We start from the raw sequence: 228,912 nt of genomic DNA, 5'->3' as shown, positions 1-228,912 counted from the left end.
AACGTCGCCCGCTCGTCCAGGAAAGCGGCGTAGTCGGCCAGCGGGATGCCCTTCACCACCCGGTCGCCGAAGAACGGCGGAGCGGGCACCGGGTTGTCGGCCGCGACGTCGGAACGGGCCGGCAGGTCCTCCTCCGCGGTCCGCGTGAGCACCGCCCCCGTCCGCACCCGCCGTGCGCGGAGCGGCGGCAGCGTCGCGCCGTCCACGCCGCGCTTGACCGCCATGAAGGCGTCCATGAGACGCAGGCCCTCGAACGCGTCACGCGCGTAGCGGACCTCGCCGCGGTACATGTCGGCCAGGTCCTGCTCGACGTACGCCCTGGTGAGGGCGGCGCCGCCGAGCAGCACGGGGTACCTGTCCGCGATCCCCCTGGCGTTCAGCTCCTCGAGGTTCTCCTTCATGACGACGGTGGACTTGACCAGGAGCCCGGACATGCCGATCACGTCGGCGCGGTGCTCCTCGGCGGCCTCCAGGATCGCCGACACCGGCTGCTTGATCCCGAGGTTCACCACGTCGTAGCCGTTGTTGGTGAGGATGATGTCCACGAGGTTCTTGCCGATGTCGTGGACGTCGCCCTTGACCGTGGCCAGCACGATGCGGCCCTTGCTGCTGCCCTCGACCTTCTCCATGTGCGGTTCGAGGTAGGCGACGGCCGTCTTCATCACCTCGGCCGACTGCAGCACGAACGGCAGTTGCATCTCGCCGGAGCCGAACAGCTCGCCGACGACCTTCATGCCGTCGAGCAGCACGTCGTTGATGATCTCCAGGGCCGGCCGCTGGGCCAGGGCCTCGTCGAGGTCGGCCTCCAGGCCCTTGCGCTCGCCGTCGACGATGCGCCGCTTGAGCCGCTCCCACAGCGGCAGCCCGGCCAGCTCGGCCGCCTTGCCCGCCTTCATGGACGCCGCGTCCACGCCCTCGAACAGCTCCATGAACCGCTGCAGCGGGTCGTAGCCCTCGCGCCTGCGGTCGTACACCATGTCGAGCGCGACCTGGCGCTGCTCGTCCGGGATCCGGTTCATCGGCAGGATCTTGGAGGCGTGCACGATCGCGGAGTCGAGCCCCGCGTTGACGCACTCGTTGAGGAAGACGCTGTTCAGCACCATGCGGGCGGCCGGGTTGAGACCGAACGACACGTTGGAGACGCCCAGCGTGGTCTGCACGCCCGGGTAGCGGCGCTTGAGCTCGCGGATCGCCTCGATCGTCTCCAGGCCGTCGCGCCTGGTCTCCTCCTGGCCGGTGGCGACGGGGAACGTCAGGCAGTCGACGATGATGTCCTCGACCCGCATGCCCCAGTTGTTCACCAGGTCCTCGACGAGGCGGGTGGCGATGCGCACCTTCCCCTCGGCGGTGCGGGCCTGGCCCTCCTCGTCGATGGTCAGCGCGACCACGGCCGCGCCGTGCTCCTTCACCAGACGCATGATCTTCTGGTAGCGCGAGCCGGGGCCGTCGCCGTCCTCGTAGTTCACCGAGTTGACCACGGCCCGGCCGCCGAGCATCTCCAGCCCGGCCTCCAGCACGGCGGGCTCGGTGGAGTCGAGCACGATCGGCAGCGTCGAGGCGGTGGCGAACCGGAACGCCAGTTCCTTCATGTCGGTCACGCCGTCGCGGCCGACGTAGTCGACGCACAGGTCGAGCATGTGCGCGCCGTCGCGGGCCTGCGCGCGGGCGATCTCCACGCACTCCTCGTAGTCGCCCGCCAGCATCGCCTCGCGGAACGCCTTGGAGCCGTTGGCGTTGGTCCGCTCGCCGATGGCGAGGTAGGAGGTGTCCTGCCGGAACGGCACGTGCTGGTAGAGGGACGCCGCCCCCGCCTCGGGGCGGGGCCGCCGCTCGGCGCGGGCGCGGCCGCCGACCCGCTCGACCACCTGGCGCAGGTGCTCGGGGGTGGTGCCGCAGCAGCCGCCCACCAGCGCGAGCCCGTAGTCGCGGCTGAACGCCTCGTGCGCGTCCGCGAGCTCTCCCGGGCTCAGCGGGTAGTACGCGCCGTCGGCCGTGAGCTGCGGCAGGCCGGCGTTCGGCATGCAGGAGATGGGGATGCGGGAGTGCCTGGCCAGGTAGCGCAGGTGCTCGCTCATCTCGGTCGGTCCTGTGGCGCAGTTGAGGCCGATCAGGTCGACGCCGAGCGGCTCGATCGCGGTCAGCGCGGCACCGATCTCGGAGCCGAGCAGCATCGCGCCGTTGGTCTCGATGGTGACCTGCGTGATGATCGGCACGTCCCGGCCCGAGTCCTCGACCGCCCGCTTCGCGCCGACGACCGCCGCCCGGACCTGCAGCAGGTCCTGGCACGTCTCGATGATCAGGGCGTCCGCGCCGCCCGCGATCAGGCCGGCGGCGTTGTCGCGGTAGGCGTCGCGCAGCGTCTCGTACGGCAGGTGGCCGAGCGTGGGGAGCTTCGTGCCCGGGCCCATCGAGCCGAGGACGAAGCGGGGCCTGTCCGGCGTCGACCAGTGGTCGGCCCGCTCCCTGGCCAGCCGCGCCCCGGCCTCCGACAGCTCGAAGATGCGGTCCTCGATGCCGTACTCGCCGAGGGCCGCCCGGTTGGCGTTGAAGGTGTTGGTCTCGACGGCGTCGACGCCCACCTCCAGGTAGGCGTCGTGCACGGCCCGCACGATGTCGGGCCGGCTCACGTTGAGGACGTCGTTGCAGCCCTCGTGGCCCTGGAAGTCGTCGAGCGTGGGGTCGTAGGACTGCAGCATCGTCCCCATCGCTCCGTCGGCGACAAGAACTCGCTCGGACAGCACTTCTCGGAACGACGGTCTGCTGGTCATGGAGGAAGCCTATCGGCCCCGCGGGACGAAACATCGTTCGTGGCCGCGTAGCGGGATCGTCCGGCGGGTAAGGGACGGCCGATTCCCGGCAGCCGGAACGTCACCGCAGGTCACGGCAGCGCGACGGGCCGGTGTAAGGCGGAGGTGACGTAGGGGGCCACTCACCGAATAGTCTTGGAGTGAGCCATACTGCACAAGGCCAGTGAGGAGGCGGCGCGTGATCGAGTTCGAAGGGCTCCCGGAGCTCGTCGACCCGGTGCTGATCGCCGCGTTCGAGGGATGGAACGACGCCGGTGAGGCGTCCAGCGGCGTGCTCGCACATCTGGAGTCGGAGTGGAAGGCCACCCCGCTCGTCGAGCTGGACCCGGAGGACTACTACGACTTCCAGGTCACCCGCCCGGTGGTCGAGCTCGGCGACGGCCTGACCCGCTCCATCGTCTGGCCGACGACCCGGCTGCTGCTGGCCCGCCCGCAGGGCGCCAAGCGCGACGTGGTCCTGCTGCGCGGCATCGAGCCCAACATGCGGTGGCGGTCGTTCTGCGCCGAGATCGTCGGGCTCTGCCACGACCTCGGCATCGAGCTGGCCATCCTGCTCGGCGCGCTGCTCAACGACTCGCCGCACACCCGTCCCGTGCCGATCACCGGCTCGGTCAGCGATCCCGGCATGGCCCGCGCGCTCAACCTGGAGATGACCAAGTACGAGGGCCCGACGGGCATCGTGGGCGTGCTGCAGCACACTCTGGGCGTCGCGGGGCTGCGCACCGTGTCCCTGTGGGCGTCGGTCCCGCACTACGTCGCCCAGCCGCCCAACCCGAAGGCCACCCTGGCGCTGCTGCGCCGCATCGAGGACATGCTCGACATCCCCATGCCGTACGGCGACCTCGCCGAGGAGTCCCGGGCCTGGGAGCACGGCGTGGACGAGCTCGCGGCCCAGGACAGCGAGGTCGCCGAGTACGTGCGGGAGCTGGAGGAGCGCAAGGACGCCGCCGAGCTGCCCGAGGCCAGCGGCGACGCCATCGCGGCGGAGTTCGAGCGCTACCTGCGCCGCCGCGACCGCGGCACCGACCGCTGACCCGTCCAGTCCGGGTCCCTGCCGATGAAGCCGAGCAGCCTGGTCTGCGCGTCCGCGTCGCCGGGCACCTCCACGCGGGCGCCGAACTGGCTTGAGGCGAGGAAGCCTGGAAGCCATTCGACCAGGTGACGCACGACGTCGCGGGCGGTCCAGCCGTCGACAGGAGCGGAGGCGTCCCAGGAGCGGACACCGCGGACCCGTTCTGTGAACAGCCCGGCGACCTGCCGGTGCCGCTCGGCCGGGTGGTCAGACAGCGCCATCGCCGAGCATCCCTTCCAGCTTCGCGTAGCCCTCCTCGACGCCGGCCTCCATGCCGCCGCGCAGCCACGCGTCGCGGCTCTCGAAGCTGTCGACCAGCGACTGCGCCCGCAGCCGGGTGCGGCCGCCGCCCAGGTCCTCGAACCAGAGCGTCTCCAGCGCGACCCCGTCTGGCTCGCCCTCGTAGGTGAAGGTCTGCACGATCCGGTCGGACCGGATCTCGTGGAAGCAGCCGTGGAACCAGTACTCCGCGCCGTCGCGCACGGAGACGTACCGCCAGCTTCCGCCGGTGCGCGCGTCCCAGTGCTCGACCCGGCTGGCCATGCCGTCGGGACCCACCCAACGGACGAACAACTCGGGATCCGTGTGGGCGCGCAGCAGCCGCTCCGGCGTGGCCGCGAAGTCACGCGTCATCCGGATGACCGGCACCCTCGGGTCGGCCTCGACGACCGTCTTCGTGTCCCTCTTCATGCCCGTCCGTCTCCATCTCCGCCAGGACGGCGTCGAGGCGGCGGTAGCGCCGCTCGACGCGGTCCCTGTGCCGCTCGATCCAGGTGTCCATCAGGTCGAGGGCCTCGATCTCCAGGCGTACCGGCCGGGGCTGCGGCCCGCGCGGCCGGCTGACGAGCCCGGCCTCCTCCAGCACCCGCAGGTGCTTGTAGACGGCCTGCAGCGACATCCGGTACGGCTCGGCGAGCCGGCTCACGGTCGCGTCGCCCTCCGAGAGCCGGGCGACCATGTCGCGCCTGGTCGGATCCGCGAGGGCCGCGAAGACCCGGGAGAGCGCGTCCGTGGTCACCACCTCCATTTCAACCCGATGGTTTAAAGGACCGTACGGCGTCACCGCTCCTCTCGTCAACCTTGAGGTTGAAAGCCCAGGTCAGGCGGGCCACCAGCTGAGGTAGCGCTCACCGGTGTCGGGGAAGATGGTCACGACCGTCCGGCCCGACAGGTCGTGACGGCGGGCGAGTTCGGCGCAGCCGTGCGCCGCCGCTCCCGAGGAGACTCCGACCAGCAGCCCGGTGGTCGCGGCGATGGCCCGCGTCGCGGCGGCCGCGTCGTCGTCGGACACCGTGATCACCTCGTCGATGATGGTGACGTCGGTGACAGGGCTGGTGAACCCGCCGTTGAGACCGGGGATCCGGTGCGGGCCTGGAGAGCCGCCGGACAGCAGGGGCGACCCCTCCGGCTCGACCGCGACGATGCGCAGCCCCGGGTTGCGCTCACGCAGGTAGCGGCCCGTCCCCGTGAGGGTGCCACCGGTCCCGACCCCGCACACCAGCACGTCGACCTCGCCGCCGGTGGCGGCCCAGATCTCCGGTCCCGTGGTCGTGTAGTGGGCCATGACGTTGGCGGCGTTCTCGTGCTGGCACGCGTACCAGGCTCCGGGGACGGCGGCGTGCAGTTCCCTGGCCCGGTCGACGCACCCCTGGAAGCCGAGGGCGGGGTCGGTGAACTCGACCCGCGCGCCCAGCATGCGCAGGGTCAGCACGCGTTCCTTCGACGCGTTCTCCGGCAGCACGACGATGCACGGGTATCCCCGGCTCACCGCCAGCGCCGCCAGGGCGATGCCGGTGTTGCCCGAGGTGGACTCGATCACGGTCGTGCCTGGAGTCAGCTCGCCGGACGCCTCGGCCTCCTCGATCATGCGCAGGGCCACCCGGTCCTTGATGCTCGACAGCGGGTTCGCCGACTCCAGCTTGGCGAGCACGGTGGCGGTCGGAGGCACTCCGTCGAGGGTGAGGCGGAACAAGGGGGTGCCGCCGATGAGGTCGTCGATCTTGGTCGCGATGTCGCTGCTGACGAGGGGGATCATCCGTACTCCTTCATGCCGGGCCGGCCGTCCGGCGCCGCGGGGCTCCCGGCCGTGCTGCAGTCACTGGTGCCGTCACTGGTGCGCCGGCTGCTTCTCCGCCACGAGCAGGTACTCGTGCGAGCGGTTGGTCAGCATCGGTCCTTCGTCGCTCGTGGGCCGGTCGTAGCAGTGGATCCGCTCGTCGCCGAGGGTCAGATGGCGGCCGAGCACCCGGGCGGCGTCCCAGGCGAGCGGCACGAACCTGCCGCCCAGTCGGCGGTTCTGCACGGCCAGCACCGCCCGCGCGCCGGGGCGCATGATCCGGGTGATCGACGCGAACACCTCGTCCAGCGCGCTCAGGTAGTCCTCGTAGTCGCGCAGCGCGTAGAGCTGGCCGTCCACCCCGGAGTGGGTGTCCAGGTTGGTGCCGAAGTAGGGCAGGTCGCCCAGGACGAAGTCCACCGACTCCTCGGGCAGCGGCGGCTTGCGGGCGTCCGCGCACAGCATCGTCTGCCCGGGATACGCCTCCAGGCGCCGGCGGGCCTGCTCCGCGCGCTCGGGTGAGACCTCCAGCCCGATGCCGGTGCGCGACTCGACCGCGCACGCGACCAGCGTGGTGCCCCAGCCGGCGAACGGGTCGAGCACGACGTCACCCGGCTCGGTCATCTCCACGATCAACGGCCGCAGCTGGCTGACCCAGCCGCACTGGCCCGCCGCCTCGGGCAACGCGAACGCGGGATCCTCTCCTCGCAGCACGTGCCAGCTCGATGTGCCCATCAGTCCACCCCGGCCCTCTGTGTCGCCGCCGCGTCGCGACGGTCCCCGATCTCTGTCCCTTGCGGGTCTTCCGGGTCCTGCCCGGCGTTCGGGTGTACGGCCCTGGCGGGCAGCCGCGTCTCCAGGCGGAGCACGGTGAGGGCCGAGCAGGCGGCGCCTCCCGCGAGCAACAGCCACATGGAGACGGGCGACAGGCCCAGCAGCGCGGTCAGCACGGCCGGAGCCAGCGTGGTGGGGATGGCCCAGGAGAACTGGTACACGGACATGTACCTGCCGTGGGTCTCCTCGGGAGCCGCGCTCGACACGAGCGCCGACAGCGGCGCGCCGTGCAGCATCTCGCCCAGCGTGAACAGCACCGTCGCGGCGAAGACCCCGGCCAGCGCGACCGACTGGACGGTGACCCCGGCCAGCACGGCGAACACCACGAAGGACGCCGCGAAGGTGAAGGCGCCGGCCGCGACGGTGCGGGTCCGCCGATACCGGATCAGCCGCCGCGTCACCGGGATCTGCAGCAACGCGATGCCGACGGTGTTGACGGCGTACACCACGCCGACCATCGACGCGGGCACGCCCAGTTCCTGGGTGACGTAGACCGGCAGCGCCACCGACAGCACCATGTAGCCGAAGGCGGTCGGCACGTTCTGCAGGGTGAGCGTGAGGAACGTCCGGTCGCGCAGGACCAGCCGGTATCCCCCGCGCCGCCGAGGCGCCGCGGGCTCCGCCGTACGGACCGCCGTGCGGGCAGGTCCGCCGGGCACCGGGATCGTACGGAGGATCAGGGCGGCGCCGACGAACGCGGCCGCGCTGACGAGGACGATCACCCGGTAGGCGGCGTCGCTGCCCAGGCCGAGCGCGGCGCCCGCGATGAGGCCGCCCGCGCCGAGGCCCGCGTTGCGCAGGCTGCGCTGCGCGGCGAGGAGCCTGTCGCGGTCCGCGCCCCGCGCGATCGCGGCGACGAACGACTGGATCGACGGCGGGTAGGAGCCGTCGCCGAGCGCCACCAGCGCCACCGCCAGGAACATCGTCAGCGGCGAGTCCACCAGCGGGTAGGTGGCGAACCCCGCGGCGCGCACCACGTAACCGCCCACCACGACGGCGCGCGCCCCGAACCGGTCGACCAGCACGCCCGCGATCGGGTTGCCGACCAGGGCGAACAGCGCCGCCGCCGTCATGATCACGCCGACCCGCTCGATCGGCAGCCCGGTGACGTAGTGGAAGAACAGCAGGGACAGGGGCAGGTACATGCCGCTGCCGGTGGCGTCGACCACCATGCCGGCCATGTACCGTACCCGCGTCGACCGTGTCACGACGGCACCGCCTCGATCAGCACCTGCTCCTCCAGGCGCGCGCCGAGCGAGCGCAGCCTGCGCTCGCACTCCGCCCTGGTCGGCGCCGAGGCGACCACCACGGTAAGGAAGTCCGCGGAGCCGGAGGCGGGCGGAACCACCTGGCCCGGCTGCGCGAAGAGCCAGAAGTGCTCCACCCACGGCTCCCCGGGAACGTCGGGCAGCGCGCGGATCAGGCCCGGCCGCTTCATCATGAGCACCTGACCCGCCATCCGCGCGGGCACCGGCCGCTTCCCGGGTCGCACGGCCCGCTCCAGGTCGGGCAGCGGCAGGCCGAGCTGGGCCCGGATGGAGGACTCGGCGAGGTTGACCCCGAACAGCGTGTGGAAGACCTCGCGGATCTTCCCGCCGCCGGACCGGCAGGCGATCTCGCACAGCACCAGCCGGTCGTCGGGCGTGTGGAAGATCTCCGCGTGGAAGGCGTGGTCGCGCGGCCCGCCGCCGGGGCCCCGCAGCGCCGCCAGCGTCCGTTCGGTCAGCTCCAGCAGCCGGCCGGTGAGCGGGTCGCCGGGGTCGAGCGCCAGGTCCACCCGGGAGCCGGGGTCGGTGCCGAACGACGCGAGCTCGTACTGGTACTGCGATGGCCAGGCCAGCACCATCTCGCCGTTCACCACCAGCCCGTCGACGTGGCACATGCGGCCGGGCACGTACGCCTCGAGCAGCAGGTCGTCGCGCGGCGAGCCGTACGCCTCGGCGATGAAGTCCGTCAGCGCGTCCTGGTCGCGCAGGATGCGCAGGCCGATGGAGTTGAAGCCGGCCCTGTTCTTGAACACCAGGGGGAACCCGTGGACGCCGGCGAAGTCCAGCACGTCCTCCCCGGTCTTCGGCACGGTGTGCGGCGCGACCTCCACCCCGGCCCGCGCGGCGTGCTCCTTCATCAGTGCCTTGTCACGGAACGGCAGCACGTCGGCGGGGCGCGGGCCGGGCAGCCCGAGCTCCTCCCGCAGTTCCGCGACGCGCAGCACGTCGGCCTCGTGCTCCCCGATCAGGTGCGTGGCGCCGTACTCGGCGGCGAGATGCGCGACCCGCCCCGCCACCTCGTCGTCGTGGTCGAACAGCTCAAGGTGCGTGTAGCCGAGGTTCCCCTCGGGGATCCGCTCGCCGAACGGCTCGAACCTGTCGCGCGCCGCGAGGATCACCACAGGGCCCTCGTAGTCGTGCAGCCACCGGTGGTAGGGGAACGGCTCCAGCGGATTGCGGTGCACGATGACGACGCTCATGCCGGCACCTCCGCGAGCGATCTGACCTCGGCCACCCGGGCGAGCCAGGTCCGCCCGTCCTCGCCCGCCACCCTGATCCGGATGGCCTCCTCGATCACCTCCGCGCCGCGGCGGATGGCGGCGGTCGTGTCGGGGCCGGTGACCGCCACCAGGCCGAGCCGGTCCCAGTTGTCGCGGATCGAGTGGACGGTGTCTCCCGGCTTGGCGGTGACGCGCACCTCCAGCACGCCGTCCAGCGCCGCGGCGTCGGCGACGCCCTCCACCGACTCGACCCGGCCGGCCTCGCTCACCAGGGAGCGCACGCTGGCTCCCGCGTGCGCCCGCGGCCTGTCGGGCAGCTCGGCGACCAGCCCGAACGGCCAGCCCAGCGCGTACTCGATCATGTCGACGCCGTACGCGGCCCGCACGAGCTCCGGGATCATGTCACCGGCGATGCGGTTGTGGCTCTCGATGATCACCGGGCCGCGGGCGCCCAGCCGCACCTCCGTGTGCGTGACGCCGTCCCTGAGGCCGATCTTGTCGAGGAAGCGGCTCACGGCGGCGCGGATCCGCTCCCAGTCGGTCTCCGGCACCCGGGCCGGCACGGCGTGGCCCAGCTCGGCGAAGCTGTCGTGGTGGCCGAACTTCTCGGTGATCGCCACGACCACGTGGCGGCCGGCGAAGCTGAACGCCTCGACGCTGAACTCCGGCCCCTCGACGTACTCCTCCATGAAGAAGTCCTGCAGGAGGTACATCGTGGAGACCCGGTCGGTCCGCGTGCCGCGCAGTCCCTCCACCGTGGCCCAGACCCGCTCGGCGTCCTCGGGACCCGCGACCTTGAACACGCCGATGCTGGCGGTCGCGTCGGTCGGTTTGACGATGAACGGGTAGCCGTGGAGTGCCGCGAAGGCGTCCAGGTCCTCGCGCAGGACCAGGGGCTCGGCGGCCAGCGCGGACGGGTCGGGCCCCTCCCCCGCGACCGATGCGAGGTGGCGGCGCATGGCCAGCTTGTCGCGGAACCTCCGGGTGACCTCGTAGCCGGTGCCGCCCAGTCCGAACAGGTCGTTGACCCGTCCCGCGTTCTCCAGTCCCGGCTCCGTGATGGAGACCGCGACGCGGAACCCGGGCCCGTCCATCAGCTCCCTGGCGACCGGCTCGACAGCCGCCCAGTCGGTGTAGTCCAGCACGCGCAGGACGTCGGCGAGCTCCTCCTGCTCGGCGTTGACCTTGGTGGGGTGCTGGAGCAGCAGCACGCTCAGGCCGAGTTCCTTGGCCTTGCGCACGGTCTCGTCGGTCGCGCCGACGATCAGGACCGTGCTGTCCGGATTCATCGATCCATTCCTTTCTTCAGAGGGCGGGGAGTGGCGAGCCTGGACGGCCGGGGACTGCGCGGCGTCACGAGACAGCGCGGCGTCGCGGGTGGCGTGAACGGCCCCGAGCGGGGCGAGGGCGCGCGCGCCGGCCGGCACGTCCCCGACGACCAGCGCCCGCGCCCCGATCACGGCGTCGTCGCCCACGCGCACAGGGCCGAGGACGGTCGCGCCGACGCCGAGCACCACCCGGGCGCCGATCACCGGGTGCCGCCGCTCCCCCTCGGCGCGCCGGTTGTCGCGCCACCAGCCGACCGCGCCCAGGGTCACCTGGTGGTAGATGGTCACGTCGTCGCCCACGACCGCGGTCTCCCCGATCACCACGGCCGCGCCGTGGTCGATGAAGACCCTGCGCCCGAGCACCGCGCCCGGGTGGATCTCCACCCCGGTGACCGCGCGCCCGACGAGCATCAGCAGCCGGGCCGGAAGCCGCCGGCCCCACCGGTGCAGCGGGTGCGCGACCCGGTGCAGCCACAGCGCGGGCAGCACCGGGTGCAGCAGCGCCTCCCACCGGCCGCGGACGGACGGATCCCGCTCGACGATCGTCCGCAGGTCCTCCGACAGGATGCGCAGCAGTCCCGCGGGCCGTTCTCCGCGTGGCGCCGGCGCCTGGTCGTCGTTCATCAGTAATCGGGGGTCTTGCGGAGCAGATGCCGGCGCCCGACGATCTCGGGCTGGTAGACCGTCCGGTCCCACTCCTCCGGCGCGACCGGCTCCAGCGCGATCGAGACCACGCCTTCGTCGCATTCGAAGGCGTCCCTTACGGCCGCGCTCACCGCGGCGACCAGCGCGGCCTCCTGCTCACCGGTCAAGGGCCGGGGAAAATGTCTGATATTCACGTGCGGCATCGTCGCCTCCTCGCGTTCACCTCGACGTACATCCGGTTTCCGACGGAAATCACAGGCCGGGCACCCGGCGCAGGGCTCGCAGCAGCTCCCGCAGGCCCGGGTCCCTGAGAATGCCGTAATGATCGGCGTCGAGATCGACGACGGACGGCGGCTCGGAAAACAATCCGGTCCCGCGCTCGACGAACGACGGCTCGTCGCCCCGGGCTTTCAGTATCGTTATCGGAGCATCGACGCGCCGCTCCGTGCCACCTCCGTCCTGAATTCTCATCCGATAAGTCGCGGTCACCGTGCGGACGATTCTCCGCACCAGATCGGGATCGATATCCGGGAAACGCGACCCGGCGAACGAAACGAATCCATCCTCGTCCGCGGCCTCCCTCAGGCAGTCGTCGAGCAACGGCCCGTCGATCCGGCCGGCGAAAACCGAGAACAGGATCGTCACGAACTTCCTGTTGGTGTAGACGGGCTCGTCACCACCGCCGGGATCGTCGCCCGCGCGCACCTCCGGCGACCCCGGGGCGATGAGCAGCAGGCGCTCGACCCGCTCGCCCATCCCTTCCAGCAGGCGGGCCGCCTCGAAGGCGACGCGGGCGCCGAAGGAGTATCCCCACAGCATGTACGGCCCTTCGGGCTGGACCCGCCTTATGACCCGGATATCCTCCTCGGCCATCTCCCGTACCGTGGAATACGGGACCTCTTCTTCATTTATGCCGTAAGCCTGAAGGGCGTAGAACGGCCGGTCAACCCCTATCCTCTCGGCCAGCGACCGGAGATTCATCGGGTATCCACCCAGACCCGGCCAGCAGTAGATCGCGTTTCCCGAGCCTGTGGTATTGAGCCCGACCAGACGCGAGGAAGACCGCGCGGCGCCGGGCCGCACCTCCATCGCGAGTTTCTCCACGGTCGGCGCCCGGAACACCACCTGGAGCGGGAGCGAACAACCGAACTCCTTGTTGATTCCCTTTACGAGCGCCAGCGCGGTCAGCGAGTTTCCCCCGCAGACGAAGAAATCGTCCCGCGCCGAGACCTTCTCCCGTTTCAGCACCCGCCCCCACAGTTCGGCGATCCGCTTCTCGTCCTCCGTCCGGGGCGCGACGAAGGGCGGGCCGGCGGACACCGGGACCGGCAGCGCCGCCAGCGCCTTCGCGTCGATCTTGCCGTTGACCGTGCGCGGCAGGCGGTCGAGGATCACGACCCGGTTCGGCAGCATGTAGTCGGGCAGGAACCCGCTCAGGTCGTCCCTGATGATCTCCGTCGGGCCCCGCATGTGGACGGCGTCCTCCTTCATCCCCGTGCTCAGCACCTGCTCCTCGCTGACACGGCCGCCCACGGCGAAGTAGAACGGGCCGGGCTCCCGGCCGCAGGCGCGCAGGATGCCCTCCATCCGCCGCGCCGACGGCAGGTCGTCCCCGGTCTTCGAGCTGTAGCCGGACGACATGAGCCCCAGGCCCAGGTCGTTCATCTGCAGGCGGTGCAGCCCGCGGCCGAGGTCGAGGTAGTCGAGCCAGCCGGGGCCGGGCCTGCCCACCAGCGCGACCCCGAAGCTGGACCGCTGGTAGACCTCCTGGTTGATGGCGACGACGTGCTTCTTCAGGATCACGTCGCCGGAGATCCGGTGCAGGTCGCCGGCGTCGTACCGGTAGAGGCCGCCGGGCAGTCCCCGCACCTTGCCCTCGTGGGCCTGCACGTAGAAGTCGAGCGAGTCCTCCCGCCGCGGCCCCGCGTACGGCCCGACGGCGAACGTGCCGAGGTAGTCGTCCTCGTCCGCGCAGTCGAGCCGGTCCTTCGTCTCCGGCAGGTGACCGAGAGGCGTGATGCCGAGGCCGTGTTCCGGGAGGATCTCCTCGAACAGCCCGACCATGTGCCCGGCCTCGAACTCCAGGACCTCGCGGACGTTCCTCTTGTAGATCGGCTCGATCGCCCGCCGCTTGCCCACGAAGTGGATCCTCAGGCGCGGCGTCGCCGTGGCCTCCGTCTCCCCGATCAGGACCAGCTCGTGCCGCACCGGGTGGTAGTAGTGGAATCCGGGCCGCACGCCGTCGATGCCGCCGATCTCCAGGTACATCTGGGTGGCGTAGAGGGACCCGGGAGAGGCGTAGCCGTACTTGGGCAGCATCCGGTCGTCGCTGGAGAACTGCCCGAAGTAGCGCAGGATCGCGCCCAGCTCGGCGAGGCTCAGCGTGTCGAGGCCGCGCGGCCGGGCGGCCGCGCCGGTCCTGCCCAGCAGCCGCACGATGTCGTCCTTCGTGACCTCCCCGCCTTCGAAGAAGCGGTAGGTCTTGCGGGCGAACACCCGCCTGCGCTGCTCCGCGGTCGCCACCGCGCCGGGCAGGGCCGTCACCGCCCTGCCCCTGATCTCCGCCTCGTCGCGGCAGCCGCCGTCGGACAGCTGTGCCAGCACCTGGAGCCTGCTGTCCTTCGACAGGTGGTGGGCGCCGTGCTCGCCCTGGTCCATCAGGGCCGCTTCCTTGGGATTCAGCTCGACGTACGCGACGAGCTGCTGCGCCCCCGTCGCGTCGTCGTCCTTGACGACGACCGCCGCGTTGCTGACCCAGTCGTGGCTCTCGATGCCCAGCCTGATCTCGTCCAGCTCGATCCGGAAACCCCGCAGTTTCACCTGGTTGTCGGCGCGGCCGGCGAACTGGAGGGTGCCGTCGCCGTTCCAGTACGCCAGGTCGCCGGTGCGGTAGAGCCGGGAGGTGTCCGGGCCGGCGTCGAACGGGCCCGTGTCGAACGGTCCTGCGTCGAAGGGGCCGGCGACGAACCTCTCCGCGGTCAGGTCGGGCCTGTGCAGGTATCCGCGCGCGAGCTGGACGCCGCCGATGTGCAACTCGCCGATCTCGCCGGGTGTCGTCACCACGCGGTCGCCGTCGAGAACGAGGAACCAGGTGCCGTGCGCCGGCCTGCCGATCGGGATCGTCCCCGGGCCCGCGGCGACGGCGTCCCTGCGGACGACGAAACTGGAGGCGTTGATGGTGCACTCGGTCGGCCCGTAGAGGTTGACCAGCTCGCAGTGCGGCAGCGCCTCCAGGCACTGCAGCGCGAGGCGCCGGGACAGGGCCTCACCGCCGCTGAAGAGCCCGGTGAGCGTGACGCACTCCCCCAGCCGCTCGGTGTCGACCAGCGCCTGCAGGAGGGTCGGGACGCACTGCAGCGTGGTCACGCCGTGCGCCACGACGGTGTCGATGAGTTCCTCGGGGTCGCGGTAGAGGCCGGGGGCGCCCATGACGACCGTGCTCCCGCAGGCGGGCGCGAGGATCTCCCACTGGGCCGCGTCGAAGCTCAGCGGGGTCTTCTGCAGGACGACCCGGTCCCGGTCGATCCGGTGGACGGCGTTCAGCCACCGCATCTGGCTGACGATGGCGCGGTGCTCGATCACCACGCCCTTCGGCCTGCCCGTGCTCCCCGAGGTGTAGACGACGTACGCCGCGTCGCCGGGATCGATGCGGGCCGCGCTCGCGTCCGCCCGCTCAGCGGCGCTCTCGGCGGCGCTCTCGGTGTGGCTCTCACCGGCCGCCGGGTCGAGGACGACTATCGTCGTCCCGCGCGGCGCCAGCTCCGCCAGCCGCGCCGCGAGGGCCCGCTGCGTCAGGATGACCGAGGTCCTGGAGTCCTCGATGATGTAGCGCAGCCGCTCCTCCGGGTACTCCGGGGACAGCGGCAGGTAGGCGCCGCCGGAGCACAGGATCCCCCACACGCCCGTAATCAGCTCGACGGACGGCTCGGCGAACAGGCCGACGCAGTCGTCGGCGGCCACGCCGAGCCGCCGCAGGCGGGCGGCCAGGTCCGCGCTGCGCTCCGCCAGCTCGCGGAAGGTGAGACGCTCGTCGCCGTACACGCACGCCGTACGGCCAGGCTGCGCCCGCACGTGCTCCCGCAGCAGGTCGGGCAGGCAGGCGTCCGCGGGTCTGCGGCGCGTTCCGCCGAGCTCTCCAGGCGCCGGGCGCACCGCCGGGGCTCCGGCCGCGAGCGCGCCCCTGCCGCTCGCCTGATGTGCATGGTCAAGGCTCATATGGCCTCCTCGTACGGAGGGTGCGGCGGCGGGGTTCGCCGCTCATGAAGCGCGGGCCGCCGTCCGCTCCAGCGAGGCACGGCCATGCCGCTGCGCGGCCGGGCCCCTCTGAGGGCGGAACGGCGGCTCATCCGGTGGCCACCGGCGGCACAGGCGGGCCGTTCAGCGGCCCCGTGGCCGGGCCTGCCCGCGACGGAACCGAATCGCGGACCTGCGGATCATGGTGGTGCGCTTCGTGGTCTCCGCACATCTCCCTGCGTGCGCTCACGCCGGGCGGTCGCCCGCGGGCGCTCGGGAGGATTCAGCGGTGGCGGCCGGCCGCGCTCAGGAGGAACGCGCTGTTCAAGAGCACGCCGTGAAAGGGCACGCCGTGAAAGGGCACGCCGTGAAAGGGCACGCCGGGCCCTGGCCGCCGGAGGGCCCCGGTCTCACCGCGGACCGGTGAGCCGCGCTCGGGACCTCCGGTCAGCCCCTGTCACCCGCGGCGTACGACGGGTGGGCGTACGGCGCGGCCGCCGCGTGGCGGACGACGGCCTCGTCGAACCTGGTCCAGACGAGGGCGGCCAGATCGCTGTCCGCGCCGAGGGGCGCGCTGACCAGGTCGGCGCCGCTGTCCAGCAGCCGGTCGTGGAAGAAGCCGGGCGCGAGCAGGTAGGAGGCGACTGCGACGCGCGGGGCGAGGCCGGCCCTGATGCGCTCCAGCGCCTCGGGCACCGCGGGCGTCCCGGCCGAGGCGAAGGCCGCGGTGACGGGACGCGAGAGCCGTACGGACAGCAGGCGGGCGGCGGCGCGGACGTCGTCCAGCGCGGCGGGGTCGGACGAGCCGGCCGCGCCGAGGACGACGGCGTCGCAGGGGCGCAGGCCCGCCGCCGCCAGGCGCCGCGCCAGCACCGAGGTGAGCAGGCGGTGCGGCCCGAGCTGCCCGGCGACGACCGCGTCCGGCCGGACGCGGGCGACGACGGCGGGCAGGTCGATGTGCGCGTGATATCCCCCGGCGAGCAGCATGGGCACGACCACGACAGGTCCCGGCACCCGCGACAGCACGTCGGACAGCGACGGCGTGCTGATCTCCAGGAACCCGAGCTCGACCCGCGTGGCGGGCCTGGCCCTGCGCACCCTGGCCGCCAGGCAGTCCATGACCGACTCCCAGTGGCCGCTGCGGGCGCCGTGCGCCGCCATCACCAGGGTCGGGGTCACCGCTCGTCCCTGCCGCAGGCGAGACGGTAGCCGCGCTTGACGACGGTCTCGACGATGCCCGAGGGGCCGAGCGCCCGGCGCAGGCGGGTGATGGCCATCTCGACGGCGTGCTCGGCCGAGTCCCTTGAGGGGCCGCCGGGCAGCACGACCCGCAGGTCGGCCCGGTTCACGACGTGCCCAGGACGCTCGGCGAGCCGCTTGAGCACGGCCATCGGGGCGGGCGGCAGCGGCTTGAGCTCGCCGTCTACCACCACGGCGTGGCCGCGGATCTCCAGGTCGTGCCCGCCCGCGACGAGCCGCGTCACGCCACTTTCCGGCAGGTGGCGGGCGAGGGTCCTGGCGAGGGCGCCGAGACGGGCCCGGTCGGGCTGGACGGCCCGCACGCCCCGCTGGGTCAGCGGCCCCGCCGTGACCGGGCCGACGCAGGCGGCCACCACGCGCGTGTCGAACGCGGCCAGCAGCGCGTCCTCGAGCCCGTCGGCGCGGGCGGCGCCCAGCATCGCGAGCACCGCGGGAGCGCTGGTGAAGGCCACCGCGTCCACCGAACCGGTGATCACCTGGCTGATCAGGCGGCGCAGCGGCGAGGTGTCGCGGTAGGGCAGCCACCGGTAGACCGGCACCTCGATCACCTCGGCGCCCGCCTCCCGCAGCGACGCGACGAAGCCGTCGAGCGGCTCGCCGTGCAACTGCACCGCGATGCGGCGGCCACGCAGGTCCTGCGCGAGCAGGTACTCCTTGACCTCTTCGCACGACTCGGTGGCCGGGGTCCAGAAGTCCGCCAGTCCCGCCGCCCGCACGGCTCCCCGCGCCTTGGGGCCGCGCGCGAGCAGCCGCGCGTTCCCGAGGTGTGCGTTGAGGTCGGCCGACAGGCCCCAGCCCTCGGCCGCCGCCATCCACCCGCGGAAGCCGACGCCCGTGGTGATTACCACGTCGTCGACGGGCGCCTCCAGGCACGCCCGGGTCGCGGCGAGCAGCCCGGCGTCCTCCTCGAGCGGCACGATGCGGATCGCGGGCGCCCGCACGACCCGGGCGCCCCGCCGCTCGAGGAGCGCGGCCAGCTCCTCGCTGCGGCGGGTCGCCGTCACCCCGATCGTGAACCCGGCCAGCGCGTCCGGCGCCGTCTCCAGGCTCATCGGGGCCATCTCCAGGGGTGTGCGGTCCATCAGCGCGGTCATGCCACGCTCACCTCCACGGTTCCGTCCGTCACTCGGATGGGATAGGTCGGCACGGCGACGCGAGGGTTGTCCACGCATACACCGCTGATCAGCGAGAAAACCTGCTTGTGCATCGGCGAGGCCACGGTCGGCTCGCCGTTCCTCGTGCCGACGATGCCTCTCGACATAACCTGCGCCCCGCTGAACGGGTCGAGGTTGCCCAGGGCGTACAGGGCGCCGTCGAAGGCGCGGAAGACCGCCACCTGCCGGTCGCCGACGAGCACCGCCGCGCCCCGCTCGGGCAGCAGGTCGGTGTAGGCGCATACCGGGGTCCAGTGGCCGGCAAGGGCAGGGGTCGCGTCGAGAACGGTCATCAGCGGGTCACCTCCAGGGGGATCAGCACCGGCTTGATCTGGTCGCGTTCGGTCTCGAAGGAGATCGAGGGGTCGGGAACGCCGGGGGCGTTGACGAAGCTGACGAAGCGGCGCAGCTTGTCGGGGTCCTCGATGGTGGTGCGCCACTCGTCGGCGTACGTGGACACGTGCCGCTCCATCTGGGCGTCGAGCTCGGCGCAGATGCCGAGCGAGTCCTCCATGATCACCTCACGGAGGTAGTCGAGCCCGCCGTCCAGGTTCTCCAGCCAGGCCGCGGTCCGCTGCAGCCGGTCGGCCGTGCGGATGTAGAACATCAGGAACCTGTCGATGGTCCTGACCAGGTCGTCGGTGGACAGGTCGGACGCGAGCAGGTCGGCGTGGCGGGGCTTGAAGCCGCCGTTGCCGCCCACGTAGAGGTTCCAGCCCTGCTCGGTGGCGATGATGCCGAAGTCCTTCGACCTGGCCTCGGCGCACTCGCGGGCGCAGCCGGAGACGGCCGACTTCAGCTTGTGCGGCGAGCGCAGCCCCCGGTAGCGCAGTTCAAGGGCGATGGCCATGCCGACCGAGTCCTGCACGCCGTACCTGCACCAGGTGGACCCCACGCAGGACTTCACCGTGCGCAGCGCCTTGCCGTACGCGTGCCCGGACTCGAAGCCGGCGTCGACGAGGCGGCGCCAGATGGCGGGCAGTTGCTCTACCCGTGCCCCGAGCAGGTCGATGCGCTGCGCTCCGGTGATCTTCGTGTAGAGCCCGAAGTCGCGGGCCACCTCGCCGATGACGATGAGCTTGTCCGGGGTGATCTCGCCGCCCGGGATGCGCGGGACGACCGAGTAGGTGCCGTTCTTCTGGATGTTGGCGAGGAACTGGTCGTTGGTGTCCTGCAGCGCGGCCTGCTCGCCGTCGAGGATGTGGCCGCGACCGAGCGAGGCGAGGATCGAGGCGACGACCGGCTTGCAGATGTCGCAGCCGCGGCCGGTGCCGTGCTCGGCGATGAGCTGGGAGAACGTGGTGATGCCGCGGACGTTCACGATGTCGAACAGCTCGGCCCTGCTGTGGGAGAAGTGCTCGCACAGCGCCTTGCCGACGTCGACGCCCGACTTCACCAGGAGCTGCTTGAGCATCGGCACGCAACTGCCGCAGGTGGTGCCGGCCCGGGTGCAGTCCTTGATGCCCCCCACGTCGGTCAGGCCCTTGTCGGCGATGGCCGCGCAGATCCTCCCCTTCGTGACGTTGTTGCAGGAGCAGACCTGCGCGTCGTCGGGCAGCTCGGCCGACGCGCCGCCCGCGCCCGCGAACAGCAGGTCGCTCGGCGCGCCGGGCAGCGGCCTGCCGACGAAGGGCCGCAGCGCGTCGTACGGCGCGGCGTCGCCGACGCAGACGCCGCCGAGCAGGGTCTTGGCGTCGTCGCTGATGAACAGCCGCTTGTACACGCCGCCCACGGGGTCCATGTAGGTGACGTCGAGCGCCCCGGACATCGCCCCGAACTGAGCCACCTCGACGCCGAGCAGCTTGAGCTTGGTGGACATGTCGGCGCCCGTGAAGGAGGCGTCCCCGTCCATGATGCGCTCGGCGGCCACCTCCGCCTGGGTGTTGCACGGCCCGACCAGGCCGTAGACGACGCCGCCCGCCAGGGCGCACTCGCCGATCGCGTAGACGCGCTCGTCGGAGGTGCGCATGCCCTCGTCGACCACGACGCCGCCGCGCTCTCCGACCTCCAGCCCGCAGTCGCGGGCGAGCTCGTCGCGCGGCCTGATGCCGGCGGAGAAGACGACGACCTGCGCGCCGATCGTCTCGCCGTCCGGCTTCACCAGCGACGCGACCCTGCCGTCCTGGCCCGCCTCGATCGAGCGCACCCCGGCGTCGGTGTGGATGGTCAGCCCGAGCGCCTCGATGTGGCCGCGCAGCACCGAGCCGCCGCCCTCGTCCACCTGGCGGGGCATGAGCCGGCCGCTCATCTCGATGACGTGCGTGTCGAGCCCGAGCCCGCGCAGCGCGTCGGCCGCCTCCAGGCCGAGCAGCCCGCCACCGACGACCACGCCCGCGCGGGCGCCCCGCGACGCCTCCCTGATGGCGTCCAGGTCGTCGATCGTCCGGTAGACGAAGCAGCCCGGCAGGTCCCTGCCCGGCACCGGCGGCACGAACGGCGCCGACCCGGTGGCCAGCACCAGCACGTCGTACGGCTCGCTGTCGCCGGCGTCGGTGGTGACGACCCGCCGGGCGCGGTCGATGGCGGTGACGCGGACGCCGGTCCTGACCGTGACGCCGTCCGGCACCGGATAGGTGAGGTCCTCGACGCTCTTGCCGCTGAGGTAGGAGGTGAGCGCCACCCGGTCGTAGGCCGGGCGGGGCTCCTCCCCGAACACGGTGACGGTCCCGCTGAAGCCCCGGCCGGCCAGCGTCTCGATCAGGCGGTGCGCCGCCGGGCCGTGTCCCACTACGACGAGTCTCATGCGCTGACACCCTCCTGCTCACACAGCCAGCCGACGATGCCCTCCACCGCGTCTCGGCAGCTCCCGCAGCCGGTGGTGGCCCGCGTCGCGGCGGCCACGGCCTCCACGTCCCGCGCGCCGGACTCCCAGCACGCCCTGATCCGGCCCTTCGTCACGTTGTTGCACTGGCAGACCCGGGCCGAGTCCGGCATCCGGGTGGGGCTGTCGGCGACGGCCGCGCCGACGGGCCCGAGGTCGGGGAACAGCAGCCCGGTCCGGTCGCCCGGCAGGGGTACTCCCCGGTCGAACAGCTGGGTGAGCGCGCCCACGGCGGAGGTCTCGCCCAGCAGGATGGCGCCGACCAGCCGGCCGTCCCTGATGACGAGCTTGCGGTAGGTGCCGCCGCGCCGGTGGGAGAAGCGGACGATCTCCGCCTCGTCCTCGGTCAGCCGCGTCTCCCCCATCGCCGCGAGCTCCACGCTCTTGGCCTTGAGCCGGGTGACCAGCCGCGAGCCCCGGTAGCGCGCGTCCTTGTCGGCGCCGGTGACCAGGTCGGCGACCACGGACGCCTGCTCCCAGCCGGGCGCCACCAGCCCGTAGACGCGGCCCGCGTGCTGGGCGCACTCCCCGATCGCGAAGATCGACGGGTCGTCGGTGCGCAGTTCGTCGTCCACGACGACGCCGCGCCCGACCTCCAGCCCGGCGTCGCGGGCGAGCCCGACGACCGGGCGCACGCCGCAGGCGAGCACGACCAGGTCGGCCTCGATCAGGTCCGGCTCGATCAGGTCCGGCTCGATCAGGCCGGCGCCGGTCGGCTCCCCGCCGGAGAGCTCCACGTGCCGCTCGTGGATCGCGCTCACCGTGACGCCCGTGCGGACGGTGACGCCGAGCGCGCCGAGCGTCTCGCGGAGGATGAGCCCGGCCTCCTCGTCGAGCTGGCGCTCCATGAGGTGGCCGGCCAGGTGCAGCAGCGTCACGGGGACGCCACGCCCGGCCAGGCCGCGCGCCGCCTCGACGCCGAGCAGCCCGCCGCCGACCACGACCGCGCCGCGCGCGCTCGCGGCGGCCTGCCTGATCCGGTCGCAGTCGTCCAGCGTGCGGAACGCCGTCGCCCGCTCCACGCCGGGGATCGGCGGGACGACCGCCTCGCTGCCGGTGGCCAGCACCAGCACGTCGTACGGCTCGCGCGTCCCGTCGGCGGCGATCACCGTCCTGCAGTCCCTGTCGATCGCGGTCACCGCGACGCCGAGGCGGGCGGTCACGCCGTGCTCGGCGTACCAGCGGGGGTCGAGCAGCCTGACCTGGTCAGGGCTCGACGTGCCCGCCACCACGTTCGACAGCAGCACCCGGTTGTACGGCTGCCAGGCCTCGGCGCCGAACACGGTGATCCGCACGTTCGCGTCGCGGGCGCGGACCTCGCTGACCAGACGCGAGCCCGCCATCCCGTTTCCCACCACGACGAGCCTCACGCGACACGCTCCCCGTCTTCGCGGCGCTCCCCGTCTTCGCAGCGCTGCAGTGCGGCGGCGCAGACCTTGAACTCCGGCATCCGCGACGACGGGTCGAGCGCCGCGTTGGTGAGCCGGTTGACGCCCTCCCAGTGGAACGGCATGAACAGCGTGTCCGGCCGGATCGAGGTGTCGACCCGGGCGACCGCCTCGGCGGCGCCCCGGCGGCTGCGCACCAGGACGCGGTCACCGGAGGCGACGCCCAGCCGTTCGGCGAGGTCAGGGTGCAGCTCCACGAACACCTCGGGCGACGCCTCCGCGAGCGGGCGGATCCGGCGCGTCTGCGCCCCCGACTGGTAGTGGGCGAGCACCCGCCCTGTCGTGAGGTAGAGCGGGAACTCCTCGTCCACGTCCTCGGCGGGCGGGCGGTGGTCGACCGGCACCAGGCGGGCCCGGCCGTCGGGGGTGGCGAAGCGGTCCAGGAACGGCCGCGGGGTTCCCGGGTGGGGCTCGCCCGCGGTCTCAGGACACGGCCAGAACACCCCGGTCTCGGCCGCGATCCTCTCGTAGGTGATGCCGGAGTAGTCGGCGACGCCCCCGGCGGAGGCCCGGCGCAGCTCGTCGAAGACCACGCGCGGGTCGGCGGGGAACTTCTCGCCGCAGCCGAGCCGTTCGGCGAGGCCGCGCAGGATCTCCAGGTCGGTGCGCGCGCCCCGCGGGGGCGTGACGGCCCGGCGGCGCAGCAGGACCCTGCCCTCCAGGTTCGTCATCGTGCCGTACTCCTCGGCCCACTGGGTCGTCGGCAGCACGACGTCGGCCACGGCCGCGGTCTCCGAGAGCACGAAGTCGGAGACCACGAGCAGGTCGAGCGCCGCCAGCCGCCGCGCGACATGCCCGGCGCGCGGCGCCGACACCATGGGGTTGGAGCCGAAGAGCAGCAGCGCCCGCGGCCCATCCGGCGTGCCGAGCGCGTCGAGCAGCTCGTACGCCGACCGGCCCGGGCCGGGCAGGGCGGCGGGGTCGACCCCCCAGACGGCCGCGACGTGGGCCCGCGCCGCCGGGTCGTCGATCCTGCGGTAGCCGGGGAGCTGGTCGGCCTTCTGGCCGTGCTCCCTGCCGCCCTGGCCGTTGCCCTGGCCGGTCACGCAGCCGTAGCCGGAGCCCTCACGGCCCGGCAGCCCGAGGGTGAGCGCCAGGTTGACGAACGCGGTGACGGTGTCGGTGCCCTTGGCGTGCTGCTCGGCGCCCCTTCCGGTCAGCACCATCGCGCGCTCCGCCTCGCCGAGGATCCGTACGGCCTCGCGCATCCGGGCGACCGGGACACCGGTGACGCGCTCCACCCGCTCCGGCCACCAGGCCGACACGGAGGTGCGCACCGCCTCGAAGCCCGTGGTGCGGGCGGCCAGATAGCCGAGGTCGGCGTGCCCGTCGGCGATCGCGATGTGCAGCAGGCCGAGCGCCAGCGCCAGATCGGTGCCCGGGGTGACCTGCAGGTGCAGGTCGGCCATCTTGGCCGTCGGGGTGCGGCGCGGGTCGACGACGACGAGCCTGCCTCCCGCCGACCGCATCGCGGTCAGGTGCCGCACGAAGGGCGGCATGGTCTCCGCGACGTTGCCCCCGGCGAACAGGACGGCGTCCGCGCGGGCGATGTCGGTGATGGGGAACGGCAGCCCCCGGTCCATGCCGAAGGACCGGTTGACCGCGGCCGCCGCCGAGGACATGCAGAACCTGCCGTTGTAGTCGATCTGGCTGGTCCGCAGTGCCACCCTGGCGAACTTGCCGAGCTGGTAGGCCTTCTCGTTGGTCAGCCCGCCGCCGCCGAACACCGCCACGGCGTCGGGCCCGTGCGCGGCCCTGACGGCCTCGATCCGGCCGGCGACGTGGTCGAGCGCGTCATCCCAGCTCACCGGGCTGCCGTGCAGCAGCGGAGTGGTGAGCCGTTCCGGCGAGGTCAGCAGTTCGGCCGCCGTCCAGCCCTTCTGGCACAGGCCGCCGGCGTTGGCCGGGATGTCCTCCCTCGGGGTGATCTCCCCGTCCGAGACGTACATGCCGCACTGCAGCGCGCAGTACGGGCAGTGTGTGGCCGGCCCCACGGTCGCGTCCGCGGCGGCCTGTGACATCACAGGGCCGGGAGCGTGTAGTGAGATCGGCATGGATCCGATGGTGCTCAGAGGCGGTTTCACCGCTGGGTCCCTTCTGTTACCGCTGTGCTACAAGCCGCCAACCGCGCCAACTTCCGGCAGGCGTGGTGTGTGAGAGACCCCGTCGTCTCGAAAACTCACTAGTGCTGTCGCCGCTTGTTAGGCATAGGTCCGGAAAAGGCGGGCGCCGCACCGGCGCCCGCGAGTGGAGGTGGCTCAGACGCGGGCCGCCGCCAGGCTCGGCGCGGCCTTCGCGCCGAGGGTCCGCATGTAGCAGAACCAGGTGAGCGCGAAGCAGACCGCGTAGAAGGCCGCGAAGGCCGCCAGCGCCGCGCCCGCGCCGCCGGTGGCGGCGATGGAACTGCCGAACCCGCGGTTGATGAAGAAGCCGCCGAAGGCGCCGATCGCGGAGATGAACCCGATGGCGGCCGAGGCGTCGCGCCTGCCGGTCGCCAGCGCCTCCTCGTACGCGGGGGTGCCCGGCTCGGCGGCGCCGACGGCCTTCGCCCGGAAGATGGCCGGGATCATCCGGTACGTCGAGCCGTTGCCGACGCCCGCGGTGCCGATCAGCAGCATGAACGCGGCGAAGAACAGCGCGAAACTGTGCGCCGCCATGGCCTGCCAGACGAGCAGGACCGCGGCGATCATCGCCGCGAAGTTCCAGAACGTCACCGAGGCTCCGCCGAGGCGGTCCGACAGCCAGCCGCCGACGGGGCGGATGACCGAGCCGACCAGCGGGCCGAGGAACGCGAGCGAGGTCAGCGCGGCGTGCTCGGGGAACTGCGACTTGATCAGCAGCGGGAACGCGGTCGAGTAGCCGATGAACGAGCCGAACGTGCCGATGTAGAGGACCGACATGATCCACGTCTGCGCCCGGCCGGCCGCCTTGGCCATCTCCTTCGGCTCCGCCTTGGCCGAGGTGAGGTTGTCCATGAAGAAGTACGCCCCGACGGCGGAGGCGAGGATGAACGGCACCCAGAACAGTCCGGCGGCGGCCAGCCCGAACCCGGCGATGACCAGCGGCATCAGCAACTGCACCGAGCTGACGCCGATGTTGCCGCCGGCCGCGTTCAGGCCGAGGGCGGCGCCCTGCCTGTTCTGCGGGTAGAAGTAGGTGATGTTGGCCATGCTGGAGGCGAAGTTGCCGCCGCCGAGCCCGGCCGTCGCCGCGATCACCAGGAAGGCCCAGTACGGAGTGCCGGGGTCGTTCACCGCGACCGCGAGCAGGACGGCGGGCACCAGCAGCAGCAGCGCGCTGACGACGGTCCAGTTCCGGCCGCCGAACCGCGCGGGCGCGAAGGTGTAGGGGATGCGCAGCGTGGAGCCCACGAGGTTGGGCAGCGAGACGATCCAGAAGAGCTGGTCGGTGGAGAAGGAGTAGGAGCCGAGCTTGACGGCGACGATGCTCCACACGGTCCACAGCGTGAATCCCAGGTGTTCGGCCATGATCGAGAACACGAGGTTCCGCCGGGCCACCTTCTTGCCGCCGCTTTCCCAGAAGCCGGAGTCGTCGGGTCGCCAGTCACCGATCCAGCGGCCCTTCCCCTTTTCCTGTGTGGCCGTGCGCGCCGCCTGCGTCGCCGTCATCGTTCCTCCTGCGTCTGTGTCGGCTGGGGGCCGGTTATCGAAGCTAGGAAGAGCGCGTTACGCACTTTGACCATGCGTGACCGTGCGGCCGTTACATGTGCCGCACCCGCGAAACATGCGATCTACACGCATAACGGATGCAACATCCGGTTAACAGCGGCCCGTCGCTCGGGTGGCCCGCGTTTCGGCCGTGTGACGTCGCGGCATCCCAGCCGGGGCCTGTCGCCGTTACGCAAGGTCAGCACCATCCCCGCCGTACGGGGAAATTCACGACATTCCCGCGAACGTGGTTATGCCGTTTCGTGGCTGGACTGCGGCGATTTTCCCACCGGAATGGCGCGGACATTTCGGTTGACAGGTGACCGGTTTTCCGCCCGCAGGAATATCCGCGGTGGAGAGAGGGGATACCGATGCCGCCTCCCCCCGGACGAGGGCCCCGATGGCCCGCGTGCACTCGGGGAGGACGGAATGCCAGCGGTCTCACGCCGCGCGTTTATCTCGGCCGGGCTCCTGTGGTCGGCCGGTCTGCCCGCGGCGATCCTGGCCGCGCAGGCCGGGATCACCGCGACGGCCACGCCCGCCCTGGCCGGCGACCGCCCGCGGCGGCCGCGCGTGTACACCCGGTCCGACTGGAAGGCCGACCCGCCGAAGAGCAAGGCCGAGGTGCTCGACCGGGCGCCCGACCGGCTCGTCGTCCACCACACGGCGACGGCGAACACCGGCCCCACCGACCTCGACGCCGCCTTCCGGCTGTCCAGGGCGATCCAGCGCTACCACATGCGGCGCAACGGCTGGGAGGACATCGGCGAGCAGTTCACCGTCAGCCGGGGCGGATACGTGCTGGAGGGCCGCAACCGCTCGCTGCCGGCCGCCGAGGCGGGCAGGCACGTGCTGGGCGCGCAGGCGGCCGACCACAACGACCACACGCTGGGCATCGAGACCGAGGGGACGTACACCTCCGGCCTGCCCTCGACCCGCCAGTTGTCCGCGCTGACCGGGCTGCTCGCCTGGCTGTGCGGCGTGTACGACCTCGACCCGCACGAGGCCATCATCGGCCACCGCGACCTCAACCGCACGGCCTGCCCCGGCGACCGGCTCTACGCGTACCTGCCCCGGCTGCGGGACGACGTCGCCCGCCGCCTCGGCGATCGCCGGCCGCGCAGGAACGGGCCCCCGCCGCCGCGGCTCGCGCTGCCGGGCGACGTCTACGAGGGAGCCGGGCTCATCGACGACCTGCCGCTGGAGCACGGCCCCGCCGTGGGACCGCACGACCTGACCCCCTGACACCGGCCCGCGCCCACGGCTCCGCCGGAAACGCCACGGGCGGCCCCCCTCGCGGGGAGCCGCCCGTGACGGCGACATCACAGCAGTTCGACGTTGGGCCCCCTGCAGCGGTTGCGGGTGTCGAAGACGAAGGCGCTCTCGCGCTCGGCCAGGGCGTAGTCGAAGCAGTCGTGGTCGGTCAGGACCACGACGGCGTCCGCCGCGGCGAACTCCGGCGGCGACGCCTCGGCGATCGCCACCCCTTCCGGCAGGAGGGCGAGGTCGACGTGCGGGTCGGCCGCGCGCACGTCCGCGCCCAGCTTGCGCAGGCGCCTCGCCACCTCCAGCGCGGGCGACTCGCGGCAGTCGCCGGTGTTCTTCTTGTACGACAGGCCGAGCAGCAGCACCCGGCTGCCGTTCACGGCCTTGCGCCGGTCGTTCAGCGCCAGGACCAGCCGGTCGACGACATGCGCGGGCATGTGGTCGTTGACGTCGTTGGCCAGTTCGACGAACCGGAAGTTGTGCCCGAGGCTGCGCTTGACCTTCCACGACAGGTACGACGGGTCGATCGGCAGGCAGTGACCGCCGACGCCGGGCCCGGGAGTGAAGCGCAGGTAGCCGAACGGCTTGGTCGACGCCGCGTCGATGGCCTCCCACACGTCGATGCCCAGTTGCCTGGCGAACACCGACAGCTCGTTGACCAGCGCGATGTTGACGTGCCTGAAGGTGTTCTCCAGGAGCTTGCACAACTCGGCGACCTGCGGCGAGGACACGGGCACGACCCGCTCGACGACGGCCTCGTAGAACGCGCGGACCCGCGCGAGGGCGGCCTCGTCGAGGCCGGAGACGACCTTCGGCGTGTTCTCCAGGCGCCAGTGCGCGTTGCCGGGATCGATCCGCTCCGGGCTGTAGCCCAGGTGGAAGTCACCGGGAGCGCGCAGGCCCGACCCCTCCTCCAGGATCGGGCGCAGATACTCCTCCGTGGTGCCGGGATAGGTGGTCGACTCGAGCACCACGGTCGCGCCGGGCCGCAGGTGGGGGGCGAGCGACCGCCCCGCCGACGCGATGTGGCTGAGATCGGGCGCCCCGTCCGTCAGCGGCGTCGGCACGGTGATCACGCAGATGTCGAAGCCCTCGCACTCGGCGTAGTCGGCGCAGGCCCGGTAGCGGCCCGTCTCGTGCGCCGCCGCGAGCGCGTCGTCGCCGACGTCCTCGACGTACGACTGGCCGGCGTTGAGCCGCTTGACCCGCCACTCGTCCACCTCGACGCCCACCACGTCGAACCCCGCGTGCACGGCGCGTACGGCCAGCGGCAGGCCGACGTAGCCCTGCCCGACCACGACCAGTTTCTCCATCGAGGACCCCCGTCCCTTGTTCTTCACGACGCTGTTCTTCACGACGCGCCGTCCCTGCCGCGGCGGTCCACCAGCGGGCGCCACCAGTCCCGGTGGTCCCGGTACCAGCGGACGAGGTCCGCCAGCCCCTCGTCGAAGTCCACGAGGGGCTCGTAGCCGATCGCGCGGATCTTCCCGCTGTCCAGCGCGTAACGCCGGTCGTGACCCGGCCTGTCCGGCACGCGCTCGACCATCTCCCACCCGGCGCCGAAGGCGTCCAGGATCCTGCGGGTGAGATCGAGGTTGCTCAGCTCGGTCCCGCCGCCGATGTTGTAGACCTCGCCGGGCTCCCCCTTGTCGAGCACGAGCTGGATGCCCCGGCAGTGGTCGTCCACGTGCAGCCACTCCCGCACGTTGCGGCCGTCGCCGTACAACGGCACGGGACGCCCGTCGATCAGGTTGGTGACGAACAGCGGGATGACCTTCTCCGGATACTGGTAGGGCCCGTAGTTGTTGCAGCACCGGGTCAGCCGCACGTCCAGCCCGTACGTGCGGTGGTAGGCGCGGCAGAGCAGGTCCGCGCCGGCCTTGGCGGCCGAGTAGGGCGAGTTCGGCAGCAGCGGCTCCGCCTCCGTCCACGTCCCCTCGTCGATCGAGCCGTAGACCTCGTCGGTGGACACCTGGACGAACGTGCGGACGCCCGCCTCGAGGGCGGCCTGCAGCAGGCGCTGCGTGCCCAGCACGTTGGTCGTCACGAAGTCGCCCGCGCCGCTGATCGAGCGGTCGACGTGGGTCTCCGCGGCGAAGTTCACGACCACGTCGTGCCCGGGGAGCAGCTCGCGCAGCAGTTCCGCGTCGCACACGTCGCCGTGGGCGAAGGTGAACGCGGGGTCGTCCCGCACCGGGGCGAGGTTGGCGGGGTTGCCCGCGTACGTGAGCTTGTCCAGCACCGTGACCTCGGCGTCCTCGTAGCCGGGGTAGGCGCCGGACAGCAGCGAGCGGACATAGTGGGAGCCGATGAAGCCGGCCGCGCCGGCGACCAGGAGTCTCATGCGCGCACCTGCACCCTGCTGTGGTCCCCGATCATGAGCTGGTAGGCGTTGGGCACCCCGGTCGCCTTCGTGACCTCCGCGTTGCGGCCGATCAGCGAGTGGGTCATGCCGCGGACGCCCCGGACGGACGAGTCGGCGAGCACGATGCTGTAGTCCACCTCGGCGTCCTCGACCACGCAACGCTCGCCGATGGAGGTGTACGGCCCGACGTACGAGCCGATGATCTTGGTGTCGGCGCCGATCACCACGGGGCCGCGGATGACCGAGCCCTCCACCACGGCGCCGGGGGCGATCACGACGCGCCCGCTGATCTCCGACAGCCCGTCCACCGTCCCCGCGACGTCCGGCTCCACCGCCTCCAGCACGATGCGGTTGCACTCCAGCATGTCCTGCAGCCTGCCGGTGTCGCGCCAGTAGCCGGTGACGAAGTGCGACCGCACGCGGTGGCCGGTGTCGATGAGCCACTTGATCGCGTCCGTGATCTCCAGCTCGCCCCGGGCCGACGGTGTGATCACGCGTACGGCCTCGTGGATCGCGGGCGAGAACGCGTAGACCCCGACGATCGCCAGGTCGCTGCGCGGGTGCTCGGGCTTCTCCTCCAGCGCGACGATCTCCCCGTCCCCGCCGAGCTCGGCGACGCCGTAGAACTGCGGCTCGGCGACCCGGGTGAGCAGGATGCGGGCGTCGCAGTCCTCCGCGCGGAAGGCGTCGACCAGGCCGCCGATGCCGCCGACCAGGAAGTTGTCACCCAGGTACATGACGAAGGGGTCGTCGCCGAGGAACTCCCGCGCGACGAGGACGCAGTGGGCCAGGCCGAGCGGCGCCTCCTGCCGGATGTAGGTGACGTCGAGCCCGAACGCCGAACCGTCGCCGACGGCCTCGCGCACCTCCCTGCCCGAATCTCCGACGATGATCCCCACGTCGGTGATGCCGGCGTCCCTGATCGCCTCCAGCCCGTAGAAGAGCACCGGCTTGTTCGCGACGGGAACGAGTTGCTTGGCCGAGGTATGGGTCAGCGGGCGCAGTCTCGTGCCCTTGCCGCCCGCCAGGACGAGTGCCTTCACGCTCTCGATTCCTTCCCTAGAATTTGGCCGCCGATGGGATTTCCCCGGGACGCGCGCAAGGCGGCCGGTCGCCAGAAAATAACAGCCACCGGTATTCGGACGCGGACCGCCGCTCGCTGTTTTGCCGTACGGCGTGACGCGGGTTGCCGAGCTCAGACGGTCGCCCGGAAGGCCCAGAATCGGTTGGCGAGGTAACTCAACGGCGGGCTCAGCAGGATTATCAGGGCCTGCGCGGCCATGAGCGGCATCCCGGCGAGTTCCACCAGCAGCGGCAGCCCTGCCGCCGACGCGCCGAGAAAGGTCAGCCCCACGGCGTAGAAGCGCAGGTAGCCGGGGATCCACCCCACCGCGCAGCCCCGGAAGACGACGAGCCGGTACGCCGGGTAGACGGCCACCACGGTGACGAAATGACAGCCCACGACGAGGAAAAGATAGGGCACCGAATTCCTGGTCAGCAGCAAACCCAGGCCAAGAAGAACGTAATACACCCCCGCCGTTGCGGCGCCGGCGAGCAGATATGTGATGCGCTGGCCGAGAAAAGCGGGAAGCGTGGCGGCCTGAATTCTCCGGACGCTCCGGCTTTCCAGTTCGAGCATGATTGAATCACTCCGGGTCCGCTGCCTGTGCCGGTCAGCAGGAGTGTAATCGCCGGTGCCCATGAAACCGCGCCAACGAATCAGGGGAATCGATGTCGGTGTCGGTGGTAATTCCGTGTTATCGCTCAGCGCGGACTCTTCCGTCGCTGGTCGCCAGGCTCGTGCCGGTCCTGCGCCGGCTGCCCGGGCCGCACGAGGTGGTCCTCGTCGTCGACGGCAGCCCGGACGACACCTGGGCGACCGCGTCCCGGCTGGCCCGCGAGGTGGACGGCGTGCGCGCCCTGCACCTGTCGCGCAACTACGGGCAGCACAACGCCCTGGTGGCGGGCATCAGGGAGGCGAGGTTCGACGTGGTCGTCACCATGGACGACGACCTGCAGCACCCGCCCGAGCAGATCCCGGTGCTGCTGGACGCGCTGGAGCGGGAGCGGCTCGACCTGGTCTATGGCGTGCCGCGTCAGGAGGAGCACGGGTTCCTGCGCAGTTTCGCGTCGCGCTCGGTGAAGGCGGGGATGGCGGCCACGCTCGGCGTCGGCGCCGCACGGGCGATCAGCGCGTTCCGCGCCTTCCGCACCCCGCTGCGGGACGCGTTCGAGGGCCTGACCGGGCCGCACGCCTCCGTCGACGTGGCGCTGTCGTGGGCGACCACCCGGGTCGGCTCCACCGTGGTGCACATGGACGAGCGCGGCCACGGCAGGTCCAACTACACGCCCAGGATGCTCGTACGGCACGCCGTGAACATGCTGGTCGGCTACAGCGCGGCCCCGCTCAGGGCGGCGAGCTACCTCGGGTTCCTCGTCGGCCTCGTGGGCCTGGCGCTCGGCGGAGCGGTGTTGTGGCGGTTCCTCACGGGAGGCATCACGGTCGCCGGGTTCACCACGCTGGCCTCGATGGTCGCGCTGTTCTCCGCCGCGCAGCTGATCTCGATCGGCGTGCTCGGGGAGTACATCGGGCGCATCCACGGCGGCGGCATGGGCCGCCCGACCTACGTGATCCGCGAACGGACCGGCTCCCCTGCCCTGCGGGAGCCCGTGGTCAGCACCGTGGTCAGCACCGGGGTCAGCACCGTGGTCAGCGCGGCAGCGGGCCCCGGATCAGATGCACGGTGAGCAGGGTGTGCACCGGCTCGAACCCGTAACGCGCCCACGCCCGCTGGACCCGCGTGTTGTGTCCCTGGGTGGAGATGACGACCTCGGCCGCGCCACGCGCGGCGGCGCGGTCCTCGACCGCCGCGAGCAGGTGGGCGTAGACGCCGCGCCCCTGCGCCGCGGGGGTCACGCCGGCGAGCAGGATCTCGGTGCGCGGCCCGTCCTCCTCCGTCGTGGCGAGCGCGAGCACGCCGTCCGCGTCCCGCAGGGTCACGCATCCGTCCCGCGCCGCCGACCGCAGCGCCCACTCCGCGTAGCCCTCGGCCGCGTCCGCCGGGTCGAACAGCGGGTTGGCGAGGTAGTGGTTGCCGTACGCCGCGAAGGTCAGGCCGACGAAGGCGCGCACCTCCGCGGGATCCGGCACGCCGGCCACGGCAAGGCCGGGCGCGGGCGCGGGCCTGCGGCCTGTCCCCGTCCGCAGCCGCCAGTAGACCAGCGAGTCGGCCAGCACGGCGGTGCGGCCGAGCGTCGTCAGCGCGGCGAACCAGCCGACGTGCTCGGCGGGGTAGCGCAGGATGACGACGTCCGCCGCCGACCGCGCGACCGCCTCGCACACGGCCTCCAGCGGCGTCGCCGACGAGGCGGACACGGTGAGACGCTCGATCGGGCGGCCGAACCTCGCGGACTCCACCGGCGAGGGCGCCGTCAGCGGCACGCCGGGCTCCATCACGTCCCCCCAGCTCATCGGCCCACCCGGTAGCCGCGCACGGCCTCGATCACCCGGGCGAGGCCGGCGTCGTCCAGGTCCGCGAACAGCGGCAGCCGTACGAGCCGGTCCGCGACGTGCTCCGTCACCGGGCACCCGCCGGGCGCGGTGCGCGCGTAGCGCAGCCCGGCGGCGGCGTGGTGCAGCGGCTGGTAGTGGAACGTCGCCCGCACGCCCGCGGCGGCGAGACGCGCGATGAACGCCTGCCGGTGGCGCAGGTCGGGCAGCAGCAGGTAGTAGAGGTGCGCCGGATGCTCGCGGTCGTCCGGCACCACCGGCTGGGCGACGCCGTTGTCCGCCGCCCACTCCGACAGCCCTTCGTGGTAGGCCTGCCACACCGCGTGCCGCCGCGCCTGGATGCGGCCGAACGACTCCAGCTGGGCCGTCAGCATGGCGGCGAGGACGTCAGAGGGCAGGTAGCTGGAGCCGATGTCGACCCACTGGTACTTGTCGACCTGGCCCCGGTAGAACCGGCCGCGGTCGGTGCCCTTCTCCCGGATGATCTCCGCGCGCTCGGCGAGTGCGGCGTCCTGGAGCAGCAGCGCTCCGCCCTCCCCGCACTGCACGTTCTTCGTGGCGTGGAAGCTCTGCGCCGCCATCGTCCCGAACGACCCCAGCGGCCCGCCCCGGTAGGACCCGCCCAGGCCGTGGGCGTTGTCCTCGACGACGGCGAGGCCGTACCGGCCGGCGATGGAGCGCACGGCGTCCATCTCGCAGGCAACCCCCGCGTAGTGGACGACCACGACGGCCCGCGTGCGATCGGTGATCGCCGCCTCGATCAGGCGCTCGTCGATGTTCAGGGTGTCGGGACGGCAGTCCACGAACACCGGCACGGCCCCGCGCAGCGCGTACGCGTTGGCCGTGGACACGAAGGTGAACGACGGCATGATCACCTCGTCGCCCGGCCGCAGGTCGAGCAGGATCGCCGACATCTCCAGCGCGTGCGTGCAGGAGGTGGTCAGCAGCGCGTGGCGGGCGCCGGTCAGCTCGCGCAGGAGCTCGGTGGCCCTGCGGGTGAACGGCCCGTCCCCGCAGGTGGATCCCTGGCGCAGGGCCTCGGCGAGATAGCCGAGCTCGTTCTCGCAGACGTGCGTCCGGGTGAAGGGGACCTCGGTCAGGCTGGTTGTGCTCACCGCCGTAGTGAACATCGGCCCGGTGGCCCGGCGCGCCCGCGACCGCGCGCCCTGGGGAATCCATTGGGCAAGCCTTACGCCCTCCGGCGGGGCGTGCCGCCCGGGAACCGGCGCGGGCCCATAAAGCTCTGGCAAGGACACCGCACCGCGCGCACGGCGTTGCCGGTCGTCGCCCGAGGCGCGCCGCCACACTGGATCCCACCGGCCCGTGTCGAGACGGCGGCGCGACCGCCGCCCTTCTTCTCCTAGGCAGACACCAGAATGGCTCTTTCGAAGCACAGTCACAACGACGCCGGCACCGGTGTCCACTGGTGCGACGCGCTGCGTTGCCCCCGGTGCGGCGGCGCCCTGCGCGCCGAGGACGAACTGCACTGCGACGCCTGCCCCGCGACGTATCCGATCGACCGGGGCGTGCCCCGGTTCGTCCCCTCCGACAACTACGCGGAGGGCTTCGGGTACCAGTGGAACCAGCACCGGCTGACCCAGCTCGACTCCCACTCCGGTCTGCCGATCTCCCGTGAGCGGCTGTTCCGGTCCAGCGGCTGGACGGCGGAGGAGCTGCACGGGCGGCGGGTGCTCGAATGCGGCAGCGGCGCCGGGCGGTTCACCGAGGTGCTGTGCGAGACCGGCGCCGAGGTGACGTCCTTCGACATCTCCAGCGCCGTCCACGCCAACGCCGCCTCCAACGGGCGGTTCCCCAACCTGCGGCTGGTCCAGGCGAGCATCTACGAGATGCCGTTCCCCGAGGAGTCCTTCGACTACCTGCTCTGCTTCGGGGTCATCCAGCACACTCCCGACGTCGAGCGGACGTTCAAGACGCTCTTCCGCTACCTGCGTCCCGGCGGCCGGTTCTGCGTGGACGTCTACGCCGCGATGGTCGCGTACACGCATCCGCGGCACCTCCTCAGGCCGATCACCAGGCGCGTCCCTCCCGCCACGCTCTACTCCTTCGTGCGCAAGGCCGTGCCGCGCCTCCTGCCGCTGTCCACGGCGCTGCACTCGGTGCCGAAGGCGGGCCCTTACCTGGCGCGGCTGGTGCCCGTCGCCAACCTGAGCTACCTCGACATCAAGGACCCGCGGATGCAGCGGAACTGGTCCGTGCTGGACACCTTCGACTGGCTCGCGCCCAGGTACGAGAGCCCGCAGACGCGCCGCCGCCTCCGCCGGTGGACCACGGAGCTCGGCCTGAGCGAGGTCTCCATCGAGCGGCACCGCGGCCTGTACGTCGTCCGCGGCGTGAAGTAGCCCACCGGCGTTCCGTGCGGCGTTCCGGGGTGCGTCAGCCGTCGTACTGCACGACCGGCGCCACCCAGTAGTTCGAGGCGCGGAAGGAACTGGAGGGGAAGGTGTCGGAGGCGCTGTAGGCGTAGACGCCGTTGCCGCCCGACGCGGAGCTGGCGGGGGCGGTGAGGGAGCCGTTCACGTGCTGGGCGTCGAAGTAGTCCCGGTCGAGCGAGTAGCGTCCCGACGTCGTGTGGTAGGACGCCACGTATGTCGTGTTCGCGGAGATGCCCACGGGCGTGGGGAAGTACGCCTCCTGCCATCCCGACGGGGTCTCGCCGGTGAAGGTGACGGTCGCCAGCTTGGTCCCGCCGCTCGTCCAGAGACTGCCGACGTGGGTGCCGGTGTTCTGCCCGCCCTTGTGGAACCGGATGCCGATGACGTCGCCTGCCTGGGACGACTGGAACTTCACCCCGAGCACGACGGGGCTCGGGTCGTTGTGCGAGGCGACGGCGGGGGTCCGGTTGCCGTCCCACAGGGTCTGCGCCGGGGTGAACATCACGTCGACCCAGTAGTTCGAGGCACGGTGGGAGTTGACGGGGAAGGTGTCGGAGGCGCTGTAGGCGTAGACGCCGTTGCCGCCCGACGCCGCGCTCGCGGGGGCGGTGAGGGGGGCGTTCACGTACGGCGAGGTGAAGTAGTCCCGGTTGACCGAGTAGTACCCCGACGTCGTGTGGTACGACGCCACGTAGGTCGTGTTCGCGCTTATGGCGACGGGGGACGGGAAGTTCATCCGCTGCCAGCCGGACGCCGTCTCGTTCGTGAAGGTGACGCTCGCGAGCTTGTCGCCGCCCGCCGTCCATAAGCTGCCGGTGTGGGTGCCGACGTTCGAGGCGCCCTTGTAGAACCGGATGCCCGTGATCAGGCCGTCCTGCGCGGCGGTGAACTTCACTCCCAGCACGACGGCGCTGGAATCGTTGTGCGAGGCGACGGCCGGAGTCGCGCTGTCGCTCCACAGCCCGGTGCTCGACACGCTCTGCACGAGCTCGGGCGACGTGCTGGGTTTGAAGTAGATCACTGCCTCGTTGTCGAACGTCGGCCCGCTCAGGTAGACGGCCGTGATCCGGTGCTGTCCCGGCGAGAGGCTCGACGTGGTGAACTGCGCCGGATGCCCGTTGTACTGCGAGTCGATCCCGATGACCACGCCGTTGTCCTTGAACGCCACCTTTCCCGCGGGCACGACCGAGCCGGACACCGCCTGGACGTCGGCGGTGAAGGTGACCGACTGGCCGGTCGTCGAGGGGTTGGGCGTCGAGGTCACGGTCGTCGTGGTGGGCGGGTTGTTCGGCACGGTGACGCGCGTGGCCGGGATGCTGGTGGTCCCGGTGAGGGCGACCGTGCCGCCCAGGGAGAACATCCGGCCGAAGACTGCCGAGCCCGAGCCCACCGAGATGTCGCCGCCGGCGAGGACGTTCCCTCGGAAGGTGGGGTAGGTGCCCAGCGTCACGGTGTTGCCGATCTGCCAGAAGATGTTGTCCTCCTGGGCGCCGCCGGCCAGCTCGATGTTGCTGACGTTGCCGGCGGTGAGGCTGGAGGCGCGGAACACGAAGATCGCGTCCGGATCGGCCTGCGCGTCGAGGGTGAGGGTCCCGCTGGTGATCGCGAAGGCGCCGCTGGTCGAGTTGTACACACCGGGGCCCCGGGTCGTCCCCCCGAGGCTCGCCCCGATGGTGGCGGTGGTGGGCATCGCCACGATCTGGTCGCGCACCGCGACCGCGGCCGCCATCGCGTTCGCGGCGGCGGCGTCGCCGGCGTGGATGGTCCCGGTGACGCCGCCGGGCGGAAAGCCGCTCACCGTGTTGCCCGGGCTCACCCCGAGGTCGCCGGTGATCCGCGTGGAGTCCGTGTTCGTCACCTGCAGCGACGCCAGCACACCGTAGGAGGCGGCGGCTCCGAGAGGCAGGGACGGCGCGGCGCCGGCCTGGCCGGGCAGCGCGACGAGGGCGGCGCTGAGCGCGGTGAGCGCGGTGGCGAGGAGCGCGGCGAGCCTGCGCCGCCCGGCGCTCCCGAGCGGACCGCGACGGCGTCCCCGGTGCGTGATCACCGGCGCGGGTTCCCGACCGCCTCTGGCGGCGGCGGTTGAGCGATTCATTTCCGACCTACCTCGCGCATTCATGCGAATTCAATGTTTATCGGGAGATATGTGAAAACCGACTTCCCTCACTCTCGCCCCGCCACGCGCACCGGTGACCACTCCGAGTCGCCGCGCACGGGGGAAGGAGCGGCAGTCCGACAACGATGACGTGAGAAAGGGCGGCCGGAGTCGTTGATTGCCGCGCCTGTGCGGAAGATCTATGAGAAGGCCTTGGTGATCTACGATCACCTCCGCTCGACGTGAATCCTACGCGCGACATTTCGCGATTACCACTATCTCAAGCCACTTTCCGCAATGATCGCCATCTCTATGTATCGAATCCAATTAGTCCCGATATGCGGCGCTATTTACCTATATGAGACCGCTCTCGATGATGCGGGAAGAAGGGCCGCCCTTGTGGCGAACTCTCCGGGGGTGGCAGAACGACGCGGATCAGGGCGAGGCGTGTCGCTATCCTGCCCTCGCTCCCCCTTTCATGGCGCTCCGCTGGATGGGGACAGGGGTGGACGTGCGAGGCACATCGAGAAGGACTCGCGCCGGGCGCGGGGGGCGGACCAGGATGGCGCGGATGTGCCGGGCGGCCTCCGGCGCGGTGACCTCCGGCCTGGTGGCCGTCCTGCTCCTGGCCGCCGGGGCGCCGGCCTCCGCCGAGGGGAACGGCCAGGACGAGGCGCGGGTCGAGGTGACGGTCCCCGCTCAGGACCGCGACAACGGCACGCCCACCCCCGCCGCACCGATCCCCAGCACGCCCGGCACAGCCGGCGCCCCCACACCCGGCGCCCCCACACCCGGCGCCCCCACAGCCGGCGCCGCACCGGGCACAGGGCCCTCCAGGAGAGCCGCGCCCGTGCGGCCCGGCAGTGGGCACGGCAGTGGGCACGGCAGTGAGCACCGAAGTGGGCACGGCCGTGCCAGGCCCCTGCGGGCGGCATGCCCGCCGGCCTCGGTCATCTGCCTGGAGAACAGCCTGCCTGGCACCCCTCCGTCACAGTGGGACGTGCCGGGAGCGGGCAGCACCGCGATCGTCGGCTTCGCCACGCAGGTGAGCGTCAACGCGGGGCAGACCCTGCAGTTCAAGGTGTCGGCTCCGGGGGTCACCGCGTACCGGATCGACGTCTACCGCGTCGGCTACTACCAGGGGCTCGGCGCGCGGCAGATCACCACCGTCTCGCCGTCGGCGGCACTGCCGCAGACGCAGCCGCCCTGCCTCGGCGACGCCGCGACGGGACTGGTCGACTGCGGCAACTGGGCCGTCTCCGCGTCCTGGGCCGTGCCGTCCACCGCGGTCTCCGGCGTCTACCTCGCGAACTTCGTCAGGACCGACGGCACCCCCGGCGTGAGCCAGAACATCTTCGTCGTCAGGAACGACGCCCGTAACTCGGACATGGTGGTGCAGACGTCCGACGCGACGTGGCAGGCGTACAACGCCTACGGCGGCAACAGCTTCTACCAGGGCGACCCGGCCGGTCGGGCGTTCAAGGTGAGCTACAACCGTCCGGTCATCACCCGCGCCTCACAGCCGCAGAGCTACTTCTTCAACTCCGAGTATCCGATGATCAGGTGGCTGGAGATGAACAGCTACGACGTCGCCTACCTCAGCAACGTCGACACGGCCTCACGTCCGGCGCTCCTGCTCAACCACAAGGTCTTCATGTCGTCGGGGCACGACGAGTACTGGTCCAACGAGATGCGGACGAACGTGACCAACGCCACCGCCAACGGCGTCGGCCTCACCTTCTTCTCGGGCAACGAGTCGTTCTGGAAGACGAGGTGGGAGAGCAGCATCGACCCCTCGGGAACGCCGTTCCGCACGCTCGTCTGCTACAAGGAGACGATCGCCAACAAGAAGATCGACCCCAGCCCGCAGTGGACCGGGACGTGGCGCGACCCCCGTTTCTCCCCGCCCTCGGACGGCGGCAGGCCGGAGAACGGCATGACGGGGACGCTCTTCCGGGTCAACGGGATCTCCTCCGACGCGCTGACGGTCCCGGCGGAGTACGCCGCCATGCGCCTGTGGCGCAACACCGCGGTGGCGAACCTCCAGCCCGGTCAGACCGCCGTCTTCCCCACGGGCACGCTCGGCTACGAGTGGGACGAGGCGCCCGACAACGGCTACGCGCCGCCGGGACTGGTGCTGCTCTCGGGGACGACCGTGTTCGTCGAGAGCAAATATCTGCTCGACTACGGCTCCACCTACGACGGAGGCGCCGCCAGGCACCACCTGACGCTCTACCGCAGCCCGGGCCGCGCGATCGTCTTCGGCGCGGGCACCACGCAGTGGGCGTGGGGGCTGGACGCCGTGCACGACCGCCCGGGCACCCCCACGAACATCAACATGAAGCAGGCGACGGTCAACCTGTTCGCCGACATGGGGACGCAGCCGGCCACCCTGGAGGCGGGCCTCGTCCCGGCCACGCAGTCGACCGACACCGCGCCGCCGACCTCCACCATCGTCACGCCGACGCTCGGCTCCTCGGTCCCCGGCGGGACGACCGTGACGGTGAGCGGCACCGCGGCCGACACCGGCGGCGGCGTCGTGGCCGGTGTCGAGGTCTCGGTCGACGGCGGCGCCACCTGGCGCCGGGCGACCGGCAGGACAAGCTGGCAGTACCGCTGGAACACGCCCAAGTCGCAGACGGTGACCGTGCTGTCGAGGGCCGTCGACGACATCGGGAACCTGCAGACCACTCCCGCGTCGCGGACCTACACCTCCAACACCGGATGCCCGTGCACGATCTGGTCGTCCGACACCACGCCCGCGCAGGTCAACTACCCCGACGCCAAGCCCGTCGAGCTCGGCGTCCGGTTCCGCACCACCTCGCCCGGCTTCATCACCGGTGTCCGCTTCTACAAGGGGTCCCAGAACACCGGCACGCACGTCGGCAGCCTGTGGACCGCCGGCGGCACCCTGCTGGCGCAGGCGACGTTCACCGGCGAGACCGCGAACGGCTGGCAGCAGGCGAACTTCCCGGCCCCCGTGCCCATCATCGAAGGCGTCGACTACGTGGTCTCCTACCACACGGCGGGGTTCTACTCGGTCACCAGGCCCTACTTCACCGCGCAGTACTCCAACGGGCTGATCACCGCGCCGGCGAACGGAAGCGGCGGGGGCAACGGGCTGTACGCGTACAGCCCGACGATCACCTTCCCCGCCGGCACGTTCCAGGCGAGCAACTACTGGGTCGACGTGGTCTTCTCGTCGGCGGCCACCCTGTGGGACGACGACACGGTGCCCACGATCCCGTCGCAGCCGGACAACAGGCCCATCGTCGTCGGCGTGAAGTTCCTGGCCTCCCAGCCCGGCACGATCAGGGGGATCAGGTTCTACAAGGGCCCGCAGAACACCGGCACCCACGTAGGCAGCCTCTGGACCGCCGGTGGCCAACTGCTGGCGAGCGCGACGTTCACGAACGAGACGCCGAGCGGCTGGCAACAGGTGAACTTCTCACCGCCGATCTCGATCAGCGCAGGCACCACCTACGTCGCCACGTACTTCACCACGTCGGGGAACTACTCGGTGGACCGGTTCTACTTCGAGAGCGACTACGTCCGCGGGCCGCTCACCGCACCGGCCACCACCACCGCCGGGGGCAACGGGGTCTACGCCTACAGCCCGGTGAACGCCTTCCCGACGAGCAGCTACCAGGCCACCAACTACTGGGTCGACGTGCTGTTCGACCCCGCGCCCGCGCAGGCCGCCGCCCGCGGGGCGCTCCGCCGCGCGCACCCGCGCGCGGCGGAGCCCGGACGTCACGACAGGCGGTAGACGGCGTAGCCGCCGGAGCGGAACCCGAGGTCCGCGAATCTCGCGATCGCCTCGGGGCCCGCTCCGGTGAGCCGTTCGTCCGCGAACAGCCAGCGCACGCCGTAGCGGTCGCGCAGGAGCCGCATCGCCGCCGCGGAGGGAGCCGTGAACGCGGCGTCGTTGGCCGCCATCATGGGCTCGTCCCAGAAGGGCAGGTGGTTCACCGACAGGCCGGGGCGCCAGCGCTCCTGGCTTCTCGCGGTGAACGCCCACCCCTCGACCAGGACCCGTCGCTCCGAGAGCGCGGCGACCCAGAAGTGGCGGCTGTCGCAGGGCGACTCCTGCCCCCACAGGCAGTGCGCGTTCGTGGCGACGAGGTCGCCGGGGCCTGAGTGGTCCCGCAGCCAGTGCGCCGCCGCCATGGCGCCCGGAGGCACGACCTCCGACCGTACGGCGGGCCGCGTGGCGGGCGCCGGTCCGCCGGAGCCCGCCCCTCCCGGCAGGCGCGCGAGCACGGACGCGGGCAGGTGCCCGAGGACGAACGCGTGGGCGTCGGCCAGCAGGCCCAGGCCCGCGCACGCGAGGACCAGCACGGCGGCCGCGCGGCGCCGCCCCCACACCACGACCAGGACGAACGCGGCCACCGCCGCGACGGCCACCAGCACGGCGTAGGGCAGGATCAGGAGCAGGTCGGACCGGCCGGGACCGAGCGGAACCCGGACTCCGCACAGGACCGGGACCACGTAGGCGGCGGCCACTCCCGCGCAGAACGCGCCCCACCGGGCCCGCCGGGACAGACCTGCGCGCCGCACGACGGCGATCGTCCCGCAGACCGTCGCGATCATCAGGTAGGGGTAGGCCCCCCAGAGGAAGAAGAGCTGGCTGCGCGTGGGATGGCCGAGGAGCATCGCCGTGCCGAGGCCCACCGCGCCGATGCCCAGCATGAGGGCAAGCGGAGGCCGCAGCAGCGCTCGGGGACGGCTCAGCAGCCCGGCTATCCCGGCCCAGGCGACGAGCCAGCCCAGCAGGCACACCATGGTCAGGGCGGCCAGCGAGCCCGGCGGCGGCGCCGCGTCCCCCTGCCCGGTGAGCTCCCCCCAGGCGGCCCGGACGAAGTACAGAGGGGAGACGACGACGGCCTGCCTCGCGCCGCCGAACAGGACGACCTGCGCGTAGAGGAAGCACACCGAGGTGATCGCCAGTGCCGCCACGGTCGGCCGGGTCGGCCTGCCCCGCCGGGCCGCCTCCGCCGCCGCCATCGCGAGCAGCCCCGCTCCGAGCATCGGAAGACAGGTCGCCTTGGCCCCCGTCACCGCGCAGACCAGCAGTGCCGGCGGCAGCCATTCGCGGGCGCGGCCCCGCCCGCGCGGGCCGGTCAGCAGCAGCACGACCGCCGCGAACAGCACGCTGCCGAAGGTCTGCGTGGGGCTGGCCCAGGCGAGGTCGGGGATGCCTCCCCATGTGAAGGCCCCGTTGCCGCCGAGGTAGAGGCTGGGGATGGCGACGAAGACGGAACCGGCGACGGCGAGCGAGGCCCCCGTCCAGGAACCGCTGACGCGCCTCGCGGTCGCGCCGATCAGGACGACGAGGGCCGCGAGCATGGGCAGCACGGCCAGCCGGGTCAGCAGCACCACGGGTTCCACACCGGTGATCCAGCTCGCCGCCGCGAAGTGCGCGTACACGAACCAGTGGTAGAGCAGCGGCTCTCCGGCGACCATCGGGACGGCGGGCGGCATGTGGTGCCTCAGCTCACCGATCAGGGCGAGATGGAAGGGGACGTCGCTCACGAACCTTCCCAGCTCCGGCCAGGTCAGCGCGTTCAACCTGAAGTAGGACGCGGCGCCCCAGGCCACCAGGAAACCGAAGGCGAGGGCGAGCGACCAGGAGTACCAGAGCGGGGGCGGGTGGTCCCGCCCGCCGCCCTTCCAGTGCCCGCGCAGGCCGGGCACGGCGAGGAAGAGCGCGTACGTGCCGGCCGGCCAGGCCACGACGAGCAGCGGCATCCCCAGCGCACGCGCGCCGATGTAGGCGAACACCTCGATGGCGTAGCCCACGCACAGCCCGAGGGCGATCTCCTCCGCGACCGTGCGGCCGCCCGGACGGCAGGCCCGCGTCCACAGCACGCCGGGCAGGCAGACCCCGAGGCCGATGTAGGTGGCGAAGACGACGACGTCGCCCACGGAGACTCCGTAGCGGAGCACCGCCGCCGTGGCGGCGGCGGTGGCGAAGACCGCGGGCAGCCATCTCGCCGTTCTCCCCGCCGACGCCCGGCGTCCGCTCGTCCCAGTTGTCGTCCCAGTTATCGTCCCGGTTCTCGCCCGTGCCGCCCGCGAATCGGGGCGCGCGGGCATCTCCACTTCTGTCACGGGGAAAGGCTTACGATCCACGCCACCGGCCGGGTGTCGGCGCACCCGCGCCGGTGATGTCGTTGCCCGCTCTTTCCCGAGCCCTGATCGCACGTTTTCGAGATTCGGCTCGCCGCCCGCCGCCCGGCCCGCGAATTCAGCTTTTACGGCAAGTTGATCGATCCGGCCGCTGCGCGTCCGATGCCGCCAGGACCGCTCCCGGTACATTGACCGGACGTCCGGAACCCCGCTTGCCTCGCGTCTTCAGGTGATTTCGAGTGGAATACATAATCGTCGCGGCGGCCGCGGTGGCAGTCGTCTTCCTCGTGCAGGCGGGAATGCCCGGGCACGTGGCGCGACGGGCCGTCTGGATTCTGCTCCTGGCATTCGCCGCGCGATTGGTCATCCATGTCCTGCTCATTCGCGACGGCGTGCTGCCGTACGGCTGGGACAACCGAATCTACGAGCAGCGGGCACTGGACATCGTGGAGTACTGGGACCGCATGGGAATCCAGTTCGTCACCTCGGACCAGATCGGCACCCTGTATTCGGTCGCCGTTCCCTGCAATGTCTTCGCCTTCGTCATCTACCTGTGCGGCGGCCCCGCTCCCCTGGCGTGCACCGCGGTGGTGGCCCTGATCGCCTGCGCGCTGTGCATCGTGATGTACCGATTCGCCAGGCTGATCGGCGCCGACGAGCGGGCCGCCTACCGACTCCTGGTCCTGACGGCGTTCATGCCCGCCTTCCTGGTGCACACCTCGGACATGTTCAAAGACGGGTTCAACGTCTTCCTGGTGCTGGCCTGCCTCGGACTCGCCGCGTCCAACGTGCGGAAATTCGACGTCCGGAAACTGCTTTTGCTCGCGCCGCTGCTGTGGGCCCTGTGGAACGTGCGCCCGTACATGGTTTTCATGTGCGCGCTGCCGCTCCTGCTCGGTTTCGTCGGAGCCAGGCGCGCGCTTCCTCTGTGCTCCCTCGCCATTCTCGCCGGAAGCCTGGCGCTCGTCGTGTTCTTTCCCGACGCCACCCGGGACATGGCGCTTGGGACGCTGCGCGAGCAGATCGAGCAGGGACAGTCGGAAGCGGTGCGCCAGGCCAACGCGAGCCAGGATTCCGGAGTCGTCTTCGACGACGGGGGAAACCCGTACGGCGCGCTCGCGCCGAAACTCGTCTACACGCTCCTGGCACCGTTTCCCTGGGCCGGCGGCAGTTTGCTGCTGCAACTCGGCAAGGTCGAAACCCTGGTGTGGTACTACCTTCTCTTCTCCGCGGTGCGGGGAACGCGCGACCTGTGGCGGAACGGCCGCAGGGCATTGATGATCATCCTGCTCTTCGTCATCCCCGCCACCGTCGCGTACGCGACCAGCATGTCCAACATCGGCCTCATCTTCCGGCAGCGGATGCCGATCGTCATGGTCGTGAGCCTGCTGGCGGCGGTCGCCTGGACCCGTGCCTCGCGGTCCTCCGGTCAGGCGCGTCCGGGCACGCCGCCCCTTCCGCCTCCGGTTCCCGTCCCGGCCGGCGAGCGCCGGTGACGTCCACCCACGACATCAGCGAGGAGTCCGGCGTTGCGGATTCTCCACATCGTCTATCGGCTGCCGCCCGAGCGGGGCGGCATGGAACTCCACGTGGCACGGCTCATCCGCGCGCAGTCGCTTCGCGGGCACGAACTGGTCGTCGCGCACCGGCGGGGTGAGTGCCCGCAGGGAGCCGAGCCGATGCCCGTGCGGCGTACCCGGGTCAGCCGTGCCGTCTCCTGGAGGTTCGACGAGATCTCGTTCGCGATGGAGTGCGCCGCCGCCCTCCCCCGCGTCCGGCGGCCCGACGTCGTCCACCTGCACGGCGACCACCGGGAGGCTCTCGCCCTCGGCTCCGCCGCCCGGCGCCTCGGCGTCCCGCTCGTGCTGCACGTCCACGGCGCGCTCGCGACGCGTCACCGCCGGATCATGCCGTGGGCCATGCGCCACGTCGACGAGTTCATCGTGGCGGGAACGCGCCCACGGGAGGATCTGCTGTCCACCGGCGTGCCCGACCGGCTCATCCGCATGACGTCCGGCGGCCTGGACCTCGCCCGTCTCGCGGCCTTCCGCGCCGGCGGCCGGGTCAGGCGAGGGCTGATCGTCAGCGTCGGCTCGCTGCTCGAGGTGAAGAACCACGCCCTGACCATCGAGGCGTTCCACCGCGTCAGGCGGCACCACCCGCACGCGCGCCTGGTCATCGCGGGCGACGGGCCAGAGCGGGACCGGTTGCGGCGGCTCGCGGCGGCCGGCCCGGGGATCGAGTTCACCGGGCACATCCCGCCCGACAGCGTCTACTCCCTGGTGAGCGGGGCGGAGATTCTCGTGCACGCGTCGCAGCGGCTTCCCGGCGTGGGCGAGGGGATCCCCAACGCGGCCCTGGAGGCGCTGGCGCTCGGCACCGCCGTGCTGGTCTCGTCCGACTCCTCGCTCGACCCCGCCGCCCCGCCGGACGCCTACCGGATGTTCCGCTCGCGGTCCGCGGACGACCTCGCCGCGCAACTCGACGCGCTCCTGACCGACGACAGGGCACGCATGGAGATGACGGAAAGAGGCCTGCGGGCCGCGGCGGACCTCGACTGGCCGCTGGTGGCCGCGAAGATCGAGCGCTGGTACGACGCGGTCGCGGCCCGCCGGGCGCCCGCGCCGGCGTAGGCCATGGCCCTCGGTTCGCTCGGCCGGATGGCCCGCCGCGCCCGGGTCCCCGGCAGGCGGCACCTGCTCACGTTCACCTCGTTGAGCGCCGCCGGGCTCGGCGAGGCCGTTCTTCCTACGCTCAGCCTCGTCGCCCTGGTCAGGATGACCGGGGCCGAGGCATCGGGGCGCGTCATCTTCGCCCAGTCCCTCGCGACGCTGTGGTTCCTCCTGTGCGATCCCTGCCTGGAGCGGGCCGCGCAGCGCTTCGTCCCGATCGAGCAGCGGCGGACCGGGCACGGCACCGCCCTGTTCCTGCGGCTGCTGCGCCTGGACGCCGCCGTCGGCGTCGCGGCGACCGCCGTCGCGCTCGCCGCCGTCCTCGGCGCGTGGGCCCTCGGCCTCGTCCCGGCCGATCTCGCCCTCATGCTCGCGCTGTCGGCCGCCGGGCGGGGCGCGACCGCGCCCTACGGCACGGCGTACGCGGGCTTCGCCCTCGCCGACGAGTTGCGGGCGTCGGGGAACCTGCGCGTGCTGGGCGCGTTCGTCTCGTTCGCGTTGTCGCTCGCCGGCCTCCTCGCCGGGGGGCCCCTTCTCTACCTGGCCGGCCAGGGGGTGGGCGCGCTCCTGGCCGCGGCCGTGTTCTGCCTGCTCGCCTCGCGCTCGGTCGCGCGGGCGCTGGGACCCCCGGAGGGAAGCCCGCGCCTGCCCGAGGGGCTCGTGCCGTTCACCCTGCAGACCTCGATCGGCACCGTGGTGGCGGGGATATCCGACTCGGGCGTCCTCGCCCTCGCCGGCTTCGCCGGGGGGCCGCACCTCGTCACGATCCTGAAGATCGCCATGGCCCCCGGGCGTTTCTACGCCAACCTCGTCGTCCCGGTGGCGGCGATGCTGTATCCGCGCCTGGCCGAGGCCGTCGCGCGCGGCGAGGGCGCGGCGGCCATCAGGCGGGACGTCCTGCGCGCCACCGCGCTGCTCGCCGTGGGCGGCGCGGCCACGGCGGCGGTCGCGCTCCCGCTGGTCGGCCCCGTCGTCACCGCCGCGTACGGCCTCGAGCACGCCGGCGCGGGCGCGGTCGCCGCGCCGCTGCTCGCCGCCGCATGTGTGAAGGGCCTCGTGTGCTGGTCCAACGTGCTCCCCCTCGCCACCGGGAGGCCGGGCCTGCGACTCGCCTATCTGTCCGCCGAGGCGGTGCTCCTCGTCGCGACGCTGCTGACGGCGGCCTGGACGACCACCGGCGCCCTGGCGGCGGGACTCTTCTTCGCCTGGGGGACGCTGGTCCTGGCCGTGCTCGGGTCCGGATTCTGGCTGCTGTCCCTGCGGTGGCCCGTGCGTCGGGACCACGCGACGGGCCCGTGCGTCAGGCCGGCCCGGCAGGACGGCGGGGTGACCGCGGGCCGGCCGCGAGCCGCCGATGGCGGTCCCGCACAATCTTGAGCAAGGAAACGGCCAACGAGCCGCGCCTCGCCCAGGTCCGATTCACGCGCACTATTTACGGTGCCGTTCATGGAAACAGGCCCGCTCACCTATGGCGCCACCGCGGAAATCGGGGAACGCGGCGAAATCGCCGGGCCGGACACCCGTCCGGCCCGGCGGCGATTCTCCGGACCTTTCTCCCGGCCGGGCCCGGTGTTTCGCCTGCTGCCCGCGGCGTTCGTCTGCGTCGTCACCCTGGCCGTTCTCCTGCGCTATCAGGTTTCTGTTCACGACATCGCGGCCTTCTTCACCTACGTGGCCCTGGGACTGACCTTTCCCGGCGTGCTGCTGGCCAGATTCCTCTGCCGCGGAAACCGGTCTCCGGCCGAGGAACTCGCCCTGGGGCTGGCGCTCGGCTACGCGGCGGAGGTGCCGGTCTACCTCGCCGCCCGCGCGGCGGGCGTCCCGCTGCTCGTGCTGGCGTTTCCCGCCGCGACCTACCTGCTGTTCCTGGCCGTGCCGCGGCTGCGCGGTCATTGGAAGAGCCCCGCCCGCCCGCGGTCGCCGCTGTGGTGGTCGTGGGCGACGGCGCTGGTCATCGCCGGTCTCGTCGTCTGGAGCGCGGCCGCCACCTTCAGGACGAACGCCCTGGCCTGGCCCGCGCTCGGCGCGTCGAACGTCGACACGGCGTTCCACCTGTCGCTGATCGGCGAACTGCGGCACCACGTGCCGCCCACCGACCCCGCCGTCATGGGAGAGCCGCTGCTCTACCACTGGTTCGTCCACGCGGAACTGGCCGCCACGAGCTGGGTGACAGGGGTGGAGCCGGTGGTCCTGCTGCTCCGCCTCGCCATGCTGCCCATGCTGGCCGCGCTCGTCGTGCTGCTGGGCATGGTCGCGCTCCGCGTCGTCGGGTCGCACCGTGGGGCGCTCCTGGCGGTGCTCGCGGCGCTGTTCATCGCCGCCCCCAGCCTCTATCTGGGCAAGAACGGGACGTTCACCTGGGGCGGCGTTCAGGACGAGGCCTGGGCCAGCCCGAGCCAGACGTTCGGCGCGCTGCTGTTCGCGCCGGTCGTCCTGCTGATCATCGAGATCCTGGAGGGCGGGGAACGGCGCCGCGGCAGGTGGCCGGCGCTCGCTCTGTTCCTGGTCGTGGCGACGGGCGCCAAGGCGACGTATCTCCCGCTGCTGGCGGCGGGGCTGGCCGCCGTCGCGGCCGTGACGGCGGCCAGGAGTTTGCGGGTGCCGCGGGCCCCGCTCGTCATGCTGGCGATGACCGCGGCGTGTCTCGTCGTCGCCCAGGCGGTGCTGTACAAGGGGGTGCGGCAGGGCGTCGACCTGGCGCCCCTGTCCCTCGTCACGCACCTGTGGCGCGGCTTCACCGGAGGCGCCGGAGCCCCGGACACCGCGACCGTGATCGGCCTCACGCTCGTCTACCTGTCGTGCTGGGCCATCGCCTGGTGCGGGACCCTGGGCCTGCTCGCCCGGCCCCGCCTGCTCGCGCGCCCCGCCGTCGTACTGATGGCCGGGATGGGCGCCGCCGGGCTGGGCGCGGTCCTTTTGCTCGGCAACAGCCACCTCAACCAGCTCTACTTCCTGCGCGCGGTGTACCCCTACACGGCCGTCGTCTCGGTGTACGGGCTCCTCGTCGCCGTCCGCCGGTCGCGGGCGTCGCGCCTCTCGGTCGTCTGCGCCGCCGCCTGCGGCGCCGTGGCCGCCCAGGTGATCCCCGCCGTCTGCGGGGTCCGCATCCCGTTGCCGCAGGGACGGCCGGCCGCGCTCCTGTATCTGCCCTACCTCGTGATGCTGGCGCTCGTCACCCTGACGGCGATCACCCTGGTCGCGAGGCGGGGCCGTCGGGGTTTCGCGCTCACTTTGACGATGGTCGCCGCCGTGGGCCTGCCGGCGGCGGCGCACGCGCGCCTCGCCGGAGTCCTGACGCCGCGAGTCCTGACGCCGCCGTCCCCGGCCACGGAGGCCGGCCCGCGTACGGCGGCGACCGCCGTGCCGGAGGGCGCCCTGGCCGCCGCGCGCTGGCTGCGCGGGCATTCGTCGCCTGACGACCTCGTCGCCACGAACGGGCACCGGCGCTGGGGAGGGCCGCAGCCCTGCGACGGCCGTCAGGTCTGGGTGAGCGCGCTGACCGAGCGGCGCGTGCTGGTCGAGGGGTGGTCGTACACGGCCGGGAACTGGGCGCGGCTGCGGCCAGGTCAGGGCCCGGAGTGCACCGTCTTCGGGGACCCGGCGCGGCTGCGGGCGAACGACGCGGCGTTCGCCACGCCCTCGCGGGAGTCGATCCTGCGGCTGGGCCGTGACTACGGCGTGCGCTGGCTCTTCGCCGACGTGCGGCACGCCGGGCCGATCGGCCGCCACGCGGCCGAGCGTTTCCGCTCCGGCGACTTCGCGGTGTACGAGATCCCGGACGGCCCGCGATGAGGGCGGCGGGCCGTACGTGACCCGCCCGATGTGAGAGTTCGGCGCGAGAAGGGAGGGCGCCCTGATCGGGCCCCTCCCTGCCTCCACCCGCCTGTCCGGCGGGCACGCCTCAGCGGCCGGCGCTGTGCGCGGTCACCGCGCAGCGGCCCTCCGGGCGGCCGTGTGCCCGATGCCAGAGCTCGAACTGCAGCAGGGACCACAGCACGTCGCTGTGGTCCGACCCGGCCGCGTGCTCCCGCAGCAGCCGGTGCACGGCCTGCGGCCGGAACAGGCCGCGGCCGCGCGCCGTCCCGTCGGTCAGGACCTCCCAGGCGAGGTCGCGCAACTCACCGCGGAGCCACGCGGCGAGCGGCACCCCGAACCCCTTCTTGGGCGCCCGCAGCGGCTCCTGCGGCAGCCAGTCCGCGACCGCCCGCCGCAGCAGCACCTTGGTGCGGCGCCCCCTGACCTTCAGGGCGGCGGGCAGCCCCGCGGCCCACTCCATCAGCACGTGGTCAAGGAACGGCGACCTGCCCTCCAGCGAGTGCGCCATCGTGGTCGTGTCCACCTTCACCAGCAGGTCGCCTGGCAGGTAGGAGACGATGTCGACCTCCTGGGCCCGGCCGGAGCCGGTGGCGGCGCGCGAGTCGAGGAACAGCCGCTCCAGCAGCGCGCCGCTGTCGACGCCCGCCAGCAGCGCGCGGAGTTCGTCGCTGTAGAGCGCCGCCTTCCGCTCCTCCGTGCACCGGGACATCAGCGCGGCGTACCGGCGCGCCGGCGGCTCCGCGACGAAACCCGCGACCCGCCCGAGCCGCCGGCGCAGGGTCCCGTAGTCGCCCCGCTCGGCCAGCGCGGCGCCCAGGCGGCCGCACGCCGCCGCCAGCGGGCCGGGCAGTCCTGGCAGGGCGCCCGCCATGTCCATGAGGGCGTAGCGCCGGTAGCCGCCGAAGGACTCGTCACCGCCGTCGCCGTTGAGCGCCACCGTGACATGGGCACGGGTCATCTCGGCCACGTAGAAGCTCGGGATCGCCGAGGAGTCGGCGAACGGCTCGTCGAACTGCCAGGCGAGGCGTGACAGCATCCCGAGCATGTCCGGGGTGACGACCAGCTCGTGGTGGTCCGTGCCGTACCGCTCCGCCACCATCCGCGCCTTGTGCCGCTCGTCGTAGGCGCTGTCGTCGAACCCGACGCAGAAGGTCCTGACCGGTTCGCCGCTCTGCATCGCCATGGCGGCGACCACCGCGGACGAGTCGATCCCCCCCGACAGGAACGCCCCGACGGGGCGCTCGCTCACCATGCGGATCCTCGTGGCCTCCAGGAGGAGCTCGCGCAGCCGCTCCTCCTCCGCGCGCACGTCGGCGACCCGCCGCGGGGCCGAGACCGGCGACCAGTACCGGCTGACCCTGGCGCGGCCGCCTTCCCAGACGAGCACATGTCCCGGCGGGAGCTTGCGCACCCCCCTGTAGATCGACCAGGGCGCGGGGACGTACTGGTAGGTGAGGTAGTGATGCAGGGCCACCGGGTCCACCTCCCTGCTCATGCCGGGATCCTGGGCGAGCGACTTCAGCTCTGAGCCGAACCAGATCGTGCCGCCGTCGGACCGCCAGTAGAGCGGCTTCTTGCCGACCCTGTCCCGCGCGAGGACGAGCTTGCCCCTGGCCCTGTCCCAGATGGCGAAGGCGAACATGCCGCGCAGCCGGTGGACCATGTCCTCGCCGTGCTCCTCGTAGAGATGCACCAGGCATTCCGAGTCGCCGGCGGAGCGCAGCAGGTGGCCGCGCCGTTCCAGGTCCCGCCGCAGCTCCTCGAAGTTGTAGATCTCGCCGTTGAAGACCGCGACGACCATGCCGTCCTCACTGCGGACGGGCTGTCCGCCGGTCGCCACGTCGATGATCGCCAGCCGCCGCATCCCCAGCGCCGCGCTGTCGTCGCTGTAGAAGCCCTCGCCGTCCGGCCCCCGGTGGGCGATCACGTCGCACATCCGCCGTACGAGCCCGGGGTCGGGCGTGGCGGTCGAGACGATTCCCGCGATCCCGCACATCAGGCTCTCCCGCCGCCGGCCAGTTCCTCGTAGAGCTCTTCGAACCACTCGGCCGTGCCGGCCATGTCCACGCTCGCCGCGCTGTCCAGCGCCCCGGTGCGAAGCTCACGGTGCGTGCCCGGCTCCATGGCCGAGACGATCGCCCCGGCGAGGCCGGAGGCGGAGCCCGGCTCGGTCAGGATTCCGTTGCGGCCGGAGACGACCAGGTCGGGCACTCCCCCGACGCGGGTGGACACCACCGGCACCCCGGCCGCCAGCGCCTCCATCACCACCACGGGCAGCCCCTCGTAGTCGGAGCTGAGCACGAGCAGGTCGGCCGCCGCCACCAGCCGCGCGGCGTGCGGGAACCTGCCGAGGACGCGCACGTGCTCGCCGAGACCGCGCGCCGCCACCTCCCGTACGACCTCCTCCCTCAGGGGGCCGTCACCCGCGAGCAGGAAGAGCGCGTCCGGCCTGCGCCGCACGACCTCGGCGGCGGCCCGGACGAGCAGCCGATGGTTCTTCTGCGGGCGGAAGTTCGCGACGCAGGCGAGCACGAAGGCGTCCTCGGGCACGCCGCACTCGCGCCGCAGCAGGCTCGCCTCGGCGGCCCGCCTCCGCTGCTCACCGACGTCGACCCCGTGCATGCGGGTCCGTACGCGCCGGGCGCCCGCGACGGCGGGCGACCTGGCCACCACCGGTGACACGGCGACGGTGCAGTCGTCCAGCCGCCTGGTCAGGCGGTCCAGGCGCATCGTCAGCGGCCAGCGCTCGCAGTGGACGGTCGAGACGAGGGCGGGCCGGCGCGCGGCGAGCCGCACCAGCGGGCGCAGGACGATGCCGGGCGCCGGAGAGTGCACGTTCAGCACGTCGGGCGCGAGCCCGCGCACCGTGGCCACGAGCCTGGGGTAGACCAGCGGCCGTGGACACCCGCTGAGATCGACGACCCTCGTGCCCGCGGACCGCAGCCGCTCCACGAGCTCGCCCGTCGACGCCCGCAGGCAGACCACCGTGTAGTCCACGGTCCGCTTCGGAGCGCACAGGAGACGCTCCACGAGGAGCACCTCGGCGCCGCCCATGTCGAGGGTCTTCACTACCTCGCACACGCGTAGATCACTCATCCCGCTCCCACTCGATAAAGGCACGCCCGCCGCGAATTCTTTGCCCGGGGCATGCGAATTCGGGCGCGGAAATGACCGGTCAACGCCTCGGGACCGCGTCTCCATATCCACCCGACGACCGAAAGGAAAATCGCCGGAACACCCGGCATCAAGCGGCACACGGATACTTGACTTCTTCTTTCCCCCGAACTCCGGCCATTTTGCCCGTCGGCCGGACGGCCACGTTTTCGATCACGCGCAGGTACCGGATGCGGAAACTCTTTCCCGGCACGGTGAGCGCGCCGCCGTACGGACCGGCTTCGGAGTTAGCTTCAGCCACGTGGAACTGATCTGTCAGCGAGCAGCACGATGACGCCGGACGGCCGTATTCGTGTCATGGAAATCGTCGCGCGCATGAATATCGGCGGGCCTGCGAAACAGGTCATGGGGCTGTACGACGGCCTGGACTCCGACGAGTTCGACCATCGGCTCTACACAGGGCACGTCGACGAGACCGAGGGCGACCAGCTCGCGGGCGCCACGCTCCAGGTCCACCGGGTTCCCGGCCTGGGCCGCTCGATCAGGCCGGGCGACGACTGCCGCGCGCTGCTGCGGCTGGTCGCGGAGATGCGCGCCTTCCGGCCGCACATCGTGCACACCCGGACGGCCAAGGCCGGCGCGCTCGGCCGCGTGGCCGTCTCGCTCGCCGGCATCGGCGCGGCCCGGGCGCACGTGTTCCACGGACATCTGCTGCACGGTTACTTCTCATCGGCGAAGCGCCGTCTGTACGTCTCGGCGGAGCGGCGCCTCGCCGTGATGTCCGATCGCCTCGTGACCGTCGGGTCCGGGGTCAGGGACGACCTGCTCGCGGCCGGGATCGGACGGCCTGAGCAGTACGTCGTCATCCCGCCCGGTGTGGCGCTGGCACGGCCTCCCGGCAGGGACGCGGCCCGCGCCCGCCTCGGGCTGCCCTCGGACGCGCCCGTCGTCGCCTTCGTCGGGCGGCTCACCCGGATCAAGCGGCCCGACCGGTTCCTCGACGCCGCCCGGGCCGTGCTCCACCGGCTGCCCGCGTGCCGGTTCGTCGTCTGCGGCGGCGGCGAGCTGCGGGAGGAGGTCGAGCGGGGCGTCTCCGGCCTGCGGGACTCCTTCCACCTGCTGGGGTGGCGTGGCGACGTCGAGACCGTCTACGCGGCGGCCGACGTGGTGCTGCTCACCTCCGACAACGAGGGCACGCCGCTGACGTTGATCGAGGCGGGCATGGCGGGCACTCCCGTCGTCGCCACCCGCGTGGGCAGCGTCGCCGAGGTCGTCCGCGACGGCGTCACCGGCCTGCTGGCCGCCCCGGACGCGGCCGAGCTGGCCGGGCACGTCCACCGGCTGCTGACCGACCCGCCGCTCGCCCGCCGCATGGGCGAGTCCGCCCGCCTCTGGACGACGCAGACCTTCTCGGTCGAACGCCTGGTGGCCGACACGGAGGCGCTCTACCGATCCCTGAGCGCCGCGCCCGGCTCGATTCCTTGGAGCATCGCATGAACATCCTCGTCACCGGAGGCGCCGGGTTCATCGGCGCCAACCTCTGCAGGGCGCTGACCCTGCGGCCCGAGGTGGAGAGCGTCACCGTGCTCGACGACCTCAGCGGCGGCGACCCGGCCAACCTGGCCGACGTCGGGGCCGACCTCGTCACCGGCAGCATCCTCGACCGGGATCTGCTGGCCGAGCTCGTGCCCGCCGCCACGCACGTCGTCCACCTCGCGGCGCGGCCGTCCGTGCCCAGGTCGGTGAAGGACCCGCTCGCCTCGCACGCCGTCAACGCGACGGGGACGCTGCACGTCCTGGAGGCGTGCCGGGCCACCCGCCCGCACGTGATCCTGGCCTCGTCCTCCTCGGTCTACGGCGACTGCCCCGAGCCGTCCAAACACGAGGACCTGCCGACCCGGCCGCTCAGCCCTTACGGCGCGAGCAAGGTCGCCACCGAGGCGTACGCGCTGGCGTACGCCTCCAGCTACGGCCTGCCGGTGCTGCCGTTCCGCTTCTTCAACGTCTACGGCCCGCTGCAGCCGGCCGGGCACGCGTACGCCGCGGTGGTCCCGGCCTTCCTCAGCGCCGCACTCGCGGGCCGGCCCGTGCCGATCCACGGCGACGGACGGCAGGCCCGCGACTTCACCTACGTGGGCTCGGTGGCCGAGGTCGTCGCCGACGCCGCCGTCCGCGGGGTGACCAGCGCCACGCCGGTCAACCTGGCCTTCGGCACCCGCGTGTCCCTGCTCGACCTCAGGGACGCCCTGTCCGCCGTCCTCGGTCAGCCGGTCGAGGCGGAGTTCCTCCCGCCTCGCGCGGGAGACATCCGCGAGTCGCAGGCGTCGGCCGGGCTGCTGCGCGAGCTGTTCCCCGGCGTGCGGCCGGTGCCGCTGGACGAAGGCCTGCGCCTGACCGCGACCTGGTTCGAGAAGTCCGCGGCCACCGGCCCGCGGCACTGCTGAACCGGCGCCTTTTCTCATCGCCACCCTGTCAACTCCACGTGCTGGGAGAAGTCCTTGACCACGTCAAGCGGGAACACATATCTGATCACGGGCGGAAGCGGCTTCGTGGGCTCTCACCTGACCGACGCGCTGCTCGCCCGCGGCGACTCCGTGATCGTTCTGGACGACATGTCGACGGGGAGCCCGGCCAACCTCGCGCACCACCGCGGCGACCCGCGCCTGCGGGTGGTCCAGGGGTCGGTGCTGGACGAACTCGTGGTGGACGAGCTCACGCACGAGTGCGACGTCGTGGTCCACCTCGCCGCCGCCGTCGGGGTGAAGCTGATCGTCGAGCGGCCGCTGCGGTCGCTGACCACCAACATCCGCGGCTCGGAGATCGTGATCGGGGCCGCGCACCGGTACCGGCGGAAGATCCTCGTGACCAGCACGAGCGAGATCTACGGCAAGAACTCCGGGGGCCCGCTCACCGAGACGGCCGACCGGGTCCTGGGCAGCCCCGACGTCGTCCGGTGGGCCTACAGCACGGCCAAGGCCGTCGACGAGATCCTGGCCAACGCCTACCACCGCGAGCGGGGGCTGCCGGCGATCGTCGTACGGCTGTTCAACACCGTGGGCCCCAGGCAGAGCCCGGCGTACGGGATGGTCATCCCCCGGCTCGTCCGGCAGGCGGTGTCCGGCGTGCCGCTCACCGTCCACGGCGACGGCACGCAGACCCGCTGTTTCGCGCACGTCCGGGACGTGGTGCGGGCCCTCGTCCTGCTGCTGGACGACGAGCGCGCCGTCGGGCAGACCTTCAACGTCGGCTCCAGCGGCGAGGTGAGCATCCTGGAGCTCGCCAAGCTGATCGTCGAGCTGTCCGGGAGCACGTCCGGCGTCGACCTCGTCCCGTACGCCGAGGCGTACGGCAACGGCTTCGAGGACATGGTCCGCCGGGTGCCCGACACCGCCAGGCTGCGCGGGCTGACCGGGTGGACGCCCGCCCTGTCGCTGGACGACATCCTGCTGGAGACCATCGCGGAGGCCCGCGCGGAGCTCGCGGCCACCGGCCGGTGAACGGCAACCCCGCCCTGGTCGTCGCGGCCGCCGCGTTCACGGCCTGCGCGCTGGCCACCCCCGTGGTGCGCCGCCTCGCGCTGCGCTGGGGGCTGACGGACCGGCCCGGCGGCCACAAGTCGCACCGGAGGCCGACGCCCTACCTCGGCGGGCTCGCCATCATGCTGGCCACGGTCGTCCCCACGCTCGCGCTCGCCGGCCCGGCGGCCACCCGGATCGCCGGCATCCTCGTCGGCGCGGTCGCCATGGCCGTGCTGGGCCTGATCGACGACGTCGCGCCGCTCCCCCCGCCGACCAGGCTGGCCGTACAGGCCCTGGCCGCCGGGGTGGTGGTGATGAGCGGCGTGGTGGCCCCGGTCACCGGCACCGGCCTCGACCTGGTCATCACGCTGCTGTGGATCGTCGTGGTGACCAACTCGTGCAACCTGCTCGACAACATGGACGGCGCGCTCGGCGGCGTCACCCTGGTCGGCGCCGCGCTCCTGTCCGCCGCCGCCTTCGTGTCCCGGCAGCCGGAGACCGGCCTGCTCCTGGCCGCCCTGTCCGCCGCCGCCCTGGGGTTCCTGCTGTTCAACTGGGCGCCGGCGCGGATCTTCATGGGAGACGCGGGGTCGCTGTTCATCGGGTTCACGCTGGCCTCGTCCGCCGCCCTGCTGGTCACCGGCGCCACCGGCCCGGGCGCCGCGGTCGCCGGCCTGCTGCTGCCGGCCTTCGTCGCGACCGTCGACACCGGGATCGTGCTGCTGTCCAGGCGCAGGGCGGGCCGGCCGCTGCTGCAGGGCGGCTCCGACCACCTCTCCCACCGGCTGCACCGGCTCGGGCTGAGCAAGCGGCTCACCGCCCTCGTGCTCGCCGCCCTCGCGGGCGCGGCCGGCCTCCTCGACCTGGCGATGACGCTGGGCTGGATCGCGCCGCTCGCCACGGCGGCAGGCGCGGCGAGCGCCGCGTGCGTAGTGGTCGTGCTGGCGCAGCGCGTTCCCGTCTACCCGCCGATACGTCCGAAGACCCCTATCCATGTGAGGCGATGACACACTCATGGAACTGCTCCATCACGTACGGCTGATACGCGCACACTGGCCGCTCCTGCTGGTCTCACTCCTCGCCGGAACGGGAGTGGCCTTCGCCATCACCACCCAGGCCACACCGAGGTACGTCGCCGGGATCACCATGCTGGTCTCGGCGCACGACCCGGACGGCAGCCTCTCGACCGCCCTTCAGGCGGGGACGCTGTCGCAGCAGCGGGTGCAGTCGTACGCCGCCCTGCTCACCAGCCGCCGGGTGGTCGCCAGGATCGCCCCGAGCGCGGACGTGCGCGAACTGCGGGACGCCATCACCGCCACCCCTGTCCCCAACACCTCCCTGCTGCGGGTCACCGTCGCCGACAGCGACCCCGCGCGCGCCGCACGGCGGGCCGACGCCCTCGGCTCCGTGTTCATCCGGCTGATCGACGAGATCGAGCGGCCCGACGCCAAGAGCCCGCCCACGGTCAGGGTGACGGTGGTCGACAGCGCGGAGGTCCCCGACGTTCCCGTCTCGCCCCGGCCCGTGGTCAACCTGGCGCTCGGCGCACTGATCGCGCTGTTCACGGCCATCGGGGGGATCGTCCTGCGCGACCGCATGGACACGACCGTGAAGACCGTCGACGCCCTCAGGGAGATCACCGGGAGCTCCACCCTCGGCGTCATCGGCTACGAGCGCGAAGCCCGGCGGCATCCGCTCATCGTGCACGGCCAGGGCCGGTCGCCGCGTGCGGAGGCGTTCCGGTCGCTGCGGACGAACCTCCAGTTCATCGGGGTGGACAGGCAGCCCAAGTCGCTCGTCGTGACCAGTTGCCTGCCCGACGAGGGCAAGTCGTCCACCTCGGTCAACCTCGCGATCACCATGGCGCAGGCGGGCTGGCGGGTGATCCTGGTCGACGCCGACCTGCGGCGTCCGAGCGTCCCGCACTACCTCGGCATCGAGGGCGGCACCGGGCTCACCGACGTCCTCATCGAGCGGGCGCGTCTGGACGACGTCGTCCAGACGTGGGGGCAGCCGGGCCTTTCCGTGCTGCCCAGCGGCCGGATCCCGCCGAACCCCAGCGAACTGCTCGGTTCGCGGGGCATGCGCTCGGTGCTGGCCAGGCTCACCGAGGAGTACGACATCGTGATCGTCGACGCGCCGCCGCTGCTGCCCGTCACCGACGCCGCCGCCCTCGGCGCGATCTGCGACGGCGCGCTGCTCGTCGTACGGCACGGCAAGACCCGGCGCGAGCAGGTGGTCAGGGCGGGCGAGCTGCTGGCGTCGATCAACGCCCGCCTCGTCGGGACGGTGCTGAACTGCGCCCCGTCGAAGCGGAGCGGCGACTACTACGGGTACGGGTACGACTCGGCGGACCACGAGACGGCGCCGGAGGCGCCGCGCCCCCAGGCGCCGCTGCCCGCGTAGCGAGCCGGTAATGTCCGCGGGGCCGCGTCGGGTGACGCGGCCCCGCCGTTTGTTCACGTCCGTTCGCACGCGTGCGCGCGGCGGCGGGCGACAGCCGGGGGGTCAGGCCCGCGTGTCCGTCAGCAGGCGGATCGGGACGGCGAGCGCGTCCGCGATGCGGCGGGCCGCCTCCCGGTAGGCCCTGCACGAACCTCCGTACGGGTCGGCGATGTCCGGCCGGTCCACCCGGACCAGCCCGCGCAGCGCTCCGGCCTCCGCGAGCAGGGCCCGCGCCCTGCCCACGGGATCCGCGTGGCCCAGCACGCTCTCGGCCGGGACCGCGCCGGCCAGCGCGCCGAACTCGGGGATGGTGAACGCGCGCGCCGCGGCACGCGGGTGCAGGGCCACCGCCCGGGCCCGGTGCTCGGACGAGGCCGCCAGCACGAGATCGGCGCCGGCCACCGCGTCGGCGGTGAGCGGGCGCGAGGAGAAGCCCCGGGGATCGCCGCCGAGCCGCGACAGCACCTCGCTCGCCCGCTCGGCCATCGGCAGCCCCGCGCGGGCGCGGGTCCCCGCGCTGCCCACGAGGATCGGCGAGCCGGGCCCGAGCGCGGCAAGGGCGAGCCGCTCGGCCATGGCCGACCTGCAGATGTTCCCGGTGCACACGAACAGGACGCGGAAGGTCTCCGCGCCCTCCTCCGCGCCCTCCGGCGCGCCGTCCGCGTCCGTCTCCTGGGCGGTGGCCTCCCCCGCACGCGTACGCTCCATGGGCGGGACGCTAGGCCGCGCCCGGCGCGCCGCCGTCCGCGGCACGCCGGGTTTTACGGATCCTGTCGGTTCCCGCCGTCGCCCGTCAGGAGGAGCAGCCCCTGCTGTCGGCCGTGACCAGCGTGCGCTGCGGGCGGACGAGCGGCTGCGCGGGAACCACGGGCGCCGCCGCCGAGTAGGGCTCGACCAGGTCGACGTCCAGCGTCCTCGACTGGCCCGGCGCGAACTCCAGCACCTTGGAGATGACGGGATGGGACCGCTCGGTCTCCGCGTAGAACGACACGGGCCGCTCGTCGAGCCTGACCGCGGTCGCCTTCGCGCCGACCGAGGCGTACAGCGACACCCACAGCAGGTTGGAGCCGGCGGCGTGCGGGCGTCCCGGGTCGTCGAGCCGGGCGGTGACGTACGCAGGCAGCGGCCCGCGCGGCGCGTCGTTGGTCAGCCGGATCCGCACCCGGGAGCTGCGCTGCCCGTCCGGGCGGCACGGGCCGAGCTCGTAGGTGAGCGAGCGGTCCAGGTAGTAGTCGAGCTTGGTGCCGGCCGAGTTGTTGACCACGAGCCCGGCGTACGGCCCCCGCCGCTCGGGCAGCACCCCGCCGAGGGGGGTGGCCGCCAGGCGGCGCTGCTCGTCCTCGTCGCGGCTCCAGACGCGGAGCCGGTGCTCGCTCACCATGCGCGCGAACGCGGGCAGCAGCCGCGTGGGCCGGTCCAGCGCGCCGGTCAGCGCCTCGCTGACCGCGCCGGCGATCCCGACCAGATATCTCTTGCGCTCCGCCGGGTCGGGATAGCGGGCATAGGCCTGGCGCTCCGTCAGGTCGACGACGTTGCCCGCCGTCACCGTCTCCCCACCGGGGATCCGCACCGGCCCGATCGCGCCCAGGATGTGGGAGAGGCCGACCGGGTCGGTCGCGATCGCGCCGTCGAGGTCCTGGCCGGTCTGGCGGCGCCACAACCCGGTCCAGGTCTGCGCCGCGTAGGGGAAGTGCGGGGACAGGTTGGACACGGAAAGCGTCGTGGCCGCGCCCGGTCCGTACCTGGAGACGAACTGGCGGCCGAGGTCGGCGACGGGCTTCGCGCTCGCCGCCAGGCCGGTGTTGGCGGACAGCCGCGCGACCGACACCCTGCCGCGGTCGGCCTTCAGGACGCCGAACGCGCCGACGAGGCCGCCGGTGCCGCGGGACTCCGCGTTGGTCTCGAACGCCAGGAAGTAGCGGCGGGGACCGTCGCGGCCGAGCATGGGCGGCAGCAGCGCGGCGGCCTCCGCCCCCTGGCTCAGCATGCCGCGCAGCCGGATCGTCTCGCGGAGCACGGTGTCGCGTGCCCCGTCCAGGGCGGCCAGTCCCGTCGACGCGGGCGTGCCCGCGACTCGCGACCTCGCGGCCTCCACGCGGACGGCGCCGTCGCGCAGCACCGGCGCCATCGCGTCGAGCGCGGCGAGCACGCCGCGCAGGTCGCCGGGCGCCCGCGCGCTCGCGGACAGCAGCGGCGCGGTCGCGCGCTCCACCCTGGCCAGCACGTCGGTGACGTCCGCGACGGACGCCGCCAGGCCCCTGGCCGTCGCCGCGCCCTCGCCCACCACGGGAAGGCGCGTGAGCAGCCCCCAGTAGAGGCCGCCGGTCAGCCGCCGCGCCTCGGCCGCGTGCGTACGGGCGGCCGCGAGCGTCGTCACGGCGGAAGGCGTGCCGACGTCCCCCGCGCGCAGCCGGAGCAGCGCGTCCCTCGTCGCCTCGAGATGGTCGCGCACGCTCATCCCGAGATGTGCCGCCCAGCCCCCGGCCAGTATCAGGCCGAGGGCCAGCGACGGCAGGCCGACAACGGCCAGCCGGCGATTTCTGCTACTCGGCACCGCTGGACCGGCGACGGCGCGCGGACATCAACGTGCCACCCAGGGCGACGGCGAGCAGGCCCGCGCCCGCGGCCGCGACGCCCATCGGCGCGCCGGTGAACGGCAGCCCGGGACCACCGGCAGGACCGCCGGGACCGGCCGCGGTCGGTGCGTAACCGCCTCCGTCCGCCATCCCCTCCGGCCCCATGCCGTCCGGTGCCTCCTCCTCGTAGGTGTCCTCGTCCGGCTCCTCCCCCGGCTCCTCCCCTTCCTCGATGACGTCCTCGGCGGGCATCGCGGCGGTCGCGGCCTCCGGCGCCCCGTCGGCGTTCTGGAAGGCGTTCTGCACCGGGGCGACGCCCTCGTTGCCGCCCATGCCTCCGGGCGCGACGACGGGCTGCGTCGGCGTGTTGCTCGAGGTGTCGTTGTTCGTCCAGACGCCGGGGCCGTTGCCACCCCACATGGGGGAGTTGTACATCGGCCACCAGCCGTTGTTGTTGTTGCAGTTCTCACCCGTGCAGACGGGTTGCACCGTCTCCCCCGGATCGTTCTCGACGACCGGCGTCACGACCGGGGTCACCACGTTCTCCACGGTGACGGGCCTGGGCGGGTAGACGCCCTCGCCCGTCACCGTGAAGCCGACGGTCTGCGCCGCCGCGGCCCCGGGCATCCCGAGGGCCAGGCCGCCGGCGACCGTCACCGCCAGAAGAATGGGTACATTATTTTTTCGCGCCACTTTGGGTCTCCCGATAACGGCCGCTCAATTCATTGAGCGTTTGCCCCGGACTGCCAGCGATATTTCGCTGCTCGACTGTTATATGCGCCGAAAGTGGATCTGCTCCGATTCGGCGCACCGTCTTGCCGAAGGATCCATTCGGGCTTCCACTTCTTTGACCACGGTCCGTTGCCGCGGACCGGGGCCGCGGAAAGCCCGCACCCTGCCGGAGGAACCGCGGGCGATGAGCGGCTGGCGATGGACCGCTGGTGAACGCCGGCTGCCGGCCGGGCCGTGACGAACGCACGGCGACGCGGACCGCTCGCACCTTCGGGCACGCCATCGCGTGCCGCCCTCGGATGCCGCGGGCACCACGGGTCACCGAGCAGCCCCCGGCCCGCGATGAGGCCGGGGGACCGGCGACCGGCGAGCCGACGGTCCTTCTCCCTGGTTCAGCGAGCGCCCGCGGAACGGCGGCGCCGCGAGGGCAGCAGTCCGCAGCCGAAGGCGAGGGCGGCGGCCAGCAGGCCCGCGCCCGTCGCGGCGATCCCCGCCGGGGCGCCCGTGAACGGCAGCTGAGCGCCGCCGCCCGGGACCGCGGCCGGCGCGGGACCGCCACCGCCCATCGGGCCCATGGCCTCGGGACCCATGCCCATCGGCGCCTCGTCCTCGTAGAAGTCCTCGGGCTCCTCCTCGGACTCCTCCTCGTCGAAGACCTCCTCGGGCTCCTCCTCCGGCTCCGCCTCGACGACGTCTTCGGCGGGCATCATGGCGGCCGCGGCCTCCGGCGCCCCGTCGGCGTTCTGGAAGGCGTTCTGCACCGGGGCGACGCCCTCGTTACCGCCCATGCCGCCCATGCCGCCGGGAGCGACCATGGGCTGCGACGGCGTGTTGCTCGTGGAGTTGTTCGCCCAGACGCCGGGGCCGTTGTTGCCACTCACCATGGGGTAGTTCCACATCGGCCACCAGCCGTTGTTGTTGTTGCAGTTGTTCCCGGTGCAGGCGGGCTGAGCCACGACCGGCTCCTCCTGCTGCTGCTCCTGGACGACCGGCTCTACGACCGGGGTGGTGACGGCCGACTCCACGACCGGCTGCTCCACGACCCTGTCCACTTCCACGTCCGCGTCCGGCTTGTGCTTGGACTTACCGGTGGAGCGCTCCTCGTCGCGCACCGGCTCGTCCTCCCACCGGAGCTCCGACTCGGGCTCGCCACCCATCGCGGGGTTGACCACGGCGTCCACCACGGGCTTCAGCGCCTTGGCGATCGTCTTGGCCTCCACCACGGGCTCGGCCGCCGCCACCACCGGCTTCGCGGCAGCGGCCTTGATCTCAGGCGCGGCCTTGACCTCGGGCTTGGCCTCCACGGCGGGCTGGGCCTCCACCGCGGGCTTGGCCTCCACCGCGGGCTTGGCCGCGGCCTCCGCCACCGGCGTGGCGGCAGCGGCCTCGGGCTTGGCCTCGGGCTCGGCCGCCGGCATCACGGCGGCGATCTCGCCCTGGGTCTCCGGCTCTGCCTCCGCGGCCGGCTCTGCCTCCGCGGCCGGCTCTGCCGCAGCGGGCTCGGCAACGGGCTCGGCAGCGGGCTCGACGACCGCGGGCTCTGCAGCGGGCTCTGCCGCGGCCTCCTCCACCGGCTTCGCGGCAGCAGCGTCGGCCTCGGGCTTGACCTCGGGCTTGGCCTCCACCGCGGACTCAGCGGCGGGCTCAGCTGCGGTCTCTACTGCCGTGTCCGCCTCGGGCTTCGCCCCATCGGCAGCGGCCTCGGCCGCAGGCTTGGCCTCCAGCGTGACCGCCGCCGCGACCGTCACTCCCTGATCCGCACCGCTTCCGTCCTCGGAAACGCCGGAGCCGCAGGGCCCGGGGTCGCACTGATCGGGCTGCGCGACGTGCCGCTGCGCCGACGAGTGGGTTTGGGCATTGGCGATGCCGTTGACGCCGAGCGTCAGGCCGCCCGCGACCGTCACCGCCAGAAGAACGGGTACTGTATTTTTTCGCGCCACTTCGGACTCCCGATAAGGGCTGCTCATCTGAATGAGCATTTCTGAGTAACCAGCGATATTTCGCTGCTCGACCGTTATATGCGTCCGACATGGAGCCGCCTCATCCGGCGCACGCTGCTTACCGAAGGATCGGCCAGGTTTTCACTTCGTTGACCACTCCGCATCGCCGCAGGCTCGGCCCACCGTACGTCCCGTGAAAGGCGATTCCGGACGTGGACACGCGACGAGATCGTCATTCCCCTGTCCGGCCTGCCAAAGAATTCACCAACGCCCCTCGCGCGGAGGCCGCCGGGAGCCGGCCCGAGGCCATACTCGGTTCGTGCGCGGACAAGACGACGGAGCGGTGCGGGCGGTCACGCGGGTCATCGCGGAGCTGTGCCTGCCCGTGGGGCTGATCCTGCTGCTGTTCTACGCGTACCTGCTGTGGGGCACCGGCGCGGAGACGGAGCGCGAGCAGCAGGTGCTGCAGCACCGGCTCGGCGAGGTGTTCGACCGGCACGACAGGCACGCGGCTCCCGGCGAGGTCCGCCTCGGCGACGCGCTGGCGATGCTGCGCATCCCGCGGCTGGGCCCCGGCTACCGGTTCGCCGTCGTCGAGGGCGTCGGCCCGGCCGAGCTGCGCAAGGGCCCCGGCCACTACCCAGGCACGGCGCTGCCCGGCCAGCCGGGCAACTTCGTGCTGTCCGGTCACCGCACCACCTACGCCGCGCCGTTCAACCGCATCGACGAACTGCGCCGCGGCGACGAGATCGTGGTGGACGCGCGGGACGCCCGCTACACCTACGAGGTCACGCGCAAGGACGTCGTCGATCCCGGGGACATCGGCGTCATCGACCCCGTTCCCGGCCATCCCGGGCGGCGGCCGTCGACCGCGCTGATGACCATGACCACCTGCCATCCGGAGTTCTCCGCGGCGCAGCGCCTGGTCGTCCAGGGCGTGCTCGTCCGCCGCGAGGAACGCCACGGCTAACCGAGGGAGATCCGGCGTGTACCGATTCCTCTGGCGGCGGCTGCCCGGCGGCACCGCGCTCCGGCTGTCCGTCGTCCTGCTGCTGACCGGGGTCGCGATGGCCGCGCTGTGGTACGTCGTGTTCCCCTGGCTGGCCCCCCGGGTGCCGCTCGGTTGAGCGCACCGCCCACCATGACGCGGTAGCAAGGAACCCGGCGCCGCCACGCGGCGCGGCGGCGAGAGTCAGCGGCGGGCGAGAGTCAGAGTGCGACGCCGAGGAGCGCGTCGGCGACGTCGCGCACCAGCGCGGGGGCGGACGCGTCGTCGCCCTCGGCCGCCGCCCAGGCGTCGACCACCGCGAGCGCCGCCGGGGCGTCGAGGTCGCCGGCGAGGCGCTCGCGCACCGCCTCCAGCACCGGGCCGCCCGCCGGGCCCGCGGGACGCGCCACCGCCGCCCGCCACCGCGCCAGCCGCTCCTCCGCCGCGGCGAGCTGGTCCGGCGTCCACTGCCAGTCCGTGCGGTAGTGGTGCGCCAGCAGGGCCAGCCGTACGGCCATGGGGTCGGCAGTCTGCCGCAGCCGGGAGACGAACACGAGGTTGCCCTTGGACTTCGACATCTTCTCGCCGTCCAGGCCGACCATGCCCGCGTGGACGTACGCCCGCGCGAACGGCCACTCGCCGGTGGCCACGTGGCCCTCGCAGGCGCCCATCTCGTGGTGGGGGAAGATCAGGTCGGAGCCGCCGCCCGCGACGTCGAAGCCGCTGCCCAGGTTGCGCAGGGCGATGGCGGTGCACTCGACGTGCCAGCCGGGCCTGCCGCGGCCGAACGGCGACTCCCAGGACGGCTCGCCCGGCCGCTCCGCCCGCCACAGCAGCCAGTCGAGCGGGTGGCGCTTGCCCTCCCTGGCGGGGTCGCCCCCGCGCTCGCCGAACAGTTCCAGCATGGTCGTCTCCGAGTAGCCGGAGACGGCGCCGAACTTGGGCGCCGCGGCGACCGAGAAGTAGACGTCCCCGTCGATCTCGTAGGTGGCTCCCCGCTCCGCCAGCCGGGCCACGAGGTCGGCGATCTCCCCGATGGTCTCGGTGACCCCGACGTACTCGCGGGGCGGCAGGATGCGCAGCGCCTCCATGTCGGACCGGAACAGCTCGATCTCACGCTCGCCGAGGGAGCGCCAGTCGGTCCCGGTCGCCTCGGCCCGCTCCAGCAGCGGGTCGTCCACGTCGGTGGCGTTCTGGGTGTAGTGCACGTCGTGGCCGGCGTCCCGCCACACCCGGTTGACCAGGTCGAAGGCGAGGTAGGTGTTGGCGTGCCCGAGATGGGTGGCGTCGTAGGGCGTGATGCCGCACACGTACAGCCGGGCCTCGCCGGAAGGGGCCGTCTCCCGCACCTCACGGGCGGAGGTGTCGTACAGACTGAGCGGACGGCCCGGACCAGGCAATCTTGGGACATTCGGAGCAGACCACGATCGCATGGTGTGCAGCCTATCCGCGTGGCCGGCGTACCGGTTCAGCCGGTCTGCTCCACGAGGTGTCGATCTCGTGCCAGGTGTCGAGGTCGTCCGGCTGCGGGCAGAAGTCGTAGCGCAGCCCCTCCTGCGCGATGGCGACCAGCGTGACCGACAGGCTGGCGAAGACCCGGCCGTCCGGCAAGCGCCGCCGCATGACCAGCGCGCGGGGATCGTCCCAGGGCAGCCCGGCGCCCGACGCGGGGTCGAGCCACTCCCCCCAGAACCGTCCGGAAGAGCCACCCGTTCTCCATCGTGGCCGGGCGGCCTCGGCGAACCTGGGCCTGAACCAGGCGGTGCGCGGCGCGCTCTCGCCGCGGTCCCAGCCCGCGTTGACGATCATGTGCACGCCCTCGGTCAGCTTCTCCTCGGCCAGGCTCTCGCCGTCCCAGCTCCACAGCCGTACGCCGTCGAGCCCGCCGAGCACGAGATGAAAAGGGTCGTACCAGGACAGGTCGAGCGACGGGAGCTCCCCCGTGGCGGCGGCGAGAAGGGGCAGTTCGCCGCGCGAGTGGCGCCTGCCCTCCCGGGCCGGGGTGCCCTCGCCGTTGAGCAGCGCCGCCACTCTCCGCTCCGCGGGGTCGGCGGCCAGCCAGGTGCCGCCCGCCAGCAGATCGCGACCGCCGACCAGGCCGGGGTACGCGGGCCAGTGCCGGTCGGGCGACATCCACGGCCGCGTGACGAACTCGTCACGCACTCCCGCGAGCAGCACCGGCGTGCCGGACTCCGGCTCGACGCTCACGACGACCGTACACAATGCGCGTTCCCTCCAATATCGGTAGAGACCTCTGCAGAGTGCACAATCCACACGTTATGCGCAAGCCTTACCCTGATCAAATCGGGGGCCACGGGATCGCCGGCCAGTCCTCGGAGGGGTGCGGATGGATCCCGGTGGCCAGCAGCCTCTTGACGCGCTCCCAGGTCGCCTCCACCTCGGCCTGGGTCAGCAGCTCGCGCAGGCGCCGGCCGAGAGGGCCGCGCTCGATATCTCGCTCCAGCCGCACCAGCACGTTGACCGCCTCACGCGGGAGCGTTTTGCCGCGCCACTGCCACAGCACGGTGCGCAGCTTGTCCTCCACCGCGAAGCAGACCCCGTGGTCGACCCCGTACACGTGCCCGTCGGGCAGCGGCAGCAGGTGGCCGCCCTTGCGGTCGGCGTTGTTCACCACCGCGTCGAAGACGGCCATGCGGCGAAGCGCGGGGTTGCGGCTGCGCATGAGGGCCATCAGGTCGACCTCGCCGTCGGCGTCGATCCACAGCTGCACCATCCCCGGGCCGAAGGGGCCCTCCCGGTAGACGGTCGGCGGCACGATGCGCCATCCGGTGGCCGCCGCCACCTCGTAGGCGGCCACCTCGCGGGCCGCCAGGGTGCCGTCGGGGAAGTCCCACAGAGGCCGCTCCCCGCGCACCGGTTTGTACACGCACGCCGCCGCGTGCTCACCGTCGCTGATCGAGCAGTAGAGCGTCATGTTCGTGGCCTCGACGAGTCGTCCCGCCACTTCTAAGGTGCCATCCCGCAGCAGCCGCATCGCCGCCGCGTCGTCCAGCCCCGCTCCGTCCACGTCGCCGATGCTCGCCTCGTCCTCCGCCGTCATCCGCTCGCCCGCCCGCGCGGCGTGCCGCCACCCTTCCGCCCGCTCACACCGTGCCCCTCATGCCGAGAACACCCCGGGATGATGACCGTTGAGGCGGACGCAGATGTGCCCCTCGGGATCGAGCGGCCTGCCGCACAGCGGGCACGGCGGGCGGCCCGCGGCCACCACGTCGAGCGCCCGGCGGCTGAACGCGCGGGCGGCGGCGGCGCTGATCCGCACCCTGAGCACGGCGGGCTCGGGCCGGCCGTCGTCCAGCGGCGGCTCGTCCTCCTCCTCGTCGTCCTCCGTGGCCTCCTGCGCCTCGATGATCACCTGCGCCGTTTCCGGATCCCAGGCGAGCGCCATCGTCCCCACGCGGAAGTCCTCGTCGATCGGCAGGTCGAGGGGGCCCTCGTCGGCCAGTTCCGCGGGGGCCATGGCCGGGACGGGCGCGCGTCCCCCGCTTCGCCGCAGCACCTCGTCGAGCAGCTCGTCGAGACGGTCGGCCAGCACGGCGACCTGGAACTTCTCGAGCGCCACCGTGGTGATCCTGCCCTGGCCGCGTGCCTGCAGGAAGAAGGCTCGTGCGCCCGGTTGCCCCACGGCACCGGCCACGAACCTGTCAGGCGGATCGTAGTCGAAGACCGGCATAGCCCGACCTTATGTGGTCCCGGCTCCGCCGCCGACGGCGGCGTCGCTTCCGGTGCTTGTTTCTCCCCCGTTCCCGCCCTCCGACACCTCCGGCGGCGGCAACAGGTTGGCGATCCCGCCGCCCACGTCGTTGGCCCTGAGCAGGAAGGGACGCAGGGGGGTGTAGCGGATCACCGTGACGGAGGCGGGGTCGGCCGTCACCCGCTGGAACTGGTCCAGATGGAGGCCGAGCGCGTCGGCCACGATCGCCTTGATCACGTCGCCGTGGCTGCAGACCACGTAGGTGGCCTTCTCGCCGAGCCGCTCGTTCCAGTCGCGCACGGCCCGCACGGCCCTGTTCTGCACCTCGGCCATGGCCTCGCCGCCGGGGAACACCGCCGCGCTCGGATGTGCCTGCACGACCCGCCACAGCGGCTCCTCGGCCAGCTCCTTCAGCGGCCGGCCGGTCCACTCGCCGTAGCCGCACTCACCGAACCTGTCGTCGGTCTGCACCGACAGAGGGCGGCCCTGCGCGATGGCGGCGGCGGTCTCCACGCACCGCTCCAGCGGGCTGGACACGATGGCGTCGAGCTCCAGGGGCGCGAGCCGCCCGGCCACCGCGCTCGCCTGCTCCCTGCCGCGCTCGTCGAGATGGACGCCCGGGGTCCAGCCGGCCAGCACCGGGCCGGTCATCGCGGTGAGGCCGTGCCGTACGAACAATACGGTCGTCATGACTGCACCACTCCGAGGGACAGCAGCGTGAGGAGGAACGTTCCGGCGAACACCCGGTAGACGACGAAGACGATGGTCGAGTGGCGCGCGACGTAACGCAGCAGCCAGGCGATGGAGGCGTACCCGACGACGAACGACACGAGGGTCGCGACCACGGTGGCCGCCACCGGCGGGCCGCCGCCGTCGCCGACGTGCCGCAGCTCGAACAGCCCCGACAGGATCACCGCCGGGATCGACAGCAGGAAGGAGTAGCGGGCGGCCGCCTCGCGCGTGTACCCGAGGAACATGGCGCCGGTCATCGTGGAGCCCGAGCGGGACGCGCCGGGGATCAGCGGCAGCATCTGCCACGCGCCGATGATCAGGCCGTCGCGCATGGTGAGGTCGGCGACCTCCTTCTTCTTGCGGCCCATCTGGTCGGCCGCGAGCAGCAGCAGGCCGAAGACGATGAGCATGGCCGCGTTCAGCCACAGGTTGCGGGCCGGGCCCTCGATCGCGTCCTTGAACAGCAGTCCCGCGACGCCGATCGGGATCGTGCCCAGGCCGATGTACCACCCCATGCGCGCGTCGAGGTCGCCCCGCAGCTCCGGCGTCCACAGGCTGCGCAGCCAGGTCCAGGAGATGCGGACGATGTCCCGCCAGAAGTAGATGAGCACCGCGAGCATGGTGCCGAGCTGGATCACCGCGGTGAACGCGGCGCCGGGATCGCCCCATCCGGCCAGCTTGGGCACGATCAGCAGGTGGGCCGAGCTGGAGATTGGCAGGAACTCGGTGAGCCCCTGCACGAGCCCGAGCACGATCGCCTGTAGTACGTCCATGGTGCGGACAGCCTATCGGCTAGTCTGTCCGAACCATGGATCAGCGACTAGTCGGGCGCAGCGGCCTGTCGGTGTCCAGGATCGGGCTCGGCACGATGACCTGGGCCAGGGACACCTCCGCCGAGGAGGCGACGGCGCAGCTCACCGCCTTCGCCGAGGCGGGCGGCACGCTGATCGACACCGCGGACGTGTACGGCGGCGGCGACGCCGAGCGCCTGATCGGCCGGCTCGTCCGCGACGTGGTGCCCCGCGCGGAGCTGGTGATCGCCACCAAGGCGGTGCTCACCCCCGGCGGGGAGCGGGACGCCTCCCGCCGCCATCTCATCCAGGCGCTGGACGCCTCCCTGGGCCGGCTCGGGCTGGACGAGGTCGACCTGTGGCAGCTCCACGCGTTCGACCCCCGGGTGCCGCTGGAGGAGACGCTCGCCGCCGTCGACTTCGCCGTCTCCACCGGCCGTACGGCCTACGCGGGCGTGTGCAACTACGCCGGCTGGCAGCTCGCGGCCGCCGCCACCCGGCAGCGGTGCGGCGACTCGCGGGCCCCGATCGTCGCGGCGCAGGCGGAGTACTCCCTGCTGGCCAGGGACGCCGAGGAGGAACTGCTCCCGGCCGCGGCGCACGTCGGCGCCGGGGTCCTCGCCTGGTCGCCGCTGGGACGCGGCGTGCTGACCGGCAAGTACCGCACCGGGATCCCGGCCGACTCCCGCGCCGCCACCCCGCACCTCGCCGAGTTCGTCCGGCCCTACCTGGACGAGCGGTGCCGCAGCATCGTGGAGTCGGTGACCACGGCGGCGGAGGGTCTCGGCGTGTCGCCGCTCGCGGTGGCGCTCGCCTGGGTGCGCGACCGCCCGGGCGTGTCGTCGGCGATCGTCGGCGCGCGCACCCACGCCCAGCTCCTCGGCGTGTTACAGGCCGAGAAGCTGACACTGCCATGGGAGATCCGCGAGGCTCTGGACGACGTCTCCGACCCGTGAGCGCCGCGGCGCCGCGCGCCGGGCGAACGAGAATCGTCCTCACGTATCACACATCGATACCGAACTGCAACTTTCTGCTGCATAACCCCGCGCTCTGGCGAAGAGTGGCGGGTATGTCGGGGGATGAACCAGAGACTGCGGAAGGGGACACATGGGGATCGTAGGCAAGGCCTGCGCGATCTCCGGCGGGGCTCTCGCGATCGCACTGGCCGGAGTCCCTCTCGGCGCATCCCCGGCCCAGGCGCTCGACTGCACGGGAGGCGACGGGCTGCTCTCGGGCATCACCGGCGGCGTCTGCTCCCTGGTCGGCGGCGTGGGCCAGGTGACGGACGGCGTGACCGACGTCGCGGACAAGGCCACCGGCGGACTGACGGAGCCGGTCACCAAGGTCGTGGACGACACGCTGGAGACGACCACGGGGGCCGCGGGCACCGCGGTCCACGACGTCGGCAAGACGGTCGACAAGGCCGGGCAGACGCTGACCGGAGGCGTGGACACCGCGGTCGGCGCGGCGAGCGGAGCCGCGGGCACGGCGACGGAGGCGGTCACGGGCAAGCCGGCCGTCACGCAGAGCCCCGTCCCGAGCGTGCGGAAGCTCACCGACGGGCTCACCCGCGCCGTCCAGGGCACCTGCCTGCCACTGGTCGCGGGCGAGAAGTGCGCGTCCCAGGTACAGCGCGAGAGCGGCGAGGACAAGGACAAGGCGGGCGACGCACCCGCGGCCGGCAAGAAGCCGGCCAGGAAGACGTCAATGACACCCGACGGCGCCCTTCGGCGGGAGCCGTACCGGCCGCGTCTCGTCTCGGCGCGGGAGGACGCGCCGCAGCCGCGCCACCGGTCCACGGTGGACCCAGACGAGGACGGCCTGATCCCCCTCCTGTGGCCCGGGCAGAAGCTGCCGGAACTGCGCGAGCTACGAGAGTGGCGCAACGGCTCCGGGGCGGCGCACACGCGCGCCTCCCGGTCCAGCGACGCGGCGGGGACGGCCCTCACCGCCGCGCTGCTGCTGTCCGCGCTGCTCGCCACCCGCGTGGTCTCGGCGCGGCGGGCGCGCGGCGGGCAGCAGGAGCCGCGCGAGTCGATCCCGCTCGAGGGCGGCCTGCGGCTGCCCGGCAGGTCGGGGCGGCACCGGCTCGCCTGAACACCGGCCGGTCCGGATGCCGCCCGCGACGGGCGCCGTCAGGCGCCCATCGCGTGCACGCCGCCGTCGACGTGCACGATCTCACCGGTGGTGGCGGGGAACCAGTCCGACAGCAACGCGACGCACGCCTTCGCGGCGGGCGCGGTGTCGGTCAGGTCCCAGCCGAGCGGCGCGCGCTCCGGCCACGACTCCTCGAACTCCTGGAACCCGGGGATGCTCTTGGCCGCCATCGTGCGCAGCGGACCCGCGGCGACGAGGTTGACCCGGATGCCGTGCTTGCCGAGGTCCCTGGCGAGGTAGCGCGAGCAGGACTCGAGCCCGGCCTTCGCCACGCCCATCCAGTCGTACACGGGCCACGCCTTGCTCGCGTCGAAGTCGAGCCCGACGACCGAGCCGCCCTCCTTCATCAGCGGCAGGCAGGCGACGGCGAGCGACTTGAACGAGAACGTCGAGACGTGCACCGCCGTCGCGACGTCCTCCCACGAGGTGTTGAGGAAGTTGCCGCCAAGGCACGACTGCGGGGCGAACCCGATCGAGTGGACGACTCCGTCAAGCCCGTCGACATGCGCGCCGACACGGTCGGCGAGGGTGTCGAGGTGGTCGGTGTCCTGCACGTCGAGCTCGACCACCGGCGGCGGCTCGGGCAGCCGCTTGGCGATCCGCTCGACCAGGCTGAGGCGGCCGTAGCCGGTCAGCACGACGCTGGCGCCCTCCTCCTGGGCGAGCTTCGCGACGTTGAAGGCGATCGACGAATCGGTGAGGACGCCGGTGACCAGCAGTCGCTTCCCGTCCAGCAAACCCATGTCCAGCTCCAGTCTGTCGTCCGCTCAGTGGCCCATGCCGAGGCCGCCGTCGACGGGGATGACCGCCCCGGTGATGTAGGAGGCGTCGTCGCTCGCCAGGAACCTGACGACCCTGGCGACCTCCTCCGCCTGCGCCTGCCGCCCCAGCGGGATGCTCTTGCGGATCTGCTCCTGCTGCGCCTCGTCGAGCACCGCGGTCATGTCGGTCTCCACGAATCCCGGCGCGACCACGTTGACCGTGATGCCGCGCGAGCCGAGCTCGCGGGCCAGCGACCGGCCGAAGCCGACCAGGCCCGCCTTGGAGGCGGCGTAGTTGGTCTGGCCCGCCGAGCCGGACAGGCCGACGACGGAGGAGATCAGGATGATGCGCCCGCGCCGCAGCCGCAGCATCGGCCGTACGGCCCGCTTGGCGACGCGGTACGCGCCGGTCAGGTTCGTGTCGATGACGTCGGTGAAGGTCTCCTCCTTCATCATCGGCAGCAGCGTGTCCTTGGTGATCCCCGCGTTGGCGATGACCACCTCCACCGGACCATGCTCGGCCTCGGCCTTCTCGAACGCCTGGTCGACGTCGGCGGAGCTCGTCACATCGCAGCGAACCCCGAACAACCCCTCCGGCGGCTCGCCGGAACGGTAGGTGATGGCGACGGCGTCCCCCGCGGCGGACAGCTCACGGGCGATGGCGAGACCGATGCCGCGGTTTCCGCCGGTGACGAGTACAGAGCGAACCATGCGACCGACGGTATCGGCTACTTGGGGGTAGCCACTTGTCCGCTGGGCACAAGATCACAGGGTTAGGATCGTGGACATGCGCCAGATCGACCCCGACTTCCTCGCCCTGCCGCTGCGGCGGCTGGCGGACGCGGCCCTGCAGCGCGCCCGTGACCTGGGAGCCGAGCACGCCTCCTTCCGGCTCGAACGCGTGCGCGCCGAGACGCTGCGCCTGTTCGACGCCCGGCTCGAAGGCTCATCGGACGCCGACGACCTCGGCTTCGCCGTACGAGTCATCAAGGACGGCACCTGGGGCTTCGCGTCGGGGATCGAGCTGACCCCGGAGGCGGCGGCCAGGGCGGCGGAGGAGGCCGTGCGGGTGGCGGCGGTCAGCGCGCCCATCAACCGCGAGCCGGTGGAGCTCGCCCCCGAGCCGGTGTACGACGACGTGACCTGGGTGTCGTCCTACGAGGTGGACCCCTTCGAGGTGCCCCTGCCGGACAAGGCGGCGCTGCTCGCCGAGTGGTCGTCCGGCCTGCTCGGCAGGGTCGACCACGTCTCGGCCTCGCTCATGCAGGTCAAGGAGCAGAAGTTCTACGCCGACACGGCCGGCACGGTGACCACGCAGCAGCGGGTGCGGCTGCACCCCGTGCTGACGGCGATGCGGGCCGACGGCGACCGGTTCGACGACATGCGCACGCTCGCACCGCCGGCCGGCCGCGGGTACGAGTACCTCACCGGCACCGGCTGGGACTTCCCCGCCGAGATCGCCGAGATCCCCGACCTGCTCGACGAGAAGCTCAAGGCGCCCTCGGTCGAGGCCGGGCAGTACGACCTCGTGATCGACCCGTCGAACCTGTGGCTCACGATCCACGAGTCGATCGGCCACGCGACCGAGCTGGACCGGGCGCTCGGCTACGAGGCGGCGTACGCCGGCACCTCGTTCGCCACCTTCGACCAGCTCGGCAGCCTGCGCTACGGCTCTCCCGTGATGAACGTCACGGGCGACCGCACGGTCGAGCACGGCCTGGCCACCGTCGGCTGGGACGACGAGGGCGTGGCGGGCCAGTCGTTCGACATCGTCCGCGAGGGCATGCTGGCCGGCTACCAGCTCGACCGGCGGATGGCGCTGCTCAAGGGGCTCGGCCGGTCGAACGGCTGCGCGTTCGCCGACTCCCCCGGGCACGTCCCGATGCAGCGGATGGCCAACGTGTCGCTCCAGCCGGCCGCGGACGGCCCCTCCACCGACGAGCTCGTCTCCCGGATCGAACGGGGGATCTACGTCGTCGGCGACAAGAGCTGGTCGATCGACATGCAGCGCTACAACTTCCAGTTTACGGCGCAGCGATTTTACAAGATCGAGAACGGCCGGCTGGCCGGACAGCTGCGCGACGTGGCCTACCAGGCGACCACCACCGACTTCTGGCGCTCGATGGAGGCCGTCGGCGGGCCGCAGACGTACGTGCTCGGCGGTGCCTTCAACTGCGGCAAGGGCCAGCCCGGCCAGGTGGCGCCGGTCAGCCACGGCGCCCCCGCCGCGCTGTTCCGCGGCGTACGGATCCTCAACACCGTCCAGGAGGGTGGCAAGTGAGCGACGGGGTTATCACACCGCAGGAGACGGTGGAGCGGGCGCTCGCGCTGAGCGAGGCCGACGGCTGCGTCGTGATCGCGGACGAGGGCTCGACCGCCAACCTGCGCTTCGCCGGCAACACGCTGACCACCAACGGGGTCGCGCGCTCGTCCCGGCTCACCGTGATCTCCGTCGTGGGCGCCGGTGTGGGGGTCGTCTCGCGCTCCGCCGTACGCGCCGACCAGCTCGCCGACGTGGTGGCCGCGGCCGACCGCGCCGCGCGGGAGGCCCGGCCGTCGGAGGACGCCAGGCCGCTGGTGGAGGGCGCCGTGGGCGAGAGCTGGGCGCGCCCGGTGGAGCCCACCTCGATCGACGTGTTCCGGGACTTCGCCCCCGCGCTCGGCGAGGCGTTCGCCGCCGCCGACGCCTCGGGCCGCAGGCTGTACGGCTTCGCCGAGCACATCGTGACCTCGACGTTCGTCGGGTCGTCCACCGGCCTGCGGCTGCGCCACGACCAGCCGACCGGACGGCTCGAACTGAACGCCAAGTCGGCCGACCTGTCGAGCTCCGCGTGGACGGGCGTGGCCACCCGCGACTTCTCCGACGTGGACGTGGCCGCCCTGGACGAGACGCTCGCCCGGCGCCTCACCTGGGGCAAGCGGCGGATCAGCCTGGAGCCCGGCCGCTACGAGACGCTCCTGCCCGCGACCGCGGTGTCCGACCTGCTGATCTACCTGTACTGGTCGGCGGGCGCGCGGGACGCCGCCGACGGCCGCACGGTGTTCTCACGGCCCGGCGGCGGCACCCGGGTGGGCGAGCGGCTCTCGCCGCTGCCGATCTCGCTCCACAGCGACCCGGCGCGGCCCGGCGTCGAGTGCCCGCCGTTCGTCGTCGCCCACTCCTCCAGCCGGGACCAGTCGGTCTTCGACAACGGCCTCCCCCTGGCCCGCACCGAGTGGGTCAGCGACGGCACCCTGGCCAATCTCGTCCAGACCCGGCACTCGGCCGAGCTGACCGGCCTCGCCGCCACCCCGCAGATCGACAACCTGATCATGACGGGGCCCGAGGGCGGCCGCTCGCTGGAGGAGATGATCGCCTCGACCGAGCGGGGCCTGCTGCTGACCTGCCTGTGGTACATCAGGGAGGTCGACCCGCAGTCGCTGCTCCTGACCGGGCTGACCAGGGACGGCGTCTACCTCGTCGAGAACGGCGAGGTCGTGGGCGAGGTCAACAACTTCCGGTTCAACGAGTCGCCGGTCGACCTGCTCGGCCGCCTCACCGAGGTGGGGGCGAGCGAGCAGACGCTGCCGCGCGAGTGGAACGACTGGTTCACCCGCGCCGTCATGCCGCCGGTCCGCGTGCCCGACTTCAACATGTCGACGGTCAGCCAGGCCAGCTAGGCCGAGTGGCCCGCCGCGCGGAGCGGGGGCGACGGCGCGTCGCCGGCGCTCCGCGCGTGCTCGCGTCGCCCGGTCAGGCGTCCTCGAGGCGGAAGCCCACCTTCATGCCGACCTGGAAGTGCGCCACCTCGCCGTCCACGATGTGACCGCGCACCTCGGTGACCTCGAACCAGTCAAGATGCCGCAGCGTCTGGGCGGCCCGCCTGACGCCGTTGCGGATGGCCTGGTCGACGCTCTCGGCCGAGGTGCCCACTATCTCGGTCACCCGGTAGGTGCGATCCGACATCACGTCCTCCTGCCCTGTGCCTGTCGCGTGATCGTATCGCCGTGCGGGCGTCACCCCGCTCACCCCGGGGTCTACCGTGGAAACCGTGAATCCATGGCGCTGGTTGAGGAAAGACCGCCCGGTCGTTCACCAGGTGACGGACGCCCAGCCGTCACTGCGAGACGACATGCGCAAACGGGAGATCAGTTACCTCGTCAAGATGGGCATCCGGCTCGTCTGCCTGATCCTGGCGGTGGCGGTGCCCGCCCCCTGGCCCGTGAAGGGCCTGTTCGTCGCGGGCGCAGTTCTTTTGCCGTATCTTGCCGTGATCGGGGCCAATCAGCGAGGTCACGAGCCTCCTCCACCCGCAGGCTTTACCTCACCTGACCAAAACGAGATACCACGCCATCGACGCGAGATCGGGTCGTGACAAAGTCTTGACGCAACCCATGGGTTAGAGGTGTACAGTTTAGCCAAGCGCTCTGGTCCCCCGTCGGAGCGCTGGTGCCGGCGTTCCGGGCCCCCGTCGGAACGCCGATGAAGCGACGCCGGGTGGTTTGCCCCCGTAACCACCCGGCGTCGCCCCTTTTCCGACGACTTCTCACGGACCTCACGGACCGGCCGTCGCGGTCGTCTCCCGGGAGACGGCCCTTCCGCCGAGCGGTCCCCGGCGCCCGCCCTTCCCCTCCTGCGGCGCGCCGGGGCCGTGGCAGCCCCGGTCCGGAGCCCGGTCCAGAGCGTCAGGAGCCGGGGGTCTCAGAAGCCGGAGCCTCGGGAGACGCGGTCGTCTCCGCCCAGTCCTTCGCCATCCGCGACAACCGCTCCACCGCGTCCGGCGGCGCGGTGCCGGCCCCCTGCGCCAGCCCCAGCAGATAGGCGGTCAGCGGCGCGGCCGGTCGGGCGACGCCGTGCGCCACGTCCCTGGTCAGGTCGAGCACCGCCGTCCTGTCCACGCGGGCGGGGTCGACGCCCAGTTCGCGGCAGACCAGCGCCGTCCATTCCTCCAGCACGTTCACGCGCACTCCCTTCAGCCCATGTCCGCGGCCCGTTCGCGGGCCGCGCGGAGATCGTCGGCGGTGTCGCAATCGAACCACGGCGGGGTCTCGCCTGGCGCCACCGGCGGGCGTACGAGCGCCGGCGCCAGCGGGCCGAGCAGGCCGCGCAGCGACCGCCCCCGGTACGCGCCGAGCGCCTCCCGCAGCGCCGCCGTCCGCCACGCCCCGGTGAGCCACTGCTCGCGGCCTCCGTCGTCCACGAGCACCGCGCCCGCGCCGCCCTCGGGCACGGCCCCGAGGAGCGCCCCGGCGTGGCCGGCGGTGAGGAACGGCAGGTCGGCGGCGAGCAGGACGACCAGTGGAGCGGTCACCTCGGCGAGACCGGCGCGCAGCGCCGGCACGGGACCGCCGCCCGGCGGGTCCTCGCGGGTGAACACCACTCCCGGCAGGTCCCTCGGCGGGCCCACCACGACGACGGCGCGGGCGCCGCGGACCGCCGCCGCCACGCGCTCGACCAGGGGAAGCCCGCCGACGAGCGCGCCCGGCTTGTCCGCGCCGCCGAGCCGCTCGGCCCGGCCGCCCGCAAGGATCAGGGCGTCGTACGCCGCCGCGCCGGTTCGGGTTCCGGGGAGTGGGCGCACGGCTGGCTCCGGTGCTCCGGTCAGCCGCCGATGGCCGACATCGGACGAGCCGGCTGCAGGAACGCCGGGTCGTCGATCCCGTGCCCGGCCTTCTTCCCCCGCACCGCCGCGACCCACCGCTCCGCCAGTTCCTCGTCGGAGGCTCCCGAGCGCAGCGCCGTACGCAGGTCGGACTCCTCGGTGGCGAACAGGCAGTTGCGGACCTGGCCGTCCGCGGTGATCCGTACGCGGTCGCAGGCGCCGCAGAACGGCCGGGTGACCGAGCCGATCACCCCGACCCGCCACGGGCCGCCGTCCACCAGGAACAGCTCGGCCGGCGCGCTGCCCCGCTCACGCGGGTCGTCCTCGGTGAGGTCGAAGGAGTCCTTGAGCAGCCCGAGGATCTCGTCGGCCGTGATCATGTTCTCGCGGCGCCAGCCGTGCTGGGCGTCGAGCGGCATCTGCTCGATGAAGCGCAGCTCGTACCCATGGTCGATGCAGTGGCGCAGCAGCGGCACCGCCTCGTGCTCGTTGACGCCGCGCATCAGCACCGCGTTGACCTTGACCGGCGTGAGCCCCGCCGCCGCGGCGGCGGCGAGCCCGTCCAGCACGTCCCGCAGCCGGTCGCGGTGCGCGAGCCGGACGAACACGTCCCGGTCGAGCGTGTCCAGGGAAACGTTGACGCGGTCCAGACCGGCCGCGGCGAGCGGCTCCGCGAGGCGGGCGAGGCCGATGCCGTTGGTCGTCAGCGACACCTGGGGACGCGGGCTCAGCGCGGTGGTCGCGGCCACGATCTCGACCAGCTCCCGCCGCAGCAGCGGCTCTCCACCGGTGAAGCGGACCTCCCGGATGCCGAGCCGCTCCACGCCGACCGTGACGAGGCGGACGATCTCCTCGCCGGTGAGCAGTTCGGGCTTGGGCAGCCAGTCGAGGCCCTCGGGTGGCATGCAGTACGAGCAGCGCAGGTTGCACCGGTCGGTCAGCGACACGCGCAGGTCGGTCGCGACCCGGCCGAAGGAGTCAACCAGCAAGAGAGGACCTCCAACTTCAGAGAGCCTCAAGCCTATGCCCTGCCGTCAGGGCGGCGGCAACCACGCGGCCCTCACCCCGGCCACCGGCCGCCGCCGCCGCGCTCACGGCTTGCTCAGGGCTTGCTAAGGGCCTCCTGCCTGCCCGGTTCCGCCTGACGGTCCAGCGGCGGGGCGCCGGGAGCGGCGGGCGGGCCTTCCCTCGCCGCGATCGGCTGGAGGCGTTCGGCGGCCCACCCGTCCTCGGTCAGCGCCCGCCACGCCGCCTCCGCCCGGACGGCGGGCACGCCGAACTCCGCGAGGAGGACGCCACGATCCTGGGACGCCGTGACGGTGACGTCGTCGAGGCCGGCCCCGAGCTCCGCGAGCCTGCCGAGCAGCGGCGCCAGCTCTCCGGGCCGCTCCCCCACGGCGACCCGCAGCCGCACCTGGCCCGCGGGCGCGCCGGTGCGTCTGCCGTGGACCCGGTCGAGCCCGGCGATGCCCCGGCGCAGCAGTTCCTCGATCCGCATCACGCTGTGGCCCTCGCGCTCCGGTTCTGCCGCCGCGAGGTCGTCGAGCGCGGCCAGCACCGCCGACAGGTCATCGCTCAGCGCGCGCAGCACCCTGGCGACCGCGGCGGCGTTGGCCTGGAGGATGTCGCTCCACAGGCGGGGGTCGCCGGCCGCGATGCGGGTGACGTCGCGCAGCCCCTGCCCGGCGAGCCGGAAGGCCTCCTCGGGCCCCGCCTGGAGCCGCGCCGCCATCAGGCTGGCCACCACGTGCGGCGCGTGCGAGGTCAGCGCAACCGCGGCGTCATGCGCCTGGTCCTCCATCACCACGGGGATCGCCCCGCACAGGGCGACCATCTCAAGCACCCGGTTCAAGGCCGGCTGCGAGGTGGCCCGCGTGGGCGTCAGCACCCACGACCGGTCCTCGAAGAGGTCGGCGCGGGCCGCCAGCGGGCCCGACCTCTCCCGGCCCGCCAGCGGATGCCCGCCCACGAACGTCACCGGATCGGAGATGGTGCGCAGCACGTCCCTGGCCGGGGCGGACTTCACGCTCGCCACGTCCGTGTAGGCGTGGGCGAGGCCGCGCAACTGCTGCTCGGCCAGAACCGTGCCGACCCTGCTGGGCGGCACGGCGATCACGGCGAGGTCCACCCGCTCCGCCGGGGCGCCGGCCACGCCCGCGCCCAGCGCCGCCGCGGTGCGGGCCGCCGTCTCGTCCTGGTCCAGCAGGTGCACCATGACGCCGTGCCGGCTCACCGCGAGCCCCACCGATGTCCCGATCAAACCCGTGCCCACCACCGCCATGGTGCGTATCACCGGGTCACGCCCCCTTCGTCCCGCCGCGCCAGGTCTTCGCGCAGCGCCGCGGCGCCCCCCAGGTACACGTGCCGGACGTCGCGGACGGGCCGGGTCGTCCGCACGTGCGCGAGGACGCGTACGGTCCTCGGCAGCGCTCCCCGCACGTCGAGTTCCCGCGCGCACATCAGGGGGACGTGCGTGAGGCCGATCGCGCGCGCCGCCGCGGCGGGGAACGCGCTGACCAGGTCGGGGGTGGAGGTGAACACGATGCTGATGAGGTCGTCCCGCGACAGGCCGTTGACCTCCATGATCTCGCGGAGCAGGGTCTCGACGCTCTCCAGGAGGTGCGGCTCGTCGTCCCGCTCGACCTGTACGGCGCCCCGCACCGCGCGTACGGTCTGCCCTGCGCCGCTCGTGCGGTCCGCCCCTCCCGCCGGGTCCTGGCGGAGCATCTCCGCGACGAGGAAGGCCAGTTCGAGTGACTGGCTGCGGTTGAGCCGGGGGTCGCAGGCGGTCTCGTAGCGCCGGTGCAGATGGTCGACGAGGATCTCGTCACCGCCGCCCAGGCACTCGGTGACGTCGTCGCCGGTGAGCTCCACGTGGATGCCGCCCGGGTGGGTGCCGAGCGCCCTGTGCACCTCGAAGAAGCCTCTGACCTCGTCGAGCACGTCGTCGAAGCGGCGGGTCTTGTGCCCGGACGCCGCCTCGAAGGTGTTGCCGTGCATCGGGTCGCAGACCCACACCACCTTCGCGCCCTCGGCGGTCACCTTCTCCACCAGCTCGGGCAGCCGGTCCCTGACGCCGCGCGCGCCCATCCGCGTGATGAACGTCAGCCGGCCGGGCTCCCGCTCCGGGTCGAGCCGGTCGATCAGGGCCAGCGCCTCCTCCGGCGTGCTGGACGGGCCCAGTTTCACCGCGATCGGGTTGCCGATGCCGGCGGCGAACGCGACATGCGCGTGGTCGAGCTGCCGGGTGCGCTCCCCGATCCACACCAGGTGCGCCGACACGTCGTACCGCCGCCCCGTGCGCGAGTCCTTACGGGTCAGCGCCGACTCGTACTCCAGGATCAGCGCCTCATGGGAGGAGTAGAACTCGACGGAGCCGAACTCCTCGGGATCGGCCCCGCACGCGTGCATGAACGTCAGCGCCCGGTCGATCTCCGTGGCCAGGGCCTCGTAGCGCCGGCCCGCGGGCGACGACCTCACGAAGTCCTGGTTCCAGGCGTGCACCTGGCGCAGGTCCGCGTACCCCCCGGTGGTGAAGGCCCGCACCAGGTTCAGCGTCGAGGCGGACGCGTGGTACATCCGCCTGAGCCGATCCGGGTCGGGGGTGCGGGCCTCCGGGGTGAATTCCAGGCCGTTGACGGAGTCGCCCCGGTAGCTCGGGAGCGTCACCCCGTCGCGGGTCTCGGTCGGCAGGGAACGCGGCTTGGAGTACTGCCCCGCGATCCGGCCCACCTTGACGACGGGCACGGAGGCGGCGTAGGTGAGGACCGCGCTCATCTGAAGCAGCGTCTTGAGCTTGCCGCGGATCTGCTCGGCGGAGACCCCGCCGAAGGTCTCGGCGCAGTCGCCGCCCTGAAGCAGGAACGCCTCGCCCCTGGCGACGGCTCCCAGGCGGGCGCGCAGTTGGTCGCATTCGCCGGCGAAGACGAGCGGGGGGAACGACTCGAGGTCCGCGATCACGCCGCGCAGAGCCTCAGGGTCGGGGTACTCGGGCTGCTGCGCCGCGGGCAGGTCTCGCCAGGACTGGCCCACCGGGGCACTCTGCGGAGTATTCATGGCTGTGGTGTCCTCCGGCTGGGGACGAGATGGTCCGTGCTTTCGATGACGCCCGTGTGGGTTCGCACCCTGTGCCTCACGGGCGTGGCCGCCGGGGTCCGTCGCGCGGGCCCGGACCCCGGCGGGCGGGCTACTCCTCGAGCAGGTCGGGCTGCTCGGCGACGATCTCGTCCCAGAGCAGCTGGAAGCTGAACCAGCCGAGCTGCGGGTCGCCGAACCCTGCGCCCGCGGCCTCGGCCTGCTCCCTGGTGAACGGCCGGGGGGTGCCGGCCGCCAGGGCGAGCAGCTGGACCTGGGCGCAGCTGTCGTAGGTGAAGAACCAGTGGACCGCCTCGTCCAGCGACCCGCCGACCGTGATCAGGCCGTGGTGCCGCAGCAGGATGGCGCGGTTGTCGCCGAGCTTCTCCGCGATGTCCCTGCCCTGCTCCAGGGACACGGAGGGGCCCTCGTACGCCTCGTACAGCGTCTGCCGGCCGTAGAAGGCGGCGGACTCCTGGTCGATGGGCTCCAGCAGGCGGCCGAGCGCGCCGAGCGCCCGGGAGTGCGCGGTGTGGCCGTGGGCCGCCGCGGTGGCGTCCGGCCTGAGCTCGTGGATCTGCGAGTGGATGACGAACGCGCTGGGGTTGACCCGGTGCCCGCCGTGGACGACCCGCCCGGTGGAGTCGACGCAGATCAGGTCGGCGACGCGTACGCGGTTGAAGGAGACGCCGAAGGGGTTCACCCAGAAGCGGTCGTGGTGCTCCGGGTCGCGTACGGAGATGTGGCCGGAGATGCCCTCGCCGAACCCGTACTTGCCGAACAGCCGGAGGGCCGCCGCGAGGCGTTGCTTGCGGTGGCGGCGGGTCTCCGCGGGGTCGTCGAAGACCGGCTCGCCGGGGATCGGCAGGCCCGTCGCGGTGTCCGCGAGGTAGGCGGGGCGCGGCTCCACTGCCGTTGTCGTCGTCATGGTGGTTCCACCTCTCTGTGCTGCCGGACTGCTGGTGCTGTGCCGCTGGTCCCGTGCCGCTGGTCCTGTGCCGCCGCTCCTGTGCCGCTGCTCCTGTGCCGGGCGGCCCGGATTCCGCTACGCGGGGAGCAGGACGTCCTCGGAGCGGGCGGAGTCCCCCGCCTGCGCGTGCTGGAGGATGGCCGCGACGATGTCCTCGCTGCGGTCCACCAGGGACGGGATGCCGAAGGTGAAGAACAGCGCGCCCGCCCCGATGGTGCCGAGTCCGTACAGGCGCGGATCCGGCGTGCCTCCCGCGATGAGGCGGCTCGTCTCCCTGGCCAGCCGAAGGCCGCCGTGCGGATGGGGGCTCACGGCGCCGCCGCGGGTGAGCGCGGTCACCAGGGGCCGGGCCGTGGCCGGGATGCGGTCCTCCGACGCGTTCACCGCGTTGATCACCATGTCGGCGCCGATGACCTCCCCGTCGGTGACGAGCTCGAAGCCGCCGCCGGAGCGCACCGCGACCTTCCGCAGCCCCGACCGCACCTCCAGCCGGCCCTCGTCGACGAGTTCGAGGAGCCGCGCCGCGCTGCTCGGCGGCATGGGGCAGCACAGGCTCATGACGGTGCGGTAGTGGGACCGCAGCAGCGCGGCCCTGTCGCGCTCCGGCAGCAGCGGCCAGACGTCCGGGCCGATGTCCGGGACCGCGCGCTGCAGGATCCGCAGCCCGGGGTCCGGGGAGTCCACCGCGGCGAGCTGCCGGCGCAGGCGTGCGACCGGAGGCTCCGACTCCACGTCGAGGATCTCGGCGCGTATCGCGTCGAGATCCGCGCCCGCGTCCACCAGTTCGGCGCGGACCAGCGCGGTGAAGTCCTCGACGGACAGCTCCCGCCGCTGACCGGCGAGTGCGCGCAGGTGGCGCTTGGTGAGATGACGCAGTTCGAGCTCGCGCGGCCGCTGCCGCACGGCGGGGAGCACGCCTCTCCTCGACAGCAGGGTGATCCGTCCCTGATGACCCTGCGCGGCCAGGTGGAGGATGATGTCGACCGCGGTCAGGCCGCTGCCGACGACCGCCACGTCCTGCCGTTCCCCGACGTGGCGGAGGTTGCCGGAGACGGGGTAGGGATCGGCCACGAAACCGGGCGCGCCGGTCAGCCCGTACACGTCCCTGGGGCCGTCGCCGCCCACGCACAGCACCACGTAGTCGAACGCGCCCGCGCTCGCGCCGCCCGTGCCGCCCGTGCCGCCCGTGCCGCCCGTGCCGCCCGTGCCGCCCGTGCCGAGCAGCACGTGGCGGTCGGTCCGCCGGGCGCCGGTGACCGCGGTTCCGACGAGGTCGACCCGCCAGCCCTGTCTGCGCAGTTCCCCCAGCGCGGTGTACGCCGTCTGCTCCAGGTACTCGCCGTAGACGGTCCGCGGCACGAAACGCGCTCCCGAGTAGGCGTCGACGTGCCCGGCGTCGTCGGCGACGCGTTCCCGGATCTCCAGCCACCGCTCGAAGTGGTGGAGGTCGCCCACCCGTGCCGACATGTCGTCGGGCGTCGCGTTGACCTTGATGACCTCGGTGTCGACCTGGTAGGCCCGGCCCCGCCACAGGTTGGGGGACGGTTCGAACACCGTGACGCTGCCCGGCCCGCCCCGCTCCCGGGCCAGGGCGTCGACGAGGCAGACCGCGGACGCGCCGCCCCCGATCACACCGATTGAGATTCCAGACATGTGTCAGCCCCACCTGTCTATTCAGGGAGAAGGAATGGCGCCAGGGAGTGCCCGACGGACGCGGCCCGTCGCGCGGCAGGGCCATGAGCCGCCGGACATGGCCTAGCCGGTCCTGTCCAGGTCGATCCGGTGGCACTCCCCGCGCAGGAACACCAGCGGCGCCCGCGGCAGGTTGGTGCCGAGCGCCACGACCTCCCCGACGATCAGCAGATGGTCGCCGGCCACGAGGTGGTTCCAGTACCGGCATTCCAGCCAGGCCGAGGAGTCCAGGAGCAGCGCGCCGGTCCGCTCGCCCGGTTTCGCGGGGAGACTGCCCAGGGCCTTTTTCCTTTCCTGTTCCGGGCGGGAGAATATCCGGGCCAGGTCCTCGCCTTCCGCGTCGAGGATGGAAACCGCCCAGACCCGGGCGTCCATCAGATCGGCCAGGAACGTCGACTCACGGCGGATGCTCAGCGATATCAGCGGAGGGTCCAGCGAGACCGAGGTCAGCGAATTTATCGTCAGCGCGTTGTGCGTGCGGAGCCCGGCGGTCCCGGAGAACGTGGTCACCACGCACACGCCCGTGGCGAAATTGCGCATCACCGCGCGCAGGTCGTCCCGCACCGCGACCGCCACCTGATTTGCCGTTGGCGCCTCACCCATCGTTGGTCCTCCCGTAGGGCATCGGACACGAGATATTCAACGCATGCTCAGGAAATGACGACCTTCGCGGGACGGGCCCTTGAGGCCGTAAAGCGAAATTGAATCCGATCGCCACCGACGACATTACCGAGCGACGTCGCGGACATTTGCCGGAGTGCGCACCGGAGATTGCCGGTGCACGACGGTTCTGGCGTTTCCGGGCGTACGCCGTTCGCGTTTTCGCCCGCCCGGTCTTCAGGGCGCGCGGGATCGGCCCGGGGCGGGCTTCGCCGGGCAGGCGGGCCGCGGCGCCGGACAAAGCCATGCGGAATCCGTCCTCATGCCGCCGGCCCACGCCTGGGGTCCGCCTGGGGTGCGGCACCCGCCACCCGCCGGCGATGTCCACGCGGCAGATGGACAGTCATCGAAAACTTCGATCGCCATAGAAAACCCGGCAAAGCGCATGTTCTCATGTCTTGCGGGCGAAGCGGACCCCGGGGCGACATCACTCCATTCAAGGACGAAGCCCCGTATGAAGAGGTCGCGGTTGTGCCTTCGCGGAACGGCACGTCTACCACTGTCTTACCGACGAGGTGATTGATCGATGCTGCCTGTCCAAGTACCGAATGCACGTGAAACCGTCGTCCACACGAAACCGCTCGCGCGTTCTCAGGGGCACCTGGAGATCGTGCGTGATCACCAGGCGGATCTCGACGGGACCACGGCGGTCAGGCAATTCGGTGAAGTGCGGTTTTCCCTGGTCGACGGAGGTTCCCGAGAACTCATCCGGCCAGGGAGGCTGATCGACCAGAGTGAGGGATACCTGAGGGTGTGCCGTCCGCTGGCCGGTGAGATATGGGTCTTTCAGGACGGCCGGCACGCGGTCGTACGCGATCCGGAATTCGTCTGCTACGACAGCCTGCGGCCGTACAAAATCGTCATGCCGGAGCCGTTCCGCATGGCGACCCTGCTTTTTCCGCACCGTCTGATGGGACTCACCCCCAAGGACACCGAACTCCTCACGGCGCGATCCTGCACCGGCTCGGAAGGGCTCGGCGCGCTCATGTCCAACCTTCTCGTCGGGCTCGCCAAGCACAGCGGGAAGGTCGGCACGGCGATCGAACTGCTGGGCGGCAGCGTGGCGGGCCTGGCCGCGGCCTTCTACGCCGAGCGCATGCGGTCACTGGCCGCCGATGCCGACGCGGGCAGGCAGGCCCTGATGCTGAGCATCCAGGCGTTCATCCGGGACAGGCTCGCCGACCCGGACCTCACCCCGGCGGTCGTCGCCCAGCGGCACAACGTCTCGCTCCGGTACCTGCAGAAGATATTCCAGGAGCACAACATCAGCCCGGCGCGCTGGATCAGGGACGAGCGGCTGGCCCGCTGCCGCGCGGAACTCGCCGATCCCGGGCTCGACCACCTGTCCATCGCGGCCGTGGGCGAACGATCGGGGTTCTACGGGCCCTCGCATTTCAGCCGCCTCTTCCGGGACCGGTACGGCATCACCCCCAGGGAGTTCCGGAAGCAGCGGAACACGAACCAGGCCGGACCCACGAACGGCCCCGAACCTGTATCACCGACCAGCGGAAAGGCGACGCAGTGATGACCAGCTTCGAATTCCCCGGACAGTACTACGAGCTGATGCGGGGGGATTTCCGGAACCTCGCCGCGGAGACGGACTTCCTGGCCTCTCTCCTGCCGGGCGGCGGGCGGGCTCTCGATCTCGGCTGCGGGACCGGGACCAACCTCCGCGAGCTCGGCGAGCGCGGCTACACGGGCGTCGGCGTCGACCAGAGCGCCGCCTTCGTCGAGTACGCGCGGCACAAGGGCGGGAAGGGGGTCGAGTACGTGCACGCGCGGGTCGAGGACCTCGCCCGCGAGGACCGGTTCGACCTCGTCTACTGCGTGTTCATGACGCTCAACTACCTGCCGCGGGCCGAACTGCCGCGCGTGCTGCGGATGATGCGCGACCTGCTGCTGCCCGGCGGGCACGTCGTCCTCGAGTTCGGCCACCTGCTGAACTTCGTGGAGAGCTACCAGCCGTTCACGGTCGCCCACCACCGCGGCGACGGCCTGCTGGTCACCCGGCTCGCCCACCAGTCGCTCAACCCCCGCGCGGCGAACTGGCGGAACGAGGAGACCCTGCTCGTACGGGAGGCCGACGGCCGGGTGAGCATGTACGACAACTTCTTCGACCAGGCCGTCCTGACCGGGCCCGAGGTGCGCGAACTGCTGACCGGCGCCGGCCTGCGGATCTCGGCCGAGTACGGCGGATTCCGCAAGGAGCAGGTCCCCCCGCACGGGCGCGGCCCTGTCGTGATCGTGGCGACCGCGGAGGGGGCGGAGGCGCCGTGACGGACACCGGCATCTCGGTCCTCGACGGCGGCCCGGCCGTCGCCCCCGACGTCCCGCGTCTCGGTGAGGCGCTCGTCCGCGCGGCGCGGGAGGGAAGCCCCGAGGGAATCGTCTTCATCCGGCCGGACGGCTCGGAGACCCACATGACTTACCCGCGGCTGCTGGACGGCGCCTCGCGCATGCTCGCGGGGATCCGCAGCGCCGGTGTCGCGCCCGGGGATACGGTCGTCCTCCAGGTGGCCGACGACCCGGAGTTGCTGCTCGCCTTCTGGGCCTGCGTGCTGGGTGGTTTCGTCCCGATGCCCGTCAACGCCGGCGCGACCGCCGACCAGCGGGAGGCCGCGCCGGGCCTGCTCGAACGGGTCTGGAACGGCTACGGGAAGCCGTGGGTGATCACCGGTGCGGATCAGCCGCTGTCCCGGGAGGTCCTCGCCGATCCGGCGTGGCGGACCGCGTGGCTGGGCGACACCCGCCGGTTGCTCGCGCACGCGCCCGACCATCGCGGGCACCCGGCGGAGCCCGGCGACCCGGCCATGTACCTGCTCACGTCGGGCAGCACCGGCGTGCCCAAGGCCGTGACGCTCACGCACGCCAACGTGCTGAGCCGCACCGCGGCCACCGCCCGGGTGAACCGGCTGGACGGCGGCACCCGCACGTTCAACTGGATGCCGCTCGACCATGTGGGCGGGCTCGTCATGTTCCACGTCCGCGACGTCTACCTCGGATGCCACCAGGTCCACGCCCGGATCGAGTGGGTGCTCCAGGACCCGCTGCGCTGGATCGCCGCGATGGACCGCCACCGCGCGGACACCACGTGGGCGCCCAACTTCGCCTTCGGGCTCATCAACGACCAGGCCGACCGGCTGAGAGGGCGGTCCTGGGACCTCGGCCGGCTGCGGTACATCATGAACGGCGGCGAGGCCATCCGGAACGGCGTGGTCCGCCGCTTCCTGGAGCTGCTAGCCCCCTTCGGGCTTCCCCAGGACGCGATGTACCCGGGCTGGGGCATGTCGGAGACCTCCGCCGGGGTGGTGGACTGCCCGTTCTCCGCCGGGGACGGCGGCGACGAGCGGTACGTCCCGGTGGGACGGCCTCAGCCCGGCACGTCCGTGCGGGTGGTGGACGAGCACAACGCGCCAGTGCCCCCGGGCGTCACCGGCAACCTGCAGGTCAGCGGCGCCCCGGTGACGGCCGGCTACTACCGCAACCCCGAGCAGAACCGTCAGTCGTTCACCGCCGACGGCTGGTTCAAGTCGGGCGACCTCGCCTACATCCAGGACGGGATCCTCACCGTCACCGGGCGGGCCGACGACGTCATCCAGCTCGGCGGCGTCACCTACCACGGCCATGAGATCGAGGCCCGGGTCGAGGAGCTTCCGTTCGTGGAGCCGTCGTACACCGTGGCCTGCCTGGTGACCGGAGCGGACGGGGAGACGGAGGAACTGGCGGTGTTCTTCCACCCCCGCGACGGGATGCCGGCCTCCGACGCGGAACGCCTGATCCGCGGCCGGGTGGCCGACGCGTTCGGCGTGAGCGTGACCCACGTCGTGCCCGTCGGCAGGGAGGACATCCCCAAGACCGGCATCGGCAAGCTCCGCAGGGCGCACCTGCGGGAGCGGTTCGAGGCGGCGCGCGAGACCGGCCGCGTCGTGGCGTTCACGCGGCGCTCCTGACCGGGCCCCGCCCGTACGCCCGCGCCGCCGGGGGGAACCGCTCCCCCCGGCGGCGCACGCGCGGGCCCGATACCCCGGAACTCAGGACCCGGGGCCCAGGACGCGGGCCTCAAGACCCCGCGGGCATGCCCCACACGTGCCAGGTGTCGATCTCGATCCACGCGCTCACCCTCGGCCGTACGCGGTTCGGGTACGGCTCACCGGTGTAGTGGACGGCGAGGCGGTCGATGTCCTCCAGGTCCGGGTCGTCCTGCAGCGACACCACCCGCCCCTGCAGGCTGACGTGGCGGTACCAGCCGTCGGCGTCCAGCACGGTCAGCGACACCCGGGGGTCGTTGCGCAGGTAGCTCAGCCGCTTGCGCCCGGCGTCCATGTTGACCAGCACCTTCCCGTCCTGCCACAGATACCAGGTGGCCACGGAGACCGGCGCCCCGTCCGGGCGGACGGTGCTGATGACGCAGGGATTGGGACGGGCGAGCAGTTCTGCGATGTGCTCGGGCAGAGCGCCTCGGGACATGAGTGGGAACCTTTCGAGGACCAGGGCCGCCGTACGGCCGGTTCAGACTCCGGTGTCGCGGGCCCGCGCGTAGTGGCGGGCGGCCTTGACCCGGTTGCCGCACAGGGACATGGAACACCAGCGGCGGGTGCCGTTGCGGGACGTGTCGAGGAAGTAGCGGATGCAGTCGGGCTGGGCGCACAGCCGGACGCGCTCCGGAGCCGTGGCCAGCAGGTCCAGATAGTCGCGTACGGCGGTCCACGCCGCACCCCACGCGGGGTCGTCGAACTCCGCCGTCTCACCGGGCCCTTCCTCGGTCAGGGTGAGCCGGACGCGGCCGTGGGCGAGGACGTCGTCCACCTGCCTCCGGACGGAGGGGCCGACCTGGCCCGCGACCGCCGCGGCCAGCACGTCGCGCGCGTGGACGACCGCCCGCAGCGACTCCTCGTCCGCGGCGAAGCGGTCCGCCAGCCCGTGGCCGGCCAGCCACACGCGCAGCCCGGAGGACGAGTCGAGCAGGTCGTGAAGCCGGCCGTGCTCCTTCCACCGGGTGTTCAGGAGGTCGAGCGCGAGAGGCTCCCTGGCGAACGGACGCGGGTCGGGCTCGGTCATGGCGCCATCCTCCACCTACCGCTTGGTCTAACCACTCAATCATAAATGACTGGTTGCAGCGCCGGATGTCTAACCTCTAAAGTCGGCCATGACGGTTATATGGAGCACTACCTGAGCACTCGGGAGAGGGGCCATGTCACTGCCGGTCACATGGGCCCTCTCCCGCCATGGGTGGAGCCGGTCACGTAGGGCGTGTGCGGACGTATCAGATCTTGTGCGCGTTCGGGCGAACGACGCGGCGTCACCGTTCCTAGCGTGGAACCCGCTGCGAAGTGGCCAGGACTGTCACACAGTCCCGCTGCACAGGCCGCGGCGGCCTGGAGTCACCAGCGGACGGCGGCAGTCCGTCGCTGCGATCGGGCCAGAGACGAAGCCACGATCAGGAGGTTTTCACATGACCATGCCGGAGACACTGCGGCCCGTGGCAGGACGCGAGCAGGTGCCCGCCTCCCCGGAGGAGATCCTGGCGCGCGCGAAGGCCGCGGCTCCCCTGCTGCGGGAACGCTCCGAGGAGATCGAGCGCGCCAGGCGCCTTCCCGGTGACGTCGTGGAACTGCTCCGCGACACCGGCGTCTTCCGCATCGGCATGCCCAACGAGTGGGGCGGCCCCGAACTCACCTTCGCCCAGCAGACCGAAGTGATCGAGGCCCTCTCCTGGGGCGACGCCGCGGCGGGCTGGTGCGCCATGATCGGCATGGACACCTGGATCTACGCGGGCTACCTCGACGAGCACGTCGTCAAGGAGATGCGGGCCAACCCCGACGCGATCACGGCCGGCCTGATCTTCCCGGTCGGCCGCGCCGAGCGGGTGCCGGGCGGCTACCGCGTCACCGGCCGCTGGCCGTTCGGCAGCGGCGTCACGCACGCCGACTGGGTGGTCGGCGGGTGCGTCGTCCACCGGGACGGCGAGCCCGAGCCGGGGCCGGACGGCGCGCCGATGAACTGGCGGCTGATCCTCGCCCGCGGCGAGCAGTTCGAGAAGGTGGACACCTGGCACACCACCGGGCTGGCCGGCAGCGGCAGCATGGACTACCAGGTCACCGACCTGTTCGTGCCGGAGGAGCGTTCCTTCGACTTCACCAGGCCGCAGCGGTCGGGACCGTTCACCGCCCCGGACGCCTTCCTGGGCAACGTGCCCGGGGTGCCGCTCGGAGTCGCCCGTGCGGCCCTCGACCACGTGCGCGAACTGGCGGCCGGCCGGGTCGAGAAGGCGACCGGCACACCGTGGGCGGACAGCTACCGCGTGCAGACCGCCATCGGCCAGGCCGAGATGGAGCTCGCCGCGGCACGCTACGCCGTCTACGGCACCCTGCACGACCTGTGGGACCGGCTGCGGTCCGGTGTCGAGGCGACCCCGGACGAGCAGGTCTCCTCGGCGCTGGCCAGGGTCAACGCGTTCAGGACGGCCCGCTCGATCGTCTCCCGGCTGTCCGACCTCGTCGGCACCGCCTCGATCTACCGCACCTCTCCCCTGGACCGCTGGCTGCGGGACCTGCACACCATGTGCCAGCACATCCTCGCCCAGGAGCAGATCGTGCAGTCGGCGGGGGCCCACCTCCTCGGCGGAACGCCGCACGCGCCGTTCCCGCTGGGGCTCAAGGGCTGACCCGCCACGGTGAAGCCGGCCGGGGGCGACGACCGGCATCTCCTCGCCCCCGGCCTACCGCCGGCATCGGACGCGGGCGGCAGAACCTCCGCTCCAGGCTCGGGATCGGCGCTCTCCCCATCCCCTCGGCGCGGCGGCAGCGACAATTCGACCGGAGTGGATTAGGACAGTCATGACGACTTCACCAGAAGAGAAAGTCCAGACGCCGCCCCAGGCCCGGACGAGGACACCGGCCGAGGGGAACTCGTGGGGGCTCCGCGAGTGGGGCCTGCTCGTCAGCGTCTGCGCCGCGTTCTTCCTCGACGCGCTCGACAACATCATGGTCGGCATCGCGGTGCCGCCGATCCAGGCGGACCTCGGGATGACCACCGAGTCCGTGCAGTGGGTCGTGAGCGCGTACGTCCTCGGCTTCGGCGGCTTCCTGCTGCTCGGCGGACGCATGGCCGACCTGCTGGGCCGCCGCCGCATGTTCCTGGCGGGCGTCGCCGTCTTCGCCGTCGGGTCGCTGGTCGGCGGCCTCACCAACGAGGGACTGGTCGTGATCGTCGCCCGGTTCGTCATGGGCATCGGCGCGGCGTTCACCGCCCCGGCCAGCCTGTCCATCATCGTCACCAGCTTCGCGGAAGGCCCGCAGCGCAACCGCGCGCTGGGCATCTACACCGCGTGCGGCGCGGTCGGCTACTCGACCGGGGTCATCGTGGGCGGCTCGCTCACCGAGATCAACTGGCGCTGGACGTTCCTGCTCCCGGTCGCCGTGGCGCTCGTCGCGTTCGCCGGCGCGGTGGCGCTCGTGCCGCGCGACGCCGCGACGGGCCGGCGCGGCGGCTCGTTCGACTTCGCCGGCGCCGTCACCGTGACGGCCGCGATGCTGCTGCTCGTCTACAGCATCGTCGAGGCGCCCGCCTCCGGGTGGACGTCGCCGCGCACGCTGGGGATGTTCGCCGCCTCGGTGGCGCTCCTCCTGGCCTTCGTCCTCATCGAGCGGCGGACGGCCCAGCCCCTGCTGCGCCTGGGCCTGCTGCGCAACGGCGCGCTGGTGGGCGCGAGCCTGGTCGCGGCGGCGATCCTCGGCACCTACATGAGCTTCCAGTTCATCGGCGGTCTCTACCTGCAGTCGCTGCGCGGCTGGTCGCCGATGCAGATGGCGCTGGCCTTCCTCCCCATCGGCCTGCTCATCGCGACGATCGCGCCGCGGGCCGGCAAGCTGATCTCGCGGTTCGGGGTCCGCTGGATGATCTTCGCCGGATTCGTCGCCTACACCGCTTCGTACCTGCTCTTCCTGCGGATCGACGAGGCGTCCCCGTACGTCTGGGTGATCCTTCCGAGCATCCTGCTCATCGGTGTCGCCTTCCCCTTCTCCTTCCCCGCCGCCAACGTCCAGGCGACCACGGGTGTGGCCGACCACGAGCAGGGACTCGCGGCCGGTGTGCTGCAGACGGGATACCAGGTCGGCGCGGCGATCGTCCTCGCGATCGTGACCGCCACGATGGCGGCCGGCCACGAGGCGGGCGACGGCACGGCGACCCTGTCCGGCTACCACAACGGCCTCTGGGTCGTCACCGGCATCTCCGTCGTGACCATGCTGCTCACGCTCGTCGCGGCCCTGCGCGCCTCCGCGCGGCGCCGGGTCGCGGGTTCCACGGCGATGGCGGACCACTAGCCGCGAGCGGCCGGCGGCCCGCGCACGGAGGCGTTCAATTCCCTGCCCCGAAGAGCCGAATTCGGGGCAGGGCTGAATTACGGAAAATCCCGTGTCCGGGGGCCGTTTGCCGCGCATCGCCTCATGCGTGACAGAAAGCCGGCGGGCATGGTAAACACATCGCTGCGCACCACCCTGACCACACGCTGATCCCGGGTTATAGGGGGGACTTTGTCGTTCTGCGTCAACCTGCAGCAGCTACGAACTTTCTGTGAGGTCGCGGGCGAACTGAGCTTCACGTTGGCGGCGAAGAAGATGCACTACGCCCAGTCCAGCGTCACCGCGCAAATAAGGAACCTCGAAGAAGCCGTCGGAGCGGTTCTGTTCGACCGGAAAGGCCGCAGGATCGCCCTTACGGAGGCGGGAACGCGCCTGCTGCCCTATGCGGAAATGATGCTCTGCATCGCGGAGGCGGCCCACAAGGAAGTGGGCGAAACCGTGCCCGCGGCATAACGGCGGACGCGCGGCCCCGGAACTCGCGGGCGGGCGCCACGGGGGACACTGGGAGCGTGGACAAGACTCCTCTCCGCGCCCGCTCCAGGGAACTGCTCGACCTCGCCAGGGCCGCCTCGAGCGGGCGCGCCGCGGACACGGTTCACGGTGGTGCCGGCCGCGCGCTGCGCCAGACGCTGCTCGCTCTCACGGCCGGAGCCGCGCTCGCCGAACACGAGAACCCCGGCGAGGCCACCCTGCTCGTGCTCCTCGGGCACGTACGGCTCACCAGCGGCGACGCCGCGTGGGAGGGCGGGCAGGGGGACCTGATCACCGTTCCCGGCGCGCGTCACGGGCTCCTGGCGCTGGAGGACAGCGTGGTCCTGCTCACGGTCGTCAAGCACCCCTGACGCCCGGCGGCCAGGCCATCGGACCCGGTCACGCGGAGAGCAGGACCCAGCCCAGGGCGAGCAGCGACAGGGCCTTCACGACCTCCAGCGCCACGTACCACAGGTGCGCCCTCGACCTGTGCCGCGCCGGGTCCTCGCCGGACAGCACGCGGTCGGACCTGCGGTTGAGCGGCGGGCGCACGGCGGCGACCTGGACCAGCAGCACGGCCGCGGGGAGGGCCGTGAGCGCCGCCACCGCGGGGCCCGGCGACCCGGTCGCGACCGCCGCGATCACGACGACCGCCAGCACGGCCTCGGCGACGTTGAGCGCGCGGAAGACGAGCCGGCCGATGCCGAGCCCGATCGGGATCGTGACCCCCGGCGCGCGGAACTTCAGCGGCGCCTCCAGAAAGGAGATTGCCAGCACCATCCCGAGCCAGACGAAGGCGGCGGCGCCCCCCACGGCGGCCGAGGCGGGGTTCACGGACTCCCCCAAGTTCATCTCCAGCCGGTCCGCTGCCGCAGCCAGGCGAGCGCCACCCGGCCCTGCGCGAGCTGGAACGCGCGGAGCGTGGGCAGGCCGGGCGGCGGGGGAAGGCTCCCCCGCTGCAGGAAGTAGCCGGTCACGGCGGCCAGGACCGCGGTGACCGCGTCACCGTCCGCCTTCGCCGCGACCGGGTGGCCGTCGAAGATCTCGGCCGGCGGTGGACCGCCCTGCATGGCCACGCTCGGGAGCATCCCGAGCAGGTCGAACCACGGTACGGCCAGGCACGCCCAGGGCCAGTCCACCACGTGAACGCGCCCGTCTCCGGTGAGCAGCAGGTTGTCGGCCCTGAGGTCGGCGTGGGCCAGCGTGTCGCCCTCCGCGGCCGGGCCCCACGCCTCCTCCAGCTCCGCCAGCCGGTCGGCGTGCCGCCCGGCCCACGCGGCATCGGGCCCGTCCAGGCCGGGCCCGTCCGGCCCGGACGCAAGGCGCCGCCATCCCCGGTACTCCTCCGCGAACCGCTCCGCGGCCGCCGGGACGGCCACCGGCGCGGGGGTGAGCGACTCGGCCAGCCCGGTGATCGCCCCGAGCACGAGGTCGAGCTCCGCCCGGACCCAGGGCTGGGCCGGCTGCCGCCCCTCGACGTCCTCCAACAGCAGGACCACCCAGCCGTCCTCGTCGAAGGACGCGAGCAGCCGGGGCGCGGGCGCGGTCACGGGCAGCGCGGCGGCCACCCGGGCCTCCGCCCGGTGGATGCCGGGACTGAGCGGGTTCGGCTCGGGCCCGACGGCCTTGACGAAGGCCCTGCCGCCACCCGCGAGCCGTAGGCGGGCTGCCACACCCGGGGAGAAACCGGCCGTCTGGGTGCGGGCCTCGATCACGCGGTCGCCCAGACGCGTCTCCACGGCCAGCCGCAGGTGCGCGGGCACCGCGTCCCACGGCAGTCGTACGCCCGCGGCGGGCGGAGGCGCGCCGTCGTCACCGGAGCGGCGACGCCGCTCCTCGCCCTGACCACCCGGCTCCCGGGAATCGTCGCGCATTCCGGCATGATGCGCGGCGGGCGGGTAGGGCCGCAAACGACTTTGCGTCGATATTCGGTTGGGATTCCGCCCGCTCCCCTGCACAGTGGATCTCGATCGAGAGGGGGAAACCACCATGCCGAAGCACATCGCCCCGAAGGTGCTGTCCTGGGCGAGCGAGATCGACCAGGGGACGATCGACCAGGCCGCCCGGGCGGCGCGCCTGCCGTTCGTGCCCGGTCACGTCGCGCTCATGCCCGACGCGCACGTGGGCATCGGGGCGACGGTCGGCTCCGTGATCCCCACGGAGGGCGCGATCATCCCGTCCGCCGTCGGCGTGGACATCGGCTGCGGCATGGTCGCGACCGAGACCACGCTCACCGCCGCCGACCTGCCCGACTCGCTCGCCCCGCTGATGCGGCTGGTGGAGCGGGGCATCCCGGCGGGCGTGGGCAAGGGGCACGACCGCGCGGCGGACCGTTCGCTCGGCGAGCTGGGCCGGCCGCACACCTCGCTCACCCCGAAGCAGGAGAAGACGGTGGCGTGCCAGTTCGGCACCCTCGGCTCGGGCAACCACTTCGTGGAGGTCTGCCTGGACGAGCGCGACCGGGTCTGGACCGTGCTGCACTCGGGCTCGCGCGGGATCGGCAACCAGCTCGCCACCGCGCACATCGACGGCGCGAAGCGGCACATGCGCCGCCTGGCGATCGGGCTGGAGGACTACGATCTCGCCTACTTCACCCAGGGCACCCCGGAGTTCCGGGCATACGTCGAGGACATGCTGTGGGCGCAGCGGTACGCGATGGCGTCGCGGGCGCGGATGGACGAGGTGCTGAGCCGGGCGCTGTTCCGCGTCGTGGGCGGCGGCGCCCGGGTCAGGACGATCAACTGCCATCACAACTTCACCCAGATGGAGACCCATGAGGGCAAGGAGCTGTGGATCACCCGCAAGGGCGCGATCAAGGCGGACACCGGTGACGAGGGCGTCATCCCCGGCTCGATGGGCACCCGGTCCTACATCGTGCGCGGCCGGGGCAACCCGTTGTCGTACAAGTCCTGCTCGCACGGGGCGGGCCGCAGGATGTCCAGGAGCCGGGCCAAGCGCGAACTGTCGGCGGCGTCGCTGACGGAGGCGATGCGCGGCCGGACCTGGAACTCCGACCGGGCCGCCGCGCTGGTCGACGAGCATCCCGAGGCGTACAAGCCGATCGACCAGGTGATGGCGGACCAGAAGGACCTCGTGGAGGTGCGGCACACGCTGCGCCAGGTGTTCAACTACAAGGGGTGAGCCGACGGGCGCCGCCGTCCCGCTTCCACGGTCTCGCGGGGGGCGGCGGCGCCGGCCGGACGCAGCACGAAGCCGCTCGCCACCCGGGCGGGGATCCGGTGCGGCGCGATGGTGAGGTCCTGCTCGGGCAGCGTGTAATCCAGCCGGGCGAGCCGCGGCGCGAGCGCCTTGAGCAGGCCCACCGTCACCGGCTCGCCCGGGCACCGGTGTCCGGTCGCCGGGTGGCCCCCGCCCTGCGGGATCAGGTCGTACGGGCCGATCTCGCGCCCGGCGAAGCGGCGCGGGTCGAACGCGCACGGGTTCGGCCAGAGCGCCGGGTCGTGGTTCTGGCCCCAGATGTCGAGCAGCACGAGCCAGTCGGCCAGGATCCGCTCGCCCTTCCAGGTCAGGTCCTTGACGGCCACACCCGCGACGAACGGCGCGAACGGGTAGAAACGCCGCACCTCGTGGGCGAACGCCTCGGCGTAGCCGCCGTCGGCGTCCTCGGTGAGACGGACGCGGTTGACCGGCCAGCGGTGCAGCGCGTGCGCGGCGAACATGAGGTACCAGCTCACCGCCACGGTGGGACGCACCAGGTTGAGCAGTTCGACCGCCGCGATCCGGGGCGCGAGCGGCTCCCCGTCGGGCTCCCTGTGGCGGGCGGCGACGGCGAGCGGCGAGGAGTCCCGCGCCCGCAGGGCCCCGCGCCGCACGTCCTCGACCAGCCCGGCCAGCCACGCCTCGCGGCGCCGGCGCGCGGCGCGGGCCCGCCAGTGACGCGGGCCGGGCGACCCGAAGCCGTCGACCAGTGCCACGAGGTCGGCGGCGAGGGGCCCGGTCTCCTCCTCGGTGAGCGGGATGCCCGCCCACCGGCACGCTCCGCGGGTGATGACGCGGGCGGCCTCGTCGAAGAGCACGACCTGCCCCCGCTCCCGCCACGTCGCCACCGCGGCGTCCCATGCCTCGGTGGTGTCGTCCACCAGGGCCGAGACGCTCGCCGGTGTCATGAGCGACATGAACATGCCCTTGCGCGCCCGGTGCGCGGCCTGGTCCAGCGTGTGCACGGCGCCGTGGCCGAACAGCGTGCTCTTGATCGGCTCGGGCAGCGCGGGAGCCCGCTGGACGTGGTCGTCGTCGTAGAAGAAACGCGCCGCGTCCGGCCCCCGCAGCACGACGGCACGCCGGCCCATCAGCCGGGTGTGGACCATCTCCCCCTGGGTCTCCCGCCAGCGGGCCGGCAGCCAGGCGTAGCCCTCGAGCAGCAGGAGCGGAGTGGTGTCGAGCAGCGGCATACCGTCGTGCCTGCCCCGATTCGTCCCCGGCTAACGGGCCGATCGGGTACGCGGGTCACCGGCGGACGCAGGAACCGCCGTTCAGCCTGAAGCCCGTGGGATCGGGGTTGGCGCCCGTGAGCGTGCCGTTGAAGCCGATCTGCACCGACCCGCCGCCTTGGATCACCGAGTTCCACGGCATGGCCGCGGCGGTGACGTCCTTGCCGGACTGCGACCAGGCGGCCGACCAGCCGGTGCCGACCTGCTGTCCCGCGTCCGGGAGCACGAAGCGCAGCGTCCAGTCGTTGATCGGCGCCTGGCCCACGTTGGTGATCTTCACGGAGGCGGAGAAGCCGCCGGTCCACGACCACGCGGTGTACTCGATCTCGCAGGTGACCGGAGGCGGCGAGTAGGAGGGGTAGCCGCCCGACGCCGTGGCCGTCACCAGGTCGGACGGCAGGCTGAGGTTGCCCGCGGCGTCCTTGGCGACGATGAAGTAGACGTACGACTGGCCGGTGACGAGGGGGCCCTCGGTGAAGTGCGTGCCGATGGGCATGCCCACCCGCATCCAGCCGGTGCCGGTGCGCCGGAACACGTTGTAGCCCGTGACCCCGACGTCATCGGTGGACGCCGTCCAGCAGAGCGACGTGCCCTTGAAGTCGGGCAGGCAGTTGGGCTGCAGCCCGGCCGGCCTGGACGGCGGAGTCGTGTCGCCCGTGGGAGGAGTCGGCGTCACGTTCGCGCCGGAGATCGCCGGGGTGCTGAGCAGCGCGGAGGGCCGGCTGGTGTTCCCGGCGGCGTCCTTGGCGACGACGTAGAACGTGTAGGTCCGGCCGTCGACCAGCCCGGGGACGACGGCCGTCGTACGGGAGGTGGAGGCCACCTCGAAGAAGTTGTCGCCCTTGAGCATGATCACCTTGTACTCGGTGACCGCCGTGTCGTCGGAGGACGCCGTCCAGCACAGGCCGACCACACCCTGGAAGCTCCCGCTCGGAGGCGGGGGCGGCGGGCACGCCCGCAGGTCCTCCGGGGCCGTCGGCGGCGTCAGGTCCGCCCCGGGCGAGGGCGAAGGCGTCGGCGACACCGTCGTCATCGCGCGGGCGGCGCGCAGTTCGGGCGCGCTGCCCGCCAGCACGGGCGGCGCGACGAGGTTGGCCCCCAGAAGCGCGGCGGCGACGGCGCCCGCCGCGGCCCACGCGACCGGCCATGACACTTTGGACACGATCTCACCTCTCCGGGATGATCCGCCGACGTATCGCCCGGATCGTCGATCGCCGGGAAGTGCCCGTCAACCGTGCCAGGGAGTGCCCGGCGGACGCCGCGCGGCGGGCGGCGTCCGCCAGGCATGACCTCGTGTCCGCGCCGGTCGTTCCGTAAGGAATATGAAACGTTCAGCGGCGTGGGCCGTTGCTACCGTCGCCGGATGAAGATCGTGGTGACCGGCGCGGCCGGTTTCATCGGGAGCGGCGTCGCCCGCCTGCTGCGCGACGCGGGGCACGAGGTGCGGGGCTTCGACCTGCGCGGCGGCGACGACGTCACGGCGGGTGACGTGCGGGACGAGGACGCCGTCGGCCGAGCGCTCGCGGGCGCCGACGCCGTGGTGCACCAGGCGGCCAAGGTCGGCCTCGGCGTCGACGTATCCGACCTGCCGGCGTACGTGTCGGTCAACGCGCTCGGGACCGCGGTGCTGCTCGCCGCGATGGCGCGGCACGGGGTCGCCCGGCTGGTGCTGGCGTCGTCGATGGTGATCTACGGCGAGGGCGTCTACGACTGCGCGGAGCACGGCCGCCTGCGCCCCGGCCCCAGGGCCGAGGAGGACCTCGCCGCCGGGCGGTTCGAGCCGGTGTGCCCGCTCTGCGGGCGCCCGCTGGCGCCTGGGACCGTGGACGAGGACGTCCCGGCCGACCCACGCAACGCGTACGCCACGAGCAAGCTCGCCCAGGAGCACCTGGCGGCCGGCTGGGCCCGAGAGACCGGCGGCGTGGCGGTCGCCCTGCGGTACCACAACGTGTACGGGCCGGGGATGCCGCGCGACACCCCCTACTCCGGGGTGGCCGCGATCTTCCGGTCCGCGCTGGAGGCGGGGCGGGCGCCGCTGGTGTTCGAGGACGGCGGCCAGCGCAGGGACTTCATCCACGTCGGCGACGTCGCGGCGGCCAACCTCGCCGCGCTGGACGCGCTGGAGTCCGCCCGGCCCGGCCGGCTCCGCGCCTACAACGTGGCCAGCGGCGAGCCCCACACGATCGGCGACCTGGCGGACGCGCTCAGCGCGGCGCGCGGCGGGCCCGCCCCCGAGGTCACCGGCCGCTACCGGCTGGGCGACGTCCGGCACATCGTCGCCTCCCCAGACCGCGCCGCCGCCGACCTCGGGTTCCGGGCTCGGGTCCGGTTCGCCGACGGCATGCGCGAGTTCGCCCACGCCCCGCTGGCGACGGCCGGCTGAATCACCAGGGAGACCTCACGAACCCCTGCAGCAGCAGGCCGACCACCGCCTGCGCGGCGAGAAGCCGGCGGTCTCCCTCACGCCCGGTTCCCGTACGCCCGGCCGCCGCGGCGACCCACAGGGCGTACGGCAGCCAGATCCGCTCCACCTCGCCCCTGGTGACGCCGCTGACGTCGAGGGCGAGCACCGCGGCCAGGGCCGCCAGCGGCAGGATCCGGTCGCGGGCCTCTCCCGGCGCCACGAGCCCGGCGGCGGTGGCCGGGCCGGTGACCAGGGCGAGCACGGCCAGGTTGGCGACCAGGAAGTACAGGTACGGCCGGGCCGCGCCGGGGTCGGCCGCCCACTCGGCGTGGGTGGCGAGCACACCGGCCGGCCACCAGAACCCCCCGGCGGCGAACAGTGCGCTCACCGCGGCCATCCCGGCCAGGCAGGCGGCCACGGTCGCCCGCGCCACTCCCACGGCGACCGCCGCGACGAGGGGGACGAGCAGGTAGGGCACCAGGCCGTAGCTGAGGTAGGGCAGCGCGCCCAGGGCCAGTCCGGCGCCGAGGCCGAGCGTCACCCGGCCCGCCCGGCTCCCCGCGCCGAGCACCAGCAGCGCCGTGCCCCACGCCCCCACGCCCGCGAAGAACGCGTCCATGGTCGTCGCGATCCACACCGCCGCCGGGCACAGGGCGAGGTAGGGCAGCGCGCGCCGGGCCGCCTCCTCCCCCGCGACGCGCCACACGGTCAGGCCGATCGCGACCGTGGCCGAGCACCCCGTGGCGACCACGAGGACGGCCGCCCAGAACGGTCCGGGCAGCCCGGCGGCCGCCAGCGCCCACAGCACCAGCACCGGCAGCGGCGGATGACCGCGCACGTGCGTGGGATAGGCAGGCAGGTCCCGGGTGAACCCGGCGAGCCAGCCGAGAGGGTCGCCGCCCACGGCCCCGAGCCCGGCCAGGTATTCCTGCGGGTGGGTGAACGGCCACGCCAGCCCCTCCCCCGACACCGCCAGCAGGACCGTCCAGGCGAGCGACGCGGCGAAGGCCGCCGCCAGCGCCACGCGCATCGGCAGGTGCGCGGTCAGCCGGGGCAGCACGGGGACCGCGACCGCCGCGAAGGCCACGGCCGGAAGCAGCGCGGGCGTGGGCAGGCGCGCCAGGGCCTGCAGCGGCGGGAGGTGGTCGATGCGCAGCACCCCGCGGGCGTGCAGCAGGCCGCCCACCGCGAACGCGCCCGCCACCAGGGCGGCCCAGCCGGCCAGTGCCGCCCGTCGTCTCGTCACGGGCCACACGCTAGGCCCGCCGCGCCGCCGATCCCCGCCCCGCGGACGGCCCCGTAGTCACTTCGTAAGAACTGGGCGGCCCCTGCGGCCCTAGCTTCTGCGGCATGCAGATCGATGTGGTGCTTCCCTGCCTCGACGAGGCGGCGGCTCTGCCGTGGGTGCTCGGCCGCATGCCGGACGGCTGCCGCGCCATCGTGGTGGACAACGGATCCACCGACGGGTCGGCCGAGGTCGCCGCCCGGCACGGCGCGCTCGTGGTGAGCGAGCCGAGGCCGGGCTTCGGCGCCGCCTGCCACGCGGGCCTGGAGGCCGCGACCGCCCCTGTCGTGTGCTTCATGGACGCCGACGCCTCCCTCGACCCGCGGCAGATCCCGTACGTCGCGGAGGGGGTGGTGAGCGGCGCCGCCGACCTGGTGCTGGGCCGCCGCAGGCCCGTCACCGCGTCGGCGTGGCCCGCGCACGCCCGGCTGGGCAACCGGGTGCTCGCCTGGCGGCTGCGCCGCCGCACCGGCGCGCCGCTGCACGACCTCGGCCCGATGCGCGCCGCCCGCCGTACGGCGCTGCTCGCCCTGGGCCTGCGGGACCGGCGGTTCGGCTACCCCCTGGAGATGGTGCTGCGGGCGAGCGAGGCGGGCTGGCGCATCGGCGAGGTGGAGGTCGACTACCTGCCGCGGGTGGGCCGCTCGAAGGTGACGGGGACCGTCCGCGGCACCGTGCGGACGGTGCGCGACATGTGGCGGGCGGCGTGACGCCGGCCGCGAGCGGCACCACGGCGCAACTCGTCGTCATCGCCAAGGCGCCCGTGCCGGGGACCGTGAAGACCCGGCTCACGCCGCCCTGCACCGCGAGGGAGGCCGCCGCGCTCGCGGAGGCCGCGCTGCGCGACACGCTGTCGGCCGTCGCCGCCACCCCCGCCGCGCGCCGGGTGCTGGCCCTGCACGGCGAGCCGGGGCCCTGGCTGCCCGAGGGGTTCGACGTGGTCGCCCAGCGGGGGGACGACCTTGCCGCACGGCTGGCCGCCGCCTTCGCCGACGCGTGGACGGCCCTGCCCGTCCCTGTCGTGCTGATCGGCATGGACACCCCTCAGGTCACCCCCGCTCTGCTGGCCGAGGCGGGGCGGCTGCTTGACGGGCACGAGGTCGTGGTCGGCCCGGCCGCCGACGGCGGGTTCTGGCTGCTCGGGCAGCGCACGCCCGACCCCGCCCTGCTGGCCGGGCTGCCGATGTCGCGGCCCGACACGGGAGCGCTGCTGATGGAGCGGATCCGCGCCGCCCGCGTACGGACCGCCCTGCTGCCCGAACTGACCGACGTGGACACCGTCGCGGACGCGCGCGCGGTCGCCGCGCGGATCCCGTCCTCGCGGTTCGCGGCGACGCTGGCGGCCCTCGGCGCGGACGTCCCGGCGTGATCGGCCCCCTCTACGCCGAGGCGCTTGACGGCGCGCGGGTCGAGGTCGAGTCGGCCGACGGCGGCACGTGGCCGCTGGAGGCGCGGCGCTGGCTCCACGGCGCCGAAGGGGACGAGGCCATGCTCGCCCGCTGCGCCGACCCCACACTCGACGTGGGCTCGGGACCCGGGCGGCTGACCGTGGCGCTGACGAGGCGCGGGGTGCGGGCGCTCGGCATCGACGTCACCCCCCGGGCCGTCCGGCTCACCCGCCTGGCCGGCGGGCGGGCCCTCTGCCGTGACGTGTTCGGCCACGTGCCCGGCGCAGGCCGCTGGGGCACCGTGCTGCTGGCCGACGGCAACATCGGCATCGGCGGCGACCCCGACGCCCTGCTGCGCCGGGTCCGCGAGCTGCTGCGGCCCGGCGGCGAGGTCGTCGCGGAACTCGATCCGCCCGGCGCCGCGACCCGCACGGAACGGGTCCGGCTGCGCGGGGAGGGAAGGGCCACCGGGTGGTTCGACTGGGCGCGGGTCAGCGTGTCCGGCATCGGGCCGCTCGCCGCGCGCACCGGCTTCCGCCCCGCGGAGGTGTGGACCGAGGCGGGCCGCTGGTTCTCCGTCCTGGACTGAATGGGGCACATCTCGCCATTCCGGGCGTCCCGGGAAGGCACGTCCGCCGGTCAGGCGCCGGTTCCGGTCCGCGCCGTGCCCGCGTGGATAGGCTGCCGCGCAAAGCGGGGGGAAGCGAACGGGGCGGATGGCGGGGATCGCGCGCGCGGCCGCACGCATGACTGCACGGGCGGTCGCACGACGGTGGCGGGCGCGGCGCGGCGACCCCGTCGAAGGGAACGGCGCCGCCGGAGACCTCTCCACCGGGAGTGCGCGCCGCCGGGATTTCGCGTGCGTCTGCGCCCTCACCGTCGCGGCGGCGGCGCTCTACGCGTTCTACTCGTGCGTGCGGCTTGCGCGGTTCCGCGCGGGCGCCTACGACCTGGTGATCTTCGACCAGGCGATCCGGTCGTACGCGCGCCTCCAGCCGCCGGTCTCGATGCTGAAGGGAGTGCACAACGGGTTCGGGCCGGGGTTCTGCGTGCTCGGCGACCACTGGTCTCCGGCGCTCGCGCTGCTGGCGCCGCTGTACCGGATCCACGACGGGCCCGCGACCCTGCTCGTCGCACAGGCCGTGCTGCTGGCGCTGTCGATCCCGTTCGTGTGGGCGTACGCCTTCCGCGCCGCCTCGGCGGTCACGGACGGACGGCGCGTCGCCTATCCGGTCGCGGCCGCCTACGCCCTGTCGTGGCCGATCACCGAGGCCGTGGCCTTCGACTTCCACGAGGTGGCGTTCGCGCCGCTGCTCACGGCGGCCATGCTGGAGCGGCACCAGGCGGGGCGCAGGCGGGCGGCGGTTCTCGCGGGGCTGGCGCTCCTGCTGGTGAAAGAGGACATGGGCCTGCTGCTCGCCGGGTTCGGGCTGTTCCTCCTCACCCGCCGCCGCGACCGGATCGCGGGGGCGCTGCTCGTCGCGGGCGGCGTCGCCGCGACCCTGGTGGCGACGGCCGTCCTCGTCCCGTGGTTCGGAGGCAGGGCCGGCTACTACTGGGCGTACTGGACGCTGGGCCCCGACCTCCCCAGGGCCGTCGCGCACGCCGTCACCCATCCTGGCGACGTGGCCGCGCTGCTCGCCGACCCGCCGCTGAAGCTGCGCACGCTCGTGCTGACGCTGGCTCCCGTGCTGTTCACCGCGGTGCTGTCCCCGCTGTCGCTCATCCTGCTGCCGCCGCTGCTGGAACGCATGCTCGCCAGCACCTATCCGAACTGGTGGACCCCGCGCTACCACTACACGGCCTTCGTCGTCGCGGTCGTCTTCGCCGCCGGGGTCGACGGCGCGCTGCGGGCGGCCGCCCGCCTTCCTCGACGGCCCGCAACGCTCGTGCGGGCGTGGGCGCTGCTGACGCTCGCCGTCGCGTTCGCGCTCGTGCCGTTCTTCTCGTTCGGCGCGCTGTTCACCCCGGGTTTCCACGCCGAGACCGCCCGGACCCGCGCGGCCGTACGGGCCGTCGCCGCTGTGCCGGACGGCGCGCTGGTCGAGGCGTCCGACTCCCTCGCCCCCGCCCTGTCCCCGCGTACGCGGACGCTGCTGTGGGACCGCACGCCGCGCGGGGCGCCCTGGGTCGCCGCCGACGTGGGGGCCAGGGCCTTTCCCTTCGACTCGGTCGGCGCGCAGGTCGCGCGGGTCGAGGCGCTGCGCGCGCGGGGCTACCGGGTGGTGTTCCAGGAGGCCGGATACGTGGTGCTCACCCTGCGGTGAACGCCCCCGGCGCGGCCGCCAGCAGCAGGACGTCGACGCCGGCGGCGCCGATCGCGGCGGCGAAGGGCGCCCGGGGCACACGCCGCCCGAGCAGCGGCCCCGCCGCGGCGCACACGGCCACCCCCGCGAGCGCCAGCCACCGCAGCGGACCGGCCGGGCCCGGAGGACCCACGACCAGGAGCCCGGAGGCGGCCAGCAGCGGCAGCGGCAGGAGGACCCGCACCCGCGCGGGGCCGAGGCGCTGCGGCCAGCCTCGCACTCCCGTGGCGACGTCCTGGTCGATGTCGGGCAGCACGTTGGCGAGGTGCGCCGCGCAGCCGAGCAGCGCCGCGGCGAGCACCGCCCACCAGGCCGGCGGCACACCGCCCGGCGTCCCCGCCGCCACGAACACCGGCACCGCGCCGAACCCCGCGGCGTACGGCGCCCATGATGCGGCGGTGCCCTTGAGCCACAGGTCGTAGGCCCAGGCCGCGGCCACGGCGAACAGGTGTGTCACCCCCGCCACGGGACCACAGGCCAGCGAGAGCGGCACGCAGGCCGCCAGCGCGGCGAACGCCGCGGCGCGCACCGTGCGCGCGGTCACCAGTCCCGCGACGATCGGCTTGGCCGTCCGCGCCGCCGCGGCGTCCCTGGCGGCGTCCACGGCGTCGTTGCACCAGCCCACGGACAGTTGCCCGGTCAGCACGGCCAGAGCCGCGAGCGCCGTCCCCGCCGGTCCCCATCCGGCGAGCGCCACGAGCACGGCGAGCAGCACCGTCACCGCCGCGGCCGGACCCGGATGGCACGCCCTGGCCAGCCCGGCCGCCGTACGCCATAACCCGGCCGTCTCGGCGGCGGTGCGGTCGGCGGTGTCGTCGGCGGTGCGGTCGGCGGTGCGGTCGGTCGTGTCGTCGGGCGGCGCCTCGGAGCCGGTCACGCCCCGAGCCTAACCGGGGACCTCGCGGAGGCGAGATCATCGCGAGGGCTCCGGAGGCATGCGACGCCCCGCAGCGGGCAAGACGCACTTGTCACGATTTTCGCCAGCCCGAGGATGTGAGATGACGCGAATCGCGGCTGTCCACGGTGTCGTCCCCCCACATCGTCACTCGCAGGCGGAGATCGCGGACACCCTGGCGCGGGTCTGCCTTCCTCCCGGCGCCGACCGCCGGCTCCTCGACAGACTGCACACCGGCGCCCGCGTGGAGCACCGCAACCTCGTCTTGCCGCTCGACCAGTACGGCAAGCTCGACGGCTTCGGCGCGGCCAACGACCTGTTCATCGAGGCCGCGCTCGACCTGGGCGCGCAGGCCGTCACGGCGGCGCTGGACGCGGCCGGCCTCACGCCCGCGGACGTCGACCTGATCATGTGCACGTCGGTCACCGGCGTCGCCGCGCCGTCGCTGGACGCCCGGCTGGCCGGGCGGATCGGCCTGCGCCCCGACGTGAAGCGGGTGCCGGTGTTCGGCCTCGGATGCGTCGCGGGCGCGGCGGGGATCGCCCGGCTGCACGACTACCTGCGCGGCTGGCCCGGTCACGTGGCGGTGCTGCTCTCGGTGGAGCTGTGCTCCCTCACCCTGCAGCGCGACGACACCTCCACGGCCAACCTCGTGGCGGGCGCCCTCTTCGGGGACGGCGCCGCCGCCGTGGTCGCGTACGGGGACGACCGCGAGCCACCCGGGGACGGCGGCGCGTCGGGGCCCGCGGTCGTCGCGACGCGCGGCCACCTCTATCCCGGCTCGGAACGCGTGATGGGCTGGGACGTCCGCGACAGCGGCTTCCGGGTGGTGCTCGACGCCGGGGTGCCCGACGTCGTCCGCGCCTACCTGGGCGCCGACGTGCACGGGTTCCTCGCCGACCACGGCCTGACCACCGGCGACGTCGCCGCCTGGGTCTGCCATCCCGGCGGCCCCAAGGTGCTGGAGGCCGTGGCGGAGACGCTCGCGCTGCCGGACGGCGCGCTCGATCTCACCTGGCGCTCGCTGGCCGCCAACGGCAACCTGTCGTCCGCCTCGGTGCTGCACGTGCTGCGCGACACGCTCGCCCAGCGGCCGCCTCCGCCGGGCACGCCGGGCCTGCTGATGGCGATGGGCCCGGGTTTCTGCTCCGAACTCGTCCTGCTGCGCTGGTGAGGAGAGACCGTGTCCCTCTGGTACGTGCTGCTCGTCACGCTGGTCGCGCTTGAGCGGCTCGCCGAACTCGTCGTCGCGCGCCGTAACGCCGTCTGGAGCCTCGCGCGGGGCGGGGTGGTGTACGGCAGGGGCCACTATCCCTGGATGGTCGCCCTGCACACCGGCCTGCTGGCCGGGTGCCTGATCGAAGTGTGGGTGGCGGACCGGCCGTTCGTCCCCGGCCTGGGCTGGCCGATGCTCGCGCTGGTCGTGGCCGCGCAGGCGCTGCGCTGGTGGTGCGTCACGACGCTGGGCCCGCAGTGGAACACACAGGTCATCGTCGTGCCCGGCCTGCCGCTCGTGACCCGCGGGCCGTACCGGCTCGGGTGGCTGCGCCACCCCAACTACGTCGCGGTGGCGGTGGAGGGCGCGGCGCTGCCGCTCGTCCACTCGGCCTGGGTGACCGCGCTCGCCTTCACCCTGCTCAACGTGCCGCTCATGGCCGTTCGCCTGCGGTGCGAGGAGGCCGCGCTCGCCACCGCCGCCCCTGGGCCCGCCCCGCGCGGCGCGGGGACCTCGGCGTGATCGACGTGCTCGTCGCCGGCGGCGGGCCCGCCGGGCTGGCCACCGCCGTCCAGGCGGCCCTGGCCGGCATGGAGGCGGTCGTCGTCGAGCCCCGGCGGGGCCCCGTCGACAAGGCGTGCGGGGAGGGCCTGATGCCCACGGGCGCCGCCGTGCTCGCGGACCTCGGGGTGGCGGTCGCGGACGGCAGGCCGTTCCTCGGCATCAGCTACGTGGACGGGCGGCATCGGGTGGGCGCGGAGTTCAGGGACGGCCCGGGGCTGGGCGTGCGCAGGACGGCGCTGCACGCCGCGCTCGCCCTGCGCGCGCGGGAACTCGGCGTCCGCGTCGTGACCGGCCGGGTGGACGGGGTGCGCGTCACCGACGAGGCCGTGCACGCGTGTGTGACGGGCCAGGCGCCGCTCGGCGCGCGGTGGCTGGTCGCCGCCGACGGGCTGCACTCGCCGACCAGGGCCCGGCTCGGGCTCGGCCTGCCCTCCCGCGGGCCGCGCAGGTACGGGCTGCGCCGCCATTACCGGGTCGCCCCGTGGACGGACTTCGTGGAGGTGCACTGGGCGCGCGGCGGCGAGGCGTACGTCACGCCGGTGAGCGCCGACCTCGTCGGCGTGGCGGTGCTGAGCAGCGAGCGGCGGACCTACGACGAGCACCTGGCCGAGTTCCCCGATCTGGTCGCCCGGCTCGACGGGCCGCCCGTCACCCCGGTGCGCGGAGCGGGGCCGCTGCGCCAGCGGGTGCGGCGGCGGGTGGCCGGGCGGGTGCTGCTCGTCGGCGACGCGGCGGGCTACGTGGACGCGCTCACCGGCGAAGGGCTCTCACTCGCGCTGCTGTCGGCCCGCGCGCTGGTCGGCTGTCTGCGGGCGGGCCGCCCGGAGGACTACGAGGCCGCCTGGCGGCGCCTGTCGCGGCGCTCCCGGCTGCTGACGGGCGCGCTCGTGGAGGCCCGCAGGCATCCCTGCGCGGCCCGGATGGTGGTGCCGGCCGCGCGGCGCCTGCCCGCCGTCTTCGCGGCCGCGGTGCGGGCGCTCGCCTGACCGCCGTCGCGCCTTCTTCCCGGAACAGGAAGTGCGTCCCGGAATTGTTACAGCCGGATTCACAGTTGATGAACGCCCGTTTTTAGGACGCCCTCGACGAGTCACACCTCGCCAATAGAATGTAATTCGACATAGTTGATGTCGCCATATTTCCTGACCGGTATGCAAAGATCTAACCTGTGCACTCAATGGCGGGGCCGATGTTACGGCAAGCCCGACTGGAGGGTCGTCACTTGCCGCAGTTCACCCTCATCGCCCTGCTCCTCCTGCTCGGCACGCTCCTCATCGTCGCGCTGGTGATCCTCGCGATGCGGCTGCGCCGGTTGCGCGCGCTGCAGGCCGTCGCCGTGCGCCAGGCGGCGGCGGAGGCACGCGAGCAGTTCGGCCGCGACGTGCACGACCTCGTGAGCAACCGCCTGTGGCTGGCCACCCTGCGCAGCGAACTCGCCTACCGGCTCACCGACGACGACAGCCCCCTGCGACCGGCGCTCGCCGACGTGGTGCAGGCGATCCGTCAGGCGTACGCCGACATCCGCGACGTGACCCGCTCCTTCCAGGACGTCTCGCTCACCTCGGAACTGGCCAACGCCCGGGCCGCACTCCGCGCGTACGGAGCCGACTGCAAGGTCGTGGTCGCCGAGGCGGAACTGGGCCGCGAGGTGAGCGCCACGCTCGCGATCATGGTGCGGGAGGCGGTGACCAACGTCCTGCGCCACAGCGAGGCGTCCCTGTGCACGATCGAGATCGCCGTGCGCGGTCCCGCGGTGACGCTCACCGTCGCCAACGACGGCGTCGACTCCTCCGTGCCGCCCGGCGAGGGGAACGGCCTCGACAACCTGCGCAACCGGGCGGCGGCGCTCGGCGGCATGATGGGAACGATCCTCGACCCGGACGGCTGGTTCCGCCTCATCGTCGAGATCCCCCGCAGGAGCGGAGAGCGCCGCTGACCGCTGCCGGGCCCGTCCGCCCGCCTGGCCGGCTCCCGCGGCACGACGCACGGCCTCCCGGCCGGCCCTTCCCCGGTTACTGAACGCCTCGTCGGCGGCTCTCCCCGTGCGCGCCGCCGGACGCCACTGCCCGGTTTCCCGGCGTCCGCCCGGCACGCACGTCCATCCCGGCACGCACGTCCATCCCGGCGCACATGACACCCGGCGCACATGACACCCGGCGCACGCGCCCGATCACCGCCTCGCGGCCTCTCCCTGGCGCGCCTCGGAGACCACGCACTTGACCAGCCATTTGACCGAATAGTCCCGCACAGCGCCCCCATTGCCACTGTGAACGACGCGCCCGCCCGCCCATGACCGCGTCACCGTTCGCCATGTGCAGAATTCACATGACCTCGTTGACGGGCGTAACTTGGCCGTTCTCCCCATTTCCGGAATTCTTTGATGTGACCGGACTGAGGGGACATCTGGTGATTAGTAAGTACGAGATTTACTGCCTCGCAGATCCCTTGTTCTACGACACGCTCGACGGCAAGCGCGCCGAGCACCCCGACTTCTCCATCGCCGCCCGGCCCACGCCCGAGGGCTGGTGGCACGCCGAGAGCGAGACCTGGCTGCACTACGCGCCGGCCGGCGCGGCTCTGCCCACGCAGGGCTGGAAGATCCACATCTCCTCGTCCGTGCCCGAGGCGGAACAGGTGATCGCGGCGGCGTGGGACTACTGCGTGCCCCGCGGGCTGGCCTTCAAGTTCCTGCGCGGCCGGCGCGTGATGACGATGCAGAACTCCAAATACGCCTTCCGCGGGTCGAGCGGCAAGCTGGTCACCGTCTATCCGGTCGACGAGGCCCAGCTGGAGCTGACGCTCAAGGAGCTCGCCGAGATCCTCGACGGCGTCGAGGGCCCGTACATCCTGAGCGACCTGCGCTACGGCGAAGGGCCCCTGTTCGTCCGCTACGGCGGGTTCGCCGAGCGCCACTGCCTCGACGACAACGGCGAGCGGGTGCTCGCGATCGAGGACGCCGACGGCCGCCTCGTCCCCGACGTGCGCGGGCCCGCGTTCTCCCTGCCCTCCTGGGTCACCCTGCCGGCCTTCCTCGAACCGCACCTGGCCGCCCGCGACGCGGTGACGCTCGAAGGCGTGCCGTACGACGTGGAGAGCGTCCTGCACTTCTCCAACGGCGGCGGGGTGTACCTCGGGCGCGACAGGCGCACCGGCGAGCAGGTGGTGCTGAAGGAGGCCCGCCCGCACGCCGGGCTCGACGTCGAGGGACGCGACGCCGTCACCCGCCTGCGGCACGAGGCCGCGATCCTGGAACGCCTGACCGGCCTCGACGTGGTGCCGGCCCTGCGCGACTACTTCACCGTGGGCGAGCACCACTTCCTGGTGCAGGAGTACGTCGACGGCGCCTCGCTCAGCCAGCTCATCGCCCAGAAGCACCCCCTCACCCGGGCCGACCGCACGCCGCGGGCGGACGCGGAATACACCGAGTGGGCCGTCGGGATGCTCGCCAAGGTGCGGGCGGCGGTCTCCGCGCTGCACGAACGCGGCGTCGTGTTCGGCGACCTGCACCCCTTCAACATCCTCGTCGAGGGCGAGCGCGTGGTGCTGATCGACTTCGAGGTCTCCTCGCCGGTCGAGGAGCGCAGGCGCCCCACGCTCGCCAACCCCGGCTTCGTGCCGCCGGCCGGGCTGGCCGGCGTCGAGGCCGACGAGTACGCGCTGGCCTGCCTGCACCTCGGGGTGTTCGCCCCGATGACCACCATGCTGCTGCAGCTTCACCGGCCCAAGGCCGCGCAGCTCGGGCGGCTGGTCACCGAGACGTTCCCGGTGCCCCCCGCGCTGATCGAGGGAGCCGTGCGCACCATTCTCGGGCAGGACCCGCCCGCGCCGCAGGCGAGCGCGCTCCCCCGGCAGGACCGCGCGAGGCAGGACTGGCCCGCCGTACGGGACGCGCTGGCGAGGGCGATCCTCGCCTCGGCGACGCCGGACCGCGAGGACCGGCTGTTCCCCGGCGACATCCTCCAGTTCGAGCCGGGCGGCGGCGTGAGCCTCGCCAACGGCGCGGCCGGTGTGCTGTGGGCGCTGGCGGCGACCGGGGCAGGGCGCTTCCCCGAGCACGAGGAGTGGCTCGTCAGGCAGGCCGCCAGGCCCGGGATCGGCATCGGGTTCTACAACGGCCTGCACGGCGTGGCGTACGCGCTGGAGGCGCTCGGCCGCCGCGACGACGCGCTCGCCGTGGCGGAACGGTGCGCGCGGGGGCACGGAGAAGGGCTCGACCTGAGCCTCTACCGCGGCCTGTCCGGCGTGGCCCTCGCCCTGACGCACCTGCACGACGCGACCGGCGAGCCGGAGTTCCGCGAGCGGGCCGCCCGCGTCATGGCCGAGGTGGCCGACCGGCTCGGCGGCCCGGACGACGTGCCCGAGATCAGCGGCGGCAGGCATCCCCACGCGGGGCTGATGTACGGCTCCTCAGGACCCGCCCTGATGTTCCTGCACGCCTACGAGCGGACCGGCGACCCCGGGCTGCTCGACCTCGCGGCCACCGCCCTGCGGCAGGACCTGCGCCGGTGCGTCGGCCGCGAGGACGGCCAGCTCCAGGTGCAGCAGGGGTGGCGGACCAACCCCTACCTCGACGAGGGGTCGGCCGGGATCGGCCTGGTGCTCGACCGCTTCCTCGCGCACCGGCACGACGAGACCTTCGCCGAGTCGCTGGCCGCGATCAGGCCGGTGACCACCCTGGACTACTACGTCCAGCCGGGGCTGTTCGCGGGGCGGGCCGGCATGATCGCCTGCCTGTCGTCGGGCTCCCGCCCCGATCCCGGGGCCGCCGCGGCGCAGATCGCCCGGCTGGCCTGGCACGAGCTTCCTTACCAGGGCGGGCTGGCCTTCCCCGGAGCCCAGTTGCTCCGCCTGTCCATGGACCTCGCCACAGGGAGTGCCGGAGTGCTGCTCGCGCTCGGCGCCGCGCTGCACGACGCGCCGGTCGGCCTCCCGTTCCTCGAGCCCCCGGACGGTCTCAGGGCGCAGGGGCCCCTGCGCACCGCCGCCGGGTCATCCGTCCCGACCAGCACCGGAAGGAGGTGAACGCACGATGACTCTCCTCGACCTGCAGACCCTGGAGGCCCCCACGGGCTCCGGCGGTGGCGGCGGCGGCAGCAACCTGAGCCTGCTCGGGTGCACCCCGCACGAGAACAGCAGCCTCAGCCTCGTCTGCGGCTGACGACCCTTCGGTGATCACGATCTTCGGCCGCGATCCGGCTGACGGCACTCATACAAGGAGATTCTCATGGCGCTTCTCGACCTGCAGACGCTCGAAGTCCCCGGCGGCCACAGCGGCGGTGGCGGCGGCGGCAGCAACCTGAGCCTGCTGGGCTGCACCCCGCACGAGAACAGCAGCCTCAGCCTCATCTGCGGCTGACAGCTCGCGTAACGGAGTCCTGGGCGGTCGTCGCGGCCGCCCAGGCTTCCGCGTTTCCGGCCCCCTCCCGCCCTCGCACTCATGGAGGACCACGTGAGTTCTCGTCCGGCGGACCTGCTGATCGCGCGGGCCGTACGGCGCGGCGGCCCCTGGCTCGCGGTGCTGACGGCGACGGCGCTGCTGGGCGCCGCGGCCGACCTGCTGCTCCCGGCGGCGCTCGGCCGCGCGGTCGACGCCGTGGTGGGGATCAGGCCCGGCGACGGATCGGCGGCCGGCGCCTGGCTCACCGGCCCGGTCGCGACCGCCGCGCTGCTGGTCGCGCTGGTGGTCGCGTGCGACGCCCTGGGGGTGCTCGCGGCCGGGGTGAGCGGCGCGCGGGCCGCGCAGTGGCTGCGCTCCCGGGTCGTGGCGCACACCCTGTCCGTCGGCGCGGGCATGACCCGGCATCTCACACCGGGCGAGCTCGTCACCCGGGCGGGGGTGAACGTGGAGGAGGCCGGGCGGACCCCCGAGGCGGTGGTCACTGCCGCCACGCTGATCGTTCCGGCGGCCGGCAGCGTCGTCGCCCTCGCGCTGATCGACCCGTGGCTCGCGGGCACCCTGGTGGCCGGCCTGCTCGTGATCGTGGCGGTGCTGCGCGCGTTCATGCGGAAGACCACGGCGGCCTCCGGCGGATACCAGCAGGCCCAGGGGGAGATCGCGGGCATGCTCGTCGGCGCGCTCGCCGGGGCCCGCACCATCACCGCCGCCGGGACCGAGGAGCGGGAGGCCGCGCGCGTGCTCGCCCCGCTCCCCCGCCTGCGGGCCAGCGGCCTCGCGCTGTGGCGGCTGCAGGCGCGGGCCGGCGTGCAGGCCGCCGTCGTGATCCCGCTCCTGGAGATCGCGGTGCTCGCGGTCGGCGGGCTGCGCCTGTCGACGGGCGGCCTGACCGTCGGGGAGTTGCTGGCCGCCGCGCGGTACGTCGTGCTCGGCGCGGGCCTCGGGTCGGCGCTCGGATACGCGGCGCGCATCGCCCGCGCCCGGTCCGCCGCCGTACGGCTTGAGCAGCTGTTCGCCGTTCCTGCCCCCCTGTACGGTGGCCGCGCGCTGCCGCCGGGCCCCGGCACCCTGGAACTGCGCGACGTCACCGTGCGGGCCGGCGGCGCGCGGCTGCTGAGCGGCGTCGACCTGGTCGTGCCAGGCGGCACGTGCACGGCGGTCGTGGGGCGTTCCGGCTCTGGCAAGTCGTCGCTGGCCGCCGTCGCGGGCCGCCTCGTCGATCCGGAACGCGGCGCCGTCCTGCTCGACGGGGTGCCCCTGCGCGAGATCGGCCGCGAGCCGCTGCGCCGTGCGGTGGGGTACGCGTTCGAGCGGCCCGCGCTGTTCGGCGAGACGCTGGGCGAGGCCGTCGCCTTCGGGCTGGGCCCAGGGGACGCCCCAGGCGAGCGAGGCGGAGACACCACGCCCACTGGAGACACCGGGCCAACTGGACACACCGGGCCGAGCGGAGACACCGGGCCGAGCGGAGACTCCGGCGTCGTGCGATCGGCCGCCCGCGCCGCCCGGGCCGACGGCTTCATCCGGCGGCTGCCGCGCGGCTACGCCACTCCGGTCGGCGAGGCGCCCATGTCGGGGGGCGAGATCCAGCGCGTCGGCCTGGCCCGCGCGTTCGCCCAGGCCGGCCGGCTGCTGATCCTGGACGACGCCATGTCGAGCCTGGACACGGCGACCGAGCGGCAGGTGGCGCGCGCGCTCACCGGGAGCCTGTCCGGCCGGACCCGGCTGGTGGTGGCCCACAGGGTGACGACGGCGGCGCGGGCCGACCAGGTCGTGTGGCTGGAGGATGGGCGGGTCCGCGCGACCGGCACGCACGACCGCCTGTGGGAGGACCCCTCCTACCGGGCGGTCTTCCGTGCCGGGGAGGACGCGTGAGGCGGCGCGGCCCCGCCGGGGGGCCGGGGGAGGCCGGCGCGCGGCGGGCAGAGGTGCGGCGCGTGGTCACCCGGGCGCTGCTGCGCGAGCCGTCCCGGCTGCTGTGGCTGGCCCTGTGGTCGCTGGCGGAGGCGCTGCCCGCGCTGTCCGGCGGGTACGCGATCGCACGGGCCGTGGACGACGGCTTCGCCGCGGGCAGGCCCGGCTCCGGCCTGATGTGGCTGGGCGTGCTCGCCGCCGCGTGGGGGGTCGCCGCGGTCGCCGCCCGGCAGGTGCTGCTGCTCGTCGCCGGGATCGTCGAGCCCTTCCGCGACGATCTGCTGGAGCGCGTGGTGGCCGGGGCGCTGCGTGCGGGGCGGGGCGGCGACAGCGCCGCCGTCGCCCGGATGAACCACCAGGTGGAACTGGCGAGGGACGCCTTCGGCGCGATCATCACGGTGGTCAGGACCTTCGTGTTCACGCTGGCCGGCGTGGTCGTGGGGCTCACGACGCTGACCCCGCTGGTCGTCCCGCTCGTGCTGGCGCCGACGGCTCTGGGTCTCGGCCTGTTCCTCGTCTCGCTGCCCGCCCTCGCGCGGCGTCAGCGCGAGTTCATCATCGCCGACGAGCGTACGGCCGGGGCGGTGGCGGCGATGGCGGGCGGGCTGCGCGACGTGACCGCGTGCGGCGGCGAGGAGCGCGTCCTCGCGAGCGTCGGGCGGGAGGTCTCCCGGCAGGCGAGGGCCGCGCGGGCGCTGGCCAGGGTGACGGCGTCGCGGACGCTGTCGCTGGCGGCGGGCGCGTGGCTGCCGGTCGTGCTCCTGCTCGCGGCCGGGCCCTGGCTGGTGCGCCAGGGCGTCACCGGCGGAGTGATCCTCGGCTCGCTGACCTATGTGATGCAGTCGCTCTCCCCCGCGCTCGGGGGCCTCGTGCAGGGCCTCGGCGTCAGCGGCGTCCGCCTGGCCGTCACGCTGGAGCGCATCCTGCACGCTCCCGGCCCGCCCGTGCCGCACGGCGACCAGCGGCCCCCCGGGGTCCGCCTGGAACTGCGCGGGGTGCGCTTCGCCTACGGCGCTCCCGGCGGGAAGGCCGCCGAGCCGGTGATCGACGGCCTGGACCTGGACGTGCCGGAGGGCGACCACCTGGCCGTCGTCGGCCCGAGCGGGATCGGCAAGTCCACGCTCGCCGCCCTGGTCGCCGGACTGCTGAGCCCGGACCAGGGCGAGGTGCTCGTCGGCGGCGTCCCCGCCGCGCGGGTCCATCCGGCCGCCAGGGCGCTGATCCCCCAGGAGGCGTACGTCTTCTCCGGCACCCTGGCGGAGAACCTGACCTATCTCGCACCGCGGACGCCGGCCGAGCGGGTGGACGAGGCGGTGGCGACGTTCGGGCTGACGGAGCTGGCGCGGCGGACGGCGGGCGGCCCGCTCGACCCGGCCGAGCTGTCGGCGGGCGAGCGGCAGCTGGTCGCGCTGGCCAGGACCTACCTGTCCCCCGCCCGGCTGGTCGTGCTCGACGAGTCGACCTGCCACCTCGACCCGGCGGCGGAGGCGCGGGCGGAGGAGGCGTTCGCCGCGCGCGGGGGCACGGTGATCGTCGTGGCGCACCGGATCTCCTCTGCCCTGCGGGCCCGGCGCGTGCTCGTCATGGACGGCACCCGCGTGCTGCTCGGCACGCACGAGGAGATGGTGGCCGCCTCGCCGCTGTACGCGGACCTGGTCGGCCACTGGGCGGGCCCGGGGCCGCTACCGGCGGGAGCGGTAGCGCAGGATGCCGATGTCGCGCCCGGCCGCGGGCCAGAGCCAGCCGCACTCGGAGGCGATCTGGATCGCCTCGACGCGTGAGCGGGCGCCGACCTTGGTGAGGATGCGGGACAGGTAGTTGCGGACCGTGCCGCGCGACAGCGACAGGCGCTCGGCGATCTCGCCGACGGTCGCGCCGCCCGCGGCGGTCTCCAGGACGTCGAGCTCGCGTGCGGTCAGCGGGTTGGCCTCGGCGTCGAGCGCGGCCACCGCGAGCTCGGGGTCGACGACCCGCTCTCCCTTCGCCACGCGGCGGATGCAGTCCACGAGGTGACCCGGTGAGGCGTCCTTCACGACGAAGCCGCGGACGTTGGCGTCCAGCGCCTTGCGCAGCGCGGTGGGCGTGCCGAGGCCCGTGAGGACGACGGTCTTGCAGGAGGGTAATCGGCGGTGCAGCTCCGCCGCCGCGGTGAGCCCGTCGACACCGGGCATCCCGATGTCGAGCACCGCGACGTCGGGATGCCGCAGGCAGCCGAGCCGCACGATGTCCTCGCCCTTGTCCGCCTCCGCGACCACCTCGAGGTCGTCCTCGCTCGACAGCAGAGCGACCAGGGCCTTGCGTATGAGGTGCATGTCCTCGGCGAGCATCAGTCGGATCAACCCAGACCCCCTACACGCGGCGCGAGCGGATGCTCGCGTTTCGTGACCGCAGCGCTCCATTCACCATGCAGGTTTCGTGCGCACAGCAGGATGTCTCTACCCCAACATTTACCTTTAATCAGGAATCGAGTCGGAGAAAAGGCGGACGCCCGGCCTCCGTACGGGAGCCGGGCGTCGCGGGAGGGTTTCCCTGGTCGTGCCTGATCAGTGGCGCCAGACCTTCACGTAGTCGGTCGCCTGGGAACCCTTGAGACGGCGGTCGCCGTCGAACCGCACGGCCCAGGTGCCGGACCGCAGGGCCCGGACCTTGGTGGCGAAGTCTCCGTCGCCGTCGGTCTCGACGGTGCTGACGTACTGCCAGCGGTGGGAGCCGGAGGGCTGGAAGTAGACCTTCACGTTCTGCGCGCCGAGCCAGCGCCAGTCGTTCCAGTAGTTGCGGCTGTCGGAGCAGAAGCGGTCGCCGCCACGACGGCCGGAGAAGTCGTTCCAGCTGCCGTAGTACCAGTCACCCCAGCACTGCGCGACCTGCAGCGTGCCCTTGAGGGTCAGCGAGCGGCCCTTGCGGACCGGCTCGGGCGTGGCGTCGAAGCCGGCGATGCGGGTCGCCTTCGGGCCCGCCGGGCGCGGCGCGTGCCACTCCTTGCGCTTCAGCGTGAAGGAGCGGTCGGCGGTGTACTTCTTGCCGTCGAGGCCGGTCGCCACGACGCGCACCTTGTAGGTGCCGGTGCGGTCGCTCCAGTCGAAGCGCCACGACCGCGACGCGCGGTCGAACTTCGGACCGTCGTGCGGGCCGCTCTTCCGCTTGCCGAACGCGTGGTGACCACCGTGACCGCCGTAGTCGCCGCCCCTCGGGCCCCACAGGTCGATGTCGACGCTCTTGACGTCCTTGGTCGTGACGCTCGCGGTGACCTGGACCGACCGGCCCTTGCTCACCACGGCCACGCTCGGGTCGACGCTGACCGACAGGATGCGCGGGTCCGGCGTGTACGGCTTGCGGGCCTCGTCGGCAGGGGCCGAGTCCTTCGTGGACGACGTCGTGGGCGCGACAGGGCTCGCGTACGCGGGCGCAGTCGCGAGCGCCGTGGCGCCCATGGCGACCGCTACCAGGCCGGTAGCGACTCGTTTCACCATGAGGTAAATCCTCTCCCCGTTCAAGGATCGCGCCCCGGTGTGGGACGCACCTACGTCATAGACGTCGCGGAGAAGAGAAAAGTTGCTGCCACTTTCGGGTAAAGAGATTACAAAACAGTAACGTTCGCATATGGATCCATGACGTAAATGTCGGATTTCATGCCTCTCGTTGCGAACTTGCGCCAGCCGCATACCGTGACGTACCTGCATATTCGGCACGCCATGCGCCGGGTCCATCCGCGCGAACCTGGGCGCTGAACCAGCCGTCCCTCCGGGTGACCGCCTGCCCCACGGTCCTCCATCGGGACGACCCCGCGGGGCGGAACGCGATGGCGACCCGCTGGCCAGGGAAGGGCCGGTAGTCGACCTTCCCGACCGGATCGACCCGCATCAGCGTCCCCGTGACCCGTACGGCGCCCCGGTCGCGGACCGCCTTGAGTCCCTCGATCTCGGTCGCCCTGCGCAGGTTGAAGCCCGTACGGGCGACGGCCCGCTCGCCGCGCGCGTTCACCGCCGTCGCGGTGACCGTCCAGGGGCCGCTCCGATACCACCGCGACAACGGCTTGTCCGGGAGGAACCGCCAGGTCTCCCACTCCCCCGACGACACGGGGGACCCGTGCCGGGCGGGCCGGCCGTGCACGCGCGGCACGCCCACCACGCCGGGCATCGCGGAGGCCAGGCCGCCCAGGCCCGGCAGCGGCCCGACGGCGGACACGGGCACGGCAGGGGCGACGGGCGCGTCGGGAACGGCCGGATCCGGGGAGCCGGGCGCCACCGGCACCGCGTCTCCGGACGGCGGCGTGACGGGCATGTCCGGCTCGGGCTCCCTGTCCGGCTCGTCGTCTGCCGCGGGGGCACGGCCAGGCTCCAGGACGACGGAGACCCGATCGGCGCCGCGCGCCACCACGTCGACGACCACCCGCACCGACCCGGTGGGGCCCACCACGGGATCGGACGGGCGCACCTCCACCGAGCGGATGACCAGCTCACCGGAGGCGGGGACCGGCGCGGCCGCCGCCGTCGCCGGGGCCGTCGCGGGGGCCGTCGCGGGGGCCGTCGCGGGGGCCGTCGTCGGGGCCGCGAGGGCCAGCGTCGCGAGCAACGATCTCATCATGCCCCGTGACCGTACGCACGCCCGGAGTCCGCCCCGCCCCCGACACGCTCCCGGCCGGGTAAAAATCCGGCACGTGAGATCCAGGCCCGTCCCGGGTCAGCCCTCCGCGTACAGCTCCTCGATCACGTCCGCGTACCGGGCGTGCACGACCCTGCGCTTGAGCTTCAGGCTGGGGGTGAGCTCCTCGGTCTCGGCCGTCCACTCGCTGGGCAGCAGCCGCCACCTCTTGACCTGCTGCACCCTGGCGAGCCTGCGGTTGGCGGTCTCCACGGCCGTCTCGATCTCGGCGAGCACCTCGGGATGCCCGGCCAGGTCGGCCAGGGACTCGAAGGAGATGCCGCGCGCCCGCGCCCACTCGGGCGCGACCTCGCCGTCCAGCGTGAGGATCGCCACCGGGTACGGCCTGCGGTCCCCGTACGCGAGGGCCTGCCCGACGAGCGGGTGCTCCTTCAGGTGGCCTTCGATGACGGCCGGGGACACGTTCTCCCCGCCGGAGGTGATGAACAGCTCCTTCTTGCGGTCGACGATCCGGACGAAGCCGTCCTCGTCGATCGACCCGACGTCGCCGGTGTGCAGCCAGCCCTCGGCGTCGAGAAGCTCGGCGGTCGCCTCGGGCAGGCCGAGGTAGCCCCGCGTGTTGAGCGGGCTGCGGGTGAGGATCTCGCCGTCCTCGGCGATCCGCACCTCGACGCCCGGCTCGGCCCTGCCCACCGTGCCGAGCTTGAAGACGTCCGGCGAGTTGGCCGTGAACGCGCCGGTCGTCTCGGTCATGCCGTACACGTCGATGACCTTCAGGCCGAGACCCGCGAGGAACCGCTGCACCTCGATCGGCATCGGCGCTGCGGCGGTGGCGCACCAGCGGGCCCGGTCGAGCCCGATCAGGCCGCGGATGATCGACAGCAGCGCTGCGTCGGCCTGCTCGTACGCCTCCCGCACTTCGGGCGTGACCTTGTGGCCGTACTGCAGCCCCTCGATGTAGGCGAGCCCGGCGGCCATCGCGGCGCGCACGCTCTCCTGCTGCTCCTGCGGCTGGCCGGCCAGCATCGCCTGCAGCCGGGCCGTCATCTTCTCCCAGACGCGGGGGACGCCGAAGAAGAGCACCGGGCGCACCTGGCCGAGCGTCGCGGCGAGGTTGGCGATGTCGGTGCAGAAATAGACGTGGTTGACCTTTACCAGCGGCAGGTACAGGCTGAGCACGCGCTCGGCGATGTGCGCGTAGGTGAGGTAGGAGATCTGCGTGCTCTGCGGGGGCAGGTCGATCATCCGCTGCGTCGTGGCGAGTTCGAAGAGCACGTTCGCGTGGGTCAGCGGGACGCCCTTGGGGTTGCCCGTCGTCCCCGAGGTGTAGAGGACGGTCAGCGTGTCCTCCGGGGTCACCGCGCGCCAGCGCGCGTCCACCGCGGCCGGGTCGGCGGCCAGCGCGTCGGCTCCGATCTTGAGGAACGCCTCCCAGCTCAGGAAGCGCTCGTCGTCCTCCGGCGCGCCCTCCAGCATGACGATCCTCGTCAGCTCGGGCAGGTCGCCGAGCACCGGCTCCCAGCGGGCCAGGTCGGCGGGGCCGCCGAGCACCGCGATCCGCGCCCCGACGTCACGGGCGACGTACGCGACCTGCTCGGGGGCGAAGGTGGCGTAGACGGAGCAGGGGACGGCGCCCGCGTGGACCGCGCCGAGGTCGGCCAGCACGTGCTCGCTGCGGTTGACCAGCATCAGCGCGACGGCGTCGCCGGGACGCAGCCCCAGCGCGGCGTAGCCCGCGGCGATCTCCAGCACGCGCCCCTGCGCCTGGGCGTAGGTCAGCGTCGTCCACTCGTCTCCCGCCGGATCGGAGTAGGCGGGGGCGTCTGGATGCTCCCGCGCGGCCCAGTCCAGTTGATCGCATACCGTTCTGCCCGCGATCTCCCGCTCGATCGCCGCCCTGTCCTCAAGTACGCCGGTCATCGCGCCTCCCAATGGGGCATGTCGCACGCGTGGCATGCATCGCATCACAAAGATCAGCCGCCGACAAGACCCATCGGAAAGCCCGGCGCGGGCGGGGTTCAGCCCTGCGATTCGACGGCGATCCCGACGAACTCCTGGATCAGCGGGCTGCGGCGGGTGGCGTCCCAGGCGAGGTGGACCTGACTGGGCGGCAGGTCGCGCACGGAGACGTGGACGACGTCGGGGCGGGTGTAGAAGGCCGCGGTGGACATCGGGATGATGACGATCCCCTGACCGGCGGCGACGTGTTCGAGCTTCTCCTCGACCGTGCGGATCCGCGGCACCGTGTTTCGGGAGGCCGTGTTCTGGGAGGCCGTGGCGGTCTCGGTGGCGACGTCCCGCCACTCGGGGACGGCGGCCGGGTCCTGCAGGAGGCGCTCGTCGGCGAGATCGGCCACGCCGACCTCGGCCTTGCCCGCGAGGCGGTGGCCGGCGGGCAGCGTGACGACCCGGGGCTCGGACAGCAGGTGGCGCGTGCGCAGTCCGCGCCGCTCGATCGGCAGGCGGACGTAGCCCACGTCCACGCAGCCGTCGCGGATCATCTCGGCCTGGTCGTACCAGCTCATGCTCAGCACCTCGACGGTCAGGCCGGGGTGGCGGGCGGACAGCGCGCGGACCGCGGGGGTCACGATCAGGCCGGGCACGAACCCCACGGCGAACACGCGCGGGCCGCGGGCGGCCCGGCCGACGCGGCGGCGCAGCGCGTCGGCGGAGGCCAGCAGGGGGCGGGCGTCCTCGAGCAGCTGCCGGCCCGCCGGGGTCAGCTCGCTCGCCCGCCTGTCCCGGAAGAACAGCTGCGCCCCTAGCTCGTTCTCCAGCGCGCGGATCTGCCGCGACAACACGGGCTGCGCGATGTGCAGCGCCTGCGCGGCCCGGCCGAAATGCAGCCGCTCGGCGACCGCGACGAAGTAGCGCAGCTTGCGCAGGTCGACGTCCACCGGCATCTCCTCCGCCCCCTGATGCCCTCAGGGTATTACAGCGGCCAGGAAGGGTCTTGGACGGCGGGACCCGGACGGCAGCATCGTGAAGGGGACAGAACGGCACTACCGAAAGGCCCCTCTCATGAACCTCACCGGACAACGCGTCGTCGTCCTCGGCGGCACCTCCGGCATCGGCCTCGCCACCGCCGAGGCCGCCGCCGCCGAGGGCGCGGAGGTCGCGGTGGTGTCCAGCAGGCGCGCCAGCGTCGACCGGGCGCTGGCCGCGCTGCCCGGCGGGACCGTGGGGAAGGTCGCCGACCTCGCGGACCCCGGCCGTGTGCGGGCGGTGCTCCAGGAGATCGGCGGACTCGACCACCTGGTGTTCACCGCCGGCGAGGCGCTGGACCTCATGCCGGTCGCCACGCTCGACCTCGCCGCGGCCAGGGAGTTCTTCACCCTGCGCTACTTCGGCGCCCTGGCCGCCGTGCAGGCCGCCGCCCCCCTGATCCGCGCCGGCGGCTCGATCACCCTCACCACCGGTGTGGCCAAGGACCGGCCGGGCCCTGGCTGGGCCGTCGCGGCGAGCGTCTGCGGCGCGATCGAGTCGCTGATCCGCGCGCTCGCCGTCGAACTCGCCCCGGTCCGCGTCAACGCCGTCTCACCCGGGGTCGTCCGGTCGCCCCTGTGGGCCTCGATGGACGAGGCCGGCCGGCAGGCGATGTTCGACGGAGTCGGCGCGGCCGTCCCCGCCGGACGGGTCGGCGAGGCGGGCGACGTCGCACCCGCCTACCTCTACTGCATGACCCAGGGGTGGGTCACCGGCACGGTCCTCACCGTGGACGGCGGCGCGATCCTGGTGTGAACCCGCCCCTCCCCGCCCGGCCGGGGGCCGGGCGGGGCCCTCGGCCTCGCCCCCACGCCGTCATCACAATCGGACAAATAGGACGTAAAGGCAGGTAAGGTACATTGACGATGCGTGACCGGGGGGGAGAACGCATGGCATCAGGAAGATCAGGTCCGACGGCCGACCAGCGGACGTTCTTCGGCCATCCACAGGGGCTGGCCACGCTGTTCGGCACCGAGATGTGGGAGCGCTTCAGCTACTACGGCATGCGCGCCATCCTCGTGCTGTTTCTCACGGCGCCCGTCGCCCGCGGCGGCATGGGCCTGCCTGAGACGACCGCCGTCGGCGTCTACGGTGTCTACATCGCCTCGGTCTACCTGCTCGCCCTCGCGGGCGGATGGCTGGCCGACCGGGTGCTCGGCGCGCGCAGGACCGTGCTGTGCGGCGCGCTGGTGATCATGGGCGGCCACATCAGCATGGCGATGCCCATGGCCGGGGGGTTCGTCTGGCTCGGCCTCGTGCTGATCGCGCTGGGCAGCGGACTGCTCAAGCCGAACATGTCCGCGCTGGTGGGCGAGCTGTACCGGCACGAGGACGACGCCCGGCGCGATTCCGGCTACACGATCTTCTACATGGGCATCAACCTGGGCGCCTTCCTCGGCATCATGGTCGTGCCCTGGCTCCAGACGGGCGGCCGCTGGCACCTCGCCTTCGGCGCGGCGGCGGTCGGCATGGCCATCGGCCTGGCGCAGTACGTGCGAGGCCGCTCGACCCTGTGCGGCGCCGGCGAGGAGCCCGAGCACCGGCTCACCCCTGCCGAGGAGCGGCGATTCAAGCTCGTCGCGGGCCTCTCGCTCGCCGTCGGCGCGACCGCGCTGACCCTGTGGGCGCTCAGCGGCACGCTGACCGTGGACCGTTTCGCCCTCGTGCTCACGGTGGTGACGGCGGTCGTACCGGTCGCCTACTTCGTCTTCCTGTTCAGCTCCCGCGAGGTCACCGCCGACGAGCGGACCGGGCTGTCCGCCTACGTGTGGCTGTTCCTGGCCTCCGCGATCTTCTGGCTCGTCTACGACCAGGCCGGCAGCGCGCTGCTGCTGTTCGCCAAGAACAACACCGACCTGGACGTGTTCGGCTTCGCGATCCCGCCGGGCTGGGTGGGCAACGTCAACTCGCTGGCGATCATCCTGTTCGCCCCTCTCTTCGCCCAGATGTTCCTCAGGGCGGGCACCAGGATCAGCACGCCGTTCAAGTTCGCGGTCGGCCTGGTGGTCGTCGGGCTGAGCTTCGTCGTCATGTCCGTCGCGGCCGGCGTCGCCTCCAGCGGGGTGAAGGTCTCGGTCATGTGGCTGCTGTCGGTCTACCTCATCCAGACCGTCGGCGAGCTGTTCCTCAGCCCGGCCGGGCTGTCGGTCACCAACAAGCTCGCCCCCCGGGCGTTCGAGAACCAGCTCATGGGCCTGTGGTTCCTCTCCATGGCGCTCGGCGACTCCGTCGGCGGTCAGGCGTACCGGCTGACCAAGGTCGTGCCGATGCCCGCGTACTACCTCATCCTCGCGCTCGCCGCGATCGCGGCGGGGCTCGTCATGCTGGTGTTCGTCCGCAGGCTCCGCACGCTGATGGCCGAGCACAGTCACGTGCCGCCCGTGCCCGCTCCCAGCTGAGGACCGGTCACAGGAACGGCGTGAGCGGCTCGCACGGCCGATAGCCGGCGGGATCGCGGGCGATGCGGCGCACCGCCTCCTCAAGCACGGCCGGCGGCTGCGTGAACGGCAGCCGCAGATACCGCGCCAGCGTGCCGTCCACGCCGAACCACGGCCCAGGAGCCAGCCGTACGCCGCGGGCGGCGGCGGCCCCGGCTACGGCGTCCGCCACCGGCCCGTCCAGCCGGACCCACAGCGAGCCACCGCCGCGCGGCACCCTGAACGCCCAGGCGGGCAGTTCCTCGCGCAGGACGGCGGCGAGCGCCGCGCACGACGCCCCGAGCGCGTGGCGGCGCTCGGCGCGCGCCTCCTCGATCCGCTCGAACAGGCGCGCCACCACGAGCTGCTCGAACACCCCGCCCGCGATGTCCACGGCGGCGCGCAGCCCGGCCAGGCGGCGCACCGTCGCGGCGCTCGCCCTGATCCAGCCGACCCGCAGGCCGCCCCACCACAGTTTCGAGGCGGACCCGACGCTGATCACCCGGCCGTCGGTGTCGAACGCCGCCAGCGGCGCCGCCCGGGCCGTGTCGTCCAGGGCGATCTCGGCCCAGCTCTCGTCGGCGATCAGCGTGACCCCGTGCCTGCGGGCCGCGTCCACCAGCGCCCGGCGGTCGTCGTCGGACATCAGGTGTCCTGTCGGGTTCTGGAAGTCGGGGATGACGTAGGCCAGGCGGGCCGCCGACTGGCGCATCGCACCGCTCACCAGGTCGAGATGCCAGCCGTCCTCCTGGACGCCCACCGGCACCAGGCGGGCGCCCCGCAGCCGCACCGCGTCGATCGCGTGCGGGTAGGACGGCGACTCGACCAGCACCGGGCCGCCCGGCTCGGCGAACGCCGACATCAGCAGGTGGACGGCGTGCTGGGCGCCGGCCGTGACGAGGATCTGTTCCGGCCGGGTGGGCAGGCCCCGCTCGCCGTACCTGCGGGCGACCGCCTCACGCAGCGGCGTGAGCCCGGCCGGGTGGTAGCCCGATCCCAGCGCGTACCTGTGGTAGGCCCGGCCCGCATCCTCGACGGCCTCGCCGAGCAGGACGGTCGCGGGCGGCGCGGCGGCGTGCAGCGGCAGCAGCCCGTCCTCGTCGGAGGCGAGCCACGGGTTGTCGGTGCCCAGGGCGCCGGGGTCCGGCAGGGCCGTACGGCTTCCCGACCCCTGCCTGCTCTCCAGGTAGCCCCGCCCGCGCAGCCGGTCGTACGCCGCGGTCACCGTGGTGCGGCTCACCCCGAGCGCGTCGGCCAGGTGCCGCTCGGCCGGCAGGCGCACCCCCACGGCGAGCCGCCCGTCGAGGATCAGGCCGCGCACCGCCTCCGCGAGCTCCCGGTAGTAGGGCCGGCCGTCCGGCGGCACCCGGACGAGCCTGGCGAGCTGGGGCGCGCTGAGATACCGATCCATGAAGGCCAATTTCGCCGATTGGCTCTTTTCTGGCAACTCCGCGCGGCTGCACCATGGGCGGACTATGACCGAACTGTCCATTCCTCGTCCCCGTTCGCTCCCCCTGCGGCTCCTCCGCCTCTACACCGGCCTCGTGCTCTACGGCGCCGGCATCGCGCTGCTCGTCAGGTCCGGGCTCGGCCTCGACCCCTGGGAGGTCTTCCACCAGGGCATGTCGGTGCGCACCGGATGGTCGATCGGCCTGTGCATCAACCTCGTTGGCGCGGCGGTGCTGCTGCTGTGGATCCCGCTGCGGCAGCGGCCGGGCCTCGGCACGATCAGCAACGTCCTGGTGGTCGGCACCAGCGCCGACGGCGCGATGGCCCTGGTCCCCGCGCCCTCGGCGTGGCCCGTGCAGTGGGCCTTCCTGATCGGCGGCATCATCGCCATCGCCGCCGCCTCGGGGCTCTACATCCACGCGGGCTTCGGCCCTGGGCCGCGCGACGGCCTCATGACGGGCCTCAACCGGCTCGGCCTGTCGATCCGGCTCGCCCGCACGATCGTCGAGATCAGCGTCCTCGCCGTGGGCTGGGTGCTCGGCGGCACGGTCGGCGTCGGCACGGTCCTGTTCGCCGTGACGATCGGCCCGGCGACCCAGGTCTTCATGCGGCTGTGGGCCCCGGCCGGGGACACCGCCACACCGCCGGGCACGAAGCCGTCATAACGAAGGATGGCCTGCCCGCCGGGGTCGTCGCGACGGCCCTCGGCGAGAAGCCGGAGCAGCGCCTGACCGCGCGGCCTACAGCGGATCGGGTGCCAACGCCCCCGTCAGCCGGTCAGCCTTTCCCCGAAGCGGACGGACTCGCCGACGGAGCGCTCGCGTCCGTGATCAGCCTTGGCGCGATCAGCTTCATCAGCGCCAGCACATCAGCCGCGTTGTCCCGCCCCTCGACGCCTATCTCCAGCGCTATGTTGATCTCCGCCTTCCCCCGTACGAGAAGTGCGTGGGCGTCGTTGTCCTCGCCATGGGCAGAGGCGAAGTAGTACCCGACGGCCCCCGGCACGATCTCCGGCAAGGGCGACGCTCCGGCGGCGACTTGCTCCTCCACAGCTTCTCGGAATCCTCCGGGTGTCAGTTGGATCTGCAGCAACTGGAGACGCTCACCCTCGGGCTGGTAAACGGCGCAACCGCCCGCCCCGAGACCGTCGGCCACCGAGAGGTCGAAGGACCCCCGCACCAACGGGTCGCGTACGCCGGTCATGAGTTCCACCGCTCTCGTCGGGATGTAGCCGCACACGTACGGAGGCTCTGCCACCGTCGGAAGGGGATCCTGGTCGACCGCCTTTTTCTCGCTGTGCTGGCACCCTGTCAGCGATAGCACCGCACCGATGAGAGCCATCGCCCGAACCGCGGCAGAACTCGTCACATGTTCTCCGAACGCGTGGAAGAAGCCCTGGTCCAACTGGGCTCGACGGCCCTCCAACGTGTCGCGCATCTCGCGTACGGCCGCCAGGCCCGAGGTGTCGAGGCCGAGGCGTCGCAGGGTCCGGTCGACTATCGGCGAGAAGCGGCGAAGGAAAAGATTACGTTCGCCTTGCCACGGCGGTAAAGCCATTCGATCGCGCGCGATCGAACCGCGGATGTGGGGGAAGGCCCGAGCCGGGTAGCGTGGCGGGATGCGGATCGAGGACTACGCACTCGTGGGCGACATGCAGTCGGCCGCCCTCGTCGGCCGGAACGGCTCGATCGACTGGCTCTGCCTGCCCCGCTTCGACTCCCCCTCCTGTTTCACCCGCCTGCTCGGCGACGAGACCAACGGCTTCTGGCGGCTGGCCCCCGTGGGGCAGGAGCAGGCCACGCGCCGCTCGTACGTCGAGGACACGCTCATCCTGGAGACCGTCTGGGAGACGCCCACGGGCGCGGTCAAGGTGATCGACTTCATGCCGCCCCGGCACGCGAACCCCGATCTCGTACGGATCGTGGAGGGCCTGTCGGGGACCGTGGAGATGACGACCGAGATCCGCATCCGGTTCGACTACGGCCGCATCGTCCCCTGGGTGCGGCGCACCGACGGGCACCTGCACGCCGTGGGCGGCCCCGACTCGGTCTGGATCCACTCCCCCGTCCATCTGCGGGGGAGCGACTACCGGCACGAGGCGACGTTCACCGTCTCCGCCGGTGAGCGGGTGCCTTTCGTGTTCACCTGGCACCCCTCCCACCAGCCGGAGCCGGAGCGGATCGACCCGCTGGAGCAGCTCACGGAGACCAGGCTCATGTGGGAGGAGTGGGTCTCCCACTGCGGTCACCAGGGCCCGTGGCGCGACGCCGTGGTCCGCTCGCTCATCACGCTCAAGGCCCTCACCTACAGCCCGACCGGCGGCATCGTCGCCGCGCCGACCACCTCCCTGCCCGAGCACCTGGGCGGGGTGCGCAACTGGGACTACCGCTACTGCTGGCTGCGCGACGCGGCGATGACGCTCGACGCGCTGACCGGTTCTGGATACGTCGAGGAGGCGGACGCCTGGCGTTCCTGGCTGCTGCGCGCCATCGCCGGCCGCCCCGAGGACGTACAGGTCCTGTACGGCGTGGCCGGCGAGCGCCGGCTGCCGGAGATGACGCTCGACTGGCTGCCCGGCTACGAGAACTCGGGGCCCGTGCGGATCGGCAACGGCGCGGCGACGCAACTGCAGCTCGACATCTACGGGGAGTTCGTCGACGCCCTCTACCAGGCGCGCAAGCAGGGCATGGGACCCGACGACCACGCCTGGGCCCTCGTCACCAAGATCATGGAGTTCTTCGAGCACAACTGGGACCAGCCCGACGAGGGGCTGTGGGAGGTGCGCGGCCCCCGCCGCCATTTCGTCCACTCCAAGGTCATGGCGTGGGTCGCGGCCGACCGCATGGTCCGCGTCATCGAGGAGCTGGGCAGGCGCGGCGACGTGGAGCGCTGGCGCGCGCTGCGCGACCGCATCCACGCCGAGGTCTGCGACAAGGGCTTCGACCCGGGACGCAACACCTTCACCCAGTCCTACGGCTCACGCGAACTGGACGCCGCGCTCCTGCAGATCCCGATCGTCGGCTTCCTGCCGCCCGACGACCCCCGCGTCATCGGAACCATCGAGGCAATCGAACGCGAGCTCATGACCGACGGCTTCGTCCTGCGCTACCCGCTCGCGGAGGACAACCCCGTCGACGGCCTGCCGGGCGGCGAAGGCGCCTTCCTCGCCTGCAGCTTCTGGCTAGCCGAGGCCCGCGCCCTGACCGGGCGGCACGACGAGGCCGTGGAGCTGTTCGAACGCCTCGTCGCCCTGTCGAACGACGTCGGCCTCCTGGCCGAGGAGTACGACCCCGTGGCGCGCCGCCAACTCGGCAACTTCCCCCAGGCCTTCACCCACATCCACCTGATCCGCACCGCCCTGGCGCTCAGCCCCTGAGCGTGTCCGGCAGTCCCTACGGCTGGCCGGCGATGCGGGCCAGCAGCCGGGCGAACTCCGGCGGCGGGGCGACGACCAGGCGGGTCTGCCCGTCGTGGCTGACGAGGTCGGCCTGGATGCGGGTCAGCTTGCCCCTGCGCCACCAGTACACGTGCGGGCTGAGTCCGTCGGCCCGGCCGCCGTGCTCCCGGTGGGCGAAGATGCGCAGGCGCTCGATCGCGCGGACGACGCCGATGCCGGCCACCGGATGCACCGCGATCATGCCGCGGTGCGGCAGCACGGCGAGCATGCCGTCCTCGGGCACCTCCGTGTACGCGGGCAGGCGGCGCAGGTGGGCCGCGGCGCTGGGCGCGGTCAGCAGCGACACCTCGGTGCCGCCGAGGTCGAGGCGCGACACGACGGGCCGCTCGTCGGTCAGGGCGTTGCCGATGGCCACGTCGAGCGCCTCGGCCGGCGGGATCGGCCAGCAGAACGCCTCCTCCGGGCGCACCGGCCGGGCGCCGACGGTCAGCACCTCGATGAGGTCGGCGCTGAGGTGGCGGCCGATGATCCGGGAGGGGTCGGGGAAGGCGGGGTCGTCGGCGGCGTGGACCCGGGTGCGCAGCAGCGGCTTGATCGGCGTGAGGTTGCACGCGTCAAAGGGCTCGCCGGAGACGGCGTGGGCCAGGTGCTCGGAGACCAGCATCGGCCAGTCCTCGCGGCTGCGGCGGCCGGCCTCCCTGCGCAGGCCGACGAGGTTCACGACCCGCTCGCGGTCGGGCGAGGTCAGCGTCAGCGACGTGCCGTCGGCCGCGAACCCGCAGGCGTAGCCCATTGTCTCGGCGACCAGGGCGAGCAGGGAGTCGAGGTCGACGTCCTCTACGGATCTAGGGGCGGGATGTTCTGGCCGCGTCCGGCTGAGCAGTCGCCGCAAGAGTCCCAACGCACCATCCCTTCGCCACCGCCCGGGTGCGTCCGGGCGCGTCTCAGGTTGCCGCGTCTGAGTCGCGGAAAGTGCCCGAGATAGAGCACAATTCGGTATCGATAGCCACATTCGTCTCCAACCACATCGCCATCTGTGGTGCGCCGTGCCCGACGGGCAGGCCCGCGACGATCGGCACGCCCAGCGGAGCAAGGCGTTCCGCCAGCATGGGCAGCGGGTCTCCGCAGTCCACCCATGACCCCAGCGCGATGCCCGCCGCGCCGTCGAGACAGCCCGCCTGCAGCAGTTGCGTCACCATACGGTCGATCCGGTACGGCTCCTCGGTCACGTCCTCCAGCAGCACGACACGGCCCCGCGCCCGCAGCGCGTACGGCGTGCCGCACAGGGCGGCGAGCAGCGCCAGGTTGCCCCCGGTAAGCCTGCCCTCGCCCCGGCCTGGCACGATCACCCGGTCGCCGGTGACGGGCGCGGGCGCGCCGCCCTCGAACAGCGCCTCGCGCAGGTGCGCGAAAGTGGCAGGCTCCGGCCCCTCAGGGCCGCCGATCGTCTCGGTCGCCGGCATCGGCCCGAACAGCGTCGCCAGGCCGAGTCGCTCGGCGAAGGCCCGGTGCAGCGCGGTGATGTCGCTCGACCCGAGCAGGATCTTCGGCCCGGCCGCCGCCATCGCGTCCCAGTCGAGCAGCCCGAGCAGCCGGGTCACGCCGTAGCCGCCCCTGGCGCACACGACCGCCGCCACCCCTGGATCGCACCACGCGTCCCGCAGGTCGGCCGCCCGTGCGACGTCCGGCCCGGCGAGGTAGCCGTCCCGGGCGAGGATCGACGCCCCGTGCACGACCCGCAGCCCAAGCCCTTCCAGGACCTCGGTGCCGCGCTCCAGCCGTACGGGATCGACCGGGCCGGCCGGCGCGACCAGAGCGACCGTGTCGCCGGGCCGCAGCCGCCGGGGCAGGACCGGTACCGTTATCGAGGCGTCACCGCCCGCCCCGTCGCGGAAGCGCTCGCTCACCCTTCAAAGGGTGTCAGACTTAGCGGTATCTATGCGACCTCCGACGCACATCCTCGTGGTCAACGGTGTCAAGGTCCGCCGTCCGGTGTTCGTGGTCGCCGCCCCGCACTCCGGCGCGGACCTGCTGGGCCGTGCGCTCAAGCGCTCGCCCGGCTTCCACATGACCATGGGCAGGGGTCCGGTGGCGCGGGTCGTCTACGCCTTCGCCAGGAGACCGTCGATCGCCCGTAGCGGCGGCGCCCCGCAGGTGCTGCGCGACGTGCTCGCGGAGGCCTGGCAGGTGGTCCCCGCGGCGTGCGCCGAGTGCACGACCGCCTGCCGGGAGGCGGGCGGCATCGTCGGCGCCGGCCCCTGCGCGGAGCCCGGCGCGCTGTCCCGGTTCGGCGACGCCAGCCCCGATCTGCTCTACAGCGCGCCCGTGCTGCTGCGGGCGTTCCCCGACGCCCGGTTCATCCAGATCATCCGGGACGGCCGCGACGTGGTCGCCGACATGCTGGCCGACCCCGCCTGCATGACCTGGGTCAAGCCCCACATGCTGAGCGAGGACGCCGAGTTTCCCAACCCGTTCCTCGGCGTGCGCTCGGCCGAGCACCGCGAGCGCTGGGCGCGGATGCCGCCCGCGGGCAAGTGCGCCCTGCGCTGGCGCGGCGCCGTACGGCTGAGCGCGGCACTGCGCCGCGAACTGCCCCCCGAGCACCTGCTCACCCTGCGGTACGAGGACATGGTGACCGCGCCGGGAGAGGCCATCGACGCGGTGTCGTCCTTCCTGGAGACCAAGGTCTCCACGATCGCGCTGTACGGCGCACGGGTCCCCCGGCCGGGGAGCTGGCGGGGGCGGCTGTCGGCCGGGGACGCCGAGCTGGTGGAGAAGGTCGCCAGGGACGAGCTCACCCGCCTCGGCTACCGCTGAGGGCCGTGGTCAGGACCCGTCCTGGTCCGCGCCGGTGAACTGGGTGCGGTACAGCTCGGCGTAGGCGCCGCCCCGCTCCAGCAGTTCCTCGTGCCGCCCCCGTTCCGCGACCCTGCCGTCCTCGATCACCAGGATCGTGTCGGCCTCGCGGATGGTCGACAGCCGGTGGGCGATCACCAGCGACGTCCTGCCCCGCAGGGCCGTCTTCAGCGCCTGCTGCACCGCCGCCTCGGACTCGGAGTCCAGGTGGGCGGTGGCCTCGTCGAGCACCACCACCCGCGGCGCCTTCAGCAGGAGCCTGGCCAGGGCGATGCGCTGCTTCTCCCCTCCCGACAGCCGGTAGCCGCGGTCGCCGACGACCGTCTCCAGCTCCTCGGGAAGGTTCTTCACCAGGTCGGCGATCTGGGCCGCGCGCAGCGCCTCCCAGACCTCCTCGTCGGTCGCCTCGGGACGGGCGTAGCGGAGGTTGGCGCCGATCGTGTCGTGGAACAGGTGGGCGTCCTGCATGACGACGCCGACGGTCTCCTTGATGCCGTCGAGGGTGGCGTCGCGGACGTCCACGCCGTTGAGGCGCACGGCGCCCTCGTCCACGTCGTAGAGGCGGGACACCAGCGAGGTGATGGTGGTCTTGCCCGCGCCCGAGGGGCCGACGAGCGCCACCAGCTCGCCCGGGTGCGCGGTGAACGTCACACCCTTCAGCACCTCCTGCGAGGGCCCGGTGTCCGGGCGGGCCACCGACTCCAGCGACGCCAGCGACACCTCGGACGCGGCCGGGTAGCGGAAGCGGACGTCGTCGAACTCGATCGTGACCGGCCCGTCGGGGATCGGCCGGGCGTCCGGCTTCTCGGCCACCATCGGCTTGAGGTCGAGCACCTCGAAGACCCGGTCGAAGCTCACCAGCGCCGTCATCACGTCCACGTGGACGTTCGACAGGCTGGTCAGCGGGCCGTACAGGCGCATGAGCAGGGACGACTGGGCGACCAGGGTGCCGAGCGCGAAGGCCCCGGAGATCGCGAGCACGCCGCCGATGCCGTAGACGAGCGCGGTCGCCAGAGCGGCGACCAGGCCGAGCGCGATGCGGAACACTGCGCCGTACATGGCGACGGTCACCCCCACGTCGCGGACCCGGCCCGCGCGCTCGGAGAAGTGGGCCGCCTCGTCGTCCGGCCTGCCGTACAGCTTGGCGACCATGGCCCCCGCGACGTTGAACCGCTCGGTCATCACCGAGCTCATCTCCGCGTCGAGTTGCATCTGCTCGCGGGTCAGCGCGGACATCCGCCGGCCGACCCACTTGGCCGGGAAGATGAAGATCGGCAGCAGCACCAGCGCGACCAGCGTGACCTGCCACGACAGCACGAGCATGGTGGCGAGCACCATGACCAGGCTGACGACGTTCGACACCACGGACGACAGCGTGCTGGTGAGGGCCCGCTGCGCCCCGATGACGTCGGTGTTCAGCCGGGAGACGAGCGCGCCGGTCTGGGCGCGCATGAAGAACGCCACCGGCATGCGCTGCACGTGGTCGAAGACCTCCGTGCGCAGGTTGTAGATCAGGCCCTCGCCGATGCGCGCGGAGAACCAGCGCTGCAGCAGGCCGAGCCCGGCGTCCAGCACCGCGAGCGCTCCGATCGTCACGGCGAGCCACACCACCACGTCGACCCGCCCGGGGGTGATGCCGTAGTCGATGATCGCCTTCATCAGCAGCGGGTTGGCGACCACGATGACCGCGTCGACCACGACCAGCGCGAGGAAACCGGCGATCTGCCTGCGGAACGGCCGGGCGTAGGCGGCGATGCGCCGTACGGTCCCCGGCGCGATCCGCTCCTTGGTCACGGAGCTGTCTCGCCGTAAGGACCGCATCGCCTGGAAGCCGTAGCCTCCGTTCATCATCGACATATGTGGTACATCCTCCCAGGCGTGCAGCAGTGGGAGGCCTCCCCCGATTCCCCGGTCAGCTCGAAGCGAACAGCGCCCGCAGGCGCCACGAGTACGCCGGCCCCCGATCCGGCGCGAGCACCGCCGTCAGTTCGGCGCGGAAACTCCCCCGAAGAGCGCTCGGATGCGCGCGACCTGCTCGGCACGCTCGGCGGCGGCCTGCTCCTCCAGCGTGCGTCCCGGCGCGGCCCGCAGCAGCCTCTTGGTTGCGGCCGCGGCGGCGCGGTCGGTCGCCAGCAGCGCGGCGGCCAGGTCGTCCACGGCCTGGGCCAGCTCGGACACGGGCACCGCGAGCTCGGCCAGGCCGAGCCGTACGGCCTCGGCGGCCCCCACGGTACGCGCGGTCAGGCAAATCTCGATGGCCCGGGGAACGCCCACGATGTCGGTCAGGGGCTTGGTCCCGGTCAGGTCGGGAACCAACCCCAGCGCGGGCTCCTTCATGCAGAACCTCACGTCGTCCGCGACGACCCGCAGGTCACACGCGAGCGCGAGCTGGAAGCCCGCCCCGATCGCGTGGCCCTGCACGGCGGCGATCGACACGATCTCCGGCCTGCGCAGCCACAGGAAGCCTTTCTGGGCCTCCTCGATCCGCTGCTCGAACTCCGTGTCGCCGAGCGCGGCGGCGCTCGAGAACGACCCCTGCCCGGGCACCCCCTCTGGTTTGAACATCCGCAGGTCGATCCCGGCTGAGAAGGACGGCCCCTCGCCTCTGACCACGACCACTCTCACCTGCTCCGGAAGGGTCTCCCCTATCCGGGCCAGGGCCGACCAGGTGGCGAACGTCTGCGCGTTGCGCTTGTCCGGCCGGTCCAAGGTGACGGTCGCGATCTCGCCGTCCACCTCGAAGCGCACTCCGACCTCGGCCGGCTCCGCCGCCGAGATCGTCGACACATCGGAGCCGCCGCCCGTCTCGGGGACGTGCTCCGGATTCCCCCCCACTGCCGCTTCCGCCATGCCATGCTCCTGCGTCCTGTGCGGAGCGGCGTCGCCTCGCACGGCCGGTCCGGTGCGGCGCACCGTCCGTGCCGGCGTCCGCCCTCCTGTCCATCTCGCGGTCGCGCCCGAGCTTACCGAATATCGTTCTGGCGAGCCGGACGCGGTCGCTCCTCCTGCAGGAACGAGCGGCTGCGGTCGCGCGTCTTGAGGTGGATCGTTAGCGCTTCGACTTGCCCCGGGTCGCGCCGCCGCGCCCGCGCAGAGTCACTCCGGACTCGCTCAGGATGCGGTGGATGAACCCGTACGACCTGCCCGTGGAGGCGGCCAGCGCGCGGATGCTCTCACCCGCGGCGTACCGCTTCTTGAGATCGGCGGCCAGCTTTTCCCGGTCGGCCCCGGTCACCCGGGTGCCCTTCTTCAGAGTCTCAGCCACGAGTACCTCCTGTAGTGCCAGACTTCCGCAGCGTTACTTCAGCCCATGATCAGTCATTTCGACGGGATCGGCTACCTACTCCGCGGGAAAAGATCCCTACCCGCTCAAATTAAGATCAGGCAAGCGCCACAAGATCGGAAAATTCGTCGCTCCACGCGTCCTCGACTCCGTCCGGCAACAGAATCACCCTATCCGGAGTCAGCGCCTCCACCGCGCCCTCGTCATGCGTGACCAGCACAATCGCGCCGGTGTAGGAGCCGAGGGCGGCCAGCACCTGATCGCGGGAGGCCGGATCCAGGTTGTTGGTGGGCTCGTCGAGCAGCAGCACGTTGGCGCTCGACAGCACCAGCGTCGCGAGGGCGAGACGGGTCTTCTCCCCGCCCGACAGGACCCCGGCGGGCTTGTCCACGTCGTCGCCGGTGAACAGGAACGACCCCAGCACCTTGCGCAGGTCGACGTCGGCCAGGTCGGGCCCGGCCGACCGCATGTTCTCCAGGACCGTGCGCTCGGGATCGAGCGTCTCGTGCTCCTGCGCATAGTAGCCGATCTTGAGCCCGTGGCCGGGCACGACCTCGCCGGTGTCGGGCGTCTCGATGCCGCCGAGCAGGCGGAGCAGGGTGGTCTTGCCCGCGCCGTTGAGGCCGAGGATGACGATGCGCGAGCCCCGGTCGACCGCCGCGTCGACGTCGGTGAACACCTCCAGCGAGCCGTACGACTTGGACAGGCCGCGTGCGGTCAGCGGCGTCTTCCCGCAGGGCGCGGGGTCGGGGAAGCGGAGCTTGGCGACGCGGTCGGAGCGGCGCTCCCCCTCGACGCCGGAGAGCAGTCGCCGCGCGCGCCGCTCCATGTCCTGCGCGGCCTTGGCCTTGGTGGCCTTCGCCCGCATGCGGTCGGCCTGGGACATCAGGGCGGTGGCCTGCCGCTCGGCGTTGGCCCGCTCGCGCTTGCGCCGCTTCTCGTCGGTCTCCCGCTGGGCCAGATAGGCCTTCCAGCCGACGTTGTAGGTGTCGATCACGCAGCGGTTGGCGTCGAGGTGGAGCACCCGGTTTACCGTCGCCTCAAGAAGGTTGACGTCATGGCTGATGATCACCAAGCCGCCCTGGTGGGAGCGCAAAAACTCACGAAGCCAGCCGATCGAGTCCGCATCGAGGTGGTTTGTGGGCTCGTCGAGCAGGAGAGTCTCCGCTCCGGAGAAAAGAATGCGTGCCAGTTCAACCCGCCGTCGCTGACCGCCGGACAGGGTCTCCAGCGGCTGGCCGAGGACGCGGTCGGGCAGCCCGAGGCTGGAGGCGATCGAGGCCGCCTCCGACTCCGCGGCGTAGCCGCCGAGGACGTGCAGGCGGTCCTCCAGGCGGCCGTACGCCCGCACCGCCCGGTCGCGTGCGCGCGAGTCCGTCGCCGCCATGCCGGCCTCCGCCTCGCGCAGTTCGCGGAGCACGTCGTCGAGGCCGCGAGCCGACAGGATGCGGTCTCGCGCCAGCACGCTCAGGTCGCCGGTGCGGGGGTCCTGCGGCAGGTAGCCGACGCTGCCGGAGATCGCGACCTTGCCCGCGGCGGGCAGGCCCTCTCCGGCCAGGACCTTGGTGAGGGTGGTCTTGCCCGCTCCGTTGCGGCCGACGAGGCCGATCTTGTCGCCCGGGTTCACCCGGAACGACGCGCCCTCGATGAGCAGGCGTGAGCCGGCGCGGAGTTCGATGTCAGTAGCAATGATCATGATGAAGGGGACACTCCCGTGGGTGATGAGGTCAGGATCGGCACCGGGGAACGATCAGTCGGGAGCGCGCATGGCCTCCAGTGTAGTGCCGCCGTCCCCACGACCGCCTGGGCCAAAACGACCCGTAGCCGGGCGCGGAACCCGTCCCCGCCCTGGGCTCCGCGCCGCGCCGCCGCCTCAGGGGTCGACCAGGCGGATCCGTACGGCGCGGAACTGTTCCGGTGTGGCCTCCAGGACCGTCAGCCTGGGGTCGGGGACCGTGAGGAACGGCCCTGTCTCCAGCGCGAACACCGGCGCGAGCCGCCGGTCCCGCCTGATCTCGTCGATCGAGCGCCGGTCGCCGCCGAGCACGACGGCCTGCAACTCCCCGAGCCTCGGCACGAGCACCCCGACGGCCACGTCGGCGGCGGCCCGCAGCGCCTCGGCCGACTGCTTGTCCCTGCGCCGGGCGAAACGCTGCTGCGACCACCCGCCCGCCGCACTGCGCCCGTGGACCTGGCGTGAGCCGGCCTTGCCGGTGACGAGGCGGGCTCCGGTGAAGACTCCCGCGGCGTGCCCGCCGAGCCGGGCCAGCAGCACGCCGACGGTCCGCTCGCGGCACACGTGGGCGACCAGCGCCGCGGCGGGCGGGGGAAGGCGGAACCCGCCCTCCTGTCCGTCGTCCGCGGGGCCGTCGGGAGCGTGACCGCGTCCGCCTCCCGCCGCGCCGTCGTCCCGCCCGTCGTCCGGCGGCGGCTTGACGGGCTCCCTCGGCGGAGACGACGGCGCCATCGGCGCGGGCCTCAGCGGCGGGAACGGCACGTGGCACTCCGCGACCGCGCCGTCGGCGGCGTCGAGGCGGACCACGTCCGGCAGCAGGACGGCCTCAACCTCGCCGTGCCGCTCGGCGAAGCGCGAGATCCATCCCGCGAGCCGCTCGGGGGCGACCGGGACCCACCTGCCCCCGCCGGCGGCGGGCCGTGCCGTCATGGCTGATCAGCCTACCCGTGCGGCTGTCTGCCGTATTCCGTCCAACTGGTGGGGAAATGTAGGTGAATTTCGTTCCACGAGCGTCAACGTCCCGGTCCTGACGTCCCACAATTCAATCGTGTCGCTCCCCTCTCCCTCCGCGGCGCCGTCCGCCGCGAGCCCTCAGCACGTCCCGGCGCCCGGCCCGGCCGCGGCGACCCCGTTCCCCGCGGATGCCGCGCAGGGACAGGGCGCCGCGGGCATCGTGCGGAGATACACCCCCGCGGCCTACCCCCAGCCGGCCTCCCCCCAGCCGTACGACCAGCGCGCGTACCCGCCCGCGCCCGGCTTTCCCGACGACCGTCCGGCCGCCCCGCTCTTCCTCCCGGTGGTCGACCTTGACACCGGCGGCGCGGTGGCCGTCGAGGTGGCGGCTCCGGGCACGGAGGGCGTGGCCGGGGCGGTCAGCGGCGTGCTCGCCGCCGCGCGTGAGGAGGCCCTGCTGCCTCTCGTCCTGCCGATCTCCGCCGCCGCCGTCGCCGAGGGCTCGGCCGGCCTCGCGCCGCTGCACGAGGCGATGCGGACGTGCGGCCGGCGTCCGCGCGAGGTCATCCTCGCCCTCACGGGCGATGCGATGGCAGGCGAGCGGACGGCTCTGCTGTCCGGCATCGACGGGCTGCGCGCGGTGGGCTACCTCATCGCGTTCGCCGGGCTCGGCTCCGCCCCGCTGCCGCTCGACCTGCTCGCCGACGCCTCGCCGTACATGGTCGCGCTGTCCGCCGACCTGGTCGAGCGGGCGCCCCGCGACCCCCGGCGCGGGGCGCTCGCGGAGTCGCTGGTCCGCCTGGCGCGCGGCGTCGGGGCGCACGTGCTCGCCCCCGGCGTGCGGGACGAGACGGGGCTGGCGGCGGTACGCGGCTGGGGCATCAGGCTCGCCCAGGGCCCCCTGCTCGCGCCGTCCGGCTGGCGGCCCTCACACGGGTACAACCGCGTCCACGTGCCGCTGCCGGTGCCGGAGGCCGTCGTCCCCACCGCCACGCTTGGTCCCCGCGTGCAGGAACTCCTGCTCCCCGCCGTGACGCTGCCGGCCGAGTCGACCGCCGAGGAGGTGGTCGCCGTGCTGAGCGCCGAGCCCTCGATCACGAGCGTGATCCTGGTGGACGAGTATCAGCGCCCTCAGGGCAGCATCGACCGCAGCCGGTTCCTGCTCTTCATGGCCGGGGCGTACGGCCACGCGCTGCACGCGAAGAAGCCGGCCGGCCGCCTGGCGGACACCGCGAAGATCGTGGCGAAGACGACCCCGGTGATCGCGGCCATGCAGGTGGCGGGGCGGGACAACACCCGCGTGTACGACGACCTCGTGGTGGTCGACGAGGTCGGCAGGTGCCTGGGCGTGGTCCGGGTCGGCGACCTGCTGCGGCACGCCGCCGACCTCCAGTCGCGGCCGGCCCGCTGAGCCCGCTCCGCGGTCAGAGCCAGCCCTGCGCCTGGGCCTTCTGGACGGCCTCGATCCGGTTGCGCGCGCCGGTCTTGTGGATGGCCGCCGACAGGTAGTTGCGCACCGTGCCCTCCGACAGGTGCAGCCGCAGCGCGATGTCGTTGATCGTCGAGCCGTCCGCCGCCGCGGACAGCACGTCGCGCTCACGCGGCGACAGCGGGTTCGGCCCCGCGCTTAGCGCGGCGGCGGCCAGCCCCGGATCGATCACGCGCTCGCCCCGCAGCACCCGCCTGATCGCGGCGGCCAATTCGCTCGCCGGGCTGTCCTTCACCAGGAAGGCCACCGCCCCCGCCTCCATCGCGCGGCGCAGATAGCCGGGCCTGCCGAACGTCGTGAGGATCACCACCTTGCATCCGGGGACCCGCAGGCGCAACTCCTCGGCGGCGGAGATCCCGTCCCTGCCGGGCATCTCGATGTCGAGCAGCGCGACGTCCGGCTTGGTCGCCTCGGCGACGCCGATCACCTCGTCGCCGTCCGCCGCCTCTCCGACCACCTCGATGTCAGGCTCCAGGCCGAGCAGGGAGGCGAGCGCTCCCCTCACCATGCTCTGGTCCTCCGCCAGCACGACCCTGATCACTGGCCCAACCTATCCGCGGTCATCTCGGCCGCACGGTCCAGGGGCGGCCGAACCGCCACCCGCACCCTGAACCCATGCCTGCCGGCCTCGACCTCCAGGCTCCCGCCCGCCGCGCGCACCCGCTCGCCGAGCCCGGTGAGGCCGTTGCCCGGCTCGTACGCGCCGCCGCCGTTGTCGGCGATCTCCAGCACCGCGCCCTCCTCGCCGTACGACACGTCGATCTCGCAGCGGGTGGCCCCGGAATGCCGTACGACGTTGGTGGTGGCCTCGCGCACGGCCCAGGCGAACAGGCCGTCGAGGTCCTCGGGCAGCGGGGTGCCGCGGGTGCGCACGGTGAGGGCGACGCCGGCGGCGCCAAGCGCCGACCTGGCGCCGTCGATCTCCTCCGACAGGCGGCGCCGGCGGTATTCGCTGACGGCCTCGCGCACCTGGGCCAGCGCCTGCCGCGCCACCGACTCGATGTCCGCCACCTCCCCTGCGGCCTTCGGCGAGCCCTGCTCGCCCAGGCGGCGGGCCAGTTCGCTCTTGAGCACGATGAGCGAGAGGCTGTGTCCCAGCAGGTCGTGCAGGTCCCGGGCGATCCGCAGCCGCTCCTCCGTGGCGGCCAGCCTGGCGACCTCGCTCTGTGCCTGCCTCAGCTGGACGACGAGGATACGGGTGTTGCGGACGCTCACGAACAGCACGCCGAGCGTGATGATCTGCAGCACGAGCGCCCACACCATACCGTCGTCGGCGCCTATGACCTTGCCCTCGGCGAGGACGAGCCCACCCATCGCCGCGATCCCCAGCAGGGCGCGGCGAGGCGGCAGGCCCATCGCGTAGACCACCACCATGTAGACCGGCAGGGTCAGCCAGGAAGGGCTCCGGAAGATCAACGGGAAGACGGCCGCCATCGTCGTCACGACGCCGAGCAGATGGAACATCCACCGGGGGTGGTGGTCGAGATCGCGCGGCCCCAGCACGACCGCCAGATAGGCGGCCACGAAGGCCGCGAGCGCGCTCATCCACCAGACCGCCCGCGCGCCGCTCACCGTGCCGTCGATCACCTCGGACACCGGGTAGAAGAGGTAGATCAGGCCCAGCGACATGCCCATCAGGCGCCTCAGGCGGGAGGGACGCTCGTCGATCCCGCCGAAGGTGAACACGTTGGCCAGCCAGCTCATCCCGCTGTCCCTCCGAACATGGTGGATGTCAGGCGCACACCGTCGCGTTGTCTCGGTCAGGCGCGCACCGTCGCACGGTTCCTTCAGGCGCGCACCGTGGCACGACGGTAGGCGACGAGCGCCAGCCCCACCAGAGCGATCCCCCAGGCGAGGATGCCGGCCGCGTCGGCCGCGTGCGGGGTCTCGCCCGCCGCGATCCGCCATCCGATGCGCGCGTAGTCGTACGACGGGGTGACGTGGGCGATGCTCTTCATGGTCGCGGGCATCATGCTCTCGGGGAACCAGAGCCCGCCGAGCAGGGCCAGCCCGAACATGCCGATCATCGCGACGGGCTGCGCGGTGTCGGGCGGCAGCAGGGATCCGATCGCCAGGCCCAGCGCCGCGAACGGGATCGTGCCGGCCCACATTGCCAAAATCAGCTCCACCCACCGCAGCGGCGGCAGCGAGACGTGCTGGGTCAGCACCGCTGCCAGGCCGACCAGCAGCAGCGACGGCAGCACCAGCAGCAGCGAGGAGGCCAGCTTCGTCAAGATGATCGCCCGGCCCGGCAGCGGGGTGATCTGGAGCTGCCGCAGCCAGCCGCTGTGCCGCTCCTGCGACCAGGGCACGGCCGTCGACATCATGGCGGCGGCCAGCGCGCCGTACGCGGCCATCGACACCATCAGCAGGACGCTGCCGCGCAGCCCGGTCGCCTGGTCGGACTCCGACCCCCAGAGGTTGGAGTAGAGGAGGTAGAACCCGACGGGGAAGGCCACCACGAAGATGATGTAGCGCTTGTTGCGCAGCATCCGCAGCATTTCGACCTTGATGTAGTGCCGCATCGTCAGGCCTCCTTGGTGAGGGCGAGGAAGGCGTCCTCCAGGTCGGCCCCGTGGACCTGGAGGTCGCGGACCTCGAGGGTGGTCGTGCGATACAGGGCGGCGACGGTGGCGTCGAGGTCGGTGGTGCGCAACGTGACCCGGCCGCCCTGGAGTTCCACGCCGGTCGTCCCCGGCAGGGCGTCGAGCCCGGCGACCGGCTGCCCGCCCAGCAGGAAGCTCACCGCCTGACCGGCGACCCCGGCCTTGATCTCGGCGGCGCTGCCGTCGGCGACGACCCGGCCGCGGGCGATCACGACGACCCGGTCGGCGTTCTCGTCGGCCTCCTCCAGATAGTGGGTGGCGAACAGGATCGTCCGGCCCCCGGCGGCGTACGCCCGCATGTTGTCCCAGAACGTACGGCGGGACTCGACGTCCATGGCCGCGGTGGGCTCGTCGAGCAGCAGCAGCCTCGGGCCGCCCGCGATCGCCAGCGCGAACCGGACCCGCTGGGTCTGGCCGCCGGACAACCGGTCGGCCCGCCGCCGGGCGAGCGCGGTGAGGTCGGCGAGCCGGAGGATCTCCTCAAGCGGCAGCGGACGCGGGTAGAGCCGCCGGACGAAGTCCACGGTCTCGGCCACGGTCAGCTCCGGGATCAGCGTGCCCTCCTGGAGCATCGCGCCGATCTCGCCGGCGGCGACCGCCGTCTCCGGCGGCGCGCCGAAGACCCGGATCTCCCCCGAGCTGGGCCGCAGCAGGCCCAGCAGCATGGTGATGGAGGTGGACTTCCCGGCCCCGTTCGGCCCGAGGAGGGCGACCGTGGCCCCGGCCGGGATCTCCAGGTCGAGGCCGTCGACCGCGAGCACGTCCCCGTACCTCTTGGTGACGCCGGTGAAGGCGATGGCGTTCATGGGCTTCACGGTAGGAATCGGGACCCGCATGCCGTCAGTGCCCTGTCTCCGGCCTTCGCCGTGACTTTTGTCATCCGCCGTCATCCGCCCGGCCGCCGCGCCGGCGTGGCCGGCCTCCCCCTGTCCCGGCGCGCCGCCCCTGACCGCGAGGCGGCCGACGCAGCGTGATAACCAGGAGAGATGCCCGGCATGCCGACCTTCCGGGATTTCCGCCAGGTTCTCCAGGGGACCAACACCCTGGTGATGATCCCGCTCGGGCTCATCGTGATCATCACGGCTCTCGACCTCGCGCTGCCTAGAAGCGTCCACCTCGGACCGCTGCTCGTCGTCGCCCCCGCGCTCACCGCGTCGTTCGCCGGTCCGAGGTGCACCGCGCTCATCGGAGCGCTGGCGATGGTGGCCGACGTGGTGAGCGGTCTCGGACAGGGCGTCCTGCGACGCCCCGCGCACCACGTCGAGATGCTCGCCCTGTTCGCCGTGTCGTCCGTCGTGGTCGTCTTCCGCGTGATCTACGAACGGCACCGGGCCGTGCTCCACCAGGTCAGATCGGTCTCCGAGGTCGCCCAGCGCGTGCTGCTGCGGCCGCTGCCCCGGCAGGTCGGCCCCCTGCGCATCGCGTCGATCTACGTCGCCGCGGCCGCGGAGGCGACGATCGGCGGCGACCTGTACGCGGCCACCCGGGCCGACGGCGTCACCCGCCTGATGATCGGTGACGTACGCGGAAAGGGGCTGGCCGCGATCGGTGACGCCGCGGCGTCGCTCTGCGCCTTTCGCGAGGCGTCGCACCGCCCCACGACCCTCCCTGAGCTGATGACGCGCATGGAGGCGAGCATCCGCCAGAACCTCGCCGACTTCGGCGAGCCCGACACGTACGCCCAGGAGTGCTTCGTCACGGTGGCCGTCGCCGAGATCCCCGACGCGGAACCGACGGTGAGCGTGATCGCCTGCGGCCACCCGCCCCCGCTGCTCCTCCACGGCGACCGGGTGCTGACCCTGCAGCCGGACCGGGTCGCTCCCCCGCTGGGGCTCGAACTGCTGACGGCGTCCGAGCTCCGTCCGACGACGTTCCCCTTCGAACTCGGCGACATCCTCCTGCTCTACACCGACGGCGTCATCGAGGCCCGTGACCCCGCGGGCGCGTTCTTCGACCTCCCCGCGCGCCTGGGCGAACGGACCGGCGAGGACGGCGGCACGCTCGTCGAACGGCTCTGCGAACGCCTGTTCGACCACGTCGAGGGCAGGCTGAAAGACGACGCCGTCATGATCGCGATCGAGCGGCTGCCGGTGCGGGAGCCCTGACCAGGGCCTCCGTACGCGCCGTGTCTCCCGCGTTCGCGGCGGCCTTCGTCGGCGTACTCCCTCCTCCGCGCCGGGAGGAGGGAGGGCGCGCGGTCGTCACGCCACGCGGCGCAGGTCCATCTGGAAGTTCTGCCGCCAGGTGGCTCCGCCGTCGAGGGTGTACTCGCCGATCTCGTGCCACTCCCTGCCGGTGAAGCGCAGGGTGTACCGGACGGTCGGGCCCGCGGTCTGGAGGCTCCACTGGAAGAAGCGGTCGCCGACCACGGGGACCGTGGCGGTGACGTGCCCCTGCGAGAACGCCTCCCAGCGGTACTGCCCGGTCTGGTCGTCGTAGCTGACGACGGCGAGCGCGGTGTCCACGATCCTGCGCGGATCGGCCTTGTCGCGGCCCTGGCCCTCGACCGTCATCACCTGGCCGCCCGCCTTGTAGGCGACCTTCTCTGTCTGGAGGAACTGCTGCCGGCCGGAGGCGGTGTCTACCCATCCCGAGCCGGCCCAGTGCCCGGCCATGAAGTCGAGCCTGCGGATCGCGTCGAGTTGCGTCGCGGGGACGTCGGCCGCCCCCGCGCTCGCCGAGTGCCCCGCCGCGACGGCGGGCGCGGCGGCCGAGAGGGTGAGCGCGCAGATCAACGGCACCAACAAACGGGGTAATCGATTCATGACGCCGATCTTGACACAGGGCCCGCCCGCCGCGACAGCGGGTCGCCGGAGCCCGATCTAGAGGCGGCAGGCGAAGATGGCGGTGACCAGGATCGCCTTCGCGCCGATGTCCCAGAGCTGGTCCATCACCTGCTGGTGGCCCTTGCGCGGGACCATCGCCCGTACGGCCACCCAGCCCTCGCGGTGCAGCGGGGAGACGGTCGGCCCCTCCATGCCCGGGGTGATGGCGATGGCCTCGTCGATGCGCTCGGCCCGGATGTCATAGTCGATCATGACGAAGTCGCGGGCCACGAGCACGCCCTGCAGGCGGCGGATGAGCTGCTGGAACCCGTTGGCCTCCGCGGCGCCGGCCCGCTTGATCAAGATTCCCTCGGAGTGCGCGATCGGCTCCCCGAACACCTCCAGGCCGACGTTGCGCAGCGTCGTGCCGGTCTCCACCACGTCCGCGACCGCGTCGGCGACGCCGAGCCGTATCGCCGTCTCGACCGCGCCGTCGAGCTTGATGACCCGGGCGTCCACGCCCTGGTCGGCGAGGTACTTGCCGAGCAGTCCCGCGTACGAGGTCGCGATGCGCAGGCCGGACAGGTCGGAGACGCCGGAGTAGGCGCCAGGCGCGGAGGCGAAGCGGAACGTCGACCGCCCGAACCCGAGCGGCATGACCTCCTCGGCGGGGGCGCCGGAGTCGAAGAGCATGTCGCGCCCGGTTATCCCGGCGTCCAGGGTGCCCTCACCGACGTATACGGCGATGTCGCGCGGGCGGAGGAAGAACAGCTCGCAGGAGTTCTCGGAGTCGACGACCACGAGCTCCTTGCTGTCCCTGCGCTGGCGGTAGCCCGCCTCCTTGAGCATGGTCTGGGCGGCCTCGGAGAGCGCGCCCTTGTTGGGTACGGCGATGCGGAGCATGGCTAAGAAGATCCTTTCAGCGGAACGAGGGTCATGACGATCTGGGGCCGCCGCGGCGGCTACAGATGCTTGTAGACCTCGTCCAGCTCGATGCCGCGCGCCAGCATCAGCACCTGCACGTGGTAGAGCAGCTGCGAGATCTCCTCGGCCGCCCGGTCCGCCGACTCGTGCTCGGCCGCCATCCAGCTCTCCGCGGCCTCCTCCACGACCTTCTTGCCGATGGCATGGACGCCGGCGTCCAGGGCGGCCACGGTGCCCGACCCCGCGGGCCGGGTGCGCGCCTTCTCTGCCAGCTCGGCGTACAGCTCTTCGAAGGTCTTCATGGTCTCTCTCGGCTCGTGGGTGTGCACGTCCAGGGTATCGGCCCCCAGGGTAGTCGCGGGGGCGTACCGCCGCGCCCCGCGTCCACCCTGCGAGATCACCTCAGCCGAGGATCTTCCTGGCCAGCCTGAGCTGCTCCAGCGCCTGCTGCGACTCCCCGCCCTCGTGGCCGTTGAACGGCCAGACCGTGATGTCCTTGGGCCCCGCGTAGTGGTTGTAGGCCCCGAACACGGTCGACGGCGGGGTGACGCCGTCGCGCAGCGCGACGGAGAACCGGGCGGGCGTGGCGGCCCGCGCCGCGAAGTGCAGGCCGTCGAAGTAGCCGAGGGTCGCGAAGATCTCGTCCACCCGGGTCCTGTGGATCCCGCAGAACCGGCCGAGCTCGGCGTACGGGTCCTCGTCGGTGATCTCGACCGCGCGCCGGATGTCGCACATGAAGGGCACGTTGACGAACGCGTGGGCGAGGCCCGGCACGAGCGCTGCGGCGGCGAGCGCCATGCCGCCGCCCTGGCTGCCGCCGGTCACCACGACACGGTCGGCGTCCACGAGCGGGTTCGACCTGGCCGCCTCGACGGCGCGCACGACGTCGGTGTAGAGCCGCCGGTAGTAGTAGCCGTCCCGGTCGAACACGCCCTGGGTGAGCTTGCCGGGGATCTGCGCGCCGTTGCCGCCGACCGGGTCGGGGGTGTCTCCGGAGCGCCAGGTGCCGCCCTGGCCTCGGGTGTCCATCACGAAGGCCGCGTATCCGGCGGCGGGCCACAGCAGCCAGTCGTGCGGCAGGCCCCGGCCCCCGCCGTACCCGATGAACTCCACCACGCACGGCAGCGGCCCCGACGCGCCGGCCGGAGCGAGGAACCACCCCTTGATCGGATGCCCGCCGAACCCGGCGAACGTCACGTCGGCCACGTCGATCAGCCCGAGATCCGCCTCGTACGGCTCGAAGACGGGGTTCAGATCGTGCGCGCGGGCCTCGGCCAGCGTGCGGTCCCAGAACGCGTCGAAGTCGGCGGGCTCCCGGCGCTCGGGCAGGTACGCGCGCAGTTGGTCGAGAGGCATGTCGACGAACATGGAGGACTCCCGTGAGTGGTGGGCGGGGCTCGTGTTACGCCGCAAGGTTACACAAACGCCTTGTTTCACACTTCTAACCCGGTTTAGGAGCCTCCCGAAATTGCGCCCCTGCCTTCTGAGCTGGAAGCCGTACGCGAATCGGCGTTACGCCCGGGATGAGACGGTCCCGCGGAACTAATCCGGTTCAGCACCGGGCACTGCACGAATTCGGCACCGCCGGACCGCCCGCGCGTGCGGACGGCCCGGCGGCCGAGAGGAGAACGCGGATCAGCGACCGGTGAACCGGCGGCCGCGGCCGCCTTCGCCCGCGCCGTACCCCGCCTGCCCGCCGGCCCTGCCCCGGCGGGGACCAGCGCCCCGCCCGCCACGGGACTCGCCGCGGCCGTCACCGGCCCAGCCCGCCCTCGGGGGCCGCTCACCCTGCTCCTGCCACCTGTGCCTGCCGTCGCCCTCGCCCGGACGGTCGCCGGCGCGGGGACGGTCGCCGAAACGGCGACGGCCACGATGATTGTCGTCCCGCGGCCGGTCGTCGCGACCGGCCCGCGGCTGCGGGCGCGCCTCTGGCTCCCACACCGGCACGGCCTCGCCGCTCGGCCGCCGGGCCCCGGCGATCTCCGCCAGGACCGGGTCGCCCGGCTCCACCCGGTGCCGCGACGCCGCGACCCCCGCCTTGCGGGTCAGCGACTCGGTCGAGCGACGCTCGCTCGGCAGCACCAGCGTCAGCACCACGCCGCGCTCGCCCGCGCGGGCCGTACGACCGCCCCTGTGCAGGTAGCTCTTGTGGTCCGCGGGCGGGTCCACGTGCAGCACGAGGCTCACGTCGTCGACATGGATGCCGCGCGCCGCCACGTCGGTGCACACGAGCACCCCGATCTTGCCCTGACGGAACCCGTCGAGGATGCGGGTGCGCTGGTTCTGCCGCTTGCCGCCGTGCAGGCCGCCCGCGCTGACCCCCGCCCGGGCGAGTTGCTTCACGACCCGGTCGACGCCGTGCTGGGTGCGCACGAACAGGATCGTACGGCCGGCCCGGTTGGCGATCTCGGCCGTCACGTCGACCTTGTCGTCGCGCTGCACCTGGATCAGGTGGTGCTCCATCGTGTCCACCGGCGAGGTGGCCGGGTCAAGCGAGTGGACCACCGGGTCCGTGAGGAAGCGCTGGACCAGCTTGTCCACGTCGCCGTCGAGCGTCGCGGAGAACAGCAGGCGCTGCCCGTCGGCGGGCGTCCGCGCCAGCAGAGCGCTCACCACGGGAAGGAAACCGAGGTCGCACATGTGGTCGGCCTCGTCGAGGACCGTGATCTCGACGTCGTCCAGCGCGCACGCGCCCTGCTCGATCAAATCGGTGAGGCGGCCGGGCGTGGCGACAACGACGTCCACCCCGCGGCGCAGGTCCTCGATCTGACGGCCCATCGGCATGCCGCCGACGACCGTCCTGGTGCGCAGCGACAGGCCGCGCCCGAGCGGTTCGATGGTGGCCGCGACCTGCATGGCGAGTTCGCGGGTGGGCACCAGGACGAGGGCGCGGGGCCGCTTGGGCGCCGACTTCTCCCCCGCGATCCTGGCCAGCGTCGGCAGCCCGAAGGCGAGGGTCTTGCCGGAACCGGTCCGGCCGCGTCCGAGCACGTCGAGCCCGGCGAGGATGTCGGGGATGGCCGCCCGCTGGATCGGGAACGGCGCGGTGATGCCCTGCCGGGCCAGGCCTGTCACGAGCGGCCTTGGCAGCCCGAGGACCGCGAACTCGTCAGGGATGGTCGTGCCCTCGTCGAGGACAGAGATGGTCACGAATCGTGCCTTTCGAAGAAAGACGTGCCGGAACACGCGGGCGCGTCACCTCTGCGTAAGGACGAGCCTGGACAGGCACGGCAGGCGAGCCGTGCCGGCGGGCGTCACGGACCGGAACTGCGACGGCCTGATGCCCTGACGATGCCGTGAGCCTACGTCCCGCAGAAAGTGGAGACCGCCAGGGCGGCGGCTCTCACGGACGCCTCTCACTCACGTCGCACAAGGAGGAGCAAAAAACGATCGTACGGCATTCCCGCACCCCTCCCCCTATTCACCACCACCCCAAACCACCGTGATCTTGTAGTTTGTCGCAGGCCACGCGCCCGACCTCCGCACAAACACGCCGTGATCTTGCAGTTTGTCGCACAGTACGCCCGCGACCTGGCCGGAAAGGCTCAGTGATCATGCAGTAGTTCGCGTCACCCGCGCCGGGCCAGCGACTTCGCGCTCCGCGATCTTGCATGTGCAAGATCACGGAGGGTATTCACCCAGGCCAGGGCAGATGATCTCGCATTTCTGCAAGATCACGAACGCTCGACGCGCAGGTCAGCGCACACAACTGCGACAAACTACAAGATCACGGCGGGAGTGGGTGGGTGGGTGGGGGTTAGGAGTTAGACGTTGAAGCCGAGCATTCTGAGCTGGTCCCGGCCCTCGTCGGTGATCTTGTCGGGGCCCCACGGCGGGAGCCAGACCCAGTTGATGACCACGCTGGAGACCAGGTCGGCGAGAGCCGAGTTGGCCTGGTCCTCGATCACGTCGGTCAGCGGGCAGGCGGCGCTGGTCAGCGTCATGTCGATGGTGGCGATCGGGCGCTCGCCCTCACCGGCCGGGTCGAGGTTGACGCCGTACACGAGGCCGAGGTCCACCACGTTGATCCCCAGCTCGGGGTCCACGACGTCCTTCAGCGCCTCGAACACGTCGTCGAGACCGGGGGTGTCCCCGTCGTACGCGCCGGGGGCGGCCTCTGCCGCGTCGGCGACCGGTCCCGTGGGGGTCTGGGTCGGCTTGCTCACGTCGTCTCCTCACCTCTCGCCGCCCGCGGCGCGGCGCCGTTCTCGTGTACGCGCCGGCGAAGGCCGGTCATGCCTGACTCCTCATCAGCGCGTCCTTGTAGGCCATCCAGGCCAGCAGCGCGCACTTGACGCGGGCGGGGAACTTCGCCACCCCGGCGAACGCCACCGCGTCGCCCAGCACGTCCTCGTCCGGCTCCACCTGGCCCCTGCCCTGCATGAGCCGGGTGAACTCGTCCACCACCGACAGCGACTCCTCCACCGTGGAGCCGGTGGCGAGCTCGTGCAGCACCGAGGCGGCGGCCTGGCTGATGGAGCAGCCCTGCCCGTCGTAGGACACGTCGAGCACCTTGCCGCCGTCGGCCACCTTCACCCGCAGCGTCACCTCGTCGCCGCAGGTGGGGTTGACGTGGTGCACCTCGGCGTCGTACGGATCACGCAGGCCGCGCCCCTGGGGGTGCTTGTAGTGTTCCAGGATCAGCTCCTGGTACATGGATTCAGCGATCATGGCTCAGCCGAACACCTTCTGCACGTGGTGGAGGCCGCGGACCAGTGCGTCGATCTCGGCCGTCGTGTTGTACAGGTAGAAAGACGCCCGTGTGGTCGCGGGAATTCCGAACCTGAGATGCAGCGGGCGGGCGCAGTGATGACCTACCCGGACCGCGATTCCGTACACGTCGTCGAGGATCTGCCCAACGTCGTGCGGGTGGATCCCCTCCAGCGTGAACGAGATCGTCCCGCCGCGGGAGATGGGCGTGCGCGGGCCGATGATCCTGAGCCCGGGGACCTCCGGCAGCGCCTCCAGCGCGTACGCGACGAGTTCCTTCTCGTGCGCCTTGATCTGGTCCATGCCGACGGCGGTCAGGTAGTCGGCCGCGGCGCCGAGGCCGATCGCCTCGACGATGGGCGGCGTCCCCGCCTCGAACTTGTGCGGCACCGGCGCGTACGTCGAGCGGTCCATCCAGACCGCCTCGATCATCTCGCCGCCGCCGAGGAACGGCGGCATGGCGTCGAGCAGTTCGCGGCGGCCCCACAGCACGCCGATGCCGGACGGCCCGGCCATCTTGTGGCCGGTGAACGCGACGAAGTCGACGCCCAGCTCGGTCACGTCCACGGGCTGGTGGGGCACCGACTGCGACGCGTCGAGCATCATCAGCGCGCCGACCTCGCGCGCGCGGGCCAGGATCGGCGAGACCGAGTTGACCGTGCCGAGCACGTTCGACTGGTGCGCGATCGAGACGATCTTCGTGCGCTCGTTGACCAGCTCGTCCAGGCCATCGACGTCGAGGCGGCCCTCGTCGGTCACCGGGAACCAGCGCAGCGTCGCGCCGGTCCGCTGCGCGAGCAGCTGCCACGGCACGATGTTGGAGTGGTGCTCCATCTCCGAGATGACGATCTCGTCGCCGGGGCCGATCCGGAACCGCTCGTCCTCGCCGATGGGGTTGCCGAAGGCGTACGCCACGAGGTTGAGGGCCTCGGAGGCGTTCTTGGTGAAGACGATCTCGTCGCGCGACGGGGCCTTCACGAAGGCGGCGATCTTGTCGCGGGCGCCCTCGTAGGCCTCGGTCGACTCACTGCCCAGCACGTGCAGCGCCCGGCCGACGTTGCCGTAATGCCAGGTCAGGTGGTCGCGCATGGTCTCGACCACCTGGGTCGGCTTCTGGGAGGAGTTGCCGGAGTCGAGGTAGACCAGCGACCTGCCTCCGGGGAGTTCACGGCCGAGGACCGGGAAGTCCTTCCTGATCCTCTCGACGTCGAAGCCGGGCGCACTCATCAGGCGGACGCCTTCGTCGTGTACGCCTCGTAGCCCTCGTTCTCCAGCTTGTCGGCCAGCTCGGGGCCGCCCTCCTCCACCACGCGCCCGGCGGCGAAGACGTGGACGAAGTCCGGCTTCACGTAGCGCAGGATGCGGGTGTAGTGGGTGATCAGCAGCACGCCGGTGTCGCCGCTCGCGCGGAACCGGTTGATGCCTTCGGAGACCACGCGCAGCGCGTCGACGTCGAGGCCGGAGTCGGTCTCGTCCAGCACCGCGATCTTGGGCTTGAGCAGCTCGAGCTGGAGGATCTCGTGGCGCTTCTTCTCCCCGCCGGAGAAGCCCTCGTTGGTGTTGCGCTGGGCGAAGGCCGGGTCGATGGACAGCCCGTCCATGCCCGCCTTCAGCTCCTTGGCGAAGTCGCGCAGCTTGGGCGCCTCGCCGCGGACCGCGGTGATCGCGGAGCGCAGGAAGTTCGACACGCTGACGCCGGGGACCTCGACGGGGTACTGCATGGCGAGGAAGAGGCCGGCGCGGGCGCGCTCGTCCACCGACATCTCCAGCAGGTCCTCGCCGTCGAGCAGCACGGAGCCGGAGGTGACGGTGTACTTCGGGTGGCCGGCGACGGCGTAGGCCAGCGTCGACTTGCCGGAGCCGTTCGGGCCCATGATGGCGTGGGTCTCGCCGCTGCGGACGGTCAGGTCGACGCCGCGCAGAATCTCCTTGTCGCCGACGGCGACGTGCAGGTCACGGATCTCAAGAGTGGACACGGGTATTTACTCCTTCGAGAGCGAGACGTACACGTCGTCGCCTTCGATCTTGACTCGGTAGACGTTGACGGGCCTGGTCGCGGGCGGCCCGGTGGGCTTGCCGCTGCGCAGGTCGAAACAGGAGCCGTGGAGCCAGCATTCGAGGGTGTGGTCGTAGACCTCGCCCTCGCTGAGCCGCACCTCGGCGTGTGAGCACACGTCGTGCAGGGCGAAGACCTCGCCGCCGGTACGCACCAGCGCGATCGGCGTGTCGCCGGCCTCCAGGCCGATCACGCCGCCGTCGGGGATGTCGCCGACCTGGCAGACCTTCTCCCAGTGGGCGCTCTCTGCGCTCATCGAGCCAGCTCCGCCTCGACCGCCGACAGGACCCGCTCGCGGATCTCCGGCACCTCGATCTTCTCGATGAGCTGGGCGAAGAACCCGTGGATGACCAGGCGGCGCGCCTCGTCGAACGGGATGCCGCGGGCCTGGAGGTAGAACAGGTGCTCGTCGTCGAGGCGGCCGGACGCGGACGCGTGGCCCGCCCCCGCGACCTCGCCGGTGAGGATCTCCAGGTTCGGCACCGAGTCGGCGCGGGCGCCGTCGGTGAGGATGAGGTTCCGGTTCAGCTCGTAGGTGTCGGTGCCCTCGGCCTCGGCCCGGATGATCACGTCGCCGATCCACACCGCGTGCGCGTCGTCGCCCTGCAGCGCGCCCTTGTAGGTCACGTTGCTGCGGCAGTTCGGCACGCTGTGGTCCACCAGAAGGCGGTGCTCCAGGTGCTGGCCCGCGTCGACGAAGTAGAGCCCGGTGAGGTCGGCGTCGCCGCCGGGGGCGGTGTACGACACCGAGGGCGACAGCCGTACGAGGTCGCCGCCGAGAGTGACCACGAACGAGCGGAACGTCGCGTCCTTGCCGAGCCGCGCGTGGTGGTGGGAGACGTGCACGGCGTCGTCGTCCCAGTCCTGCAGGCTGACGACCTTGAGCGTCGCGCCCTCGGCCACGTCGAACTCGACGTTGTCGGCGTAGACGGCGCTGCCGCGGTGGTCAAGGACCAGCACGGCCTCGGCCATCGGCTCCACCGACACGAGGATGTGCCCGTACGCCGCGGCGCCCGCGCCCGACCCCCGGAGGGTGATCACGGTGTGCCGGGAGGCGGCCGTCATCTTCGGCACCGTGATCACGGTGGCCTTCTCGAACGACGAGTACGCCTGCGCGCTGACGCGGTCGGCGGGCGTGTAGGCCTTGCCGAGGCGGGCGTCGTCGCGGCCGACGGTCTCGACGCGCACCTCGGGCGCGGCGTCGACGTCCACCACGACGCCGCCGGTGACGGCGGCCGTGCCGTCGTGCAGCCCCTTCATCCGCGACAGCGGCGTGAAGCGCCACTCCTCCTCGCGGCCCGTCGGCACCGGGAAGTCGGCCACGTCGTACGACGACTTCTCGTGCAACGTCGACAGCGGCTTGGTCTCCAGGCCCATCAGCCGACCGCTCCTTCCATCTGCAGCTCGATCAGGCGGTTGAGCTCCAGCGCGTACTCCATGGGCAGCTCGCGGGCGATCGGCTCGACGAAGCCGCGCACGATCATGGCCATCGCCTCGTCCTCGCCGAGGCCGCGGCTCATCAGGTAGAAGAGCTGGTCCTCCGACACCTTGGAGACCGTGGCCTCGTGGCCCATCGACACGTCGTCCTCACGGACGTCCACGTACGGGTAGGTGTCGGAGCGGCTGATCTGGTCGACCAGCAGCGCGTCACACTTGACGGTCGAGGCCGAACCGGCCGCGCCCTCCTCGATCTGCACGAGGCCGCGGTAGGAGGTGCGGCCGCCGCCGCGCGCCACGGACTTGGAGATGATCGTCGAGGACGTCTTGGGCGCGAGGTGCACCATCTTGGCACCCGCGTCCTGGTGCTGGCCCTCGCCGGCGAAGGCGACCGACAGCGTCTCGCCCTTGGCGTGCTCGCCCATCAGGTAGACGGCCGGGTACTTCATGGTGACCTTGGAGCCGATGTTGCCGTCGATCCACTCCATGGTCGCGCCCTCGTACGCCACGGCGCGCTTGGTGACCAGGTTGTAGACGTTGTTCGACCAGTTCTGGATCGTCGTGTAGCGGCAGCGGGCGCCCTTCTTCACAATGATCTCCACGACCGCCGAGTGGAGCGAGTCGGACGAGTAGATCGGCGCGGTGCAGCCCTCGACGTAGTGGACGTAGGAGTTCTCGTCCACGATGATCAGCGTCCGCTCGAACTGGCCCATGTTCTCGGTGTTGATCCGGAAGTAGGCCTGCAGCGGGATCTCGACGGTCACGTTCGGCGGCACGTAGATGAACGAGCCGCCCGACCACACGGCCGTGTTGAGCGCGGCGAACTTGTTGTCGCCCACCGGGATCACCGAGCCGAAGTACTCCTTGAAGAGCTCCTCGTGCTCGCGCAGCCCGGTGTCGGTGTCGACGAAGATGACGCCCTTCTCCTCGAGGTCCTCACGGATCTTGTGATAGACGACCTCGGACTCGTACTGGGCGGCGACGCCGGCGATGAGGCGCTGCTTCTCCGCCTCGGGGATGCCGAGCTTGTCGTAGGTGTTCTTGATGTCCGCGGGCAGCTCGTCCCAGGACGCGGCCTGCTTCTCGGTGGAGCGGACGAAGTACTTGATGTTGTCGAAGTCGATGCCCGTGAGGTCGGAGCCCCAGGTCGGCAGCGGCTTCTTCCCGAACAGCCGAAGGCCCTTGAGGCGCAGGTCGAGCATCCACTCCGGCTCGCTCTTGAGCGCGGAGATGTCGCGGACGACCTCTTCGGACAGCCCACGCCGGGCCGTGGCTCCCGCCACGTCGGCGTCGGCCCAGCCGAACTTGTAATTCCCGAGGCCTTCCAGCTCCGGGCGGTCGGTGACAGTCACCTTCCGGACTCCTTGCTCGTCGATGTGCTCGATAGGTCGGTGCGCGCGTGCCGTACGGCGAGCGCGTGTGAACTCACATGGGTGGTGCAGACCCCGTCGCCGTTGGCGATCGTGGCCAGTCGCTGCACCGGGGTGCCGAGCAGCCGGGCGAACGCCTCGGTCTCCGCCTCGCACAGCTGCGGGAACTGCGCCGCGACGTGCGCGACCGGGCAGTGGTGCTGGCACAACTGCTCGCCGCCCTTGCCCGTCTCGGTGGCCGACGCCGCGTAGCCCTCCGTGGACAGCGCCTCGGCCAGCACGCGGACCCGCTGCTCGGCGGGGACCTCGCGCATTAGCGCATCGAGCCGGCCGACCAGCCCGGACACCTGCGCCCGCGCGAACTCCGACACCGCCTCGCCGCCCAGGCGCTCGGCCAGGAAGCGCAGCGCGCTGCCGGCCAGGTCGTCGTAGGCGTGGACGAAGGCGCTGCGGCCCGCGTCGGTGATCGCGAACATCTTCGCCGGCCTGCCGCGCCCCCGCTGGCCGCGCGGCCGTGCCGTGCGGGGCTCTATCATGCCTTCGGCCAGCAGCGCGTCGAGGTGACGGCGGACCGCGGCCGGGGTCAGGCCCAGCCTCTCGCCCAGCGCCGCGGCGGTCACCGGACCGTGCTCCAGGATGAGCCGTGCCACCCTGGCGCGGGTCCCGCGCTCCGCGCCGATGTCCTTGCCGACGATGTCGCCGCGCACAGGGGTCGCCGAAGCCGGCCGCGTCACCACGGCCTTCTCGGCGTTCTGCTTCCCCTGCACGTTTTTCACAACATCAGTGTGCCGTAATTCCTTCCCGGCCGACAAACCCGTGCCGGGGTCCGCGAGAATGTAATTTCTCACGCAGGTAAGCCTTACCTAACCTGCGCGGACGTCGCTTTTCCCGATCCTTTACCCCCGAGGGCTGGAATGACGGCGGTCGCCGACGAGAGCGTCTGTCCCGCTCCCTAGACTCGATGCCGTCGACGACCGACCAGGCCCGCCCGCATCCGGCCGGTTCCCGCGGTCGGTCCGTGAGGGGAGGCCGGTGGAGTGCCGGGGGTGGACGACACGCTTGACAGCACTGGGGGCGGCCAGGACGACGGCGTTCCCGCCGTCCTGATCGACGGGCTGGTCAAGCGGTACGGCAGCACCACGGCCGTCGCCGGGCTGACCCTCACCTGCGCGCGGGGCGCCGTCACGGCGATCCTCGGGCCCAACGGCGCCGGCAAGACGTCGACGATCGAGATCTGCGAGGGCTTCCGCCGGCCGGACGGCGGGACCGTCCGGGTGCTCGGCATGGACCCTGCCGACCCCCGGCTCCGGCCACGCCTCGGGATCATGCCGCAGACGGGAGGCGTGCCTCCCGCCGCCCGCGCGGGCGAGTGGCTGCGGACGGTCTCCCGTTTCTACGCCCATCCCCTCGACCCGGACGCCCTGCTCGGCCTGCTCGGCCTGGCCGGGCACGCGCGCACGCCGTACCGGCGGCTGTCCGGCGGGCAGCAGCAGCGGCTGTCGCTCGCGGCGGCGGTGATCGGGCGGCCGGAGCTGGTCTTCCTGGACGAGCCGACCGCCGGGCTCGACCCGCAGGCGCGCCACGCCTGCTGGGACCTCGTCACCGCCCTGCGCGCCGCCGGGGTGTCGGTGGTGCTGACCACGCACCAGATGGACGAGGCGGAGAAGCTCTCCGACCACGTGGTGGTCGTCGACCACGGCACGGTGGTGGCCTCGGGCACGCCCCAGTCGCTGACCGGCGCCGAGCGTCAGCTCAGGTTCCGCGCGCGGCCCGGGCTCGATCTGGAGGAGCTGCTGGCCGCGCTGCCGCCGGGCAGCGCCGCCAAGGAGTCGCCCTCGGGGCACTACATCATCGAGGGGCAGGTCGGCCCCCAGTTGCTCGCGACCGTCACGGCCTGGTGCGCCGCCGACGGCGTCACCACGGAGGACCTGCGCATCGAGCGGCGCACGTTGGAGGACGTCTTCCTCGAACTGACCGGCAGGGAGCTGCGGTGACCACGTTCGCCACGCTGGACCTCAAGCCCCGGCCGGGGGCCGCGCCGCTTCGCCGGATGGTCCTCGCCCAGGCGGGCGCGGAGATCCGGGCCACGCTGCGCAACGGCGAGCAGCTCCTGCTCACATTGATCATTCCGGTCCTGCTGCTGGCCGGCTTCAGCGCCGCCCCGCTCGTGGACCTCGGCGACGGCCCGCGCGTCGACTTCGTCGCCCCGGGAATCCTCGCGCTGGCGGTCATGTCGACCGCGTTCACCGGGCAGGCGATCGCGACCGGCTTCGAGCGGCGGTACGGCGTGCTCAAGCGCCTGGGCGCGACCCCGCTGTCGCGGTCCGGGCTGCTGCTGGCCAAGACCGTCGCCGTCGTCGCCGTGGAGGCGCTGCAGGTCGCCGTGATCGTCGCGGTGGCGCTGGCGCTCGGCTGGTCGCCGCACGGCGAGCTTCTGTGGGCCGTGCCGCTCCTGCTGCTCGGCACCGCGGCCTTCAGCGGCCTCGGCCTGCTCATGGCGGGCACGCTGCGGGCGGAGGCCACGCTGGCCGGGGCCAACCTGGTCTACCTGGTGCTGCTCGGGCTCGGCGGCGTGCTGTTCCCGCTGGACCGGTTCCCTGCCGGCGTACAGCGGGTGCTCGAACTGCTGCCGATCAGCGCGCTCACCTCCGGCCTGCGGGCCGTCCTGAGCGGCGGCGGCCTGCCCGGCGGCGCGCTGCTCGTGCTGCTGTGCTGGGCGGTGGCCGCGCTCGCCCTGGCCGCCCGCACGTTCCGCTGGGAATGACCGGCCGCTGGGAATGACCGGCCGCGTGCCTGCGGCCTCTGCATATGATTGCGGGCGTTGTGCGTGATCAATGGGGCAGTCTGGGGTCGCCGGCATGACCGCTGAGTCACATCCGGGGGCCGAGTCGTACCGCATGAGGCCGTCGCCGGTCAGGGCGCTGCGGGCCGCGTCGGACGCGATACCGCCGCCCGGCCTGGTGCTGCTGGCCATCCTGTCCGTCCAGGTCGGCGCGGGCCTGGCCAAGAACCTGTTCGCCCAGCTCCCTCCCACGGCCGTGGTGTTCCTGCGGATCGCCACCGGCGCGGTCATGCTGCTGGCCGTCGTACGGCCCCGCGTGCGCGGGCTTTCGCGGCGCGACCTCGGCGTCGGCGTCGCCTTCGGGCTCAGCCTCGGCCTGATGAACCTGTCGTTCTACGAGGCCCTCGCCCGGCTGCCGATCGGCATCGCGGTGTCCATCGAGTTCATCGGGCCGCTCACCCTGGCCGTGGTGTCCTCACGCCGCAGGATCGACCTGCTGTGGGTGGCGCTGGCCGCCGTCGGCGTGGTCCTGCTCGCCCCCTGGGGCGACGCGGCGTCCACGAGCTGGGCGGGGATCGGGTTCGCCGCGATGGCGGGTGCGTTCTGGGCCGCCTACATCGTGTTCTCCCAGGCCACCGGCGCCCGCTTCCCCGGCGCCAGCGGGCTGTCGTTCGCCATGATCGTGTCGACGATCGTGATCGCGCCCGTCGGCGTGGCCTCGGGCGGGATCGACCTGCTGCGGCCCGAGATCCTGCTCATCGGGGCAGGTGTCGGCCTGCTCTCGTCGGTCATCCCCTACTCGCTGGAGCTCGAGGCGCTGCGCCGGATGCCCAAGCGGGTCTTCGGGATCCTGATGAGCCTGGAGCCCGCCGTCGCCGCCCTCGTCGGCCTGTTCGTCCTGGGCGAGGTGCTGAAGGCCCGCGAGTGGGCGGCGATCGGCTGCGTGGTCGCGGCCTCCGTCGGCGCCACGCGCGCGGGCGACGGCTGACCGTCGCACTACTTGTACGGCCCGGCTTCCGGTTCCCCGCCGCCTGGCGACCAGATCGCCCGTACGTGCCGGAGGTGGTGGTCCATCAGGCTACCGGCCCCGGCGGCGTCACCGCGCACGACGGCGTCGAGGAGGTCGAGGTGCTCGCGCGCCGAGGCCACGAGCAGCCGCGCGTCGGGCAGGCCGCGCAGCCCGTAGAGCCGGGCCCTTGCGCGCAGGTCCCTGACCGTCTCGACCAGCCGGACGTTGCCGGACAGGGCCAGCAGCGCGAGGTGGAACCGCTGGTCGGCGGCCACGTAGGCGAGCAGGTCACCCCTCGCCGCGGCCGAGACGATCTCCTCGGCGATCGGACGCAGCCCCTCGGCCGCCGAAGCCGCCGAAGCCGCCGACTCCCGCGCGAGCCTGGCCACCGTGGGCACCTCGATCAGCCGCCTGATCTCGGTGATCTCGTCGAGGTCGCGCTCGGACACCTCCGCCACCCGGAAGCCCTTGTTGCGCAGCGCCTCGAACAGGCCCTCCTTGGCGAGGTCGAGCATGGCCTCCCGCACCGGCGTGGCGGAGACCCCGAACCTCGCCGCAAGCACCGGCGCCGAGTAGACGACGCCCGGCCGCATCTCCCCGGCCACCAGCGCCTCGCGCAGCGCCTGCGCCACCTGCTCGCGCAGGTTCCGCCGTGATCTCCCGTCCGGTGCGCGGAAGTCGTCGCGCGTGCGGCCCGCCGGTCCGTCCCACTCCCCGACCATCGACCGGCCACCGCCCTCCTCGGTCCCGTACGGCCGATCGTACCGGCCCGCGCCGGGAGAACGATCATCGCGGGCGACGGGCGCCCGGCCGGAGGGCCGCGGCCCGGAGAAGGGACCACCCCAGGGGCCACCTACGATTGGTGCCGTGAATCCCACGACCGACCGTATCCGCGGTGGGCTGCTCGCCTTCTACCGCTCGTTCATGTTCCCGACCGGCGAGTCGATGCGACGGTGGGCGCTGGCGGCGATCGTGGTCAACGTCGGCATCACCGTCACCGGCGCCGCCGTGCGCGTCACCGGCTCGGGGCTCGGCTGCCCGACATGGCCGCGCTGCACGTCCGATAGCTTCGTGCCGACGAAGACCGACTCGCACGCGCCCCTCAACATGGCGATCGAGTTCGGCAACCGGCTGCTGTCGTTCCTCGTGCTCGCCGTCGCGGTCGCCTGCGTGATCGCCGCGTGGAAGCTGTCGCGGGGCGAGCACGGCCGCCCGGTCCTGCTGCGGCTCGCGCTGCTGCAGCCGGCCGGCGTCGTCGTGCAGGCCCTGTGGGGCGGGCTCGTGGTCCACACCATGCTCAACCCGGTGACCGTCAGCGTCCACTTCCTGCTGTCCATCGGCATGACCGCCGCCGCCGTCGTGTTGTTCGCGCGGGCGGGCGAGGGCGACGCCCCGGCGACCCGGCTGGTGCACAGGGACATCCGCACGCTGGGGTACGTGCTGACCACCGCCGCCTTCGCGCTGCTGCTCGCCGGGGTGGTGGTGACCGGAACGGGGCCGCACTCGGGCGACGACGCGGCCTCCCGGTTCGGCTTCGACATCCAGAGCGTGGTGCGGCTGCACACCGACATCGCCTACGTCGTCGTCGGGCTGACGTTCGCCATGCTGCTGGCCCTGCGCGTGTCCGACGCTCCCCGCCCGGCCCGGCGCGCCGCGCTCGTGCTGCTCGCGGTGGTGCTCTCCCAGGGCGTGGTCGGCTACGTGCAGTACTTCCTCGCCGTTCCCGCCGCGCTGGTGCTTCTGCACGTGCTGGGAGCGACGCTCGTGTGGATCTGCACGCTGCGCGTCGTGTTCCTGCTGCGGACCCGGGGCCCCGCCCCCGTCCCCGCGCCCGAGCGGCCGGAGCTCCACCACGCCGGGGTCTGACCCCCGTTGGGAGCCCTGCGTCCCTGGACCTGGTCGCGTACGGCCCTGCGCCGGGGCTTCCAGGCGCTGGTCGCCCTGAGCGTGTTGCCGCTGGTCCCGATGACGTGGGTCTGGCTGACGAGCGCCGGCCACCGGGTGACCGCGGCGCCGGGCACGCGCTGGGCCGCCGAGGTGCCCGTGATGCCGGCCGCGCTCGTGCTGGGCGCGGGCGTGCGGGGCCGGCAGCCCACTCCGATGCTGCGCGCCCGGCTCGACATCGCGGCCGAGCTGTACCGCGCGGGCAGGGTGCGGGCCCTGCTGCTGTCCGGCGACAACAGCCGCAGGGACTACGACGAGCCCTCGGTGATGCGCGACTACCTGATATCCACCGGCGTGCCCGCCGGCAGGATCGTGCTCGACTACGCCGGCTTCGACACCTGGGACTCCTGCGTACGGGCAAAAGAGATCTTCGGCGCGTCCCGTCTCGTCGTCGTGACCCAGGTGTTCCATCTCCCCCGGGCCGTGGCGCTGTGCCGTACGGCCGGGCTGGACGCGTTCGGGGTGGGCGACGACTCGAGCCGCGACTGGCCGGCCGAGACGGTGGCCTACGCCGTCAGGGAGTTCCCCGCCTCGGCCAAGGGCCTGGTCGACGCCCTGGTGCTGCGCTCGTCGCCGCGCTTCCTCGGCCCGCGCGAGACCGCGCTCGACCAGGCCGTGGCCCGCTGACACCGGCTCCCATGGGCGGCCTGTGCGGGCCGCGTGCGGAGGGCCGCGCGAAACTTTCATCGCGTGCCGGGCCGCGACCTGGGCGGACAAGACGCGCCGGGGCGGGTCTACTGGTCCGGCGCGACGCGGCCGGTTAGGGTCCGGGCCATGTGGGAGCGCTCCCACCATCCCCAGAGGGAGGTGAGGCCACACCCACTGTGGCTATCGCACCGCGGGTACGAGAGGCGGATCCTCCTCCGCCCACCCATCGCGCGATGCCCGGGGAGCCGCCGTGACGGCCTCCCCGGGCATCTCCCCTAAACCCTCGGGACAGACCCGGCGAACGCCGGGCGGATCAGGCGGGGCCCGTCCGGCCGGCGTCGCGAGCTGGTCAGCCGCAGGTGATGTCGCTGATCGACGGGGTGGCAGAACCGCTGCCGAGGAACCCGGCCGTGGCCGATGCTCCGGGGGCCAGCGACTTGTTCCAGTCCGGCGCGTGGATCATCATGAACGGCCCGCTCTGCATGGACGTCCCGTTCCACGCCTGGGTGAGCGTCGTGCCCAGCGGCATCATCCACTGGACGTACCAGTCGTTGAGCGGGCTCGTGCCGGTGTTCTTGATCGTGACCTCGCCCTGGAAACCGCCAGGCCAGGTGTTGGTCAGCTTCACCGTGGCCGTGCACGCCGGGTTGCCCGTCGGGGAGGCCATGGGGCTCGGCGAAGGGCTGGGCGGCGGGCTCGGAGAAGCGCTCGGCGAGGCACTCGGCGAAGCGCTGGGCGACGGGCTAGGCGAGACGCGGTCGCGGAGGAAGTTCACGTCCGAGCAGCCGTAGAAGGTCTCCTGGCTGTCGGACCGGAACCACACGGCGTAGATGATGTGGTGGCCGCTCTTGTCGGGCAGCCTGCCGGAGAAGCGGTAGGCGCCGTTGCTGACCGGGGGCTCGGGGTCGACCGTGAGGAACGGCTCCTCCTCCATGTCTGCCCACGTCAGAGGCTTGGTCGGGTTGTAGCCGTCCTTCGTGACGTAGAGCTTGAAACCGCCGGGGTGCGGCACCCACGCGCCGTAGACGAAGTCGTACATCGTGTTCGCCTTGAGCGTGGTGATCGGCCAGTCGGTCCTGGGCGCGTCATAGGCCGCGTACTTGCTGAAGCCGCCGCTGCACAACTGGCCGTCGGGGATGAAGCCCCGGGTGCGGCCGGCCCCGTCGGACCTGAGCACGCCGTACCAGTCGTAGAGGGGCTGCGTGCCGCCGGCCGCAACGGCGTCCTTGCAGGCGGGGTTGTTGGGGATGATCTGGCCGCCGGTGAGACCGTCGGTGTAACACGCGTAGGTGCGGCTCGCCGGGGACTGCAGCGCGCCGTGCGCCTCGGCCGCGGTCTGCGTCAGGACCGCGACGACGCCGGCGAGCACGGCCGCCACCACGGCGAGCACGGCGACTTTGGGCCCGGATCTCAAGGAAAGGGATCTCAGGGACAGCGATCTCGAACGCGGGGATTGCACGTGAAGTTCTCCTCATGATGGGGCGGGCACGCCTTCCTGGGAAGGTCGAGCCGTCAGGGCTTCCGTACGAGAAGAACGCGTGCGGCATCGCCACACGCCCTCCTGGAGCCCACCCATCGAGTGGCCACCGCGCACAGTGATTGAAACACGAACGGGCCGCCCCGGCCAAGAGCGGACAGGCCCGTACGGCCGGCGGCTCAGGCGCCGGGCGAGGCCGCCGGGCCCTCGGGGGACGCGTCGCGGGCCATCTCGGCGCGGATCGCCGCTCCGTGGCCGTCGAGCACGGGCGGGGCGGCGTGGTCCCCGCGGGTGGTCTCGGTCTCACCGCCGGGGCCGGGGGTGAAGAAGCGCAGCGGCGGGCCGGGCAGCCGCAGCCGGCCGAGGGTGGCGTGCTCGACGTCGACGAGCAGCCCCTGCGACAGGGTCTGCTCCCACGTGTAGACCTCGTCGAGCGTGCGCACCTTGCCGGCCGGGATGCCCGCCGCGGCCAGCCGGGCCAGTAGCTCCTCCGCGGCATGCCCCGCGAACGCGTCCTCGATCAGGTCGATGACCCGCTGCCGGTTGCCCACCCGCTCGCTGTTGGTCGCCATGCCCTGCGCCGCCGGGTCCAGGCCGAACTCGGCGCAGAGCCGGTGCCACAGCGACTCGCTGCCGCACGACAGTTGCACCGACCCGTCCCGGCAGCGGAACAGCCCGTACGGCGCGATCGACGGGTGGTGGTTGCCCTGCGGCCGCCCGACCTGGCCCGCGACCGTCCAGGCGGTCCCCTGGTAGGCGTGGACGCCGACGATCGCCGCGAGCAGCGAGGTGCGCACGATCTGACCGCGGCCGGTGCGCTCCCTCTCGATCAGCGCGGCGAGGACGCCGTAGGCGCCGTACATGCCGGCCAGCAGGTCGGCGATCGGCACGCCGACGCGCTGGGGGTCGTCCGGCCCGGATCCCGTCAGGGACATCAGCCCGGCCTCGCCCTGGGCGATCTGGTCGTAGCCCGCCCGGCTGCCCTCCGGTCCGTCGTGCCCGAATCCGCTGATCGACAGCGTGACCAGCCGGGGGTTCAGCTCCGCGAGCACGTCGGTGCCGAGCCCGAGCTTGGTCATCGTCCCCGGCCGGAAGTTCTCCAGCAGCACGTCGGCGCGGCGGAGCAGGCCCGTGAGCACCTCCAGGTCGGCGGGGTCCTTGAGGTCGAGGGCGATCGACTCCTTGTTGCGGTTGGCCGACAGGAAGTAGGTCGACTCGCGGTCCCCGTTCTCCGGCCGCACGAAGGGCGGCCCCCAGCCGCGGCTGTCGTCCCCGCCTTCCGGGTTCTCCACCTTGACCACGCGGGCGCCGAGGTCGCCCAGCATCATCGCGGCGTGCGGCCCGGCGAGCGCGCGGGTCAGATCGACGACGACAATCCCGTCGAGCGGTCCGGACACGGTGACTCCGATCCTTGCGTCAGCCGGGGTCGCTTCCCCGGGCGAGCTGGTGTGGCGGCGGGCGTGGGACGGCCCGTGACGCCCGGCCCCCGCCGGCGCGTGCGGCCTCGCGTCAGCCTACGGCGACGGAGCGGGACGCAGGGGCCTGAAACCGGGAGGCGGACGCACGAAGGACGCGGCGACGGGCGGGTGCCGCGGGTCCTCGGCGGGCATGTCCGCCACGTGGACACCCTCGACCGGGATGGGACGGTTGTCCTGGAACGCCCCGCCCGGGTGCCCGCGGGCCCCCGGGCCGAGCCGAAGGAGAAGACAGATGGACATCGTGCGCGCGGCGCGCGGCCCGATCGCCGGCCGCCTCGTCCGGAGGTGCGGCGCATGACCCGGCTGGGCGCCCGCGCGCTGATCGACGCCACGGTCGACCCCGGCACGTTCCGCTCCTGGGACGAGCCGATCGACCGCACCGGACACGACGCCGGCTACCGCGCCGCTCTTGAGCGGGCGGAGGCGAGGACCGGCACCGACGAGGCCGTGCTCACCGGCAGGGCGCTGATCCGGGGGCACGCGGCCGCGCTCGTCGTCAGCGAGTTCGGCTTCCTCGGCGGTTCCATCGGGGTGGCCACGGCGGAGCGCGTCGCCGCCGCCGTACGGCGTGCCACCCGCGAACGGCTGCCGCTGATCGCCGCGACGGCCTCGGGCGGCACGCGCATGCAGGAGGGCACCCCGGCCTTCGTCCGGATGATCGAGATCAGCCGGGCGGTGGTCGCGCACAAGGCCGCCGGCCTGCCCTACCTCGTCTATCTGCGCCATCCCACGACCGGCGGCGTGTTCGCCTCCTGGGGGTCGCTCGGGCACGTCGCGGTCGCCGAGCCGGGCGCGCTGATCGGCTTCCTCGGCCCTCTCGTCTACCAGACCCTGCGCGGGGAGCCGTTCCCCGAGGGCGTCCAGGTGGCGGAGAACCTCGTCGCCAAGGGAATCCTCGACGCCGTCGTCCCCACGGGGGAGCTGGCCGGGGTGGCCGCCCGCGCGCTCGCCCTGCTCTCCCCGGCACGCCGCCCGGCCGCGCGGGCGCCGCTGCGGGAGACGCCGCCGGAGACGCCGCTGGAGACGCCGGTGGAGACGGCCATGGCGGGCGGCGGAGACGACGCCTGGTCCTCGATCACGCTCACCCGCCGGCCCGACCGGCCCGGCGTCAGGGAGTTGCTCAGGCACGCCGCCGACGACGTCCTGCCGCTGCACGGCACCCAGTCCGGGGAGACCGACGACGCGCTCCTGCTCGCGCTCACCTCTTTCTCCGGCACCTCCTGCGTGCTCGTCGGGCAGGACCGCCGCACCCAGTCCCAGCACCGTCCGCTCGGCCCCGCCGCGCTGCGCGGCGCCCGCCGCGGCATGCGCCTCGCACAGGAACTGCGCCTGCCGCTGATCTGCGTCATCGACACCCCCGGGGCGGACCTGTCCGCCGCCGCGGAGGAGGGCGCGCTCGCCGGGGAGATCGCCCGCTGCCTGGCCGAGATGGTGGAGCTCACCGTCCCCACGGTCTCCGTGCTGCTGGGCGAGGGCACCGGCGGCGGAGCGCTGGCACTGCTGCCGTCCCGGCGGGTGATCGCGGCGGCCAACGCGTGGCTGTCCCCCCTGCCGCCCGAGGGCGCGAGCGCGATCCTGCACGGCGGTCCCGACCTCGCGCCCCAGGTCGCCAGGCGGCAGCGGGTGCGCGCGGCCGACCTGCTCGCCGACGGCGTCGTGCACGCCGTCGTGCCGGAGCCGGTGCCCGCCCACGCCGACCCGGCCGGGTTCGCCCGGCGCGTCGCCGCGGAGTGCCTGCGTCAGATCGAGAGCCAGCGCCGCATCGGGGACTGAGGCGCCTTCGGCGACAGAGCCGGGGACGCGGCCGTCAGGTCCCCTGCCCCGGGTCCCGCGGCCCGTGCCACGGAGGCGCGGGCGGGCGCCCGTCGCCCGGCGGCGGCTGCCGCGCGGGACCGTGGCCGGGCTCATCCGGCCGCCGGTACCAGGGCGGCATGGCGCGGCCCTCGCCCGGCCACTGGCCGGGGGGTGGGGCGCCCGGAGCGTACCCCGGCGGCGGCACCCCCCGCGCGGCGTTCGCCTGGTGACGCTCCGGCAGCGGGAACGACAGCCGGGCGCTGGCCATGAGGTACGCGAGCGACCGCTGCTGGTCTCGGAAGGTCTGCTCGTCCACCCCGCCCCTGGCCGCGCGGGCGTGCAGCAGCCCGAGCTCGGTCGAGGCGATCTGGTAGTCGACCATGGCCTGCGCCCCGGCCCTCCCGCCGTGGGCCTTGGCCCACGCCCTGGCCTGCCGCCTTCGGCGCAGGGACGACAGCATGAAGATGTCGGCCTGGTTGACCAGCCCGTTGCGCTCGTACGGCGGCAGGTAGTGCTGGATCAGGCCGACGATCCGCCGCCTGTCCCGGAAGATCACGACGAGTTCGACGATGAGCAGCATCATCAGCAGCAGGTAGGCGATGGCGAGCCCGCCGAGGCCGGCGAAGGAGGCGAAACCGTTCCAGACGCCGTGCAGCAGCATGGCCCCGATCCAGCCGATGACGATCACGACCACCCCCACCGCGCCCCCGCGCTGGGCCGCGTACGCGACCGCGATCCCGATCAGGGAGGTGAACAGCGGATGGGCGAACGGCGAGAGCACGGCCCGCAGCACGAGCGTGGCGGCCAGTCCCTGCGCGCCGTTCTCCTCCAGCGCGGCCAGGTAGTAGCTGACGTTCTCCGACATGGCGAAGCCGAGCCCGACCATGCTGGCGTAGATGATCCCGTCGGTGGGACCGTCCAGCTCCTGCCGCCTGAACCACAGCAGCCCGAGCAGGACCAGCCCCTTGGCCGTCTCCTCCACCGGCGGGGCGCCGAACGTGGCCACCAGGTTGCGGGCGCTGGTCATGTCGCCGAGCTGGTGGGCCACGTAGACGAGGTTGAGCGAGTTGAGCACGCCGGCGAGCAGGACGGCGACGCCCGCGCCCCAGGCGAACGCGAAGATCAGGTTGGTGCGGGGCTCCGGCTCCATCCGGTCGAGGGCGAGCACGCCCGCGAGCAGCAGCGGCACGGGAGCCACGGCGAGCCCGAGCGCGATGAAGAAGTGAACCGGCTCGCCGTTGATGATGTCGAAGGAGAACGACGCCAGGGCGCAGATCCCGGCCACGACCAGGCCCACGATGAGGCCGATGGACGGACGCTCCTTGAGAACGGCGCGGGGGTCGAGGCCTTCCACTGTGCGACTGTAACCGACCATGCCCGTCCCGGTCCTCCCGCGTCCCCAAAAGATCCCATGGATCACGTCTCCCGATCGTCCGCGCCGCGCCGGTCGTCCGGAGCACGTCCCGCTACCGGCACAATGGGCGATCATGGATGTCGCACCACGTGACGGGTTCGGACGACGCGGGTTCCTCCGCGTCGCGTGCGCCGCGGCCGTCGGCTCGGTGGCGGGCTCGGTCGCCGCATGCGTGCCCTCGTCGCGGAACGCCGCCGCTCCCACCTCCGCGCCGCCCACGCCCACATCCACACCCACGCCCAGCCCCAGAGGGCCGGCGGCGGAACGGCTGCTGCCCGGCGACCCGGACTGGCGGATCCGCGGGCGCGGCCCCGACGAGGCGATCGAGGGGTACGGCGACCGCGCGAGCGTGCTGCCCGGCGAGTCGTTCGGGCTCCACGTCTCCACCACCGAGGGCCGCTACCGGGTCACGGCGTACCGGATGGGCTGGTACGGCGGCACGCTCGCCCGCCGGGTGTGGCGTTCCGGGTGGATGAGGGGGCGCGACCAGGGCCGCGGACGGCTCACCGGGGACACCCGCACCGTACGGGCCGGGTGGCGGCGGTCCCTCACCGTGCCGACGGAGGGCTGGCCGGAAGGGATCTACCTGCTGCGTCTCGACACCGAGCGCGGCCACCAGAGGTACGTGCCGCTGGTCGTGCGCTCGGCCTCGGGGGCGGGGCGCACGGTGCTGGTCCACGCCACCCCCACGTGGCAGGCGTACAACCGCTGGGGCGGCTACAGCCTCTACTACGGCGAGGACGGGCGCTACGAGAGCCGCTCGCTCGCGGTCAGCTTCGACCGCCCCTACGACCGCACCGGGATGGAGAAGTTCCTCGTCCACGAGCGTCCCGTGGTGGCGCTGGCGGAGCGGCTCGGCCTTCCCCTGGCGTACACGACGGGCGGCGACCTGGAGGCCGGCGACGACGTGCTCACCGGCGCGTCGGCGGTGATCTTCCTCGGGCACGACGAGTACTGGACGCCGGGGGCGCGCCGCACCGTGACCGAGGCCCGCGACGCGGGCGCCAACCTGGCCTTCCTCGGCGCCAACACCTGCTATCGCCGGGTCAGGCTGGAGGAGGACGGCAGGCTGGTGGTCTGCTACAAGACCGCGGTGGACCGCGACCCGCTGGTGCGCAGGCGTCCTTCGCTGGCGACGACCGACTTCAGGGCGGCCCCGAAGGCCGACCCCGAGTCGTCGCTGATCGGCGTGTACTACGACGGCTATCCGGTGGACGCGCCCTTCGTGGTGCACGAGCCCCGTCACTGGATCTTCGCGGGCACCGGCGTGCGCCGGGGCGACGCGTTCCCGCACCTGGTCGGGGTGGAGTACGACCGGGTGAACACCGACGTGCCGACGCCCAGGCCGCTGCAGATCCTCGCCCACTCGCCGGTGACCTGCGTGGGCCGGCCCAGCTTCGCCGACGCCGCCTACTACACGGCGGACAGCGGGGCCGGCGTGTTCGCCGCGGGCACCATGCGGTGGGCGGAGACGCTCATGGCTGGCACCCGGGACCTGCCTCGGGCGCACGGGATCGGCGCGCGTACGCGGGCCTTCGTCACCACCGCGACGACCAACCTGCTGAAGGGCTTCGCGGAGGGGCCGGCGGCCGAGCGCCTGCCCGCCCCCGACGACAACGTACGGAGGACCTACCGCCGCTGACCGCCGGGCACCCGGCCCGGACGCGGGACGCACCGGCGACGGGCCCGGGTCAGACGAGCAGGGAGTCGACCGCGACGGCGAGGAACAGCAGCGCCAGGTAGACGTTCGACCAGTGGAAGAACCGCATCGGGCGCAGGTCGACGCCGGTCTTGCCGGCCTTGACCCGGCCGAGCAGGCGGTAGACCTCCACGAGGCAGACCGCGCCGAGCACGAGCGCGGCGGCCGGGTAGAGCAGGGAGGTGCCGGCGACCGGCCACAGCAGCAGCGAGCACAGCACCGTGGCCCAGGTGTAGACGACGACCTGCTGGACGACCCGGCGCTCGGTGGTGACCACGGGCAGCATCGGCACGTCGGCCGCGGCGTAGTCCTCCCGGTAGCGCATGGCGAGCGTCCAGGTGTGCGGCGGCGTCCAGAAGAACACCACGCCGAAGAGCACGACAGGGGCCCACGAGAGCCCGCCGGTGATGCCGGCCCAGCCGATCAGCACCGGCATGCAGCCGGCGATGCCGCCCCACACGATGTTCTGCGGGGTACGCCGCTTCAGCACCAGCGAGTACACGAAGACGTAGAAGAGGATCGCGCCCAGCGAGAGCGCCGCGGCCAGGCCGTTGACCGTGAGGGCGAGCCCGAGGGTGGAAAGAGTGCCGAGGATCACACCGAAGATCAGCGCGCCCGCCGGCGACACGTCGTGCTTGGCGAGCGGACGTCTGCGGGTGCGCCGCATCGTCCGGTCGATGTCCCGGTCGATGTAGCAGTTCAGGACGTTCGCGCTGCCCGCCGACAGGGTGCCGAACACCATGGTCGCGGTCGCGGTCCACGGGTCGGGCAGGCCATGCGCCGCGAGGAACATGACCGGCAGGGTCGTGATCAGCAGCAGCTCGATGATCCGGGGCTTGGTGAGCGCCACATAGGCCTTCACGAGCGCCCCGACGGAGCGGGGAGCCGTGGCCGTCGCGGCGGACCCGAGCGGGGCCACCGTCTGCTTGTTCGTCAAGACCGTCAAGGTGCTTCCAACACGTGCGGGGTCAACGCGTAACCTCTGATTAGGGCGGATCTCCGGGCAGCCTGTCTCCGGGCAGCGGCCGGCACTTGGTCAATCACTGTAGTCGCCATCGCAGGTGGTCCCCCAATCGGGGCCGAAGCCGCCGGGCACCCGTAACCGAGGTGGCTACCAAACGGTATTACGCGGGACCCGTTAGGGTCCCGTGTGGGCGGGAAATGCCAGAACGGCGCGACAACTAGAGGGGATCGAGCAGTTGAGCAGCGCAAGCCTTGAGTGGAGTGACCTCGACCGGAAGGCGGTCGACGTCGTACGGGCCCTGGCGATGGACGCGGTGGAGAAGGCGGGGTCGGGTCACCCCGGCACCGCGATGAGTCTCGCCCCCGCCGCCTACCTTCTTTTCCAGAAGGTCCTCCGCCACGACCCCTCGGATCCCAAGTGGGCGGGACGAGACAGGTTCGTCCTTTCCTGTGGGCATTCGAGCCTGACGCTCTACATTCAGCTCTACCTGTCCGGCTACGGCCTGACCCTCGACGACCTCAAGGCGCTCCGGCAGTGGGGCAGCCTCACCCCGGGCCACCCCGAGTACGGCCACACGGCCGGGGTCGAGACCACGACCGGCCCGCTCGGCCAGGGCATCGGCAACGCGGTCGGCATGGCCATGGCGGCCCGCCGCGAGCGCGGCCTGTTCGACCCGGACGCCGCTCAGGGCGCCTCGCCGTTCGACCACATGATCTGGTGCTTCGCCTCCGAGGGTGACATCGAGGAGGGCATCAGCCACGAGGTCAGCGCCCTCGCCGGCCACCAGAAGCTCGGCAACCTGGCCGTGGTCTTCGACTCCAACAACATCTCCATCGAGGACGACACCCAGATCGCCCTGTCGGAGGACATCAGCAAGCGCTACGAGGCGTACGGCTGGCAGGTCCTCGAGGTCGACTGGACCGCCACGGGCGAGTACGTCGAGGACGTCCAGGCGCTGTACGACGCGATGGAGGCGGCCCGCGCGGAGACCGAACGGCCGACGTTCATCAAGCTCCGCACGATCATCGGCTGGCCCGCGCCGAACAAGCAGAACACCGGCAAGATCCACGGCTCGGCCCTGGGCGCCGACGAGGTCGCCGCGACCAAGAGCGTCCTCGGCATGGACCCCGGCAAGAACTTCGACGTCCCGGCCGAGGTGCTCGGCCACGCCCGCGAGGTGGTCGCGCGCGGCCGCGCCCTGCGCGCCGAGTGGGACAAGGACTACCAGGGCTGGCGCGAGGCCAACCCCGAGCGCGCGGAGCTGTTCGACCGGATCTCCGCGCGCAGGCTGCCGGAGGGCTGGGACAAGGCGCTGCCGTCGTTCGAGATCGGCTCGCAGGTTGCCACCCGCAAGGCGTCCGGCGAGGTGCTGAGCGCGCTCGCGCCGGTGCTGCCCGAGCTGTGGGGCGGCTCGGCCGACCTGGCGGAGTCCAACAACACCACGATGAAGGGCGAGCCGTCCTTCATCCCCGACGAGTACCAGACCAAGGAGTTCCCCGGCGGCAAGTACGGCAGGACGCTGCACTTCGGCATCCGGGAGCACGGCATGGGCGCGATCCTCAACGGCATCGCGCTGCACAACGGCACCCGTCCTTACGGCGGCACGTTCCTGGTGTTCAGCGACTACATGCGGCCGTCCGTGCGGCTCGCCGCGCTGATGAAGCTGCCGGTGACCTACGTCTGGACGCACGACTCGATCGGCCTCGGCGAGGACGGCCCGACCCACCAGCCGGTCGAGCACCTGTGGGCGCTGCGCGCGATCCCCGGCCTGGACGTCGTCCGCCCGGCCGACGCCAACGAGACGGCGGCCGCGTGGAAGGCCGTCCTTGAGCACGACGACCGCCCGGCGGGCCTCGCGCTGACCCGGCAGAACGTCCCGACCCTGGAGGGCACCGGCGACGCCGACGCCGTCGCCAGGGGCGGCTACGTCCTGCAGGACGCGTCCGACGGCCAGCCCCAGGTCGTGATCATCGGCACCGGCAGCGAGGTCCAGCTCGCCGTCGAGGCCCGCGCGATCCTGGAGTCGCAGGGCATCCCCACCCGCGTCGTCTCGATGCCGTGTGTGGAGTGGTTCCAGGCGCAGGACGCCGCCTACAAGCAGACCGTGCTGCCTCCCGCCGTCAAGGCCCGGGTCGCGGTCGAGGCGGGAATCCCGCTGGGCTGGCGAGAGTTCGTGGGAGATGCGGGCGAGGTCCTCGGTCTCGATCACTTCGGCGCGTCCGCGCCGTACAAGACGATCTACGAGCAGTTCGGCCTCACCGCCGACCGTGTCGTCGCGGCCGCCAAGGCCAGCCTGGCCAAGACGGGCGCCGACAAGGGCGAGACGACCGGAAACTGAGGGACGAAGGATGAATGAGAACCTGAAGCGGCTGTCCGAGGCCGGAGTCTCCATCTGGCTCGACGACATCAGCCGGGAGCGGCTGCGCTCCGGCAACCTCGCCGCCCTGATCCGCGACAAGAACGTGACCGGGGTCACCTCCAACCCCACGATCTTCGCCTCCGCGCTCAGCAAGGGCGACGCGTACGACGCCCAGTTGCACGACCTCGCCACCCGCGGGGTGACGGTCGAGGAGGCCGTACGGGCGATCACCACGTTCGACATCCGCTGGGCCGCGGACGTGCTGCGGCCGGTCTTCGACGCCACCCGCGGCGTCGACGGACGGGTGTCGATCGAGGTGGACCCGCGCCTGGCCCGCAGGACCGAGGCGACGATCGCCGAGGCCCGCGCGCTGTGGTGGCTGGTCGACCGGCCCAACGTGCACATCAAGATCCCGGCGACCGTCGAGGGCCTGCCGGCGATCACCCAGGCCATCGCCGAGGGCATCAGCGTCAACGTCACGCTGATCTTCTCGCTTGAGCGGTACCGCCAGGTGATGGACGCCTGGCTGAGCGGGCTGGAGAAGGCCAAGGCCAACGGCCTCAACCTGGCCACGATCGAGTCGGTCGCGTCGTTCTTCGTCAGCCGCGTCGACACCGAGATCGACAAGCGGCTCGACAAGATCGGCACGCCGGAGGCCACCGAGCTGAAGGGCAGGGCCGCCGTGGCCAACGCCCGCCTCGCGTACGCCGCGTACGAGGAGGTCATGAACTCGCCGCGCTGGCAGACGCTGCGCGCGGCGGGCGCGCACCCGCAGCGCCCGCTGTGGGCCTCCACCGGCGTGAAGAGCCCCGACTACCCCGACACGCTGTACGTCGAGCAGCTGGTCACCGCGGGGGTCGTCAACACCATGCCGGAGAAGACGCTGGACGCGTCGGCCGACCACGGCCGGATCTCGGGCGACACCATCCGCCCGTTCTACCAGCAGGCGTGGGACGTCATGGCCTCGCTCAAGCAGGTCGGCATCGACTACGACGACGTCGTCCGCGCGCTGGAGGAGGAGGGCGTCGAGAAGTTCGAGGCGTCCTGGAACGAGCTTCTCGAGACCGTCGACGGCGAGCTGCGGAAGGCCTGAGCTACAGATGACAATCGAGGTGACCCTCGGCGACGACGCCGACGCCGTCAAAGCGGTCAAGGACAAGCTCGTGGCCGAGGGGGTGCCCGCGGCCCTCGCCGCGGGCGACTCCACGGTGTGGGGCCCGCAGGCGCAGTCCGAGGCCGCGATCCGGCTGGGCTGGCTGGGCCTGCACCGCTCCAGCCGGGAGCTGCTGCCGGAGATCGCCACGCTGGTGGAGCGGGCCCGCGCCGCGGGCCTGGACCACGTGGTGCTCGCCGGCATGGGCGGCTCCTCCCTCGCTCCTGAGGTGATCTGCGCCACCGAGGACGTTCCGCTGACCGTCCTCGACACCACCGACCCGCACCAGGTGCGCCGCGCGCTCGCCGACCGGCTCGACCGCACGATCGTCGTGGTGGCGAGCAAGAGCGGCGGCACGATCGAGACCGACAGCCACCGGCGCGTCTACGAGCAGGCGTTCAGGGACGCCGGCATCGACCCGGCCGAGCGCATCGTGGTCGTCACCGACCCCGGCTCGCCGCTGGAGCGGACGGCCATCGAGGCCGGATACCAGGTCGTGCTCGCCGACCCGAACGTGGGCGGCCGATACAGCGCGCTCACCGCGTTCGGCCTGGTGCCGAGCGCCCTGGCGGGCGCCGACGTGGCCAAGCTGCTCGACGACGCCGCCGCGGTGGCGCCGCTGCTCGCGCAGGACGAGGGCAACCCCGGCCTGGAGCTCGGCGCGCTGCTCGGCGCGCGGGCGCTGCAGGGGCGCGACAAGCTCATCCTGCGCGACGGGCCCTCCGACATCACCGGCCTGCCCGACTGGATCGAGCAGCTCGTCGCCGAGTCGACCGGCAAGGAGGGCAAGGGCATCCTGCCCGTCGTCGGCGCCGAGGCGGCCGAGGCGGGCGACCAGTTCCTCGTCACCATCGGCCCCGACAGCGGCGCGACCGTCGACGGCCCGCTCGGCGCGCAGTTCCTCGTCTGGGAGTACGCCACGGCGATCGCCGGCCGGGTGCTCGGGATCAACCCGTTCGACCAGCCGAACGTCGCCGAGTCGAAGGAGAACACGACCAGGATCCTGACGGACGCCGGCGACGGCCCGCTGCCGACCGGCACGCCGATGCTCACCGACGGCCCTGTCGAGGTGTACGGCGACGTGCCCGGCGACCTGAAGAACCTGGCCGACGTCCTCACCTGGCTGCTGCGCGCGATCCCCGAGCGCGGCTACCTGGCGATCATGGCGTACCTCGACCGCGAGGCCGCGTTCGACGCGGCCGTCGTCGGCGACGCGTCCTTCGAGGAGATGACCGAGACCTGGGCGAGCGCCGACGTCGCCACCCTGCGGGCGCTGCTCGACTACCGCACCGACCACGCGGTCACGTTCGGCTGGGGGCCGCGTTTCCTGCACTCCACCGGCCAGTATCACAAGGGCGGGCCGGAGGCCGGCGTGTTCCTGCAGGTCACCGGGGCCGTGACCGACGACGTCGAGGTTCCTGGCAAGCCCTACACGCTGGGCAGGCTGCAGCTCGCGCAGGCTCTGGGCGACCTGGGCGCCCTGACCTCCCGCGGCCGTCCGGCGGTCCGCCTGCACCTCACCGACCGCGTCGCCGGCGTCAGGCACCTCCTCTCCGTGGCGGAGGAGCTCTGACGATGCGATGCGTTACAGGCGAAGGGCCCGCCGGCGGGGAGGACACATGACGGATCGACAGGTGCCGCAGGCCCCAGCCGACGACGCCGGGCAGGCGGGAGGGGAGCTGCCGCCGCGGGACGACCTGACGTCCACCGAGCGTGCGATCCTGACCGCCGCACAGGCCGCCTTCACCGGGACGACCGAGCCGGTCATGGCGGCCAACCCGCTGCGCGACCCGCGCGACCGGCGCCTGCCCCGCGTGGCGGGGCCGTGCGTGCTCGTGCTGTTCGGCGTCACCGGCGACCTCGCCAAGCGCAAGCTGCTGCCGGCGATCTACGACCTGGGGAACCGGGGGCTGCTGCCCCCGGGCTTCTCCCTGGTCGGCTTCGCCCGCCGCGACTGGGCGCACGAGGACTTCGCCCAGGTCACGTACGAGGCGGTCAAGGAGCACGCGCGGACGCCGTTCCGCGACGAGGTCTGGAAGCAGCTCAGCGAGGGCATCCACTTCTGCCCCGGCGAGTTCAACGACGACGGCGCCTTCGACGTGCTCGCCATGATGCTCAAGGAGATCGACGAGACCCGGGGCACCGGCGGCAACTACGCCTTCTACCTGTCGGTGCCGCCGAAGTTCTTCCCCGTCGTGATCGAGCAGCTCAAGCGGACGAACCTGGCCAAGGGGCCCGACGGCTCCTGGCGCCGGGTCGTCATCGAGAAGCCGTTCGGGCACGACCTGAAGAGCGCCAGGGAGCTCAACGAGATCACCAGCGCGGTGTTCCCGGAGAGCTCGGTCTTCCGGATCGACCACTACCTCGGCAAGGAGACCGTCCAGAACATCCTGGCGCTCCGCTTCGCCAACACCCTCTACGAGCCGATCTGGAACCGCGGCTACGTCGACCACGTCCAGATCACGATGGCCGAGGACATCGGCATCGGCGGCCGGGCCGGCTACTACGACGGCATCGGCGCGGCCCGTGACGTGATCCAGAACCACCTGCTCCAGTTGCTGGCGCTGGTCGCGATGGAGGATCCCACCTCCTTCGACGCCGACGCGCTTCGCCGGGAGAAGGAGAAGGTGCTGCGGGCCGTCAAGCTGCCCGCCGACCTGGCCACCGGCACCGCCCGCGGCCAGTACGTCCGGGGCTGGCAGGGCGGCGAGCCCGTCGTCGGCTATCTGGAGGAGCAGGGCATCTCCCCCGACTCCGCAACGGAGACGTACGCCGCCGTGAAGCTGGAGGTCGCCAACCGCCGGTGGGCGGGGGTGCCGTTCTACCTGCGGACGGGCAAGCGGCTCAGCCGGCGGATGACCGAGGTCGCCATCGTCTTCCAGCGGGCGCCGCACCTGCCGTTCAGCAAGGACGACACCGAGATCCTCGGGCACAACGCACTGGTCGTCCGCGTGCAGCCGGACGAGGGCATCACGGTGCGCTTCGGCTCCAAGGTGCCGGGCACGGCCATGGAGGTCAGGGACGTCAACATGGACTTCGCCTACGGCGAGTCGTTCATGGAGTCCTCCCCCGAGGCGTACGAGCGGCTGCTGCTCGACGTGCTCATAGGGGATCCGCCGCTGTTCCCGCACCAGCGGGAGGTGGAGCTGTCGTGGCAGATCCTCGACCCGATCGAGGAGTTCTGGGCCTCCGAGGGCAAGCCCGAAGGGTACAAGTCCGGCACCTGGGGGCCCGCCTCGGCCGACGCGATGCTGGCCAGGGACGGCCGCGCGTGGAGGCGGCTGTGAGCGCGGCCTCCCGCGGGGCGCGACCGGGGCGGATCGAGCGGAGAGCGGTGTGACGACCTTCAACCTGACCGACACGACCGCGTCGAAGATCTCTTCGACGCTCACCCGCCTGCGGCACCAGATAGGCGCGCCCGCCGTGGGCATGGTCCTGACGCTCGTCGTCGTGGTGGACGAGGCGGGGCAGTACGACGCGCTGCGCGCGGCCACCGACGCGGCGCGCGAGCATCCCTCGCGCATCCTCATGGTGATCAGCCGCGACCCGGCCGAGCCCAACCGGCTCGACGCGGAGATCCGCGTCGGCGAGTCGGCGCCGGGCGAGGTCGTGCTGCTGCGCCTGTACGGCGAGCTGACCGAGCACGCCGACTCGGTGATCACCCCGCTGCTGCTCACCGACACGCCGGTGGTGGTGTGGTGGCCGGGCGACTGCCCGGACCTCCCCGCCAAGAACGCCATAGGGCACCTCGGCAGCCGCCGTATCACCGACGCCAGGGCCGCGCGGGACGGCGTGTCGGCCATCGCCGGCCGCGCCGACCACTACGTCCCCGGCGACACGGACCTGGCCTGGACCCGGCTCACGCCGTGGCGCAGCCTGCTGGCCGCCGCCTTCGACCAGCCGATGGGGAAGGTCACCGGAGGCGAGGTGGAGGCCGCTGCGGGCAACCCCAGCGCGCCGCTGCTGGCCGCCTGGCTGTGCGACCGGCTGGAGGTGCCGATCCGGGTCACGGAATCCGCGGGCCCCGGCCTGACGGGCGTTCGGCTGTCCATGGAGGACGGCGGCGAGCTGACGGTGAGCAGGGGCGACGCGCGGCTCGCCACGCTGTCGCGCCCCGGCAACCCCGACCGGCGGGTCGCGCTGGCCCGCAGGCCGACCTCGGAGTTGCTGGCCGAGGAACTGCGCAGGCTGGACCCCGACGACATCTACGCCGCCGCGATCCGCCGCCTGGCGGAGATGAAGGGGCGGGGAGGGGTGTGAGCGGCGTCCCCACCGTCATCGTCCACCGGGACGCCGACGTGCTCGCCCAGGCCGTGGCCGCCCGCCTCATCACGCGGCTGGTGGACACCCAGGCGGCCCGGGGTTCCGCGCACCTGGTGCTGACCGGCGGCACCGTGGGCATCGCGACGCTCGCCGCCCTCGCGGGGACGGCGGCGCGCGACGCCATCGACTGGCGGGCGCTCGACATCTGGTGGGGCGACGAGCGGTTCCTGCCGACCGGCGATCCCGAGCGCAACGAGACCGGCGCCCGCCGGGCTCTGCTCGACCACGTCGACGTGGACCCGGCCCGGGTCCACCCGATGCCCGGCCCCGACTCGGGCATGACCGCCGAGGAGGCCGCCGAGGCGTACGCGGTGGAACTGGCCAAGGCGGCCAGGCCCGAGGACCACGGTCCTGTGCCGTCGTTCGACGTGCTCCTGCTCGGCATGGGGCCGGACGCGCACGTCGCCTCGTTGTTCCCGGACAAGCCCGCGGTCTACGAGGAGGAGCGCTCGGTGGTGGCGGTGCACGGCTCGCCCAAGCCGCCGCCGACCCGGCTGTCGCTGACGTTCCCAGCGCTGCGGGCCGCCACGGAGGTCTGGATCGTGGCCGGGGGCGAGGACAAGGCGCAGGCGGTCAGGATGGCCCTGTCCGACGCCGGCCCGTTCCAGGTGCCGGCCGCCGGTGCGCGCGGGCGGCAGCGGACGCTGTTCCTGCTCGACCGCGCCGCCGCGCACAAGATCCCGCCGTCGATGGGGCGGATCGCCTCCCCCTGACGGAGATCACAGCGGAACGGCCGGGCCGGGGCACTCCCCCGCCCGGCCGTTCCGCTTGTGTCCGCTTGTGGGACGCCAGGGCGGCGAGCCGCCGCCCTGGCGATACTCTCCCCCTCCCGTGTCGTCATTCGTGGCCTGATCGGGCCTCGTCGAGGGCGGCACGGGCCTCCTCGGCGCGCAGCCGGGCCGCACGGGCGGCGCGTCCGGCGTCGGTCTCCTCCCTGCGGGCGGTCTCCAGCCGGTCGGCCGCCGCCTCCAGCTTGGCCCTGGCCCTGGCCAGCTTGGCCGTCAGCGTCTCGACCTTGGCCGTGCGCCGCTCGTGCTCGCGTGCGGCGTCGGCGCGCTCGGCCTCCCGGCGGGCGCGGTCCCGCTCCGCCTCCGTGGCGGCCCTCTCCGCCTCGGCGAGAGCCGTCTCCCCCTCCCTGACGCGACGGTCGCGCTCCGCTGCGCGGTGTTCCCCTTCCCCGGCCCCGTCTCTGCCCGGCCGCACGGCCCCGGGCTCCGCCTTCTCTCCGCTCCCTGCGGCCTTCCCGGGCTTCCCGGCCGGTTCCGGCACCGGCCGTACGACGGGGGCCGGGGTGAAGCCGCTGTGGCTCAGCGGGCGGGTGAGCCGGCCCCTGCGCACCTGCTCGGCGGCCTCCTCGTCCACCACGGCGGCGTCGAGGGTCCGCTCGATCTCCAGGTCGGCCGCGGGGGTCAGCGGATGTCCGGCCGCCTCCGCCCCCGCGCGTACGGACCGGACGAGACGGCTGATGAGCGGCGTCCGTTCGCGGCCCGCCTCGGCCAGGGCGTCGGCGTCCTGGGCCCGCCACGCCTCCCGCAGGCGCAGGCCGAGATGGAGCAGCCGGCCGAGGTCCTCGCCGTCGTCCCTGGCCGTCCGGTTGACCGCCCAGGCCACGACCGTGGGCTTGCGCAGCGCCTTGATCCGTTTGGCCAGCGCGGCGTCACCGGCCGCCTTCGCCTCCTTGGCGAGCGCGTCGCGGGCCGAGGTGAACTCCTCGGGCACCATGCCGTAGAGCCGGTCGGCCGCCTCGTCGAAGTCCACAGACCACCTGTACCTGAATTCCTCGCCGGACTCCACCGGCGAAGAACGTCATCCGGCGATCCTCTCGATCACCAGGAGGACGCCGACGACGACCATTCCGGTGCCGGACAGCCGGTTCACGGCCCGTGCCGCCGCCGGGCGCGGAATCAGGATCGTCCGCGCCACCGAACCCAGGGCGAGATAGAAGGCGGCGCAGGTGACCGTGAAGACCAGGCCCAGGGCGCCCATCTGGACGGCCAGGGGCCAGTCGCGGCCGGGGCCGGTGAACTGCGGGAGCAGCGCGACGAAGATCATCAAGCCCTTGGGGTTGAGCCCGCTGACTCCGGCCCCTCGGGCGAACGTCGCCCACGCCGTGCTCGCCGTCGTCTTCGCGGGTGTTTTCTCGGGTGTTTTCGCCGGTCTTTTCGCCGGTCTTTTCGCCGGCGCCCGCGCCGCCCCGGCGGCCGGGGTGACGGGCGCGACCGGGGTGACGGGCGCGACCGGGGAGGCGAGCGTCCGCACGCCGTGCCACACCAAGTAGCCGCCGCCGAGGATGGTCAGCGCGGTGAGCGCGGCCGCGTTCTCCGCGACCAGGGCGCCGACGCCCGCCGCGACGACGACGGTCATGCCCGCGTAGCCGAGCACGAGCCCGCCCACGGCGGGCACCACGGAGCCGCGCAGCCCCGCGCCGAGCGTGAACGCCCAATCCGCGCCCGGCACGACGATGAGCAGCAGGGAGACGCCCCAGAAGGCGGCGACGGAGCCGATCGGCATGGAGTCTCTCCTCGGAGAACGGATCCTGCCGAGGAAACTACCGGCGAACGTCCGGAAGATGGTGCCAACTTCTTGCCCGCGGCGGCGCGTCCGTAGAAAGATCCACCCCGTGGACGCCATCGACCGGAAAATCCTTGCCGCGCTACAGGAAGACGGCCGGCTCACCGTCACCGAACTCGCCGCACGCGTCGGGCTGAGCGTGTCGCCGTGCCACCGCCGGCTTCGCGAACTGGAGCGCAGCGGGATCATCCGCGGCTATCGGGCGATCGTCGACCCAGAAGCCGTCGGCCTGCCCTTCCACGCGCTCGTCTTCGTGACGATGCTCCAGGAGGACCGCGCGACCCTGCTGGGCTTCGAGAAGGCCGTCGCCGAGATTCCCGAGGTCGTGCAGGCGCAGCGCCTGTTCGGCGACCCCGACTACCTCCTGCGTGTCCTCACCGCCGACCTCGCCGCCTATCAACGCCTGGAAGATGACCGGCTCGCGTCACTTCCCGGCATCCAGCGCCTGACGACCACTCTCGTCATGAAACACATCGTCGACAGCCGCCCGGTGCTCGGCCCCGCACGGTGAACGCCGTCGATGATGGTGAACGCCGGCGGTGACGACGCGGTGGGCCCGTCCTGGTCCGGTGCCCTGAGCTACACCGGACCAGGAGGACCACCCGTGACGGCGTCAGCTCGGGGATGCCGTCGCCATCACGCCCACGGCGAGACGCGCCTCCATCACACCGGGATCATCGGTGGGGGAGAGCGTCGCGCCGAGGGAGCCGAGAAGCCTGCGCATGCGCGTGTTGTCCTGCAGGAGGGTCGCCCGCACCTCGGCGAAGCCGAGATCCCTCGCCTGGGCGAGGAGCATGCGGGCCAGGTGGGTGCCGAGCCCCCTGCCCTGCCAGCGGTCCTCCACCAGGAAGGCGATCTCCGCGATGCCGGGGTCGGGGGTGAACATCAGCGAGGCGAGCGCGACGACCTGGCCGTCGTGCCCGGCGACCAGCGACTGCCCGCGGGTGCGGTCGCACAGCCGGTCGAACAGGCGGGGCGGCAGGGTCGGGTTGGCGGTGAAGTAGCGGAACCTGCGCGTCTCGGGCGAGCAGCGCTCGTGCAGGTCGCGCAGCGCCTCGCGATACAGCGCGGTCAACGGCTTGACCTGCACCTCCGCGCCGTCGGCGAGCCGCGCCGGCCCCTCGGCCGCGGTCGGCTCGGCCGGCGGCTGCGCCAGCCTCACCATCGCGGCGGCGCGGGCCGCCTCGGTCAGAGTGAACGGCAGCCCCGAGCGGCGCAGCCTGATCGACCGCCGCGGCGCCACCGGCACCAGCAGCAGAGTCGGGTCGGGCAGCTCCACCGCGTCCGCCTCGTCCTGGTCTCCGCCCTCGTGCCGCGGGCGCACGGCGGTCGCGCCGTACACCCAGCGGGCGTCGTCGGCGCGCAGCAGTTCGCCCAGGATCTCCGGCAGACGCCAGGGCGCCGAGCGCAGCCGCGCGGCCAGCAGCAGCGTCCGCGTCGGCTCGTCGGTCAGCTCGTGCGCCGTGGCGGGGACGATCCGCACGCGTCTCCCACCGGCCGCCTCCAGCGCCTCGCGCACGGCCTCGGGGGAGGCGGGGATGTCGGTGACGAACTCGTCGACCGTGCCGTCCGTGTCCGGCTGCACCGAGAGACCCAGGATGTTGCCGCCCCTGTCGGCCAAAGCCGTCGCCAGCGACGCCAGCCGTCCAGGCCGCTCGTCCACGGTCGTACGAATCCGGAAGAACCCCATCGGTACCCGCTCCCTCCGTCGCGCTGGTACCCAGGGTGGCGGAACGCTGTTACGCGTTTGCTACACAGCGGTGAGCCAGTCGTTTCCTGTGGGTACGCGACGTTACGTCTACGGTTATCCGCATGAGTTCCACCGGATCCCCACGACATCCGTCGCCGAATGGCGGGATAAGCACGGATAGAGCAGGATATGCGCCATGACCGCTCCCCTGTCCCCCGGCTTCGTCAACGGTGAGGTGTCCTTCTGGTATCGGTCGCCCGGCGTCCCGGAGCCGGGAGAGCCGCTGGGCGGCGACCTGCGGGCCGACGTGGCCGTGGTCGGCGCGGGCTACACCGGGCTGTGGACCGCCTACTACCTGAAGAAGGCCGACCCGTCACTGCGGATCGTCGTGCTGGAGAAGGAGTTCGCCGGGTTCGGCGCGTCGGGACGCAACGGCGGCTGGCTGACCGGCGCGCTGGCCGGCTCGCCCGGCCGGTACGCGAAGACCCACGGCAGGGACGCGGCCCGGCGGCTGCAGCGCGCGATGTTCGAGACCGTCGACGAGGTCATCCGCGTCACTCGTGAGGAGGGCATCGACGCCGACGTGGTCAAGAGCGGCCTGCTCACGGTCGCCCGCGGCCCGGCGCAGACGCTGCGGTTGCGCGAGGAACTGACGGCGCAGCGCGAGTGGGGCTGGGACCGCGACGACGTCCGGCTGCTGACCCCAGGCGAGACGAACGACCGGCTGCGGGTGGCGGGCGCGACGGCGGCCACCTGGAGCCCGCACTGCGCCAGGATCCAGCCGGCCAAGCTCGTCCTCGGTCTCGCCCGTGCCGTGCGCGACCTCGGCGTCGAGATCTACGAGCGGACGCCCGTGACCGAGATCTCCCCCGGCCGGGCGGTCACGCCGTACGGGACGGTGCGGGCGGACCACGTGCTGCGCTGCACCGAGGGGTTCACCGCGACCATCGCCGGCCACCGGCGCGACTGGCTGCCGATGAACAGTTCCCTGATCGTCACCGCGCCGCTGCCCGAGCGGGTCTGGGCGGAGATCGGCTGGCAGGGCCGCGAACTGCTCGGCGACATGGCGCACTACTACATATACGCCCAGCGGACGGCCGACGACCGCATCGCCTTCGGCGGCCGCGGCAGGCCGTACCTGTACGGGTCGAGGATCGACGAGCGGGGCCGCACGCACCCCCGGACCGTCGACGCCCTGTGGGACCTGCTGGTCGCGTTCTTCCCCGCCGTCGCGGGGTCACGGGTGGAGCATGCCTGGTCGGGGGTGCTCGGCGTGCCGCGCGACTGGTGCTCCGCCGTCCACGTGGACCAGGCGACCGGCCTCGGCTGGGCGGGCGGCTACACGGGCCACGGTGTGACCACCACCAACCTCGCCGGGCGCACGCTGCGCGACCTCGTGCTGCGGCGCGACACCGAACTGACCCGCATGCCATGGGTGGACCGGCGCGTGCGCGCCTGGGAGCCCGAGCCGCTGCGCTGGCTCGGCGTCCACTCGATGTACCGTCTCTACCGCATGGCCGACGCCCGGGAGAGCAATGGCATGACCAGGACGTCCGTACTGGCCAGATTCGCCGACAAAATCACCGGCCACTAACCCCACCCCACACCCCCGCCGTGATCTTGCAGTTTGTCGCACGCATCCCCGCCGACCAGGCACGGAAGCCTTCGTGATCATGCACGATCATGCCCTGTACCCCGCCCCACCTGGGCGTATCGTTTCCGTGATCTCGCACTCGCCGTACGTTTCATCAGAAACGCCATTCACCAGAAAGAAGGCACCACACCCGTGAGCTCCACCCTCCTGTTCCGCGGCGGCCGCGCCTTCACCCGGGACGGTTTCGCCGAGGCGGTCCTCGTCCGCGACGGCGTCATCGCCGCCGTCGGCGCCGAGGCCGACCTCGTACGGCTCGCGCCGGCCGCCGAGCCGGTGGACCTCGCCGGCGGCCTGCTGACGCCGGGGTTCACCGACGCCCACATTCACCCCGTGCAGGCCGGGCTGGAGCGGGCCAAGTGCGACCTGTCCGAGGTGTACGGCCTCGACGCCTACACCACGATGATCGCCGGCTACGCGGCGCGGCATCCGGGCAGGGAGTGGATCGACGGCGGCGGCTGGGACATGTCGGCCTTCCCCGGCGGCCTCCCCCACCGGTCCCAGCTCGACTTCCTCGACCGCCCCGCGTACTTCGTGCAGCGCGACCACCACGCCGCCTGGGTCAACACGCGGGCCTTGGAGATAGCCGGGATCACGAAGGACACTCCCGACCCCGCCGACGGCCGCATCGAGCGCGACCCCGACGGCACACCGAGCGGCGTGCTGCACGAGGGCGCGATGGACCTCGTCGGCCTGCTCACCCCGCGCCCGGCCCCCGCCGACGTCGAAGCCGCCCTGATGGACGCGCAGGCCCACCTGTTCTCGCTCGGCGTCACCGGCTGGCAGGACGCCATCGTCGGCTCGTACGCGGGGTCGGACGACCAGCTTCCCGCCTACCTGGCCGCGGCCTCCTCCGGGCGGCTGAAGGCGCGGGTGGTCGGCGCCCTGTGGTGGGACCGCACCCGCGGCGCCGAGCAGATCCCGGAGCTGGTCGAGCGGCGCGCGCTGGCCAAGGGCCTGGACCGCTTCCGGGCGACGTCGGTGAAGATCATGCAGGACGGCATCCCGGAGAACTTCACCGCCGCCGTCATCGAGCCCTACTGCCGCTGCGGCGGCACCGGCCTGTCGTACGTCGACCCGGCGCTGCTCGGCGGGTACGTCAAGGAGCTCGACCGCCAGGGCTTCCAGGTGCACTTCCACGCCATCGGCGAGCGGGCGGTACGCGAGGCGCTCGACGCGCTGACCGGCACCGACCCCGCCAACCGCCACCACATCGCGCACGTGCAGATCATCACGCCGCAGGACGTGCCGCGCTTCGCCGAGCTGGGCGTCACGGCCAACCTCCAGGCGCTGTGGGCCACCCACCACCTGCAGATGGACGAGCTGTGCATCCCCTACCTGGGCGAGGAGCGCGCCTCCTGGCAGTACCCCTTCGCCGGGCTCGTACGGCACGGCACCCGCCTCGCCGGGGGCTCCGACTGGCCGGTCTCCTCGGCGAACCCGCTGGAGGCGATGCACGTGGCGGTCAACCGCACCGAGCCGGGCAGCTCGGTCCACGCGACGTACCCCACCGCGCAGACGCCGTTCCTGCCCGAGCAGAGCCTCGACCTGCGGACCATCATGACCGCCTACACCGAGGGATCGGCCTGGATCAACCGCTCCCCCGCCGGCGTCATCGAGGCGGGCCGCCCGGCCGACCTCGTCGTCCTCGACCGCGACCCCTTCGCCCTCGACCCGAAGGACATCTGGACCACCAAGGTGGCCATGACGTTCCTCGACGGCGAGCCGGTGCACGGCGGGTGACGGGTGAGCGCCCCGCGTGCGGCACGCGGGGCGCCCTGAGCAGCCGCCTGTCAGGTCAGGCGGGGACCGGTGTGGCCGGGAACGCGAAAGCCCGGAGCCGTAAGACTCCGGGCCTGTTCAGCGTGGGGCGTGTTCAGCGTGCCGGGACCGCTCGCGCGGCCCCGGGCACCCGGCTAATTCCGCGCCGCGGCTCGGTGAATCCGCAGCGACGCCGTCCGGGCGACCTGGGCGGTCAGTAGATCGGGCGGGAGGAGGAGCGCAGCCGCTCCAGCGCCTCGGCGAGGATCTGCGCGCCGTCCTTGTCGCTGCGACGCTCCTTCACGTACGCGAGGTGCGTCTTGTACGGCTCGTTCCTCGGCGGGGCGGGCGGGTTCGACTGATCCTGCCCGGCCGGCAGCCCGCACCGCGGGCAGTCCCAGAACTCCGGGACGGCCGCGTCGCTGGCGAAGCTCGGGCGCGTCTCGTGCATGTTGGCGCACCAGAACGGGACCCGCACACGGGGGGCGGCCTCGCCGCGTTCGGCCTCCCCCATGGGGCCGGCGCCGACTCGGCTGCCACGGATCGCGTTGCCACTACCCACCGAAGAACTCCTTGCTCGATCGCCCCGCGGACGGGGGAAGGTGAATCTTTGTCACGCGTGGCCGGAGCCCGTCCGCTACGGCTTGAGCAGCAGGCCCAGAGCGATGATGCAGACGAACCAGACGACGCCCGTGATGACCGTGAGGCGGTCCAGGTTGCGCTCCACCACGGACGAGCCGCCGAAGGACGACGTGAACCCACCTCCGAACAGGTCCGACAGACCGCCGCCCTTGCCCTTGTGGAGCAGGACGAGCAGCACCATCAGAGCGCTCGACAGGATGAGGGCGATGGAGATTCCGATTGTCACCGTAGACCTGTTCCTATGTCCGGGCGTGCACGACGCGTTGTGCACGATGCCATCGGCGTGACGATTCAATTGTGTTCTTCGAGGGTACGACCTGTTGTCAAGTCGCACCCCCCAAACGGCTCAGCTAGCCGGAGGTCTCGCCAAATCGGCAGATCTTGGCGAACTCCGCCGCGTCGAGGCTGGCCCCTCCCACGAGGGCGCCGTCGATGTCGGCCTCCGCCATGATGCCGGCGACGTTGTCCGACTTCACCGAGCCACCGTAAAGGATACGGACGACAGAGGCCACTTCGTCACCGTACAGCTCGGCGAGTCGCGTCCTGATGGCGCCGCAGACCTCCTGGGCGTCCTTCGGCGTCGCGACCTCGCCGGTGCCGATCGCCCAGACCGGCTCGTACGCGATCACGATGGACTTCACCTGTTCGGCGGGCACGCCCTCAAGCGCTCCGTCGAGCTGCGCCAGCGTGTGCTCGACGTGACGGCCCTCCTGGCGCACCGGCAGCCCCTCGCCCACGCACAGGATGGGCGTCAGCGAGTGCCGGTAGGCGGCCTTGACCTTGGCGTTGCACAGCGCCTCGTCCTCGGCGTGGTACTGCCGCCGCTCCGAGTGCCCCACGAGCGCGTAGGTGCAGCCGAGCTTGCTCAGCATCGCCCCGGAGATCTCCCCGGTGTACGCCCCCGAGTCCTTCGCCGACAGGTCCTGGGCGCCGTAGGCGATGCGGAGCTTGTCGGCGTCCACCAGGGTCTGCACGCTACGCAGGTCGGTGAACGGCGGAATGACCGCCACGTCCGCCTTGTCGTAGTCGCGGTCGGTCAGTGTGAACGCCAGCTTCTGCACCAGGTTGATGGCCTCGAGGTGGTTGAGGTTCATCTTCCAGTTGCCGGCGAACAGCGGCTTGCGAGCCATCTACTCCTCCAGCGCCGCGAGTCCGGGCAGCGTCTTGCCTTCGAGATACTCGAGGCTCGCGCCACCACCGGTGGAAATGTGTGAGAAGCCGTCTTCCGGCAGGCCGAGCTTGCGCACGGCCGCCGCCGAGTCACCACCGCCGACCACGGTGAACGCCTCGGAGCTCACCAGCGCCTCGGCCACCGCGCGGGTGCCGCCGGAGAACGCCTCGAACTCGAAAACGCCCATCGGGCCGTTCCAGAACACCGTGCGGGCGTCGGCCAGCTTCGAGGCGAACAGCTCCCGGGTGCGGGGGCCGATGTCCAGGCCCTCCCGGTCCGCCGGGATGGCGGTGGCGTCGACGACCTCGTACGGCGCGTCGGCGCCGAACTCCGTCGCGGCCAGCACGTCCACCGGCAGCACCAGCTCGACCCCGCGGGCGGCGGCCTCGTCGAGGAAGCCCCTGACCTGGTCGATCTGGTCCTCCTGGAGCAGCGACCTGCCCACCTCGTGGCCCTGGGACTTGAGGAAGGTGTAGGCCATGCCGCCGCCGATGAGCAGGCGGTCCACCTTGGACAGCAGGTTCGCGATCACGCCGAGCTTGTCGGAGACCTTCGCGCCGCCCAGCACGACGACGTACGGCCTGGCGAGGTCGTCGGTGAGCTTGCGCAGCACCTCCACCTCGGCGAGGACCAGGTCGCCGGCGGCGTGCGGCAGCCGCTTGGGCAGGTCGTAGACGCTGGCGTGCTTGCGGTGCACCGCGCCGAAACCGTCGCCGACGTAGAGCTCGGCCAGGGCGGCCAGCTTGCCGGCGAACTCGCCCCTGACCGCGTCGTCCTTGGACTCCTCGCCCGGCTCGAAGCGCAGGTTCTCCAGGAGGGCGACCTGCCCGTCCTGCAGGCCCGCCACCACGCTCTGCGCGGACTCGCCGACCACGTCGGAGGCGAACGCCACGTCCTCACCGAGCAGCTCGGCCAGCCGCCGGGAGACCGGGGCGAGCGAGTACTTCGGCGTGACGGAGCCCTTGGGCCGCCCGAGGTGGGCGGCGACGACGACCTTCGCGCCGCGCTCCACCAGCTTCTTGATCGTCGGCACCGACGCCCGGATGCGGCCGTCGTCGGTGATCGTCTCCCCGTCGAGGGGGACGTTGAGGTCGGCGCGCACGAACACGCGCCGGCCCTTCACGTCGAGCTCGTCGATTCCGATCATCGCAGGGAGGCGCCCACGTACTCGATGAGGTCCACGAGGCGGTTGGAGTAGCCCCACTCGTTGTCGTACCAGCCGACGACCTTGACCTGGTTGCCGATGACCTTGGTGAGGCCGGCGTCGAAGATGCAGGACGACGGGTCGGTGACGATGTCGCTGGAGACGATCTCGTCCTCGGTGTAGCTGAGGAAGCCCTTGAGGTAGCCCTCGGCGGCGGCCTTGAGCGCGGCGTTGACCTCCTCGACGGTGGTCTCGCGGCCGACCTCGACCGTGAGGTCGGTGGCCGAGCCCGTCGGGATCGGCACGCGCAGCGCGTAGCCGTCGAGCTTGCCCTTCAGCTCCGGCAGGACCAGGCCGATGGCCTTGGCGGCGCCGGTGGAGGTCGGGACGATGTTCAGCGCGGCGGCGCGGGCGCGGCGCAGGTCCTTGTGCGGGCCGTCCTGCAGGTTCTGGTCCTGCGTGTAGGCGTGGATGGTGGTCATCAGACCCTTCTCGATACCGAAGGTGTCGTTGATGACCTTGGCCATCGGGGCCAGGCAGTTGGTGGTGCAGGAGGCGTTGGAGATGATCGTGTGAGCCGCCGCGTCGTACTTGTCGTGGTTCACGCCCATGACGATCGTCACGTCTTCGTTCTTCGCCGGAGCGGAGATGATGACCTTCTTCGCGCCGTTGTCGGCGTGCACCTTCGCCTTGGTCGCGTCGGTGAACAGGCCGGTCGACTCGACGACGACGTCCACGCCGAGGTCGCCCCAGGGCAGCTTGGCGGGGTCGCGCTCGGCGAACGCCTTGATCGCCTTGCCGTCAACGGTGATCTCGTCCGCCGAGGCCTTCACCTCGTACGGCAGGCGGCCCAGGATGCTGTCGTACTTCAGCAGGTGGGCCAGCGTGGCGTTGTCAGTGAGGTCGTTGACGGCGACGATCTCAATGTCCTTGCCGCTGGCCGCCACAGCGCGCCAGAAGTTGCGGCCGATACGGCCGAAGCCGTTGACGCCTACGCGGATGCTCACGGATCCGATCTCCTCGTACGTCGTGCGCCGGGTACCGGCGCCAGGGCTGTGTTAAACCTCAATGACAGACCTTATCGGACCCAAATTGGTGTAGACCACCGGGCCGTGCTTTGACGGCGTGTCACGCCTGGCACGCCGATGAGCGGGCGCTTTCCCCGCCGCGTGGACCCCGCCGTACCCCCGTGCACACGGGACCGCAGGACCGGCGTGCGCGGCACGCGATCAGGCGGCCCGAAGGATCGAGACCGTCGCCTACTGGGCGAGCATGTCCGCGGTGAGGTTGGCCTCGGTGTTGGCGATCCCGAGGTCCTGCGCGCGCTTGTCGGCCATGGCGAGCAGCCGCCGGATGCGCCCGGCGATCGCGTCCTTGGTCAGCGGCGGGTCGGCGATCTGGCCGAGCTCCTCCAGGGACGCCTGCTTGTGCTCGACCCGCAGCCGGCCGGCGATCACCAGGTGCTCGGGCGCGTCCTCGCCCAGGATCTCCAGCGCCCGCTGCACCCTCGCCCCCGCGGCGACGGCCGCGCGGGCCGACCTGCGCAGGTTCGCGTCGTCGAAGTTGGCGAGGCGGTTGGCGGTGGCCCGCACCTCGCGGCGCATCCGCCGCTCCTCCCAGGCGAGCACGCTGTCGTGGGCGCCGAGCCGGGTCAGCAGCGCGCTGATCGCGTCGCCGTCGCGCACCACGACGCGGTCGACGCCGCGCACCTCGCGGGCCTTGGCGTGGATCTTGAGCCGGCGGGCCGAGCCGACCAGGGCGAGCGCCGCCTCCGGGCCCGGGCAGGTCACCTCCAGCGACATCGACCGGCCCGGCTCGGTCAGCGACCCGTGCGCGAGGAACGCGCCCCGCCAGGCCGCCTCGGCGTCGCAGGTGGCCCCGGAGACGACCTGCCTGGGCAGTCCCCGCACGGGACGCCCGTGGTTGTCGATCAGGCCGGTCTGCCTGGCCAGCGCCTCGCCGTCCCGGTAGACGCGCACGACGTAGCGTGAGCCCTTGCGCAGCCCGGCGGGGGCCAGGACCAGCACCTCGGCCTTGTGCCCGAAGACCTCGCCGATGTCCTTGATCAGCCTCCGGGCGGTGGCGTTGGTGTCGAGCTCGGCCTCGATCACGATGCGCCCGCCCACCAGGTGCAGCCCGCTGGCGAACCGCAGCAGCGTGGACACCTCCGCCTTCCGGCAGCATGGCTTGAGCACCGGAAGGCGGCTCAGCTCGTCTTTCACCACACCCGTCATGGCCATCAGCGCGTGTCCTCCCCCAAACAGACTCTGCCCGTCAGTCTCTCGCACCTTGTGAGCACGCGATCACCGCTTCTCGCGGAAAATCTCGTCCAGGACAGCGGCAAGACGTGGTCCGTCGTGCCGTGCGGATCCGTCAGAGGCGGCCACATCGGCCAAAACGACTCGGCCTCCCATGGACGACGCCGCCTTCTCCAGCGCCCCCGGGTCGGCGACCACCGCGCCGTCCGCGACCACCGCGTCGACGACCAGCGCGGGGGCGTGCTCCCTGAGCACCTCCAGGTGCCGTTCCGGCGAGAAGCCGTCGGTCTCCCCCGCCTGCGGCGCGAGATTGAGGATCACCAGCCGCCCGGCGCTCGTCTCGTGCAGCGCCCGTGCCAGTCCTGGCACCTTGAGGTGCGGCAGCACGCTGGTGAACCAGGAGCCGGGCCCGAACACCACCCAGTCGGCGGCCTCGATCGCCTCGATCGCCTGGGGGCAGGCCGGCGGGTCGGAGGGCAGCAGCGAGATGGAGCGCACCCGCCCGGGCGTCAGCGCGCAGGCGACCTGCCCGCGCACCGTCGTGATCGTGCCGTCCAGCTCGACCTCCGCCTGGATGTCGAGCGGGACGGAGGCCATGGGCAGCACCCTGCCGTGCGCGCCGAGCAGCCGGCCCACCCAGTCCAGGCCCGCTACGGGGTCCTCCAGCAGCTCCCAGAGCGCGACGATGAGGAGGTTGCCCACGGCGTGGCCGCGCAGCTCGCCCTCGCTGCCGAAACGGTGCTGGACGACCTCGCTCCAGGTCTTGCCCCACTCGTCGTCGCCGCACAGGGCCGCGAGCGCCATCCGCAGGTCACCGGGCGGCAGCACCCCCAGTTCGCGCCTGAGACGCCCGCTGGAGCCGCCGTCGTCGGCCACCGTCACCACGGCCGTCAGGTCGTCAGTGACGGTCCTGAGGGCCGACAGGGAGGCGTACAGGCCGTGACCGCCGCCGAGGGCGACGACCTTGGGACCGCTCGTGGCGGTCTCGAACCGCTGGGGGGACATCGGTCTGCCAGGGATAGGGGATTTCGGGGGCTGTGACTTCGGGGACTGTGACTTCGAGGGCTGTGGGGCGGCGGAGGGGTCCGCGGCTTCCGCGGCGGGGTCCTTCATCGTCCTCCTCGCCGCGCCACGGGCACCGCTCTGCGGAGCCGTGGCGCTCACGTCGTGCTGATCGTTCACGCCCTGCCGGTCGCCGCGTCCGGAGACGGGCCGCCACGGCCGCCCCCGCTGCCACGGCACGGGCCCGACCGGTCACGGGCCGGTGCCCGCCACCGTACGTCCTCACGGGAGCGCCCACACCGCGCGGCGGCCGAACGTGTCACTCCCGGCCGACGTCCCGGTGGCTGACCTGGACGTCCATGCCGCGCTCGCGCAGACGCGCGCCGAGTTGCTCGGCTATAGCCACGCTGCGGTGCTTGCCTCCGGTGCAGCCCACGGCGAGGGTCGCGTAACCCTTGCCCTCGCGCGTGTATCCGGCCGCCACCACCGCGAGGACCTCCTCGTATCCGTCGAGGAACTCCTTGGCTCCGGGCTGGCTGAGCACGTAGTCGCGCACGGGGACGTCGAGCCCGTTCATCGGCCGCAGTTCCGGCACCCAGTGGGGATTGGGCAGGAACCGGCAGTCCACGACGAGGTCGGCGTCGACCGGCAGGCCGTACTTGTAGCCGAAGGACACCACGTTCACCTTCAGGCCCGGCCGGTCCTCGCCGCCGAAGAACGACACGATCTTCTTACGCAGCTCGTGGACGTTCAGCAGGGACGTGTCGATGACGAGGTCGGCGTTGGCGCGGACCTCGCGCAGGATGCCGCGCTCACGGTCGATTCCGTCGACGAGCCGCCCGTCGCCCTGCAGCGGGTGGGGCCGCCTGACGTTCTCGAACCTGCGGACCAGTTCCTCGTCGCTCGCCTCGAGGAACACCACACGGACGCCGACGCCGCGCCCGTCGAGTTCCTCGATCGCCGCGTTGAGGTCGGTGGTGAAGGCGAGGCTGCGCACGTCGACCACGGCCGCGACGCGATCCGTCGCCATGTTCACCCGGCCCGCCTCCTCGGCGAGCGAGGACAGCAGCCCCGGCGGCAGGTTGTCGATCACGAACCAGCCGAGGTCCTCCAGAGACTTCGCGGCGGTGCTGCGTCCCGCCCCCGACATTCCCGTGATCACCACGAACGCCGGCTCAGTCGTGCTCATCACCCGCTCACCGCCCTGCCGCCCATGTCAGCCCGCCCAACGTCGGCCCCGCCGTCCGGCGCCCCGGCCAGCCCGGCCGCCGGGACCACACGAATCTCCCGCGGGGAGACTCCCTGGTGCCGGAGCATGGCACCTCTCCACCTGATCGCGCCACCGCCACGCCGGGCAACTCCCACGCTGCCCTGCCCGCCGCCCTTCCCGGGACGGGACATGCCTCAGCGCTCGCGCGGGCACCTCACACCCCCCGCTCCGCCGGGGACGGGCTCTCACCGTTCAGCGCCGCGACGATGGCCTCGGCGGTCGCGCGGCCGATGCCGGGGACCTCGCGGATCTCCTCCGCGCTCGCCTCCCGCAACCGCTTCACCGAGCCGAAGTGACGCAGCAGTGCCTGACGTCGTGCCGGGCCCAGGCCCGGCACCTGGTCGAGCACGCTCTCCTTGAGCGATTTCGACCTCTTCGTCCGATGGTAGGTGATGGCGAACCTATGTGCTTCGTCACGGACGCGTTGTAACAGGTAAAGGCCCTCGCTGCTGCGCGGCAGGATCACCGGCTGGTCGTCGCCGGGCAGCCACACCTCCTCCAGCCGCTTGGCCAGGCCGCACACCGCGACGTCGTCGATGCCGAGTTCGTCCAGGGCGCGCTGGGCGGCGGCGGCCTGAGCCGGGCCGCCGTCCACCACGACGAGGTTGGGCGGGTACGCGAACTTGCGGGGCCGGCCGGTCTCCGGGTCGATCGGCGTTCCCGCCACGGGACCGGCCCCCTCGCTCCCGGCCTCGTCCTCCGCCTCGGCGTCCAGCTCGCCCGTCGCCGCCCGTTCCTCCAGGTAGCGCTTGAACCGCCGGCAGATCACCTCGTATATCGAGGCCACGTCGCCTTCCGCGGTCCTGATGGAGAAGCGGCGGTACTCGCTCTTGCGGACCAGGCCGTCCTCGAAGACCACCATCGAGGCCACGACGTTCTCGCCCTGGATGTGCGACACGTCGTAGCACTCGATCCGCAGCGGCACCTGGTCGAGATCGAGGGCGTCGGCGATCTCCTGCAGCGCCCGGCTGCGCGTGGTCAGGTCGCTTGCGCGGCGCAGCTTGTGCTGGGCGAGCGACTCCTTGGCGTTGCGCTCCACCGTCTCCATGAGGCTCTTCTTGTCGCCACGCTGGGGAACGCGCAGGTCGACGCGGGAGCCCCGCTGCTCGCTCAGCAGTTCCACCAGCGCGGTCTCGTCCGGAGGCCGCGCAGGGACGAGGATCTCGCGGGGGATCGTCGCCTCGCCGTACATCTGGAGCAGGAACTGCTCGACCAGCTCGCCAGGGGTGGCCTCCTCGACCTTGTCCACCACCCAGCCGCGCTGCCCGCGGATCCGGCCGCCGCGCACGTAGAAGACCTGGACCGCCGCCTCCAGCGGGTCCTCCGCGAGGGCGATCACGTCGCAGTCGGTGTCGTCGCCGAGAACGACCGTCTGCTTCTCCAGGGCCCGCTGCAGCGCCTGGACGTCGTCCCGCAGCCGCGCGGCCCGCTCGTACTCCTCCACGGCCGCGGCGTCGCGCATCTCACGCTCCAGCCGCTTGATGAAGCGGCCGGTGTTGCCGGCCATGAAGTCGCAGAAGTCCTCGGCGAGGGCGCGATGCTCATCGGGGGTGACCCGGCCGACGCAGGGCGCGGAGCACTTGTCGATGTATCCCAGCAGGCAGGGACGGCCGATCTGCCCCGCCCGCTTGAAGACCCCCGCCGAGCACGTCCGCACGGGGAAGACGCGCAGCAGCAGGTCGACGGTCTCCCTGATGGCCCAGGCGTGCGAGTAGGGGCCGAAGTAGCGCGTGCCCTTCCGCCTGGCGCCGCGCATCACCTGCACCCGGGGGAAGTCGTCGCCCATCGTCACGGCCAGGTACGGGTACGACTTGTCGTCGCGGTACTTGACGTTGAACCTGGGGTCGAACTCCTTGATCCAGGAGTATTCGAGCTGGAGCGCCTCGACCTCGGTGCCGACCACCGTCCAGTCCACGGACGCCGCGGTCGTGAGCATGGTCTGCGTCCGCGGGTGCAGGCCGGCGAAGTCCGCGAAGTACGAGTTCAGCCGCTGCCGCAGGCTCTTCGCCTTGCCCACGTAGATCACCCGGCCGCCCGGGTCGCGGAAGCGATAGACGCCTGGCGACTCGGGGATCGATCCGGGCGCCGGTCGATAAGTTGCCGGATCCGCCACACGCAAAAGACTACTGGCCCCCGCCGACAATCCCGCGGTCCGCGCGGGCTCCGGTGCCATGGGAGGCGAGACCGCCTTTACGCTGTAGATCACCGCAGCGGCCCGGCCGGTTCCCGCCGGGGCCGCCGTCCGGCCGGACCGCGGCCCCCGCGTGATGCCTAGGCGAGGGTGATGCTGTCGCCGCTCACCTTGATGGCCTTCTCGGCCAGCGGCTGGGTGGCCGGTCCGTTGGTCACGGAGCCGTCCTTGGCGCTGAACTTGCTGCCGTGGCACGGGCAGACGATCTCGTTGCCCGAGACGCTGCCGACCGGGCAGCCCTGGTGGGTGCAGGTCGCGCTGAACGCCTTGAACGTGCCGGCCTCCGGCTGCGTGATCACGACGTCCTGGTCCTTGAAGACCTTGCCGCCGCCCTGGGGGATGTCGGAGGTCTTCGCGATCTCGCCACCGCCCTGTGCTCCCTGAGACTGGGCCGCCTGCGTCTGGCCGTCCTGGGACGTACCCTGGCCCGCCGACGTCGTGTCGTCCCCGCCGCACGCGCTCAGCGCCGCGGCCAGCCCGGCCCCCCCGGCGCCGAAGATCACGGCCCGGCGTGTCGTTTCCGTCATGCTCGTCCTTCCCTGATGTGGCGGCCCTGGACGTCCACGGGCCCCGGATCTTCCCCTTCGCGACGCGTCACCCTGTGTGCTCTCAGGTGCGGCCATCACCCCGTGGCCGGTCCGGGGTGACGCGGTCGGAAGCAGAAGAGTAGGGAGAGAACATGAGACGAATACTCATACGCCCAGAATCTTGCGGAGGAACACGCCGGTGTGGCTGTCCTCGACCCGGGCGATCTCCTCGGGCGTACCCGCGGCGACGACCCTGCCGCCGCCGGAGCCGCCTTCCGGGCCCATGTCGACGATCCAGTCCGCGGTCTTGATGACGTCGAGGTTGTGCTCGATGACGATCACGGTGTTGCCGGCGTCCACGAGCCGGTTGAGCACGCCGAGAAGCCGCCGGATGTCCTCGAAGTGCAGGCCGGTGGTGGGCTCGTCCAGCACGTACACCGTCCGGCCCGTCGACCGCCGCTGAAGCTCCGAGGCGAGCTTCACCCGCTGGGCCTCGCCGCCCGACAGCGTGGTCGCCGGCTGGCCGAGCCGTACGTAGCCGAGACCGACGTCGCTCAGCGTCTGCAGGTGCCGGCGGATGGCGGGGATCGCCTCGAAGAACGCCAGCGCCTCCTCGATCGGCATGTCGAGGACCTCGGAGATCGTCTTGCCCTTGTAGTGGACCTCCAGCGTCTCCCTGTTGTACCGGGCGCCGTGGCAGACCTCACACGGAACGTAGACGTCCGGCAGGAAGTTCATCTCGATCTTGATGGTGCCGTCGCCCGAGCAGGCCTCGCAGCGCCCGCCCTTGACGTTGAAGCTGAACCGGCCCTGCAGGTAGCCGCGGACCTTCGCCTCCGTGGTGGCGGCGAACAGCTTGCGCACGTGGTCGAAGACGCCCGTGTACGTGGCCGGGTTGGACCTCGGCGTACGGCCGATCGGCGACTGGTCGACGTGGACGACCTTGTCCACCAGATCGGTGCCGACCACCCGGGAGTGCCGTCCCGGCACGGTCTTCGCGCCGTTCAGCTCCTTGGCCAGCGCCGCGTAGAGGATGTCGTTGACCAGCGTCGACTTGCCCGACCCCGAGACGCCGGTGACCGCGGTGAACACGCCGAGCGGGAACTCGACGTCCACTCCCTTGAGGTTGTGCTCGCGGGCGCCCTTGACGACGAGCTGTCGCTTCCTGTCCCGCGGTCGCCGGATCTCCGGCACGGTGATCGCCTTGCGGCCCGACAGGTACGCCCCCGTCAGCGACTCCTCGCTGGCGAGCAACTCCTGGACGGTGCCGGACACGACGACCTGGCCGCCGTGCTCGCCCGCGCCCGGGCCGATGTCGACCACCCAGTCGGCCGCGGCGATCGTGTCCTCGTCGTGCTCGACCACGATCAGCGTGTTGCCCATGTCGCGCAGCCGGACCAGCGTCTCCAGCAGCCGCTGGTTGTCCCGCTGGTGCAGGCCGATGGACGGCTCGTCCAGCACGTACAGCACGCCCACGAGGCCGGAGCCGATCTGCGTGGCCAGCCTGATCCGCTGCGCCTCGCCACCGGCGAGCGTGCCGGCGGCGCGGTCGAGCGTGAGGTAGTCGAGGCCGACGTCGAGCAGGAAGCCCAGCCGGGCGTTGATCTCCTTGACCACCCGCTCCGCGATGTGCATGTCCCGCTCGGACAGCCGCAGGCCGGACAGGAACTTCGCGCAGTCGGCGATCGACATGCCCGACACCTCGGCGATCGAGGAGTCCCCGACGGTCACCGCCAGCGAGACCGGCTTGAGGCGGCGGCCCTTGCAGGCCGGGCAGGGCACCTCGCGCATGAAGCCCTCGAACCGCTCACGGCTGGCGTCGCTCTCCGACTCGGCGTGCCGGCGCTGCACCCAAGGGATCACGCCCTCGAAGTCGGTGTAGTAGGACCGCTGCCTGCCGTACCGGTTGCTGTAGCGGATGTGGACCTGCTCGTCGTGGCCGTGCAGGATCGCCTTCTGCGCCTTCTTGCCCAGCCGCTCCCATGGCGTGTCGAGGTCGAAGCCGAGCGTGTGGCCCAGGGCCTCCAGCAGCCGCACGAAGTAGTCGCTGGTGTGGCCGTTCGCCCACGGGCTGATCGCGCCGTCGCCGAGCGTGCGCTCGGGGTCGGGGACGACCAACTCTGGATCGACCTCCATGCGGGTGCCGAGGCCGGTGCACTCCGGGCAGGCGCCGAAGGGCGAGTTGAACGAGAACGACCGGGGCTCCAGCTCCTCGAACGACAGGTCGTCGTAGGGGCAGTAGAGGTGCTCGGAGTAGAAGCGCTCACGGTTGGGGTCGTCGTCCGGCAGGTCGACGAAGTCGAGCGTGATGGTGCCGCCGGACAGCTGCAGGGCGGTCTCGACCGAGTCGGTCAGCCTGCGCCGCGCGCTCTCCTTGACCGACAGACGGTCGACGATCACCTCGATGTCGTGCTTCTCGTACTTCTTGAGGGTCGGCGGCTCCTCCAGCCGCACGATCGTGCCGTCGACGCGAGCCCGGGCGTAGCCCTTGGTCTGCAGCTCGCGGAACAGCTCGGCGTACTCCCCCTTGCGCCCGCGGACGATCGGGGCGAGGACCTGGAACCGGGTGCCCTCCTCGAGTTCGAGCACCCGGTCCACGATCTGCTGCGGCGTCTGCCTGGCGATCGGGCGCGCGCACTGCGGGCAGTGCGGCTTGCCGATGCGCGCCCACAGCAGGCGCAGGTAGTCGTAGACCTCGGTGATCGTGCCGACGGTCGAGCGGGGGTTGCGGCTGGTGGACTTCTGGTCGATGGAGACGGCCGGGGACAGGCCCTCGATGAAGTCCACGTCGGGCTTGTCCATCTGACCGAGGAACTGCCGGGCGTACGCGGACAGGGACTCCACGTACCGCCGCTGCCCCTCGGCGAAGATCGTGTCGAAGGCCAGGCTCGACTTGCCGGAGCCCGACAGGCCGGTGAAGACGATCAGAGCGTCTCGCGGGAGGTCGAGCGAGACGTCCTTCAGATTGTGTTCGCGTGCGCCACGCACGATCAGGCGGTCAGCCACGGTGGTCCCGATAGGTCGATGAGGTGAATGGAGGTGCACGGGCAGGCTATCCACGGCCACCGACAATTTCGGGGGGCGTCGTCCGGCGGCCGGAGAGGGCGGCCCCGCGCGCTTCGTGGGACACGCTCCGTGAACCAGGGTATGAGCTTCGTCAAACCGGTGCCTGCCGTCCGCGGAAAACCCCTGCTCATACAACCGCCGCGAACGCCCCGCTCTTCCCCGCCCTGACGCGCCGGGGGCCGCCAGGGGCCATGATTCTCATCATGTCCGTCATCGACGAGATCGAGCGGGAGCTCACCGAGGCGACCGGGCGCCTGCTCGCGACCGCCGCCCGCCTCACCGACGAGGATCTCCGCGCGCCGTCCCTGCTGCCGGGCTGGACGAGGGGGCACGTGCTCACGCATGTCGCCCGCAACGCCGACAGCTACGTCAACCTGCTGTCCTGGGCGCGTACGGGGGTGCGCACCCCGCAGTACGCCTCGGCGGAGGCCCGCGAGGCCGGCGTCGAGGCGGGCGCGTCCCGCCCCGCCGCCGAGCAGCTCGCCGACCTCCGCGACAGCGCCGAGCGGTTCGCGGCGGCGTCCGGGCGGATGCCCGCCGAGGCGTGGACCGCGATGGTCTCGGCGATGGCGCCGCCCGAGCACCCCGCCTGGTACGTCCCCATCCGGCGGCTCAGGGAGGTCGAGGTGCACCACGCGGACCTCGGGGCAGGCTACGGATGGGCCGACTGGCCCGAGACGTACGTGAGGCGAGAACTGCACGACACGATGCTCTGGCTCGGCGGCGAGAGCCCGGTGGCCGAGGTCGTCGCCCTCGATCCGGGCACCGGCGAGGTCGTACGGGCCTGGACCGGCCTCGGCGACGGCCCCGCGGTGGAAGGCACGCCGCGCGAGCTGCTCGCGTGGCTCGCGGGCAGGACCGACGGCGCGGGCCTGCGCGTCGGCCCGCCGGCCGCGCGCGGCCGGGGCGACGCTCCCGCCGCGCGCCCGCTGCCTGACCCGGCCGTGCGGCCGCCGTCCCCGCCGCCATGGCCGAAGCCGTCCCCCGCGGGCCTGCCCGCGCGGCCACCGTCGTCCTGGCCTCCCGCAGGGAACCAGAGCCGGCAACCCAGAGAGGAACGAACATGACCTACACCGGAAACGTCGCCAAGGACGGGCCCGCCGACGTGCGGGAGGTCCCGGGGCTGACGATCTCGAAGATCGAGGTCGGCGACTTCGGCAACAACGCCTACCTGCTGCGGTGCGCGGAGACCGGCGACGGAGTCCTGATCGACGCGGCGGCCGAGCCCGACCGGCTGCTCGAGCTCATCGGCGACATGCCCATCAGCGCGATCGTGACCACCCACCGGCACCGCGACCACTGGATGGCGCTGGAGGAGGTGGCGCGGGCCACCGGGGCCCAGACCATCGCCCATCCGCTCGACGCCCCGGAACTGCCCGTGAAGGTGACCAGGGAGGTCGGGCACGGAGACCGGGTGACGGTCGGCGTGGTGACGCTGGACGTCATCCACCTGCGCGGCCACACCCCCGGCTCGATCGCGCTGCTCTACCAGGACCGCCACCTGTTCACCGGCGACTCCCTCTTCCCCGGCGGGGTCGGCAACACGCAGAAGGACCCGGCCCGGTTCGAGCAGCTGTTCACGGACGTGGTGGAACGGATCTTCGACCGCCTGCCCGACGAGACCTGGGTCTATCCCGGCCACGGCAAGGACACCACGCTCGGCGCCGAGCGGCCGCACCTGCCGGAGTGGAAGGCCCGCGGCTGGTGACGGACGCCGGCCGAGTCCCGGCGCGGGGATCACAGGGGGCGACGGGCTGAGGTGATTCGGAGGACTCCTGCGGGGCAGCGGCTACCGCACCGACCGTCGTAGGAGCCCCCGGATGACCCCCCTCGTGATTCCCCTCGCCGGCGCGGCCTCGTGGAGCGGCCACGACACCCGCCTGATCGTGGCCGCCCTGGCCGGCATCGCCGTCATCGTGCTGCTGATCACCAAGCTGCGGACCCACCCCTTCCTCGCCCTCGTGGTCGGCTCCGGCGTGCTCGGCGTGGTGGCCGGCATGGCCCCCGGCGACCTGATCGACAGCTTCTCCGCCGGTCTGGGCTCGACCGTGGCCGGAGTCGGCGTGCTCATCGCCCTCGGGGCGATGCTGGGCAAGCTCCTGGCCGATTCCGGCGGGGCCGACGAGATCGTCGACGGCATCCTGCGCCGCAGCGGCGACCGGTCGCTGCCGTGGGCGGTGACGCTGATCGCGGTGCTCATCGGGCTGCCGATGTTCTTCGAGATCGGCCTTGTCCTGCTGATCCCCGTCATCATGCTGGTGGCGCGGCGCAGCGGCCGTCCGCTGCTGCTGATCGCGGTCCCCGCCCTGGCGGGCCTGTCCGTCCTGCACGGCCTCGTCCCCCCGCATCCCGGGCCGCTGGTCGCGATCGACACGCTCAAGGCGGACCTCGGGCTCACGCTCGGGCTGGGCCTGCTGGTGGCGATCCCGACCGTGATCGTGTCCGGCCCGTTGTTCGCCAGGCTGGCCGCCCGGTGGGTACGGCCGGAGCCACCGGAGCGGCTCGAACGGGAGCAGACGCCGGAACCGGAGGACCGGGAACGTCCCCGCCCCGGCTTCGGCGTCACGGTGGCCACGATCCTGCTGCCGGTCGTGCTGATGCTGGGCCGGGCCGTCGTGGAGATCGTCCTGCCGGAGGACCACGCGGTGCGCACCCCGTTCGAGGTCCTCGGCACCCCGCTCATCGCCCTTCTCATCGGCGTGATCGTGGCGATGTTCACCCTGGGCCGCGCCGCGGGCTTCGGCCGGGCCCGGATCTCCTCGGCGATCTCCGACTCGCTGCCGCCGATCGCCGGGATCCTGCTCATCGTCGGCGCGGGCGGCGGGTTCAAGCAGACGCTGGTCGACTCGGGCGTCGGCAAGGTCATCGGCGAGGCGGCGCAGGGCGCGAACATACCCGTGCTGGTGCTCGGCTGGCTCATCGCCGTCGGCATCCGGCTGGCCACCGGTTCCGCGACGGTCGCCACGATCTCCGCCGCCGGGATCGCCGCGCCGCTGGCCGCCGGTCAGCCCCCCGCCCAGGTCGCCCTGCTCGTGCTCGCCATCGGCGCGGGCTCCCTGTTCTTCTCCCACGTGAACGACGCCGGGTTCTGGCTGGTCAAGGAGTATCTCGGGATGACCGTCGGCGAGACCGTCAGAACCTGGTCGATCATGGAGACGATCATCTCCGTGGTGTCGTTCTGCTGCGTGCTCCTGCTCGGGCTGGTGGTCTGAGACCTCCGTATAGTGAACGGCGCACATCGTCCTTCCCCTGGAGCCCGGCACCTCATGGAGATCACTGGAATCGAGCTGCGCCGGATCGCGATGCCGCTCGTCGCGCCGTTCCGCACGTCGTTCGGCACCGAGACCGCGCGCGACGTCCTGCTGGTGCGGGTGGTGACGCCGGAGGCCGAGGGCTGGGGCGAGTGCGTCGCGATGTCCGAGCCGCTCTACTCCTCCGAGTACGTGGACGCGGCGGCCGACGTGCTGCGCCGTTTCCTCGTCCCCGCGCTCCCCCGCGGGCTGGACCCCCAGGCCGTCGGTCCCGCCCTCGCGCCGTTCAAGGGCCACCGGATGGCCAAGGCGGCGCTGGAGGCGGCGGTGCTCGACGCGTCGCTCCGGCTCGCCGGCGAGTCGTTCGCCCGGTTCCTCGGCGCCACCCGCGACCGTGTCCCCTGCGGGGTCTCTGTCGGGATCATGGGCTCGGTGCCCGAGTTGCTGGACACCGTCGGGGCGTACGTCGAGGAGGGGTACGTCCGGGTCAAGCTGAAGATCGAGCCGGGATGGGACGTGGCGCCGGTCCGCGCGGTCCGCGAGCGGTTCGGGGAGGAACTGCTGCTCCAGGTGGACGCCAACGCGGCCTACACTCTCGCCGACGCCCGGCATCTGGCCCGGCTGGACGACTTCGACCTGCTGCTGATCGAGCAGCCGCTGGCCGACGACGACCTCGTGCAGCACGCCAGGCTCGCCCGGTCGATCCGCACCCCGATCTGCCTGGACGAGTCGATCGAGTCGGCGGCCCACGCGGCGGCGGCGATCAGCCTCGGCGCGTGCTCGGTGATCAACATCAAGCCGGGGCGGGTCGGCGGTTATCTCGAGGCGCGGCGCATCCACGACCTGTGCCGCGCACACGGCGTCGCGGTCTGGTGCGGCGGCATGCTGGAGACCGGCATCGGACGTGCGGCCAACGTCGCGCTGGCCGCGCTGCCCGGTTTCACGCTGCCGGGCGACACCTCCGCCTCCCGGCGCTACTTCCACACCGACGTGACCCCGCCGTTCGAGCTCGACGGCGGGCACCTCGCCGTGCCGTACGGCCCGGGACTGGGGGTGGACCCCCTCCCTGACGTCCTGGACGAGGTCACCACGGCGACGGAGTGGATCCGCCTGTGACAGGGAAGCCCGTCAGGCGTCGCCGAGGGCGGGATGCGGCCGGGGCTCGCCGGTGGTGAAGACCTTCACGATGCGGTCGGCCGCCAGCGCGGGCTCCTCCGCGCTCTCCACCACGTCGCCCCAGGACCAGCGGTAGAACCAGCCGTCCGCCATCGCGACGCAGTCGACGGTCTCAGTGAACAGCGCCGCGTCGGGGTCGCGGACCTTCAGGGACGGCGGGTCGGGGCGCAGGGACGCCTCCAGCCCTCGTAGCTCAAGCTCCCGGGCCAGTTTGCCGAGGAAGTACGTCCGGGTGTGCTCACGAGGCATGGCGACCAGGGCTCCATTGGACTAGGCGTTTTCTCCACGTGATTGGCCGGGCCCAAGAAGGCGGGCCCCAGCCGACCGGGGCCCTGTCCGTGCGACGACGTCAGCCCGCGTTCTCCGAGCGTCGTTCCCTGCGCTGCTGCTGTTTGAACATGAGAACCCGAAGCGGAATGGCGGAGACGATCGCGATCTGCATGGTGGCGCCCACCTTGATGAGCTGGTCGCCGCCGGCGAGGCCGGCCGCCCAGATCGTCAGGCACGCCACGTTGATCAGCATCCAGGCCAGCACGACGGCGGCCAGGTTGCCCTTCGGCTTGGGATACTCGATGCGGCTGACCATCAGCCAGGCCACACCGAAGATGGCGGCGATCGTGACGTAGTTCGGCTGGAAGAGCAGCACGATCGACACCACGGTCATGGCGCCCATCGGGATCGGCAGTCCCATGAAGTCGCCACTCTTGGTCTTCACACAGGCGAACCTGGCCAGCCGTACGACGCCGGCGATCAGGACGGACCCGGCCGCACACAACACCAGCCACAACGGGAGCTTGCCGGAGAAACCGGCCCAGATCATCACCATGAAGGCGGGCGCGAAGCCGAAGCTGATCACGTCGGCGAGGTTGTCCAGTTCTGCGCCCATCGCGGACGCGCGGAACTTCCTCGCCACCAGGCCGTCGAACAGGTCGCAGGTCGCGCCGATGAGCAGCAGCACCACGGCCGTGCCGAAGAACCGCGGGTCGGGGGCGAACTTGCCGCTGGCCTGCAGGTCGCTGATCGCCGACCAGGCGAGCACGCAGACGGCGAGGAACCCGCTGAGCGCGTTGCCGAGCGAGAGCGAGTCTGCGGCAGACAGGCGGAAGGCCTTGCCGACGGGCCCGCGTGGCTCGTCCGCCGCCTCCTCCACCGGCCAGGAGGCTTCGGCTCCGAGGTCAGACGTGGTCAAGGCGCGTCACCCCCGCGACGGTCCTGGTGCCGACGGTGACCGCCGGCCTGATTCCCTCGGGCAGGTAGACGTCCACCCGGGAGCCGAAACGGATGAGCCCGACCCGTTCGCCCTGGAGGACCTTCGCCCCCGCGAACAGGTACGGCACGATGCGGCGCGCGACGGCTCCGGCGATCTGCACCATCTCGATGTCACCGAGCACGGTGTCGAAATGCCAGACGACACGCTCGTTCTGGTCGCTGTCCTTGTTGAACGCGGGCACGAAGCCGCCGGGCACGTGCTCGACGGAGAGGACGGTGCCTGCCGCCGGCGCCCGGTTGACGTGCACGTTGAGCGGGCTCATGAAGATCGCGACCCGGGTGCGGCCGTCCGGCCAGGGGTCGATGCTCTGCACGACGCCGTCGGCGGGAGAGATGAGCCTGCCCTCGCCTGCGACGCGCTCGGGATCGCGGAAGAACCACAGCATCCCGCCGGTCAGTGCGGCGAGTGGCGCCGCGGCCAGCGCCCAACGGGGCGACCTGCGAGTAAGGACGGCGGTGACGGCCGCCGCGGCGGCGGTCGGAGCCAGCCACGGGGACACCCCGCGTGCGAGCCTGACTCGTCCCCGGGCACTTTGCGCGGGCCCGAATTCAGGGCCGCGGGGCAACGATTCGTTGGACACAGATGACCTTTGTACTCTTCTGGCGACTATGGACCGGCATACGAGCTAACGATCGATATTACCGATTCGGCAGTCAATGCGTGGCACAACGAGAATAAGCAAACAGGGTGAGTGCCCGTTTTCGCTAGCCCTGCGGAGCTTCCGCCTGAGAGGCCTCCGACTGTGAGGCTCCCCCCGGAGTGCTGGTCCTGTCGACGCGGCGCGCCCTGACGAGACTGGCGACGGTGGTCACGGTCATGGTCACACCGATGACCGCCAGCGAGACCCAGATGGGGATCTGGGGAGCCCAGGAGACCTCGTTCTCGTGGAGTGCTTCGAGAATCAGCTTAACCCCGATGAAACCGAGGATGAACGCCAATCCGTAGCTGATGTAGACGAGCCGCTGCAGCAGACCACCGAGCAGGAAGTAGAGCTGACGCAGTCCCATCAGGGCGAACGCGTTCGCCGAGAAGACGACGAAGGCCGACTTCGTGAGGCCGAAGATGGCCGGAATCGAGTCGAGGGCGAACAGCAGGTCGGTGGTCCCGATGGCGATCATCACGATCAGCATGGGCGTGACCATGCGCCTGCCGTCCACCCGCACGGTCACCCGGGAGCCGACGTAGTCGGGGGTGGTCGGGAAGACCCGCCGCGCCCAGCGCAGGAGGATGTTCTCGCTGAACTCCTCGTCGGCCTTGTTGTGGTCCCGGATCAGCGTGTACGCCGTGTAGATCAGGAAGACCCCGAACACGTACAGCAGCCAGCCGAAACGGCTCAGCGCGGCGGCCCCGATGGCGATGAAGATCCCGCGCATGACGAGCGCGAGGACGATGCCCACGAGCAGGACCTTGTGCTGGTAGATCCGGGGGACCCCGAAGCGGGTCATGATGATGTAGAAGACGAACAGGTTGTCGACGCTGAGGCTGTACTCCGTCAGATAGCCCGCGAAGAACTCGCCACCGGTCCCCGGGCCCTCCCAGATCGTCAACCCGATGCCGAACAGCACCGCCAGGGAGACGTAGAAGCCCACCCAGATGCTGGCCTGCCGCATCGAGAACTCGCGGGGCTCACCACGGTCGACGATCCACAGGTCGACCGCGAGCACAACGAGAAGACCCACGATGACCAGGGCCCACAACCATACTGGGGCATGTACCACGACGACCTCCGGCGCGCGCGCTGAACACACTGCCGGAGGTCTCTCCCGCCCGTACGCGAAGGACGGACCGACGGCCCCGGGTGCATACACCGTGATGACGGAACCGCCGCGAAGGGATACTCCCCCCCAACCCGTTCAGTATAGGGATCAGGCCTGGCCTCACCTAATCCTCGCCGGAACACCGGCGATCCCGGGCCGAAACCCGCAGACTCACCGGGCCGATGGACTTCTCTGGCCCGCGCGAGAGGGTGCTCGCACCCTCCCGCCACCCCCGGTCGCTCCTAGGAGGCGAGCCCGTACGCCCTCAGCACCGCGCGCAGCGCCGCGTCCTCGTCGGGCAGTTCCCCGCCCCGCCGTACGGACGCCTCGGCCAGGCGGGCGGCCAGGGCGGGATCGCCGAGCAGGCGGCCGATCTCCCGGCTCAGCGCGCCCGGGTCCTGCGGCGGCACCAGCAGGGCCGCCTCGCCCACCATCTCCGGGATGCCGCCGACCCGTGTCGCGATGACCGGCCTGCCCGCCCGCAGCGCCTCCTGGACGCTCAGCGGCTGCCCTTCCCACCTGCTGGGCACGATCACCGCCGTCGCGACCTGGAGCAGGTCGGCCGGGTCGGCCCAGCCGTACAGCACCACGGGCAGTTCCTCGGCGTCGACGCGGGCCTGAAGCTCCGCCCGCAACGGCCCGTCGCCCGCGACCACGAAGACCGGGTCCCCCTTGTACGGCCCGGCCGCCGCGTCGAGCAGCGTCTCCAGGCCCTTCTGCTGGGCCAGCCGGGCGACCGTGAGCAGGATCGGCCGCTCCCGCGCGGCCCGCGTCGGGTGCGCCGCGCCGGGCAGCCGGGCGGCGATCTCGGCCCGCACCTTGTCCGCCGGACGGCCCGGTTCCGCGAGCGGCGGCGCGGGCACCACCGCGAGGTCCACCCCCTGGGCGCCCCTCGCCCGCATGCGCTCCGCGACGTCCGGCGAGATCGCCAGAACGCGGTCCGCGCGCCGGGCCACGATCCGTTCCAGCAGGCGGTAGACCATCCCGATCGCGCCGCCCGCCGTGACCGCGTTGTGCAGGGTGACCACGAGACGCGGCCACCCCCGCGACCCGGTGAGCGCCAGCGCGGCCAGCGCCCCGGACCGAAGTCCGTGGGCGTGGACGACGTCGGCGCCGCGGGCGAGCCTGCGCAGGCGCAGCACGGTCCGCAGGTCGTGCGCCGGGTGCGGCCGGTCGGCGATCTCCACCTCGGCGAAGCCCGCGCCCGCGCCGGTGAAGCCGAAGGCCTCCTCGGTGCCGCCGGGACCCGCGACCAGCACCCGGTGACCCCGCGCGGCCAGCCCCCCGGCGAGCATCCGCACGTGCCTGCCCACGCCACCCATGCTCGACCCGAGCACGAGCACTATCCGGCCCATGTCCGCTCCTCGCCCGCGGCCGGGAGCCCGGTCGTGCGTGGAGCGCGCGACCCGGCGCCCCGCCGGCCGTCCTCGTCGACTGCCTCGTTCACACCGTCTCCTCGGCCGGCCGCTCCGCCGGGCTCGCGCCTCTTCTGCGCCTGACCCCGGACAGGACGGCGGCCAGATCCCCGCGGTCCACCAGCGCGGCCACGACGAGCCCCGCGACCACGGCCGTCAGACCGGCCAGAGCGGCCGTCAGGAGACCGCCCCACGGCCCCTCCCCCGCCACTGGCAGCCGGGCCGCCGCCGCGCCCGCGAGGAAGCCCGCGCCCCCGCCGAGCAGGGCCGCGAGACCCGCCCGCGCGACGCCGTGGACGGCCCGCGCCCCCCGTGCCCGCACGACCGAGGCCAGCAGCAGCGCGGCCCCCACCGTCATGCCGGCCGCCTGGCCGAGCGCGAGCCCGCCCAGACCCCAGCCGTCCGGCAGCACCAGGACGAACGCCACCTGGGCCACGGCCACGACAAGCCAGCCGGCGACCTGGCCCCTGGCCGCCGCCCTGCCGCGCCCGTCGGCGTACAGCACCCGGCTGAGGTGCGCCACCAGGCCGTAGCCGATCAGCCCCGGCGCGAACAACGCGATCCCCCTGGCGAACTCGGCCGCCGCGACCTCGGTGTCGGCCTGGGCGAGGAAGACCTGCGCGACCGGCGCCGCGATGGCGGCGAGCGCGCCCGCGGCCAGGCCGCAGACCAGCACGACCGCGCGGGTCGTCCGCGCCGCCAGCGCCGCGAAGCCCTCGCTCCCGCCCTGGGCGAGCGCGGCGAGCGCCGGGAACGCGCTGGTCGCGATGGGCACCGCGAGCACGGCGTACGGCACCTGGTAGATCGCCCAGGCGTAGTTGTACGCGGGCAGCGCGCCCCCGCCGACGCTGTTGGCCACGGGGATCAGGATCGCCGCGGCGGCCTGCTGGGCGACCAGCGCGCTCAGCCCGGCCAGGGCCAGCCGCCGCACCTGTACGGCGACGCCGTCGGGGAAGCGGAGCGTGGGCCGCCACCGCAGGCCGAGCCGCTTCGTGGGCCAGGCCACCGTGACGACCAGGGCCAGCACCCCGAGGGTGGTGCCCACCGACAGCGCGGCCTCGGCCGGTCCCGGCACCGTCGCGGGGTCCTTGTGGCCGCCGCTGAGCGGTCCGAAGGCCAGGTACGCGACGACGACCACCACGCTCGACACCAGCGGCGCCAGCGCCGGCCCGGAGAATCGGCGATGGGCCTGCAGCACGCCGTAGAGCACCACGGCCATGCCGTACAACGGGATCTGCGGCGCGAAGACGACCAGCATGCGCGCGGCCACGGCGGCGACCTGACCGGTGTCGCAGCCGCCCAGCCGGGAGCCGACGAGCAGGCCGGCCACGGGCGCCGCGACCAGCGTGGTCAGCACCGCGAGCGGCACCAGCAGCACCAGCACCCAGGTCATCAGCGCGGAGGCGATCCGGCCGATCTCCTCGCGCCCCCCGCCGTCCGATCTGGCGGCGGCGCCCGCGAGCACCGGGACGACCATGCCGGCGAGCGCGCCGCCCACCACGACCTCGAAGACGATGTTCGGCACGTTGTTGGCCGTGTAGTAGGCGCTGGCCAGGCAGTTCGTGCCGACCGCGCGGGCGAACGCCAGTTGCTTGGCGAAGCCGGTCACCCGAGCCAGGACCGTGATGACCCCGATGAGGACCGCCGCCCCGGCGATGCCCGCCCCGAGCCGCCTAACCATGCCGCCTATCCATGCCGCTTAACCATGCAGTTCATCCATGGCGGTGCCGTACGCCCCATGGTCGTCCAGGTCACGCGCGCGGCGCCGACGTGCCGGGGGCGGGCCGCGGAGCGCGGCGGCCCAGCATGTCGACCCGGTTGAGCACCGGGTTTCCCGCGATGACCTTGGTGAAGCTGACCTTCTCCGAGACGGCGGTGAGACCGGCGACGACACCGAGCGCGGCGATCCGGCCTGTCCGGCCGAGCCGGGCGGTCGCGGCCAGGCCGAGCAGCGCGCCGAGCGCGTTCGCCCCCGCGTCGCCGAGCATGGCCCGCTCGCCCAGGTCCTCGGGCAGCAGCGCCGCCGCCGCGCCCAGCGGAACGGCGGTCAGCGCGGCCGCCTGGCGGGAGCGCGGGCCGTACGGCGCCGCGATCGAAGCGGCCAGCAGGGGCGCCCCGGCGAGCAGCCCCACCTTGATCGCGCGGCCGGGCCGCAGGTCGAACAGGTTGGCCAGGTTGGCGCTGCCGGCGATCAGCGCGCCGTCGACGAGCGTGTCGAGGGACCGCGTCACCACGCCCCGGCCGTCGCCCCGGCCGTCGCGCGGGGCGAGCGCCGCCGCGGCGAGCCCGGTCGCGCCGATGCCGAGGATCTTGACCGCGCCGCTGGTCACCTCCCCGCGCGCGAGCGCGGCCAGGTGGCCCTTGAACCCCTTCGACGAGGTCGAGCCGAACAGGTCGTCGTAGGCGCCGAGGACGCCGCTGCCCGCACCGGCGAGCACGGCCGCCGCGCGGGCTCGTACGGACAGGCCTGGGGCGAGCGCGGACGCGGCGACCGCGCCCGCGGCGAACGCGGGACCCTCCAGCAGCGTGACCGGCTCCCCCCGGTGGTTGACCCGGGTCCAGTACTCGTCCGCGGTCTTCTCGTCACCGATCGGGGGACGGCGCCGGAACGCGGCGAAGGCGGCACGCGCGGCGGCCGCGCCGAGCGCGGCGCCCACGGCGGCCCCGAGCGCCGCGGCGGCGCGGGTGCCGGCCTGGGAACGTGTGGCCACGGCTGTTGCCCTTCTCTCCGTTGGTGTGCCGCCCGGCGGCTCAGCCCCGGCTCGCCGCCGGGGTGGGGGTCTCACTGGGCTCGGTCACCGCGGGCTCGAACGCCGTCGCGCCGCTGCCGATGCCGTACGCGCCGGAACGGCCGGTCAGTTGCTCCCGCAGAGCGTAGACCACGACGACGCGACCCGCCGCGAAATCGACGGTGTCGACCGTCGAGACGGCGGAGGCCACCCGGCCGGTGTCGTGCAGGGCCGCGATGACCCCGCCCGCGCCGGAGGCGGTGACGGTGCCCGCGAGGACGGTGCCGAGGGCGCCGCCGTCGAGCCCGGCCGCCACCGCGACGATCGCGTCCGTCTGCCGGCCCGCGTCCTCCCCCTCGTACGGCTGGGACGGCGCGAGCACGACGGCCATCGTGGCGCGCTGCTCCGGGTCGCCGTTCAGGGTCAGGAAGTCGCCGGCCTGGAACGCCTCCAGCACACCGGTCGCCGCGGGATTGGCCTGGCCCGCCTGCGCGCGGTCGTTGGTCACGATCGCGCCGGCGAGTATCGCCGCCGCCTTGTCGTACGGCGTCGCCTCGTCGGGGAAGACGGTGCCGGCGGCGGCGAGGTTGGTGGCCAGCCCGTCCACCACGTTCGCCTGCTCGGGGTCGATGAACTTGTCGGTCAGGCTGATCCTGCCGCTGTAGACGGCGCCCGCGCTCGTCAGGAGCCGCTCCATCGGGTCGCGCAGCGCGGCCGACGCGCCCGGCGCCTCGACGAGCACGACCCGCTCCCCCGCGAGCTGACCGCGCACGAGCTCGGGCAGGTGGGTGGTGACCAGCGAGTCGCCGCCCTCCCCGCGCCTCTGCAGGTCCGAGATCTGCGTCAGGTACTTCTCGTTGGCCTGCCGCAGTGACGCGGTCATCTCCTCGGCCGACTTGAAGAACGTGGGCTCCAGCACGGTGCTGCCCAGCACGATGCCGACCGTGAGCGCGAGGAAGATCGCCACGATCGAGACGAGGTGATAACGGAAATCGATCACGAGAAAAGTCCGACCAGCCAGAAGATGAAGCCGTTCCAGGCCACGCGCAGGCCGTTCAGCCACACCTGGCCGATCGGCGACACCGAGAGCACGACGCCGATCGTGACCAGCGTGGTGGCCACGAGCAGCATGAGGGAGGGCGCGGAGATCCGGCTGCGGTAGAGCCTGCTCACGCCCTTGGCGTCCACGAGCTTGCTGCCCACCCGCAGGCGGGTGAGGAACGTGCTCGCCGCGCCCGACCTGCCCTTGTCCAGGAACTCGTCGAGCGTCCAGTGGGTGCCGACCGCGACGATCAGCGTGGCGCCCTTGTCGTCGGCGAGGAGCATGGCGATGTCCTCGCTCGTCCCGGTCGCGGGGAACACGACCGCCTCCTGACCGAGCTTGCGCACCCGCTCCAGCCCCGGCGCCCGCCCGTCGCGGTAGGCGTGGACGACCAGTTCGGCGCCGCAGCACAGCGCCTTCTCCGAGACGGAGTCGAAGTCGCCCACGATGATGTCGGGCGCGTACCCCGCGTCGAGCAGCGCGTCCGCCCCGCCGTCGACGCCGATCAGCACCGGGCGGTACTCCCGGATGTACGGCCGCAGCGTGGCGATGTCCTCCTTGTAGTGGTAACCCCGCACCACGATGAGGGCGTGGCGGTTCTCCAGGGAGGTGCGGATGTCGGGCACGCCGACCCCGTCGATCAGAAGGTCACGCTCGCGGCGCACGTACTCCATCGTGTTCGCGGCGAACGCCTCGATCTGGACGGCCAGGCCCGCGCGGGCCTCGGTCATCGCCGCCTCGACGCTCTCGGCGGTCTGGCACTGGCCCTTGCCGATCAGTTCCTCGCCGAGGTAGACCATGCCCTCGTGGACGCGGATCACGTCGCCGTCCGCGATCCGCTCGAACAGTTCCGGCGACGCGTTGTCGATCAGGGGAATGCCCGCGTCGATCAGGATCTGCGGCCCGAGGTTGGGGTAACGGCCGCTGATGCTCGCGGCGACGTTGACCACGGCGGCCGCGCCGCACGCGACGAGAGCCTCCCCGCTGACCCGGTCGACGTCAACGTGATCGATAATCGCGATTTCCCCGGCCTTGAGGCGCTTGGTCAGCCTCTTCGTCCGCCTGTCGATTCTCGCCACTGCCGTCACCCCGGGAAGGCCGTCGGCCTTCCTGCGGCGGAGGCCCAGAACATACAAGCTCGGGACCTTCATCATGACCATCCTGCCAGAGGCGGCGACCGCCACGCTTCCACACCCCACGGCTCGCCTGATTTCTCACCGCAAGTCAGAGATGTTGCCGAAGTACGCCGGCCAGGGCGGCCGGGGCCGGCACACACCATCAGTGAGGACGTCCGACCCCCGTTTCCTCGCCCCCTCGTCGCCGGGGCTTGACTGCTTCCCGGCATGCCCCACTCCAAACGTCACCCCCGTGCTCGTCCCGCCGAGTGTACGCGCCCGGCAGGTCGGGCCGGCCTCCATTCACAGGCGGCCGGCCTGCCCGGCCGTGAGCCGGTCCGGGACACTCCGCCCGCCGTCCGGCCATGAGCCGGCAAACCGCGGCACGCTCAGCCGGCCTCTCGGGCCCTGGCGCTCAGCCCTGGCCGCGGCGGCCCTGGCGCGTGGACCCGCCCGAGGATCCCTTCCTCCATGCGGCCTTGTCCGCGGCGGCGATCGACAGCAGTTCGGCCGCGTGGGCCCGGCCGAGTTCCGAGTCCTCCAGACCGGCGAGCATCCGCGACAGCTCCCGCTCGCGGCCCTCCTGGTCGAGCGTCACGACGCCGCTGCGGACCACCCTGCCGTCGCTCGCCTTCTCGACCACGAGGTGCTGGTCGGCGAAGGCCGCCACCTGCGGCAGGTGGGTGACCACGATGACCTGCGCGGTCCTCGCGAGTTTGGCCAGCCGCCTGCCGATCTCCACGGCCGCCTTGCCGCCCACACCAGCGTCGACCTCGTCGAACACGAACGTCGGCACGGGGTCCGCGCCGGCGAAGACCACCTCGATGGCGAGCATCACCCGGCTCAGCTCGCCCCCCGAGGCGCCCTTGGTCAACGGCAGCGGGGGCGCGCCGGGATGCGAGGCCAGCCGGAGCTCGACCTCGTCCACACCGTGCGGGCCGAAGCCCTCCGCCGCGGTGATCGCCACACTCACCCGGGCGTGCGGCATGGCTAGCGCGGTCAGCTCCTCGGTCACGGCCCGGCCGAACCGCTCGGCCGCCGCGGTCCGGATCGCGGTCAGCTCACCGGCCAGCTCGCCCACCCGCTCGGCGAGCTCGCCGTGCTCCCGCGTCAGCTCCTCGATGCGCTCGTCGTCGCCGTCGAGCTCCGTCAGCCTTTCGGCGGCCCGCTGCGCCCAGGCGAGGACGGCCGAGACGTCCTCGCCGTACTTGCGCATGAGCCCGTTGAGCGCCGCCCTGCGCTCCTGCACCGCCGCGAGCCGCGCCGGGTCGGCCTCGACCGACTCGGCGTACGCCGCAAGCTCGGTCGCCACGTCGGAGACCAGGTATCCGGCCTCGGCCAGGCGGTCGGCCAGCCCGGCGAGCGCGGGATCGAAGTCGCGCACCGACTCCACGGCCGCCTTGGCGTGGCCGAGCAGCGACACGGCGTCCTGCACGTCCTGCCCGCCCGCCATCGGATCCCCGAGCAGCGCCGTGTGCGCGGTCGTGGCGGCGGTGCGCAGCGCGTCGGCGTGGGAGAGCCGCTCGGCCTCCTCCTTCAGCTCGGCGTCCTCACCCGGCCTCGGCTCCAGTTTCTCGATCTCCTCAAGGCCGAACCGCAGCACGTCGGCCTCCTGCGTCCGCTCCCTGGCCTTGACGGTCAGCTCGTGGAGCAGCTCGCCCACCTGCTTGTGCCGCTTGTAGGCCTGCTCGTAGGCGCGCAGGGGTTTGACCAGTTCGTCGCCGGCGTAGCGGTCGAGCGCCGCGCGCTGCCTGCCGGGCTGCAGCAGTCGCTGCTGGTCCATCTGGCCGTGCACGGCCACGAGGTCGTCGGCGATGTACGTCAGGGTGCCCACCGGAACGGCACGGCCGCCCAGCCAGGCGCGGGAGCGGCCCTCGGCGGAGACCGACCGGGAGATGATGAGCTGCCCGTCCTCGACCTCGCCGCCGACGTCGGCGACCTGCTGCGCCACGCGGCCCTCCGGCTCGACGACGAGCGTGCCCTCGATCGTGGCCCTGTCGGCGCCCGGCCGGACCCTGGCCGGGTCGGCCCGCCCTCCGAACAGGAGGCCGAGGCCGGTGACGACCATCGTCTTGCCGGCTCCCGTCTCACCCGTGACGACGGTGAATCCCGGTGACAGCTCCAGGATGGCTTCGTCGATCACGCCGAGCCCCTGGATGCGGACCTCCTCGACCCGTGGCCGCACTGGTCCCTCCCGTTTTGCCGACCGAACTCGCCAGAGATCCTACGCGTAACTCGTCAAGATTTTCGAGGACGGCGGTATCGGCCCGCGACCCGAATGAGAATCTGTGGACACGAACGCCCTGCTCATCCGGCATATCACCACCAACCGCCACACCTGCTGTGGACGGCGGCTGTCTCCGCGGTCCCTTCCTGGACCCTCCGGATCTCTCCCTGGTCCCTCCGTGGCCCTTCGCGGCCCCTTCGCGGTCAGCCGGAGCGCACCCGGCCCCGCCAGCCCTGCACCGGCAGCCCGAACTTCGCCACCAGACGGTCGGTGAAGGGCGCCCCGGTGGCCTCTACGCCGAGCAGGCGGGCCAGCCGCACCGGCACCTCGCCCTTGCGTACCTCCACGCGGGCCCCCGGCGGGATGTCGAAGCGTCGGCGCCCGTCGCACCACAGCACCCCGGCGCTGGTGTCGGGGAGGATCTCCAGCGCGAGCGTGGACTCCGGCGACACGACCATCGGCCGGGCGAACAGCGCGTGGGCGCTGTTGGGCACGAGGAGCAGCGCCTCCACCTCGGGCCAGACGACCGGGCCGCCCGCCGAGAACGCGTACGCCGTCGACCCTGTGGGGGTCGCGCAGATCACGCCGTCGCACCCCCAGCGCGACAGGGGGCGGCCGTCGATCTCCGCCACGACCTCCAGCATGCGGTCCTTCTTCTCGACCGACGCCTCGTTGAGCGCCCAGGTCCGCGCGAGCACCGAGCCGTTGAGGCGCACGACGACCTCGACCGTCATGCGCTTCTCGACCTCGTAGCCGCCCTCGACCACCCGGTCCACCACCGACGCCAGGTCCTCCACCTCCGCCTCGGCCAGGAAGCCCACATGGCCCAGGTTCACGCCGAGCAGCGGCACGGCGGCCGGGCGGGCCAGCTCGGCGGCGCGCAGCAGCGTGCCGTCACCGCCCAGGACGATGATCAGCTCGGCGCCCTCCAGCGCCGCCTCGTTCTCCGGGACGACCTCCGCGTGGACGCGGCCGAGCTCCTCGGCCTCCTCGTCGAGCACCCGGACGTTGATGCCCGCCTCGATCAGCCGTTCCACGACCAGGCGGGCGCTGCGGACGGCTGCCTCCCGGCCCGTGTGCGCCGTCACCAGGACGGTCCTCTTGGCGTCCGCCCGGTCGCCCGCCACGCTGCCCGTGCTCATCGCGTTCATCGTCTCCACGCCTCGCCGCCCGCTCTCACCGGGGTCCCTCCGCTATCGCCGTGTCGACGGCGGCGTCCACGTCGGGCACCGGCTCGTGTCCCGGTCCCTTCCCGAGCCACAGCACGTACTCCACGTTTCCGGACGGTCCGGGCAACGGACTCGCCGTCACTCCCTTGACCGTCAGGCCCAGCGAGCGCGCCGACGCCGCGACGTCCCGCACCGCCTGCGCCCGCAGGGCCGGGTCGCGCACGACGCCTCCCTGCCCCACGCGCTCCTTGCCGACCTCGAACTGCGGCTTGACCAGCATCGCGAACTCCGCCACCTCGGCCGCGCAGCCCACCAGGGCCGGCAGGACGAGCCGGAGCGAGATGAAGGAGAGATCCCCGACGATCAGCGTCGGCGGCTCGCCCACCATCTCCGGGGTCAGGTCGCGGACGTTGACCCGCTCCATCACCGTGACCCGCTCGTCGGTGCGCAGCGACCAGGCGAGCTGGCCGTACCCCACGTCGACCGCGAGCACATGCGCGGCGCCGCACCTCAGCAGCACGTCGGTGAAGCCGCCGGTCGATGCTCCCGCGTCGAGGCATCGGCGGCCCTCCACCCGCAGCCCGGTGAACGCCCGCAGCGCGCCGAGCAGCTTGTGGGCGCCCCTCGACACATAATCGGGCCCGTCCGCCGCCTCTGCGATCACGATGGGGGCGGCGGTGTCCACCTGGGTGGCCGCCTTGCCCGCCACCCTGCCGCTCACACTTACCCGGCCCGCCTCGATGAGCTGGACCGCCTGCTCCCTGGAACGGGCGAGCCCGCGGCGCACGAGCTCGCTGTCCAGCCGGACGCGCTTCATCGGACCCGCCCCGCCGCGGCGTCCCGCGCCGGGCGTTCGCGGCGCCCGCCGTCCGCTCTCGTGGTGCTCACCGGTCGCTCTCTCCGCCGTTCTTCCCGTCGCCGCCGGCTCCCGCCTGCGGCCCGCCGGCGTCCTCCACGGAGGCGAGCACCGTTTCGAGGCCGGCCAGGACCTGCTCGAAGACGCCGACGTGCTCCGGCACCGGCGCGTGAGCCAGCCGTGCGAGAGGAGACAGAGCGGCCTGCACCCCGTCGGCGCCCGAGGCGAGATGTTCGCCGGCCGCGATACCGCTGTCCGTCATGGTCCCTTCCTGCTGCGCTGCCCCGTCATGACCCCCGCGCGGCATGCCATCCGCGCCGGAGCCCGCGGCCCGTGCTCTCGCCGGACCGGGCCCCGGACGTGCCGTACGGCGCACGCGGCCCACGCCGCGGCGGATCCTCGTACGGCCCCGCTGCGGCGCTGGTCGCATCGACGCTATCGGACGCCACCGACGATCGTGCGCCATCCGCCCGTTCGGCGGGGACCGGCCGGGGCCGTACCTCGCCTTTCTCGCCTCGTGGCGGCCGCCATTCCAGGTAACGGCGCGGATTTCGCGCAGTCCCGCCGTGGAAAGCTACTGTCGGTAGATGGAGGGAAGTCACATCGTCGACCGGTGATCCGCGCACGGCACGAGGAGCCGCGGTTCACGAGGAGACACGGTCCGCGGAGAGAGAGGCAGGCGCATGGCGACCGTCGAGGAATGCCGGGCGGCGCTGGACAAGCTCGTCGAGCAGTTCGACGAGATCAGCGAGAAAGACCGTGCCAAGCACGTGGTCGAACGCCGGCTCGCCTGCCGGATCTCCGATCTCGGCGTGACGTTCTACGGCCGCGTCCACCAGGACGGTCTCGACCCCTTCAAAGAGGTGCCCCCGGAGGACGGGCGGCCCGCCGAGGTCAAGCTGACGCTCGGGAGCGAGGACCTGGTCTCGATGGTGAACGGCGAACTCGACATGGGCCGCGCGCTGCTGAGCGGCCGGGTCAAGATCGACGCCAGCCTCGGCGACCTGCTGCGCCTGCGCAAACTCCTCTGACCCCTCCCCTGCTTCCCGGCCGAGCGGGGCTCGGACCGCGCGTCCCGTGCCGGCGGCCGGGCACGGCCGCCGGCCTGGACACCCGTCAGAGGCCGAGCGACTCAGAGGCCGAGCGACTCAGAGGCCGAGCGATGCCGGCGCGGCCTTGACCGCGTCCTCGTCCGCCTGGCCGTCCCCCGCGGCCTCCCAGGTGGCGGCGCACGCCGCGCGCAGCCCATCGACCGGGTCGCCTTCCCCGGTGAGCACGAGCTTCCCGTCCTGCCACGCGGCCGTCCAGCCGCCGCAGGTCCAGCCGCCCAGGCCCGGCCGTACGGGGACCACGGGCGCGTGCAGGCCGGACAGGTCGGCGGCTATGTGGGTGGGCCGGTGCCGGGGCGCGGCGGTGAGCACGTCGAGAGGTCCGGCGACGCCGGTCAGCACGAGCAGGCTGTCGACACCGGCCCGGGTGGCGCCCTCGATGTCGGTGTCGAGCCGGTCGCCCACGATCAGTGGCCGCTCGGCGCGGGTCCGGATCATCGACTCGCGGTGCAGCGGCGGCTCCGGTTTGCCCGCGACGACGGGTTCGACTCCCGCGGCGGTGGCGATCACGCGGCTCATCGCCCCGTTTCCTGGCTGTTCGCCCCGGCCCGTCGGCATGGTCGTGTCACCGTTGGCCGCGACGAACCACGCTCCCCGGCGCACGGCGAGCGCGCCTTCGGACAGCAGCCCATAGGACAGGTTCTCGGCGATGCCCTGCACCACGGCGGCGGGATCGTCCATGGCCGTCGTGACAGGACGCAGGCCGTGCTCGCGCAACGCCATCCGCAGGCCCATGCCGCCCACCACCAGGACCGCGGAGCCCGCCGGCACGCGCTCCGCGACCAGCCGGGCCGCCGCCTGGGCGGATGTGACCACATCCGCCGGAGCGGCGGGAACGCCCAACTGGCTGAGGTGCTGGGCGATCGCCCCCGGTGTGCGGGACGCGTTGTTCGTCACGTACGCGAGCCGCACACCCAGGTCCCGGGCCTTCACCAGCGCCTCCGGCGCACCGGGGACCGCCTGTTTCCCGAGATAGACGACACCGTCGAGGTCGAGCAGCAACGTGTCGTAGGCGTCCACGAGAGCGCCGGTGTTTTCTGACATGGCGGAAGTATCGCCTACGGTCACGCACGCCTCGCCCGTAGCGTGGCCCGCACCTGCTTCAGCGCGGACACGTAGTGACGGAGGTCGGGGCGCATCGCCACGGCCACCGCGAGGGGTTCCTGCGCTCCTTCGAGGTCTCCGCTGCGCCACAGCGACAGGCCAAGACCGAAGTAGGCGTAGTCCTCGGCGGGATTGGCGTCGACGATCCAGCGGAAACTGCCCGCCGCCTCGTCGTACCGCTTGGAGTTGAACTGGGCACGGGCGAGCCCCTCGCGAATGCTCCGAGAGTCGGGCTCGGCCCGTGCGGCGTGCTCCAGAATCGCCGCGGCCGCGGCCGGGCTGCCCTCTTCGAGAAGTCTCATGCCGCGCTGGAACCACTCGTAGACGCCACCGGTGGGCGTGCCGCCCGGATCATTGGAAGAAGCAGAGGCCTCGTTTCGACCTTCGATCATCGGGTAAGCCCTCCTGCACTCCGATTTCGCAAGCAACCGAGCACCGCAGCGTCGGGGATTCCGGGCACTTATGGCAACATGCCCGGTATGGAGAGTTCTGAACGGGCGGGACTGGTGCTACGTCCGTTCCACGGCGTCCGTTACGCGGTGGACAACATGGCCGCTGTCACCTCCCCGCCGTACGACCTCATCTCCCCTGAGGAACTGCGGGAATTGCTCAGTCGTCATCCGAACAACGTGGCGCGCCTGATCCTTCCCGGGGTCAGCCACTACGGCGAGGCGAGCGCCGCGCTGAGCGAGTGGCTCGCCGAGGGAGTGCTCGCGGTCGACTCCCTGCCCGGCCTCTACGTGTACGAGCAGAGCGGGGTCGGTTTCCTGCAGCGGGGCCTGATCGGCGGCGTGGGAATCGGGTCGTCCTCGATCCTTCCGCACGAGAACGTGCTGCCGGAGCCCGTCGCCGACCGGCTCGCGTTGATGCGGGCCACCCAGGCCAACTTCGAGCCGATCTTCCTGGTGTACGAAGGCGGCGGCACCGCCTCCCGGCTCGTCGACGACGTGGCGACGCAACGATTCCCCCTGATGGACGTCCGGACCCGTGAGGGCGTGCACCACCGGCTCTGGGCGGTGACCGATCCCCACGAGATCGACGCCGTGGCGGAGGACCTGCGTGATCGCCAGGCGCTCATCGCCGACGGCCACCACCGTTACGCCACCTACGAGGCGCTGCAGAAGGACCACGTCGGCCCCGGCCCCTGGGACTACGGCCTGGCGTACCTGGTGGATTCGACGGTCTACCCGCCCGACCTCAAGGCCATCCACCGGGTCATCCCCGGGCTGCCCCTGCAGGAGGCCGCCGCCAGGGCCAAGGGTGCCTGGCAGGTGCACGAGTTCGCCCTGATCGAGGAGGCGCTCGAGGGCCTCGCCACGGCAGCGGGCCCCGCCTTCGTGCTCGCCGGCGACGGCCCCGCGCACCTGCTGACGGACCCGGACCCGCTCCAGGTCGAACACGCCATGCCGTCCGGATGGTCCGCGCGGTGGCGAACGCTGGACACCTCGATTCTCACGGCGTTCCTCCTACCCAGGGTGTGGGGAATCGTCGACAGCGAGCAGTCGGTGATGGTCGTGCACCACGACGCGCTCGCCGCCGTGGAAAGGGCGCGGCGGCTGGGTGGAACAGCGGTGCTGCTGAACCCGCTGTCCACGGAGGACGTCCTCGCGGTCGCGGCGCAGGGTGAGCGGGTGCCGCGCAAGTCGACCTCGTTCGGCCCCAAGCCCAGGACCGGTCTGGTCATGCGGACCTTCGCCACCGACTGACTGCCGTCTCACCGGCGGCCTCCGGCGAGCCGGCGACGTCCTGATCGCGGGACGCGGCGCCGGCTTCGTCGCTCGCGGAAGCCTCCCGGGTGTCAGGGACCTCAAGCACCTCGACCGGCCCGGTCTCGGGGAGCGCAGCCGCGGCATGCCCGGCGTGAGCGGTCTTAGCGGAGTCGTCCCCGATGGCGGAGTCGTCCCCGGAGGCGGCGTCATCCGTACGGTGCGCCCTGCCGCGCCGCCTTCCTGCGGGCACGGCGGCCGGTTCGACGCGAACCGCCCTGCGTACCTCGACCTCGTAGCGGCTGCCGCCGCGCCACCACCGGCGGCGCAGCGCCCCTTCCACCTCGACCAGATCATCGAGCCGCCACTCGGCCAGCATGTCGCGCACCCCGTCGTCGAACGTCGCGCACTCGATCGCGTCGGACCGCTGGAAACCCGGACGGCCTCCCGGCCTGCGGACCGCGAGGCGCCACTGTGTGAGCAGGGCTCCGCTCGGCAGTTCCCGGTGCGCCGGCTCCATGGACAGCCGACCGGCCAGCGTCACCTCGTTGCGGTGCATGTGATCTCCTCTCCGCACGAAGACCACTGTGCGCGACCAGGTTGGGCCGGCGACTCCCTGAATGCCATTCTGTGGATACCGGTTCTAGTTACAGGAGTGGCTGTGGACAACGTGACTCCACTCGGCGGCGACGTCTACGAGATCGACACCCGGATGGCGGGCTATTCCGGCATCACCGCGGGCTACCTGATCCTCGGCGACCGTCCGTGCCTGGTAGAGACGGGCACCTCGACCTCGGCTCCCGTGGTCAGGGACGCCCTGTCGTCTCTCGGAGTGGGACCGGACGATCTCGCGACCGTCGTCGTCACCCACATCCATCTCGATCACGCAGGCGGTGTTGGAGACATCGCGAACTACTATCCGTCCGCGGAGATCGTCGTTCACGAGAAGGGCGCCCGCCATCTCGCCGACCCGTCCCGGCTCATGGCGAGCGCCAAGATGGTCTGGGGCGACAAGCTCGACGTGCTGTTCGGCACTCTCGCACCCACCGACGCGGCCCGCATCCGGGCCCTGGGCGACACCGGGACGATCGACCTGGGCAACGGCCGCACCCTGGCGAGCCACTACTCCCCCGGTCACGCCAAACACCACGTGGGCCTGCTGGACTCGCTCACAGGAGACCTCTACGTGGGCGACGCCGCCGGCGTGTACCTGCCCGAGACCGGAGATCTCCGGCCCGCCACGCCGCCGCCGGACTTCGACCTCGACGTCGCTCTCGACTCGATCGCGCTGTTCACGGCCCTGGCCCCGCAGCGGCTGCTCTTCAGCCACTACGGGCCCGTGGACGACGTGCCCACGACGCTCGAACGGTCCGCCGAAGAGCTCCGGCTCTGGGTCGACCTCACCAGGCGGGCCCGCGCCGAGGGCCTCGACCTCGACCACGCCGTCGCGATGGTGCGCGACCGCACACAGGAGCGGTACGCCGCGCTGCGCGCCGACGCCGCCACCGCCGAGCAGTTCGAGCTGCTGAGCGGTGCGCCGTCGAACGTCGCGGGGATCATGCACTGGCTGGACCGGACTCCCCGCTGACCTCCGGACCTCCGGGGCCGGGCCTTTCTCCAAGGGCAAAACAGAACGGGCGCCGCCACGGCGACGCCCGTTCCAACACCTCAGGACTGGTGCTTCACCCGATCCTCGGGCTCCTCCGGGTCGTCGAGCACGTCGCCGAAGTTCGGCTCGATGAACGCGGGGCCGAAGGACGGCGCGCTCTCCTTCACCGAAGCCTGGCTGGGGGCCTCCGCACCAGGCGCCTCAGTGGCCTGATTGGCCGCCTCAACGACCGGGGACGTCGCGGGCACGGGCGCCTCGCCGGCCGCCGGGCCGTCGTCGTCCGCGGCCTCAGCGCTCACGCCGTCGGCGGTGGGTTCACTCGCCGCCACAGCACCATCCTCCACCGGGCCGTCCTCCACCGCACCATCCTCCACCGGGCCGTCCTCCACCGCACCGTCCTCTGCCGGGCCATCCGCCGCCAGGCCGACTTCCGCGGGCTCGCTGCCCTGGACGACCTCGCCGGAGGACGCCTCAGCCTCGGGGAGGACGGTCTCGTCCGCCTCGGCCTGGACCTTCTCCCGGATAGCGTCGTCCTCGGGAAGGTCGTCGAGGATGTCGCCGCCCTCGATGCCGAACTCGTCGTCGTCCTCCTCGAGGTCCTCGATGAGCCCGCCGGTCAGCTCGGCGTATCGATCGGCCGCGTCGGTCTCGCCGTCCTCGTCGAACGCCATCGCGCGGGCGAACCAGTCGGTCGCCGCCTCCTCGTGGCCCGCGTCGGCCAGGGCGTCCGCGTACGCGAAAGCCAGCCGTGCCGACCATGGCCTGGGCTGAGGGTCGCGCAGCTCGGGCACCCGCTGGAGCGTGATGACAGCGGCATCGTGCTGACCGAGGTCACGACGGGCTCCCGACTCGACGATGGCCAGCTCGATCCGCCCTGCGCGGTCCAGCCGTTCGGCCTCGCGCGTCCGGACGAGGTCGAGTGCCCGCTCGGGCCGCCCGAGACCACGCTCGCAGTCCGCCATGATCGGCAGGAACTCGTCCGAGCCGGTCATCCGTCTGGCGGCGCGAAGGTCGCCGAGCGCCTCGGCGTACTGGCCCGCGTGGTAGGCGGCGATGCCGGTCGCCTCACGGACCACGCCGATCCTGCCCGCGAAGCGGCGGGCCACCTTGGCGTGCTCGTACGCCCTTTCCGGCTCCTCCGCGCTCAGCGCACGGGCGGCCGCCACGAGGTGGCTCGCCACGAGGTCCGCCAGGTCGTTCGGCAGCGAGCGGAGCTCCGCACGCGCCTCCCGGTCCAGCTCGTCGGGCGAGATGTCCGGCTCCAGCGGAGGAATCTCCTCGCGCGCCCTCGGCCTGCTCTGCTCGTCCGGCCGGCCGTAGCGGGTCCTGCTGCCGCCCCGATCGTCGCGGCTGAACGGACGCGGCGCACCGCGATCGCCTCCGTAGGACCTGGACTCGTCACGGTCCCTGCCGAAAGGACGGCCACCACGGTCACCGCCGGAATCGCGCCGCGGCCGGTCACCGGAACCCGGCGCACGCCCACGCAAAGTCCGTGCGCCTTCGTCGCGGCGGTCGCCGCCCGAAGGTCTGTCGTCGCGGTCACGGAAAGAGCCGCCGGGCCTGTCCCCCGACGTGCCGCGCGGCCTGTCGCGGAACGAGGAGTCCCGGTCGCGGTAGCGGTCACCGCCGCCCGCGCCCTGCCGGTCGGCGTAGGAGCGCCTCGGCCTGTCCTCGCCGCCCCTGGCGTCACGGTCGCCGAACTGACGCCGCGGCCGCTCCTCGCCTCCGAAGCCTCTGTCCGGGCGCCTGTCCTGGCCTCGATCCCCTCCTCGATCCGGACCCCGATCTCCGTAAGGAGCCCGGTCTCCGTAAGGACGCCGGGGACGGTCCGGGCGCTCGCCGCCCCTGCCACCCCTGTCGTCCCTGCCGTAGCCGCGCTCCTGGTCGGGACGTCGCGACGGGCGACTGCCGGAGCCCCCACGGTCGTCGCGCTCGTACCGAGGAGTGAAGGAGCGGCCCTCCCGGCTCGCTCCGCCTTCCCGGTTCTCGCGGCCGTCGCGCTCGCGGAAGCCGTAACGACCGCCGAAGCCGCCGCCCTGCCGCTGGGGCCGATCTCCGCCCCCGCCGCCTTCGCGCCGATCCGTACGGCGCTCCCCGTACGGCCGGCTGTCGCGATCGTCCGACCGGAACGGCCGACCGCCGCGGTCGTCGCGGTCCCGGAAGCCTCCCCGGCCGCGGGAGTCGTCACGGTCGGCATAAGAGCGGCTCGGCCGATCGGTCCGGGAGGCGTCCCTGTCCTGGTAGACGCGGTCCCGCCGCCCTTCGAAGCCGCCGGCGCCACGCGGCCTGTCGCCGCCGCGCTCGTTGCTCCGGCCCCAGTCGCGTTCGCGGTTGCCACCGCGATCGTCGGTACGGCCGCCCGCGCGATCCCCGCCACCGAAGGGACGCCGACCACGGTCATCGCGGTCACCGTAGCCGCCGCTCCTCGGACGATCCCCCTGGGAGCCGGACGTCCTGTCATCGCGGCCGCGTGCACCGAACCCACGTCCGGACGGACCGCCCTGGTCGCGGGAGCCGCGCCTGTCGGACTGGAACGGGCGGTCGCCGCGCTCTCCACGGTCGCTGCGGAAGCCTTCTCGCCGCTCTCCATAGCGACCGCCGAAGCCGCCGCTTCCTCCGTTGCCGCGGGATCCTCCGGGGCGCTCGCCCCGGTCTCTACGCTCTTCGCGGTTGTCTCCGCCACGGCCCGCGCCGTCGCGCCCGTCTTCTCTGTTCACTTCTGTCCTCTGTTGCTTGCTCACCGCGTCCGGTTCGCCGGCCGCAGGGCTCCGTCTTCCCGATGTCCTGACTATTGGGGCTCAACCCCATACCCGATGAGTTGCAGGGAAGACACGTTGTTTCGCCGCGGGTCCGCTGAGATCGCGTCCCCCGCAGCCTTCGTTTCTCGTCCGATGCGACGAAGGCCACCCGTGGGTGGCCCGGCCCATCCAGCCTAGCGCCCCATCGCCACCACCGGGGCCTCGGCGGGGGCTTTCACCTCCGCCCGGCACCCCTCGACTGGTGGTTGGGGGAGCACCACAGTCCCCGTAAACGCGTGAAGGCCACCCCAACCGGGATGGCCTCCACGTTATTCGAAAGATTGTCCGGCGGCGTCCTACTCTCCCACACCGTCCCCGGTGCAGTACCATCGGCGCTGGCAGGCTTAACTTCCGGGTTCGGAAAGTAACCGGGTGTTTCCCTACCGCTATAACCGCCGTAAC

199 protein-coding genes, 1 rRNA gene and 1 pseudogene (1 of these 201 only partly in view) are annotated in these 228,912 nt (G+C 72.5%); 74 read left to right on the top strand and 127 right to left on the bottom strand.

Annotated elements, in window-relative coordinates:
- Nucleotides 1-2,768, bottom strand: partial view of a methionine synthase gene (metH, locus tag HHX31_RS06220; protein WP_169945974.1) — the 5' portion only. 697 nt of this gene lie to the left of the window's left edge; the window shows 2,768 of its 3,465 coding nt (coding positions 1-2,768); the start codon lies at nt 2,766-2,768; its stop codon lies beyond the left edge, outside the window.
- A 217-nt stretch (nt 2,769-2,985) separates the two neighbouring features.
- Here metH and HHX31_RS06215 point away from each other — a divergent pair, with 217 nt between their 5' ends.
- Nucleotides 2,986-3,840, top strand: coding sequence for a PAC2 family protein (locus HHX31_RS06215; RefSeq protein ID WP_169945972.1), 855 nt, complete (start codon nt 2,986-2,988; stop codon nt 3,838-3,840).
- Here the strand turns inward: HHX31_RS06215 and HHX31_RS06210 are convergent.
- From HHX31_RS06210 to HHX31_RS06130, 17 genes are all read right to left on the bottom strand, one after another.
- On the bottom strand, nt 3,804-4,100 hold the full coding sequence (locus HHX31_RS06210) for a maleylpyruvate isomerase N-terminal domain-containing protein (protein ID WP_169945970.1): 297 nt from the start codon (nt 4,098-4,100) through the stop codon (nt 3,804-3,806). The genes HHX31_RS06215 and HHX31_RS06210 overlap by 37 nt on opposite strands.
- Nucleotides 4,087-4,569 carry an SRPBCC family protein gene (locus HHX31_RS06205; RefSeq protein ID WP_169945968.1) on the bottom strand — a complete coding sequence of 161 codons (483 nt, stop codon included), beginning with the start codon at nt 4,567-4,569 and terminating at the stop codon, nt 4,087-4,089. Before HHX31_RS06205 ends, HHX31_RS06210 begins: the two co-directional genes overlap by 14 nt.
- Nucleotides 4,502-4,897, bottom strand: a complete 396-nt coding sequence (locus HHX31_RS06200; protein ID WP_169945966.1) for a helix-turn-helix transcriptional regulator — start codon at nt 4,895-4,897, stop codon at nt 4,502-4,504. The genes HHX31_RS06205 and HHX31_RS06200 overlap by 68 nt, the downstream gene beginning before the upstream one ends.
- 81 nt (nt 4,898-4,978) lie before the next feature.
- Complete coding sequence (locus HHX31_RS06195; protein WP_169945964.1) at nt 4,979-5,914, bottom strand: PLP-dependent cysteine synthase family protein; 936 nt, start codon at nt 5,912-5,914, stop codon at nt 4,979-4,981.
- 72 nt (nt 5,915-5,986) lie between these two features.
- Nucleotides 5,987-6,670 (bottom strand): TRM11 family methyltransferase, encoded by a 684-nt coding sequence (locus HHX31_RS06190; protein ID WP_169945962.1) that lies wholly within the window; start codon nt 6,668-6,670, stop codon nt 5,987-5,989.
- Nucleotides 6,670-7,977 (bottom strand): MFS transporter, encoded by a 1,308-nt coding sequence (locus HHX31_RS06185; RefSeq protein WP_211589364.1) that lies wholly within the window; start codon nt 7,975-7,977, stop codon nt 6,670-6,672. Before HHX31_RS06185 ends, HHX31_RS06190 begins: the two co-directional genes overlap by 1 nt.
- Entirely contained in the window at nt 7,974-9,236 is a 1,263-nt protein-coding gene (locus HHX31_RS06180) for a hypothetical protein (RefSeq protein WP_169945960.1), read from the bottom strand. The genes HHX31_RS06185 and HHX31_RS06180 overlap by 4 nt, the downstream gene beginning before the upstream one ends.
- Nucleotides 9,233-11,209, bottom strand: coding sequence for a serine O-acetyltransferase EpsC (gene epsC / locus HHX31_RS06175; protein ID WP_211589363.1), 1,977 nt, complete (start codon nt 11,207-11,209; stop codon nt 9,233-9,235). Before epsC ends, HHX31_RS06180 begins: the two co-directional genes overlap by 4 nt.
- Nucleotides 11,209-11,424, bottom strand: a complete 216-nt coding sequence (locus HHX31_RS33555; protein ID WP_211589362.1) for a hypothetical protein — start codon at nt 11,422-11,424, stop codon at nt 11,209-11,211. The genes epsC and HHX31_RS33555 overlap by 1 nt, the downstream gene beginning before the upstream one ends.
- A gap of 58 nt (nt 11,425-11,482) precedes the next feature.
- A complete protein-coding gene (locus tag HHX31_RS06165) occupies nt 11,483-15,445 on the bottom strand; it encodes an amino acid adenylation domain-containing protein (protein WP_211589361.1) in 3,963 nt (1,320 codons plus the stop codon).
- Between the two features lie 465 nt (nt 15,446-15,910).
- Entirely contained in the window at nt 15,911-16,642 is a 732-nt protein-coding gene (locus tag HHX31_RS06160) for a CbiX/SirB N-terminal domain-containing protein (RefSeq protein WP_311931617.1), read from the bottom strand.
- Nucleotides 16,639-17,817, bottom strand: a complete 1,179-nt coding sequence (locus HHX31_RS06155) for a uroporphyrinogen-III synthase (RefSeq protein WP_249345657.1) — start codon at nt 17,815-17,817, stop codon at nt 16,639-16,641. The genes HHX31_RS06160 and HHX31_RS06155 overlap by 4 nt, the downstream gene beginning before the upstream one ends.
- Nucleotides 17,814-18,170, bottom strand: coding sequence for a nitrite reductase small subunit NirD (gene nirD, locus HHX31_RS06150; protein WP_169945958.1), 357 nt, complete (start codon nt 18,168-18,170; stop codon nt 17,814-17,816). Before nirD ends, HHX31_RS06155 begins: the two co-directional genes overlap by 4 nt.
- The gene (gene nirB, locus HHX31_RS06145; RefSeq protein WP_169945956.1) at nt 18,170-20,620 is read right to left on the bottom strand and encodes a nitrite reductase large subunit NirB; all 2,451 of its coding nucleotides are present in this window, start codon (nt 20,618-20,620) and stop codon (nt 18,170-18,172) included. Before nirB ends, nirD begins: the two co-directional genes overlap by 1 nt.
- Nucleotides 20,617-22,068 (bottom strand): FAD-dependent oxidoreductase, encoded by a 1,452-nt coding sequence (locus HHX31_RS06140; RefSeq protein ID WP_169945954.1) that lies wholly within the window; start codon nt 22,066-22,068, stop codon nt 20,617-20,619. The genes nirB and HHX31_RS06140 overlap by 4 nt, the downstream gene beginning before the upstream one ends.
- Complete coding sequence (locus HHX31_RS06135) at nt 22,065-24,167, bottom strand: molybdopterin oxidoreductase family protein (RefSeq protein ID WP_249345746.1); 2,103 nt, start codon at nt 24,165-24,167, stop codon at nt 22,065-22,067. Before HHX31_RS06135 ends, HHX31_RS06140 begins: the two co-directional genes overlap by 4 nt.
- A gap of 237 nt (nt 24,168-24,404) precedes the next feature.
- The gene (locus HHX31_RS06130; RefSeq protein ID WP_169945950.1) at nt 24,405-25,775 is read right to left on the bottom strand and encodes an MFS transporter; all 1,371 of its coding nucleotides are present in this window, start codon (nt 25,773-25,775) and stop codon (nt 24,405-24,407) included.
- A gap of 468 nt (nt 25,776-26,243) precedes the next feature.
- Here HHX31_RS06130 and HHX31_RS06125 point away from each other — a divergent pair, with 468 nt between their 5' ends.
- Nucleotides 26,244-27,059 (top strand): N-acetylmuramoyl-L-alanine amidase, encoded by an 816-nt coding sequence (locus HHX31_RS06125; RefSeq protein WP_169945948.1) that lies wholly within the window; start codon nt 26,244-26,246, stop codon nt 27,057-27,059.
- Between the two features lie 77 nt (nt 27,060-27,136).
- Here the strand turns inward: HHX31_RS06125 and HHX31_RS06120 are convergent, their stop codons facing one another.
- The 4 genes from HHX31_RS06120 to HHX31_RS06105 all read right to left on the bottom strand — a co-directional run bounded on the left by HHX31_RS06120 (nt 27,137) and on the right by HHX31_RS06105 (nt 31,084).
- A complete protein-coding gene (locus tag HHX31_RS06120) occupies nt 27,137-28,435 on the bottom strand; it encodes a nucleotide sugar dehydrogenase (protein ID WP_311931616.1) in 1,299 nt (432 codons plus the stop codon).
- A complete protein-coding gene (gene rfbB / locus HHX31_RS06115; RefSeq protein ID WP_169945947.1) occupies nt 28,432-29,424 on the bottom strand; it encodes a dTDP-glucose 4,6-dehydratase in 993 nt (330 codons plus the stop codon). The genes HHX31_RS06120 and rfbB overlap by 4 nt, the downstream gene beginning before the upstream one ends.
- Complete coding sequence (locus HHX31_RS06110; RefSeq protein WP_169945945.1) at nt 29,421-30,488, bottom strand: glucose-1-phosphate thymidylyltransferase; 1,068 nt, start codon at nt 30,486-30,488, stop codon at nt 29,421-29,423. Before HHX31_RS06110 ends, rfbB begins: the two co-directional genes overlap by 4 nt.
- Before the next feature lie 152 nt (nt 30,489-30,640).
- Nucleotides 30,641-31,084 (bottom strand): GtrA family protein, encoded by a 444-nt coding sequence (locus tag HHX31_RS06105; protein ID WP_169945943.1) that lies wholly within the window; start codon nt 31,082-31,084, stop codon nt 30,641-30,643.
- Between the two features lie 92 nt (nt 31,085-31,176).
- Between HHX31_RS06105 and HHX31_RS06100 the strand changes: the two genes are divergently transcribed.
- On the top strand, nt 31,177-32,193 hold the full coding sequence (locus tag HHX31_RS06100; RefSeq protein WP_169945941.1) for a glycosyltransferase family 2 protein: 1,017 nt from the start codon (nt 31,177-31,179) through the stop codon (nt 32,191-32,193).
- On the opposite strand, the gene HHX31_RS06095 is transcribed toward HHX31_RS06100, so the two are convergent.
- Complete coding sequence (locus HHX31_RS06095) at nt 32,156-32,917, bottom strand: N-acetyltransferase (protein ID WP_169945939.1); 762 nt, start codon at nt 32,915-32,917, stop codon at nt 32,156-32,158. The genes HHX31_RS06100 and HHX31_RS06095 overlap by 38 nt on opposite strands.
- Complete coding sequence (gene rffA, locus HHX31_RS06090; protein ID WP_311931615.1) at nt 32,914-34,071, bottom strand: dTDP-4-amino-4,6-dideoxygalactose transaminase; 1,158 nt, start codon at nt 34,069-34,071, stop codon at nt 32,914-32,916. The genes HHX31_RS06095 and rffA overlap by 4 nt, the downstream gene beginning before the upstream one ends.
- A gap of 261 nt (nt 34,072-34,332) precedes the next feature.
- Here rffA and HHX31_RS06085 point away from each other — a divergent pair, with 261 nt between their 5' ends.
- Entirely contained in the window at nt 34,333-35,316 is a 984-nt protein-coding gene (locus HHX31_RS06085; RefSeq protein WP_169945935.1) for a methyltransferase domain-containing protein, read from the top strand.
- A 34-nt stretch (nt 35,317-35,350) separates the two neighbouring features.
- Here HHX31_RS06085 and HHX31_RS06080 read toward each other — a convergent pair whose 3' ends face one another.
- The gene (locus HHX31_RS06080) at nt 35,351-37,444 is read right to left on the bottom strand and encodes a DUF4082 domain-containing protein (protein ID WP_169945933.1); all 2,094 of its coding nucleotides are present in this window, start codon (nt 37,442-37,444) and stop codon (nt 35,351-35,353) included.
- Between the two features lie 571 nt (nt 37,445-38,015).
- Here HHX31_RS06080 and HHX31_RS06075 point away from each other — a divergent pair.
- Nucleotides 38,016-41,213 (top strand): DUF4082 domain-containing protein, encoded by a 3,198-nt coding sequence (locus HHX31_RS06075; protein ID WP_249345656.1) that lies wholly within the window; start codon nt 38,016-38,018, stop codon nt 41,211-41,213.
- On the opposite strand, the gene HHX31_RS06070 is transcribed toward HHX31_RS06075, so the two are convergent.
- Nucleotides 41,198-43,558, bottom strand: coding sequence for a hypothetical protein (locus HHX31_RS06070; protein WP_169945931.1), 2,361 nt, complete (start codon nt 43,556-43,558; stop codon nt 41,198-41,200). The genes HHX31_RS06075 and HHX31_RS06070 overlap by 16 nt on opposite strands.
- Nucleotides 43,559-43,815: 257 nt before the next feature.
- Between HHX31_RS06070 and HHX31_RS06065 the strand changes: the two genes are divergently transcribed.
- From HHX31_RS06065 to HHX31_RS06050, 4 genes are all read left to right on the top strand, one after another.
- Nucleotides 43,816-45,072, top strand: a complete 1,257-nt coding sequence (locus HHX31_RS06065) for a hypothetical protein (RefSeq protein WP_169945929.1) — start codon at nt 43,816-43,818, stop codon at nt 45,070-45,072.
- A 33-nt stretch (nt 45,073-45,105) separates the two neighbouring features.
- Complete coding sequence (locus HHX31_RS06060; RefSeq protein WP_169945927.1) at nt 45,106-46,209, top strand: glycosyltransferase family 4 protein; 1,104 nt, start codon at nt 45,106-45,108, stop codon at nt 46,207-46,209.
- A 3-nt stretch (nt 46,210-46,212) separates the two neighbouring features.
- A complete protein-coding gene (locus HHX31_RS06055) occupies nt 46,213-47,625 on the top strand; it encodes a hypothetical protein (protein ID WP_169945925.1) in 1,413 nt (470 codons plus the stop codon).
- A gap of 69 nt (nt 47,626-47,694) precedes the next feature.
- A complete protein-coding gene (locus tag HHX31_RS06050; RefSeq protein ID WP_169945923.1) occupies nt 47,695-50,040 on the top strand; it encodes a hypothetical protein in 2,346 nt (781 codons plus the stop codon).
- A gap of 109 nt (nt 50,041-50,149) precedes the next feature.
- On the opposite strand, the gene asnB is transcribed toward HHX31_RS06050, so the two are convergent.
- The 3 genes from asnB to HHX31_RS06035 all read right to left on the bottom strand — a co-directional run bounded on the left by asnB (nt 50,150) and on the right by HHX31_RS06035 (nt 53,479).
- Nucleotides 50,150-52,060: an asparagine synthase (glutamine-hydrolyzing) gene (asnB, locus tag HHX31_RS06045; RefSeq protein WP_169945921.1), complete on the bottom strand. Its 1,911-nt coding sequence runs from the start codon at nt 52,058-52,060 to the stop codon at nt 50,150-50,152.
- Complete coding sequence (locus HHX31_RS06040; protein ID WP_169945919.1) at nt 52,060-53,160, bottom strand: glycosyltransferase; 1,101 nt, start codon at nt 53,158-53,160, stop codon at nt 52,060-52,062. The genes asnB and HHX31_RS06040 overlap by 1 nt, the downstream gene beginning before the upstream one ends.
- 148 nt (nt 53,161-53,308) lie before the next feature.
- Nucleotides 53,309-53,479, bottom strand: coding sequence for a hypothetical protein (locus tag HHX31_RS06035; RefSeq protein ID WP_169945917.1), 171 nt, complete (start codon nt 53,477-53,479; stop codon nt 53,309-53,311).
- Nucleotides 53,480-53,535: 56 nt separating this feature from the next.
- Between HHX31_RS06035 and HHX31_RS06030 the strand changes: the two genes are divergently transcribed.
- Genes HHX31_RS06030 through HHX31_RS06010 form a run of 5 tightly spaced genes read left to right on the top strand, consistent with a single transcriptional unit; the run spans nt 53,536 to nt 59,102 of the window.
- The gene (locus HHX31_RS06030) at nt 53,536-54,675 is read left to right on the top strand and encodes a glycosyltransferase (RefSeq protein WP_249345655.1); all 1,140 of its coding nucleotides are present in this window, start codon (nt 53,536-53,538) and stop codon (nt 54,673-54,675) included.
- On the top strand, nt 54,672-55,622 hold the full coding sequence (locus HHX31_RS06025; RefSeq protein WP_169945914.1) for an NAD-dependent epimerase/dehydratase family protein: 951 nt from the start codon (nt 54,672-54,674) through the stop codon (nt 55,620-55,622). The genes HHX31_RS06030 and HHX31_RS06025 overlap by 4 nt, the downstream gene beginning before the upstream one ends.
- Before the next feature lie 54 nt (nt 55,623-55,676).
- A complete protein-coding gene (locus HHX31_RS06020; protein WP_169945912.1) occupies nt 55,677-56,675 on the top strand; it encodes an NAD-dependent epimerase/dehydratase family protein in 999 nt (332 codons plus the stop codon).
- Entirely contained in the window at nt 56,672-57,703 is a 1,032-nt protein-coding gene (locus tag HHX31_RS06015) for a glycosyltransferase family 4 protein (protein WP_169945910.1), read from the top strand. The genes HHX31_RS06020 and HHX31_RS06015 overlap by 4 nt, the downstream gene beginning before the upstream one ends.
- A gap of 7 nt (nt 57,704-57,710) precedes the next feature.
- On the top strand, nt 57,711-59,102 hold the full coding sequence (locus HHX31_RS06010) for a polysaccharide biosynthesis tyrosine autokinase (RefSeq protein WP_169945908.1): 1,392 nt from the start codon (nt 57,711-57,713) through the stop codon (nt 59,100-59,102).
- 102 nt (nt 59,103-59,204) lie between these two features.
- Here the strand turns inward: HHX31_RS06010 and HHX31_RS06005 are convergent, their stop codons facing one another.
- From HHX31_RS06005 to HHX31_RS05990, 4 genes are all read right to left on the bottom strand, one after another.
- Entirely contained in the window at nt 59,205-59,849 is a 645-nt protein-coding gene (locus HHX31_RS06005) for a low molecular weight phosphatase family protein (RefSeq protein ID WP_169945906.1), read from the bottom strand.
- 85 nt (nt 59,850-59,934) lie between these two features.
- Entirely contained in the window at nt 59,935-61,695 is a 1,761-nt protein-coding gene (locus HHX31_RS06000) for a DUF4012 domain-containing protein (RefSeq protein WP_169945904.1), read from the bottom strand.
- Nucleotides 61,685-62,374, bottom strand: coding sequence for a hypothetical protein (locus HHX31_RS05995; RefSeq protein ID WP_169945902.1), 690 nt, complete (start codon nt 62,372-62,374; stop codon nt 61,685-61,687). Before HHX31_RS05995 ends, HHX31_RS06000 begins: the two co-directional genes overlap by 11 nt.
- Before the next feature lie 467 nt (nt 62,375-62,841).
- Complete coding sequence (locus HHX31_RS05990) at nt 62,842-64,416, bottom strand: hypothetical protein (protein ID WP_169945900.1); 1,575 nt, start codon at nt 64,414-64,416, stop codon at nt 62,842-62,844.
- A 292-nt stretch (nt 64,417-64,708) separates the two neighbouring features.
- Here HHX31_RS05990 and HHX31_RS05985 point away from each other — a divergent pair, with 292 nt between their 5' ends.
- Nucleotides 64,709-65,359, top strand: coding sequence for a class E sortase (locus HHX31_RS05985; RefSeq protein ID WP_311931614.1), 651 nt, complete (start codon nt 64,709-64,711; stop codon nt 65,357-65,359).
- 16 nt (nt 65,360-65,375) lie between these two features.
- A complete protein-coding gene (locus HHX31_RS05980; protein ID WP_169945898.1) occupies nt 65,376-65,516 on the top strand; it encodes a hypothetical protein in 141 nt (46 codons plus the stop codon).
- Between the two features lie 82 nt (nt 65,517-65,598).
- Here HHX31_RS05980 and mshC read toward each other — a convergent pair whose 3' ends face one another.
- The 6 genes from mshC to HHX31_RS05950 all read right to left on the bottom strand — a co-directional run bounded on the left by mshC (nt 65,599) and on the right by HHX31_RS05950 (nt 70,594).
- Nucleotides 65,599-66,810, bottom strand: a complete 1,212-nt coding sequence (mshC, locus tag HHX31_RS05975; protein ID WP_169945896.1) for a cysteine--1-D-myo-inosityl 2-amino-2-deoxy-alpha-D-glucopyranoside ligase — start codon at nt 66,808-66,810, stop codon at nt 65,599-65,601.
- A gap of 10 nt (nt 66,811-66,820) precedes the next feature.
- A complete protein-coding gene (locus tag HHX31_RS05970; RefSeq protein WP_311931613.1) occupies nt 66,821-67,585 on the bottom strand; it encodes an NRDE family protein in 765 nt (254 codons plus the stop codon).
- Nucleotides 67,586-67,676: 91 nt separating this feature from the next.
- Nucleotides 67,677-68,438 carry an SCO1664 family protein gene (locus tag HHX31_RS05965; RefSeq protein WP_169945892.1) on the bottom strand — a complete coding sequence of 254 codons (762 nt, stop codon included), beginning with the start codon at nt 68,436-68,438 and terminating at the stop codon, nt 67,677-67,679.
- A gap of 57 nt (nt 68,439-68,495) precedes the next feature.
- The gene (locus HHX31_RS05960; protein WP_169945890.1) at nt 68,496-69,068 is read right to left on the bottom strand and encodes a DUF3090 domain-containing protein; all 573 of its coding nucleotides are present in this window, start codon (nt 69,066-69,068) and stop codon (nt 68,496-68,498) included.
- 9 nt (nt 69,069-69,077) lie between these two features.
- Nucleotides 69,078-69,779 carry a histidine phosphatase family protein gene (locus HHX31_RS05955; protein WP_169945888.1) on the bottom strand — a complete coding sequence of 234 codons (702 nt, stop codon included), beginning with the start codon at nt 69,777-69,779 and terminating at the stop codon, nt 69,078-69,080.
- Nucleotides 69,776-70,594: an undecaprenyl-diphosphate phosphatase gene (locus HHX31_RS05950; protein WP_169945886.1), complete on the bottom strand. Its 819-nt coding sequence runs from the start codon at nt 70,592-70,594 to the stop codon at nt 69,776-69,778. Before HHX31_RS05950 ends, HHX31_RS05955 begins: the two co-directional genes overlap by 4 nt.
- 35 nt (nt 70,595-70,629) lie before the next feature.
- Here HHX31_RS05950 and HHX31_RS05945 point away from each other — a divergent pair, with 35 nt between their 5' ends.
- Both HHX31_RS05945 and HHX31_RS05940 read left to right on the top strand, forming a co-directional pair.
- Complete coding sequence (locus HHX31_RS05945; protein WP_169945884.1) at nt 70,630-71,568, top strand: aldo/keto reductase; 939 nt, start codon at nt 70,630-70,632, stop codon at nt 71,566-71,568.
- A 151-nt stretch (nt 71,569-71,719) separates the two neighbouring features.
- A complete protein-coding gene (locus HHX31_RS05940; protein ID WP_169945882.1) occupies nt 71,720-72,709 on the top strand; it encodes a hypothetical protein in 990 nt (329 codons plus the stop codon).
- Nucleotides 72,710-72,747: 38 nt separating this feature from the next.
- On the opposite strand, the gene fabI is transcribed toward HHX31_RS05940, so the two are convergent.
- Complete coding sequence (gene fabI / locus HHX31_RS05935) at nt 72,748-73,512, bottom strand: enoyl-ACP reductase FabI (protein WP_169945880.1); 765 nt, start codon at nt 73,510-73,512, stop codon at nt 72,748-72,750.
- Nucleotides 73,513-73,536: 24 nt separating this feature from the next.
- Nucleotides 73,537-74,241, bottom strand: a complete 705-nt coding sequence (gene fabG / locus HHX31_RS05930) for a 3-oxoacyl-[acyl-carrier-protein] reductase (RefSeq protein ID WP_169945878.1) — start codon at nt 74,239-74,241, stop codon at nt 73,537-73,539.
- Between the two features lie 76 nt (nt 74,242-74,317).
- Between fabG and HHX31_RS05925 the strand changes: the two genes are divergently transcribed.
- Nucleotides 74,318-75,811 (top strand): TldD/PmbA family protein, encoded by a 1,494-nt coding sequence (locus HHX31_RS05925; protein ID WP_169945876.1) that lies wholly within the window; start codon nt 74,318-74,320, stop codon nt 75,809-75,811.
- Nucleotides 75,808-77,190, top strand: a complete 1,383-nt coding sequence (locus tag HHX31_RS05920; RefSeq protein ID WP_311931612.1) for a metallopeptidase TldD-related protein — start codon at nt 75,808-75,810, stop codon at nt 77,188-77,190. Before HHX31_RS05925 ends, HHX31_RS05920 begins: the two co-directional genes overlap by 4 nt.
- A 73-nt stretch (nt 77,191-77,263) precedes the next feature.
- Here HHX31_RS05920 and HHX31_RS05915 read toward each other — a convergent pair whose 3' ends face one another.
- Complete coding sequence (locus HHX31_RS05915) at nt 77,264-77,476, bottom strand: dodecin (RefSeq protein WP_169945874.1); 213 nt, start codon at nt 77,474-77,476, stop codon at nt 77,264-77,266.
- An 85-nt stretch (nt 77,477-77,561) separates the two neighbouring features.
- Here HHX31_RS05915 and HHX31_RS05910 point away from each other — a divergent pair, with 85 nt between their 5' ends.
- Nucleotides 77,562-77,885, top strand: a complete 324-nt coding sequence (locus tag HHX31_RS05910) for a DUF3099 domain-containing protein (protein ID WP_311931611.1) — start codon at nt 77,562-77,564, stop codon at nt 77,883-77,885.
- A gap of 310 nt (nt 77,886-78,195) precedes the next feature.
- Here HHX31_RS05910 and HHX31_RS34135 read toward each other — a convergent pair whose 3' ends face one another.
- From HHX31_RS34135 to HHX31_RS05875, 9 genes and pseudogenes are all read right to left on the bottom strand, one after another.
- On the bottom strand, nt 78,196-78,471 hold the full coding sequence (locus tag HHX31_RS34135; protein ID WP_311931610.1) for a DUF6457 domain-containing protein: 276 nt from the start codon (nt 78,469-78,471) through the stop codon (nt 78,196-78,198).
- 11 nt (nt 78,472-78,482) lie between these two features.
- A complete protein-coding gene (locus HHX31_RS34130; protein ID WP_311931609.1) occupies nt 78,483-79,091 on the bottom strand; it encodes an NTP transferase domain-containing protein in 609 nt (202 codons plus the stop codon).
- Between the two features lie 20 nt (nt 79,092-79,111).
- Nucleotides 79,112-80,101 (bottom strand): GTP 3',8-cyclase MoaA, encoded by a 990-nt coding sequence (gene moaA, locus HHX31_RS05900; protein WP_169945870.1) that lies wholly within the window; start codon nt 80,099-80,101, stop codon nt 79,112-79,114.
- Between the two features lie 113 nt (nt 80,102-80,214).
- Nucleotides 80,215-81,393, bottom strand: coding sequence for a prephenate dehydrogenase (locus HHX31_RS05895; RefSeq protein ID WP_211589445.1), 1,179 nt, complete (start codon nt 81,391-81,393; stop codon nt 80,215-80,217).
- An 8-nt stretch (nt 81,394-81,401) separates the two neighbouring features.
- On the bottom strand, nt 81,402-81,839 hold the full coding sequence (gene aroH / locus HHX31_RS33550; RefSeq protein WP_211589444.1) for a chorismate mutase: 438 nt from the start codon (nt 81,837-81,839) through the stop codon (nt 81,402-81,404).
- Nucleotides 81,828-83,168 (bottom strand): annotated as a pseudogene (locus tag HHX31_RS05890) (class II 3-deoxy-7-phosphoheptulonate synthase); the annotation flags it as partial. The gene aroH and the pseudogene HHX31_RS05890, both read right to left, overlap by 12 nt.
- A gap of 130 nt (nt 83,169-83,298) precedes the next feature.
- Complete coding sequence (locus HHX31_RS05885) at nt 83,299-84,114, bottom strand: class II aldolase/adducin family protein (protein ID WP_169945867.1); 816 nt, start codon at nt 84,112-84,114, stop codon at nt 83,299-83,301.
- 117 nt (nt 84,115-84,231) lie between these two features.
- Nucleotides 84,232-85,809: an FAD/NAD(P)-binding protein gene (locus HHX31_RS05880; RefSeq protein ID WP_169945865.1), complete on the bottom strand. Its 1,578-nt coding sequence runs from the start codon at nt 85,807-85,809 to the stop codon at nt 84,232-84,234.
- A 102-nt stretch (nt 85,810-85,911) separates the two neighbouring features.
- The gene (locus HHX31_RS05875) at nt 85,912-86,451 is read right to left on the bottom strand and encodes a flavin reductase family protein (protein WP_211589360.1); all 540 of its coding nucleotides are present in this window, start codon (nt 86,449-86,451) and stop codon (nt 85,912-85,914) included.
- Between the two features lie 583 nt (nt 86,452-87,034).
- Here HHX31_RS05875 and HHX31_RS05870 point away from each other — a divergent pair.
- From HHX31_RS05870 to HHX31_RS05860, 3 genes are read left to right on the top strand one after another with little or no spacing between them, the layout of a single operon-like run.
- Nucleotides 87,035-88,033 (top strand): helix-turn-helix domain-containing protein, encoded by a 999-nt coding sequence (locus HHX31_RS05870; protein WP_249345653.1) that lies wholly within the window; start codon nt 87,035-87,037, stop codon nt 88,031-88,033.
- Nucleotides 88,033-88,785: a bifunctional 2-polyprenyl-6-hydroxyphenol methylase/3-demethylubiquinol 3-O-methyltransferase UbiG gene (locus tag HHX31_RS05865; protein WP_169945861.1), complete on the top strand. Its 753-nt coding sequence runs from the start codon at nt 88,033-88,035 to the stop codon at nt 88,783-88,785. Before HHX31_RS05870 ends, HHX31_RS05865 begins: the two co-directional genes overlap by 1 nt.
- Nucleotides 88,782-90,458, top strand: coding sequence for an AMP-binding protein (locus HHX31_RS05860; protein ID WP_169945859.1), 1,677 nt, complete (start codon nt 88,782-88,784; stop codon nt 90,456-90,458). Before HHX31_RS05865 ends, HHX31_RS05860 begins: the two co-directional genes overlap by 4 nt.
- 109 nt (nt 90,459-90,567) lie before the next feature.
- Here HHX31_RS05860 and HHX31_RS05855 read toward each other — a convergent pair whose 3' ends face one another.
- Together HHX31_RS05855 and HHX31_RS05850 are read right to left on the bottom strand one after the other, a co-directional pair.
- The gene (locus HHX31_RS05855) at nt 90,568-90,975 is read right to left on the bottom strand and encodes a PPOX class F420-dependent oxidoreductase (RefSeq protein ID WP_169945856.1); all 408 of its coding nucleotides are present in this window, start codon (nt 90,973-90,975) and stop codon (nt 90,568-90,570) included.
- A 42-nt stretch (nt 90,976-91,017) separates the two neighbouring features.
- Complete coding sequence (locus HHX31_RS05850; RefSeq protein ID WP_169945854.1) at nt 91,018-91,566, bottom strand: CGNR zinc finger domain-containing protein; 549 nt, start codon at nt 91,564-91,566, stop codon at nt 91,018-91,020.
- Nucleotides 91,567-91,960: 394 nt separating this feature from the next.
- Between HHX31_RS05850 and HHX31_RS05845 the strand changes: the two genes are divergently transcribed.
- From HHX31_RS05845 to HHX31_RS05830, 4 genes are all read left to right on the top strand, one after another.
- Nucleotides 91,961-93,172: an acyl-CoA dehydrogenase family protein gene (locus HHX31_RS05845; RefSeq protein WP_169945852.1), complete on the top strand. Its 1,212-nt coding sequence runs from the start codon at nt 91,961-91,963 to the stop codon at nt 93,170-93,172.
- 172 nt (nt 93,173-93,344) lie between these two features.
- Complete coding sequence (locus HHX31_RS05840) at nt 93,345-94,832, top strand: MFS transporter (protein ID WP_169945851.1); 1,488 nt, start codon at nt 93,345-93,347, stop codon at nt 94,830-94,832.
- Between the two features lie 210 nt (nt 94,833-95,042).
- Nucleotides 95,043-95,324, top strand: a complete 282-nt coding sequence (locus tag HHX31_RS05835) for a LysR family transcriptional regulator (protein WP_169945849.1) — start codon at nt 95,043-95,045, stop codon at nt 95,322-95,324.
- 56 nt (nt 95,325-95,380) lie between these two features.
- On the top strand, nt 95,381-95,713 hold the full coding sequence (locus HHX31_RS05830) for a LuxR family transcriptional regulator (RefSeq protein ID WP_169945846.1): 333 nt from the start codon (nt 95,381-95,383) through the stop codon (nt 95,711-95,713).
- A 28-nt stretch (nt 95,714-95,741) separates the two neighbouring features.
- On the opposite strand, the gene HHX31_RS05825 is transcribed toward HHX31_RS05830, so the two are convergent.
- Nucleotides 95,742-96,188, bottom strand: coding sequence for a hypothetical protein (locus tag HHX31_RS05825; protein ID WP_249345652.1), 447 nt, complete (start codon nt 96,186-96,188; stop codon nt 95,742-95,744).
- Nucleotides 96,189-96,190: 2 nt separating this feature from the next.
- Nucleotides 96,191-97,216 carry an aminoglycoside phosphotransferase family protein gene (locus HHX31_RS05820; protein WP_211589358.1) on the bottom strand — a complete coding sequence of 342 codons (1,026 nt, stop codon included), beginning with the start codon at nt 97,214-97,216 and terminating at the stop codon, nt 96,191-96,193.
- 115 nt (nt 97,217-97,331) lie between these two features.
- On the opposite strand from HHX31_RS05820, the gene HHX31_RS05815 reads away from it, so the two are divergent.
- On the top strand, nt 97,332-98,483 hold the full coding sequence (locus HHX31_RS05815; protein ID WP_169945844.1) for an RtcB family protein: 1,152 nt from the start codon (nt 97,332-97,334) through the stop codon (nt 98,481-98,483).
- Here HHX31_RS05815 and HHX31_RS05810 read toward each other — a convergent pair.
- On the bottom strand, nt 98,471-99,754 hold the full coding sequence (locus tag HHX31_RS05810) for a cytochrome P450 (RefSeq protein ID WP_169945842.1): 1,284 nt from the start codon (nt 99,752-99,754) through the stop codon (nt 98,471-98,473). The genes HHX31_RS05815 and HHX31_RS05810 overlap by 13 nt on opposite strands.
- Before the next feature lie 55 nt (nt 99,755-99,809).
- Nucleotides 99,810-100,955, bottom strand: a complete 1,146-nt coding sequence (locus tag HHX31_RS35535; protein ID WP_169945840.1) for a cellulose binding domain-containing protein — start codon at nt 100,953-100,955, stop codon at nt 99,810-99,812.
- A 201-nt stretch (nt 100,956-101,156) separates the two neighbouring features.
- On the opposite strand from HHX31_RS35535, the gene HHX31_RS05800 reads away from it, so the two are divergent.
- Nucleotides 101,157-102,176 carry an NAD(P)-dependent oxidoreductase gene (locus tag HHX31_RS05800; protein WP_169945838.1) on the top strand — a complete coding sequence of 340 codons (1,020 nt, stop codon included), beginning with the start codon at nt 101,157-101,159 and terminating at the stop codon, nt 102,174-102,176.
- A 1-nt stretch (nt 102,177) separates the two neighbouring features.
- Here HHX31_RS05800 and HHX31_RS05795 read toward each other — a convergent pair whose 3' ends face one another.
- On the bottom strand, nt 102,178-103,443 hold the full coding sequence (locus tag HHX31_RS05795; RefSeq protein WP_169945836.1) for a hypothetical protein: 1,266 nt from the start codon (nt 103,441-103,443) through the stop codon (nt 102,178-102,180).
- A 104-nt stretch (nt 103,444-103,547) separates the two neighbouring features.
- Here HHX31_RS05795 and HHX31_RS05790 point away from each other — a divergent pair, with 104 nt between their 5' ends.
- The 4 genes from HHX31_RS05790 to HHX31_RS05775 all read left to right on the top strand — a co-directional run bounded on the left by HHX31_RS05790 (nt 103,548) and on the right by HHX31_RS05775 (nt 107,137).
- Entirely contained in the window at nt 103,548-104,192 is a 645-nt protein-coding gene (locus HHX31_RS05790; RefSeq protein ID WP_169945834.1) for a glycosyltransferase family 2 protein, read from the top strand.
- Entirely contained in the window at nt 104,189-104,851 is a 663-nt protein-coding gene (locus tag HHX31_RS05785; RefSeq protein WP_169945832.1) for a TIGR04282 family arsenosugar biosynthesis glycosyltransferase, read from the top strand. The genes HHX31_RS05790 and HHX31_RS05785 overlap by 4 nt, the downstream gene beginning before the upstream one ends.
- The gene (locus HHX31_RS05780; protein ID WP_311931608.1) at nt 104,848-105,459 is read left to right on the top strand and encodes a methyltransferase domain-containing protein; all 612 of its coding nucleotides are present in this window, start codon (nt 104,848-104,850) and stop codon (nt 105,457-105,459) included. Before HHX31_RS05785 ends, HHX31_RS05780 begins: the two co-directional genes overlap by 4 nt.
- Before the next feature lie 157 nt (nt 105,460-105,616).
- Nucleotides 105,617-107,137, top strand: a complete 1,521-nt coding sequence (locus tag HHX31_RS05775) for a DUF2079 domain-containing protein (RefSeq protein WP_169945830.1) — start codon at nt 105,617-105,619, stop codon at nt 107,135-107,137.
- On the opposite strand, the gene HHX31_RS05770 is transcribed toward HHX31_RS05775, so the two are convergent.
- On the bottom strand, nt 107,124-108,053 hold the full coding sequence (locus HHX31_RS05770) for a UbiA family prenyltransferase (protein WP_169945828.1): 930 nt from the start codon (nt 108,051-108,053) through the stop codon (nt 107,124-107,126). The two genes, HHX31_RS05775 and HHX31_RS05770, sit on opposite strands and share 14 nt — an antisense overlap.
- A gap of 121 nt (nt 108,054-108,174) precedes the next feature.
- Here HHX31_RS05770 and HHX31_RS05765 point away from each other — a divergent pair, with 121 nt between their 5' ends.
- The 9 genes from HHX31_RS05765 to HHX31_RS05725 all read left to right on the top strand — a co-directional run bounded on the left by HHX31_RS05765 (nt 108,175) and on the right by HHX31_RS05725 (nt 118,935).
- Nucleotides 108,175-109,245, top strand: coding sequence for a type III polyketide synthase (locus HHX31_RS05765; RefSeq protein WP_169945826.1), 1,071 nt, complete (start codon nt 108,175-108,177; stop codon nt 109,243-109,245).
- 9 nt (nt 109,246-109,254) lie between these two features.
- The gene (locus HHX31_RS05760) at nt 109,255-109,809 is read left to right on the top strand and encodes an isoprenylcysteine carboxyl methyltransferase family protein (protein ID WP_169945824.1); all 555 of its coding nucleotides are present in this window, start codon (nt 109,255-109,257) and stop codon (nt 109,807-109,809) included.
- A complete protein-coding gene (locus tag HHX31_RS05755) occupies nt 109,806-110,837 on the top strand; it encodes an NAD(P)/FAD-dependent oxidoreductase (RefSeq protein WP_169945822.1) in 1,032 nt (343 codons plus the stop codon). The genes HHX31_RS05760 and HHX31_RS05755 overlap by 4 nt, the downstream gene beginning before the upstream one ends.
- A 233-nt stretch (nt 110,838-111,070) precedes the next feature.
- Nucleotides 111,071-111,784, top strand: coding sequence for a sensor histidine kinase (locus HHX31_RS05750; protein WP_169945820.1), 714 nt, complete (start codon nt 111,071-111,073; stop codon nt 111,782-111,784).
- 470 nt (nt 111,785-112,254) lie between these two features.
- Nucleotides 112,255-114,870 (top strand): class III lanthionine synthetase LanKC, encoded by a 2,616-nt coding sequence (gene lanKC / locus HHX31_RS05745; RefSeq protein ID WP_311931607.1) that lies wholly within the window; start codon nt 112,255-112,257, stop codon nt 114,868-114,870.
- A gap of 7 nt (nt 114,871-114,877) precedes the next feature.
- Nucleotides 114,878-115,006: a SapB/AmfS family lanthipeptide gene (locus HHX31_RS05740; protein WP_169945816.1), complete on the top strand. Its 129-nt coding sequence runs from the start codon at nt 114,878-114,880 to the stop codon at nt 115,004-115,006.
- Between the two features lie 66 nt (nt 115,007-115,072).
- A complete protein-coding gene (locus HHX31_RS05735; protein ID WP_169945814.1) occupies nt 115,073-115,204 on the top strand; it encodes a SapB/AmfS family lanthipeptide in 132 nt (43 codons plus the stop codon).
- Nucleotides 115,205-115,297: 93 nt separating this feature from the next.
- Complete coding sequence (locus HHX31_RS05730; protein ID WP_311931606.1) at nt 115,298-117,115, top strand: ABC transporter ATP-binding protein; 1,818 nt, start codon at nt 115,298-115,300, stop codon at nt 117,113-117,115.
- The gene (locus tag HHX31_RS05725; RefSeq protein ID WP_311931605.1) at nt 117,112-118,935 is read left to right on the top strand and encodes an ABC transporter ATP-binding protein; all 1,824 of its coding nucleotides are present in this window, start codon (nt 117,112-117,114) and stop codon (nt 118,933-118,935) included. Before HHX31_RS05730 ends, HHX31_RS05725 begins: the two co-directional genes overlap by 4 nt.
- Here the strand turns inward: HHX31_RS05725 and HHX31_RS05720 are convergent.
- From HHX31_RS05720 to HHX31_RS05700, 5 genes are all read right to left on the bottom strand, one after another.
- Nucleotides 118,837-119,493: a DNA-binding response regulator gene (locus HHX31_RS05720; RefSeq protein WP_169945810.1), complete on the bottom strand. Its 657-nt coding sequence runs from the start codon at nt 119,491-119,493 to the stop codon at nt 118,837-118,839. The genes HHX31_RS05725 and HHX31_RS05720 overlap by 99 nt on opposite strands.
- Before the next feature lie 204 nt (nt 119,494-119,697).
- The gene (locus HHX31_RS05715; protein ID WP_169945808.1) at nt 119,698-120,624 is read right to left on the bottom strand and encodes a hypothetical protein; all 927 of its coding nucleotides are present in this window, start codon (nt 120,622-120,624) and stop codon (nt 119,698-119,700) included.
- 157 nt (nt 120,625-120,781) lie between these two features.
- Nucleotides 120,782-121,738, bottom strand: coding sequence for a hypothetical protein (locus HHX31_RS05710; RefSeq protein ID WP_169945806.1), 957 nt, complete (start codon nt 121,736-121,738; stop codon nt 120,782-120,784).
- Nucleotides 121,739-121,834: 96 nt separating this feature from the next.
- Nucleotides 121,835-123,676 (bottom strand): long-chain fatty acid--CoA ligase, encoded by a 1,842-nt coding sequence (locus HHX31_RS05705; RefSeq protein ID WP_169945804.1) that lies wholly within the window; start codon nt 123,674-123,676, stop codon nt 121,835-121,837.
- 98 nt (nt 123,677-123,774) lie between these two features.
- The gene (locus HHX31_RS05700) at nt 123,775-124,653 is read right to left on the bottom strand and encodes a LysR substrate-binding domain-containing protein (RefSeq protein ID WP_169945802.1); all 879 of its coding nucleotides are present in this window, start codon (nt 124,651-124,653) and stop codon (nt 123,775-123,777) included.
- Between the two features lie 124 nt (nt 124,654-124,777).
- Between HHX31_RS05700 and HHX31_RS05695 the strand changes: the two genes are divergently transcribed.
- Together HHX31_RS05695 and HHX31_RS05690 are read left to right on the top strand one after the other, a co-directional pair.
- Nucleotides 124,778-125,497 (top strand): SDR family oxidoreductase, encoded by a 720-nt coding sequence (locus HHX31_RS05695; protein ID WP_169945800.1) that lies wholly within the window; start codon nt 124,778-124,780, stop codon nt 125,495-125,497.
- A gap of 134 nt (nt 125,498-125,631) precedes the next feature.
- Nucleotides 125,632-127,140 carry a peptide MFS transporter gene (locus HHX31_RS05690; protein WP_169945798.1) on the top strand — a complete coding sequence of 503 codons (1,509 nt, stop codon included), beginning with the start codon at nt 125,632-125,634 and terminating at the stop codon, nt 127,138-127,140.
- 7 nt (nt 127,141-127,147) lie between these two features.
- Here the strand turns inward: HHX31_RS05690 and HHX31_RS05685 are convergent, their stop codons facing one another.
- On the bottom strand, nt 127,148-128,569 hold the full coding sequence (locus tag HHX31_RS05685; RefSeq protein WP_169945796.1) for a PLP-dependent aminotransferase family protein: 1,422 nt from the start codon (nt 128,567-128,569) through the stop codon (nt 127,148-127,150).
- 64 nt (nt 128,570-128,633) lie between these two features.
- Between HHX31_RS05685 and HHX31_RS05680 the strand changes: the two genes are divergently transcribed.
- Complete coding sequence (locus tag HHX31_RS05680; RefSeq protein ID WP_169945794.1) at nt 128,634-129,272, top strand: YitT family protein; 639 nt, start codon at nt 128,634-128,636, stop codon at nt 129,270-129,272.
- Nucleotides 129,273-129,384: 112 nt separating this feature from the next.
- Here the strand turns inward: HHX31_RS05680 and HHX31_RS05675 are convergent, their stop codons facing one another.
- The gene (locus tag HHX31_RS05675) at nt 129,385-129,948 is read right to left on the bottom strand and encodes a hypothetical protein (RefSeq protein ID WP_169945792.1); all 564 of its coding nucleotides are present in this window, start codon (nt 129,946-129,948) and stop codon (nt 129,385-129,387) included.
- 27 nt (nt 129,949-129,975) lie between these two features.
- Here HHX31_RS05675 and HHX31_RS33545 point away from each other — a divergent pair, with 27 nt between their 5' ends.
- On the top strand, nt 129,976-130,158 hold the full coding sequence (locus HHX31_RS33545; protein WP_211589356.1) for a hypothetical protein: 183 nt from the start codon (nt 129,976-129,978) through the stop codon (nt 130,156-130,158).
- Between the two features lie 67 nt (nt 130,159-130,225).
- Entirely contained in the window at nt 130,226-131,983 is a 1,758-nt protein-coding gene (locus tag HHX31_RS05670; protein ID WP_169945790.1) for a glycoside hydrolase family 15 protein, read from the top strand.
- 16 nt (nt 131,984-131,999) lie between these two features.
- On the opposite strand, the gene HHX31_RS05665 is transcribed toward HHX31_RS05670, so the two are convergent.
- Nucleotides 132,000-132,905, bottom strand: a complete 906-nt coding sequence (locus HHX31_RS05665; protein WP_249345650.1) for a hypothetical protein — start codon at nt 132,903-132,905, stop codon at nt 132,000-132,002.
- A 43-nt stretch (nt 132,906-132,948) separates the two neighbouring features.
- A complete protein-coding gene (locus HHX31_RS05660; protein WP_169945788.1) occupies nt 132,949-133,911 on the bottom strand; it encodes an LD-carboxypeptidase in 963 nt (320 codons plus the stop codon).
- Between the two features lie 31 nt (nt 133,912-133,942).
- Between HHX31_RS05660 and HHX31_RS05655 the strand changes: the two genes are divergently transcribed.
- The gene (locus tag HHX31_RS05655; protein ID WP_169945786.1) at nt 133,943-134,821 is read left to right on the top strand and encodes a sulfotransferase; all 879 of its coding nucleotides are present in this window, start codon (nt 133,943-133,945) and stop codon (nt 134,819-134,821) included.
- Between the two features lie 9 nt (nt 134,822-134,830).
- Here the strand turns inward: HHX31_RS05655 and HHX31_RS05650 are convergent, their stop codons facing one another.
- The 5 genes from HHX31_RS05650 to HHX31_RS05630 form a co-directional block, all read right to left on the bottom strand.
- Nucleotides 134,831-136,717, bottom strand: coding sequence for an ABC transporter ATP-binding protein (locus HHX31_RS05650; protein ID WP_169945784.1), 1,887 nt, complete (start codon nt 136,715-136,717; stop codon nt 134,831-134,833).
- Nucleotides 136,718-136,843: 126 nt separating this feature from the next.
- Nucleotides 136,844-137,710, bottom strand: a complete 867-nt coding sequence (locus HHX31_RS05645) for an enoyl-CoA hydratase/isomerase family protein (protein ID WP_169945782.1) — start codon at nt 137,708-137,710, stop codon at nt 136,844-136,846.
- A 199-nt stretch (nt 137,711-137,909) separates the two neighbouring features.
- Nucleotides 137,910-138,125, bottom strand: coding sequence for a helix-turn-helix domain-containing protein (locus HHX31_RS05640; RefSeq protein WP_093173121.1), 216 nt, complete (start codon nt 138,123-138,125; stop codon nt 137,910-137,912).
- Between the two features lie 115 nt (nt 138,126-138,240).
- A complete protein-coding gene (locus HHX31_RS05635) occupies nt 138,241-139,839 on the bottom strand; it encodes an ABC-F family ATP-binding cassette domain-containing protein (protein WP_169945780.1) in 1,599 nt (532 codons plus the stop codon).
- A 177-nt stretch (nt 139,840-140,016) separates the two neighbouring features.
- On the bottom strand, nt 140,017-140,808 hold the full coding sequence (locus HHX31_RS05630) for an acVLRF1 family peptidyl-tRNA hydrolase (RefSeq protein ID WP_249345648.1): 792 nt from the start codon (nt 140,806-140,808) through the stop codon (nt 140,017-140,019).
- A 118-nt stretch (nt 140,809-140,926) separates the two neighbouring features.
- On the opposite strand from HHX31_RS05630, the gene HHX31_RS05625 reads away from it, so the two are divergent.
- Nucleotides 140,927-142,243: an EAL domain-containing protein gene (locus HHX31_RS05625; RefSeq protein WP_311931604.1), complete on the top strand. Its 1,317-nt coding sequence runs from the start codon at nt 140,927-140,929 to the stop codon at nt 142,241-142,243.
- Between the two features lie 13 nt (nt 142,244-142,256).
- Here the strand turns inward: HHX31_RS05625 and HHX31_RS05620 are convergent, their stop codons facing one another.
- The 4 genes from HHX31_RS05620 to HHX31_RS05605 form a co-directional block, all read right to left on the bottom strand.
- Nucleotides 142,257-142,862 carry a response regulator transcription factor gene (locus HHX31_RS05620; RefSeq protein WP_169945776.1) on the bottom strand — a complete coding sequence of 202 codons (606 nt, stop codon included), beginning with the start codon at nt 142,860-142,862 and terminating at the stop codon, nt 142,257-142,259.
- On the bottom strand, nt 142,859-144,025 hold the full coding sequence (locus HHX31_RS05615) for a sensor histidine kinase (protein WP_169945774.1): 1,167 nt from the start codon (nt 144,023-144,025) through the stop codon (nt 142,859-142,861). Before HHX31_RS05615 ends, HHX31_RS05620 begins: the two co-directional genes overlap by 4 nt.
- A gap of 83 nt (nt 144,026-144,108) precedes the next feature.
- Complete coding sequence (locus tag HHX31_RS05610; protein ID WP_169945772.1) at nt 144,109-144,846, bottom strand: ABC transporter permease; 738 nt, start codon at nt 144,844-144,846, stop codon at nt 144,109-144,111.
- 2 nt (nt 144,847-144,848) lie between these two features.
- Nucleotides 144,849-145,733, bottom strand: coding sequence for an ABC transporter ATP-binding protein (locus tag HHX31_RS05605; RefSeq protein WP_169945770.1), 885 nt, complete (start codon nt 145,731-145,733; stop codon nt 144,849-144,851).
- 189 nt (nt 145,734-145,922) lie between these two features.
- On the opposite strand from HHX31_RS05605, the gene HHX31_RS05600 reads away from it, so the two are divergent.
- Complete coding sequence (locus HHX31_RS05600) at nt 145,923-147,032, top strand: PP2C family protein-serine/threonine phosphatase (protein ID WP_211589355.1); 1,110 nt, start codon at nt 145,923-145,925, stop codon at nt 147,030-147,032.
- Between the two features lie 96 nt (nt 147,033-147,128).
- Here HHX31_RS05600 and HHX31_RS05595 read toward each other — a convergent pair whose 3' ends face one another.
- The 13 genes from HHX31_RS05595 to HHX31_RS05535 all read right to left on the bottom strand — a co-directional run bounded on the left by HHX31_RS05595 (nt 147,129) and on the right by HHX31_RS05535 (nt 158,923).
- On the bottom strand, nt 147,129-147,692 hold the full coding sequence (locus HHX31_RS05595) for a hypothetical protein (protein WP_169945766.1): 564 nt from the start codon (nt 147,690-147,692) through the stop codon (nt 147,129-147,131).
- Between the two features lie 57 nt (nt 147,693-147,749).
- Complete coding sequence (gene hisG / locus HHX31_RS05590) at nt 147,750-148,595, bottom strand: ATP phosphoribosyltransferase (RefSeq protein ID WP_169945764.1); 846 nt, start codon at nt 148,593-148,595, stop codon at nt 147,750-147,752.
- Between the two features lie 59 nt (nt 148,596-148,654).
- Complete coding sequence (locus HHX31_RS05585) at nt 148,655-148,918, bottom strand: phosphoribosyl-ATP diphosphatase (RefSeq protein ID WP_169945762.1); 264 nt, start codon at nt 148,916-148,918, stop codon at nt 148,655-148,657.
- A 100-nt stretch (nt 148,919-149,018) separates the two neighbouring features.
- Entirely contained in the window at nt 149,019-149,984 is a 966-nt protein-coding gene (locus HHX31_RS05580) for an acetylxylan esterase (RefSeq protein WP_169945761.1), read from the bottom strand.
- Between the two features lie 267 nt (nt 149,985-150,251).
- Entirely contained in the window at nt 150,252-151,766 is a 1,515-nt protein-coding gene (locus HHX31_RS05575; protein ID WP_311931603.1) for a DEAD/DEAH box helicase, read from the bottom strand.
- A 614-nt stretch (nt 151,767-152,380) separates the two neighbouring features.
- Nucleotides 152,381-152,782 carry a metal-sulfur cluster assembly factor gene (locus HHX31_RS05570; RefSeq protein WP_169945759.1) on the bottom strand — a complete coding sequence of 134 codons (402 nt, stop codon included), beginning with the start codon at nt 152,780-152,782 and terminating at the stop codon, nt 152,381-152,383.
- A 67-nt stretch (nt 152,783-152,849) separates the two neighbouring features.
- On the bottom strand, nt 152,850-153,287 hold the full coding sequence (gene sufU, locus HHX31_RS05565) for a Fe-S cluster assembly sulfur transfer protein SufU (protein WP_169945757.1): 438 nt from the start codon (nt 153,285-153,287) through the stop codon (nt 152,850-152,852).
- 3 nt (nt 153,288-153,290) lie between these two features.
- The gene (locus tag HHX31_RS05560; RefSeq protein ID WP_169945755.1) at nt 153,291-154,553 is read right to left on the bottom strand and encodes a cysteine desulfurase; all 1,263 of its coding nucleotides are present in this window, start codon (nt 154,551-154,553) and stop codon (nt 153,291-153,293) included.
- Nucleotides 154,553-155,302 (bottom strand): Fe-S cluster assembly ATPase SufC, encoded by a 750-nt coding sequence (sufC, locus tag HHX31_RS05555; protein ID WP_169945753.1) that lies wholly within the window; start codon nt 155,300-155,302, stop codon nt 154,553-154,555. Before sufC ends, HHX31_RS05560 begins: the two co-directional genes overlap by 1 nt.
- Nucleotides 155,303-155,308: 6 nt before the next feature.
- On the bottom strand, nt 155,309-155,638 hold the full coding sequence (locus tag HHX31_RS05550; protein ID WP_169945751.1) for a non-heme iron oxygenase ferredoxin subunit: 330 nt from the start codon (nt 155,636-155,638) through the stop codon (nt 155,309-155,311).
- Nucleotides 155,635-156,759, bottom strand: a complete 1,125-nt coding sequence (sufD, locus tag HHX31_RS05545; RefSeq protein ID WP_169945749.1) for a Fe-S cluster assembly protein SufD — start codon at nt 156,757-156,759, stop codon at nt 155,635-155,637. The genes HHX31_RS05550 and sufD overlap by 4 nt, the downstream gene beginning before the upstream one ends.
- Nucleotides 156,759-158,171: a Fe-S cluster assembly protein SufB gene (gene sufB / locus HHX31_RS05540; RefSeq protein ID WP_169945747.1), complete on the bottom strand. Its 1,413-nt coding sequence runs from the start codon at nt 158,169-158,171 to the stop codon at nt 156,759-156,761. The genes sufD and sufB overlap by 1 nt, the downstream gene beginning before the upstream one ends.
- Nucleotides 158,168-158,923: a helix-turn-helix transcriptional regulator gene (locus HHX31_RS05535; RefSeq protein WP_396710564.1), complete on the bottom strand. Its 756-nt coding sequence runs from the start codon at nt 158,921-158,923 to the stop codon at nt 158,168-158,170. The genes sufB and HHX31_RS05535 overlap by 4 nt, the downstream gene beginning before the upstream one ends.
- 312 nt (nt 158,924-159,235) lie before the next feature.
- On the opposite strand from HHX31_RS05535, the gene HHX31_RS05530 reads away from it, so the two are divergent.
- From HHX31_RS05530 to HHX31_RS05520, 3 genes are all read left to right on the top strand, one after another.
- Nucleotides 159,236-160,183, top strand: a complete 948-nt coding sequence (locus tag HHX31_RS05530) for an ABC transporter ATP-binding protein (RefSeq protein WP_169945744.1) — start codon at nt 159,236-159,238, stop codon at nt 160,181-160,183.
- Nucleotides 160,184-160,239: 56 nt separating this feature from the next.
- Nucleotides 160,240-160,953: an ABC transporter permease gene (locus HHX31_RS05525; RefSeq protein WP_169947118.1), complete on the top strand. Its 714-nt coding sequence runs from the start codon at nt 160,240-160,242 to the stop codon at nt 160,951-160,953.
- A gap of 94 nt (nt 160,954-161,047) precedes the next feature.
- A complete protein-coding gene (locus HHX31_RS05520; protein WP_169945742.1) occupies nt 161,048-161,959 on the top strand; it encodes a DMT family transporter in 912 nt (303 codons plus the stop codon).
- Between the two features lie 8 nt (nt 161,960-161,967).
- On the opposite strand, the gene HHX31_RS05515 is transcribed toward HHX31_RS05520, so the two are convergent.
- A complete protein-coding gene (locus tag HHX31_RS05515; protein WP_169945740.1) occupies nt 161,968-162,702 on the bottom strand; it encodes a GntR family transcriptional regulator in 735 nt (244 codons plus the stop codon).
- A gap of 145 nt (nt 162,703-162,847) precedes the next feature.
- On the opposite strand from HHX31_RS05515, the gene HHX31_RS05510 reads away from it, so the two are divergent.
- Both HHX31_RS05510 and HHX31_RS05505 read left to right on the top strand, forming a co-directional pair.
- The gene (locus HHX31_RS05510) at nt 162,848-163,846 is read left to right on the top strand and encodes a COX15/CtaA family protein (protein WP_311931602.1); all 999 of its coding nucleotides are present in this window, start codon (nt 162,848-162,850) and stop codon (nt 163,844-163,846) included.
- 6 nt (nt 163,847-163,852) lie between these two features.
- Nucleotides 163,853-164,551: a vancomycin high temperature exclusion protein gene (locus HHX31_RS05505; protein ID WP_249345646.1), complete on the top strand. Its 699-nt coding sequence runs from the start codon at nt 163,853-163,855 to the stop codon at nt 164,549-164,551.
- 370 nt (nt 164,552-164,921) lie between these two features.
- Here HHX31_RS05505 and HHX31_RS05500 read toward each other — a convergent pair whose 3' ends face one another.
- Both HHX31_RS05500 and HHX31_RS05495 read right to left on the bottom strand, forming a co-directional pair.
- Entirely contained in the window at nt 164,922-165,986 is a 1,065-nt protein-coding gene (locus HHX31_RS05500; RefSeq protein ID WP_211589354.1) for a lytic polysaccharide monooxygenase, read from the bottom strand.
- A 242-nt stretch (nt 165,987-166,228) separates the two neighbouring features.
- Nucleotides 166,229-167,446, bottom strand: coding sequence for a CaiB/BaiF CoA-transferase family protein (locus HHX31_RS05495; RefSeq protein ID WP_169945736.1), 1,218 nt, complete (start codon nt 167,444-167,446; stop codon nt 166,229-166,231).
- Nucleotides 167,447-167,821: 375 nt separating this feature from the next.
- On the opposite strand from HHX31_RS05495, the gene HHX31_RS05490 reads away from it, so the two are divergent.
- Nucleotides 167,822-169,300: a carboxyl transferase domain-containing protein gene (locus HHX31_RS05490; RefSeq protein WP_169945734.1), complete on the top strand. Its 1,479-nt coding sequence runs from the start codon at nt 167,822-167,824 to the stop codon at nt 169,298-169,300.
- A 34-nt stretch (nt 169,301-169,334) separates the two neighbouring features.
- Here HHX31_RS05490 and HHX31_RS05485 read toward each other — a convergent pair whose 3' ends face one another.
- The gene (locus HHX31_RS05485; protein WP_311931601.1) at nt 169,335-170,675 is read right to left on the bottom strand and encodes a PrsW family intramembrane metalloprotease; all 1,341 of its coding nucleotides are present in this window, start codon (nt 170,673-170,675) and stop codon (nt 169,335-169,337) included.
- Nucleotides 170,676-170,808: 133 nt separating this feature from the next.
- Between HHX31_RS05485 and HHX31_RS05480 the strand changes: the two genes are divergently transcribed.
- Entirely contained in the window at nt 170,809-172,377 is a 1,569-nt protein-coding gene (locus HHX31_RS05480) for a N,N-dimethylformamidase beta subunit family domain-containing protein (RefSeq protein ID WP_211589353.1), read from the top strand.
- A gap of 49 nt (nt 172,378-172,426) precedes the next feature.
- Here the strand turns inward: HHX31_RS05480 and HHX31_RS05475 are convergent, their stop codons facing one another.
- Nucleotides 172,427-173,380, bottom strand: a complete 954-nt coding sequence (locus tag HHX31_RS05475; RefSeq protein ID WP_169945731.1) for a heme o synthase — start codon at nt 173,378-173,380, stop codon at nt 172,427-172,429.
- Between the two features lie 322 nt (nt 173,381-173,702).
- Here HHX31_RS05475 and tkt point away from each other — a divergent pair, with 322 nt between their 5' ends.
- From tkt to pgl, 6 genes are all read left to right on the top strand, one after another.
- The gene (tkt, locus tag HHX31_RS05470) at nt 173,703-175,736 is read left to right on the top strand and encodes a transketolase (protein ID WP_249345729.1); all 2,034 of its coding nucleotides are present in this window, start codon (nt 173,703-173,705) and stop codon (nt 175,734-175,736) included.
- Between the two features lie 10 nt (nt 175,737-175,746).
- Nucleotides 175,747-176,850, top strand: a complete 1,104-nt coding sequence (gene tal / locus HHX31_RS05465) for a transaldolase (protein ID WP_169945729.1) — start codon at nt 175,747-175,749, stop codon at nt 176,848-176,850.
- A gap of 7 nt (nt 176,851-176,857) precedes the next feature.
- Nucleotides 176,858-178,483, top strand: coding sequence for a glucose-6-phosphate isomerase (locus tag HHX31_RS05460; RefSeq protein WP_169945727.1), 1,626 nt, complete (start codon nt 176,858-176,860; stop codon nt 178,481-178,483).
- A 193-nt stretch (nt 178,484-178,676) separates the two neighbouring features.
- Nucleotides 178,677-180,197 carry a glucose-6-phosphate dehydrogenase gene (gene zwf / locus HHX31_RS05455; protein ID WP_211589427.1) on the top strand — a complete coding sequence of 507 codons (1,521 nt, stop codon included), beginning with the start codon at nt 178,677-178,679 and terminating at the stop codon, nt 180,195-180,197.
- Between the two features lie 49 nt (nt 180,198-180,246).
- Nucleotides 180,247-181,170: a glucose-6-phosphate dehydrogenase assembly protein OpcA gene (locus HHX31_RS05450; protein WP_169945723.1), complete on the top strand. Its 924-nt coding sequence runs from the start codon at nt 180,247-180,249 to the stop codon at nt 181,168-181,170.
- On the top strand, nt 181,167-181,946 hold the full coding sequence (gene pgl / locus HHX31_RS05445; RefSeq protein ID WP_169945721.1) for a 6-phosphogluconolactonase: 780 nt from the start codon (nt 181,167-181,169) through the stop codon (nt 181,944-181,946). Before HHX31_RS05450 ends, pgl begins: the two co-directional genes overlap by 4 nt.
- A gap of 124 nt (nt 181,947-182,070) precedes the next feature.
- Here the strand turns inward: pgl and HHX31_RS05440 are convergent, their stop codons facing one another.
- Together HHX31_RS05440 and HHX31_RS05435 are read right to left on the bottom strand one after the other, a co-directional pair.
- Nucleotides 182,071-182,991, bottom strand: a complete 921-nt coding sequence (locus tag HHX31_RS05440; protein ID WP_169945719.1) for a transposase — start codon at nt 182,989-182,991, stop codon at nt 182,071-182,073.
- 48 nt (nt 182,992-183,039) lie between these two features.
- Nucleotides 183,040-183,744 carry a LysE family translocator gene (locus HHX31_RS05435; protein ID WP_169945717.1) on the bottom strand — a complete coding sequence of 235 codons (705 nt, stop codon included), beginning with the start codon at nt 183,742-183,744 and terminating at the stop codon, nt 183,040-183,042.
- A 109-nt stretch (nt 183,745-183,853) separates the two neighbouring features.
- On the opposite strand from HHX31_RS05435, the gene HHX31_RS05430 reads away from it, so the two are divergent.
- Nucleotides 183,854-184,315, top strand: a complete 462-nt coding sequence (locus HHX31_RS05430) for an Lrp/AsnC family transcriptional regulator (protein ID WP_169945715.1) — start codon at nt 183,854-183,856, stop codon at nt 184,313-184,315.
- A gap of 102 nt (nt 184,316-184,417) precedes the next feature.
- On the opposite strand, the gene HHX31_RS05425 is transcribed toward HHX31_RS05430, so the two are convergent.
- The gene (locus HHX31_RS05425; protein WP_169945713.1) at nt 184,418-185,494 is read right to left on the bottom strand and encodes a GNAT family N-acetyltransferase; all 1,077 of its coding nucleotides are present in this window, start codon (nt 185,492-185,494) and stop codon (nt 184,418-184,420) included.
- A gap of 196 nt (nt 185,495-185,690) precedes the next feature.
- Here HHX31_RS05425 and HHX31_RS05420 point away from each other — a divergent pair, with 196 nt between their 5' ends.
- Nucleotides 185,691-187,088, top strand: coding sequence for an FAD-binding oxidoreductase (locus tag HHX31_RS05420; RefSeq protein WP_169945711.1), 1,398 nt, complete (start codon nt 185,691-185,693; stop codon nt 187,086-187,088).
- Nucleotides 187,089-187,280: 192 nt separating this feature from the next.
- Entirely contained in the window at nt 187,281-188,888 is a 1,608-nt protein-coding gene (locus HHX31_RS05415) for an amidohydrolase (protein WP_169945709.1), read from the top strand.
- Nucleotides 188,889-189,120: 232 nt separating this feature from the next.
- On the opposite strand, the gene HHX31_RS05410 is transcribed toward HHX31_RS05415, so the two are convergent.
- The 11 genes from HHX31_RS05410 to uvrA all read right to left on the bottom strand — a co-directional run bounded on the left by HHX31_RS05410 (nt 189,121) and on the right by uvrA (nt 202,117).
- Entirely contained in the window at nt 189,121-189,468 is a 348-nt protein-coding gene (locus HHX31_RS05410) for an RNA polymerase-binding protein RbpA (RefSeq protein WP_111699330.1), read from the bottom strand.
- A 75-nt stretch (nt 189,469-189,543) separates the two neighbouring features.
- On the bottom strand, nt 189,544-189,774 hold the full coding sequence (gene secG, locus HHX31_RS05405) for a preprotein translocase subunit SecG (RefSeq protein ID WP_142572490.1): 231 nt from the start codon (nt 189,772-189,774) through the stop codon (nt 189,544-189,546).
- 124 nt (nt 189,775-189,898) lie between these two features.
- The gene (tpiA, locus tag HHX31_RS05400; RefSeq protein WP_169945707.1) at nt 189,899-190,678 is read right to left on the bottom strand and encodes a triose-phosphate isomerase; all 780 of its coding nucleotides are present in this window, start codon (nt 190,676-190,678) and stop codon (nt 189,899-189,901) included.
- Entirely contained in the window at nt 190,679-191,866 is a 1,188-nt protein-coding gene (locus HHX31_RS05395; protein WP_169945705.1) for a phosphoglycerate kinase, read from the bottom strand.
- A complete protein-coding gene (gene gap, locus HHX31_RS05390) occupies nt 191,863-192,870 on the bottom strand; it encodes a type I glyceraldehyde-3-phosphate dehydrogenase (protein ID WP_169945703.1) in 1,008 nt (335 codons plus the stop codon). Before gap ends, HHX31_RS05395 begins: the two co-directional genes overlap by 4 nt.
- A gap of 252 nt (nt 192,871-193,122) precedes the next feature.
- Nucleotides 193,123-194,103 carry a DNA-binding protein WhiA gene (gene whiA, locus HHX31_RS05385; RefSeq protein WP_169945701.1) on the bottom strand — a complete coding sequence of 327 codons (981 nt, stop codon included), beginning with the start codon at nt 194,101-194,103 and terminating at the stop codon, nt 193,123-193,125.
- A gap of 63 nt (nt 194,104-194,166) precedes the next feature.
- Nucleotides 194,167-195,126: a uridine diphosphate-N-acetylglucosamine-binding protein YvcK gene (yvcK, locus tag HHX31_RS05380; protein WP_169945699.1), complete on the bottom strand. Its 960-nt coding sequence runs from the start codon at nt 195,124-195,126 to the stop codon at nt 194,167-194,169.
- 316 nt (nt 195,127-195,442) lie between these two features.
- Nucleotides 195,443-196,312 carry an RNase adapter RapZ gene (gene rapZ, locus HHX31_RS05375; protein ID WP_169945697.1) on the bottom strand — a complete coding sequence of 290 codons (870 nt, stop codon included), beginning with the start codon at nt 196,310-196,312 and terminating at the stop codon, nt 195,443-195,445.
- Between the two features lie 235 nt (nt 196,313-196,547).
- Complete coding sequence (uvrC, locus tag HHX31_RS05370) at nt 196,548-198,506, bottom strand: excinuclease ABC subunit UvrC (RefSeq protein WP_311931600.1); 1,959 nt, start codon at nt 198,504-198,506, stop codon at nt 196,548-196,550.
- Nucleotides 198,507-198,664: 158 nt separating this feature from the next.
- Nucleotides 198,665-199,111: a Rieske (2Fe-2S) protein gene (locus tag HHX31_RS05365; RefSeq protein WP_169945693.1), complete on the bottom strand. Its 447-nt coding sequence runs from the start codon at nt 199,109-199,111 to the stop codon at nt 198,665-198,667.
- Nucleotides 199,112-199,276: 165 nt separating this feature from the next.
- Nucleotides 199,277-202,117, bottom strand: a complete 2,841-nt coding sequence (uvrA, locus tag HHX31_RS05360; RefSeq protein WP_169945691.1) for an excinuclease ABC subunit UvrA — start codon at nt 202,115-202,117, stop codon at nt 199,277-199,279.
- Nucleotides 202,118-202,380: 263 nt separating this feature from the next.
- Between uvrA and HHX31_RS05355 the strand changes: the two genes are divergently transcribed.
- From HHX31_RS05355 to menC, 4 genes are all read left to right on the top strand, one after another.
- On the top strand, nt 202,381-203,244 hold the full coding sequence (locus tag HHX31_RS05355; protein ID WP_169945689.1) for a maleylpyruvate isomerase family mycothiol-dependent enzyme: 864 nt from the start codon (nt 202,381-202,383) through the stop codon (nt 203,242-203,244).
- Nucleotides 203,241-203,885 (top strand): MBL fold metallo-hydrolase, encoded by a 645-nt coding sequence (locus HHX31_RS05350; protein WP_169945687.1) that lies wholly within the window; start codon nt 203,241-203,243, stop codon nt 203,883-203,885. The genes HHX31_RS05355 and HHX31_RS05350 overlap by 4 nt, the downstream gene beginning before the upstream one ends.
- Nucleotides 203,886-203,997: 112 nt before the next feature.
- Nucleotides 203,998-205,389 carry a gluconate:H+ symporter gene (locus tag HHX31_RS05345; RefSeq protein ID WP_169945685.1) on the top strand — a complete coding sequence of 464 codons (1,392 nt, stop codon included), beginning with the start codon at nt 203,998-204,000 and terminating at the stop codon, nt 205,387-205,389.
- A gap of 54 nt (nt 205,390-205,443) precedes the next feature.
- The gene (gene menC, locus HHX31_RS05340) at nt 205,444-206,544 is read left to right on the top strand and encodes an o-succinylbenzoate synthase (RefSeq protein WP_169945683.1); all 1,101 of its coding nucleotides are present in this window, start codon (nt 205,444-205,446) and stop codon (nt 206,542-206,544) included.
- A gap of 12 nt (nt 206,545-206,556) precedes the next feature.
- On the opposite strand, the gene HHX31_RS05335 is transcribed toward menC, so the two are convergent.
- The 13 genes from HHX31_RS05335 to HHX31_RS05275 form a co-directional block, all read right to left on the bottom strand.
- Nucleotides 206,557-206,853, bottom strand: coding sequence for a hypothetical protein (locus HHX31_RS05335; protein WP_169945681.1), 297 nt, complete (start codon nt 206,851-206,853; stop codon nt 206,557-206,559).
- Nucleotides 206,854-206,953: 100 nt separating this feature from the next.
- Entirely contained in the window at nt 206,954-207,793 is an 840-nt protein-coding gene (gene pssA, locus HHX31_RS05330; protein WP_169945679.1) for a CDP-diacylglycerol--serine O-phosphatidyltransferase, read from the bottom strand.
- A complete protein-coding gene (locus HHX31_RS05325; RefSeq protein WP_169947110.1) occupies nt 207,780-208,439 on the bottom strand; it encodes a phosphatidylserine decarboxylase in 660 nt (219 codons plus the stop codon). The genes pssA and HHX31_RS05325 overlap by 14 nt, the downstream gene beginning before the upstream one ends.
- A 139-nt stretch (nt 208,440-208,578) precedes the next feature.
- On the bottom strand, nt 208,579-209,592 hold the full coding sequence (locus HHX31_RS05320; RefSeq protein ID WP_169945677.1) for a TerC family protein: 1,014 nt from the start codon (nt 209,590-209,592) through the stop codon (nt 208,579-208,581).
- 281 nt (nt 209,593-209,873) lie between these two features.
- Nucleotides 209,874-210,986 (bottom strand): glycosyltransferase family 4 protein, encoded by a 1,113-nt coding sequence (locus tag HHX31_RS05315; RefSeq protein ID WP_169945675.1) that lies wholly within the window; start codon nt 210,984-210,986, stop codon nt 209,874-209,876.
- 88 nt (nt 210,987-211,074) lie between these two features.
- Nucleotides 211,075-212,727: a murein biosynthesis integral membrane protein MurJ gene (gene murJ, locus HHX31_RS05310; protein ID WP_169945673.1), complete on the bottom strand. Its 1,653-nt coding sequence runs from the start codon at nt 212,725-212,727 to the stop codon at nt 211,075-211,077.
- A gap of 70 nt (nt 212,728-212,797) precedes the next feature.
- Complete coding sequence (locus tag HHX31_RS05305; protein WP_311931599.1) at nt 212,798-213,757, bottom strand: hypothetical protein; 960 nt, start codon at nt 213,755-213,757, stop codon at nt 212,798-212,800.
- A 40-nt stretch (nt 213,758-213,797) separates the two neighbouring features.
- Nucleotides 213,798-214,775: a copper transporter gene (locus tag HHX31_RS05300; protein ID WP_169945671.1), complete on the bottom strand. Its 978-nt coding sequence runs from the start codon at nt 214,773-214,775 to the stop codon at nt 213,798-213,800.
- Complete coding sequence (steA, locus tag HHX31_RS05295) at nt 214,772-215,968, bottom strand: putative cytokinetic ring protein SteA (protein WP_169945669.1); 1,197 nt, start codon at nt 215,966-215,968, stop codon at nt 214,772-214,774. The genes HHX31_RS05300 and steA overlap by 4 nt, the downstream gene beginning before the upstream one ends.
- A 379-nt stretch (nt 215,969-216,347) precedes the next feature.
- Nucleotides 216,348-218,117, bottom strand: coding sequence for a DNA repair protein RecN (recN, locus tag HHX31_RS05290; RefSeq protein WP_169945667.1), 1,770 nt, complete (start codon nt 218,115-218,117; stop codon nt 216,348-216,350).
- 245 nt (nt 218,118-218,362) lie between these two features.
- The gene (locus HHX31_RS05285; RefSeq protein ID WP_169945665.1) at nt 218,363-219,301 is read right to left on the bottom strand and encodes an NAD kinase; all 939 of its coding nucleotides are present in this window, start codon (nt 219,299-219,301) and stop codon (nt 218,363-218,365) included.
- A gap of 34 nt (nt 219,302-219,335) precedes the next feature.
- The gene (locus tag HHX31_RS05280) at nt 219,336-220,145 is read right to left on the bottom strand and encodes a TlyA family RNA methyltransferase (RefSeq protein ID WP_169945663.1); all 810 of its coding nucleotides are present in this window, start codon (nt 220,143-220,145) and stop codon (nt 219,336-219,338) included.
- A 67-nt stretch (nt 220,146-220,212) separates the two neighbouring features.
- A complete protein-coding gene (locus HHX31_RS05275; RefSeq protein WP_169945661.1) occupies nt 220,213-220,446 on the bottom strand; it encodes a hypothetical protein in 234 nt (77 codons plus the stop codon).
- A gap of 421 nt (nt 220,447-220,867) precedes the next feature.
- Between HHX31_RS05275 and HHX31_RS05270 the strand changes: the two genes are divergently transcribed.
- Entirely contained in the window at nt 220,868-221,215 is a 348-nt protein-coding gene (locus HHX31_RS05270) for an SCP2 sterol-binding domain-containing protein (RefSeq protein WP_169945659.1), read from the top strand.
- A 117-nt stretch (nt 221,216-221,332) separates the two neighbouring features.
- On the opposite strand, the gene HHX31_RS05265 is transcribed toward HHX31_RS05270, so the two are convergent.
- Both HHX31_RS05265 and HHX31_RS05260 read right to left on the bottom strand, forming a co-directional pair.
- A complete protein-coding gene (locus HHX31_RS05265; protein ID WP_169945657.1) occupies nt 221,333-222,337 on the bottom strand; it encodes an HAD-IIA family hydrolase in 1,005 nt (334 codons plus the stop codon).
- 20 nt (nt 222,338-222,357) lie between these two features.
- On the bottom strand, nt 222,358-222,789 hold the full coding sequence (locus tag HHX31_RS05260; RefSeq protein ID WP_169945655.1) for a M48 family metallopeptidase: 432 nt from the start codon (nt 222,787-222,789) through the stop codon (nt 222,358-222,360).
- A gap of 87 nt (nt 222,790-222,876) precedes the next feature.
- On the opposite strand from HHX31_RS05260, the gene HHX31_RS05255 reads away from it, so the two are divergent.
- On the top strand, nt 222,877-224,103 hold the full coding sequence (locus HHX31_RS05255) for a DUF1015 family protein (protein ID WP_249345641.1): 1,227 nt from the start codon (nt 222,877-222,879) through the stop codon (nt 224,101-224,103).
- Here the strand turns inward: HHX31_RS05255 and HHX31_RS05250 are convergent.
- Nucleotides 224,078-224,662 carry a single-stranded DNA-binding protein gene (locus HHX31_RS05250; RefSeq protein WP_169945651.1) on the bottom strand — a complete coding sequence of 195 codons (585 nt, stop codon included), beginning with the start codon at nt 224,660-224,662 and terminating at the stop codon, nt 224,078-224,080. The genes HHX31_RS05255 and HHX31_RS05250 overlap by 26 nt on opposite strands.
- Before the next feature lie 102 nt (nt 224,663-224,764).
- Between HHX31_RS05250 and HHX31_RS05245 the strand changes: the two genes are divergently transcribed.
- Nucleotides 224,765-225,691: an MBL fold metallo-hydrolase gene (locus HHX31_RS05245; protein ID WP_311931598.1), complete on the top strand. Its 927-nt coding sequence runs from the start codon at nt 224,765-224,767 to the stop codon at nt 225,689-225,691.
- 80 nt (nt 225,692-225,771) lie between these two features.
- Here HHX31_RS05245 and HHX31_RS33540 read toward each other — a convergent pair whose 3' ends face one another.
- Nucleotides 225,772-227,199, bottom strand: a complete 1,428-nt coding sequence (locus tag HHX31_RS33540; protein ID WP_249345640.1) for a hypothetical protein — start codon at nt 227,197-227,199, stop codon at nt 225,772-225,774.
- A gap of 1,594 nt (nt 227,200-228,793) precedes the next feature.
- Nucleotides 228,794-228,910: ribosomal RNA gene (rrf, locus tag HHX31_RS05235) — 5S ribosomal RNA — on the bottom strand.
- Between the last annotated feature and the right edge of the window lie 2 nt (nt 228,911-228,912).

Source organism: Microbispora sp. H11081, from assembly GCF_012999535.1.
Taxonomy (GTDB): domain Bacteria; phylum Actinomycetota; class Actinomycetes; order Streptosporangiales; family Streptosporangiaceae; genus Microbispora.
This window is presented reverse-complemented; position numbering and strand designations above follow the sequence as displayed.

What these genes read in the sequence shown, in the direction of transcription:
- whiA (WP_169945701.1), bottom strand. Translation starts at nt 194,103, where the DNA reads ATGGCCATGACGGGTGTGGTGAAAGACGAGCTGAGCCGCCTTCCGGTG.
- HHX31_RS05965 (WP_169945892.1), bottom strand. Translation starts at nt 68,438, where the DNA reads ATGACGGCGGAGGACGAGGCGAGCATCGGCGACGTGGACGGAGCGGGG.
- HHX31_RS05585 (WP_169945762.1), bottom strand. Translation starts at nt 148,918, where the DNA reads ATGAAGACCTTCGAAGAGCTGTACGCCGAGCTGGCAGAGAAGGCGCGC.
- HHX31_RS05355 (WP_169945689.1), top strand. Translation starts at nt 202,381, where the DNA reads ATGTCCGTCATCGACGAGATCGAGCGGGAGCTCACCGAGGCGACCGGG.
- HHX31_RS05840 (WP_169945851.1), top strand. Translation starts at nt 93,345, where the DNA reads ATGACGACTTCACCAGAAGAGAAAGTCCAGACGCCGCCCCAGGCCCGG.
- HHX31_RS05885 (WP_169945867.1), bottom strand. Translation starts at nt 84,114, where the DNA reads ATGACGACGACAACGGCAGTGGAGCCGCGCCCCGCCTACCTCGCGGAC.
- tal (WP_169945729.1), top strand. Translation starts at nt 175,747, where the DNA reads ATGAATGAGAACCTGAAGCGGCTGTCCGAGGCCGGAGTCTCCATCTGG.
- HHX31_RS05790 (WP_169945834.1), top strand. Translation starts at nt 103,548, where the DNA reads ATGCAGATCGATGTGGTGCTTCCCTGCCTCGACGAGGCGGCGGCTCTG.
- HHX31_RS05560 (WP_169945755.1), bottom strand. Translation starts at nt 154,553, where the DNA reads ATGAGTGCGCCCGGCTTCGACGTCGAGAGGATCAGGAAGGACTTCCCG.
- HHX31_RS05255 (WP_249345641.1), top strand. Translation starts at nt 222,877, where the DNA reads ATGGAGAGTTCTGAACGGGCGGGACTGGTGCTACGTCCGTTCCACGGC.
- HHX31_RS05425 (WP_169945713.1), bottom strand. Translation starts at nt 185,494, where the DNA reads ATGGGGTTCTTCCGGATTCGTACGACCGTGGACGAGCGGCCTGGACGG.
- HHX31_RS06085 (WP_169945935.1), top strand. Translation starts at nt 34,333, where the DNA reads ATGGCTCTTTCGAAGCACAGTCACAACGACGCCGGCACCGGTGTCCAC.
- HHX31_RS06030 (WP_249345655.1), top strand. Translation starts at nt 53,536, where the DNA reads ATGGAAATCGTCGCGCGCATGAATATCGGCGGGCCTGCGAAACAGGTC.
- HHX31_RS06195 (WP_169945964.1), bottom strand. Translation starts at nt 5,914, where the DNA reads ATGATCCCCCTCGTCAGCAGCGACATCGCGACCAAGATCGACGACCTC.
- HHX31_RS05875 (WP_211589360.1), bottom strand. Translation starts at nt 86,451, where the DNA reads ATGGGTGAGGCGCCAACGGCAAATCAGGTGGCGGTCGCGGTGCGGGAC.
- mshC (WP_169945896.1), bottom strand. Translation starts at nt 66,810, where the DNA reads ATGCGATCGTGGTCTGCTCCGAATGTCCCAAGATTGCCTGGTCCGGGC.
- HHX31_RS05350 (WP_169945687.1), top strand. Translation starts at nt 203,241, where the DNA reads ATGACCTACACCGGAAACGTCGCCAAGGACGGGCCCGCCGACGTGCGG.
- HHX31_RS05525 (WP_169947118.1), top strand. Translation starts at nt 160,240, where the DNA reads ATGGTCCTCGCCCAGGCGGGCGCGGAGATCCGGGCCACGCTGCGCAAC.
- HHX31_RS05600 (WP_211589355.1), top strand. Translation starts at nt 145,923, where the DNA reads ATGCCGACCTTCCGGGATTTCCGCCAGGTTCTCCAGGGGACCAACACC.
- HHX31_RS05855 (WP_169945856.1), bottom strand. Translation starts at nt 90,975, where the DNA reads ATGTCCCGAGGCGCTCTGCCCGAGCACATCGCAGAACTGCTCGCCCGT.
- HHX31_RS05705 (WP_169945804.1), bottom strand. Translation starts at nt 123,676, where the DNA reads ATGACCGGCGTACTTGAGGACAGGGCGGCGATCGAGCGGGAGATCGCG.
- HHX31_RS05550 (WP_169945751.1), bottom strand. Translation starts at nt 155,638, where the DNA reads ATGAGCGCAGAGAGCGCCCACTGGGAGAAGGTCTGCCAGGTCGGCGAC.
- yvcK (WP_169945699.1), bottom strand. Translation starts at nt 195,126, where the DNA reads ATGTCCCCCCAGCGGTTCGAGACCGCCACGAGCGGTCCCAAGGTCGTC.
- HHX31_RS05655 (WP_169945786.1), top strand. Translation starts at nt 133,943, where the DNA reads ATGCGACCTCCGACGCACATCCTCGTGGTCAACGGTGTCAAGGTCCGC.
- HHX31_RS05260 (WP_169945655.1), bottom strand. Translation starts at nt 222,789, where the DNA reads ATGATCGAAGGTCGAAACGAGGCCTCTGCTTCTTCCAATGATCCGGGC.
- HHX31_RS05690 (WP_169945798.1), top strand. Translation starts at nt 125,632, where the DNA reads ATGGCATCAGGAAGATCAGGTCCGACGGCCGACCAGCGGACGTTCTTC.
- HHX31_RS05650 (WP_169945784.1), bottom strand. Translation starts at nt 136,717, where the DNA reads ATGTCGATGATGAACGGAGGCTACGGCTTCCAGGCGATGCGGTCCTTA.
- rapZ (WP_169945697.1), bottom strand. Translation starts at nt 196,312, where the DNA reads ATGAGCACGACTGAGCCGGCGTTCGTGGTGATCACGGGAATGTCGGGG.
- HHX31_RS06075 (WP_249345656.1), top strand. Translation starts at nt 38,016, where the DNA reads ATGTGCCGGGCGGCCTCCGGCGCGGTGACCTCCGGCCTGGTGGCCGTC.
- HHX31_RS05695 (WP_169945800.1), top strand. Translation starts at nt 124,778, where the DNA reads ATGAACCTCACCGGACAACGCGTCGTCGTCCTCGGCGGCACCTCCGGC.
- HHX31_RS06165 (WP_211589361.1), bottom strand. Translation starts at nt 15,445, where the DNA reads ATGAGCCTTGACCATGCACATCAGGCGAGCGGCAGGGGCGCGCTCGCG.
- HHX31_RS05615 (WP_169945774.1), bottom strand. Translation starts at nt 144,025, where the DNA reads ATGAGCTGGCTGGCCAACGTGTTCACCTTCGGCGGGATCGACGAGCGT.
- HHX31_RS05680 (WP_169945794.1), top strand. Translation starts at nt 128,634, where the DNA reads ATGACCGAACTGTCCATTCCTCGTCCCCGTTCGCTCCCCCTGCGGCTC.
- HHX31_RS05895 (WP_211589445.1), bottom strand. Translation starts at nt 81,393, where the DNA reads ATGGCGGTGGTGGGCACGGGTTTGATCGGGACATCGGTGGGGCTCGCG.
- HHX31_RS06125 (WP_169945948.1), top strand. Translation starts at nt 26,244, where the DNA reads ATGCCAGCGGTCTCACGCCGCGCGTTTATCTCGGCCGGGCTCCTGTGG.
- HHX31_RS05955 (WP_169945888.1), bottom strand. Translation starts at nt 69,779, where the DNA reads ATGACGACCGTATTGTTCGTACGGCACGGCCTCACCGCGATGACCGGC.
- HHX31_RS05950 (WP_169945886.1), bottom strand. Translation starts at nt 70,594, where the DNA reads ATGGACGTACTACAGGCGATCGTGCTCGGGCTCGTGCAGGGGCTCACC.
- HHX31_RS05280 (WP_169945663.1), bottom strand. Translation starts at nt 220,145, where the DNA reads ATGAAGCGCGTCCGGCTGGACAGCGAGCTCGTGCGCCGCGGGCTCGCC.
- HHX31_RS06105 (WP_169945943.1), bottom strand. Translation starts at nt 31,084, where the DNA reads ATGCTCGAACTGGAAAGCCGGAGCGTCCGGAGAATTCAGGCCGCCACG.
- HHX31_RS05870 (WP_249345653.1), top strand. Translation starts at nt 87,035, where the DNA reads ATGCTGCCTGTCCAAGTACCGAATGCACGTGAAACCGTCGTCCACACG.
- HHX31_RS05270 (WP_169945659.1), top strand. Translation starts at nt 220,868, where the DNA reads ATGGCGACCGTCGAGGAATGCCGGGCGGCGCTGGACAAGCTCGTCGAG.
- HHX31_RS05675 (WP_169945792.1), bottom strand. Translation starts at nt 129,948, where the DNA reads ATGGCTCTCATCGGTGCGGTGCTATCGCTGACAGGGTGCCAGCACAGC.
- tkt (WP_249345729.1), top strand. Translation starts at nt 173,703, where the DNA reads ATGGACGCGGTGGAGAAGGCGGGGTCGGGTCACCCCGGCACCGCGATG.
- HHX31_RS05345 (WP_169945685.1), top strand. Translation starts at nt 203,998, where the DNA reads ATGACCCCCCTCGTGATTCCCCTCGCCGGCGCGGCCTCGTGGAGCGGC.
- HHX31_RS06180 (WP_169945960.1), bottom strand. Translation starts at nt 9,236, where the DNA reads ATGAGCGTCGTCATCGTGCACCGCAATCCGCTGGAGCCGTTCCCCTAC.
- HHX31_RS05630 (WP_249345648.1), bottom strand. Translation starts at nt 140,808, where the DNA reads ATGACGGCACGGCCCGCCGCCGGCGGGGGCAGGTGGGTCCCGGTCGCC.
- HHX31_RS05250 (WP_169945651.1), bottom strand. Translation starts at nt 224,662, where the DNA reads ATGCACCGCAACGAGGTGACGCTGGCCGGTCGGCTGTCCATGGAGCCG.
- fabG (WP_169945878.1), bottom strand. Translation starts at nt 74,241, where the DNA reads ATGGTTCGCTCTGTACTCGTCACCGGCGGAAACCGCGGCATCGGTCTC.
- HHX31_RS05810 (WP_169945842.1), bottom strand. Translation starts at nt 99,754, where the DNA reads ATGCCGCTGCTCGACACCACTCCGCTCCTGCTGCTCGAGGGCTACGCC.
- HHX31_RS06135 (WP_249345746.1), bottom strand. Translation starts at nt 24,167, where the DNA reads ATGTCACAGGCCGCCGCGGACGCGACCGTGGGGCCGGCCACACACTGC.
- aroH (WP_211589444.1), bottom strand. Translation starts at nt 81,839, where the DNA reads ATGCTCCGCCAGGACCCGGCGGGAGGGGCGGACCGCACGAGCGGCGCA.
- hisG (WP_169945764.1), bottom strand. Translation starts at nt 148,595, where the DNA reads ATGCTCCGCATCGCCGTACCCAACAAGGGCGCGCTCTCCGAGGCCGCC.
- HHX31_RS05595 (WP_169945766.1), bottom strand. Translation starts at nt 147,692, where the DNA reads ATGAATCGATTACCCCGTTTGTTGGTGCCGTTGATCTGCGCGCTCACC.
- HHX31_RS06205 (WP_169945968.1), bottom strand. Translation starts at nt 4,569, where the DNA reads ATGAAGAGGGACACGAAGACGGTCGTCGAGGCCGACCCGAGGGTGCCG.
- HHX31_RS06100 (WP_169945941.1), top strand. Translation starts at nt 31,177, where the DNA reads ATGTCGGTGTCGGTGGTAATTCCGTGTTATCGCTCAGCGCGGACTCTT.
- HHX31_RS05740 (WP_169945816.1), top strand. Translation starts at nt 114,878, where the DNA reads ATGACTCTCCTCGACCTGCAGACCCTGGAGGCCCCCACGGGCTCCGGC.
- HHX31_RS05940 (WP_169945882.1), top strand. Translation starts at nt 71,720, where the DNA reads ATGGGGATCGTAGGCAAGGCCTGCGCGATCTCCGGCGGGGCTCTCGCG.
- HHX31_RS05990 (WP_169945900.1), bottom strand. Translation starts at nt 64,416, where the DNA reads ATGAGCAGCCCTTATCGGGAGTCCGAAGTGGCGCGAAAAAATACAGTA.
- HHX31_RS05480 (WP_211589353.1), top strand. Translation starts at nt 170,809, where the DNA reads ATGGATGTCGCACCACGTGACGGGTTCGGACGACGCGGGTTCCTCCGC.
- HHX31_RS06130 (WP_169945950.1), bottom strand. Translation starts at nt 25,775, where the DNA reads ATGACGGCGACGCAGGCGGCGCGCACGGCCACACAGGAAAAGGGGAAG.
- HHX31_RS05715 (WP_169945808.1), bottom strand. Translation starts at nt 120,624, where the DNA reads ATGGTGAAACGAGTCGCTACCGGCCTGGTAGCGGTCGCCATGGGCGCC.
- HHX31_RS33545 (WP_211589356.1), top strand. Translation starts at nt 129,976, where the DNA reads ATGTTCTCCGAACGCGTGGAAGAAGCCCTGGTCCAACTGGGCTCGACG.
- HHX31_RS06210 (WP_169945970.1), bottom strand. Translation starts at nt 4,100, where the DNA reads ATGGCGCTGTCTGACCACCCGGCCGAGCGGCACCGGCAGGTCGCCGGG.
- HHX31_RS06055 (WP_169945925.1), top strand. Translation starts at nt 46,213, where the DNA reads ATGGCCCTCGGTTCGCTCGGCCGGATGGCCCGCCGCGCCCGGGTCCCC.
- HHX31_RS06155 (WP_249345657.1), bottom strand. Translation starts at nt 17,817, where the DNA reads ATGACCGCGCTGATGGACCGCACACCCCTGGAGATGGCCCCGATGAGC.
- HHX31_RS05520 (WP_169945742.1), top strand. Translation starts at nt 161,048, where the DNA reads ATGACCGCTGAGTCACATCCGGGGGCCGAGTCGTACCGCATGAGGCCG.
- rfbB (WP_169945947.1), bottom strand. Translation starts at nt 29,424, where the DNA reads ATGAGACTCCTGGTCGCCGGCGCGGCCGGCTTCATCGGCTCCCACTAT.
- HHX31_RS05580 (WP_169945761.1), bottom strand. Translation starts at nt 149,984, where the DNA reads ATGTTCGTCGACATGCCTCTCGACCAACTGCGCGCGTACCTGCCCGAG.
- HHX31_RS05285 (WP_169945665.1), bottom strand. Translation starts at nt 219,301, where the DNA reads ATGAGCACGGGCAGCGTGGCGGGCGACCGGGCGGACGCCAAGAGGACC.
- HHX31_RS05670 (WP_169945790.1), top strand. Translation starts at nt 130,226, where the DNA reads ATGCGGATCGAGGACTACGCACTCGTGGGCGACATGCAGTCGGCCGCC.
- epsC (WP_211589363.1), bottom strand. Translation starts at nt 11,209, where the DNA reads ATGAACGACGACCAGGCGCCGGCGCCACGCGGAGAACGGCCCGCGGGA.
- HHX31_RS05820 (WP_211589358.1), bottom strand. Translation starts at nt 97,216, where the DNA reads ATGCGCGACGATTCCCGGGAGCCGGGTGGTCAGGGCGAGGAGCGGCGT.
- HHX31_RS05315 (WP_169945675.1), bottom strand. Translation starts at nt 210,986, where the DNA reads ATGGGCCGGATAGTGCTCGTGCTCGGGTCGAGCATGGGTGGCGTGGGC.
- HHX31_RS05265 (WP_169945657.1), bottom strand. Translation starts at nt 222,337, where the DNA reads ATGTCAGAAAACACCGGCGCTCTCGTGGACGCCTACGACACGTTGCTG.
- HHX31_RS06005 (WP_169945906.1), bottom strand. Translation starts at nt 59,849, where the DNA reads ATGGAGCGTACGCGTGCGGGGGAGGCCACCGCCCAGGAGACGGACGCG.
- HHX31_RS05365 (WP_169945693.1), bottom strand. Translation starts at nt 199,111, where the DNA reads ATGACGGAAACGACACGCCGGGCCGTGATCTTCGGCGCCGGGGGGGCC.
- HHX31_RS05880 (WP_169945865.1), bottom strand. Translation starts at nt 85,809, where the DNA reads ATGTCTGGAATCTCAATCGGTGTGATCGGGGGCGGCGCGTCCGCGGTC.
- HHX31_RS05395 (WP_169945705.1), bottom strand. Translation starts at nt 191,866, where the DNA reads ATGATCGGAATCGACGAGCTCGACGTGAAGGGCCGGCGCGTGTTCGTG.
- HHX31_RS06025 (WP_169945914.1), top strand. Translation starts at nt 54,672, where the DNA reads ATGAACATCCTCGTCACCGGAGGCGCCGGGTTCATCGGCGCCAACCTC.
- menC (WP_169945683.1), top strand. Translation starts at nt 205,444, where the DNA reads ATGGAGATCACTGGAATCGAGCTGCGCCGGATCGCGATGCCGCTCGTC.
- HHX31_RS05765 (WP_169945826.1), top strand. Translation starts at nt 108,175, where the DNA reads ATGACGCGAATCGCGGCTGTCCACGGTGTCGTCCCCCCACATCGTCAC.
- sufU (WP_169945757.1), bottom strand. Translation starts at nt 153,287, where the DNA reads ATGATCGCTGAATCCATGTACCAGGAGCTGATCCTGGAACACTACAAG.
- HHX31_RS05915 (WP_169945874.1), bottom strand. Translation starts at nt 77,476, where the DNA reads ATGTCGGATCGCACCTACCGGGTGACCGAGATAGTGGGCACCTCGGCC.
- sufD (WP_169945749.1), bottom strand. Translation starts at nt 156,759, where the DNA reads ATGGGCCTGGAGACCAAGCCGCTGTCGACGTTGCACGAGAAGTCGTCG.
- HHX31_RS06040 (WP_169945919.1), bottom strand. Translation starts at nt 53,160, where the DNA reads ATGAGTGATCTACGCGTGTGCGAGGTAGTGAAGACCCTCGACATGGGC.
- HHX31_RS05865 (WP_169945861.1), top strand. Translation starts at nt 88,033, where the DNA reads ATGACCAGCTTCGAATTCCCCGGACAGTACTACGAGCTGATGCGGGGG.
- HHX31_RS05515 (WP_169945740.1), bottom strand. Translation starts at nt 162,702, where the DNA reads ATGGTCGGGGAGTGGGACGGACCGGCGGGCCGCACGCGCGACGACTTC.
- HHX31_RS05960 (WP_169945890.1), bottom strand. Translation starts at nt 69,068, where the DNA reads ATGCCGGTCTTCGACTACGATCCGCCTGACAGGTTCGTGGCCGGTGCC.
- HHX31_RS05850 (WP_169945854.1), bottom strand. Translation starts at nt 91,566, where the DNA reads ATGACCGAGCCCGACCCGCGTCCGTTCGCCAGGGAGCCTCTCGCGCTC.
- steA (WP_169945669.1), bottom strand. Translation starts at nt 215,968, where the DNA reads ATGAAGGTCCCGAGCTTGTATGTTCTGGGCCTCCGCCGCAGGAAGGCC.
- HHX31_RS05735 (WP_169945814.1), top strand. Translation starts at nt 115,073, where the DNA reads ATGGCGCTTCTCGACCTGCAGACGCTCGAAGTCCCCGGCGGCCACAGC.
- nirB (WP_169945956.1), bottom strand. Translation starts at nt 20,620, where the DNA reads ATGAGACTCGTCGTAGTGGGACACGGCCCGGCGGCGCACCGCCTGATC.
- HHX31_RS06095 (WP_169945939.1), bottom strand. Translation starts at nt 32,917, where the DNA reads ATGAGCTGGGGGGACGTGATGGAGCCCGGCGTGCCGCTGACGGCGCCC.
- HHX31_RS06080 (WP_169945933.1), bottom strand. Translation starts at nt 37,444, where the DNA reads ATGAATCGCTCAACCGCCGCCGCCAGAGGCGGTCGGGAACCCGCGCCG.
- HHX31_RS05645 (WP_169945782.1), bottom strand. Translation starts at nt 137,710, where the DNA reads ATGGCGGAAGCGGCAGTGGGGGGGAATCCGGAGCACGTCCCCGAGACG.
- tpiA (WP_169945707.1), bottom strand. Translation starts at nt 190,678, where the DNA reads ATGGCTCGCAAGCCGCTGTTCGCCGGCAACTGGAAGATGAACCTCAAC.
- HHX31_RS05845 (WP_169945852.1), top strand. Translation starts at nt 91,961, where the DNA reads ATGACCATGCCGGAGACACTGCGGCCCGTGGCAGGACGCGAGCAGGTG.
- HHX31_RS05460 (WP_169945727.1), top strand. Translation starts at nt 176,858, where the DNA reads ATGACAATCGAGGTGACCCTCGGCGACGACGCCGACGCCGTCAAAGCG.
- HHX31_RS05275 (WP_169945661.1), bottom strand. Translation starts at nt 220,446, where the DNA reads ATGACGGACAGCGGTATCGCGGCCGGCGAACATCTCGCCTCGGGCGCC.
- asnB (WP_169945921.1), bottom strand. Translation starts at nt 52,060, where the DNA reads ATGTGCGGGATCGCGGGAATCGTCTCGACCGCCACGCCCGACCCCGGG.
- zwf (WP_211589427.1), top strand. Translation starts at nt 178,677, where the DNA reads ATGGCGGCCAACCCGCTGCGCGACCCGCGCGACCGGCGCCTGCCCCGC.
- nirD (WP_169945958.1), bottom strand. Translation starts at nt 18,170, where the DNA reads ATGACCGTTCTCGACGCGACCCCTGCCCTTGCCGGCCACTGGACCCCG.
- HHX31_RS06190 (WP_169945962.1), bottom strand. Translation starts at nt 6,670, where the DNA reads ATGGGCACATCGAGCTGGCACGTGCTGCGAGGAGAGGATCCCGCGTTC.
- HHX31_RS05490 (WP_169945734.1), top strand. Translation starts at nt 167,822, where the DNA reads ATGACCCGGCTGGGCGCCCGCGCGCTGATCGACGCCACGGTCGACCCC.
- HHX31_RS05945 (WP_169945884.1), top strand. Translation starts at nt 70,630, where the DNA reads ATGGATCAGCGACTAGTCGGGCGCAGCGGCCTGTCGGTGTCCAGGATC.
- HHX31_RS05775 (WP_169945830.1), top strand. Translation starts at nt 105,617, where the DNA reads ATGACTGCACGGGCGGTCGCACGACGGTGGCGGGCGCGGCGCGGCGAC.
- HHX31_RS06010 (WP_169945908.1), top strand. Translation starts at nt 57,711, where the DNA reads ATGGAACTGCTCCATCACGTACGGCTGATACGCGCACACTGGCCGCTC.
- murJ (WP_169945673.1), bottom strand. Translation starts at nt 212,727, where the DNA reads ATGGTTAGGCGGCTCGGGGCGGGCATCGCCGGGGCGGCGGTCCTCATC.
- HHX31_RS05335 (WP_169945681.1), bottom strand. Translation starts at nt 206,853, where the DNA reads ATGCCTCGTGAGCACACCCGGACGTACTTCCTCGGCAAACTGGCCCGG.
- HHX31_RS05420 (WP_169945711.1), top strand. Translation starts at nt 185,691, where the DNA reads ATGACCGCTCCCCTGTCCCCCGGCTTCGTCAACGGTGAGGTGTCCTTC.
- HHX31_RS05610 (WP_169945772.1), bottom strand. Translation starts at nt 144,846, where the DNA reads ATGCGGCACTACATCAAGGTCGAAATGCTGCGGATGCTGCGCAACAAG.
- HHX31_RS05685 (WP_169945796.1), bottom strand. Translation starts at nt 128,569, where the DNA reads ATGGATCGGTATCTCAGCGCGCCCCAGCTCGCCAGGCTCGTCCGGGTG.
- HHX31_RS05800 (WP_169945838.1), top strand. Translation starts at nt 101,157, where the DNA reads ATGAAGATCGTGGTGACCGGCGCGGCCGGTTTCATCGGGAGCGGCGTC.
- HHX31_RS06050 (WP_169945923.1), top strand. Translation starts at nt 47,695, where the DNA reads ATGGAAACAGGCCCGCTCACCTATGGCGCCACCGCGGAAATCGGGGAA.
- HHX31_RS05635 (WP_169945780.1), bottom strand. Translation starts at nt 139,839, where the DNA reads ATGATCATTGCTACTGACATCGAACTCCGCGCCGGCTCACGCCTGCTC.
- fabI (WP_169945880.1), bottom strand. Translation starts at nt 73,512, where the DNA reads ATGGGTTTGCTGGACGGGAAGCGACTGCTGGTCACCGGCGTCCTCACC.
- HHX31_RS05605 (WP_169945770.1), bottom strand. Translation starts at nt 145,733, where the DNA reads ATGAACGCCATCGCCTTCACCGGCGTCACCAAGAGGTACGGGGACGTG.
- HHX31_RS05435 (WP_169945717.1), bottom strand. Translation starts at nt 183,744, where the DNA reads ATGCCGATCGGCTCCGTCGCCGCCTTCTGGGGCGTCTCCCTGCTGCTC.
- HHX31_RS05925 (WP_169945876.1), top strand. Translation starts at nt 74,318, where the DNA reads ATGCGCCAGATCGACCCCGACTTCCTCGCCCTGCCGCTGCGGCGGCTG.
- HHX31_RS05710 (WP_169945806.1), bottom strand. Translation starts at nt 121,738, where the DNA reads ATGATGAGATCGTTGCTCGCGACGCTGGCCCTCGCGGCCCCGACGACG.
- HHX31_RS05815 (WP_169945844.1), top strand. Translation starts at nt 97,332, where the DNA reads ATGCCGAAGCACATCGCCCCGAAGGTGCTGTCCTGGGCGAGCGAGATC.